Origin of the sequence: Trinickia violacea, from assembly GCF_005280735.1 — a bacterium.
GTDB lineage: Bacteria > Pseudomonadota > Gammaproteobacteria > Burkholderiales > Burkholderiaceae > Trinickia_A > Trinickia_A violacea.
The window spans coordinates 2,858,944-3,084,349 of the sequence record NZ_CP040077.1; the positions used below are offsets into that span (position 1 = coordinate 2,858,944).

Consider the following 225,406-nt stretch of genomic DNA (forward strand, 5'->3'; position numbering starts at 1 on the left):
CCGAACGAAGGGAATTCGGTCTGGTGCACCCCCCAGGCGAGCGTCAACCGGCTCAGCCGGCCGGCGCCGCGTCCGGGCACAAGCCGCGCGATCCGCGCGGCAACGCCGCCAAACAGATCGGCGTGATACATCCAGGTCTGCACGACATCCGGCCGAAGCTCGACTAGCCAGCGCACGAGACGGATGAGACTGAACGGATTGGGCACACTGCGCGACATTCCGAGCAGCCGCACCTCGATGCCGAGCGCGCGAATGCGCTCACCCATCGAGTCGAGCGACGACATCGAGATGACCGTGTGTTGAACGCCGTCGCACTGCGACGCCTGGATCAGGCGATATAGCATCATTTCAGCCCCGCCCACTTGGAGGCCGGAAATGACGTGAACGATTTTCATGGCGCAAATTTCCCCGAGCGGTGTTGTCACCCACCGTCAAATCGGCGCCGGCAACGTAGCGCCGAGCTCCTGATAAACCGCAAACATCTCGCCGAGCACGATGCTCTCGTCGAACTCTTCCAACGCCTTCTTTCTCGCTGCGAGACCGAGCTTGACGCCGAGCGCACGGTCGTCGTCGAGGATGCGGATCGCGTCGGCAAGCGCTTTTGCGTCACGCGCGGGAATCAAAATTCCGTCCTCGCCGTTGCGAGTCACCACCTCGCGGCAGCCGGGTGCATCTGTCGTAATCAGCGGCAACGCACACGCTGCGCCTTCGATCAGCGTCGTCGGCAGACCTTCGCGGTAATAGCTCGGCAACACGACGACGTCCACGTCCGACAACAGTGCGGGCATGTCGCTCACGTGACCCAGCCAGACGAGCAAGCCGTCGCCAACCCATTTCTCGATTTGGCTGCGGCGAATCGCAGCTGGATTGCCGTCGTCGGGAGAACCGGCGAGCAGGAATATCACCGAACGTCCTTCGCTCCGCAGCATCCGCGACGCTTCGACGAATTCGCCAATGCCCTTCTCCCAAATCAGTCTCGCCGCCAGCACGACCCGCAGCGGCGCACGCGTCTGCGACGCGCGCGGCCCGTGCGGCAGATAGCGTCCGAGATTGACGCCTGCGCCCTTGATCAGCCGCAGCGAACGCTCCGCCGCAATATGCGACTGCTTGAAGAGCGCGACGTCGTCAGCGTTCTGCAATATGACCGCCGAACGCTCGCCATGAAACGCGGAGCGCATCACATGCCGCACCACGGGCCGGAGCATGCGCGCGCGCAGTTGATCGCTAGTGAACACGTAACCCATGCCGTCGATCGCATTGACGCGAATTGGCACGCCGACGAGCCGGGCCGCCAGTGAGCCATACACCGCGCCCTTGATGGTGAAGCCGTGCACGAGGAGCGGGCGTTCGCGTCTGAAGAAGCGCGCGAGCCACAGCACGAGCCCAAACTCGCGCCACGGGTTGAGGCTGCGCCGTTCCATCGGCATGACCTCCCAGCAAAAGCCGAGATCCCGCAACTTCGGACCGTAGCTGCCGTCGGGCGACAGCAGGATCACGTCGAAACCGCGGTCTCGCAGCATATGAGCAAGCGACAGACGGAAGTGGTATAGATACCAGTCCGTGTTGGCCAGAAGAATGACTTTCTGCTTCAGCATCGTCGTGCCCCGAGGATTCCTCAACCCACACGCAACCGAGCGAACAGCCGGTCCCAAACCGCAAGAATCGTGGCGACGGAATACCGTTCCCGGATTGAGCGCGCACCCTTGTTGCCGAGCTCTTCGCGCAACGAGCCATCGGACAGCAGACGCCGAAGCGCAGCAGCAAGCGCGTCCGAATCGCCGGGTGGGATCAGCAGGCCATCCTGACCATCGCGCATCAATTCGCGCGGCCCGCTCGGGCAGTCGAATGCAACGGCCGGTACGCCGAGCGCCATGCTTTCCATCAACGCCATCGGCATCCCTTCAAAGCGCGAGGACAGCACGAACGCGTCCGCGGCGGCCATCTCGTCCCATGCGGCCTGTGTCCGTCCCGGCAGAAAGACCCGATCGGCCAGATGGAGCTTCGCGATCCTGTCTGTCAGCATGGATCGCTCGGAGCCTTCGCCCCAGATCCAAAGATCCCAGTCCTCGAATTCGTCCGCGATTTTTGCGAATGTCTCGATCAGCAGTTCGTAGTGCTTTTGCGGATGCAGGCGACCCACGGAAATCAGGCGTTTTCTGCCACCCGCGCGCCGTGGCTTGGCGATGCCGAATAGTTCGTCCGGAACGGGATTGGGAACGACAGCGATGCATGGCGTGACGCCCTCGCGCGCCCTGCGGAACTCCGCCGCCATCGATTCGGAGAGGAACGTCAGTGCGGACGCCTGCGGATACACGAGCCGGCACAGCGTCTTCCACAGCACCGACCGGCCATCGGCGGCAGGGTCGTTGTGTTCGCACGCCACAACCGGAATGCGCAGGCCGCGAGAGGCCAAGATTGCGGTGACGTTGACATTCGTCAGAAACGACACGATGACGTCCGGCTGCTCCTCCACGAAAATCCTGCGCAACGCAGCCATTCTCGCGGCGTACCCGAAAAGCTTGGATGCGTTGCGTGCGGTTCGTTCAGCCAGAAAGATCACCCGCACCTTGTCGGAGAGTCGAAAGAAGCTGTCACCGCCTTTGCTGTACGTCGCGACCAGCGTTACCGAGTCGCTGCGTGCGGTCCACGCGCCCGACAGAATCGCGGCAACACGTTCGGCACCGCCCGGCCCCATCGCGCTGACGACGAGAACAATTTTCATTTTTCGCAGTCTCCCCGAGCAGACGCCGGCTCAGCCTGCATCACTGCCGCGCAGCATGCCGAGCGATAGAAGGAACGCGCTTGCATACAAGAGCGCCGTCGAAATCTGCACGCCTGCAATGCCGAAGTAGCGAACCAGCACGAAATTGCCCGCCACCTTCAATGCGAAGGCCAGCAACGAGATGTTCGCCACCAGCCTGAAGCGTCCTTCGCTTATATACAGCTGCCATAACACCAGCACCGCAAAATAGAACGGCACCTGTAGCAGTCCCCAGCGAAAAACATCCGCCACCCTGAGCGTGTCTGCCGCGGTAAAGGCGCCTCGTTGGAACAGCACGGCGATGATCGTTGGCGCGAGCAGCCACGACACCACAACGCAAGCGAAGCCAAGCGCGAGCGTGGCAAGCGCCCATATGCGCGCGGTGCGCCGGGCGAGTGCCGGGTCCCCCCGTTTCTGGATGTCGGCGAATACCGGCAAGGTGGCGCGCGCGGCGGCCATCGCACCCATGCCGAGCAACAACGCGAGCACGCGGTTGGCGTAGCCGAGCGTGCCGTTCGCCCCTTCCCCGAGACGGGTCATGAAGTACTGGTCGAGCGGCGCGCAAAAGCACAGAGCGATTTGGCCGACCATGAGGGCCTGGATCGATCGCGACAGCGGCCCCCAATGGGGAGAGTGCAGCGACAGGTGGACGCGGCTCGGCACGCCGTCGGCGCGGGTCGCGAGCGACCTCAGCCAAACAACCTGTAGAGCGAAGCCGACGACGGTCCCAAGGACCAGCGGCACAACGCCGTTGCCGGGCGGGGTCAGCAGCACGCTCACCAGTATGACTGCCGCCGGCAGCCCTTCAAGCAGGGTATTGATGTGCCGCTCGCGGGCCTGCAGACGCGCGGCATAAATCCCGGACGCGAGTATCAGTCCACCGGTAGGCGCGAGCCAGAACATCATTTGCCGGCACATCTCGCGTGTCACCGCGGACAGGTCGCCGCCCATCGCGCGAATGGCGAGCGGCCAGCCCAGATATAGCGCAAGGACAAGCAGCACGCCGGTCACTGCCACGGCCCCTTCCATTTCGCCTATGAACCGTGCCTGATCGTCGCTTGCGCGCGTGCGCAGATTGACGAACATGGGCACGAGCACGACGCTGATTACGGTCAACAACGTGGTGGGCAACCACGTCACGAGGGTGTTGGTGAACTGGTACGCGTCGACGATGTTGCTGATTCCATACTTGTACGCGATTGCCATTTCTTTCAGCGCCCCGGTGCATTTGCCGACGAGCACGAACGCGGAGACGCGCACTGCGGCCCACGCAATGCGCAGATGGTCGGGATGGCTGCTGAGCACCCGCTCCCGCCACCGCGAAAGCTGGAACATCACGGCGCTTACCATTGCCGGTCGCACTTGACTGCGGGTGCGCCAATCCTTCCAGCAATCCGGGCCTGTTGCCGCGAGCGCCGCGTCACAAGGCAATCGGTTCTTTTCGGCATGTTATTTCGCGCTCGCGTTGTAATGGCTCGCGATATAGGCGTGGCTTCCGTAGCGCCCTGGGTGCAGGTACTTCATGCTCTGCATGGTGAAGCCGTTCAGCATGACGCCGCAGACGCGAGCGCCGGTCTGAGCGAAACGCTTGGTCGTTTCCTCAATTTCCGAAATGCGGGTCTCGGAGAATCGCGCCACCAGAAAGACCGACCCGGCACACGGCGCGATGATGCCCGCGTCGGAGACCGCGAGCGCGGGTGCCGAATCGAGCAGCACGATGTCATACTGCGCCGACGCCTTGTGCATCAGGTTGTCGAAAACGGTGCCGTTCAGCAGCTCTGACGGGTTCGGGGGATAGGTGCCACACATCAATATGTCGAGGTTCGGCAGGACATCACGCCTGATGACCTCGGGAAAGAGCGTAGGATCCGCAAGCACCTCGGCGAGTCCCGCGCCGGTCTCAAGACCGAAACTGCGATGCAGTGTGCCCTTGCGCAGATCACCGTCGACGAGCAGCACGCGTTTGCCGGCCATCGCCATAATCAGCGCGAGATTGGCGGCGACGAACGACTTGCCGACCTGCGGCAGCGGCCCCGCCAGCATGACGATGTTGTTGGGCGCGCCTTGTAACGCGAATTGCAGTGCCGATCGGAATGAACGCAGGCTTTCGACGGTTGGATCACGTGGGTAACGGTGCGCGAGAATCAAGTCGTTCGCCTCGGAAGCTTTCGCCCGGCGATCCAGTTCGTGCTGCTTCGCGCTGTGCGGAACCATCGCGTACACCATCAGGCCCGTGCGCGCCTCGACTTCCTCGGGCTCGGTCACGCCGGCAATCAGCAGTTGGCGGACATACGTAATCGCAACGCCGGCGAACAGACCCAGCAATGCGGACGCGAAGACGATCAGCGAAGCGATTGGACGAACGGGATGCTCCGGCGCCTCGGCGCGGTCGATCACCTGTGCGAAACCCGCCTTGCTTGCCTGGACGAGCCGAAGCTCCTCGATGTTGTTGCGAACCGTGGAGTAGAGCTCTGTCGTCACCCTCACGTCGCGCATGAGTCCAAGCGCACCCTGCTCTTCCAGGGGCATCGCCTTCATCCGCGTTTTTTGATTGTTGAGGTACTGCTGGGTCAACGCGATCTGGTTATCGACCGCCACCACGATCGGATGCGACGGCGTGTACCGATCCGCCAGTTCGGCACGGGTCCGCTGAAGGTTGAGGAGTTGCACTTCCGCGTCCGCGATCCTCTGCATGATCAGCCGGCCTTCTTCGCTCGCATCGACGAGCGTATTCGAATTGCGATACGCATTGTAGCGATGCTCGGCCGCCTCCATTTCAGCCTTCATCGCGGGCAGCTGGTGTTCGAGGAACGTTAGCGAGTTCGCCGCGATGGTCGCATTACGATCGTTGTTCTCGCTCACATACTCGTCGCCGATCGCGTTCAACGTCCCGCTGAGCCACTCAGGATCGCTTCCCCGCATCGAGACGTTCAGGACGTTCGACTTGTCGCCCTGCTCGACGACCTGCAGGCGCTTCTGGATCTCGTCGATCGCGTCCTGTCGCGATGCCCGCTTGAGATCGAAGCGGATGCCGGGTGCCGCCACGATCCGTTCAACACGCAAGGTCAGGTCGCCTTTCTTGGTCTTGAAAGTTTCGGTTTTGCCAACCGTGCCCGTGACGGGGCTGGCAAGGTCGCTGCCGCTCAGCTCGTAGCGTCCTCCAGTCAGCGCGGTGACCGCAAACGGCCGGCCTTCCAGTTTGCGCGGCACATCGAACGTGTCGACATCGATCTGTTCCTCACCCCACGCGTATCCGCCGAGGCCTAACAAGCCGGGCTTCGAGAGACCCGTGTTATGCCGGGCAAGCCAAGCACCGATCAAGGGAAAGCGGTGCGGTGCGGAGATCAGGTCCAGCTTGAGCTTGTCGACCGCATTCGCGACGATCAGGCGTGACCGGATCACCTGCATCTCGGCTTCTGCGTTCGACTTCGCATCGAACGACGGCGATACGATGCTCAGCAGTTCCGGCTTCGAGGTGCTCGGAACATCGCCCTGGTCTTCCACCCTGAGGAGAAGGTTCGCCTGGTAGATCGGCGAAGTCAGCGCAATGACGCCACCGAGAAGCAGGCAAACGCCTGTCGTGATTGCGATCGTCCGCCAGTGACGCACCAGGAGGTCGAGCATCTGCGGCAAATCGCCGTGGCCGGCCAGCACCGATGAAGATATTGATGTCTGCTCTACGTTCATGGCGGTCCCCGGAATTCGCATGCTTTCAAGCCAGCTTGCTTAACCTCAGTCGAACGACACTGCCTTGTGGAGCGAAACGCCCAATGGCAGCTGAATTAATCTGAAGACAACATACCAGCGGCGCATCCGCATTTGTGTTTGAAAACGCACATTGGCAAATAAACCGCGGCGCTACATTTAACTCCACCACAAGAGCACGCAATAGATTCGTGTGAATAAAAAATATATTCGTGTGAGTAAAACTTTATTCTTTCGCCAAGCATGCAGCGCTGCCGTAGCAGCACCGGGGCCTGCATTCGTTAATGCAAAAGTAAATCCGACTTGCAATGTTTTTTAAGCTGATGAATTGCAATAGCAGCCGGTTGGTTAAAGGTTTACTCGCAGCGTAATTTGATAGATACGTCGAATTTCGGCCGCGCTGGCAGGCGGTAATCCGGTCGATTAACCAGCCGAGGCATGAAAGATGCCGAACTTGATACTTGGCTTACTGATCTGCTTCCTGATCACCCTCGTCATCGTCAAATATGCGCGCCTTGCCGGCCACCACGCGCTCGACCATGACCTCACCGGCGTCCAGAAGATGCACGTGGTGGCGGTGCCTCGGATCGGCGGTATCGCTGTGGCGATCGCAGTCACGCTGACAATGATGCTCGGAGGGTGGCTCGGCACGAATCCGCGCGAAGAATCGTACGAATTGCTTCTTTGCGCCACCCCGGTCCTGTTGGGCGGCGTCTTGGAGGACCTCACCAAACACGTTAGTCCCACGGCCAGGCTGCTTTGCGCGATCGCCTCGGCGGCGGTAGGCGTGTTCGTGCTGCGGGCGGTCGTCGGGCGTGTCGACTTGCCGCTGATCGATCATCTGCTGAAATTCTGGCCCGTCGCGCTCGGCCTCACGTTGCTCATGGTGTCGGGCTTGACCAATGCGATCAATATCATCGACGGCTTTAACGGACTGGCCGGCGGCTTTGCGATCCTGGTGTTCGGCTCGCTCGGTCTCGTCGCTCATCAGGTGGACGACTGGCTCATTTTGAGCATCTCCCTGACGATGATCGGCGCCATCATGGGCTTTCTGATTTGGAACTATCCGTTCGCATCGATCTTTCTTGGCGATGGGGGTGCCTATTTCATCGGCTTCATCATGGCCGAGCTCGTCGTGCTGCTAATCACGCGTCATCCAAGCGTATCGGCTTGGTACGCTGCCGTCGTGACCATTTATCCCGTCTGCGAAACCGTGTTCACGATCTATCGGCGGCGCTTCGTGCGCGGTTGCGCTGCGGGCAAACCGGATGGCATCCACCTCCACACGCTGATCTTCCGGCGCCTGGTACGCCGTGGAGGGCATCCGGAAACCCCGCGCCAGCGCACGCGCCGCAACGCGAGGACGTCGCCCTACCTGTGGTTGATCAGTCTCATTGCCGTCGTGCCTGCCACTTTTTTCTGGCAGAACGAAGTGGTGCTCACCGCAACCGCAATAACGTTCATAGCGGTCTATGTCTGGCTTTATATCTCGATCGTCAAATTCAGGACGCCGCGCTGGCTCGTAACCTACATGCCGCACGAGGTCGAACCCCCAGCCACCGAAACCCCCACTAATCCGCCATGCTGACGAACCGTCCCCGGTACGGATCGACTGTGAGCGATTCCGCCTCGGCTAGCACCAGGTGCAAATGACCATGCGCCCACCCATCTTGAATCGCGGCTTGATGTTCGTCGCCCTGCTGCTGTGCTCGCTGACGAGCCATGGACCCTATGTCGTGATGGCAGGCATCCTGCTGCTGTGCGCCTGCTGCCTGAGCGATCCGGACGTTCGCGAGGCGCTGTTCAGCCCTCGTTATGTGGTTTTCCTATCGCTGTCAGCGGCAATTATCACAGCGTGCTATCTGTGGTACCTCGCGGTGCCGCATGCGAACACGGCGTACGATCTCGAGAAGTCTGCAAACAACAACTATCTCTTCTTCTTGCTGGCCCTGATGTTTCTCGCAACCTTCACCGCGCTGATCGAGAAACGCCTCGACGAGATTACGGGGCTGCTCTCGGCGCTGCTCAACCTGCACTGCGGCGTGCTGTTTTTTCAAACGGCGACGCTGCTCGTCACGGGGCAGTACATCGATTTCATCAAGCCGATAACCGGCGAAGCCTCGCGATACCTGATTGACGCGTCGATGAATCCGATTTTCCCATTCCGTCCAACGGGGCTTTATGTCGAACCGTCGACATACGGGGCGGCAGTCGCCGCAATGTCGGTCGGCTATATCCTGCTTTCCAGGGCACGGGGACGCACGCCGTCGCTGCTACCCATCGCATTGACTGTCATCGCGATGCTCATCACCCAGTCGACTGCAGCGATAGTCCAAGCGGTCGTGCTCATTGCAGCCGTCATGATGACGCACGCGGACCGCACGAAAGCGTCGATCGCGATCGCCGTGTTCGCCATTGCGGCGCCGAGCCTGGTTGCGGCTTATTTTCACAGCTTCTTGCTGAAGTTCAACGCGGATTCGGGGCTGCGATTCGAGCTGATCTCGTACATTTTCCAGGCGCGACACGGCTGGGATTACGTCTTTGGCTACGGCCCCTTCTCCCTCGAATACGATTTGTACGATCTTTCTAAACCGAGAGGCAATCTTGGACCGGCGGTCGCCTCACTCAATGACGCAGGCTTACTCAACTTTTTTGTCGTGCAATTCGGCGTGGCCGGCCTCGCGATCCCCGCCGCGATATTCCTGCGCATTCGCAAAGACGTAGGCACCCTGTTGTTTTTCGGCCTGTTGATGACCTCGAAGCTTTCGTACACCGCCCCGGTCCTCTACTTGGGATTGCTACCGCTGATATTGCGGCTGAGGCCGCTGCCGGGCGTGGCCGCGAGGCCGAAAGGCGCCGACGCTATTGACGTCGGTCGCTTCGAGAAAGCGTCACGCGCGCAACTTCCGCTTTTGGAGAAGTCTCGGGCTCGCTCAACTTGAGCTTATCGCCAACTATGCTGACGGCGACCTGCGATCGCGCTGCCAATCACGTCAACTCGGACGCATTCAGTCCGCTGCGCATGCGGCAACGCCTAGCCGCGCCCGTTGTGGTTCGCCGCGTCAGGTTCGTTATTGTCCGCTAAAGCGCGATGTGACGCGCGCACGGCGCGACGTGAGCGCATGCGCCTCTCCCTGGAACCGCCACGGCCGAACACCCCGCGGAACAGTACGTCCGCGACGGCGATGAGCGCGAGGCCGGCCACGAGGATGAACGCGATTGTGCAGATGATTCGTAAGACACCCATTACCTTTAACTCCGACTGAAGTACGCCATTTTCCCACGATTGGCAAAGGCGCCGCTTCGGAATATTGCATGCCGCCAAATCTGTACCGGCAATGTTGCGAAAATGCGAACGCCCGACGCTGCCCCCGGGCGTTAGGGCAACGCTGAACAAGCCTGTCCATGCCATGACGCATGACCGTTGTGAATGGTGAACTGGATCAGCATTGCCTTACGTTCAATGTAGAAACGATCCAATCTCCCGCGCTTTGTATGCCCGGCCGCATACCCCTCAGAGGCAGCGCACATGCGCGCTTTACTGGATGATTTTGCATCCCTTGACGCAGATATTTTTCACATACTGCGCGGCGCCGCCGCTCGCCTTTTGCCAAATGATGCTCGGCAACGTTGCAACAAGGCTGCTCGGCTTCTGGCCCACACCCGCCACCGTGTTGTAACGCACCATGTTCGTCGAGTAATTTGCGCCGCCTGCGGTGCCACCCGTCAACAACACGGCGGCGCCCATGTCAGGCGCGCCATAACCATGCACCGCCGTGATCTGGTTGTATTCAATTAGATTGCCGCCGCTCAACTGCTTCGGATTGTCATTCTCGACGCCGAGCGCGCAGTCTATCGACACATTATGTCCGATGTATCCGTTCCGGTGAGCGACGAACACGGCCCCGTAGTAGCCGCAACTCTCGAAGCGGTTGTACGCGATGATGTCGCCACTGCCCCCATCCACCTCCCCATAGGTCTGGAACATCGCCTGACCGAAGAATCGGGTGAACGTGTTGCCGATCAAGATGAAACGGCTGACCCGATCCCGTGTTTCCACCGGAATGTTGTAATGCCGAGCATCGTCGACGAAAAACCGCGGCGCGAGCGTATTGGAACCGACAAAAGCGCAGTTGGCAACGCTATCGCCAGTCAGCGTCCGCCCGTCGGTCGAAACGACTTCGAACATACTTAGCGCATAAGGATTGGTTTGCTTGAGCGTCGTGCCGTGCGAGCATTCGAGATGTCGGTTGCTGGCTGTGATCTTGACCGTCCGGTCGATCACGCAAGTTCCCGCCGGGACCTTGACGTCGCCCGCATTTAGAGCAGCCTGAAACGCTGCCGAATCGTCGGTCGTGCCGTCGCACTTTGCGCCGAACTCGCGTGGATTGACGGGGTTGACGAGCGCCGGCACAACAATATTGGGCGAGGCAGGAGACCCCGCAAGCGAGTTATCGGCCGGCGTTTCGCCTTGACCCGCGAGTAAGTGCGATGACAGCAACGCCAACAAACCCGCCAAAAGAATGTCCGACAACCGGTAAGCAATCTTCATGAAATTGGCTCCATCGGTTAGCGCTATGCTTAAGAGCGGCAATCGCATGATTTTGCATGCGAACGCTCGGCCCTCCGGCACACAAACTAATACGGCGTCGACGGTGGGCATTGTGCGCTAACGTACCGATGACCGGAAAGCAACCGCCTAAAGTGGATCGAAAAAGAAAGCCGGCAATTCTCGTCTTATTCAATTGGTCTTATTTGACCCGCTATAGTGGCTTTCCTTGTACGGCAATTGAAGGTTCCGACGAATTAACTCATTTCCTCGTACGCTTTTGTGCTGCCTCGACAACAGGTAGATGGAGCGATCTATGCCGCAACCGTACCAGTCCATCCCGAACGTTGGTGCGGTTGTCGTGGGCGGTGAATTAAATGGCCTGGGTGTCGTACGATCGCTCGCTCGACAAGGGATTCCGATCGTAACGGTCGACACCGAAAGCAACCGGGCGGCGCTATGGTCCCGTCACACCCGCGGCCGCCTGATCAGAAACTTCGAAGGAAGAGAATTCGTCGAAGATATGATCGAAATTAGCAAAAAGTTTGATCAGCCGCCAGTGCTTATCTTGACCGCTGAGCAAGCGGTCCATTCGGTTTCCGAAAATCGCGATGAATTGTCCAGGTGGTTTCGGTTTCGCCTTCCAACCGACAAGAGCGTCAAACTGTTGAGCAGCAAGGCGGACTTTCACGACTTTTCGCTCCGCCACGACTTCCCGGTTCCGCGAACCGCCATTCTCGAAAGCCCCTGCGACGTAGCACTGCTGGATCAGCTGACGTTTCCATGCGTCCTCAAACCGGATGACAAACGAAGTGCACTAAGCGGAGAAAAGGAACGCGCGATTCGCGTCGACACCTTAAAGGAAGCCCGTGAGCACGCAGCGGCGATGCTTGAAACTCCGGGCGGGATCGTCGCACAAGAGTGGATCGAAGGCGCGGATAGCAATATCTATTTCACGCTCTTCTATCGTGGAGACAACGGGCAAGCTGTCGCCACGTTTACAGGGCGCAAGCTTTCATGCTATCCCCGCAACGTCGGGAGTACGGCCGTCTGCATTGCCGCACCGGACGCGCGTGAGGTACTCGAGCCCATGACCTTGGCCTTTGCGGAATGCGCCGGCATGGATGGCATGGGCAGCATGGAGTACAAGTGGGACGATCACCATCTGAAATTTGTCATGATCGAGCCTACAGTTGGCAGAACTGATTGGCAGGAGGAGATAGCGACGCTATGTGGAGTCAATATCCCGTTTTCCGCCTACCAATACGAGCTCGGGCATCCTGTCGCCTCCCCTGAGCCCCGCCAGGCGTCTGTCGCGTGGCGCGCGACGCTCATCGACAAGCTGCCTCGCCATCTTCGAACCGGCGTGACAAATATGGTGGATGGCTATTTTCGCTGGGATGACCCGCTGCCAGCCTTGAAATATTACTGCCTGAACGATCCACTGCGCCGCATAGTGCAGCTGGCGCAGCAAAAGTCACCCTCAGCTCGACCAGGAATGTGCTAAACGGGAGGAACGAATGGCAGCGACCGACACCGTCATCATTGGTGCAGGACCCTATGGACTATCCCTTGCCGCTCACTTGAACGCATCCGGCGTGCCTCATCAGATTTTTGGCAAGCCCATGCAAGCCTGGAGCGACTTTATGCCGCCGGGCATGCTCATGCGTTCTGAGGCATTCGCTTCCAGTCTCTATGCGCCGCAACGCGGCTATTCGATGAAGGACTACTGCGCGCACAAGGGCATCCGATATCAGCCTGTAGGCATGCACCTTTCGCGCGAAACCTTCGTGGAATACGCGCTATGGTTCCAGCAGAACCTTGTCAGCCAAATAAGGACGGTCGAAGTTCTCGACATGCACCGCGTGGAAGGCAAGTTTCATTTCAGCTTGAGTGACGGCAGTTCCCTGGTGGCACGCCGCGCGGTATTGGCGCTTGGACTCAAGGGATTCGAAAGGATACCTATGGTTCTAGACCGACTGCCAAGGGAATATGTATCCCATTCCTGCGAGTATGGAAACCTTGACTGGGTCCGGGATAAGGACATCGTCATTGTGGGTGGCGGACAGTCGGCTCTCGGCTTGGCGGCCCTTATGCACGAAGTGGGTGGCCGCATACGCGTTCTCGCGCGAGAACGCAATGTAACCTGGAATAGAACGCCGAATAGCACCCGCGGCATCCTATCGAAACTGCTCAAGCCGGAAGGCGGGATCGGCCAGGGATGGCGCGCCCACATCATTGCCGAATATCCCTTTCTGTTTCGAGAGTTGCGTCAGCAGCTCCGCAAAGAAGTCGTGAATTCCACATGGGGTCCATCCGGTGCCTGGTGGCTCCGTGATCGCGTCGTCGACAGGATCGAGGTGTCTTTGGGCAGCGAGGTACGCCATGCCGCCGTTGAAAACGGCCGAGTGGTCCTGCGCGTTGCCGTCGACAACCAGGAATCGCAGATCGAGGCCAATCACGTCATAGCGGCGACGGGCTTCAAGACCGACATGAGCCGACATGTGTTTCTTTCAAACGAGATCGTCCAGTCTATGTCGCTCGTAGACGGTGTGCCCGAACTGACGCGCAATTTCGAAACCGCCGTTCGCGGGCTTTATGTGATCGGACCGGCATCGGCATACAGCTTTGGGCCCGTTATGCGCTTCGTCTACGGAGCGAAATACGCGGCGCCACATGTCGCGCGGCATATCAGCAGACTGTATCGTCAGGATGCACAGACGCCGCTCACAGCGGGTTGCAGTACGGCGACCAAGACGACTATTAATCAGGCCGGACGCTAACAGCGTCTTACGCCAAGTCCATTTAAATCTGCTTCCTTGATATGACGGCTACGCAGCACATGGAGAATGGACAATGATGCCCCAAAGAAACGGCCTTTTAAAGGAACTCATTGCGAGCTTTCTCATTGCGTCGGGCATTGCCTGGCTAACACGCGTACTGCTTTGGCGCGATAGAACTGCAATCTTGCTTTATCACGACCCGGACCCTGATACGCTTGATCGCCATCTGACTTACTTGCGCACAATATGTGATCTGGTCCCGCTTGACGCCCTAGCTCAGTCCAGCGCGGGGCGCCCACGCGCGATTATCACGCTCGACGACGGCCACGCCGGTAACGCCGCTCTCTTGCCGATTTTCCTCAAGCACAAGGTGCGTCCGACGATTTTTCTGTGCAGTCGGATTGTCGGGCGTCGGCGCACGCATTGGTGGTTGCATCCGTGGGCGGAACAGGCAGGGATCGAGCGGCTGAAACGACTACTCAATTCGCAACGACTCAACGAACTCCATGTAGGCGGCTTCTCGCAAGACGGCGACGATCAGGCGACCGGGCTTTCCCTTGAACAAATCGAAGCCATGCAGCCGTTCGTGGACTTTCAGTCGCACACGCGATTTCATCCGATACTCACGCGCTGCGACATCCGGGAATGTGCAAACGAGATCACCGATTCCAAACGTGAAGTCGCTGCCTTGGCTAAAGGCGCTTGCGTGCACTTTTCTTATCCGAACGGCAACTATGGCGCCAGAGAAATCGAATTCGTGAAGGCGGCGGGATACAAGACCGCACGTACTTGCGACGTAGGCTGGAACGATAGTCGCACGGATCCTTTCCGCTTGCGGACGATCATCATCACCGACGACGCATCACCTTCATGGTTCGCTGCTCAATTGACAGGGATACCCCTGTTCCTGCGTTATCTGCGCGGGGGCGGATGGGCTGGACGATTTCCGCAGTTCTGATCCTCTCCGTATCGAATGCAACATTGGCCAGCGGCACGTGGAATCGCCCAAACGTTTCGTCTTAGCCGGCGATTCCCGTTGTGTTGGCATGAGGGACCGAAATGAACAACCGGGACGACACGATTGATCATCTGGAGCCGACTCGAACGCTACCTATCTATACCCCTCCGCCTGAGCGTGTCCCTGTGACCCAACTGACAGCGTTCACGGCTGCACTGAGGGTTCATACAGGCGAGGCACTGCCGGACTACGCGGCGTTGCATGCGTTCTCGGTACGGGAATATCGGGCCTTCTGGCGTTTCTTCATTGACTGGGCACAGGGATTTGACTACAGCGGAAATCCGGAACCCGTTTGTGTCGGCGACGTGTGTGAGCGAGCAACGTTCTTTCCGCACATCGAATTGAGTTACGCGGACAATCTGCTCAGTTTTGACGTTGCGCCTACGGCAGCGCCAGCCATCACGGCCTGCCACGCCGACGGCACTCGGGTCCGGCTGACTCGCTGCGAGTTGCGCGAACGCGTGGCGCGTCTCGCCGCAGCACTGGAACGACTGGGCCTGCGTTCCGGCGATCGCGTTGCCGCGGTCATGCGAAGCGACGAGCGAGCGGTCATTGTCGCGCTCGCGGTGGCTGCGATAGGGGCAACCCTCTCGACGGCATCGCCCGAGATGGGGGGCGAGGCACTCGTCGACCGCTTTGGCCAGCTGTCGCCGACCTGGCTATTTGTCCATACCGTGGTGGCGACGTCGGCCAATGCGAGAACGCGGGCTTCGGGAGTCGCAACGCTCGTTTCCTCACTCGAGTCGGTGGAGCACGTCGTCGTCCTGGACGATGAGCCGCTGGCTGCCAGCAGCACCGCGCGGATTCACTTCTTCAAGGAACTGAGCGTTCAAGGCAACGCGGCAACCTTCACGTGGCGTCGGTTCCCGTTCAACCATCCGCTTTTCATCATGTTTTCCTCAGGAACGACCGGAAAGCCGAAGTGCATCATGCACGGCGCGGGAGGTTCGCTGATCGAGCATTTGAAAGAACATCGCCTGCACAGCAACCTGGATGTGGGCGACAAGCTTTATTTCCATACTTCGTGCGCGTGGATGATGTGGAACTGGCAACTGTCTGCGCTCGCCTCAGGTGTCGAGATCGTGACGTATGACGGACCGATCACAAAGGCCGATACGCTGTGGAGACTCGTCGCGGACGAACAGGTGACGGTATTCGGAACCAGTCCCGCGTATCTGAGGATGTGCAACGAGGCGGGACTCCAACCCTGGCGTCAATTCGATCTGAGCGCGCTGCGCGCGATGATGTCGACGGGCGCGGTGTTGTTCGATATGCAGTTCCGCTGGGTGATGCAGTATGTCAAGCCGCTGCAGTTGCAGTCGATTTCCGGCGGCACGGACATTCTAGGCTGCTTCGTGCTCGGCAATCCGCACCTCCCGGTTTGGTGCGGCGAGGCGCAGTGCCGAAGTCTCGCTCTCGACGTACAGGCATGGGACGGCGGGGCGAAGACGGATGGCGTAGGTGAGTTGGTTTGCACGAATCCATTCCCGTCTCGTCCGCTCGGTTTTTTCGGCGACCCGGACGGCGTGCGCTTTCACGATGCCTACTTTAGCGCGAACCCGGGAATATGGACGCACGGCGACCAGATCGAATTTTCGCCATGCGGCGGCGCACGCCTGCATGGTCGCTCGGACGGTGTGCTCAACGTGCGCGGCGTCAATGTCGGGCCGGGTGAAATCTATCGCGTATTGAGCGACATCGCGGGAATTCGCGAAGCGATGGTGGTCGAGCAGCGAATCAAGGAGAAAGGCGACGCGCATGCCTATGATCGCCGCGTGGTGCTTTTCGTTGTGCTCGAGCGCGGCATGAGTCTGACGACTGAACTGACAGTGCGCGTGCGCCGTGAACTGGCCCGCCGAATTTCGCCCACCCATGTCCCGAACGTGATTCTTGCAGTCGACGAGTTGCCGGTCACGCATAGCGGCAAGCTGTCCGACTCTGCTGTGCGCAACGCCGTGAACGGTCTGCCCTTGACGAATACCGCAGCGTTGCGCAACCCCAAATGCCTCGATGCGATTCGCCAACACCCAGGGCTGGGCGCCGACGCGATCGCCGTGCATAGCGCTTTGCCGCCAGTTGGGAAAACGGCGGCGGAACTCGAGGCGTACCTGATCGCATTGTGGGAGAACTTGTTCGGCTTCTCCCCAATCAGCCGCGACGACAACTTCTTCGATCTCGGCGGCGATTCGCTTTTGGGGACCGCGCTCGTCACGGAGGTTGAGCGGGCGAGTCCCTACAAGATGTCGCTCGCCAGGCTATTGGTCGCCCCGACAATCGCGCAGCTTGCTGCGGCGATGCTGGACGACGCGGGTTCAAATGCGTCGGAAACCGTCGTGCCCGTACGCAATGGCACCGGCGCGCCGGTATTCTGGGTTCATAGCATCGCGGGCAGCGTGATGGAGTGTCTTCCGGTCATTCTCGCGATGAAGAGTTTGCGTCCGTTCTACGGCATTCACGCGAAGGGCCTTCACCCGGATGAAGAACCCCTGCGATCCGTGCGAGACATGGCCTTGTGTTACGTCCGCGAGATACGCAGCATTCAGCCGCATGGGCCATACACGCTGGTCGGATATTCATTCGGAGGGCTCGTCGCGTTCGAGATGGCGCTCCAGTTGCATCGCGACGGCGAATCGATTGAGCAGCTATGCTTGCTTGACACACATGTCCACGACAGTTGCCTTCCTTTGGCGGACTGGCTGGGCTACCAACTGGAGTATGCGACGCGTCAGTGGCGAATGTTCCGCGAAGTGCGACCCGCGCAGCGTGCTCGCTACATCTTGAAGAAGCTGACGGGCGCTGCGGACAACATTCGATTGCAATTCGGCAAGACGGCGCATAAGCCAGCGGCCGCAATCGCTCATCTGCCACAGCCGTTGCAGCGGATGCGCGAAGCGATGCGTCTCGCGATGGCCACCTACAGGCTGCCCAGGTACGACGTCGGACCGATTCACTTCGTTCGAGCCGCACTGCCTGTCGACGATCTTTGCGATCCGTTGCCCGCGTGGCACCGGGCGGCCCGGCGCGGACTCGAAATTTCTCGCGTGGGGGGCAGCCACGTGGAGATGATAGTGGGAAGAAATGCCGGAACGCTGGCGGCCACGCTCGATCGCGTGCTGAGCGAAGTTCAGGCACAGGCAGCCAATCGCATGTAAGTCAGCATGACGTCAATGAGCGGATGTCCGGCTTCTTGAGTTAGGCAAGCGCCGGCGCTCGGATTCTCACGAGCCGAGTGCCAGCGAGCCGTCAGAACAGGTGGCGAATCCCGATTTGCACGCCGGTTTCACTCTGCCCCGCGTCCGGTGTCAGGAACGACCCCGTCGTAATACTGGCGCCTGTCATCTTGTACTGCGCGGAGTTTTCATTGTTCAAGCGCGAGACGACGCCATAAAGCCGTGTGCTTTTCGAGAGATCGTAATTGACGATCGCGCTATATTCGCGCGCGCCATTGCCGAGCGATGAATCGTCCTTGATCCATGCGTAGCCGGCGCCAACACTCAAGAACGGACTAAAGCGGAAATCGGCGGAAACGGAATACGTGCTGTGCCATTCGCCCGGCACGTTGCCGACCGGACCGACCGACGGATCATACTTGCCGGCCGGATTCGACAACGCATTGCCGGTGGTCGCCGAGATCACATCGTTCGCGCGGAAATAGCCGAGGTAGAGCTTGCCCCGGCCGTAGTCGTAATTGCCCCCTGCCATGATTTCCTGTACCCGGACAGTGTTCGTCGCATTGGCCGCGTTCAGATACGCCAACGCGAGATAGACAGGACCTTGCGTGGTCTGCACACCCGCCTGGTAGACCGCGTTCCCCGCCAACGTCCCCGGCTGCCCGCCGACCGAATAGTGAACTTCGAGTTGGGTGTTCGCGATCTTCGGCGAGAGGTAGCTGATGTCGTTGTCGACGCGCGCCAGCCAGTTGGAGAAATTGTTGTAGCCCGACCCATACGTCGCCGCACTGAATGCGTCCATATTGCCGCTCCAAGCGAACATCGGCGTATTCTGGCGGCCGAACCGGAACTCGCCGTATGGCGCCGCAATGCCAACCCATGCCTGACGGTCGAAAAAGCGATAGGGGTTCTGCTGCTTGCCCGTCCCCGGATCGAATCCGTTCTCGAGGACGAACGTCGTTCGGTATCCGCCGCCGAGGTCTTCCGATCCCCGCAAACCCCAGCGGCTCGTCAACTCGCCGTTGTTCCCCAGGACGCTCAGAGACGTATTTTTGCCCCCGACTTTGGCCGATTGATAGCCTGCGAAGACATCGAGAATTCCGTACAAAGTCAGCGACGATTGCGCATACACTGCATTTGAACCGATCACCTCTACCGTCAACATCGTTAGTATTACTATTTTTCTAATATGCATATGTTCTCCTCGTTCTTCTGTCTTCTACGCGAAAAGTGAAATAGCTGTTTGCCTAACGCGCCGGCTGCGGCGCCAGCATCCGCTTCACGACGAGAGCCAGCGGAACGGTAAAGCAGAAGTGAGACATGAAGCCGCCGATGATCACGGCGGGGTCGTAATAATCGGGATGATTGTTAGAGGCGATCGAGATAGCCACGTGCATCACGATCCACGCGACGATGGCATAGAACAGCGCCACGAACGTCGCTTCGTATCCGCGCCGGCGGAAGTAAGGCCAAATCGCCGCAAACAGCACGCCCCACGCGGTGGCGAAGACAAAGTGAATGCCCGTGCCAACGATATAGGCCCATATCCCGATCGCCTCCTGCACTTCCTTGCCGAACACGAGGCCCGTTGCGTTGCGTGGAATGCCGGCAAGCGGCATCAAGTGCTGCGCGCCAACCCACACCAACGCCTCGTAAATCCAGATGATCACCGCTCCCGTCAAGCCACCTGCCACGCCGGCGCGCAGAGTGGCTTTGAGATCCGGTTTCGCGGATGCCTCCCAATTCTGTCCTTTAGGGATTTCCTTTCCGTTAGTGCTGTAATTGCTGCTCATGTCTCCACTCCTCGTTACGTTGTTTTAAAAAATGTTCGCGCTGCGACCGTCGACTCCGTTCGCGATGGCGACAGCGGCATCGCCGCAAGCGGTCTCACGTCTCCGCCATCGGGCTCGTGATGTAACGCAATGCCACGCGATTCATCACGATGGCGATGGCGGCGAAGACTGCCGGCACGGCAAGGATCGAAAACACCGTGCCAAACGTGAAGCCCAGCGACAGCAGCACGCCGCCGACGAGCGAGCCAAGAATCCCGCCGAGCCGGCCGAACCCAAGCATCCAGCTGACGCCTGTCGCTCGCGCTCGGGTCGGGTAGTAGGTCGGCGCCAGCGCGTTCAAACCCGTTTGCGCGCCGCTCATGAAGAAACCTGCGCATGCGACCAGCACCGGCAGCATTCCCGACGTCAACGAGCCCGTGCCCAGCGCGAAGATGAAGACGCCGCCGAACAGGTACGCGGCTCCGATAACCGCGTTGCGGTTCATGCGGTCCATGGCGAACCCGACCGCGACCGCACCGACCGTGCCGCCGAGCTGGAACAGCCCCGTGATCGCCGCAGCCCGTTCGACGGGAAGGCCCGCGTCCTTGATGAGCGTCGGCAGCCACCCGGTCAGCAAGTAGATGATCAATAGCCCCATGAAGTACGTGACCCACAGCATGAGCGTGCCGAATGCGTAGCCATCGGCAAACAGCATGCGCACCGGTGCTTTTTCGACGGCTGCGGGTTCGGGCGACGTAAAGCTCACCTGGCTCCCGAATGTATGCCGGCAGACGCGCCCCAAGGTCGCCGCGATGCGCGTGACATCCGCTTTGCGAACGAGCATGAAGCGCGCCGATTCAGGCAGCAGCCAAAGCAGTACCGGCACGCTCAGGAGCGGCACGACGCCACCGAAGACGAATACGCCACGCCAGCCGAAGTGCGGAATCAGCCACGCGGCGATGAAACCTCCCACGCCTGAGCCAAAGTTGAAGCCGGTGAACATGATCGTGAGCAACAGCGACCGGCTGCGCGACGGCACGTATTCCGACAGCAGCGTCGTCGAATTCGGCATCGCGGCGCCCAGCCCGAGCCCCGTCAGAAATCGCAGCGCGATCAGCTGCAGCGGCGTGTCGGCAAACGCGCAGCACAAGCTGAAAAGGCCGAAGCACGTGACCGATCCGATCAGAATCGCTTTTCTGCCGATGCGATCGGCCGCGGGTCCGGCGGCAAGCGCACCGACCGCGAGCCCGATCATCGCCGCACTCATGACCGGCCCGAATGCCGCGCGCGCGACGCTCCAGTCATGCATGATGACGGGCGCAACAAAGCCCATCACCGCCGTGTCCAGCCCGTCCATCATGACGATAAAAAAGCACAGCAGAAGGACGAGCCACTGATACGCCGACACGCTGCGCGCGTCGATGAATGCCTTGATATCGACTGATGCCTCTGGGTTCATGCTTGTCTCCGTGGATTGATTTCTGCGCCCCGGGCTCTACCGTCCGCGAGGTCGTGTTCTTGCGCGATCGCGGCTAGGCCGCGCCTGGCACGTTGCGTGTCTTGAGAAACGCTTCGAGCGTCTCGCCGCGCATTGACGCATACATGGCTAGATTGCTTACCTTGACGACGCGCGCAAACTTTTCAAGGACGAAGAAGCACACGCCGTAGTGCACGAGGCCAAGCCAATCGCACGCGTCCACCAAGGCGCGCTCTTCGTCGGTCAGGCCGGCGGCGGCATAGGCGGCTTCGCGATCGCGAAGCCAAAGCTCGCGCGCGGACGCCTCGCGCATCTGCCAGAAGAACCGGTTCAAGCGCAGCGTCTTGACGCTTTGCCGGATATCGAACGGATAGGTGCCCGTCAGTTCCTCGATGCCGATCAGTTGCGGGTTCATTGCGTCACCTCGTCTTCGTAGAGCGTCACCGCCATCGCAGTGCTGGTCGCGAGGTAATAGTTGCGGTGCACCTCGCGCACCTTGTCGCCGAGCGCCCCGCGCATGGCGAGCCACATGATGGTCTCGACGCTCTCTGCCCCGCCGAGCCGCACATAGTCGACGTGCTTCATCTGAGCGAGACGCTGCGGGTCATGCACGATCAAGTCGAGAAACTCGAGGTCCCAATCGGTGTTGTTGAAACCGCTTCGTTCGCCGTGAACCTGATGCGACAGCCCCCCGGTGCCGACGACCACCACCTTCAGGTCCTGCGGAAACGACTCGATCGCGCGCCGCAGCGACTGGCCGAGCCGATAGCAACGCATTGCCGTGGGCAGCGGATATTGCAGCACGTTGACTTCCATCGGCACGAGCGCCATCGGCCAGCCGCCTTCGTGCGGCAGCATCAATGAGAGCGGCGAGTTGCAGCCGTGGTCGAGCGGACGCTCCTGAAAGATCGCGAGATCGAACTCGTCATCGATCATGTGCTCCGCGATATGGATGGCGAGGTCCGGATGACCCGCGATGTCGGGCAGCGGGCGCTTGCCCGCGCCCTCGTCCGCGAACGCGTGGTTCGGCGAGACGCCGAGCGCGAAAGTCGGATAGCAGTCGAAGAAGAAGCTGTTCGCGTGGTCGTTGTAGAACATCACCATCACGTCGGGCTGGGTTTCGGCGAGCCACTGCGCGACCGGTTCATAGCCCTTGAAAAGGGGCGCCCATGCGGGATCGTTCTGCCTTCGGTTGTCGTACGCCGCGCCAATGGTCGGCACGTGAGAGGTGCCGATTCCGCCGATGATTCTTGCCATGTCGTCTGATTTCCTGATTTGATGCCGTGCACGCCCTGCGCGCCGTTTCGATAGAAGGCCGGTTTCACTTCAATTCGCCGGCACTCGATACGGGATACAAAGATACAAAACCGCTCCGCTCGTCGACAGTGGGGGTTAACGTCATAACTGAACCATTTGCACCGGAATCAGCGGGCGTTTCCGGGCTTTTTTCGTACCCCGCCGTGCCCGAGAAGCCCGCCGCACAAGACCCGTTTGGTATCCCGTATCTCAACGCCCCTGTCACGCTCTCCAGCAACCCGCACGAGATCCGATAAACGGAACAGATACCGTCAGAATCAACTCGCAATCCGCTCGGCCGACCCGTCGAATCCCCGTGCACGCCGCTATACTTCCCGGCAAAGGAGGCCCGCAAATGAGTTCGACTACCCAGCACGCGATCGTGCAATCGCTGCGCGAGCAGATCCTGCGCGGGGAGCTTGCTCCCGGACAGCGCCTCGTCGAAGCGCAACTGGCGCAATGGCTCGGGGTATCGCGCACGCCGTTGCGCTACGCCTTGAGCGTGCTTTCTGCGGAGGGGCTGCTCGAGCGCTCGGGCGGGCGGGGATTCGTGGTGCGCCGATTCGGCGTCGGCGACGTGCTGAACGCGATCGACGTACGCGGCGTATTGGAGGGATTGGCTGCGCGCGCCGTAGCGGAACGCGGCGCGACGCCAGCACTGACGGCCGCGCTCGACGAGTGCCTGCGCGCAGGCGATCGCCTTTTTGAAACCGGCTCGCTCAAGAAGGGTGACGACCTGCGCTACGCCGAAATGAACGGACGCTTTCACGCATTGATCACCGACGAGGCGCAGAACGCGGCGCTAAGCGCAGCGCTGAATCTCAACGACAAGATTCCGTTCGTATCGCCGGCCACCGTTGCCTTCGACGAAACCGCCAAGGCACGTCAATTCACGATGCTGGCGTATGCGCACCGCCAGCATCATGCGATCGTGTCGGCGCTCGTGAACGGGGAAGGTGCACGTGTCGAGGCGTTGATGAAGGAACACACGTACATCTCGAAGGAAAGTCTCAATCTCTCACTGCCCAAGCTGCAGTTGATCGCAGGTGCCGCATAAAATGGCCGATAGCACGAAGACCGATCAACATTCGAATCCTGTTGCGAGGCAAGCACCGGTGAACCGAGGCGAGCTGCTGAACCTCGCCTGCCTGCGCGCCGTGTCGCTCGTTGCTCAGACGGGCAGCGTGAGCCGGGCCGCCACCGCCCTCTTTCGTGCGCAATCCGCAGTGACCCGGGCGGTACAGGAGATCGAGACGGCGCTCGCCGAGCCCCTCTTCGATCGCAAGCCTTCGGGCATGTTGCCGACGCCGGTCGGTAAAGCGGTGCTGAAACGCAGCGAACGCGTGCTCGGCGAGCTGGAAGAGTTGGCGCGTTGGTGCGAGGCGCGGGAATCGCGCCGGCGCTCCGCTACCGAAGGCAGCGTGCCTGCGTATCTGCTCAACGCCCGGCGGCTCGAATTGTTCTCGGCGCTGGCCCGGCACCGGCACATGCCGAGCGCGGCGCGCGCGCTCGGCATCACCCAGCCCGCCGTGAGCAGCGCGATCCGGATACTCGAGAGCGGCGCGGGGCTGACGCTCTTCGAGCGCAACCCGCGCGGCCTCCTGCTGACGAGCGACGGCGAGACGTTCCTGCTGCACGTGCGCCGCGCGCTGAACGAGCTGCGCCACGTCTCGGACGACGTGGCCGCGCTGCGCGGCAGCATCCAGGGACGTGTGACGGTCGGCGCGCTGCCGCTTGGCCGCACGCTGATCCTGCCCGAAGCGATCGCGAAGGTGATCGCCCAATACCCCGGCGTCAGAGTGGTCACGGACGAAAGCGCGTACGAGACGCTGGTGGCGGGGCTGCGCGCGGGCGATGTCGATTTCATCCTCGGCGCCCTGCGTCCGAACGATGCGGTCAGCGGCCTTGAAAACGAAAAGCTGATGTCGGAAGACCTCGTGGTGCTGGCCCGGCGCGATCATCCGCTTGCCGGCGAAAACGGCCTCACGATCAAGGATCTCGCCGATGCCCAATGGATCTTGCCGCGCAACCAGTCTCCGGCGCGCGGCCTGTTCGAGACGCTCTTCAAGCGCGCGAGAATCAAGCCGCCGCTACCGGCCGTCGAAACGGCCGACCTCGCCGTGATTCGCGGCCTGCTGTTGCGCACGGACATGATCGCGGCGTTGTCCGCTCAGCAACTGCACTATGAGCGGCAATCGGGCCAGCTTGTCGCGCTCGATGTGCCGACGCGGAACACGAGCCGCGATATCGGATTGACGCTGCGCGCAGCCGGCACGCCATCGCCGGCCGCGCGTGCGTTGATCGACGCGATTCGGATCGTCGCGGGCGACGTCGATCGTGAAGCGCGCGCGGCCGCCCGCCACCGGCCTCGCCGAAGCCCATAAGCGTGCTCCGATCGAGCACGCCTACGCCACGGTCCACACGGACGACGGAATCCCGACCTCGCCATCGAAGAGCCAACGCGCCGTGCGCAGCAACGCCGCGCCGAGCACCTCGGGCGCTTCCGGCGTGCCGCCGGTCTCGAGTTCGACCGTGAATTCGCCAGTGGGATGCTCGACCGAGACGCGCCTGCGCCGCCCCGGCGCGGACGCGGCGATGCCGTCGCAGACCGTGCCCGGCATCACCGCCGCGCTCGCCACGCTCACCGCGCCGAGCACGCCGATCGAGGCATGGCAGCGGTGCGGAATGAAGCTGCGTGTCGAGAGCGTCCCGCCTCGCTCGATGTCGCGCGGCGGAGCAATCAGGCACATCTTCGGCACGGTCCGCTCCTTCACGTCACCGAGATTCATCAGCGGACCGGCTTGCAACCGGATGGCTTCGATGCGTGCTTTCAATTCCGTGTCCGCATCGAGCGCCTCGCGGCTCTCATAGCCGGTGCGTCCGAGATCGCTCGCCCGAATCAGCACCAACGGCATGCCGTTATCGATGCACGTGACGTCGATACCGTTGATCGCATCGCGCAGCCGGCCGGTCGGCAGCAGCGCGCCGCAGGTCGATCCCGCCGTGTCCCGGAACGCGAGGGGAATGGCGGCCGCCGTGCCGGGCACGCCATCGATGCGCGCCTCCCCCTCGTAGGTCACGAAGCCGCCGGGCGTGGGCACGGAAGCCACGGCGATCTGCCCGGTATTGACCATGTGGATGACGACGTCCGTGGTCGCCTCGCGCGCGCGCATCAGCCCACGCTCGATCGCGAACGGACCGACTGCCGCCAGCATGTTGCCGCAGTTCTGCCCATAGTCGACGCGCGCCTCGTCGACGACCACCTGCGCGAATAGATAATCGACGTCCGCGTCGTCGCGCGTCGAAGGCGATACGATCGCGACCTTGCTCGTGAGCGGATCGGCCCCGCCGATGCCATCGATCTGCCGACGGTCCGGCGAGCCCATCACCGCCAGCAGCACGCGGTCGCGAACGGCAGGATCGCCGGGAAGATCGGACGCGAGAAAGAACGCGCCTTTAGACGTGCCGCCGCGCATCATCATGCAGCGAATGCGCGTCTGACGCCGCACCGGACTATTCGACATGGCAACGCTCCCTTAGCGTTCGTCGGCGGAGTCGACGTAGCGCAGCCCCTTCGCCGCCAGCTTCTCGCGCATGCCGTAGTAGTCGAGCCCGAGCGTTCCCGAGGCCAGCACACTGCGCGTCTTTTCCTCCTTGGCGACGCGGGCCAACGCGGCGTCCGCGACCGCGTCGACCGTTTCGAGCGGAACGACGAGCACGCCGTCGGCATCGGCGACGATCACGTCGCCGGGACGCACCGACTGCTGCGCGCAAACGATCGGAACGTTGACCGAGCCGAGCGTCTCCTTCACCGTGCCTTGCGCGGACACCGCCTTCGACCAAACCGGGAAATTCATCTGCTGCAGTGCCCGCACGTCGCGGCAGCCGGCATCGATGACGAGCCCGCACACCCCGCGCGCCGCCAGCGAGGTCGCCAGCAGCTCGCCGAAATAGCCGTCCTCGCACGGCGAGGTCGGCGCGGCGACGAGCACGTCGCCCGGGCGGCATTGCTCGACGGCGACATGCAGCATCCAGTTGTCCGACGGCGGCATCAGCACCGTGACGGCCGATCCCGCGATCGACGGCCCGGCGTAAATCGGGCGCAGATACGATGCGAAGAGCCCAAGCCGGCCTTGCGCCTCGTGCACTGTCGCCACACCCGCCTCACGCAGAATGTCGACGCTCGCCGGTTTCGCCCGCGATATCTGCGTCACCACCACCCCGCGCTTCATGACAGATCCCCCACCACTTGCGGCGTGACGCGCTGATACGCTTCCGCGTATTCGATGTTGCGGCTCGCCGTGATGCCGATATTGCGTTTCGCCTGCACGCCGCGCTGCAGCGCCACCCGCGTGTAGTACTCCCAGAGATGCTCCTGGCCGGCCATGCATTCGATCGCGCGACGCTTGACCTCCCAGACTTCGGTGATGTCGAGGAAGGTCGTCGGGGTCCATTCGCACTGCTCCGTCTGGTGCGGCTCGAACGCATAGACGGGCGGCGCGCCGACCACTTTCTGCCCCGGCCGATGACCTTCGGCCTGCGCGATGATGCGAGCCTCCTGCGCGACGTGCATCGCGAGCGGATGATCGAAGTTGTAAGGGTCCTTGAGCGAGTGGCTCAGCACGAACGCGGGCTGCACTTCGCGATAGACATCGACGAGCCGCATCAACGCCTCGTCAGGGACGCGCAGCGGATAGTCTCCGAGATCGAAGAACTCCACTTCGGCGCCGAGCACATCCGCGGCACGCTCCGCTTCCTCGCGACGGGCCGCCTTCACTTTTTCGATCGTCATCTCGCCCTTGCGCCAGAGCTTGGCCGATTCGCCCCGCTCGCCGAAGGACAGGCAGACCACTTTTACCCGATATCCGTTCTTCTTATGGAGCGCAATCGCTCCGCCCGCGCGCCAGACAAAGTCCGCACTATGCGCGCTCACCACCAACATCGATTGACTAGCAGTCATGGTTCGGTCCTGTTGAAATCAGGTCGTTTCGTCAGGACCCATTCTAGGTCTGGAGGCTCGCGGGGAGCCGTGCGAAGTACGTCGGATAGCCTTCTGATTTGTTTATCGATCGCGCTGTGGGAGGGGTGCCTCGAGGCGCCGAGCGCCATTTTGGGGACGGCGCTATGCTAGCGGTTCCGTTCAACCAAGGAGCATCCAATGAAACCGACGCCAGGATCGATGATTTCCTTTCAGCGCCCTGACGGCCAGCAACTCCAGGGTTATTTGGCAACGCCCGAGAAGCCCGAAGGCGCGCCCGCAATCGTCGTGATTCAAGAGTGGTGGGGATTGAACGACCAGATCCGCGGCGTGGCGGACCGGCTTGCGCAATCCGGATATTTGGCTTTGGTACCCGATCTCTATCGCGGCAAGATGACCGTCGAAGAGGAAGAAGCGCATCACTTGATGAGCGGTCTCGACTTCGGCGACGCGGCCGGCCAGGACGTTCGCGGCGCCGTGCAGTACTTGAAGCAGCGTTCCGAACGCGTCGCGGTGATGGGCTATTGCATGGGCGGCGCGCTGACCCTGTTGTCGCTATGCCAGACCCCTGAAGTATCGGCCGGCGTGGTGTGGTACGGCTTTCCTCCGCTGGAGTACATCGACGCGTCCAAAATCAAGGTGCCCGTCATCGGCCACTGGGCCACCCAGGACGACGCCTTTTCAATCGAGACGGTCGGTGCGCTGGAAACCAAGTTGTCGGACGCCAAAGTCAACTTCGAATTCCATCGCTATCTTGCACGTCACGCGTTTGCCAACGAGACCGCGGTCGGGCCCAGCCGAATCGCGATCACGCAATACGATCCCGTCTGGGCGCAGTTGGCCTGGGACCGTACGCTGACGTTCTTGGGACGCACGATGTGGGCGTAGCGCGCGAATAGCGGCTCAGTGACCTAAACCGCTCGCCGCGATTTGCTGCTCCACGAACTGCGCGAACAGCGCGTGCAAATGCGTGGCCGGATGAAGGTCGTCGGCGAACATGTACGTCTGATCCGCGTTGGCCGACACGTAGGTGGGCGGCGAGCAGAACAATGACGTGTCATCGGGCGTTTTCGACGGGTCGCAGGCTTGGGCCGTGTTGGAAACGCTAAAGCCGTTGGCCTGAAAATTCGCGATGATCTGATTCACCCACGTGTAGGAATCGATCTGAATGACCTTGCCTTGCAGGCCGTCGGCCTGCAAGGCAGCATTCAAGTCATTGTTGAACATCTGCGACTCCTGGGTCAGCGTCGCCCCGCCGTCGGGCTGAGCAAGGCCTTTCGGCGACAGCCCGACATTCGGCACATTGACCACGACAACATGCGTGGCGCCGCCCTGCACGATTTGTCCAATGATTTGAGCGAGCGTGCTGGCAGCCGTCTGAACGGTTTGCGCCGCGGCCGGCAGCGCGCCCGCACGAAGCACGTCGTTCGCGCCGGCCCAGACCAGCACCAGTTGACTCGCGTTGAAACTCCCGTGAGCAGCCAGATAGCTCGAAACCTGCTGATTGACCGGCATTTCGACATTGCCGATCACGTCAGTCAGAAAGTCATTCTGACTGGCCGGCGTCGCGACCGTGGCGCCGCCTTCCGCATAGCCGAGACCGCCTTGCGCACTCAATTTATGGGTGATGTCGATCGTATAGGCCGCGCTTAGCGTGCCGCCGTAGTACTGTGCGACGTCCTGCGTCCACACTTGCCCCGGATTGGTCGTGAACCGCCCGCCTCCCACGGCGCTCGCGATCGGCGCGTAAGTCCCCACGTCCGACAAGCTATCGCCGAACGAAACGACTTGCAGACTGATGCCGCCCGCCGGCGCCGACCCGCCGCCACCGCTGCCCGAGCCACTCCCATGCCCCCCGCAAGCGGTAAGCAGTGCAATCAGCACGGCAGAAATTGCCATGCCTGCCTTGTTATGGATTCCACGCATCGCGCCTCCCTGCCGGTCGGCCGGAGCGCAGCGCGCGCTCCCGGCCTGTCGCCAGCCTGCTCAACGTTTTTTGGAAAGTCCTTACGAAATCGCGTATTCGCAACCCACACCGCAAACGGCATGCCGGCAAGCCTCCACCAGTGCATCGAGCGTCGTCACGACCGAAGCCTCGCGTTCCTGAAACTCTCGGCCGAATTCGCTCTCGTTCGCCGCCAGTCCGACGATCAAATGCGCCGTCGCGATGGCTTGCCTGGGATTTCAAATCGACGGCGAGATCCAGCCGCTCGATCAGATCGAGCGCCGCCTTCTTGACGTGCTTGAGTTGATCGGCGGTGATCTTGCCGCGCAGCAAGTCGTTGCGGGCGTAGCGCAGACCTTCGATCACCACCGTGTCGTAGTAGGCGGCGAGACCAAGGCTCGCAGACTGGAAGCGTCGGGCGGCGGATGCTTGCCGCCGAGGTGGCGGGAGGTGCGGCGCGCAGTCACGAAGGAACTCCGGTTTCACCATCGACCGCACGGCGACACGATCAGCCCGGCAACATCCGTCACCACGAGAATGAGCACGAACAACAGGGTCGACATCAGGCTTGCGTGCGTGATGAACGCAACCCGGCGCAGCAGCACGTGGTCCGAACGAGCGCCCGCTTCGCGCGCCACCGTCGCCGCGATCCGCCGGTTTCGCCATGCGAGCGCGGCGCCGCACACCCCCATGATCAAGCACACGGCGGCGACCACGGCGGAAGTCGTCAGCGCGCCGTGCAGCCGGGGCTGCGGCAACGGTTTGTCATAGGCAAAGCAGCTTTGCGCCGCGAGCGCCTCGACGATGGCGATTTGCAGGAACCACGCGAGCGGCGCGGCCAGCACGCCGAACAGCAACGCGGGCGCGCCGAGCGGATGACGTGCGCGGCGCGGCTCAGCGGCTGCTTGCGATTGCGAAGGCGGCATCAAGACTCCTCCTTGTCGGTTTCGGATGCTTCACCCGTCTGTTCGTCGGAATGGGGTCCACTCATCCGGTAACAGCCCGCAAGCAGCGTTCCCGACCTGCGTCCCCCATCGCGCGGGCGAGGAAGTTGTGCCACAGCAAATGCCCGTTCCCAGGCGCGTCAGACATTCATCGATCGTGCGCGCGGCAGGCTACGCGCAAGTTGCTGACGGTCCATTGATCGCCGCTCGGTCCGTCGCGAAGGCTGCAATCCGGAAAGATCGACGCCACGATCTTTCCGGACTCGGGGCACCGTCATCGTCCAGCGACGCCCATCACCAGCAAGAATTGAATCCCATACGTCGACACGCGTATCGCCACCCGCCGCCGCCTTTCCCTGTCCCCTTCCACTCGCAAGCATGGTGCCCGTCCGGCCTACCTCCTCATGCTTTCCAGCAAACCTTCGAGCCAATCCGCCATATCGTCCGCGCGCTCCTCTTCGGCCGCGAGAATGCTCTCCATCACGCGGCGCGACCGATAGTCGCACCGCGTGGCCGGACTTCAACCTCGCCAACGGACGGCGATCGGCGCGAGGCATAGCGGAGCGACGTGTGCACACGGCATGTGTCGGCTCGCGCGATGACATCACCGCGAATAGGGATACGACCATCGAAAATCTTCAGCGCCTTAAGATTCTTGAGAAATGAATCTTTTATTGGAGCGGCGCGATGAAGATCGGTGAGCCAAGGCCCAGTGCGATGAATTCTTCGTTGGAGTCAAACGCGATGCCTGTTCTTCGGCTCGGGTTTCGTCCTTTCTATCTGGGCGGCGCGGCCTTTGGACTCGTTGCGGTCACGCTGTGGCTAGCCGCTTTGCATGGCATCCCGATCGCCGGCCGTTCGCCGATGATGAACGGCATGATCTGGCATGTGCACGAAATGCTCTTCGGTTTCGTGGCCGCGATCCTCGTAGGATTCCTCCTCACAGCGGTGCGCGCGTGGACCTCGCTCGAGACGCCGCGCGGCATCTCGCTCGCGAGCCTGTGGTTGCTCTGGGCGGCCGGCCGGGTGCTGGTCTGGTCCGGCCCGGAACCTGTCGGCGCGGTGATCGATAGCGTCTTTCTGCCCGTCGTCGCGTGGGTGCTGTTTCGCGTGCTGCTTGCCGCCGGCAACCGCCGCAACATGTTCCTGCCGGCAGCGTTGGCTGTGCTTGGATTGATGAATGTCCTATTTCACTGGTGGACGTGGCACGGACGCATGGACCTTGCGCTGCGTATCGCGTACGCGGCAACGGGGCTCGTCATCATGTTCGTCGCGGTGATCGGCGGACGCGTCATACCGATGTTCACCAAGAACGCCATACCTGGCTTCTCCGTGAAGCACTGGAAGATCATCGAAGCGCTCGCGACGCCAACCGTCGTGCTCGCGCTATTCGCGGATGCGCTCGATGCGCCGTCTTTTGTCGTTATCGGCTGCGCAAGCGCTGCGGCAATCGTGCACGCGACGAGAATCGCAGGATGGCGTTCATGGCGAGTGGGCGCACGCCCACTCCTCTGGATTCTTCACGTTGCCTACTTGTGGATTCCGATCGGCTTCGCGCTGCTCGCGTTGTCCGCGTGGGGCGGAATCTCTCACTCGCTAGCGATACACGCGCTAACCGTAGGCGCGATCGGATGTGCGATCGTCGCGATGATCACGCGCACCGCACTTGGACACACCGGGCGTCCGCTCGTCGCGGGACGCGTCGAGGTCGCGAGCTACTGCCTGATGATCGCCGGCGCACTCCTGCGCGTATTCGGCCCCTGGTTCGACGCCGACGCGAGCGGTGCCTGGCTGTTGGCAGCGGGAATCGCATGGTGCGCGGCGCTGCTCGTCTATTTGATCAAGTACGTTCCGTTCCTGACCTCCGCGCGCATTGACGGAAAAGCGGGCTGACCTGCTCCGCCACATTCCATCACAGACGATATTTTGCAAACAGGCTCACGACGTTGGCGGCTGGGTGGATATTTTCATGCTTGAACGTTGCCGCGAGGAGTGCATCGATCGAGCCCGAAGCTATCCCGTTCCACACAACCCTTCCGTCCTGCCGGACCTTTCGGCCCGACATGTAAAGAGCGTACTTCTCGTTCGAGATGATCAACTCTATCGCAATCAGCAATGAGCTAACCGATAAGCTTCGAACCTGTGCTTCCTGTAATTCGTCGAGCGCCACCGGCAACGACGGTGTCCTTTTTCAATCCAGCAGGAATAGCGCGTTACTGCCGTTCGCTAAGCACCATTCGGGAGTCTTTGTGCCTAGCCTGGCTTCGAAAAATTCTTGAACGGCTTCACATCTTCGAAGCTTCTTGTACGCCCAGATCGCCATTGTGAGGTCCGGCAGTTTCGGCCGGCGGAAGTGTGTTGCATCGACCGGTTGAATCCACACTCAGCGAGGCGCTCGTAGTCCGCGCCACGCGAAAGCGACGCAGTGGGAATCAGTTCTTTGGCTGGCTGTAAATTCAATGCAGTCATCTGAGCGACAGGTTCATGCCGCCCTCCGCCCGTAGCAGCAAAGACTCGCTTTCGCCCCGCTCGCGGACGACTCGTCGTTCAAGCGCGCGTACAACTGGAATTTTCCGGTGTGCCACGGACCATGCGATAGGAGCGAAGCAGGCCCTCGTACCGATACCGACATTTCTGCAGTACCCGTGCCGAGCTCGCGTTGGTCTCAAGCACGGCTCCTTGAACTCGAACGAATCTAAGTGCTAAAAACGAACACTCCGTTACCGCCTTGAGCCTTTTCGCTGATCAGAATTCGGAAAATAAGCGACTCGCTTGGGATGTTGTAAATATCTCTAAGCATCAGGTTATACGTGGCCATATCTTAAGAAGACAATGCTGATCTATAAACATCATGTTCAGATATAAATAGGCGCGGCAGCGCTGCATTCTGGCTGCGCTGGTTCTTGATTGATGACGTATTCAGACATGGCGTGCGCCTCAGATCGGCCCGCCCCGCCGGTCAAGGCTTACATAGCCTCCGCACCGGCAGGGTGACGGCAAGGCGTTGCCTCAATGTGCAGGCTAAATAAACATACAAATGAAAAATGCACTCCGCATATTGCAATTGAAAATTGTGCGGCTATGATGACGTCTTCGTAAGGATTTCCTGACTGACCGCTTTGCAAAGACAAAGGAAATATTTGCCGCCATTCGCCGCGAAGACGGTAATTAATGCTCGCGGCGCAGACAGACTAAATCGAGGAGACAATATGCTGAGTCCCCATGAATTCGCCACCTTAATGCTCATCAAGGATGCGCCGGATCAGATTGGACTGGGCCGCGCCGAGCTCGACACGCTGCTGGAACGTCAGCTCATCTCACTGGAACGCCTCGCGTCGGGCCACCGACGTCCTCATGTCACAAGCGAAGGCGCTTCCATTCTCAAGGCCGTCGCGCGTAGGCGCTAGGGCATTGCGGCGCGTGTCGCTGGAGCACGTGGCGAACGAGCTGAAGAAGAAGTATGCGAAGTCGCTTTTGTTGGACTTTAATGTGTAGTGCCTCTTGCTGTAACGACCCTCCGAAGTATTCGCGACGCATGCTGCCTGGCAGGCGTCCTTGCGCTTCGGTTCATCCATCATCGCCATTCGCCGTGCGACATCCGGTCGATCGGGGTTTCGTACGGCGGACTGCATCCTGAGGAATTTCAATAATGGCTCTATCGAGTCCCGAGCAAATCGCCGCATCGCAGAAGGCCAGCCTCGACGCATTCTTCGGATTGACCGGCAAGGTCTTTGAAGGTGTCGAAAAACTGGTTGCGCTGAACCTGCAGGCCGTCAGGTCCACGCTGGCGGAATCGCAGGAGAACCTGACGAAGACGCCCGGCGCAACAGACCCGCAGCAGTGGTTCACGCTGCAAGCCGGTTTCACCGCGCCTTTCGCGGAGAAATCACTGTCATACGGCCGTCAACTCTTCGAGATCGCGTCAACTACGCAGGCTGAGGTCGCGCAACTCGCACAGACGCAGTACGAACGGTATAACGCACGCATGCAGGAATTCATCGAGGAAGCGACGAAGAGTGCTCCCGCGGGTTCCGAAGCGGCGATCGCCGCATGGAAGTCCGCGATCAGCGCCACCACCACGCTGTGCGAATCGCTGCAGAAGACGGGGCAGCAGGCCGTGGAAATGGCCGGGACTAATCTCGAAGCCGTCACGGCCTCAGCGTCCAGGGCCGCCAAACGTGGTGCCACCGAGTCGGCTGCAGTAGCCGCGAGCGCGAAGCAATAATGCTCACGCGGGCAGCAATGCCCGCGCAATCGGTTCCATACTTATATGTAGGATTCCTTTTATTTACTTCGGTTAAGGGTCCGGCATTTCAATGCTTCCAATTTTTGACTGAAGGCAGTGTTGCTCCCGACGGGCACGCCGCCGGCATTTGTGAGGACGATTCGATGGCAAAGCAGATCGCGGTAGTAACGGGTGGCATGGGTGGACTGGGCGAGGCGATCAGCATCAAGTTGCATGACGCCGGTTATACGGTCGTAGTCACCTATTCGCCCCGCAACACCGGGGCGAATGCGTGGCTTGCACGCACGGAAGCCGAGGGACGACAGTTCCGCGCGTATGCGGTCGACGTCGCCGACTACGACTCGTGCGAAACATGCACGGCGCAGATCAAAGCGGAAGTCGGACCCGTCGACATCCTGGTCAACAACGCCGGCATCACGCGCGACGCCAGCTTCAAAAAACTGGACAAGGTCAATTGGGACGCGGTAATCCGCACCAACCTCGATTCGGTGTTCAACATGACGAAGCCCGTGTGCGACAGCATGGTCGAGCGCGGCTGGGGCCGCATCATCAACGTGTCATCGATCATCGGCTCCAAGGGTGGGTTCGGCCAGACCAACTATGCTGCGGCAAAGGCCGGCATGCATGGATTCACGAAATCGCTGGCGCTCGAGGTGGCGAAAAAAGGCGTCACCGTCAACACGATCTCGCCCGGCTATATCGCGACGAAGATGGTGATGGCGGTGCCCGAGGACATCCGCGAGACAAAGATCATTCCGCAGATTCCGGTCGGCCGGCTCGGGCACCCAGACGAAGTTGCCGCACTCGTGCTGTACCTGTGTTCGCGTGAAGCGGGCTTCGTGACCGGCGCCAATATTGCGATCAACGGAGGGCAACACCTGCAGTGAACCCGAGAGATCAGCAATGGAGGTTCCGATAAGTGAAGCCATGGCGATCGTCGTAGGTTCATTCGTGCTGGTGACGGCGACAGTGTTCGTCGCCGCTCACTATCACCAGGAGCAGATGCGCCGAAAACTGTTCAAACGGCTGGATCACCCGGGAGGCGTCACCATCATATAGAATGCTGCGCTTTGCCTGTACTCCCGTGTGGTTCAAAAATCTTCAGCTTCATCGTCTTCCGGCCCCTTGGGCCGTGACCCCCGATCAAATGGAAAAATGGCTGGCGCCCCATGCCTTTCAGCCGGGCAACAGCATAGAGATGCAGAGCCACGGATGGGCGTCACGCGACGACGGTGCACTCGTGTATTCGACCAACGGGCAAATGCTGCTCACGTTTCGTGCAGAAAAGAAGCTGCTTCCGGCTTCGGTCGTCAATCAAGTGACTAAGGCCCGAGCGCTTGAAGTCGAAGAGCATCAGGGCTTTAAGCTCGGCCGAAAACAGCTGCGCGAACTCAAGGAGCAGGTCACCGACGAACTGCTACCGCGCGCGTTCAGCATTCGTCGTGATACCCGCGTATGGATCGACGCGGTGAACGGCTGGCTGATCATCGATGCGGCTGCCCAGGCGCTAGCCGACGACATTCGCGGGCTGCTCGTCAAATCGATCGATCAATTGCCACTTGCCAGCGTCCGCGTTGCGCTTTCGCCGGTTGCCGCCATGACGGACTGGCTGCTGTCCGGAGAGGCACCGGCCGGCTTCACGCTGGATCAGGAAACCGAGTTGCGTTCGTGCGGCGAAGGCAACGCGACGGTGCGATACGTCGGGCACGCGCTAGAAACGGACGACATGCGCCGCCACATCGAAGCGGGCAAGCAATGCATGCGCCTCGCGATGACCTGGGACGACCGGGTCTCCTTCGTGCTGACGCCGTCGCTGACCATCAAGCGTGTCATGCCGCTTGACGTGATCAAGGAGGCGGCGGATCCCACCGCGCAAAACGACGACGAACGCTTCGAGTCCGACGTCACGCTGATGACGGGCGAACTGGGCCGGATGTTGGCCGACCTGGTCGAGGCCTTGGGCGGCGAACAGCACGAGTCGATGCAGCGGGCAGCTGAGGCCTGATCTCCGTCGGCTGTCGAGGATCAGCGCCCTGCAGCGACGAGGTTTCGCGTCGACGCGTCAACTTCAAAGACAATCGCCTACGCGTGCCGCGTCACACGCCTGCTCGATACACTCGCACAACGATTCGACGATCGCCTCGAGCGACGTTCCAGGCCCGAATATCGCTGAGACACCTTTGGACGCCAACTCGGCGGCATGCTCGCCGGGAACGATACCGCCCACGACGACACGAGTCGGCAATCCACGCGAAGCGAGTTCGTCGAGTAAGCGCCCGACTAGCTCCAGATGTGCGCCCGAGAGCGACGAGACACCTACGATATCGACGCCTTCGGATTGCACACTGTCGGCCACCGACACCGGTTGCTGAAACAAAGGCGCGCGCATCACTTCGTATCCGGCATCCGCAAGTGCGGACGCGACGACGGCCGCGCCGCGGTCGTGTCCGTCCTGCCCAAGCTTGGCGATCAGAATGCACGGCCTGCGATCGCGGCGGCTGGAGCGACGTTTGTCATTCTTCTCGGTGGATTCGATCTTTCGGTCGCCGGCGTCTTGTCGCTTGTGAATGTCGTGCTCGCCACACACCCGCTCGACGGAGCCGGCATTGCTGCCCACTGCGTATAGACGTTGACCGAAGGATGTGCGCGTTTGAGTAAAGCGCGAACTCGCCAAGCAGATCGGGGTCACTCAACCGTTGCTGTATCGGTATTTTCCCAACAAGGAAGCGCTCATTGACCGCGTGTATAGCGAAGTCTATCGATGGGATCCCGCATGGGAGCGGTTACTCGCGGACCGCAGCATACCGCTGCAGGAGCGTCTTTGTTCGCTCTACAAAGCCTATTCGCATGTCATCCTCCAACGCGAATGGATTCGTACGTTCATCTTTGCCGGGCTCACGCGTGAGGGTATCAACAAGCGCTATTTGGAGAAGCTGCGCGAGCGCATATTCCGCCCGGTAATGGATGAGATCCGTAACACGTACAGCCTACCCACTCCTACGACGCCGGCTGCAAAAGAAGCTGAACTAGAACTCATCTGGAGCCTGCATGCGAGCATCTTCTATTTAGGTGTCCGCAAGTGGGTGTATGGGCTGCCCGTACCAAAGGATCTTGACGCACACGTAGAGCGCCAGGTCGATGCTTTCCTCAACGGCACACCCGCCACTCTGAAAAGGCTCTCGTCACCCTCGTCCGCTACGAAGGAGCCTTCGACACGGGGTCGTCGTTCGTAGACGCGCTGATTCGGCTAACGCCAAACTGAATCAGTCTCGATACTCATATCGCGCTGCTCACCGTTGCTTGCGAGGCTATCTGCTCGATATTCGTAGGCCAGTTTTGTTGGCGGGTCTAGAAACCTTCGCAAGACACTCAACGGGGCGACGACACCACCGCTTTGTCAAGCGATCCGTCGGTCATCTCGACGGATCGCTGCGCGTCACGCGCTACTGCGCTGAAAACTTCATCTGCACGACCTGCGTAGTCCCATCGGGTTGAGGCACATTGACATTGACGGCCAATGCGGGGGCGCCAGCCGGCGGCGTACCGCTGAACTTGCCCGTCGACGGATCGAACTTGAGCCACGACGGCAAAGGCTGACCGTCCGCTGTTTGTGCGGTCACCGTCGAACCGGCTGGCATTTGCTTAGGAAGCGTCACGCTTGCCGTGATCTGCGCGTTCCCGGAGCTGCCTCCGCCCGACGAAATCACGACGCCGTGTCCGCCTGTGATGCTCGCGTTTTGTGAACTCGAATGATTCACGTCTTCCACGGAAAGCGACCCACTAGCGTGCGTCTCGGTTCCTGTATCCGGTGTGCGCTGACTACCGATGACCGGCGCATTCTGGTTGAGTGGACCTTGCGGCACGACACCGTTCGACCAGCTCGACGAACGGCTGCTACCGGAGAGACTACCGGTCCCGCTTGTGGTCGGCTTGACGCCGTTGACCCAGTTCGACGAACCGCCACTGCCGGAAGTGCCGCCGGTCCCGCTCGTGGTCGGTACGACGCCATTGACCCAGCTCGATGAACCGCCACTGCCGGAAGTGCTGCCGGTCCCGCTCGGGGTCGGTACGACGCCATTGACCCAGTTCGACGAACCGCCACTGCCGGAGGTGCTGCCGGCCCCGCTCGGGGTCGGTTTGACGCCATTGACCCAGTTCGACGAACCGCCGCTGCCGGAGGTGCTGCCGGCCCCGCTCGGGGTCGATACGACGCCATTGACCCAGTTCGACGAACCGCCGCTACTGGAGCTGTTGCCATTCCCGCTAGTAGCGGGACTCGTCGTATTGGCATCACTCGATGGTTGATTTGCCAACTTGGTACTCGAGGTACTCCCGCCCACGGTAATACCGAATCCCACCGTACTGGTCGTACTCTTTGCCGCCGTGATATTGACGTTGCCACCGGCATTGATCGACGTAACGCCCGACGAACCCAGGCTCGTGCCCTGCAAGTCCGTGTCTCCGCCGGACGACAGGCTGAGATTACCGCCGCTACTAACGCTCGCCACGGTGCTGGTGTCGCTCTTGCTCTTCGAATAATTGCCATTCGCGTTCAACGAGCCCGATTTCGTGGTGGTCGCATTGGGCTGTGCGGCCGTCGGCTCATTGGTCTGGCTGCCTGCCTTCCCCGAGATGCCGACACCATAACTCTCGCTGGTGCTCGTGCTATGCGCGGCATTGAACGCAAGCGTACCGCCCGCGGCAACCGACGCGTCGCTGCCGCTCGCGATCGTCGTCCCGGTAAAGGTTGCGTCCTTGCCACTACTGATCGTCAACGGACCACCGCTGCTAATACTGCCAACCACCGCGGTATTGCCGTTTGATGAACTGGCGTCGTAGCCAGCGCCCGCGCTGACCGAACTACCGCTTTTACCGGCTGTCACGGACAACGACGCGTTCTGAGAATGCGAAGAGGCGCTGCTGGTATCGGATGCCGCGTCATAGTTCAGATTGCCGCCGGTGCTGATGTTGGTCGCACCGGTCGAGCTGAGATTGGTGCCCTGGAAATTGGCGTCGCCGGTCGTGCTCACGTTCAGGTTGCCGCCCGCGGTGATGCCACCCGTCACCGCGGTACTGGAACTTTGCTTGCCCGACGCTCCGGTGTACCCACCGCTCGCCGTTGCGTTCTTCTGGACCACATCGACCTGCACGGCGGCGGTTCCGGTGGAGCTATTCGATTGACTCTCACTGGTGTTCTGAGCCGCCGTGTAATTCAGCGTGCCGGCACTGACGTTCACGTTCTTACCCGCGTCGATCGTGGTGCCTTGCAGATTGGTGGCTCGCGACGACTGCGTATTCACGCTCCCGCCCACATTGATATTCGAGACCACCGCGTTACTGTTGCTCGACGATTGCGAGTTTTGCTGGTTGGTATAGTTGGCCTCGAAACCGGCACCGACCTTGACGCCCGAGCTCGAGCCCGAATCCAGGCCCCCTGAAACTGATGCGTTGATCGAGCCGTAGGTCCCCACGGTTGCCGTATTCGTCGTGGTGCTGGAGGATGAATAGCTGGTGTCGGCTGCCGCCTCGCTGTTGATGGTCTTCGCGGATTGATTCAGATTGCCGCCGGCATTGATCTGCGTGCCGACATCGTTGATGCTCGAGCTCGCGTTGCGATTGATGTTGCCGCCCGCGGACAAGCTCGAGGTCTCCGCCGTGGTTGTGCCGCTGCTCGAAGACTGCTTGGTATTGCTCGCGTAGATGCCCACTTCGCCGTTTGCGGATGCACTGGCCGAACCATTCGCATTCACGCCGATCCCCCCATTGGCGCTACCGCTCGCCTGGGCGGATGCACTGCCGTTGGCAAACAGGCCCACTGACGTGTCGCTGCTGGACGAGGTCGTCTCATGCACATCGGTCGCGGCGTTGAACGACATCTGCTTGGCGTTCAGGTTGAGATTCTGACCTGCGCCAAGGCTGGAACCCGTAGTGGTCAGGTTATTGCTCGCATTGACCGTCAGGTTGCCGCCGGCCGTGATCGCCGAACCTTGATTCGTGATGTCGACGGTGCTGGTGGTGCTGGTGTCGTGGGTTGCCAGCGCGAGCTGGTTGCTGCTGGACGCGTTCGCACTGACGCTGGCGGCGGCGCTCGCATTGGGCGTGATGCCTTTGCCCGCGCTGCCGGATACGTTACCGCTCGCTGCGAGCGAAGCCGTATCGTTGGTGCTACCGATCAACCCAATCGCGGTACTGGTGGTGGTCGTGGTGGAGGTCGAGACATTCCGTGCCGCTTCCACATTGACATTTTGCGCGTTGACCGTCGCGTTGCCTCCGGCCGCCAGCGTCGAGCCTTGAAGCGTGACGTCGTTCTTCGCGTTGATCGTCGCATTGCCGCCAAAGCTGACGCTGGAACCGACGCTTTGCGAATTGTTGTCGGTCGTCGTGGTGGTGGTATGCGAACCGAAGTCGATCCCACCGGAACCTTGTGCGCTAACCTGCGCGCCTGCGCTACCGGATGCCGAACCCTGAACGTCGCCGTTGGCGGAGCTTCCCGTCGCGCTGCCCGAGGCATTCGCGCTAGCCGACACGCTGCCTTGCCCCATCCCGTTCGCAGCGCTGCCGCTGGCCGACGCTTGCGCGTTGTCCTGGCCATTGCCCGACGACGCGCTAGCCGAGGTGCCGGTGCTGCCGCCGTTGTTATGGTCAACGCCGAGAACCGTGGTGGTCGAGGTCGTGGTGGTGCTGGTGCTGGTGTTTTGCGCCGCTTCGATATTGACGTTCTGGGCGCTCATCGTGCCGTTGCCGCCCGCTTGCAGCGTAGCGCCCTGCAAGGTGAGGTTGTGGCCCGCGCTGAGATTCGCGTTGCCGCCGAACTGGATATTGCTGCCGACCGCCGTCGTCGTATTGCTCGCCGTGGTGGTTGTCGTCGAGGCATAGAGCGATTGGTCGTAACCGACACCGGACGTCGTGCTCTTGCTCGTATCGGTCGTCGAGTTGCTTTCCGCGCCGATGTTGATATTGCCGCCGGCCTGCAGATTGCCGTTGCCCGCCGCCGTCACGTTCGTGCTATTGAGCGTGAGGTCCTTGCCCGCCTGGACGTTGAGGTTGCCGCCGGTCGTCAGATTCGACTGGATTTGCGTTGTCGTCGAAGTCGTGTCGCTACTGATCGTGGTCACGAGACCATGCGAGCTTGCCGAGTTCGTCGTGGTCGTGTTCGTGTCCTGAACCGTGTCGAAGGTCACATTGCCGCCGGCCGACAGACTCGCGTCCCCTCCGGCGGACATATTCGCTCCGAGGTTCGTGATGTCCTTCGCCGCATTAACGGACAAGGTTCCCGTCGATACGATGCCGGCCTGATTGTCGACCTGCGTAATGTTTCGCGTTGCGCTGCCGCTGCTTTGCGTCAGAGTCTGATTGACGATATTCCCGTTCGTCGACGTCAGATTGACATTGCCGCCTGTAATCAGACCGGAACTGTTGACGATATTGCCTTGCGAGACCACGTTGAGCGATTGACTGCCGCTGATCGTTCCGCCGGTATTGGTCAGCGAGGTCACGTCGAGATTGGTGTTGCTTGCTTCAAGCACGGCGCCCTGCGTAATACCTGCCTTGGTCGCCGCGCTCAGATAGACGACCGGTGCAAGGACCTTTTGGCCGTCGACGACCGTCTCGACCATCCAGACAAGGTTCTGGGTGAGATTCGCGACCTGGGCCGCCGTCGGCGCCTGACCGAATGTCAGACCGAGCGTTTGGCTTTCCGATACGGCATTGTTGAGCAGCCCTTGCATCTGCGTCGCGAGCGTGTTGTAACCGGTCAGCAAATCGTTGCCGGTTTGCGCAATCAATTCCTGCTGCACCAGATAAGCTTGGTAATTGTTGTCGCCGACCAGTTCGCCTGTCGTGTCGGGGTTGTAGCCAAGCTGGCTCTCGAGATAGGCGGCACCGAGGTAATTGCTGCCCGAGCCGAGCAGCGGATTCGTGACGACGAGGTACTGTGCACCGGGCGCCTGATCGGTGACGAAATAGCCGTTCGGATTGGTCGGCAGCGCAATCGTGATGCCGCTCAGACTCCGGAACGTGTTCGCGCTCACGGGCTCAATCGGCTGCTTGCCCGCAAACGTCACACCAGAACCCGGACTCACTGCCGACGTCTTTTGAGCGAGTTGAGCCTCTCCCGAACCGGTCTGCGACGGGGCGGCAGACAAGGCCTCGCTGAACGGCGTCGAGCTATACGGAAGATTCGCAACCGCGGTACCCGACGATGAAGGCAGTGTCGGATTCGACGATGTCGCTCCCGGCGCTGAGACAGGACTCGTCGTCGGACCGATGTTGTACAGCGCGCCAGTCGGCACGTTCAGCGTGGTCGCGTAGATGCCTGAATTCGTGTTGTAGCCCGGAATGACGCTTGAGGTGTAAGTCACCGAGTCGTTCTCGTCGGGATTCGTCGCGCCGCTGACGAACCCGCCAGCCGCGATGTATTCAAAGTAGTTCTCCCAAGTATGCGTATAAGTCAACTCCTGCGGCGCAAGCGCGCTATTCGTAAAGGTCGACCCCGAATTCGCGCCCACGATGTTGACCGTACCGCCCGAGATCAGCGCGCCGATATTGTTCGCCGTCGTATAGCCCGTCAGGCTGACCGTTCCGCCGCCCGTGCTGATGATCTGCGGAGCAAAGGTCGGGGCCGGGCCATTGAAGGATTGCGAGACCGTCCAGGTTTCCGTGTAGTCCGTCAACGAACATTGGTCGGCGATGTTACCCGCACAGTTGTGATAACCCAATGAATAGACGACGTTCGAAGTCGTCGCGTCGTTCTGCGCGGAACCCCAGACCAGCGACCCGGCTTCAGACGATTCGTTGTCGATCGTCGCGGCATTCAGTGTGATATTGCCGTTCGCCTGAACCATGCTGTTGTTGACGATAGTACCGGCCGTCAACGAAATACTGCCGCCGGAATAGATCGTCCCGCTCGCGGCGTTACCCGTCGTCGCGGTCGCCGGCGTATCGAGATTGCGCAGCGTGTTGACGTCGCTCACGTTCAACACATTTCCCGCGTACAGGGAACCGCTATTGGTCAGATTGTCGCCGTCCGCGTCGAGGTAAAGCCCATTGAGCGCGCTGATGCCCCCTGTGTTCGTATTGGTGATGCCGGGCGCCTTAAGTTTTAGCATGTCCCCTGAAAAGATCGCGCCATCGTTGGTCAACGCATTGCTCAGATCGAGCGTCAGCGTCCCGGCGCCGCTCATCGCACCGAGAATGCGCTCGTTGCTCCCGGTCGAATCCATATTCAGCGTGCCCGCATTGATACTGAGGTCGCCGGACGCTGAAATCTCAGCGCCTCGAGTGCCGGTATCCAACGTCAACGTCGTAACGGGATGAGATGCGCTGCCAAGCGTCATCGCATTGCCCAGAATCGTTCCCGAGCCGCCGACGGTAATGCTCGACGCATTGTTGACCGTCAGCGTCGAGGCGCTTTGCAGATTGCCGTTGATTTCCGCGGTATAGCTCCCCCCGCCAATACCGTTGATCACAGCATCGCCGTTGACGAGCACAGCACCGTTGTCAAGCAGGTCGTTGCCGATATCGAGCGTCATCGTGCCGACGGATTGCAGCGTGCCCGCGTTTTGCAGATTGTTGGCGTGGATGGTGCCACCACCGTTGCTTGCGGTAGCCAACGTGAACGTCGCGCCGTTTTTGTTCAGCAGTGCATCCGTCACCGAGATGTTGCTACCAGCACTTGTACCGCCCTGAATCGTGCCGTTGTTGTCGAGGTTCGCAAGGGTGAAATCGAGTTCGTTGCCGAGCAGCTTGCCGGTTTGCTGGTTGCTCGCGGTGCTGTTGGCCGCGTCGAGCGTAAGCACATTGCCGGCTTGAACCAGACCCGTATTGTTCAACGACGTGCTCGTCGTCGAGCTATCGATCACGAGGTTACGACCGGCAACCAATTCACCGTCGTTGTTCAGTTGGGGCGCCGTGACGTTGACATCGCTCGCACCCTGCATGACACCGTCTCGCTGGTTATTCAGCTGTTTCGTGACGGTCACGCTGTCGGGAGATGTCGGCGCCTGCGTCGAAAGCAACCATTGACCATCGTTGGCCAACGAATCGGCGACCACCGTGCTGCCGCTCGTCGCCTGAATGACCGCACCTGCATTGTTCTGGACGGTTGCACCCTGCAGACTCAGCGTCCCGCCCGACAGCACCTGTCCAGTGTTGTTGACGTTTTCGGTGCTGCCGCCACTGAAATCCGCGATGCCGAGGCCCGTCGCGCCATAGATCTGGCCGCCGAGTTGATTGTTGAGCGTTCCGCCGATATCGAGGCTCGCCGCCCCGGTGCTTGCGTCGACGAGACCCGCGTTCGTCAATCCGTGGCTCGCGCTCAGCGCTAACGTGGCCGCTTGCAGCGTGCCATCGTTGGTCAGCGAAGTCCCGCCGAGGTTCAACGTGCCGCCCGCTTCGGTTGCCGCACCGTGCTCGTTAATGTACGTCGTCGTCGCGCTAGCAGTCAGATTGTCTGCAGCAAGCACGTTGCCCTGATTGTCGACGCTGTTCGCCGAGATCGTCGCGCTACCGCCCGACTGCAACGTGCCGCTATTGGTCAGCGCGCCGCTTGCCGTCACGGTATCCGACGAAGCGCCAGATTGCGACGACAGCAACCACGTGCCCGCATTGTCGAGGCTCGCAACCTGCACCGACGTGCTTTGGCCTGCTTGAATCCAACCGCCCGACGTATTGCCGATATTCGCGCCCTGCAACGTCAAAGACGTACCCGCGAGCAGCGTACCGCTGTTCGTGACCGATTCGCTCGCCCCGCCGGACTGGTCCGCAATGCTGAGCGAACCGCCCGCCTGAATCGTGCCGCTATTCGTCAGCGACGATCCGGACTCGATCGTCGCCGCTCCCGAGTCGGCCGAAAGCACGCCTGCGTTGTTGAGCCCTCCCGCTGCGATCACGCTCAGCGTTCCGCTCGCACTTTCGACGCCTTCGCCAGTACCCGCTGCGGTCGTGGTCGCGCCGGCCGAGTTGAGGCTCAAATTGCCCGCCGCTTTGACGAACGCGGTGCCAAGGTCGAGGTCGCCCTGATTGCTCTTCAGCGACAGCGCATTGCCGGCGACCAGCTGCGCACCGTCGGGTCCGATACTCAGGTTGCCGAAGACCCCCGACAGGGTGCTTGCGGCCGACTGCCAGTGGGTGCCATCGATCGTTGCCGCACCTGTGATATTGAGCGACAGCGCGCCGCCCGCGTAACGCTGATTGTTGTTGGTGAGCGAACTCGTGCTCGACGCATCGGTGAGGCTCGCGGCCGTCAACGACAGATTGCCGTCCGCGACAAGCGCACTTCCGGTCATCGAGGCTCCGCCGGCCGCATTGACCGAGAGGTCCTGACCGGCCGTCACGCTGGCGCCGTTCAGCGTGATCGCATTGGCGGCCGTGCTCGCGCTCGCGATCGACACGTTCTGTTGCGCCGACACATTGCCTGCGAGCACGATCGCTCCCGCGGCGGAGAGCGTGAAATCGCCGGCCGTTGCCGCGACGTTGCCCAGCAAATGCACGCCAGGACCTTGCTCGGTCGCAATCAGCGTAATACGGTTCGCATACATGCCGCCGAGCGCCGAACTGTCGATCGCATAGGCCGGACCGCTTCCCGTCGGCGAGGTCGTCCCGGTCACGGCGCGCGTCGCATAGCTCCAGACGTTCGGACCGACCGTGATGCCAAGATCCTGCGCATTGATCGGCGCCTGGAGTTCTACGGCACGTGTGACGAGATCGACAATCTGCTGCCCCGTTGCATTGAGGCCGCTGCCGTTCACCAGAATGTCACCTTGCTGGACGTTGAAGCCGGTCAACGCGCCATTGCCGCCGAATGTCGGCGTGCCTGTCGTCAACGTCACGCGATTCGTATTGATGAAGCCACAACCCGAACACGTAATGCCGTACGGATTGGCCACAACGACGTCTGCGGCACCGCCGACGACTTCGGTAAAGCCGGCGAGCGTCGATCGGTTGTTCGAAGTGACTTCGTTGAGGATGACCGTCGCCGATTTCGCCAGATTCGGGTTCGCGAACAGTTGTCCCGCGAGCTTCGATTGGACCGAGATCTGGCTCGTCGGAGTGTTATTGAGTACGAGCCCCGCCGAATTGACGTTGTACTGCTGGTACGTATTGACCGACACGCCTGCGCTGTTCGGTGTCGAAATCCGCACGATCGTCGTGCCGTTGTTTGCCGTCGTCGCCGATGTATTGCCGCTGCCCGGGGCAACGACGACGGACGGACTCCCGGCTGATGCGAGATCCGAAGCAGCAACGGCAGCCAGCGCCGCTGCGCTCAAAACCACGGTACGGGCCGTCTTGCCGCGTGCGCGAGCGGTTTCCGAGACAACGGCCCACATGCCGCGACTGGCGTTCCAGACAATGCGATAGACGTGATTCATGGCTCAGCCCTTACAACGAGTACGACAAACGGAAGAAAACACGATTGGCCTCACGTGCGATCGAGTTCGGCATGGTCAGCGGGTGCGAGAAATACACTTCGCCGCTCACACGGCGCCATTGCCAGGACGCGCCAACCGTCAACCCGGTCATCGTGCCGCCGGGCACGCCGGGCGCACGATTGGTCACGGACCCCGCGTCGAAGCCGGTATAGAAGCGACCGGACAGCGTGCCCAGTTGCCCGGAAAGCGAGAACGGCACGCCGATTTCATTGCGCCAGTAAGCGCCTGTGTCGCCGCTCAAGGTCTCGTCGAGAAAGCCGCGCACGGTGGTCGGCCCGCCGAGTAGAATTTGTTGCGAGCCGAACAGCGTCGTCATCGCGTACTGCGCATCAAGGTGGCTCGACCAGTCGAGGTTTCGCCCGAAGAGCGAGAACGGTCGCGTGTAGCCGAGGTCGAGCGTGACTTTCGAAAACTGGGCATGAGGCGCGCTATCGGGAACCTCGCCGGGGTCGCGCAGCGAACCCAGTATCGGCAGACCCTGGACAAAGTCGAACCGCCCATTGAACAAGCCACCGCCGACACCCGCGAAGAGCGACGTGCCAAGATCGAGAAATGTCAGCTCCCGACTCGCAACGCTCAGGAACTGGTGCTGAAGATAGCTGCTCGTCGACTGGTCCGTGAGCGAGGCCGAAACCGAGACCTTGCTGTCCTGGTTGCGGAACACGACACGATCGAGGCCGATGCTGCGCGTGATTGTGCTGCCTTGGGAGAGCAGCGGCGTACCGCTCGCTTCGTTGACCAGCGAGTCGTAGCGCATGTCGCTCAGATCGAACGTCAGCGTGTTATAGCCAAACGGGATCACGACATCGAGTGCATCGGTTTTCGAATCGTGAGCGCTGTCGAACGGCAGCGTCTGACGATGCGTGACCGATACGATTTCATTCAAGCCGAGAAGGCCATCTTCGGTGACAGTCGCCATTCCGCTCAGGCGACCCGTCGCGTCCACACTCTGGTTGTCGTAGGACGTGAACAAATGCAGCGGAAAGCTCTGTGGATTGTGAACGACGACGACGCTCTCGCCCGGCTGGCTGCCCGGTTCGATGTCGAGGCGCGCATTGTTCGACGTTGCGCGGTTGATCTGGTCGATGCCCTGCTCGAGGTCCCGCAGATTGAGCATCGCGCCCGGTACAGCCGGGAAGATCGCATTCGCCCAAAGCCGATTGTGCGGGTTGTCTTCGATCCGGTACGCCTGTATGCGCCCTTCGACGACCGTTATCGTCAGTTGCCCCGTTGTCAGATCCTGCGCCGGCAGATACGCGTGCGTCGTGATATAGGCGCGCCGAAAATATTCGGCGGTGATCTCGGTCAGCAGCGCTTCGATGTCGTTAGCTCTGAGGCAACGGCCCTCGTAAGCATGGACGAGCTTGTCAAGCGTGCCTTTGGGAAGATGGGTCGCGCCATTGACTACGATGGCCTTGATATCGCGGCACGGCCCGGTCTCAGGCACCGTGACAGGCGCAGGCGGAGTCAGTGTCGCGCCTCCCGTGCGGCCTGGACGCTCCGCATTGCTCTGGTCCTGACGAAGCTGATTCTGCTGTTGCCTGAGGATCACATCGTTTTGCCGCTGCAAATCATTGAGATTGAGCGGACTATCTGCCCACGCACTCGATGGCGCCGCAAAGTAGTCGATTGCAAAAGCGAGTATCGCTCCGTAGACGAGCCCTTTATATCTGACGGTCATTTCAATTGTATTTTCTTGACGATGGTTTCAAAAAGGGCGCGCAAACGCGACATCGCGACGTTGAACGGCGTTGCCTCACGTCGGGCTCAAGAGTTCGAAGGATTTGGGCGTGCCTGGTCCCTGGTCACGCAATGGATTCCGTCCACTTCCGCTTCCCCCGAAGCTGTCGTGCGCACAGGCGCGAGCGTCTCGTCGCCCTCGCTGCGGCGAATCCGCTTCGCACCTGTCGTGCCGTTTCAAGCTGCTGTCTGTTTCTGATGTACTACAGCTACCCCGTGCGGAACGTATCGAACCTCGTGTGTTACGCTGACCCGCTCATTTCATTGAGTTGTCCAAAACGCTCCACACGCGTTCAATGCATTGCACCCGGCCGCTCGCTTCCAATGGTCGAATCCGTTTTCTGAGGGGGTGGTGTCTGACTAGGCATCCGGTTTCGCGGAAACCTCAGCGCGGGACGGTCGCGATACTTCGATCCGCTCGTCCGTACGACCGCCCGCATTGGGATCGCGTTTAGCACCGTCACACCGTTATCGCGGCTCGAAACACCCGACGCACCGCGCTTCCAACCAGGCTCAGAAGCGATGAGAGACTATCGCGATCAGGCGATCACGGTAAATACTGCATCTGTAGTATTTGGCGATCAAGTCGATGATTTTTAATGTTATTTATTCGACGATGCGCGCGTGAAGCGAGGGTTTCAGGCAGGTTGCGCGTCGATCAACGCCTGCATTTTCTCCGGGTCAAGCGGTTTGTGGACCACATGAAAACCGCTCGACGTCGTTGCGTCGATCCCGTCGGCCGATGTGTCGCCGGTGATGATGATCGCGGGTATTTCGCGGCCGATGGCCTTGTACACCGCGTGAATCACATCCACGCCCGTCACTCGCCTCGCGAGCCTGAAGTCGGTCAGCACCATTTGAAGTGCGGGGCCATGGGACGTCGCGACGACGACAGCCTGTTCGATCGACGACGCGGCAACCACCGTGTGACCCCACGCACGTAGCAGCGTTTGCATGCTCGCGAGCACGTCGCGATCGTCATCGACGACGAGTATGGCTCTTGTGCGTCTGCTCGAGACCGGTGCTGCATCGATGACGTCGACTTGGTTATCGAGCGCCGGTATATCCGGCAGTGCAGGCAATCGCACGGAGAACAGCGAGCCTCGCCCGAGTCTCGAGCGCACCCGCACGTTTGCGCCGATCAGCACCGCCGTGCGCTGGACGATCGCGAGACCCAGGCCAAGGCCTTGTTCACGGTCGCGTGCCGCATTGCCGACCTGGTAGAACTCCCGAAAAATCATCGAGTGTTGATCCGCTGCGATGCCAATGCCGGTATCGAACACTTGAATATCGACTTCGTCGCCGCGTCGACGACACGCGACCCGAATTCCTCCGCGCGTGGTATAGCGGACCGCATTCGAGAGCAGGTTCGATAGGATGTTGTGCAGCAGGGCTGCGTCGGTTTCGAGCCAGACCGAGGTCGACCGGATCTTGAGGCTCAATCCTTTTGACGACGCGGCCTCGAGGAAGTCGTTCTCGAGCGCATCGAACGCCTGTTGTAACGGAAAGCGGCGCGGCTCCGCGTTGATCACACCTGCGTCGAGCCTTGAAATATCGAGGAGTACATTGAGCAGTTGCGACATGCCCTTGAGCGCCGTCTGGAGGCGTCCGGCAATGCCATTGAGGGCGGTGCGTTCGATGTTCGGCGCCTGGGCTATGGCGCGCAAGGTCGCGATATAGAGCCCAAGCGCATGCGTGGGCTGACGCAGGTCGTGACTAGCGGCGGCCAGGAATTGCGACTTGCTTCGATTCGCGAGTTCGGCTCGCTCCTTTTCCTCGGTCAATTGCCGGATCAGCCCGATATTTTCAAAGCGAAGAGAGACCGAGTCCAGTACCGTGCGCTGGAGGTTTCGGCTAAATGAAAGGTTGACCCCTAAAAGGAAAAGAGACAGGAATCCGAGCACGGAAAACAGCGTATTGCCGTAGGCGAACGAGCGAATCGCAAACGGCAATACCGTCGGTAACGCATACGCGAAATAGGTCGGCCAATAGGAAGACAGCGAGGCGACCGAGCCGCCGGTCATGCCCGCGAGCACGATACAGATAAATGCGGTCACGACCGTGTTGTCGGGTGCAAAGAACAAAAGACCCATGGACCCCCATAAACAACCCGACAAGCCGGACAACAGCACGTATCGGCGTGCACGGCGCATCGCGGTCTCGATCGGATGTTCTCCTGCGAAGCGATCGCGCCAGACGATCACGATGCGAACGACCGTTAGCAGATAGATTGCAGCGGCCCACCCGAGCAAATCGCGCCTCGAGACCTCGGACCAGAGCAGGAATATCGACAAGCTTACAACTGCGATATTGCCGAACAGGATAGGCGGAGACTGGCGATACAGCGTATTGATCAGTTCCAGCCGCACCTTGGGTCTGATATTTTTAGAGGTATTTTTTACCATCGTGAATTCACGTATGCGATCTTGCGAAGACTCCGTTTTTCGTGAAATGATCTTCGCCATATTCCGGCCGGGATTGGCAACGCTGCCATCCGCTCCGTATTGTCGCAAAGTCGTACGCCGTTGAGTAACCTACAAAAATAAGCGAAGGGGAAAAATGAAACGCATCGTGCTAGTAGACGACCACGCGATGGTTCGCGATGGGCTCAGACTCTTGCTGACGACCCGGGCCGACTGGCTCGTCGTCGGAGAAACGGGGGACGGGCGCATGGTCTGCGACGTGCTGCGCGACACCCAAGCGGATTTGCTGTTGCTCGATCTCGAACTACCCGGTTGTCATGGAACCCAGCTCGCACAGCAAATCAAGGCGGAATTCCCGGAGATCAAGATTCTCGTTTTGACGGGTAACGCCCATGCCGCGACGGTCCGGGCGGCGATGGCGGCAGGCGCCGACGCCTATATGCTCAAGCACGAAGACGGCGACGAACTGCTTTGCGCGATCTCGCTCGTGTTGTCGGGCATTCGCTACGTGAGCAAAACACTCGCGCGTGCGCTCGAAGTCGAGGACGGGGCCACTGTTGCGCCGATCACCGCGCGTGAAAAAGAAATCCTGGCGCTCGTCGCGAACGGATACTCGAGCCAGCAGATCGCCGACAAATTGAATCTGAGCGTGTTGACGGTCCGCAAGCATCGTCAGAATCTGATGTCGAAGCTCTCGCTGCGCAACGTCGCAGAAGTCACGGCTTACGCGATTCGCGACGGTCTTTCGATATCGAACCCTGGAGCGTGATCGGCTTCGGAGCGCCGCCTCGATCGGCGAACCACCCGCCGTCGCCGAGTACACGCGCCGTCTCGAGCGGGTCAAGTGCACATCGCAGAATGATCGCGCCATAGTCGAGATTCAGGTCCGTGGATCGACCTTGAACACCGAGATGGCGACGCGTAGTCCGACGGCCTGTTCGTCGTCTCGATGGTCATCAGCGCCAACGATATCGTGAACCCGGCGGCACAGGACGACCCGGCGAGCCCGATCGCCGGCATGCCGGTGCTCGAGGTCTGGAAGGCGAAGACATCGATCGTGATGAAGCGCAGCATGGCATCGGGGTACGCCGGCGTGGATAACCCGCTCTTTTACAAGGACGACAACCGCATGTTGTTCGGAGACGCGAAACCGATGTTGAGCGAGATCTTTGGGACGCTGAAGGCCTGAGCGCGGCAACGCGCTCGCAGCGAATGGCCGGACTCCGCTGTCGAGCGATTTGGGCACGATATGTTATCGGCCCGCAACGTGTACGTGAGCGTCGCCACTAGGTATCAAGCACTCAGGCGCTCAATGCGTTGTGAGCCGCCAGCGCGCGCACCAGTGCCCAGTCTCCATGCTCGCAAAAGTCGATTAGCACGGTCCCGCATGGGCCATCGTGACTGGCAAGCCGTTTGACAAACCGGTCGTTCATTCCCTTGATTTGCGTATCGCCGCATGCCACCACATGCGGGTTGGCAGCCATCCCGGTGCCGCTGCAGAAGTTCACCACCCAACGGTGCTCGCTGGCGCGCGGCGTGCGCGCCAGCAGCGCGTCGATCACGCGCCATTTGTATTCCATCGACACGCGCACCGGCACGCGGAATTCGTCCTGAATCGCGAAGGCGGCGCCCTCGATGTCCAAATCGAACGTCGAGTTGTCGGGCCATGCCGAGAGATCGATGCCGAGCGGGGCCGCGCTTTCGAAGCGCCGCAGCAGCACGATCGAACCACGCACGTCGGCCATGCGAGGAATCGTATTATCCAAGCGCCAGTTCGCGCGTGGATAGCGCTTCACATACGCTGCGAAGGTTTGCGCGAAGGTGCGCGTGCAGGCGTGCGTACCGCACTCGTCCTTCACCGACATCACGATGCACTCACGTGGGTGGCGGTCGAGGAACCTCGCGCAGGTTTCGATCACGTCATCGAACATCAGGCCGAGCGCGATACGCGCGTGATTGATGTGAAATACGTCGCCTTCGTGCCGACAGCGAATATCGAGCACGCGGACCCCGTGCTCCAATTGCGCTTCGAGCGTGGCGCCTTGCGTCTTGGCCAGCGGATCGTCGACCGTGTAGGCGCAGGTATCGTGGCTGCCAGGCAGAGTCAATCGATTCAGGTGAATCTCGTCGGGCAATGCCGACATCCAATCGCTGAGCTTCGGTTCGTCTGTGTGGAAAACATGGCTCATTTTCTTGCGCCTCCTCGAGCATCGCTAAACACATTCAAGCGTGTTCCCTTGCAACCTGAAAGTCTCGTCATCGTATGAGATCGTTTTCAATCAGAAAACTTCAATACGGCGAGGTTTTACGCGCATCCCGCCAAACGAGTTGCGGTAAGCTTATTGGCATCACGTTTTTCCATCAAGAAATGACTCAAAAACACAATCCATGGGTCACGGCGTCTGAAGTCGCACGCCGTGCCGGCGTGTCGCGCTCGGCGGTTTCTCGAGCCTTCACACCCGGTGCGAGCATTGCCCCCGAAACGCGCGAACGCGTTCTGAAAGCGGCAAATGCGATGGGATATCAGGTCAACATGATTGCACGCGAGATGATTCAACAGCGCAGCAGTCTGGTGGGTGTCGTGACGGCCGGCTTTGAAAATCCGTTTCGCGCGCGGCTGCTCGCCGATATTTCAATTGCGCTGACGCGCAACAATCTTTCGCCGCTCGTCATGAACGCAGAAGACCCGGCGCAAATCAAGCACTCCATGGAAATGCTGCTTAGCTACCGGATCGCCGGTGTCATCATGACCTCGGCGTCGCCGCCGCTCGATCTCGCGCGCCAGTATCTCAAGTTCAAGGTGCCCGTTGCGATGATCAATCGTGCGGCGGATCTCGACGCAGCCGACGTGGTCGTCAGCGATAACGCAACGGGCGCGGCGATAGCCGCGCGCATGCTGCTCGAGACAGGCGCCAGCCGTCTCGCCTTCATCGGCCCGTCCAAGACGAGCCACAGCGGCAAGTCACGCCGCGATGCCTTCGTGCGAGCGTTGAAAGCGCGTCCAGGAAAGCGTAGCGCCACGGTCACCACGATCGTCACGCCCGCCGACGACTACGCCAGCGGTGCAAACGCCGCGCACGAACTGCTGGCCAAAGCGCCCCTGCCCGACGGCGTGTTCTGCTCGAGCGACCTGCTCGCGCTCGGCTTCATCGATGTGGCGCGGCAGCACTTCAAGCTGAAAGTTCCTGAAAACATCGCCGTAGTGGGTTTCGACGACATCCCCGCTGCCGGCTACGAGAACTACGCACTTTCGACGATTCGGCAGGATACCGAAAGACTGGCCAGCGTCGCGGTGGAGATGCTGATGGAAAGGATGTCTTCCTTTCGCGGTGCATCGAGGGTACGCGCGGTGCCGGTGTCGAGCGTCGTGCGCCGCACCTGTGGCTAGGCCGCGCTCAGCCGGGAGAATCGCCTTCATGTCCGTATCGGCATTTGTCGTTGAGGTTCCCGCTGCCGAGTCGCTAGTGGGGGAATTGCGCAGCCGCTTTGATGCCACCTCCAATCCAGTATCGAGCGTGCCGAGGGGCTGCTCCGTCGATATTTGGCTAACCGAGGAGCCGCGATGCCGTCCGGACGATTTCCTCGATGAACACCTTGATCGTTGGGTGGTTGCGCTCGCCAAGGCGATAAGCGACGTAAATCTTGCGGCGAACCTCGGGCCTCAGCTTGACCCATGTCACGCCGGCCGGCAGCCGCGCCAGCCTCAGTCCGGGGACCATCGACACTGAGCAGCCGGCGGCCACCATGGCTCCCGCCATCTCGAATCCACGGCATTTGGCGTTGATCCTCGGCTCGTACCCGGCGCGGCGGCATAAATTGGTGAGAATGTCGCCAAAGCCGCTCCACGTCGATTCGATGGCCCAGGTTTCATGCCGGAGGTCGGCTACGCTCACTGACGGCCTTTTGCTCAGCGCATGATCGGCCGCGACTGCGATGTAGAGCGCATCCTCCGCGACCGGTACCACCTCCACGCTTTCTCGACTATCGCCCATCGCAATCGAGAGGTCGTCGATCAGGGCAATGTCCGTTCGCCAGGACCTCAACGCCGTCAGCCCCTCAATCGGATCGAATTCTTCAAGAACGATCTCCAGGCGCGGATAGGCGTGCTGCAACGCCTTGTATGTCTCGGGCAGCACCGCCGACGCGATCGACGGAAACGCCGCGACGCGAAGCTCGCCGGCTATCTCGCGCCGTAGCTCGGCTAATTCCGAACGAGCCTCGTCCAGCACAACCATGACTCGTTCGGCGTAGCCCACCAGCGCCTGTCCGGCGGGCGTAAGCCTCACCCCGCGGCCAATGCGCTCCGTGAGCTTGACACCGGCCTCCTCCTCCAGTTGCGCGATCTGCTGCGAAACCGCCGACGGTGTCAGGAACAGGGCCTCGGCGGCTGCCGCCATCGTGCCGCACCGCGCCAACTCCAGCAGCGCCCGAAGACGCCCGACTTCCATGATCTGTACCCTCGAAGAGGCATCAATATTAAACAGAATTTCTAATGTATTAGATCAAAAAAGATAAGTATACATGCGCATATCCATTGCCTACGATTGAGTTGCAGATCGGCGCCGGAGAACAACATCAAGACAGAGGCGCCCCACTCGAGCAACCTCTTGGAGATTGTCATGCTTGCCTTTCTTTTCACGCAGATTAGCCACTGGTTCGAGCACATCGAACAACAACGCAACGACGAGTTTCTGCTGGGCGCACGAGACCTGGCCGAACTTGAACGCCGGATGCGCTTGGCGGAAAGAGACTGACTGTCTGCGAGGTAGCGTTATTTGTCTCTGTCGGGAGTCGCTAGGTATTCGCGCATGCACTGGGCCGATCCACCAACGCCGGTGACATAGCCGAGTGCGCACTGCTGTTACCGTCTGCCATCGACGACCCATTGCAGGTCGGATCGAAAAAAAGCGGCCACGCAGATGCGCGGCCGCCAAACGGAGAATCCGGCTCGCTACGAATTCAAGCGGGCAAATTAGTTTTGCTGCTGCTCGAAACGACGCAGCAATTCGTTGCCGCGTGAGACGGCCGCGTCGAGACCTTGCTGCGGCGTCTTCGTACCAGCCCATACCTGTTCGAGCTCTTCGTCGATCACGGTGCGGATCTGCGGCATGTTGCCGAGACGCAAGCCTTGCGTATAAGGAAGCGGCGGCTTGTTCAGCATCTGCTTGATCGCGGTCTCCGCGCCAGGGTGGCTCGCGTAATAGCCTTGCTGGCTCGCGAGTTCGTAGGCGGCCTTCGTCACCGGCAGGTAGCCGGTGTCTTCATGCCATTTGGCGGCGACCGCCGGACTCGACAGATAGGCGAGGAATTTCGCCACGCCCTTGTAGACCTCAGGATTCTTGCCGGCCAGCACCCACAGGCTCGCTCCGCCGATGATCGCGTTTTGCGGCGCGCCCTTCACCGAGGCGTCATACGGCATCATGCCGGTGCCGAAGTCGAATTTCGCCGACTTGCGTATCGTCGCCAGTGCGCCCGACGAGTTGGTGACGATGCCGCAGTCGCCGCTGTAGAACTTCGAGTTCGCTTCGTCCTTGCGGCCCGCGTACGTGAACGTGCCCTGCTTCGCCATGTTGGCGAGGAACTCGATGTGGTGCACCTGTAGCGGCCGATTGAATTCGAGCGCCGCGTCTGCGCCGTCGAAGCCGTTGTTTTTCGAGGCGAAAGGCGCGCCATGCCAGGCGCTGTAATTTTCGAGCTGGACCCAGCTCTGCCAAGCCGTCGCGAAGCCACATGCCATGCCGCTCGCCCTCAGCTTGGCAGCATCGGCGGCTACTTCGTCCCAGGTTTGCGGCGCACGATTCGGGTCGAGGCCCGCCTTCTTGAAAGCGTCCTTGTTGTAGTACAGGATCGGCGTCGAGCTGTTGAACGGCATCGAGATCAGCCGGCCGGTCTTCGCCTCGCTGTAGTAGCTGCCAATCGCCGGAACGAAAGCCTGGCTGTCGAGCGGCACGCCGGCGTCCTGGAAGACCTTCCACACCGGCACGATGGCTTTCTTCGCGCCGATCATCGTCGCCGTACCGACCTCATACACCTGCAGGATGGCCGGCGCATCGCCGCTGCGATAGGCCGCGATGCCCGCGGCCAGCGTCTGGTCGTAGTTTCCCTTAAAAACCGGCACGATCTTGTATTCGCTTTGCGAAGCGTTGAAATCGTTGGCGATGGCGCTTACGCGCTCGCCCAGCGAAGCTTCCATCGCATGCCAGAACTGAATTTCCGTGGCTGCCTGCGCGGCATGGCCGGCACACAACGTCAGGCCCGCCGTCGCCGCGGCCTGACGGATCCATTTTGCTTTCAACATGTCTCTGTCCCAATCCCGTTGACCTTCCCGCGCGCCTGGGCGGCACTCGTCGCAGGCGCGCTCCGAAAGGTGCGCGGGCGCGGCGCGAAATCGCCGCGCCCGCAATGGCAGCGTGTTTTAGAACGTGTGGCGCACGCCGATACGCACGAGAGTCTGCGTATCGCCCGCCGACGAGATGCCGTTCGCCACGTCGCCGATCGACGCCGTGGCGTTGATGACGTTGCCGTATTGATCAAGCGTTTTGCCGCTCGCCTTCTGATAGCCGACCAGACCGTACAGCGCCGTGCGCTTCGAGAGGAAGTAAAACGACGACAGGGTGAACTGGTTGTACTTCGGCCCCGACTGCCCTTCGACCGCGCTCCCCGCGGTGTAGTCGTAGCCCGCCGCGACACGCAGCGTGGGCGTAGCCTCCCAGGACGCCGTCAAGCCGGCCGAGTTGAAGGTTTCCTTGCCCTGAAAGAGCGAGAAGCTACTGGCCTTGTATTGCGTGTTGCTGTATGACACGCCGAGTGTCACCGGCCCGATCGCGTACTTACTCGACGCCGCGATGATCCGCTGATACTGCGCGGTCGCGAAGCCCTGGTTGATCGACGACGCGAAGGTGCCGTCATACGCGCTGGTCCACGTGCCGCCCGTCGAGCCGTAAGCGTTGTTTGCCACCAGGTACGCCGCGCCGATCGCGAACGGGCCGTTCACGTACTGGCCGCCCAGGCTCCACGTGCTCTGGTTCTTCTCGCTGCCGGCCTGGTTGCCGAAACCGTACAACGCGCCGAGCGTCAGACCGCCGAACGAGGGGCTCGTGTACTTGAACGAGTTGTTCTCGCGCGACTGGTTGTCGATATTGTCGAGGTCGCCCGGGTGGGCGCCCATGCCGGTCAGGAAGCTGGTCGGTCCGATCGAGCCGACGAAGTCGACGATCGGGTCGTACTGGCGGCCCATCGTCAGCGTACCGAACTTCGTGCTCGTCAGGCCCATGAACGCCTGACGGCCGAACTCACGGCTGCCTTGGCCCAGCTGGCCGGTGCCGATATTGAAGCCGTTTTCGAGCTGGAAGATCGCCGCGAGGCCGTCGCCCAGATCTTCCTTGCCCTTGATGCCCCAGCGGCTGCCCGACCAAGTGCCGCTCGTGAAGGTGTAGGCGGACTTGCCGACCAGCACGGCGGGCGTGCCCGTCTTGCCAGCCGTGCTCACCACGGCCTCATTGCTCGTGTAACCCAAGCCCGCATCGACGATGCCATACAGCGTCACGCTCCCCTGAGCGTGGGCCGCCGCGCAAATCCCGTTAAGCGCGACCAGTGCGAAAAGTGACTTTTTCATCGTTGTACTCTTGCTTCCACCCGTTAAGAATCCAGCTTTGATCCTGCGTTGCACACGTGTGCAACGCAGGGCGAAAAAAAGAGGCGTTATGGGACCACGCCTCTGTCTTTTTGCTCCCGTGCACTACACACGGTGCCGATTCGTTATTCTGAATCTGCGCGCAGTATCGAGAGATTCCGTGAATCGTCTATGACAACCTTGAGCCTGCCTCGGAATACCGGCAAGCCGGGGCGAATTGATTCGCAAGGCAAAGGAAATTCCTACCGGATATTCAGGTTTGACTGACTACCTCGGCCGTGCGCGCCGCGAGCGCCTTGCCCGCTTCATTCCAGCACCAGCGCGAGTCGAACTGTGCATATCAGCGCCGTTGCGATATCGATCGAACAGAAAAGCGTTTGTCCAATGGCGCGAGCTTCTCTAGGATCACGCCATCTTCAACCCTTGACTCGTAACACATGAACAAGAGAAAACTGTTGGGAACCGTGCTGACCTCCATCGTGGTGGGCTGGGGACTCGCAAGCGCGCAGCTCTCGCTCGCGGCGGATCAAACCGTGCGTGTCGGGATCATGTCGGGCGAGGACGAGGACGTATGGCGCGTCGTCTCGGCGAACGCCGCGAAGCATGGCCTCACTGTCAAGGTGACGACGTTCTCCGACTACACGCAGCCGAACGAGGCGCTCTCACAGCACGATCTCGACGCGAACTCGTTCCAGCACAAGCCCTATCTCGACGCGCAGATCAAGGCGCGCGGCTACAAGATCTCGCCGGTGGGCTTCACCTACGTGCAGCCGATCGGCCTCTACTCGCACAAGGTCAAGTCCGTTGCGGCCCTGCCGCAAGGCGCGACCATCGCCGTGCCCAACGATCCGAGCAACGAGGGCCGGTCCCTGTTGCTGCTGCAGGCGCAGGGGCTCATCACGCTGAAGCCCGACGTCGGCCTGCTGCCGACCGCGCGCGACATCGACAAGAACCCGAAAAACATCCACATCAAGGAGCTCGATGCGGGTATCGTCGGGCGCGCGATCGACGACGTGGACGCCGCCGTCATCAATACGGACTGGGCGATCAAGGCCGGCATCAAGATTCCGCAGGAGCGCATCGCGCGGGAAGCCGTAAAGGGCAATCCGTATCGCAACTTCCTCGCGGTCAACGAGAAGGATGCGAACGCGCCGTGGGTGCGTACGCTCGTGGACGCCTATCAGCAGCCCAACGTCGCCGCGGAAATCCTGGCGGTGTACCACGGCGCGACGCTGCCCGCCTGGAACGGGGCGCCACAACAGTAAAAAGCGACGCGCGGCGCGGAAGCCGGCCTCCCCTCCATCAACGTCGCAGTCTCCGTGCCCGGCCATGAGCAAATCCGGGCGCGGCAGTGATCGCCTTGCCATCCGCATCAGAACGAATATCCGATGCCGATCAGATACCACTGCTCCGTGGTCTTGGAATCCGGCTCGTAGTAGTTCCCGACCGTGTTCGACATGCCGTAGTTGAAGCGCGTGACTTGATAGCTGGCATTGATATGCAGATGCTTGGTCACCGCATAGTCGAGGCCGAGCATCCCCGTCACCACCGGTTTGGCGCCGAGGTTGAAGGTTCCGCCGACGATGCTTGCCGTCATCTTCGCGCCGAAGGTGCGGCCTACACTCACATCGGCGCTGCCGACGAGCCGCGACGTGAACGCGTACTGTCCGATGAGGCCGGCGCTGACGGTCTGGTGGCGATAGTGCTCGTAGTAGCCGTATTGATCGTCGCTGCTGTCTCGGACCCAACTGTGATAGCCGTAAGCGATGTACGGGATCAATTGCGCGTCGCCGAACGGCGAAACCAAAAACGCGCGGCCGAGCTTGATCGAGACGTCCGCGGTCTTGTCGTGCGTCGTGCTCTGATAGGGATACAGATTGCCGAGCGAGTCCTCCAAGTAGCCGTCGTAAGCCGTCGAGCCCGCGGCATAGCTGACCGCCGCGCTCAGGTAGACGTTCGTCAGGCCCAGCACGGAACCCTGCCTGACCGCCGCGATGCGGTACGCGAGCTGCGTGCCGGTTTCCGAGTCGAGCGGGTCCACGGTGGCCGTCGATTCCGTGTAATCGAGCCGATGGCCGCCGATCGAAACAGATACCTGATTGTTGGCACTCGGAAGCGCACCGGCGCCCGGCGCCTCGTCGGCATGGGCCGGGCACGTTGCTGCAACAAGGCATAGTGCGGCGAGACAGGACGGAAGAGTGAGACGTTGCTCGATGGCGGAACGTTGATGGGAGATTGGCTTCAGTGATGCGCACATACGCGTGATATCGACCTCGGGTAGACACGTGGCGCAATTTTTCCATGGCACATCGACGAAAACACGACCTTCGTTTGGATAACTACTTACCTTCTCTATCGGCAAATTAGTGGTCCGGCGCGATTCCCGCACACGCGCGGCTCGAAATCGAAACGCATCCGTGCGGCGGCGCTGTCTTGCTCGCCTCGAAAGACTTGGTAAGACCTCTCCCAAAACCCTCCACAGATCGAGGCTTTCGGACGGCTCGCCGAGGCTTAATCTCACTGCCGTCGGATACCGACGCGCAACCTCCCCTCGACGGGCATGCCGCCCTGCGCGTCGCTCCGCCCTTGGGCTTACCAACGAGAGGTTGCTATGGTCGCTAACCACGACAAAGTCTCAGTCCGTCGTCTGCTTCGGCACAAAACCGCGCCGCTTTTGCTGGCGCTCCTCGCAGCGGGAGCGATGGCGCCCAGCGCGTTCGCCGTGAGCTTTCGATGTCCGCACAACGGATCGGTTTCGGAAAAGCTGATCTGCAGCGATCCGAACCTGTCGTCGCTCGATGACAAGCTCGCCATCGTCTACAAGCGCGCGAAGGACGCCGCCCCTTCCGCCGAGGCGATCGAGGCCGACAGGGTCGCGCAATGGCAATGGCGCCAGCGCAATTGCAAAGACAAGGCGTGTCTCTCGGACTGGTACCAGCGACGCATCCGCGAACTGGAAGCCGATTTCGCGCACGGACTAAGCGTCGAAGCGGCGAATCTGGCCGCGAACATGGCGGACCAGAACATCGTCCCGGCGGCGCGGCCGGCCGTCCTCGAGATCAAGGGCCTGGGCAAGGCGCTGAGCGAGCCTCCCGCCGACCACGGCTCGCATGACGGCGCAAAGCCGGCGCCCTGCACGTTCAAGGAGAACTCGAACAACTGCTTGGCGTCGAGCGCCCATCAGGCCGTGCTCAATCTGGAGAAGAGCCGCCTGGAGAAAGCCAGCGTGACGACGGAAGCCAAGAAGTAACGGTACGGCAATCGAGCGCGAAGGATGCAATGGGCGCATGTCGCGCCCTTCACGAATGTGTATGCCAAAACGAAAAGACCGGCTTTCGCCGGTCTTCCGTAACAAGCTAAGTGCTTGATTTTACTTGGTCGGGGCGAGAGGATTTGAACCTCCGACCACCTGCACCCCATGCAGGTACGCTACCAGGCTGCGCTACGCCCCGAAAGCGTGAAAGTATAACAGACACTTCCACCGATTAGAACCATCACCTCACAACTAGCGCCGCAACAGATCGATCACACTCAGCAGGTCCTTGCGCAACTGCTCGACGTTGACCTCTTTGCTTGAAGACGTCGAAGAAGACACCGCGCCAGTCGCGGCAACCGGCTCCTCACTCGGCGCAGCAGCAGTAGCAACAGCAGCCGCAGGCTCATCGATCACCGCCCCATGCGAATCGAGACGATTGCGCGCACCGTTGATCGTGAACCCCTGCTCATACAGCAGCTCGCGAATCCGCCGAATCAGCAGTACTTCATGATGCTGGTAATAGCGACGATTGCCCCGCCGCTTCACCGGACGCAACTGCGTGAACTCCTGCTCCCAGTACCTCAACACGTGCGGCTTCACGCCGCACAGTTCACTGACTTCACCGATCGTGAAGTAGCGCTTCGCCGGAATCGGAGGCAAGACGACTTTTTCGACCGTCGTTGTCATCGTCAGTTAACCGTCGTGTTGAGTTGCGCGGGAAACGCGCTGCGTGTATCAGCGCGCGAAGTTCTCTTCAGCGCCGTTTTCGACGAGCGCCTTTAACTTTTGACTTGCATGAAACGTCACGACACGGCGCGCGGCGATCGGAATCGCCTCGCCGGTCTTCGGGTTGCGACCGGGACGCTGCGGCTTGTCGCGCAACTGGAAGTTGCCGAAACCGGACAGCTTCACGCTGTCGCCGCTTTCGAGCGCGTCGCGAATCACCTCGAAGAATGCCTCGACCATGTCCTTCGCTTCACGCTTGTTGAGCCCGACATTGTCGAACAGCAACTCGGCCAGCTCGGCTTTGGTGAGCGTCGGCGCTTCAGCCGAAGCGCCGGCGGGTGATGTCGGAATGTCGCGAATCATGGCGCTACGCTGCGCCGTAAGAAGGGCTTCGAAATCACTCGAGTTCATTTCGTTCATATCAATTGATGGCGCGTTACACGAATACCGGACAATGCAGGAACAACCTTAAGAAGTCGTCCGCGCTTATCCACGCAACCGTGCGCCATAGACTCGAGCCAAGCGATCCACCAGGGTTTTGACGGCCAGATCGACCGTTTCGTCCTGAAGGGTACCCGCAGTATCTTGCAAGGTTACCCGGAACGCAAGGCTTTTCTCATGGGCTCCAAGCCCACCAGAAGTATTTGATTTTGCACGAAATTCATCGAAAAGTGCAACCCTCTGGACAGACTTGCAAGCGTCCTCGGAAAGCGCCTTTTGCATCTCGTCGAGCAGTGCCTGAACCTCGATTTTCTGGTCCACGACGACCGCGATATCACGCCGCACCGGCGGGAATTTCGATACCTCGGCAGGCGTCGGCAGCGAACGCGCGATCAGCGCATCGGCGTCGATCTCGAACAGGATCGGCGCGTTCGGCAGGTCGTATTTCTGCATCCAGCGCGGATGCAGTTCGCCGACCCAGCCCACCGCGCGGCCATCGAGCTCGATGCGCGCGCTGCGTCCCGGATGCAGCGCCGGATGTTCGGCCTTGACGAAACGTGCGACGCGCGGCGCGAGCAGCGCCTCGACATCGCCCTTCACGTCGAAGAAATCGACTGCGCGCGAGCCCGCGCCCCATTGCTCCTCGACCACCGGACCATAGGCGAGCGCACCGATGCGCTTCGGCTGCGCATAACCCTCGACAGCCAGCTCGCCCGCTTTCAGCGACGGATCGTGCAGGAACACGCGCCCCGCTTCGAACAGGCGAATACGTTCCGCGCGCCGGTTCAGGTTATGGCGCAGCACGTTGATGAGGCTGCCGAACAGCGTCGTGCGCATCACCGAAAGCTGGCTCGCGATCGGGTTCAACAGGCGCACCGGGTTGTCGTTGCCCGCGAAGTCCTGCTCCCACTCGGCATCGACGAAGCTGAAGTTCACCGTCTCGGCATAGTCGCGCGCGGCGAGCTCATGACGTATCGTGTGGATCGAGCGCTGCGTTTCGTTGGTCGCGCGCATCTCGCTCGCGGCCACCGGAGGACGCGCCGGAATCTTCTCGAAGCCGTAGATGCGCGCGACTTCCTCGATCAAGTCTTCCTCGATTTCGATATCGAAGCGATACGGCGGCGGCGTCACGGCGAAGGTATCGCCATCGCGCTCGAACTGCAGACCGAGGCGCGTGAAAATCTGCGCGATCTCGTCGGCGCCGATTTGCACGCCGATGATGCGGTTCGCACGCGCGACACGCATCTTCACCGGCGTACGCTGCGGCACGTTGACGGTCTGATCGTCGACCGGGCCGGCCTTGCCGCCGCAGATGTCGAGAATCAGCTGCGTGATGCGCTCGATGTGCTCAACGGTCGTCGAGTAGTCGACGCCTCGCTCGAAGCGATGAGCGGCGTCGGTCGAGAAGTTGTACTTGCGCGCGCGGCCGCGGATGCTGTCCGGCCACCAGAACGCGGCTTCCAGGTACATGTTCGTTGTGTCGAGCGAGACGGCCGTGCTGTCGCCGCCCATGATGCCCGCGAGGCTTTCGACGTGGCGATCGTCCGAGATCACGCCGACCGTTTCGTCGAGCTCGACCGTGTTGCCGTTCAGCAGCTTCAGCGACTCGCCGCGACGGCCCCAGCGCACTTCCATCGCGCCATGAATCTTGTCGAGATCGAACACGTGCGACGGACGGCCCAGCTCGAGCATCACGTAGTTCGAAATATCGACGAGCGCCGAGATGCTGCGCTGGCCAGAGCGCTCGAGGCGCTCGACCATCCATTGCGGGGTCTTCGCGCGCGCGTTGACGCCGCGAATCACACGTCCCGAGAAGCGGCCGCACAGATCGGGCGCAACGATCTTCACCGGCAGGACTTCATCGAGCGAAACGTCCGCGGGCTTGAATTCGGGCGACTTGAGCGGGGCGCCGGTAATGGCCGACGTCTCGCGCGCCACGCCGAATACCGACAGGCAATCGGCCTTGTTCGGCGTCAGCTTGATTTCGAAGATCGCGTCGTCGAGGTTGAGCGTCTCGCGAATGTCTTGGCCGATCGGCGTATCTTCCGGCAGGATCAAGAGGCCGCTATGATCTTCGGACAGCTTGAGTTCCCGCGCCGAGCACAGCATGCCCTGGCTTTCCACGCCGCGCAGCTTCGACAGCTTGATCGCGAACGGCGCACCGCCCTCTTCCGCCGGCGGCAGTTGCGCGCCGACCAGCGCGACGGGCACCTTGATGCCAGGCGACACATTGGGTGCGCCGCACACGATGTTCAGCGTCGCGCCGGTGCCGGCGTCGACCTGACACACATTGAGCTTGTCCGCATCGGGGTGCTTGACCACTTCCAGCACGCGGCCCACGACGATCTTCGACGTCGGCGGCGCAGCCGGCCGCAGACTTTCGACTTCGAGGCCTGCCATCGTCAGCGCATGCGACAGCTCGTCCGTCGTCAGTTGCGGGTCGACAAAGGTTCTCAGCCAGGATTCAGGGAATTGCATGGATGTCTACGTTCGAAATGGGTTATGTCCACGTCCGGCTCAATGCTTGACAGTCCGCCGGAACACAGCTCGCGGTGCGCTTCGCGTTTGGCGTGCGCACCGCGCTCGGCTCGCGTTATGCAAACTGGCGCAAGAAGCGCAGATCGTTTTCGAAGAAGAGCCGCAGGTCCTGCACGCCGTAACGCAGCATCGTGAGCCGCTCCAGACCGCTGCCGAACGCAAAACCGATATAGCGTTCCGGGTCCAGGCCCATATTGCGAATCACGTTCGGATGCACTTGTCCGGAGCCCGAAATTTCGAGCCACTTGCCGGCATTCTTGCCCTCTTCGAACATCATGTCGATTTCGGCGGAAGGCTCGGTAAACGGAAAGTACGACGGACGGAAGCGCACGAGGATATCGTCGCGCTCGAAGAATTTCTTGAGGAAGTCGCTATAGACGCCCTTCAGATCCGCGAAGCTGATGTTCTCTTCGATCCAAAGCCCTTCGACCTGGTTGAACATCGGCGAATGCGTCGCGTCGCTATCGACGCGGTAGGTGCGGCCCGGCACGATCACCTTGATCGGCGGCTTGTTCATGCGCGCATAGCGCACCTGCATCGGGCTCGTGTGCGTGCGCAGCAGCAGTTGACGCCCCTCGGCATCCTTGCCGTCGATGTAGAAGGTGTCCTGCATCGAACGCGCCGGATGGTTTTCCGGGCTGTTCAATGCGGTGAAGTTGTACCAGTCGGTTTCGATCTCAGGGCCGTCGGCCACGTCGAAGCCGATCGAACGGAAGATTTGCTCAACGCGCTCCCACGTGCGCATCACCGGATGCAGACTGCCGGCGCCGGCGCCGCGCCCGGGCAGCGTCACGTCGATCGCCTCCGCGGCGAGGCGCTGATTCAAGAGCGCGTCAGCGAGCGCTTGACGGCGCGCCGTCAGCGCGGCCTCGACCTGCTGCTTCGCGACGTTGATGCGCGCGCCTTCGGTCTTGCGCGCCTCGGGATCGAGCTTGCCAAGGCCCTTCAACAGCTCGGTCAATACACCCGACTTGCCGAGAAACCGCGCCTTCTCGTTTTCGAGCGTGGTGACATCGGCGGCGTGTTCGAAAGCGCTTTGCGCATCGGCGACAATCTGGTCCAGATCCATTGATCCCATCATTTCAACGTCATTGAAAAGTGACACGTACTCGAGCACGCAGACCCGAGCGGCGAACACATGCGAATTCGTTCATACCAACAAAAAAGGGGCTCGGTGAGGAGCCCCGTTTTTGTTGCAGCGGCACCGAGACTACCGGATCTTCGCTGCAACGAACCACGCAGTGCTAATTTCGCAATTAGGCTGCAACGGCGGCTTTCACCTGCTTCACGATCGCAGCAAAAGCAGCCTTGTCGAACACCGCCATATCAGCCAGCACCTTGCGGTCGAGTTCGATCGACGCCTTCTTCAGGCCGTTGATGAACACGCTGTACGTCATATCGTGCTGACGCACCGCCGCATTGATACGCGTGATCCACAGTGCGCGGAACACACGCTTCTTGTTGCGGCGATCGCGGTAGGCGTATTGGCCAGCGCGCATGACCGCCTGCTTGGCGATGCGATAGACGTTATTGCGACGGCCGCGGTAGCCCTTCGCAAGGTTGATGATCTTCTTGTGGCGGGCCCGTGCGGTAACCCCACGTTTAACTCGAGGCATGTTTCGCTCCTATGAGTATCGGTTAAGGGTTAGGCGAACGGCAGCATCGCGCGGACGGAGTTCAGATCGGAATCATGAACTGCCGTGGCGCCGCGCAGGTGACGCTTGTTCTTGGTGGTTTTCTTGGTAAGAATGTGGCGCTTGAAGGCTTGACCGCGCTTGACGGTACCGCCCGGACGCACCACGAAGCGCTTTGCAGCGCTCTTCTTGGTCTTCATCTTAGGCATGACGAACAACTCCAGTTTATTAGATGGCGATGGGTGTGCGGTTGGCTGAAAGCCCTTGACCCGCCCTTCGAAACCCAGTCCACTTGTGTGCAGCAAGCCGATCGTGCCGGCTGCCGCCTTTTCAGGAAAAGAGCCCGAAATTCGGGCTCTTAACCGAAACCTGCCAGTTACTGCTCAATTCTGTACAACCGATGGCGCGCACCACACGGCGCGCTGCCCAATCACTTCTTCTTCTTCGGGGCCAGCACCATGATCATCTGGCGCCCTTCCATCTTCGGCATCTGCTCGACCTGACCGACTTCATCGAGGTCGGTGCGCAGGCGCTCGAGCATGCGCATGCCGATTTCCTGGTGAGCCATTTCACGGCCACGGAAACGCAACGTGATTTTCGTCTTGTCGCCGTCTTCGAGGAAGCGAACGAGGTTACGCAGCTTGACGTTGTAGTCGCCGTCATCCGTGCCAGGGCGGAACTTCACTTCCTTGACCTGGATGACCTTCTGCTTGAGCTTCGCCTCGTGTTGCTTTTTCGCTTCCTGGTACTTGAACTTGCCGTAATCCATCAAACGGCAAACGGGCGGCACCGCCTGCGGGGCGATTTCAACCAGATCCACGTCCTGCTGTTCCGACAACCGGAAAGCTTCGGCCAATTTCACGATGCCGAGCGGTTCGTTCTCGACTCCGACCAGACGCACCTCAGGTGCAGTAATTTCACCGTTGATGCGATGCGACGACTTATCAGTAGCGATGTTACGTTTCCTCTAAAAATTAAAAAAACGAGCCGCGCTGCCGGATGGCTTACTTGAACGCCTTTACGTCTTCAGACAGGCGCTCAACGAAGGTGCTGATCGGCATAACGCCCAGATCGACACCGCCACGGGCACGCACGGCTACCGTTTGTGCATCACGCTCTTTGTCGCCGACGACAAGCAGATACGGCACTTTTTCTAGCGTGTGCTCCCGTATTTTATAGCTAATTTTCTCGTTGCGCAAATCGACCTCGACTCTAACCCCTTGTTTTTGCAACGATTGGGTCAGATTTTGCGCATATTCGGCCTGACTTTCCGCAATATTCATCACGACGACCTGCACCGGCGCGAGCCACGATGGCATCGCACCCGCATGGTGCTCGATCAGAATTCCGAGGAAACGCTCCATTGATCCGACAATTGCCCGGTGCAGCATCACCGGCCGGCGGCGGCTGTTGTCCTCAGCCACGTACTCGGCGCCGAGGCGCTCCGGCAGCACCATGTCGAGCTGGAGCGTGCCGCACTGCCACGAACGGCCGAGCGCATCCTTGATGTGGTACTCGATTTTCGGGCCGTAGAACGCACCCTCGCCCTCGAGTTCTTCCCACTGGAGGCCGCAGGCGGTCAGCGCGTCGCGCAACCCTTGCTCGGCGCGATCCCAGATCTCGTCGGTACCCGCGCGCTGCTCGGGGCGCAGCGACAGCTTGATGTCGATCTTGTCGAAGCCGAAGTCCTTGTAGACGCTCATCGCGAGCGTGTTGAACTTGATCGACTCGGCGATGAACTGCTCTTCGGTACAGAAGATGTGAGCATCGTCCTGCACGAAGCCGCGCACGCGCATCAAACCGTGCAGCGCGCCCGACGCTTCATTGCGATGGCATGAGCCGAACTCGGCGTAGCGAAGCGGCAGATCGCGATACGAACGCAGACCGTGCTTGAACACTTGGACGTGCCCCGGACAGTTCATCGGCTTGATCGCGTAGTCGCGCTTTTCCGATTCCGTCGTGAACATGTTTTCACGATAGTTCTGCCAGTGACCGGACGCCTCCCACAGCGAGCGGTCCATGATCATCGGCGTCTTGATCTCGAGGTAGCCGTCGTGGTTCACGCGACGCCGCATGTATTGTTCGACCTGCTGCCACAGTGACCAGCCCTTCGGATGCCAGAACACCATGCCCGGCGATTCGTCCTGCATATGGAAGAGATCGAGTTGCTTGCCGAGCTTGCGGTGATCGCGCTTTTCCGCCTCTTCGAGCATGTGCAGGTACGCGTCCTGGTCTTCCTTCTTCGTCCAGGCCGTGCCATAGATGCGCTGCAGCTGCTCGTTCTTCAAGTCGCCGCGCCAGTACGCGCCCGCAACCTTCATCAGCTTGAAGACCTTCAGCTTGCCGGTGGACGGCACGTGCGGGCCACGGCACAAATCGGTGAAGCCGCCATGGGCGTAAAGCTTGATTTCGTCGCCGGCCGGGATCGACTCGATGATCTCGGCCTTGTATTTCTCGCCGATGCTCTTGAAATAGTCGACGGCCTCATCGCGCGAGACGACGCGGCGCGACACCGGCTCGTCTTTCTTCGCGAGTTCCTGCATGCGCTTTTCGATCTTCTCGAGATCTTCGGGCGTGAAGGGACGCTGATAGGAGAAGTCGTAGTAGAAGCCGTTGTCGATCACCGGACCGATCGTCACTTGCGCTTCGGGATAGAGATCCTTCACCGCGTACGCGAGCAAGTGCGCCGTCGAATGGCGAATGATGTCGAGACCGTCCGCATCTTTTTCGGTAACGATCGCAAGCGCCGCATCGCGATCGATCAGCGTCGACGTGTCGACCAGCTCGCCGTCGAGCTTGCCGCCGAGCGCGGCCTTCGCGAGACCGGGGCCGATGGAGGCCGCGACTTCGGCAACCGTCACCGGATGATCGTACTGTCGAACCGAACCGTCAGGCAGACGTATCGAAACCATTGTGTTCTCCGAAATGCCCGCACAAGGCGGTACATGAAACAGCGTGTTGGCAACAAGAATTCGCTATCAGCCAGCAAGCAGCGGACTCACAGCGAATAGGCGACCAAATAGCGGCGGCGTTGCATGAGACAAAAAAAATGCGGCCCCGCTTTCGAGGGGCCGCATTCACATTTCAGCAAACTACAGGGCGAAAGAGGTCCTCGACTAGCGTCGCTCCGAAGTAACTTCGGTAAACGTTCGCGGTGTCATAACCGTATTCGCCTTTTGCGCCGAGGCGCTTTCTGCGTTTCTTTGAAACCCCGGCGAACCGGAGTTTCGATTTCGTTGGTAGGCTCGATTGGACTCGAACCAACGACCCCCACCATGTCAAGGTGGTGCTCTAACCAGCTGAGCTACGAGCCTGAAGAAGCTGAAATTATATGGAGCCCATCGATACTTGGCAAGCACTTTTATGCATCGACATTAAAAAAGTTATCGCGTGCTGTTCGAGGCTTGAGTCGATGAATGTTTCTGCGACGTGACGCTAGTCTCGATCACGCGCGCACGCTCACGATTTGCGCGACGCACGCACGACGCCGCTCACCTCGCCAAGCAGTGTGCACGCACGCTGCACTTGCGCCGCGTTCGACACCTCGACGGTGAACTGCATGAACGCGGCGTTGCGACGACTCATCGTCTTCACGCCGATCACATTCATCTTCTCGCGAGCGAAGACTTCGGAGATGTCACGCAAGAGTCCTTGGCGATCCACCGCTTCGATCGCGAGATCGATCGGGTAGACCGACGAGCCGCGCCCACCAAGCACATCGGCGGACCACGCCGTCTCCAACACGCGCTCGGGCGCGCGTGCTGCCATCCGCTGAAACGTCGCGCAATCGCTGCGATGTATCGACATGCCTTTGCCACGCGTGACGAAACCGCTAATGGCATCCGGCGGCGCGGGCCGGCAGCAGCGCGCGAGCTGAGTCAAGAGCGCGTCGACGCCGACGACAAGCACGCCCGCCGACGCACCGTGCGCAACGCTCGCCCCGCTGCTGCGTTTCTCGAAATGCTCGGGCGCCTCGACCTCGGGCTCGGGCGGCGGCGCGTCGGAGAGCGCCTGTTCGATGTTGCGCAGGCTGAACTCTTCCTTGCCGACGACGTTGAACAGATCGTCGGGCGCCTTGAAGCCGAGCTTCGCGGCGAGCTGATCGAGATTGACCGATGTCCGGCCTTCGCGCTGCAGCGTCTTTTCGACCAACGCGCGTCCGGCAGCGATGTTCTCCTGCAATTCGATCGCGTTGAACCACGCACGCACCTTCTGCCGCGCCCGGTGGCTTTGTAAATATCCGAGCTGCGGATTGAGCCAGTCGCGCGAAGGCCCGCCTTCTTTCACGGCGACGATCTCGACCGTCTGACCGTTGTGCAGCGGCGTGTTGAGCGGCACCATTGCGCCTTCGACGCGCGCACCGCGGCAACGGTGACCCAGCTCGCTATGCAGGTGATACGCGAAATCGACCGGCGTCGCGCCTTGCGGCAATGCGATCACGCGCGCCTGCGGCGTGAGCACGTAGATGTGATCGTCATCGAGCGTCGCCTGACGCAGTTGCTCCCATGGTTTGCTCGCGCCCCGCTCGCCCTCGGCGACGTCATCCTTCCACGCGAGCAACTGACGCAGCCACGCGATCTTCTCGTCGTATTTTTCGCTTGCAGTGACCTGGCCGCCATAGCCGCGCGCTCCCGCTTCCTTGTAGCGCCAGTGCGCGGCAACACCATATTCTGCGAACTGATGCATCTCCTGCGTACGGATCTGCACTTCGAACGCGCGGCCGTCATCGCCGATGACCACGGTATGCAGCGATTTATAGCCGTTCGGCTTGGGACGCGAGATGTAATCGTCGAATTCCTTCGGGATCGGCTGCCACAAGTTGTGGACAATGCCGAGCACGGTGTAGCAATCCTTGATGTCCGGCACGATCACGCGGAATGCGCGCACGTCGTAGAGCTCGGCGAAATCGAGCTCCTTGCCGCGCATCTTGCGCCAGATGCTGTAGATATGCTTCGGCCGCCCGCTGACGTCGGCGCGAATGTTAGCGGCAGCCAATTCTTGCTGCAGCCGTTCGATCGCGCTATCGACATAGGTCTCGCGCTCCACGCGCTTTTCGTCGAGCAGCTTCGCAATGCGCTTGTACGTATCGGGATCTTCGAAGCGAAACGCGAGATCCTCGAGTTCCCACTTCAACTGCCAAATGCCGAGCCGGTTCGCGAGCGGCGCGTAGATCTCGAGCGTCTCGCGCGCGACGTCAGGCCCCGGCGACCGCTTCGCCGCCGCGTAGTAGCGCAGCGTCTGCAAGCGCGACGCGAGGCGGATCAGCACGACCCGGATGTCCTGCGCGAACGCGAGCAGCATCTTGCGCAACGCCTCGATCTGCGCGCGGCGCGCGGCCTGCGCATCGCGCCCGGCCTCCGGCAAAGCGCTTTGCGCCGCGCGCAGGCTGACCGTGCCGAGGCGCAGCAGCTTCCTCACATCGCCGACGAGCTGCGCCACCTCTTCGCCGAAGCGCTCGGCGATCACGTGCTCGGGATCGTCGAGATGCGGCGTCAGCACGAACAGTGCGGCCGCGAGCACGGCTGGCGGGTCGACGTTCAGCGTGCGCATGATCGCCGCGGTCCCGGCGGCGTGATCGGCAAGCAGTTCGCCGGTCGAGAGCAGCACGTCGCCGGCGTGCTCGCGCACGAACGTCAACGCGTCGTCGAACGACGGCGTCGGATTCGTTTCGGTCGTGACGGTATCGGCATTCATCGTGCAGGACTACGCAAGCAAAAACTCGAACTCAATGCGGCTCAATCCCGCTGGGCGGCCACGACCACGATTTCAACAAGGCACTTCGGATTGGCGAGCTTCGACTCGACGGTCGCGCGCGGCGGCGTCGCGCCGGTCGCAACCCAGCCGTCCCACACGGCGTTCATGCCGCTGAAGTCCACCATGTCCGACAGATAAATCTGCACCGACAGCAGAAGCGACTTGTCGCTGTTCGCTTCGGCAAGCAAGCGGTCGATATGGCCGAGCACTTCGCGCGTCTGGCCGCTGATGTCCTGCTCCGTGTCGTCTGCGATCTGGCCGGCGAGATAGACCGTGCCGTTGTGAATCGCGATTTCCGAAAGACGCGCGCCGACGTGGTGACGAATGACTGCCATGGAGTGTCCTGAATGAATGAGGATGCGTTGATCGAAAGTGGCCGCGGGAACAGGGTCATGTCGTCCCGCACAGCCTCATATTATGACGCGTCGCCGACGAAGAAGCGGCGCGCTATGTCGATCTGCGTGCTGTCGAGGAACGCCGGTGCGTGACCGACGCCTTCGATTTCGACGCTCGATACCGCCCGCCCGCGCTCCACCATTTGCGCGACCGTCTCGCGCGACAGCAAGTCCGACTCCGCGCCGCGCACGACGAGCACCGGCCCTGGCGTCGCCGCGAGCGAAACCCACAGGGCCGCCTCGCCGGCGGCGCTCATCTCGGGCGTCGTCGCGGCAAACGGCACCGCGACGCGAGGATCGTAGCGAAACTCCCAAGCGCCGTCCTCGCGCTCGCGCAAGAGCGGCGTGTTGATTTCGCTCCACTCCTGCGGCGTCAACGGCCCGAACGACTCGGCAAGCGCAGCCGCATGATCGATTCCCTCCTGCTTCGTGGTGAAGCGCGCAGGCTTGCCGAGATATTCGCCGATGCGCTCGAGCGACGCCGGCTCGATATGCGGACCGATGTCGTTGAGCAGCAGCTTCCTGATCGGCGAATTGGGCAAGCCGGCAAGACCGAGCCCGATCATTCCGCCCATCGACGTGCCGAACCAGTCGACCGACTCGACGTCGAGCCGCGCGATGAGCGTCACCATGTCAGCGACGTACTGAGGCACCACGTATTGATTCGGGTTGCCGAGCCAATCGGACAAGCCGCGGCCCACCACGTCGGGACACACGACCCGGTAGACATCGGAAAGCGCCGCGGCCACCCGGTCGAAGTCGCGGCCCGAACGCGTCAGGCCATGCACGCACACGAGCACGCGCGGATTCGCCGGATCGCCCCACTCGGTATAGGCGACACGATGCAGCCCGCTCGCGCTCGCGCATTGCACGTAACGTTGGCGCGGCACGGACGAAAGAGCAGCGGTTGAAGATGCGGCGGGTGTAGAGGTCATCTGGGCTTTCCTCGGGCTTGGGAGCGGACGAACGACGCGTTACGCGACATCGTCGCGAAAGGCTTGGGACAGCACGTTGAACATGCCGTCGATTGTAATCGCTTTGCGATAGCCGAATGCCCGGCCAAACGGCTAACGCGCATCGCCCGCCACGCGAATTCGATGCACTCACTGCGGGCCTGGAGTAAGCGCTAAAGCGCCAACTTGGGTCGACAAAAAAACGGGCGAGGCTTTCGCCCCACCCGTTCGCCCATCTCGCATGCCGGCCGGCAAAGCCGGCTGGCGAGACGTCAGTGCACCGCGCTTACATCGAGCGGCGCGCCCGTTTTCGCCTTGATTTCGTCGACCGTCACGCCGGTCGCCAATTCGACGAGCTTGAGCCCGTCATCGGTCACGTCGATCACGCCGAGATCGGTGATGATCCGATCGACGACGCCCACGCCCGTCAACGGCAGCGTGCATTCTTCGAGGATCTTGTGCTGGTCGCCCTTCGCGACATGCTCCATCAGCACGACCACGCGCTTCACGCCCGCGACCAAGTCCATCGCGCCACCCATCCCCTTGATCATCTTGCCGGGGATCATCCAGTTCGCGAGGTCGCCCTTCTTGCTAATCTGCATGGCGCCGAGGATCGCGAGGTTGATGTGGCCGCCGCGAATCATCGCGAACGAATCGGCCGACGAGAAGATCGACGAGCCGGGCAGCGTCGTCACGGTCTGCTTGCCCGCGTTGATCAGGTCCGCGTCCACTTCGTCTTCGTATGGCGACGGGCCGATGCCGAGCAGGCCGTTCTCCGATTGCAGCCACACTTCGACGCCCGCCGGCACGTGGTTGGCAACCAGCGTCGGCAGGCCGATGCCGAGGTTCACGTAGAAGCCGTCCTGCAATTCCTTCGCCGCGCGCGCGGCCATTTCGTCACGAGTCCATGCCATGATCACTCTCCTTTCGCGCGGACGATGCGTTGTTCGATGCGTTTTTCCGGATGCGCATTGAGCACGATGCGCTGCACGAAGATGCCGGGCGTATGGATCGCGTCCGGATCGAGCTCGCCGGTCTCGACGATCTCTTCGACCTCGGCGACCGTGATCTTGCCGGCCATCGCGCACATCGGGTTGAAGTTGCGCGCGGTGCGGCGGTAGATCAGATTGCCGGACTTGTCCGCTTTCCAGGCTTTGACCAGCGCGACGTCGGCCGTGAGCGACGGCTCGAGCACGTACTGACGGTCGCCGAACTGGCGCGTCTCCTTGCCCTCCGCGATGATCGTGCCGTAGCCGGTGTTCGTGAAGAACGCGGGGATGCCCGCGCCGCCCGCACGCAGTTTCTCGGCAAGCGTGCCTTGCGGGGTGAATTCGAGCTCGAGTTCGCCGGCCAGGTATTGGCGCTCGAACTCCTTGTTCTCGCCGACATACGACGAGATCATCTTCTTGATCTGCCGCGTCGTGAGCAGAAGGCCGAGGCCGAAGCCGTCGACGCCCGCGTTGTTGCTGATGCAGGTGATGCCCTTGACGCCCGAATCGCGCAACGCCGCGATCAGCGCCTCGGGAATGCCGCACAAACCGAAGCCGCCGACGGCGAAGGTCTGCCCGTCCTTGACGATGCCTTCGAGCGCGGCGGACGCGCTTGGATAGACTTTGTTCATCTGTATGTCCCTTCCTTTCCTCGACTTGGAAACCGAATAATCCGGATCGGCGCGGTCAGCATCGAGCACGGTTCCGATGCCTCATTCTAGTCATCTACGGAAAATGCCGGCGTGAACCCGGACAAACCGTGGCGCGCGTACCGTCGTTATGTGATCCGTGAAAGGGTACGATGCACGGGCCTTACGGCACAATACGCAAAAATACATAAGCAATCGCCCGGCGGGCTGGCCCCGCAACGCTTCGACATGCCCCAGATCGACTACCAGACCGCCTTCCACCTCGCACCGATCGGCCTCGTGCTGTCGCGTGACCGCATTATCGAGGACTGCAACGATGCAGTGGCCGCAATCTTTCGCTGCAACCGGGAGGCGCTGATCGGGCAGTCGTTTCAGGTGCTCTATCCCTCGCCCGCGGAATTCGAGCGGATCGCCGAGCGCATTAGCCCGATCATGACGGCGCAGGGCAGCTATGCGGACGACCGCATCATGAAGCGCGCAACAGGCGAATTATTCTGGTGTCATGTGACGGGGCGTGCGCTCGACCGGCGCGCGCCGCTCGCGGCGGGCGTCTGGACTTTCGAGGATTTGAGCGCGACGCGCCGGGTCGCTGTCGAGCTGACGCCGCGCGAGCGCGAGATCGCCGCGCTGCTCGCCACCGGCAAGACGAGCAAGCAGATCGGACGCGCGCTCGACATCAGTTCGCGCACGGTCGATGTCTACCGGGCGAGACTGATGCGCAAGTACGGCACGGGCAACGCGACCGAACTGCTGCAGAGGCTGCTGGGGAATTAGCCGGGCATCGGCGAGCCCGGCGAAGGCGCGCGAATCGAATGGCCGCGCTCAGGACGCCTTGATCAGCACCGCGTTTTCGAGGGTGTCGCGCAGCAAGTCCGGAATCGGCACCGACTTGCCCGCCGCGTAATCGATCCACACGCAGCGCGCATTGCCGCGCGCGTAGAGCTGACCGGGGTCATCGGCGCGCGTCAGCTCGAACCCGGTATCGAAGCTGCTGCGGCCCGGCTTGCCGATCGTCATCCGGCCGATCACGTGGCCCGGATAGTGCAATTGCCTCAAGAACTCCATCGACGCGTTCACGATCACCGGCCCCTGCCCGTCCTCGTGATTGCCGATAAGGCCAAGATGTTCGAACCACGAAATCCGCACCTGCTCCATGTAGCGGAAATAAACCGTGTTGTTCACGTGGCCGAAGGCATCCATGTCGCCCCAGCGGATCGGCATCGACATCTCAAAAACGGGGTGGTAATCGCTCATCGTACTTCTTCTGCTCTTCTACACATGAAAATCGGGGTGGTACCCGGCGCACGCGCATATCGAAGCCGTGCGCCGGCGCCGCCGGGCGCAACGGCCCGAGCGGCGGATTGACTCAGGACTAGGCGAGACCGAACCCGTCGTCGGCGGCAATCACCGCGCCATTGACGAATTGCGATTCGTCGGCGGCGAGCAGCAACAGCAGGCCGTCAAGGTCCTCCGGCTGGCCGACGCGGCGGCGCGGCAGCATCGCCAGCAGCTTTTGCCCTTGTTCGGTCGACCAATGATGGTGGTTGATCTCCGTGTCGATATAGCCGGGGCAGATCGCATTTACGTTGATGCCGTGGCGGCCCCATTCGAGCGCCATCGCCTTCGTCATATGCACGACGGCCGCCTTGCTCATCGAATAGAGGCCGATTTGCGGCAGCACCCTCAAGCCCGCGACCGACGCGATATTGATGATCCGGTAAGCCGGCTTCTGCGCGCCTCCCGCGCGCATCATCATCCGCTTCGCCACTTCCTGCGCGACGAAGAAGGCGCCGCGCGTGTTGGTGTCGAACACGTATTCGAAATCGGCAGGCGTGACGTCGGTGAGCTTTTGCGTCGTCGACACACCCGAGTTGTTGACGAGGATGTCGATCGTGCCCGCTTCCGTTTCCGCGTGCGCGACCGCCGATTTGATGCTCTGGTAGTCGGTCACGTCGAGCGAAACGACGTGCGCCGCGCCGCCGGAAGCCTCGATCTCGGCGCGCAGCTCCTTCAGACGCTCGACGCGGCGGCTAGCCAGCACCACCTTCGCGCCCGCTTGCGACAACACCTGCGCGAAGCGCTTGCCAAGCCCGCTCGACGCGCCGGTGATCAGGGCGACCTTGCCTTCCAGATTGATCGAACGGCCCATTGTCATTCCTTGTTTGGTAAAGGTTTGCGGATCGCAGGCTCGCCGCAGTCGCGCGGCGACACCCTATCACAAAATAGAACGATCGTGCTAATCTGCACAGATGCGGTTGCGGCAGTCCGACCGTTCCCTGACAATACGAACCCGAAAAAAGCATTCTAACGGTAGAGGAGCCCCAATGACCCCCGAAAGTCTCATCGAGCAATACGGTCCGCGCGAGTCGATGGAATATGACGTCGTGATCGTCGGCGGCGGGCCCGCAGGGCTGTCGGCCGCGATCCGGCTCAAGCAACTGGCCGCCGAGAAAGGCACCGACATCGGCGTGTGCGTGCTCGAAAAGGGGTCGGAGATCGGCGCGCATATTCTGTCGGGCGCGGTCATGGACCCCCGCGCCATCCACGAGCTGATTCCCGACTGGAAGGAAAAGGGCGCGCCTTTGAACGTCGAGGTGACCGAGGACCGGTTCCTGTTCCTCTCGGAGAAAGGCGCCGTCAAGACGCCCAACTGGGCGCTGCCGGATAACTTCAAGAATCACGGCAATTACGTGATCAGCCTCGCCAACGTCACGCGCTGGCTCGGCCAGCAGGCCGAAGCGCTGGGCGTCGAAATCTTCCCGGGCTTTCCGGCTGCCGAGGTTTTGTATAACGACGACGGCTCGGTGAAAGGCGTCGTCACCGGCAACATGGGCGTCGGCAAGGATGGCGAGCCCACCGAGAACTTCCAGCTCGGCATGGAGCTGCACGCGAAATACACGCTCTTCTGCGAAGGCTGCCGTGGGCATCTGGGTCGCCAGCTGAACGAGAAGTTCAAGCTCAACAAGGATTCGGACCCGCAGGTCTACGGCATCGGCATCAAGGAGCTGTGGGAGATCGATCCGGCCAAGCACCAGCCGGGCCTGGTGATCCACACGGCCGGCTGGCCGCTCGACACCGACACCTACGGCGGCTCGTTCCTTTATCACATCGACAACAACCAGGTGATGATCGGCTTCGTGGTCGGCCTCGGCTACACGAATCCATACCTCTCGCCGTTCGAGGAGTTCCAGCGCTACAAGACGCATCCGGCGATCCGCGCGTTCCTCGAAGGCGGCAAGCGTGTCTCGTACGGCGCGCGTGCGATCACGGCGGGCGGGCTGATGTCGCTGCCGAAGCTGGTGTTTCCGGGCGGGGCGCTCGTGGGCGACGATGCGGGCTTCCTGAATGTGTCGCGCATCAAGGGTTCGCACGCGGCGATCAAGACCGGCATGCTCGCGGCCGAAGCGGCGTTCGATGCCGTTCAGGCGGGCCGTCAGGGCGACGAGCTGAGCGCGTATCCCGAGTCGTTCAAGACCTCGTGGCTGCACAGCGAACTCCATCGCGCGCGCAACTTCAAGCAATGGATGAGCAAGGGGTTGTACCTGGGCACGCTGATGGTCGGGCTCGAACAGAAGCTGCTGGGCGGTAACGTGCCGTGGACGCTGCACCATAAGCACTGGGACCACGAGACGCTTAAACCCGCCTCGCAGTGCAAGCCGATCGACTATCCGAAGCCCGACGGCAAGCTGACGTTCGACCGGCTCTCGTCAGTGTTCATCTCGAACACGAATCACGAGGAAAACCAGCCGGCGCATCTGACGCTCAAGGATGCGTCCGTGCCGGTGAACGTGAACCTGCGCACGTATGCAGGCCCAGAGGGCCGCTTCTGCCCGGCCGCCGTGTATGAGTTCGTGAAGAACGACGACGGCAGCGACCGGCTCGTGATCAACGCGCAGAACTGCGTGCACTGCAAGACCTGCGACATCAAGGACCCGACGCAGAACATCGTGTGGGTCACGCCGGAAGGTGGCGGCGGGCCAAACTATCCGAATATGTGACGCGGTTGACGATCAACTGAAAAAGGGCGCCTCGGCGCCCTTTTCTTCGTGCGATACCGCTTCCCACAGCGAGGCGGCTCGCGCCCCGCTCTATCGCTTACGGCGCGCTAGCCGCAATCTTCGGCGTCGCGACGACGACATCGCCGCATTGCGCGCGATGACGCAACGCGTGATCGATCAGCACGAGCGCGAGCATCGCCTCGGCAATCGGCGTCGCGCGAATGCCGACACACGGATCATGCCGCCCGAAGGTCTCGACGACGGCCGGCTCGCCTGCCTTGTCGATCGAGCGGCGCGGCGTGCGAATGCTCGACGTCGGCTTGATGGCGATCGAGACCGTGATGTCCTGCCCCGTCGAGATGCCGCCGAGCACGCCACCGGCGTTGTTGCCGACGAAGCCTTCGGGCGTCAGCTCGTCGCCGTGGACCGAGCCGCGTTGCCGCACGCTCTCGAAGCCCGCACCGATCTCGACACCCTTCACCGCGTTGATGCCCATCATCGCGTGAGCGATATCGGCATCCAGCCGATCGAACAAAGGCTCGCCCAAACCGACCGGCACGCCCGACGCCACCACGTTGATGCGCGCGCCGATCGAGTCGCCGTCTTTGCGCAGCGCATCCATATAGGCTTCCAGTTGCGGCACGATCTCGGCGTTCGGCACGAAGAACGGGTTCTCGCGCACGTGCGACCAATCGACGAACGGCACGTCGATCTCGCCGAGCGCGCTCATGTAGCCGCGCACTTCGACATTCAGATGCTCGCGCAGCCACTTCTTCGCGACGGCCCCTGCCGCGACCGTCGGCGCCGTCAAGCGCGCCGACGAGCGGCCGCCGCCGCGATAATCGCGTATGCCGTATTTCTGCCAGTAGGTGTAGTCGGCATGGCCGGGACGAAACGTGTCGACGATGTTGCCGTAGTCCTTGCTGCGCTGATCGGTGTTGCGGATCAGGAGCGCGATCGGCGCGCCGGTCGTGACGTTCTCGAACACGCCCGACAGGATCTCGACCTTGTCTTCTTCCTGGCGTTGCGTCACGTGCCGCGACGTGCCGGGCTTGCGTCGATCGAGTTCGATCTGGATGTCTTCAACGGTCAAGGCCATGCCGGGAGGGCAGCCGTCGATCACGCAGCCGATGGCGGGACCATGCGATTCACCGAACGTCGTGACGGTGAAAAGCGTACCGAGAGTATTGCCGGACATGAGCGTCGTCCAAAAGAAAATCGGGGAGACCGCTACTATACCAGCCGGTTAATCGCGATGCCCCCGCCCCGCGCGGCTGCCGGCGCTATTTGCGCACACCGCGCAGCTCGGTGACGATCTGCTGCAATGCCTCCGGCGTCGCTGCATGCGGGTCGAGCGGTTCCGCCACCGCGAGCGTCAAGCGGCTCATTACGCCTCGTTTGACCGGCCGCGGCCAGTGCGCGTCATCCGCGCGCGAAAACACGCTGCCCCAAAGCCCACGCAGCGCCATCGGCACCACGGGCGCCGGCGTGCGCCTGATGATCTCGCTCACGCCGTGCTTGAACGGATTGATGTCGCCGGTTTTCGTCAGCTTGCCTTCCGGAAAGATGCAAACGAGGTCGCCCTCGGCAAGTGCCGCAGCACACGCGTCGTAGGCGCGCTCGAGCATCGCGGCATCCTCGTGCGCCGGCGCGATCGGAATGGTCTTCGCGTGACGGAACAGCCAGCCGATGAACGGCGTCCGGAAAATGCGATGGTCCATCACGAAGCGGATCGGCCGCGGGCTTTCGGCCATGATGACGACCGCGTCGACGAAGCTCACGTGATTGCAGACGAGCACGGCCGCCCCAGTCTCCGGAATGCGCTCCGGATGCACGAGACGAATGCGATAGAACGTGTGCACGAGCACCCACGCGATGAATCGCAGCAGGAATTCCGGCACGAGCGAGTAGATGTAAGTCGCGACCACGACATTGAGCAGCGCCGTAGTCAGGAAGATGCCGGGAATGCTGACGCCGAGCGACGTCAGCACGATCGCCATCAGCGCCGAAACGATCATGAAGAACGAGTTCAGGATGTTGTTCGCGGCGATGATGCGCGCCCGGTGCGTCGGCTGGCTGCGGCTTTGGATCAGCGCGTAGAGCGGCACGCTGTAGAAGCCGCCGAACATCGCGAGCAGGAACAGGTCCGCGAGGATGCGCCAGTGTCCGAGCTGCGCGAGAAATTCGCCCACAGACAGCAGATGCCCCGCCGGCGGCAGCGCATGGCTCGCGAAGTACAGATCGATCGCGAACACGCTCATGCCGATCGACCCGAGCGGCACGAGCCCGATCTCCACGCGCCGCTTCGACAACCGCTCGCACAGCAGCGACCCGATGCCGATACCGAGCGAGAACGTGGCGAGCAGCACCGTGACGACGTCCGGATCGGCCGAGAGCACGTCCTTGGCGAAATTGAAGAACGACGTGAGAAACGTCGCACCGACGAACCAGAGCCACGAGATGCCGAGCAGGCTCAGGAACACCGTGCGGTTCTCGCGGGCGAGCGCGAGGTTGCGCCACGTCTCCGTCACCGGATTCCAGTTGATCTGCAAATCCGGCTGCGGCGCGGCCGACACCGGCACAAACGACGACACCGCGCGCCCGACCAGCGCGATCGCAACGCACCCGAATGCGAGGATCGCCGCGCCGTGCTCGACGAAGCCCGCCGCCGCACCGCCGATGATCGTGCCGATCAGGATCGCGACGAAGGTCCCCATTTCGACGAGGCCATTGCCGCCGACCAATTCGCGATCGTTCAGATGCTGCGGCAGATAGGCGTATTTGACCGGGCCGAACAGCGTCGAATGGACGCCCATCAGGAACGTGCAGACGTAGAGCAACGGCGCGCTATGCATCCAGAAGCCGGCGCCGCCCACCAGCATCACAGCGATTTCGAACGTCTTCACGAAACGCGTGAGCGTGGCCTTGTCGTATTTGTCCGCAATTTGCCCCGACGTCGCCGAAAACAGCACGAAGGGGACGATGAAAATCGCGGAGATCAGGAAGGCGGCCGTTTTCGCGTCGACGCCGGAAAAGCGCGCGGTCTGATAAGTGACGAGCGACGAGAAACCGACTTTGAATACGTTGTCGTTGAGCGCGCCGAGGAATTGCGTCCAGAAGAACGGCGCGAACCGGCGCTCGCGCAGCAGGCCGAACTGAGAGTGATGCTCGCGCTCGGCATGGCGTTCACGTTGCGCGGTCGGGATGGGATGATCGCTCATGCGGTCGGGGAAATGTCGAGAGGGCTGATCGGCGGCCGCCATGTTGGGCCGTGTTCGCTACCGGCGTGCGGTGCCATGGTATGGCATGGATGTGAAACGAGCCTGCGCGGGCGTTGCATGAGACCAAAGTAAGGCTCTGCATGGGGCCGGAGTAAGTGCTGAAGCCCTAACTCCGGCCGACACGCTAAAGCGCTAACTCTGGTCGACACAAGAAAAAGCGCGCGTCGAGCGCGCGCTTTTTTTCGGTTCGATCTGGCGGGTCGCCGCGCTATGCCGCATTGCAGCAAAGTCGCCTTGGCGGACACGCCTACACCCGCCACTCGCGGCGCCGAGCCAACGAGCTAGCGCGTTTCGCGCTGCTCCTGCTCTTCTTCCGGCCAATCCCGGATATACGCCTTCAGCATCCGATTTTCGAAGCCCTGCTCTTCGACCACCGCCTTCGCCACGTCGTAGAACGAAATCACGCCCATCAGCGTGCGGCTCTCGAGCACCGGCAGATAGCGGACGTGATGTTCGAGCATCATTCGCCGCACTTCGTTGACGTCGGTTTCCGGCGTGCAGGTGATCGGATGATCGTCCATGACCTTGCGGATCGACGACGTGCCGACGCTGCCCGCATTCTTGTGCAGCGTCATGATGATTTCACGAAACGTCAGCATGCCGACCAGCTCGCCATACTCCATCACGACGAGCGAACCGATATCGTGTTCGGCCATCGTATCCACTGCTTCATGCAGCGACGCATCGGGCGTGACCGTGAACAAGGTGTTGCCCTTGACTTTTAGGATGTCGCTGACTTTCATATTTGTCTCCCGATAAAGCACAACTGACTTTTGATCGTAGCGGAAAGCCCCTCAAAAGGAAAGCGAGCGCGCCCGCCGGCGGCCCTACGGGTTTGCCCGCGACGGACTCGATGCCATGCGAATGCCATGCGATGCAGTGATACGATGGCCGGCACTTCAACCATTGCGGGCGCCGTCCGATAAAACCGGCCCCGCCGCCCCCGATGTCCGCCAATCGTTTCGACACGCTTGCGCTGCATGCCGGCGCAGCCCCAGACCCCGCGACCGGCGCGCGCGCCACGCCGATCTACCAGACCACCTCCTTCTCGTTCCGCGACACCGACCACGCCGCCGCGCTCTTCAACATGGAGCGCGCGGGCCACGTCTATTCGCGGATCTCGAACCCGACCGTGGCCGTCTTCGAAGAGCGCGTGACCGCGCTCGAGAACGGCGCGGGAGCGATCGGCACGGCGAGCGGGCAAGCCGCGCTGCATCTCGCGATCGCGACGCTGATGGGCGCGGGCTCGCATATCGTGGCGTCGAACGCGCTCTACGGCGGCTCGCATAATCTCTTGAACTACACGCTGCGGCGCTTCGGCGTCGAGACGACCTTCGTCAAGCCCGGCGATCTCGCGGGATGGCGCGCGGCGCTGCGCCCGAACACGCGGCTTCTGTTCGGCGAGACGCTCGGCAATCCAGGGCTCGACGTCCTCGATATCGCCGCGGTCGCGCAGATCGCGCACGAACACCGCGTGCCGCTCCTCGTCGATTCGACCTTTACCACGCCCTATCTGCTGAAACCGTTCGAGCACGGCGCCGATTTCGTTTATCACTCGGCGACCAAATTCCTGGGCGGCCACGGCACGACGATCGGCGGCGTGCTGGTCGACGGCGGCACGTTCGACTTCGTCGCGTCGGGCCGCTTTCCGGAGCTGACCGAGCCGTACGACGGCTTTCACGGGATGGTGTTCGCCGAGGAAAGCACGGTTGCGCCGTTTCTGCTGCGCGCGCGCCGCGAAGGACTGCGCGACTTCGGCGCCTGCCTGCATCCGCAAGCCGCATGGCAACTGCTGCAAGGCATCGAGACGCTGCCGCTGCGCATGGAGCGGCATGTCGCCAACACGCGCCGCATCGTCGAGTTCCTGGTGGCGCATGCGGCCGTCGAGTCCGTCGCCTATCCGGAGCTCGAGTCGCATCCGGACCACGCGCTCGCCAGGCGTCTGCTGCCGCGCGGCGCGGGCGCCGTATTCAGCTTCAACCTGCGCGGCGACCGCGCCGCGGGCCGGCGCTTCATCGAAACGCTCACGCTGTTCTCACATCTGGCGAACGTCGGCGATGCGCGTTCGCTCGTCATCCACCCGGCGTCGACCACGCACTTCCGGATGGACGCCGCGGCGCTCGCCGCCGCCGGCATCACGGAAGGCACGATCCGCCTGTCGATCGGCCTCGAAGATCCCGATGACCTGATCGACGATCTCAAGCGGGCGCTCAAGGCGGCAGCGAAGACGACGGCAACGCCGGCACCCGCGAACCAGGGGGCCGCATGATCGTCGACCTCAACGGCGCCGCCGCTTACGCCTACACCGGCGGCAAAAACTTCGACCGGGCCCTGCCCACGGCCGTCTTCATCCATGGCGCGCAGCACGACCACAGCGTGTGGGCCTTGCAAAGCCGTTACTTCGCGCATCACGGCTTCAACGTGCTGGCCGTCGATCTGCCGGGCCACAGCCGCAGCGCGGGCCCCGCTGCAACCAGCATCGGCGCGCTCGCCGACTGGCTGGCCGCGTTCCTCGATGCAGTGGGCGCCGACACGGCATTCGTTGCCGGGCACAGCATGGGCTCGCTCGTCGCGCTCGAATTCGCGGCCCGTTATCCGGCGCGCGCCGCGCGGCTCGCGCTCGTCGCGACGGCCGTGCCGATGACCGTCTCCGACGCGCTGCTCGATGCAGCGCTCCATCGCGAGAGCGAGGCAATCGAGCTGGTCAACCACTGGTCGCATTCGACGATCGCCGCCAAGCCGTCGGCTCCCGGCCCCGGCTTCTGGCTGCACGGCATGAACCAGCGCCTGATGGAGCGGATCTCCGCAAACGGCGAGCCGCGGCTCTTTCACACCGACTTCACCGCGTGTAATCAATACGCCGACGGGCTTGCACGCGCGGCGCAGGTGCGCTGCCCGGTGCGCCTCGTGCTCGGCAGAAAAGACGCCATGACGCCGCCACGCGCCACGCGCGCGCTCGCGGACGCCCTGAGCGCGGCCGGCGCAGAGGTGGACACGGTGACGCTCGATGCCGGCCACGCGCTGATGTCCGAACAGCCCGACGCCACGCTCGACGCGCTATTCAGCTTCGCGGCACCGCTTCGCTCCGGAACCCAGCGTTGACTCACGATAACGGCATGTGGGCGACTGCACCATCGGCCGAACGGCCGAGTTGCACGCCCGCACCATTCGCAGCAAAATGAATCTAACTCTTTGATGGAATTGAATTTGCTTGATTGCTTGGCGCGGGTCGCGAGCACGCAATGAAGCAAGGAGCAAAGGAGGCGACGATGGCTCACACTGCTCAAACCGATCACTTTGCGAGTTTCGCGGAGTTCTATCCGTTTTATCTCGGGGAGCATCGCAACGTCATGTGCCGCCGCCTGCATTTCATCGGTTCGCTGGGCGTGATCGGCTGCCTCGCGATGGCGATCTCAGCCGGCGACTGGCTCTGGCTGCCGGCCGCCATCTTGTGCGGCTACGGCTTTGCGTGGATCGGCCACTTCGCCTTCGAGAAGAACCGCCCTGCCACCTTCCGCCACCCGCTGTACAGCCTGATGGGCGACTGGGTGATGTTCAAGGACATCTGCGTCGGGAAGATCTCGCTGTAGCGAGCCGAGTCTTACGACGAGCCAAGCCGGCGTTACAGTCCCGCCGCCTGGTGCGGCAGCGCTTGCGTTGCGCCGGTGTCGTCTACGGCGACCGTTTCGCTCGCCTTGCGTGCCGCCAGCAACGTCGCGAGAGAAATGTCGAGCTTCTGGTTGTCGAGAGCGCCGAGCAAGCTCGAACAATCGACACGCGTCGGAGCGAGCCGCAATTGATATTCGAGTTCGGCGCGATCGATGACGAACAAATCGAACAGCCGTCCAACGGTAATCTGCGACGGGTTCGCGAGCAGCACGTAACGCGCCAGCCGGCCGTCGTTCTCGAGACGCGCCACCCATTCCCGCTTGCTGAGTTGGGCGATGAGGTCGGTGGCGGTGTCCATGTCGCAGCGGAGCATGCGCGCAAGCTCGGTTACGGTGTGACCAGGTTGGCCCGCCTCGCGCGCTTCGTCGAGACGCGCGAGCAGCTCTAGCGCGTCGAGCAGATCGCCGCCCGGATAGCGCTGCCGGTGAAACTGGCCGATGCGTATCGCAGGCAGCGCCGATGCGATCATCGCGCCCGCAAGCGTGATGAACCAGCACAGGTACATCCACAGCAGGAACATCGGCACGGTCGCGAAGGCGCCGTACACGGCCGTGTATGTCGGAATCCGGCGAACGTAAAAGCCGAAGCCGCGCTTCGTCAATTCGAACGCGATCGCCGCGCAGATGCCGCCGACCGCCGCATCGCGCCATTGCACGACGCAATTCGGCATGTAGACGTAGAGCATCGTGAACGCGAGCGCCGTGAGCGGCAGCGCCGCGCCGGTCAGCGCCCAGTCGATCAATGCCGAGACGCGCAAGCCGGCAAAGAACGGCGAGCGCGTGAACAAGTACGACGAGATCGAAAGACTCACGCCGATCAAAAGCGGCCCGAGCGTGACGATCGACCAATAGACGAGCACGCGCTGCGCAAGCGGCCGCGGCTTGGTCACACGCCAGATCACGTTGAATGCCGACTCGACCGTCATCATCGTCATCACCGCCGTGACGAAGAGCACGATCATCCCCATCGTCGTGAGGCCCTTGGCCTTCGTCGCGAACTGGTTCAGATACTTGAAGATCTGGCTGTTGATCTGGTCGGGCATCAGGTGGTCGGCGAGGAACCCCTGCAGCGAAGCCTGGAACGACGAGAAAATCGGAAACGCGGTAAAGAGCGCGAACGCGACCGTCGCGAGCGGCACGAGCGCAAGCATCGTCGTGAATGTGAGGCTGCCGGCCACTTGCGGAATACGGTCTTCGCCGCTGCGCTTCGCAGCGAACTGCGCAAGACGTTTGATCGTATCGAAATCCAGACTCAGCTTCGGCAAAAACCTTCTCCTATTTGGCGCCGGGCACCAGGCAACGGGCACCTCAGCCTCCTATAATAGCCGCTCATCGATAAGTGCCCCTAGCGCTGTCGCAACGCGCCAGCCCCCCAGGGGGACCTCCTACGGGGTGGGAAACGGGCGGAAAAAACGGGCGGAAAACTTGAGGCGGCCCGGCGGTTTCTTGAGAGGTTTATGAAAGACGTTCTTGTACTTTATTACAGCCGCCACGGCGCCACGCGCGAGCTGGCGCTCGCGATCGCGCAAGGCATCGACAGCGTCCCCGGCATGCAGGCGCGCATCCGCACCGTGCCGCCCGTCTCGACCGTCTGCGAGGCGACGCAATCCGACATCCCCGCTGACGGCCCGCCTTACGCGGAGCTTCGCGATCTCGAGGAGTGCGCCGGTCTCGCGCTCGGCTCGCCGACCCGCTTCGGCAACATGGCCGCTTCGCTCAAATACTTTCTCGACGGCACCACGCCCCAGTGGCTGTCGGGCGCGCTCGCCGGCAAGCCGGCCTGCGTGTTCACGTCGACGGGCAGCCTCCACGGCGGGCAGGAAACGACGCTGCTGTCGATGATGCTGCCCCTCCTCCATCACGGCATGCTGATCATCGGCATCCCTTACACCGAGAGCACGCTCACCACGACACAAAGCGGCGGCACGCCTTACGGCGCCTCGCATCATGCGCGTGCCGGTTCCAGCGAAGGCGGCATCTCGGCTGACGAGAAGACGCTTGCGGTCGTGCTCGGCGTGCGCGTCGCGCGAGCCGCGGCCCAGCTCATCGAACGCGTGTAAGCGCAGCGGAATCCTCGATGCAACCCATCGCACCCGCGACGCAGACCGTGCCCCAAGTGATCCCGCGCCGCGGCTTCGCGCAAGGCGCGGCGCTTTCGCTCATCGCTTTGATCGCGCTCGCGATCGTCTGGGAGGGCTGGCTCGCGCCGCTGCGCCCGGGCGGCTCGGCGCTCTTGCTGAAGGCCGTGCCGCTCCTGTTGCCGCTCTTCGGCGTGCTCAAGCGCCGCGTCTACACGTTTCAATGGGCGTCGATGCTGATCCTCCTCTATTTCGCCGAGGGCATCGTGCGCGGCATGACCGACGGCGGGCTCTCCGCGCGACTCGGATGGATCGAGGCAGCGCTCGCCGTGATCTTCTTCATTTGCGCGCTGGGCTACGTCGCCCCGTTCAAGCGCGCGGCTCGCGCGGCCCGGCGCGGCACGTGACTAGCGTGACTATTACGAAAGAAACACCCATGACCGACTCCGCCAACGCATCCCACCAGGCTTTCGTCGCGGCGTGCCGCGACGCGATCGGCGCAGCCCACGTGCTGACCGACGCGCACGACACCGCCTCCTATCTGACCGACTGGCGCGGCCGCTACAACGGCGCCGCCTGCGCTGTTCTACGGCCTGCCAATACTCAGGAAGTCGCGTCGGTCGTGCGCCTCGCCGTCGAGCATCGCGTCGCGCTCGTTCCGCAAGGCGGCAACACCGGGCTCGCAGGCGGCGCGACGCCGGACACGAGCGGCGCGCAAGCGGTCGTGAGCCTCGGGCGCCTGAATCGCGTACGCGCGCTCGATCCGCACAACAACACGATCACCGTCGAGGCCGGCGTGATCCTCGCCGACGTCCAGACACGCGCGCAGGAGGCCGACCGGCTCTTTCCGCTGTCCCTGGCCGCCGAAGGCAGCTGCACGATCGGCGGCAATCTCGCGACAAACGCGGGCGGCACCGGCGTGCTGCGCTACGGGAACGCACGCGAGCTGTGCCTCGGCCTCGAAGTCGTGACGCCGCAGGGCGAGATCTGGGACGGTCTGCGGGGCCTGCGCAAAGACAACACCGGCTACGATCTGCGCGATCTCTTCATCGGCGCGGAGGGCACGCTCGGCATCATCACGGCGGCCGTCATGAAGCTGCATCCGCAGCCGGCCGCGCGCGTGACGGCGCTCGCCGCGCTCGAATCGCCGCACGCCGCACTCGATTTCCTGTCGCTCACGCAGCGCTTCACCGGGCCGCTTTTGACCGGCTTCGAACTGATGTCGGAGTTCTGCCTGCGGCTTGTCGGCAAGCATTTTCCGCAGCTGCGCTATCCGTTCGACGCCCCGCATGGCCAGATCGTCCTGCTCGAGCTCTCCGACAGCGAAAGCGAAGCACACGCGCGCGCGATCTTCGAGCGGCTGATGGAAACCGCGCTGGACGAAGGGCTCGTCGCCGACGCCGTCGTCGCCGAAAATCTCGCGCAATCGCGCGCGTTCTGGGACCTGCGCGAACACATTCCGCTCGCGCAAGCCGAGGAAGGATTGAACATCAAGCACGACATCGCCGTGCCGATCTCGCGCATCGGCGCGTTCATCGACGAAACCGACGCCGCGATCGCACTGGCGATTCCGGGCGTGCGCATGGTCACGTTCGGCCATCTCGGCGACGGCAATCTGCACTACAACGTGCAAGCCCCGGAAGGCGGCGACGCAAGGGCCTTCCTCGCGCAACATCAAACGCCGATCAACCGGATCGTCTACGACAGCGTGCACAAGCACGGCGGCAGCATCAGCGCGGAGCACGGCCTCGGACAATTGAAAATCGACGAAGCCGCGCACTATAAATCGCCGGTCGAAGTACGGCTCATGCAGGCGGTGAAAGCGGCGCTCGATCCGCTCGGCCTAATGAACCCCGGCAAGGTGCTACGCTAAAGCATCGGCGGCAAGCCGTTCCCAATCGAAACCGACCGGCAGGAGATGCGTCCGTGAAAATCCGCGTGTTGTCCGATCTGCATCTCGAATGCGACGAGCCCGAGGTGATTGCTCACGCGGGCGCGGATCTCGTCGTGTTGGCCGGGGACATCCACAACCACGCGGAAGGTCTGCGCTGGGCCGCCGAGACGTTCGACGCGCAAGTGCCGGTCGTCTACGTGCCCGGCAATCACGAGTACTACGACGGCGAATTCGGTGCGCTGGAGGCGGCGATGCGCGACGCGGCCCAATGCGTCGACAACGTGCACTACCTGAACAACGGCGCGCTGATCGACCCGGATGGCCGCTGGCGCGTGCTCGGCACGACGCTATGGACGGATTTCGCGCTGTTCGGCGCGACCGATGACGAGCGCGCGCAATCGATCGCCGCGGCGGAAAAAGTCATGCTCGATTTTCGCGGGCTGATTCAGGTGGCGTGGCCCGGCACCGGCACCGATGCGACCATGATAAGCGCCGGCGTCCCGCGCGATTTCACGCCGGCCGACACGCTCGCGCTGCACCGCCATGCGCGCGCATGGCTCGAGGCGGAACTGGCAAAACCATTTAGTGGAAAAACGATCGTCGTCACGCACCATGCGCCGCATCGGCTGAGCCTTGCGGCGCGTTACGCGAACGATTTGGCGTCGGCGGGATTCATCAGCGACCTGCAGGCGCTGGTACGCGAGCCGGTCGCGCTGTGGATTCACGGACACACGCACACGGCGTTCGACTACACGGTGAACGGCACACGTGTCGTCTGCAATCCGCGCGGCTACGTCGACCGCCGGACCCGGCGTCTGGAGAATCCGGATTTCGCTTGGGACAAGGTCGTCGAGATCTGAGCTTATCGCGTCACGCGCTTGGCCACGCGACGCACGGGAACCAGCATGAGCTGCGGCACGAATTTCAGGCGGCGCAGCAAGTCGCGCGACGCGGCGATTCCGATCAGACCGAACATGACGGCAACGCCGATCAGCACATGCGTATCCATGGGGTCCCTTCTTTCGATGTGTAGGCAGTCACGACACGGTAGCAAATCGACTGACGGCGAGACGTAAAGAAATGTTGCCGCACGGCCATTCTGTAACAGCCATTGATCGGCGGCCCGTTGCACGGTAGGCCGCCGCGGAATTCATCCCAGCGCCACTCAAGTCCGGGCAAACTGGCGCAGCGCCGCCTGATCGGCCGCGAGCGTCGCGGGCAACTCTTCGCGCAGGAAATCGACCCAGGTGCGGATCTTCGCGTCGAGGTACTGGCGCGACGGATACAGCGCATAGACATTCATCGGCTGAGACGTGTACTCGGGCAAAATCCACACGAGCTCGCCGCTCTTGAGCCATTGAATCGCCGAGTAGGTCGGCAGGACGGAAATGCCCATGCCTTCGCACACCGCCACCGCCATCGCCTCGGCGACGTTGACCTGGAACGTCGACGGCGGCAGGGAGAAGGTCTCCTGGCCGTTGGGGCCGTCGAAGGTCCATTTGCCGGCCGTGAGCGTCGGCGCAACCATGTGCAGGCAGACATGATGTTCGAGATCCGCTGGAACCTTCGGCACGCCGCGCGCCTCGAGATAGGACGGCGCCGCGCATGCCACGCTGAATGCGCTGCCGAGACGGTGCGAGACGAGCCCCGAGTCCGGCAAGTCGTAGCCGAGCACGAGCGACACGTCGTAGCCTTCGTCGAGCAGGTCGGGAAGGCGATTCGAGAGCGTCAGGTCGATATCGACATCGGGATAGCGCTGGCGGTAGCGGCCGATGGCCGGCACCACGCAGTGCATGCCGAAGCTGCTCATCGCGTGCATCTTGAGCTTGCCGGACGGATGCGCGTGCGCGTCGCTCGCCTCGGCCTCCGCCTGGTCGACGTAGGCAAGAATCTGCTCGCAGCGCTGCAAATAGCGCTCGCCGGCTTCGGTGAGCGCGATGCGGCGCGTCGTACGGTTCAGGAGCCGCGTGCGCAGATGCGTTTCCAGGTCGGATACGGCCCGCGACGCGTAAGCGGTCGTCGTGTTCAAGTGCTGCGCGGCGGCCGTGAAGCTCCCCGCTTCGACGACCCGGACGAATACGCGCATGTTTTGCAGCGTGTCCATACTATCCCTTCTTGAGTTCTGGTCGATTGTTACACAAACTGAAATATCGACTATCTCAATTTCCGTAAAGAACCATTACATTTTTACTTGTTATTCGATAATCTCGCAAAAAATATAATTCATACCAGGTATATATACTCATTTAAGGAGAAAATCGTGCAGTCTCCGGTAGCGAAAGGAAGCGTTGCGCTCGCCTTTCTTGCACTCTCAATGATAATCGCCGGATGTGCCAGTACCGGAGGCATTGCACCGCAAAGCAAGGCGGCCGACGCGTCGTCGTTCGATATCGGCAACGCGGTGCGCGCCGCCGACGCCAATGCCCAATGGCCCGCCGCCGACTGGTGGCGCGCCTACGGCGATCCGCAATTGAACTCGCTCGTCGACGCTGCCCGCGCGGGCAGCCCGACGCTCGCGGCCGCGCAGGCGCGCGTGCGCTCGGCGATGGCGCTGGCAGGCCGCGCCCAGGCGGCCCTGGCGCCGCAGGTCAACGGCAGCCTGTCGGTGGAGCGCCAGCACTGGGCGGACGACCCGCTTTTTTACGGCCCGGGAACGCTTGCGAACACGAACAGCTGGAACAACACCGCGAGCATCGGCCTCTCCTATCACCTCGACCTGTGGGGCGCCGACAAGAACGCGCTCGAACGCGCGCTCGACGCCGCCCACGCGCAGGCCGCCGACGCGCGCACCGCGCAGCTCGAACTCGAAGTCAACGTCGTGCGCGCGTATGTCGATTTGTCGAAGAACTACGCGCTGCTCGATATCGCGAAGCAAGTGCTCGAACAGCAGAAGCAGCTGGCGGCGCTCGCGCACCGGCGTCTCGCGGGCGGCCTCGGCACCCAGCTCGAAGTGAGCCAGACCGAGGCGCCGCTCCCCGAATACGAGCGGCAGATCGATGCGCTCGATGAATCGATCGCGCTCGACCGCAATCAGCTCGCCGCCCTGGTCGGCAAGGGCCCGGGCGCGGGCGACTCGATCACGCGGCCCACGCTGTCGCTGGCGATGCAGGCCGGCCTGCCGTCCACGCTGCCGGCCGAACTGATCGGCCATCGCCCGGACATCGTCGCCGCCCGCTGGACCGTGGCGGCGCAGGCGCGCGGCATCGACGTCGCGAAGGCCGCGTTCTATCCGAACATCAACCTCGCCGCGTCGCTTGGCGGCTACGCGACGGGCGGCCCGCTCTTCCAGTTCCTGAATTCGGCAAACGGCAGCTGGACCGCCGGGCCCGCCCTGTCGCTGCCGATCTTCGACGGCGGCGCGCGGCGCAGTGAGCTCGGCGCGGCGGCCGCGGGCTACGACCTCGCGGTCGAGAACTACAACCAGACGATCGTCGGCGCGTTGAAGGACGTCTCCGACCAGGTCGTGCGGATTCGCTCGCTCGCCACGCAGGAACAGGACGCGCAGCGCTCCGTGGCGGCGGCCAAGAAGAGCTTCGATCTCTCGCGGGAAGGCTATCGGCGCGGGCTCACCGACTACGTCAACGTGATCGTCGCCGAATCGCAATGGCTCAATGCGCAGCAAGGCGTCGCGCGCACCCAGGCCGAGCAGCTCGTCGCGCACGCGTCGCTGATGGCGGCGCTCGGCGGCGGGCTCGACGATCCGGCGAACGGTCCGAGCGCCGCCGATACGCTGCCGGGCCACACGACGGCCGCGCAACGGGCGGTGTCGACGGTGGCGGCGGCCGTTTCATCGACAGCGGCCAAGGCCGCCAATGCACTGGCCGGCAATCCGGTGGCCGGCACTCCGGTGTCGCCCAGTCCGCAGCAGGCGCCCGCGGCCGCGCCGGCCGCTCCTGCCCCCGCACAGTAAGGCGCGCCAGCCATGTCCGCCCCCTCTCCCTCCTCGTTACAGCAAGCGCCGCGCACGCTTCGCGACTGGTACGCGATCTTCAGCGATTGGGCGCGCACCGACGGCGCCACGTGGATCTATGTCTTCAAGGCGCTGCTCGCGGCGTTCCTCACGCTGCTGATCGCGATGCGGCTCGAGATGTCGCAGCCTAGGACGGCGATGACGACCGCCTTCATTGTGATGCAGCCGCAAAGCGGCGCGGTGCTCGCCAAGAGCTTTTACCGGTTCTGCGGCACGCTGATCGGGCTCGTCGCTACCCTGACCTTCGTCGGGCTCTTCGCGCAGCAGCCCGAGCTGTTCATGGTGACGCTCGCGCTCTGGGTCGGCATCTGCACGGCCGGCGCCGCGCGCAACCGCAACTTCCGTTCTTACGGGTTCCTGCTCGCCGGCTATACGGCGGCGCTGATCGGCCTGCCCGCGGCGCAGGCGCCGAGCGGCGCGTTCCTGTCGGCGCTCACGCGGGTGTCGGAGGTCTCGCTCGGCATCGCCTGCGCGGGCGTCGTCAGCGCGCTCGTGTTCCCGCAGACCGCGGGCGAGCAGATGCGCACCACAGTGCGCGCGCGCTATTCGGCGTTCGTCGAATATGTCCAGGCGACGCTCGCGGGCCGCACCGACCGCACTTACATCGAGCAAACCAGCACGCGCTTTCTCGTCGATATCGTCGGCTTCGAGACGATGCGCAGCCTCGTCCAGTTCGAGGGCCCCGACTGGCGCCTGCGCACCGGCCAGCTCTCGCGCCTGAACAGCGAGTTCATGACGGCGTCGACGCGCTTTCACGCACTGCATCAGCTGATGAACCGCCTGCGCGGCGCCGGGGCCAACGACGCGATCGCGGCGCTCGAGCCGTATTTCAGGGAGATCGCGCCGCTCTTGAGCAAGAAGTCAGGCGAGCCGGTCCTGAGCGCCAGCGACGCGGGCCATGCGGCCGAGCAACTCGAGGCGTACAAGGCCACGCTGCCGGGCCGCGTGCGCGAGCAGCGCGCCACCCTCGAAAACCAGCCCGATTTCCCGCTGCTCGATTTCGACACGGCCTCCGAGCTGCTGTACCGCTTCATCGACGACATGTTCAAGTACTCGCGGACCTATGCATCGCTGGCGTCGTTCGAGGCACAGCCGCGCGAGCGCTGGATCGAACACTACGAGCCGAAGACCAACTTGGTCGCGACGCTCGTGGCCGGCGTGCGCGGCGCGATCGTCATGGGCGTGCTCAGCTGGTTCTGGCTGCGCACGGCCTATCCGAGCGGCACGATGCTCGTGGCGACGGCGGCGGCGATCTGCGCGCTGGCCTCGTCCTCGCCGAACCCCACGCGGACCGCGCTCCAGATGGGCATCGGCATCGCCGTGGGCGTCGTGGCCGCCTTCATCGCCGAATTCGGCGTCTATCCGCACATCGACGGCTTTCCCATGCTGTGCGTCGGGCTCGCCCCGTTTCTCGCGCTCGGCATCTACGTTTCGACGCGCCCCGGGTATGCGGGGTACGGCGCGGGCTACCTGATCTTCTTCTGCACGCTGGCCGGCCCGGACAACCTGATCAACTACGAACCGAGCGGTTTCATGAACGACGGCATTGCGCTCGTGATGTCGGCGCTGGTCGCGGCGATCGCCTTCGCGGTCCTGCTGCCGCCCGCGACGCCGTGGCTGCGCAACCACTTGGTCGCCGACTTGCGGCGCCAGGTCCTGTGGGCGTGCCAGGCTGGCCTCGAGCGCGTGCGCCCGCGGTTCGAGAGCGGCACGCGCGATCTGGCGTTCCAAGCGCACGCGCTTGCCGAAAACGAGCCCCAGGTGCGGCGCGACACGCTGGGCTGGCTCGTCGCGGTGCTCGAAGTGGGCAACGCGATCATCGACCTGCGCGAGGAGCTCGCGACGCTGCCGCGCGATCCGCGCTACGCCGCGACGATGCCGTGGCGCAAGACGGTCGCGAAGACGCGCGAAGCCATCACCTCGCTCTTCTCGAGCCCGGACGCGCAGCGCCTCGACGCCGCGCTCGCCTCGACCGGCGACGCGATCGCAGCCGTCCAGCAGACGCTCATCGCATTCGCGCCGCCGCGCGACGAGCGGCGTCAGCTGCAGCGCATCCTGAGCCACCTCCACTTCATTCGCACGGCGCTGCTCGATCCGGAGTCGCCGCTCGAACATTTCGTGGGCAAGCGCCAGCGCCCCGCCGCGGCACAACCATCGGGAGAGCACCATGCCTCGTGAAATCGCCGTTCTGGACGCCTACGTGCCGACCATCCTGCTTCTATGCGTAGTCGGCGCGGCCATCACCTGGGCACTCGACCGCGTCCTCGCCTGGACCGGCCTCTACCGCGTCGTCTGGCATCCCTCGTTGTTCCGGGCGAGCCTGCTCGTCTGTATCTGCGGCGTGCTGGGGCTCGCCGTCTACCGTTGAATCATCAAGCGCTGATTAGAGTCACATCATGACCATCCGAAAAATCTTCGGCTTTCTCGCGACCGCCGTCATCTTCGTCGTCGCCATCCTGATCGGCCACAAGCTGTGGGTGTACTACATGGACGAACCGTGGACCCGCGACGGCCGCGTGCGCGCCGAGATCGTCAACATCGCGCCGGACGTCTCGGGCTATGTCGTCGAGCTGCCGGTGAAGGACAACCAGTTCGTCAAGAAGGGCGACCTCCTGATGCTGATCGACCCGGCGCACTATCAGATCGCGGTCGAGCAGGCGCAGGCCGCGGTCGCCGCGCGCAAGGCCGAATTGCAGATGCGCCTCGACGACGCCAAGCGCCGCGCGGACATGGACAGTCTCGTCGTGTCGAAGGAAAGCCGCGAGAACGCGTCGCACACCGCGTCGAGCGCCGAGGCGCAGTACCAGCAGGCGATCGCCGCGCTCGACGCGGCCAAGCTCAACCTCGAGCGCACGCGTGTCGTGGCGCCGGTCGACGGCTACGTGACCAACCTGAACGTGTTCAAGGGCGACTATGCGACGACCGCCTCGCCGAAGCTCGCGATCGTCGACAGCCATTCGTTCTGGGTCTACGGGTATTTCGAGGAAACCAAGCTGCAGCGCGTGAAGATCGGCGCGAAGGCCGAGATGCGGATGATGGGCGGCGGCGTGCTGAAGGGCCACGTCGAAAGCATCTCGCGCGGCATCTACGATCGCGACAATCCCGCGAGCCGCGACCTCGTCGCCGACGTGAACCCGACCTTCAACTGGGTGCGCCTCGCCCAGCGGGTGCCGGTGCGCATCCATATCGACGAAGTGCCCGACGGACTGGTGCTGTCGGCGGGCACGACGTGCACCGTGGTCGTGAAGCCCTGACCCGGTGCTAACCAGGCGTTAGCGCAGCCTGAACTTCCCGACGAGGCGCTTGAGCGCCTTCGCCTGATCGTCGAGCGAGCGCGCGGCGGCCGTCGCTTCCTCAACGAGCGCCGCGTTCTGCTGCGTGCCCGAATCCATCTGCGTGACGGCCTGATTGATCTCTTCGATGCCCGCGCTCTGCTCCGACGACGCCGCCGAGATCTCGCCCATGATGTCGGTCACGCGCTTCACGGCCTTCACGACTTCGTCCATCGTCTGACCCGCGTCCTGCGCGAAGTGCGAGCCGTTCGCGACGCGCTCGAGCGACGCGTTGATCAACCCCTTGATCTCCTTGGCCGCCTGCGCGCTGCGCTGCGCGAGGTTGCGCACCTCGCCCGCGACCACCGCGAAGCCGCGGCCCTGCTCGCCCGCGCGCGCCGCCTCGACCGCCGCGTTCAGCGCGAGGATGTTGGTCTGGAACGCGATCCCTTCGATCACGCCGATGATGTCGCCGATGCTCTTCGCGCTGTCGCTGATCTCGCCCATGGTCGAGACCACGCGCGAGACGACCTCGCCGCCCTTCTCCGCGATGTCCGACGCGTTGTTCGCGAGCGTGCTCGCCTGCTTCGCGTTGTCGGCGTTCTGCTTCACGGTCGAGGTCAGCTGCTCCATGCTGGCCGCGGTCTTCTCCAGCGACACGGCCTGCATTTCCGTGCGCTGCGACAGATCGAGGTTGCCCATCGAGATCTCGCCGGCCGCCGACGCGATCGCCTCGGCGCTCGCGGTGATCTCGCTGACCGTCTCCGAGAGGCCCACCTGCATGTCGCGCAACGCGACGAGCACGCTCGATTTGTCGTTCTTGGCAAGCGTGATCGGATGCGAGAGGTCCCCCGCCGCGATGTGGCTGGCGATGTTCTTTGCGTAGGCCGGCTCGCCGCCGAGCTGCTTCGTGAGCCTGCGCACGACCCATTCGCCGATCAAGAACGCCACGACGAAGAGGCCGATCGTCATCCCCGCGATCATCACGAACGACGACTTGAAGATGAACGCCGACGCTTCGATCGTCGCCTTCGCCGCGGTACCGCGCGATTCGACGAGCTCGTCGACGAGCTTCTCGAGCTTTTCGGTTTCGACGAGCAGCGACACGTCCTGCGTGCCGACCTGCCAGTTCATCTGCGACAGATCGAGCGGCTGCGCCTTCACGAGCGTCACGAACGCGCGCAGGTGGTCGCTCCAGGCCGACACGGCCGCAGCCAGCTTCTTCTGGTGGGCCAGCGCGTCGGCATCGGACGAGTCGGTGTATTGCTGCAGCATCGACAGTTCGCCGGCGATCGCGGCGAGCCCCTTGTCGACATCGCCGCCGAGATCGTCGCGCTCCTTGGCGGTGGTCGCCGTGAGCAGCTGCTTCTGGGCGCGGCTCGCGCGCAGCACGTTCGCGCGCACCTCTTCGGCCGCGCGGCTCGCGACGTGCCCCTGGTCGTAGATCGATTGCGTCGAGCCGTTCAGACGGCTGATCTGCGTGAGCGAAAAGACGCCGATGGCGAGCGTGCCGGCGAGCAGCACGGCGAACGCCAGCCGCAGCGTCGCCTTGACCGACAAGCTATTGAGCCTGCTTGGCGCCGAGCGCTTCTTGCTGTCGCTCGAACGGCCCCCTGCCGACTCGTCATCCGGTACGAACCCCGCGCCCGAACGGCGGCCCAGCGAAACTGCCTTCATAGATATCCCCGCTTTTTTCAAAACGAGCCGCCGGACCGGTGGGTCCGGAGCACGGCTTAGCTTGCCCGGGTCAACGGCATTTGGACGTGGTTCCTTTAGCGTCGTGCGCCCTGATGTAAACCCGGCCCGGCAGCGTCGGCGTGGTCTGTCGCCGCGCGCCTCGGACGGTTTATAACCGGACAAAAATCGCGCGCGCACACGGCGTCAAGGAAGGTAAGAACCTGTCGCGCCCCGCTGACACTCGCTTGACGGCCGCCGTTTCGCACGCTTTCGGTGCAGGCGAGCCTGTCCGTCTCGTGCCGATCATGTCCGAATCACGACAAAACTTGTCCTTACATTTCACACGCGCCACATTACACTGCTTCGGAAGTTCACCGTGCGTTGCCCGCTCCGGCTCGGCGCATGCCCCGTCCACCTTTCAACCGCCGTCCATCCAATGGAAACGAGCCTCGACAAACGTGCCCTCGCCGGTTCCGCCCCCGGCCAAGCCGGCGCATCGGCGCAGCCCGCCGTCGCCAAAGTTCAGCGCACCGTCTATTCGGTGCTGGGCGCGATCAGCTTCGCGCACCTGCTGAACGACATGATTCAGTCGCTGATTCTCGCGATCTATCCGATGCTGAAGGCGAGCTTCTCGTTGTCGTTCGGGCAGATCGGCCTCATCACGCTGACCTATCAGATCACCGCCTCGCTGCTGCAGCCGCTCGTCGGCTACTTCACCGACAAGCGTCCGCAGCCCTACTCGCTGCCGATCGGCATGGGCTTCACGCTGACGGGGCTCGTGCTGATGTCGGTCGCGCCGAACTTCGGCGTGCTGCTCGTCGCGGCGGCGCTGGTCGGGTGCGGATCGTCGGTGTTTCATCCGGAATCGTCGCGCGTCGCGCGCATGGCCTCGGGTGGACAGCACGGGCTCGCGCAGTCGCTGTTCCAGGTCGGCGGCAATGCCGGTTCGTCGCTCGGCCCGCTGCTCGCGGCGCTGATCGTGATTCCGCACGGACAGCGCAGCATCGCGTGGTTCTCGGTCGCGGCGCTCGTGGCCATCGTCGTGCTCGCGCAAATCGGCCGCTGGTACAAGCGGCACCCCGCGACGAAGAAAGCGAAGAGCGCGCACGCCGCGCACCACGCGCTGTCGCGCAACCGCGTGATGCTGGCGATGAGCGTGCTCGTGCTGCTCGTGTTCTCGAAGTACTTCTATCTTGCGAGCATCAACAGCTATTTCACGTTCTATCTGATCGACAAGTTCCACCTGCCCGTGCAGGCCGCGCAGATCCACCTGTTCGTGTTCCTCGCGGCGGTGGCGGCGGGCACGATCATCGGCGGGCCGGTCGGCGACCGGATCGGACGCAAGTACGTGATCTGGGTGTCGATCCTCGGCGTCGCGCCGTTCACGCTGCTGCTGCCGTACGCGAACCTGTTCTGGACCAGCGTGCTGACGGTCGTGATCGGGATCGTGCTGGCGTCGGCGTTCTCGGCGATCCTGGTTTATGCGCAAGAACTCATTCCCGGCAAGGTGGGGATGGTGGCCGGGCTGTTCTTCGGTTTCGCGTTCGGGCTGGGCGGCGTCGGGGCTGCCGTGCTCGGCCAGCTCGCGGACGCGACGAGCATCGCGTTCGTGTACAAAGTGTGCTCGTTCCTGCCGCTGATCGGCATCCTGACCGTGTTCCTGCCCGACGTCGAAGGCAAGCGCGCGAAGGCTTGAGCCGCGCTCGTCATTCATCGCTCCAAGCAAAAGCGCCGCAACTGCGGCGCTTTTGCTTTTGGAGTCCAGTGCCCGCACACGCTAGCGCATCGGCACTTGCACAGGATTCCTTTTCATTACCGGCAGCTTGACTCACTTGGCGATGGCCCGCCGCACGCTGCCGTCGACCGCGGCCAGTTGCGATTCCGCCTCCGTCACGCCGATGCCGCGCTTTAACGCGACGATGGCCACCTTGACCTGAAAGCCGCACGACTCCAGCGTGCGGCGAGCCAGTTCATCGGACGCGCCGGTGGCATGGGTGGTCAGGTTGACCGAGCGGTGAATGAGCTTGGCGCTGGTCGGCCGCAGGTCGACCATGAGGTTGCCGTAGACCTTGTTCAGCCCAACCATCAGGGCGCTCGAAAAGCTGTTGAGCGCGATCTTCTGCGCGGTTCCGGCCTTCAGACGCGTGCTGCCCGATATCACCTCGGGACCCGTGTCGAGCACGATGCCGATATGCGCTTCGGTCACCACCGACGCGTCGGGATTGTTCGCAAGACCGATCGTGAGCGCGCCGGCACGACGCGCCGCGCGCAGCGCGCCAAGCACATAGGGGGTGCGGCCGGACGCGGCGATCGCCAGCACGACGTCGTTTGCCGCCGCCTTGACCGACAGGATGTCGGACGCCCCCTGGCGCTCATCGTCCTCCGCCCCTTCGATCGACTCCCCGATCGCTCTCGATCCGCCCGCCATCAGCGCAATCGCCCGATGTTTCGGCCATGAGAACGTCGGATACAGCTCCACCGAATCCATCAGCCCGAGGCGACCCGAGGTCCCGGCGCCGACGTAAATCAACCGGCCTCCGTCACGCATCCGGGGAAGCGCCTGTCGGACCGCCTCGGCCAGCTTCTCCCGACTGTCCCAAACCGCCTTCAACGCGTTGCGCTGGTCCTCGATCAGGACGTCGATCAGGTCATCGGCCGAATAGAGATCGAGCTCCGTGTGCAGCGGATTCGGCATTTCAGTCTTCGTAACCATGGCGAATGTCCTGGTCAAACCGGCATCGGCCATTCCAGGTTACGCCAAATCGATGACAGCATGGCGGACGAATGCCCCTCCGGAAACGCATCCGGAGCCCCGCTGGGCAAGCCGCGCGGGCAACCGCGAAGGCGCTGGCTCGGAATCTGCAGCACGGTCATGGTGAACCCGGGTTGTGAGGCGTCGACTCCGGGTCCTATGCTGTATTGCGGCACGTAATGAAGCACCTGCGGAAACACCTGCCGAAGCGCTCGGCGCACCAGCGCGACGCCCCGCAGTCGCCGTTCGAGCACCGCCCCGCCAACGTCCCCGAGGATCGCCGACCATGACCCGCTACCGCGATTTCCATCGCCGCTCGATCGACGCCCCCGCTGAGTTCTGGCGTGCCGAAGCCACGCGCATCCATTGGGAGACGCCGTTTCACACGGTGCTCGACGCCAGCCGTCCGCCCTTCACGCGCTGGTTCGTCGGCGGCCGCACGAACCTGTGCCACAACGCGCTCGACCGCCATCTCGCCACGCGAGGGCAGCAGGATGCGCTCGTGAGCGTATCGACCGAGACTGGCATCGAACGCCGCTTCACGTATGCCGAGCTGTACGACGAAGTGAACCGCATGGCGGCGGTGATGCGCTCGCTCGGCGTCGCGCGCGGCGAGCGCGTCCTGATCTATCTGCCGATGATCCCCGAGGCCGTGTTCGCGGTGCTCGCCTGCGCGCGGCTCGGCGCGATCCATTCGGTGGTGTTCGGCGGTTTTGCCGCGGCGAGCCTCGCCGCGCGCATCGACGACGCGAAGCCCGCCCTGATCGTCACCGCCGACGCGGGCGCGCGCGGCGGCAAGGTGATCGACTACACGCCGCTCGTCGACGAAGCGCTCGCGCGTGCCGAGCACAAGACCGCGCGCGTGCTCCTGATCGACCGGCAGCTCGCGCCCGAGCGGCTGTCCGCGAGCTATCTGGTCGCGTACGAGCCGCTGCGCGAGCAGTACTTCAACGCTCACGTGCCGTGCGAATGGCTCGAATCGAACGAATCGTCGTACGTGCTTTACACGTCGGGCACGACCGGGCGGCCCAAGGGCGTGCAGCGCGACGTCGGCGGCTATGCGGTCGCGCTGGCGGCATCGATGGAGTACATCTTCGAAGGACGCGCGGGCGACACCATGTTCACCGCGTCGGACATCGGCTGGGTGGTCGGCCACAGCTACATCATCTACGCGCCGCTGATCGCCGGGCTCACGACCGTGCTGTACGAAGGCACGCCGGTTCGGCCGGACGGCGGCATCTGGTGGCGGCTCGTCGAGCAGCACAAGATCAACCTGATGTTCACGTCGCCGACTGCGCTGCGCGTGTTGAAGAAGCAGGACCCGGCGTTGATGAAGGCTGCGGATCTGTCGAGCCTGCGCGCGCTGTTCCTCGCCGGCGAGCCACTCGACGAGCCGACTGCCGCGTGGATCCAGGACGCGCTCGGCAAGCCCGTCGTCGACAACTACTGGCAGACCGAAACGGGCTGGCCGATCATCGCGATCCAGCGTGGCGTCGAGGCGCTGCCGCCGAAGCTCGGTTCCCCGGGTGTGCCTGTGTACGGCTACAACCTCGCGATCCGCGACGCGGGAAGCGGCGAGCGCTGCGGCCCCGGCGAGAAAGGCGTCGTCACGCTCGGCTACCCGCTGCCGCCCGGCTGCATGACGACGGTCTGGGGCGACGACAAGCGCTTCGTCGACACCTATTGGTCGGAGATGGCGGGCGAGCCGGTCTATTCGACGTTCGACTGGGGGATTCAGGACGACGACGGCTACGTGTCGATCCTCGGGCGTACCGACGACGTCATCAACGTCGCGAGCCATCGCTTCGGCACGCGCGAGATCGAAGAGGCGCTATCGAGCCATGCGGCGGTCGCCGAGGTAGCCGTGGTCGGCGTAGCCGATGCGGTGAAGGGACAAGTGCCGCTCGCGTTCGTCGTGCTGCGCGATGCGCAAGCGGCCGCAGCGCCCGACGATCGCAGCAAGCTCGAAGCGGCATTGCTGGCGACCGTGGACCGCTATTTGGGCGCCGTCGGACGTCCGGCCCGCGTGCATTTCGTCGCGATGCTGCCGAAGACGCGCTCCGGCAAGCTGCTGCGCCGCGCGATCGCGGCGCTGGCCGAAGGCCGCGATCCAGGGGATTTGCCGACGATCGAAGATCCGGCGGCGCTGCAGATCCTGCGCTCGGTGCTGGAAGGCGGTTGAGCGCACGAGGCGCGCGGCTCAAGCCCGCGAGCGCGCCTCCAGAAACCGCCGCAAAATCCCCGACGAATACGCGTGCGCAATATCGGTGAGAAACGACGTGAAGGACGCGGTCGCATGGTCGTCGGCGGTGTCGGAGATGGTCCGCACGATCGCGCACGGCACGTCGTGCTCGTAGCAGACCTGCGCAATCGCCGCGCCTTCCATTTCGACCGCAAGCGCGTCCGGCAGCGCGGCGCGCAATGCGCCGACTTCCTCCGAGCTCGACACAAACCGGTCGCCGCTGATCACGAGCCCGCGATGCACGCGCGCACCGTGCAAGCGGAAGCGCTCGGCGAGCGCCGCGCCTTCGTCGGCGACGAAGCGCTCGCACGCAGCGGCGAGTTCATCGGCGAGTTCGGCGTAAGCGGCAAAGTGCGTCACGCCAAGCAGCGGCACTTCATAGCGGGGGAACAGCGGCGACGCATCGAGATCGTGCTGCAGCAGCGCATTCGCGACGACGACATCGCCGACGCGCACCTGACTCCCCACGCCGCCCGCGACGCCCGTAAACACGATCGCATCGACATCGAACACGTGGATCAGTGCGCTCGCCGTCGCCGCGGCCGCGACCTTGCCGACGCGCGCGAGCGTCACGACGCACGGCACGCCGTACACGGTGCCCACGTGATAATCGCGCCGGCCGACCGTCACGGTGCGCAACTCACCGTCGGCGCGCATCGCATCGACGAGATCGCCCAACTCCTGCGGCAACGCCGCCAACACGCCCAGCGGCCGTTGCTTGAATGCCATCGTTTCCTTGCTCATTATTCGACCGCCTGCAATTTGGCGACAGCCAGCGCGAGCCACTTCTCGCCGTGCCGCTTGAACCTGACTTGCGCGCGCGCGTCGGCGCCGTTGCCTTCGAGCGCCGTCACCGTGCCCTCTCCGAATTTCGTGTGAAACACCGCCTGGCCGACCTTGAAGCCCGTGTCGGCGGCACGCTGCGTATTGGCGAACGCGGGTAGCGGCGCCTGATCGACAGCGGCACCGGCATAGCTTTCCTGGCGATCGGGACGCGCGAACCAGTCGCGGCCCCAGCCCGCGTTGTCCGAGCGGCCGCCCCAGCGCGCCCCCGCCTCGATTTTGGGCGTGAGCCACTTGAGCGTCTCCTGCGGCAGCTCGTCGAAAAAGCGCGAGCGGATGTTGTAACGCGTCTGGCCGTGCAGCAGCCGGCTCTGCGCAAACGACAGATAGAGCCGCTCTTTCGCCCGCGTGATCGCGACGTACATGAGCCGCCGCTCCTCCTCGAGCCCGTCTTGCTCGAGCGCGCTGTTCTCGTGCGGGAAGAGTCCCTCTTCCAGCCCCGTAATGAAGACCGCCGTGAACTCGAGCCCCTTCGCCGCATGCACCGTCATCAATTGCACGGCGTCCTGGCCCGCTTGCGCCTGATTGTCGCCCGCTTCGAGCGAGGCGTGCGAGAGGAAGCCCGCGAGCGGCGTCATCGTGTCGGGGTTCTGCGCGGGGTCCGTGATGCTGGCCGGATCGAGCACCACGGCGGACGGATCGCCCGGCACCGCTGCGATCTCGGGCGCCGAAGTGGCGCCGGGCCGCAGCGGGATCGAGCGCGCCGGCGTGTCGAGCCCATAGCCCTCTTCGCTGACGAACGCCGCGGCCGCGTTCACGAGTTCCTGCAAGTTCTCGAGGCGGTCCTGGCCTTCGCGCTCGTTCTGATAGAAGTCGGCGAGACCGCTCGCGCGCACCACGTACTCGACCGTCTCCGGCAGGCTCATCTGCTGCGTCTCGGCGCGCATCTTCGCGACCAGGTTCGCAAATGCGCCGAGGCTCGAGCCGGCCTTGCCGGTCACGTAAGGAATCGCCGCCGCCATCGAACAGTTGTAGAGACGCGCCGCGTCCGCCAGCTGCTCGATCGAGCGCGCGCCGATGCCGCGCGCCGGGAAATTGACGACGCGCGCGAACGCGGTGTCGTCGTTCGGGTTGTCGATGAGGCGCAGATACGCGAGCGCGTGCTTCACTTCCTGGCGCTCGAAGAAGCGCAAGCCGCCGTACACGCGGTACGCGATGCCCGCATTGACGAGCGTGTGCTCGATCGTGCGCGACTGCGCGTTGCTGCGATAGAGCACCGCGACCTCGCCGCGTGCGAGCCCCGTGTTGATCAGCGCCTTGATCTCCTCGACGATCCAGCCGGCTTCCTGCGAATCGGTGGCCGCCTCGTAGACGCGCACCGGCTCGCCGTGGCCCGCGTCGGTGCGCAGGTTCTTGCCGAGCCGCCGCGAATTGTTGGCGATGAGCTGGTTGGCCGCGTCGAGGATATGGCCGTGCGAGCGGTAGTTCTGCTCGAGCTTGATCAGGTGCCGCACCTTGAATTCGTGCTCGAAGTCGCGCATGTTGCCGACGTTCGCGCCGCGAAACGCATAGATCGATTGATCGTCGTCGCCGACCGCGAAGATCGCGTTCGGGTTGGCGTTCAAGTCGCCCGCGAGCATCTTGAGCCACGCGTACTGGAGCTTGTTGGTGTCCTGGAACTCGTCGACGAGGATGTGCCGGAAGCGCGCCTGATAATGCGCGCGCAGCGGCGGGTTGTGCGCAAGCAGCTCGTAGCAGCGCAGCAGCAGCTCCGGGAAGTCGACGACGCCTTCGCGCTGGCACTGCTGCTCGTACGCCTGGTAGAGCTCGACGAACTTGAGATTGAAGCTGTCGGACGCATCGACGTGCTCCGGCCGCAGCCCCTGTTCCTTCGCGTTGTTGATGAAGTACTGGAGGTTTTTCGGCGGATATTTCTCGTCGTCGACGTTCAGGCCCTTCATCAGACGCTTGATCGCGGACAGTTGATCCGCGGTATCGAGAATCTGGAACGTGGCGGGCAGCCCCGCGTCGCGGTGATGCGCGCGCAGCATCCGGTTGCATAGGCCGTGGAAGGTGCCGATCCACATGCCGCGCGTGTCGATCGGCAGCAGCGCCGAGAGGCGCGCCATCATCTCGCGCGCGGCCTTGTTCGTGAAGGTGACGGCGAGCACGGTGGCGGGCGACGCGAGCCCATGCTGGATCAGCCACGCGATGCGCGTGATCAGCACGCGCGTCTTGCCGCTGCCGGCCCCGGCCAGGATCAGCGCGGGTTCGTTCGGCAGCGTGACGGCGGCATGTTGTTCGGGATTCAGATTCGCAAGCAATTCGGGCATGGGAGAGCGAGGTAATGGCAAGGCGTGGCGGCCACGAAGGCGCGCGTAGCGTGGTGCGCGATGTCGAGTCGGACATTATAAGTCCCGGGCAAGTCAGCGACGTCCGCCAACCATAGGGGTGGATATCGCGCTCGCTGACGCGCGATCAACACATAGATGTGTGTTACACATAATTATGTGCTAAATTTATCCCATCAAACGGGAGTGCCATCATGGCGGAAACGGTCAATTTCACGGGTTCGGTCGATCGCGACCTGCTCAAGCGTGCAAAGATCCTCGCGGCAAAAACGGATACCTCGGTCAATGCGCTGTTCAACGCCGAGCTGCGCTATCTCGTCGAGACCTTCGAGGCGGCGGAGGCGAGTGGTAATCAGAATTTCCGGACGCTGCTCGATTTCTCGCTTGGCCGCGTTCACGATCGGAAGGCGATGGACGCGCTCGGCATCGATAGCGACGAAGACTTGTTCCTGCTGATGGCGCAAGCGCACTTGCCAATGCCGCGCCTGCCGGACGACGAAACGCGTCGCATGGCTGACGATTTGAACTCGCTCCTCAAATAACGGATGGCCGCCCCCCCGACAATCGCCCTGCTCCCGGACGCCGGGCCTTTGATCACGCTCGCTTACGCCGATGCGCTGGATCTGTTGCTCAAACCGGACTGGCCCGTCGAAATCGTCGACATGGTGCTGCACGAAGTCACGCGCAACCAGACGCCGACGAGCGAGCGCATTGCACAATGGGTCCGCGAGAACCGCATTGCTGTCATCGAAACCAAAATCCATCGCCATTACACGCAGACAATCGCGGCCTCGTCACCCGCTTCGCCGCCCAGAAAATCGAATCTTGGCGAACAGGCGATTCAGGAGGCGATGAACGACTTGAGTCTGTCGCCCGGGAAAGCGGGTGTCTTCCTCTTCGAGGACCATAAAATCGCACGCGCAAGCTTCCTGCTTCCCGACAACTGCCGCAAAGTATCGACGCGCGCGTATCTGCTGTTTCTCGAAGATCGCGGGTTGATCGAGTCCGCAGCAGAAACCGAACGGCGCGCGATTCTCGCCGGCCGCTCGTTCTCGCAACTCCGCTTCCCGCCCGATTAGCGCCCCGCCATTGCCCCTCGCGGCCCTCCGGCCCCATCGACCCTTTATAATCGAACGTTTCGACGTATCTTTTCACGCATTTTTCGGCAGATTCCCCACCATGAGCGACACCACGCTTGCGAAGAGTTTCGAACCCCAGACCATCGAGGCCCAGTGGGGCCCGGAATGGGAAAAACGCGGCTACGCTGCGCCGGCTTTCGTGGCCGGCGTCAAGGACTTCTCGATCCAGCTGCCGCCGCCGAACGTCACGGGCACGCTGCACATGGGCCACGCGTTCAACCAGACGATCATGGATGGCTTGACGCGCTATCACCGCATGCTCGGCGAGAACACGATGTGGCTGCCCGGCACCGATCACGCGGGCATCGCCACGCAGATCGTCGTCGAGCGCCAGCTCGATGGAGAAGGCGTGTCGCGCCATGATCTCGGCCGCGAGACATTCGTCGAGCGCGTGTGGGAATGGAAACAGCAGTCGGGCTCGGCGATCACGAGCCAGGTGCGCCGCCTCGGCGCGTCGATCGACTGGTCGCGCGAATACTTCACGATGGACGACAAGATGTCGGCGGTCGTGACCGACGTCTTCGTGCGGCTCTACGAGCAGGGCCTCATCTATCGCGGCAAGCGGCTCGTGAACTGGGACCCGGTGCTGATGACCGCCGTGTCCGATCTCGAAGTCGCGAGCGAGGAAGAAAACGGCCATCTGTGGCACATCCAATACCCGCTGTCCGACGGCAGCGGTCATCTCACGGTCGCGACGACGCGTCCCGAGACCATGCTCGGCGACGTCGCCGTGATGGTCCATCCGGAAGACGAGCGCTACGCGCACCTGATCGGCAAAACGGTGAAGCTGCCGCTCGCGGACCGCGAGATCCCGATCATCGCCGACGACTACGTCGATCGTGAGTTCGGCACCGGCGTGGTGAAGGTCACGCCCGCGCACGATTTCAACGACTACCAGGTCGGCCAGCGCCATAAGCTGCCACAGATCGAGATCCTCACGCTCGAAGCAAAGATCAACGACAACGCGCCCGCGAAGTACCGCGGCCTCGATCGTTTCCAAGCGCGCAAGCAAGTGGTCGCCGATCTCGAAGCGCTGGGCCGGCTCGAATCGGTGAAACCGCACAAGCTGATGGTGCCGCGCGGCGACCGCACGAACGTCGTGCTCGAGCCGATGCTGACCGACCAATGGTTCGTCGCGATGAGCAAGCCGGCACCCGAAGGCACGTTCAATCCGGGCAAGTCGATTGCCGAAACGGCGCTGAACGTCGTGCGCAGCGGCGAGATCAAGTTCGTGCCGGAAAACTGGACAACGACTTACTACCAGTGGCTCGAAAACATCCAGGACTGGTGCATCTCGCGGCAACTTTGGTGGGGCCATCAGATCCCGGCGTGGTACGGCGAAAACGGCGAGGTGTTCGTCGCGAAGACCGAAGCCGACGCGCGCGCGCAAGCCGACGCGAAGGGCTACACCGGCGCGTTGAAGCGCGATGACGACGTGCTCGACACGTGGTTCTCGTCGGCGCTCGTGCCGTTCTCGTCGCTCGGCTGGCCGAACGAGACCGAGGAGCTGCAACACTTTCTGCCGTCGTCCGTGCTCGTCACGGGCTTCGACATCATCTTCTTCTGGGTCGCGCGGATGGTCATGATGACCACCCACTTCACGGGCAAGGTGCCGTTCCACACGGTCTACGTGCACGGCCTCGTGCGCGACGCCGAAGGCCAGAAGATGAGCAAGAGCAAGGGCAATACGCTCGACCCGATCGATATCGTCGACGGCATCGATCTCGAATCGCTCGTCGCGAAGCGCACCACGGGGCTCATGAATCCGAAGCAGGCCGCGACGATCGAGAAGAAGACGCGCAAGGAATTCCCGTCGGGCATTCCGTCGTTCGGCACCGATGCCTTGCGCTTCACGATGGCGTCGATGGCGACGCTCGGCCGCAACGTCAATTTCGACCTCGCGCGCTGCGAGGGCTATCGCAACTTCTGCAACAAGCTCTGGAACGCGACGCGCTTCGTGCTGATGAACTGCGAAGGCCACGAGTGCGGCTTCGACAAGCCCGAACTCTGCGGCGCAGGCGACTGCGGTCCCGGCGGCTATCTCGACTTCTCGCAGGCGGACCGCTGGATCGTGTCGCTCCTGCAACGCGTCGAAGCCGAAGTCGAAAAGGGCTTCGCCGACTATCGTTTCGACAATGTCGCGAACGCAATTTACAAGTTCGTGTGGGACGAATACTGCGACTGGTATCTCGAACTCGCGAAGGTACAGATCCAGAACGGCACGCCCGAGCAGCAGCGCGCGACGCGCCGCACACTGCTGCGCGTGCTCGAAACGGTGCTGCGCCTCGCCCACCCGATCATCCCGTTCATCACCGAAGCGCTCTGGCAGAAGGTCGCACCGCTCGCGAAGAGCTACCCGGCAGGCGCAGCGGAGGGTGCCGCGTCGATCATGGTGCAGCGCTATCCGATCGCCGAGCCGAAAAAGATCGACGAAAGCGCCGAGCGCTGGGCGTCCGAGCTGAAAGCGGTCATCGACGCCTGCCGCAATCTGCGCGGCGAAATGAATCTGTCCCCGGCGACGAAAGTGCCGCTCCTGGCAACCGGCAACGCTGAACAATTGCGCACGTTCGCCCCATACGCGCAAGCGCTCGCCCGTCTTTCGGAGGTCAAGATCATCGCCGACGAAGCGACGCTCGACGCCGAAGCCCATGGCGCGCCGATTGCCATCGTCGGCGGCGACAAGCTCGTGCTGAAGGTCGAGATCGACGTCGCGGCGGAACGCGAACGTCTTGGCAAGGAAATTGCTCGCCTGGATGCGGAGATCGTCAAGTGCAACGCGAAGCTCGGTAATGAGGCTTTTGTCACAAAAGCCCCTGCCGTAGTTGTGGAACAGGAACAGAAAAGGCTGTCAGAATATCGTGACACCATTGCCAAGCTGAGCGCTCAACTCTCGCGGCTCCCCGCGTGAACTTGGCGGTTGAATTATTTCGAGCACACACGAGGACGCAGATCCCATGTTGAAAGTCACCAAAGCCGTCTTTCCGGTAGCGGGCCTAGGCACCCGCTTCCTGCCTGCGACCAAGGCGAGCCCGAAGGAAATGCTGCCGGTCGTCGACAAGCCGCTGATCCAATACGCGGTCGAAGAAGCGATGGCCGCCGGCATCACCGAAATGATCTTCGTGACGGGCCGCAGCAAGCGCGCCATCGAAGACCATTTCGATAAGTCCTACGAAATCGAAGCCGAACTCGAAGCGCGCGGCAAGGACAAGCTGCTCGAGCTCGTGCGCAGCATCAAGCCGAGCCATGTCGACTGCTTCTACGTGCGCCAGCCGGAAGCGCTCGGCCTTGGCCACGCGGTGCTGTGCGCCGAGAAGCTCGTCGCCGACAACCCGTTCGCCGTGATCCTCGCAGACGACTTGCTGTATGGCGAGCCGCCCGTGATGCAGCAGATGATCGAGGTGTTCGATCACTATCACAGCTCGGTGATCGGGGTCGAAGAAATCCCGCCGTCGGATACGAAGTCTTACGGCATCGTCGACGGCAAGGAATGGGAAGACGCGATCATCAAGATGTCGGGCATCGTCGAGAAGCCGGCGCCCGAAGTCGCGCCGTCGAACCTGGGCGTGGTGGGCCGCTATGTGCTGAAGCCGCGCATCTTCGATCACCTGCGCGCGTTGAAGCCCGGTGCGGGCGGCGAGCTGCAGCTGACCGATGCGATCCAGTCGCTGCTCGCCGACGAGCAAGTGCTTGCGTACAAGTACCACGGCACGCGCTTCGACTGCGGCAGCAAGCTCGGTTACTTGAAGGCGACCGTCGAGTTCGCGCTGCGCCATCCCGAAGTCGCGACCGACTTCGAAAACTATCTGCGCACGCGCCAGCCGGTGATGGATAGCTAAATCCCCCGCCGCTGCGTTATCCGATGGAAAAAAGCCCTGCCGAAGCAGGGCTTTTTTGCGCGGCGGCGGGTAACGCGTGAAAGCGTTCAGCGCCGGCGCATCAGAAACACGAACGTCTTGTCTTGTGTGGAGCTTTCCACGATCTCATTGCCCGTCTGCTTCGCGAACGCCGCGAAATCGCGTTGCGAGCCGGGATCGGTCGCGAGGACCTTGAGGATTTGGCCGCTCTCCATGTCGGCGAGCGCTTTTTTCGCGCGCAAGATGGGCAGCGGACAGTTCAATCCGCGCGCATCGACTTCCTTGTGAATTTGCATCGGCAATCGACCTTCGGGGTGAGGCGCCGGGCCGCCGATCATTCGTGGATCGACGGGCCCGCGCCGTACAGAGGGTCAAATTCTACCGCACGCGACGATCCGCCGCCGGGAGCCTGCTCGGGTCCCGGCACGTCTCGCGCGCCGAACCGTGCCTGTCGTCACAGCTCGACGGGCTGTCCGGTCGTCAGCGCTTCGCGCAGCGCGCTGCCGATACGCGTCGCTTCGAGCGCATCGGCAAGCGTCGCGCCCGATGCCTTACCGCCCCTTACCGCATCGACGAACGCCTGCGCTTCGTGCAAGAACGCGTCCTCGAAGCGCTCGAAGAACGTCGGCGTGCATTCGTTGCGCACGCCGTGCTGGTCGTAGATCTCGACGCGGCTCGCGCGCGGAATATGGCCGATCGCGAGCGCGCCCGCCGTGCCGATGACTTCGGTGTGCGTGTCGTTGCCGTGCGCCATCGTGCGCGACGCGTAGAACACCGCAAGCCGCCCGTCCTCGAACTCGCAGACGGCCACGCCGTTATCGACGTCGCCGCACGCACGCAAGCCTTCGTGCAACGCGATCGTGCCCGTCGCGAACACGCGCTTGGCGCGCGGATTGCCGAAGAGCCAGCGGGTCACGTCGATGTCGTGCACCGTGCAGTCGAGAAAGATCCCGCCCGAGGTCGGCGCGAAACGCACGAAGAAGCCTTCGGGGTCGTTCTTGTCGGTGGTCTGCGAGCGGATCATGAAGGGCCGGCCGATCGCGCCGCGCTGGATCTTGTCGTACGCGTCGCGGTAACTCGGATCGAAGCGGCGCATGAAACCGATCGTCGCTTGCAGATGCGAGTGGCGCTTCGCTTCTTCGAGCACGCGCTCGCATTCGGCCACGTCGAGCGACAGCGGCTTTTCGCAGAACACGTGTTTGCCGGCACGCAAGGCGGCGACGATCTGGTCGGCGTGCAGCGCCGACGGCGTCACGAGCCATACTGCGTCGACGTCCTGGTCGGCCAGCAACGCTTCGTAGTCCGCGTAGAGGCGTGGCGCAGGCAGCGCTTCTTGCGCCCACGCGCGCTCCTCGTCAACGGGACTGCACACAGCGACGAGCTCGGCGCCAGGCACACGAAACGCAAGATTCTGCGCGTGGCGTTTGCCGAGGCGCCCCAAGCCGACCACGCCGATTTTCACCGGCGTGCGATTAGCAACATGAGTCATAGAACGCTCTCCCCTCGCCTGTCACGCTTCGTTGCCCACGCGCACCGCGCGGCCTTCGCGCCATGAGCGCGTGGCGGCTTCGGCGAGTTCGAGCGCCTTCAAGCCATCGGCGACCGTCGTGCGAACGGGCTTACCCTGTGTCACCGCTTCGAAGAAATGCGCGATTTCCAGCGCATACGCGGCGCGATAGCGTTCGAGAAAGAACGCCTCCGGCACGTCGCTCGACACCGCCTTCTTCGAGTACGCGACGACTTCCGTCGGCCGCACGTTACCCGCTTGCAGCATGCCGTCGCTGCCGAGAATCTCGAAGCGCTGGTCGTAGCCATAGGCCGCGCGCCGCGCGGTGTTGATCTGGCACAGGCGTCCGCGCTTCGTGCGGATCGTCACCGCCGTCGAATCGATGTCGCCCGCGTCGGCGATCGCCGGGTCCGACAGCACGCTGCCCGTCGCGTGCAGCGTCTCGGCTTCGTCGTCGAGAATCCAACGGAAGATGTCGAAGTCGTGGATCAGCATGTCCTTGAAGATGCCGCCCGAGCGCAGGATGTACTCGACGGGCGGCGCGCCCGGATCGCGGCTCGTCACGACGAGCATCTCCGGCGTGCCGATCTCGCCCGCGTCGATGCGCGCCTTCACCGCGGCGAACGTCGGGTCGAAGCGGCGCTGAAAGCCGATCATGCAGACGACGCCCGCGCGTTCCACAGCCGCCGCGCAAGCTCGAGCGCGCTCCACCGTCAAGTCGACGGGCTTCTCGCAAAACACATGCTTTTTCTGCGCGGCCGATTGCTCGATCAGATCGGCGTGCGTATCGGTGCTCGAGCAGATCACGGTCGCGCCGATCGACGCATCGCCCATCGCGCCATCCACGTCCGCGACCTGCGCGCCATGCTCGGCCGCGAGCGCCGCGGCCGCCTCGCGGTTGACATCCACCACGTACTTGAGCTTCACGCCCGGCTGGCGTGCGAGGTTGGCCGCGTGAATGCGGCCGATCCGCCCTGCGCCGAATACGGCAACGTTGATCGGCGAGCTGGGTGCTACGTTAGTCATCGTATCCTCCAATGTCTTTCGATTCTTCGACGGTCAATTCCAGCTTGTACGCAAGCGCGACGAAGAGCGCCTGACACAAGCAGATGGTGCTGGTCAGCGAGCGGAACGCGAACGCGCTCCCCTCCTTCACAAAGAGTTGCGTGGTCGCGTAGCGGGCGAGCGGCGAGAGACGGCTGTCGGTGATCACGAGCGTCTTCGCCTGATGATGGTGCGCAACGCGCAGGCAATATTGCGTTTCCTTGCCGTATGGCTCGAAGCTGATCGCGATCACGACGTCGCCCTTCTTCACGCTCCTGATCTGCTCGCGAAACATGCCGCCGAAACCCGAGACGAGATGCACGCGCTTCGGCGTGTGCTGCAACGCATAGACGATGTAGCTCGCGACCGGAAACGAGCGCCGCACGCCGATCACGTAGATGTTCTCGGCCTGCTGCAGCATCTTCACGGCGGCGTCGAACGCTTCGTCATCGAGGTTCTCGTCGAGCTCGTCGAGGCCGCTCTTGCATGCGGCGACGAATTCGCGAGCGACCGATCCGCCCAAGAGCTGTCCGGGCTTGTCGTCGATCAGCTTGCGGATGCGCTGCTTATAGGTCTGGCCGGACGGGCTCTGCCCCGTGTAAGCCTGCTTGAAGACTTCCTGCAGATCGGAAAAGCCGGAAAAACCGAAGCGTTGCGCAAAGCGCACCACGGCCGACGGATGCACGCCGCAGCTCGACGCGATGTCGCTCGTGCGGTCGACCATCACGCTCGAGCGGTGCTGCTCCAGGTAGGCCGCCACGCTCTTCAATTGGCGCGGCAAGGTCTCGTAGGAGTCGGCGATGCGCTGCATCAATTCGTCAACGCTCGGCAATTCGGCGGTGTTGTCGTCCTGCATGGCCCGTCCCCTCTTCAAATTGCTGCGGCGCGGCGCAAACCCAGGTGTAGCAAGGCTCTACAGCGCGCCAGACGGTGCTGATTATAGGCACGCGCCGCGCCAAATTGGAACGTATTTTCCATTTTTATTTGCAATGAAATTTTCTTTGCAATCTCACAAAAGTTGGCCTAATCTTGCTCGTGAGCGGCAACACAACAGGCTGTCACTTGACGCTCGCCCTCCTTGAGGACATCACCGCCCGCCCCGTGCGGATGCCGCCTCGATGGCCCCCGGGAGATCAATAACGACATAACCTGGATAGGTGGAGACAATGAGACTTTGCACTGGCAAGGCTGCACTGAGGACGTTCGTCGCGGCATGCGCGCTGGCGCTAGGCAGCGGCTTTGCAGCATCGGCCGCCCAGGCCGATCCCGCGGCTCACTTCGTACTGATCAGCCACGCGCCGGATTCCGATTCGTGGTGGAACACGATCAAGAACGCAATCAAGCAGGCGGACGAAGACTTCAACGTCCAGACCGACTACCGCAATCCGCCGAACGGCGACATCGCCGACATGGCGCGTCTCATCGAGCAAGCCGCCGCGCGCAACTACGACGGCGTCGCCGTGACGATCGCCGACTTCGACGTGCTGAAAGGCGCGATCGCGAAAGTGACCGAAAAACACATCCCGCTCGTCACGATCAACTCCGGCACCGCCGAGCAGAGCGCGCAACTCGGCGCGATCATGCACATCGGCCAGCCGGAATACGAAGCAGGCAAGGCCGCCGGCGAAAAAGCGAAGGCCGCGGGCATCAAGTCGTTTCTGTGCGTGAACCACTACGCGACGAACCCGGCCTCGTTCGAGCGCTGCCGCGGCTTCGGCGAAGCGCTCGGCGTCGACTACAAGGCATCGACGCTCGACGCGGGTCAGGACCCGACCGGCATCCAGTCGAAGGTCAGCGCCTACCTGCGCAACCATCCCGATACCGGCGCGGTGCTCGCACTCGGCCCGACGTCGGCCTCGCCGACGATCAAGGCGCTGCAACAGATGGGCCTCGCCGGCAAGATCTGGTTCGCGACGTTCGACTTCTCCGATGACATCGCCAAGGCGATCCAGGACGGCACGATCCAGTTCGCCATTGACCAGCAGCCGTACCTGCAGGGCTATATCGCCATCGCGGTGCTCGCGATCGCGAAGAAGGACCACACGACCGACCCGGCCAAGATCCAGGCCGCCCTCAAGTCGAACCCGAAGTTCAAGGCACGGCTTGAAGCGTACGGCCTCCAGCCGGTGTACGGCGCGCGCAACATCAGCTCAGGCCCGGGTTTCATCACGAAGGCCAACGTCGACAAGGTGGTCAAGTACGCAGGCCAGTATCGCTAATGGTGTAGTGGAGGAGTGGGTCGGATGGCCGGCCCCCGGAACGCCGAGACGACTGCGAGGCGGCGTTCCGACCACGAGCGCTCCGGTAGCACGAAGATTTGCTCTTACCTTTGTAGCATTGATTTGCATTCCTACGCTTCATAGTGCCGCACGGTTCGCCTGACAGGGGCAATCCGCATGGCGCATCAAGGAGACTTAGATGGGTGTCGTCGATCATTTCCACCTCGGTTCGCGCAAGCATCACGAAGCGGCTCAAGAGGGCGCGTCCTCTTCCTCGTCAGACGAGCGCGTGCGCCGCGAGTCGTGGCTCAAGCATCTGCTGAGCCGCCCCGAGTTCGCGGCCCTGGCCGGCACGGTGATGGTGTTCATCGTCTTCGCGATCGGCGCCGGCAACTCCGGCATGTTCAATCTCGACGGCATCATGAACTGGTCGCAGGTGGCCGCCTATCTCGGGCTCATTGCAGTCGGCGCCTGCCTGTTGATGATCGCTGGGGAATTCGACCTGTCGATCGGCTCGATGATCGGCTTCGCCGGCATGATGGTCGCGCTGCCGACCATGTATTTCCACTGGCCGATCGAGCTCTCGATCGTCTTCGCCTTCGTCGGCTCGATGGCGCTCGGCGCGCTGAACGGCTATCTCGTGATGCGCACCCGCCTGCCGTCGTTCATCGTCACGCTCGCGTTCCTGTTCATCCTGCGCGGCTTGACGCTCGCGCTTTCCGTGATGTTCGCTGACCGCACGATCATCTCGGGCGTGGGCGACGTCGCCGCGCAGAGCGGGTTCGCGCATGCGCTCTTCCAAGGCGTCGCGTTCCACGGCCTCTTCAAGTGGCTCGGCCATATCGGCCTCGTCAAGCTGCTCGACAACGGCGAACCGCTCGTGCCGGGCGTGCCGAAAGTCATCGTCTGGTGGTTCCTGCTCGCGGCGGTCGGTGCGTTCACGCTCGCCAAGACCCGCTTCGGCAACTGGATCTTCGCCGTCGGCGGCGATGCGAATGCCGCGAAGAACGTCGGCGTGCCGGTCAAGCGCGTGAAGATCTCGCTGTTCGTGCTGACTGCGTTCTGCTCGTGCCTGTTCGCCGTGCTGCAAGTGTGCGATATCGGGTCGGCTGCCGCCGACCGCGGTCTGCAGAAGGAATTCGAAGCGATCATCGCGGCGGTGATCGGCGGCTCGCTGCTCACGGGCGGCTATGGCTCGGTGATCGGCGCCTCGTTCGGCGCGCTGATCTTCGGCGTCGTGCAGATCGGCATCACCTACACGAACATCGATTCGGACTGGTTCCGCGTGTTCCTCGGCGTGATGCTGCTGTTCGCCGTGCTGTTCAATCACTATGTGCGCAGCCGCGTGGCCGCAGCGCGCTGAGATCGTCTCGATACGCTGAATCCAGGAGTTCATGATGTCCGACACTCAACAAACCGGTGACGACTACATCCTCGCGCTCGAAAACGTGAGCCGTTATTTCGGCAACGTGATCGCGCTGAAAGACGTCACGCTCAGGCTCAGGCGCGGCGAAGTGCATTGCCTGCTCGGCGACAACGGCGCCGGCAAGTCGACGCTGATCAAGACGCTCGCAGGCGTCCATGCGCCGAGCGAAGGCACCTACCTCGTCGACGGCAAGCCCGTGCATTTCGCGTCGCCGAAAGACGCGCTCGATCTCGGCATCGCGACCGTGTACCAGGATCTCGCGCTCGTGCCGCTGCTTTCGGTGGCGCGCAACTTCTTCATGGGACGCGAGCCGCAGAAGAAGCTCTTCGGCCTCGTCAACGTGATGGATATCGAAACGGCCGCCAAGGTCGCACGCGAAAAGCTCGCCGAAATGGGCATCAACGTGCGCGACGCGAATCAGCCGATCGGCACGATGTCGGGCGGCGAGCGGCAGTGTCTTGCGATTGCGCGCGCGATTCACTTCGGCGCCCGCGTGCTGATTCTCGACGAGCCGACTGCCGCGCTCGGCGTGAAGCAGAGCTTCAACGTGTTGAAGCTCATTCACAAGGCACGCGCGAAAGGCATCTCGGTGATCTTCATCACGCACAACGTGCACCACGCCTACCCGATCGGCGATTCGTTCACGCTGCTCAATCGCGGCAAATCGATGGGCACGTACACGAAGGAAACCATCACCAAGGACCAGGTGCTCGACATGATGGCCGGCGGCGCCGAAATGCAAAAGATGATCAGCGAGCTCGAAGGCGCAACGATCTAAAAACCGACTTCCAGGAAAGACCATGGCACTCACCACCGACCCCACCACCGGGCGCTCTGTCGAGCCAGCGCCGGAACCGAGCCGCTTCGCGGCCGGCCGCGAGCGCGACATCATCTGCCTGGGACGGCTCGCGGTCGACCTCTACGCGCAGCAAGTCGGCGCGCGTCTCGAAGACGTGACGAGCTTCGCGAAGTACCTAGGCGGCTCGTCGGCGAACATTGCGTTCGGCTGCGCGCGGCTCGGGTTGAAATCGGCGATGCTCACGCGCGTCGGCAACGATCATATGGGGCGCTTTTTGACGGAGACGCTCGCGAAGGAAGGCTGCGACGTGAGCCATACGCGCATCGATCGCGACCGTCTCACGGCCCTCGTGCTGCTCGGGCTGGAGGACCGCGATACGTTCCCGCTCGTCTTCTACCGCGAGAACTGCGCCGACATGGCCGTCGACGAAGCCGATTTCGACGAGGCGTTCATCGCGTCGTCGAAGGCGCTGTTGATCACGGGCACGCACTTCTCCACGGAACAGGTCAACCGCACGAGCCGTCGCGCGCTCGAATACGCACGCCGCAACACCGTGCGCACCGTGCTCGACATCGACTACCGGCCGGTGCTGTGGGGCCTCACCGGCAAGGCCGACGGCGAAACCCGCTTCGTCGCGAACGAAAGCGTGACGGCGCACTTGCAGCGCATCCTGCCGCTCTTCGATCTCGTGATCGGCACCGAAGAAGAATTCCGCATCGCCGGCGGCAAGCACGCACTCATCGACGCGCTCGCGATGGTGCGCGCGGTGACAAGCGCGACGCTCGTCGTCAAGCGCGGTCCACTCGGCTGCTCGATCGTCGAAGGCGCGGTGCCCGCCTCGATCGACGATGCGCCGATTCACGGCGGCGTAGAGGTCGAAGTGCTGAACGTGCTCGGCGCGGGCGATGCGTTCGCATCGGGCTTCCTGTCGGGGTGGCTGCGCGACCGGCCGCTCGAAGACTGCGCACGCGCCGCGAATGCGAGCGGCGCGCTCGTCGTGTCGCGCCACGGCTGCGCGCCCGCCATGCCGACGCCGGCCGAGCTCGACTACTTCCTGAACGCCGCGGCCGCCGATCCGCAGCGCATGCGGCGTCCCGACAAGGACACGACGCTCGCGCGCCTGCATCGCGTCACCCCTGCCCGCAAGCAGTGGGACGAAGTGCTCGGCTTCGCGTTCGACCATCGCAACCAGTTCTTCGAGCTTGCGCAGCAGACCGGCGCGAGCGAATCACGCATCGAAACGTTGAAGGGCCTGTTCGTCGAAGCCGTCGCGCAAACGGAAGCCGCGCTCGGCTTGCAAGGCCGCATCGGCGTGCTGATCGACGACCGCTACGGCCAGGACGCGCTGAACGCCGCCACCGGACGCGGCTGGTGGATCGGCCGCCCCGTGGAGCTGCCCGGTTCGGCACCGCTCGAATTCGACCATGGCCGCTCGATCGGTACGTCGCTCATCAGTTGGCCGCAAGAGCACGTGGTCAAGTGTCTCGTCTACTACCACCCGGACGATCCCATCGAGCAGCGGCTCGAGCAGGAAGCGCAATTGCGCGCGCTCTACGATGCGACGCAGGCGAGCGGCCATGAACTGCTGCTCGAAGTGATCCCGCCGAAGCGCGCCGATCTGCCGAGCGAGCCGGACACCGTGTTCCGCGCGCTCAAGCGTCTCTACAACATCGGCATCTATCCCGAGTGGTGGAAGCTCGCGCCGCTCGAGGCGGCGCAATGGCAGGCGATCGATGCGCTGATCGCCGAGCGCGATCCGTATTGCCGCGGCGTCGTGCTGCTGGGTTTGTCGGCGCCGGCCGAGCAGTTGATCGAAGGCTTCGGGGCGGCGGCCGCGTCGCGAAGCTGCAAGGGTTTCACCGTCGGCCGCACGATCCATCATGAGCCGAGCCGCGCGTGGCTCGCGGGCGAGATCGGCGATGCCGAACTCATCGCCAACGTGCGCAAGACGTTCGAGACGCTGATCGCGGCGTGGCGCAAGGCCAAAGGCGGCCGCACGGGTACTCAAGCTGCGGCGCATCACGGCGTTCGCCAGGAGGCGGCATGAACCAACGCGCGTTGCACCATGACGCGGCAACTTCGGCCACGGCTCCCTCGGCGCAGGCCGATCAAGGCACCACGATCCGCCTGACCGCCGCGCAAGCGCTCGTGCGCTATCTCGCGGCGCAACGCGTCGCGGCGGAAGACGGCAGCGCGCGCACCGAGCCGCTCTTCGGCGGCGTGTTCGCGATCTTCGGCCACGGCAACGTGGCCGGGATCGGCGAAGCGCTGTATCAATACCGGCACGAGCTGCCGACCTACCGCGCGCACAACGAGCAGGCGATGGCGCACAGCGCGATCGCCTACGCCAAGGCGCATTTCCGCCGCCGGATGATGGCCGTGACGACGTCGATCGGCCCCGGCGCCACGAATCTCGTCACGGCCGCCGCGCTTGCGCACGTGAACCGCCTGCCGGTCCTGCTACTGCCGGGCGACGTGTTCGTCTCGCGCGCGCCCGACCCGGTGCTGCAGCAAATCGAGGACTTCCACGACGGCGGCATCTCCGCAAACGACGCGTTCAAGCCCGTGTCGCGCTACTTCGACCGCATCGTCCATCCGGCGCAGCTCTTGACCGCCCTGCCCCGCGCGCTGCGCGTCCTGACCGATGCCGCGCTGTGCGGCCCGGTCACGCTCGCCCTGCCGCAAGACGTGCAGGCGATGGCCTACAACTATCCGGCCGATTTCTTCGAGCCGCGCACCGTCACGTTCCATGCGGGCGCTCCGGTCGAAGAGGAACTCGAAGCGGCGCTCACGCGCCTGACGATCGCCAGGCAGCCGATGATCGTCGCGGGCGGCGGCGCACTGTACAGCCGCGGCGCGCCCGATGCCCTGCGCGCATTCGCCGAGCGGCACGGTATCCCGGTCGGCGAAACGCAAGCGGGCAAAGGCGCGCTGCCGTGGGATCACCCGCTCAACGCGGGCGCGATCGGCGTGACGGGCTCGTCCGCCGCGAATGCGCTCGCGCATGAAGCCGACTGCGTGCTCGCTGTCGGCACCCGGCTGCAGGACTTCACGACCGGGTCGAACACGCTCTTCACGCAGGCCGACGTAATCGGCATCAACGCCAACGCGTTCGACGGCCTCAAAGCGCGCGCGCACATCGTGCAAGCGGATGCGCGCCGCGCGCTCGACGCACTCGGTACGCGCCTGGCCGACTGGAAGGCAAGCGCCGAGTGGACCTCGCGCGCCACCTCGCTGGCCAACGCATGGCGCGACACGGTCGCGACCCGCACGAACACCCCGGCGCAAGCCGGCGTGCTGCCGTACGACGCCGACGTGATCGGCGCGGTTCAGCGCTCGGCCGAGGGCGGGCTCGCGCAATCGGCCGCCGACGACATCGTCGTGTGCGCCGCCGGCACCCTGCCCGCCGAGCTGCACAAGCTCTGGCGTGCGGGCCGCCCGGGCGCGTATCACGTCGAATACGGCTACTCGTGCATGGGCTACGAGATCGCAGGCGGCTTGGGCGCCAAGCTCGCGCGGCCCGAGCGCGAAGTCATCGTGACGGTCGGCGACGGCAGCTATCTGATGATGAACAGCGAAATCGCGACGTCGGTGATGCTCGGCGCGAAGCTCATCGTCGTCGTGCTCGACAACCGCGGCTACGGCTGCATCAACCGCTTGCAGCAAGCCTGCGGCGGCGCGCCGTTCAACAACATGTTCGACGACTGCACGCAGGGCCCGCTCGGTGCGCCGGCGATCGATTTCGCCGCGCACGCGCGCTCGCTCGGCGCGCTCGGCGAACACGTCGCGAATGTCGCCGAACTCGAAGCGGCGATGAAGCGCGCCCGCGCGGCGGACCGCACCTATGTCGTCGTGATCGATACCGACGGCGCCCGCACGACCGACGACGGCGGCTGGTGGTGGGAAGTCGCCGTGCCGGAAGTGTCGACGCGCGAAGCGGTGCGCGCAGCGCGCGAAGCCTACGACAAAGAGGTTGCCCGGCGGATTGAAGGCGATACGAAGCGAAACGGCTAACGCAGCACGGAAGACCCATCGCGCCAAAGCCCGGGAGCGCTTCACCGGCAACTTGGCGCGTCGCTACGAATTATTCTGAGGATCGCTCGCATGAACGCATTCGAAGTACGCATCGGCATCAATCCGCTGTCATGGATGAACGACGACCTGCCGTCGCTCGGCGGCGAGACGCCGCTCGAAGTCGCACTGACCGAAGGCCGCCAGATCGGCTATGAGGGTTTCGAGCTCGGCAACAAATTCCCGCGCGAGCCGGAGGCGCTGAAGGCGCTCTTCAAGCAATACGATTTGTCGCTCGTCTCCGGCTGGTATTCGGGGCGCTTGGCGGGCCGCAGCGCCGAGGAGGAGATCGAAGCGGTCGGCCCGCACCTGGAGCTGCTCGCGAAGAACGGCGCGACCGTGATGGTCTACGGCGAGGTCGAAAATTCGATCCAGGGCGCGCCGCGGCCGCTCTACCAGCGCCCGCGCTTTTTCACGAACGCGCAATGGGACGCCTACGCCGAGCGCCTCGAAAAATTCGCGCGCTACACGCTTAGCCAGGGCGTGCGCGTCGCCTATCATCATCATATGGGCGCCTACGTCGAGACGGCCGACGACGTCGACAAACTGATGGCGCGCACGAGCGACGCGGTCGGCCTTCTGTTCGACGCCGGGCACATCACGTTCGCGGGGGGCAACCCGCTCGAGATGCTCGACAAGCACATCGCGCGCGTGTGCCATGTGCATTGCAAGGACGTCCGGCCCGCGGTGATCAAGCTCGCGCGCAACCGCAACTGGAGCTTTCTCGATGCGGTCATCGCCGGCGCGTTCACGGTGCCCGGCGACGGCGCGGTGAATTTTCCGGCGATCATCGACAGGCTGAAACGTCACGGCTATCGCGGCTGGCTCGTCGTCGAAGCCGAGCAGGACCCGGTCATCGCGCGCAGTTACGAATACGCGCAAAAGGGCTATCGGACGCTGCGCGCGCTCGTCGATGCGCCGTTCGATGCCGGTATGGAGGCAGCATGAGCTTACTAGTGAAGGCACAACGCGAAGGTCAGACGATCGCGCGCGTAACGCCGGAATCGGCGATGTGGCGGTACGTCGGGTTCGCCGCGTACCGGCTCGAAAAAGACGAGGTGCTGTACGTCTACGAAGGCGCGCGCGAAGCGTGCATCGTCGTGCTCACAGGCGCGGTGTCGATCGACACCGGCGATCAGAAATGGACGGGCCTCGGCTCGCGCGACAGCGTGTTCGAAGACTCGGCCCCCTACGCCGTCTATCTGCCGCCGAACGTGCGCACGACGGTTCGCGCGGAGCGCGACGCCGAAGTCGGCGTCGCGACCGCGCCGGCCGAAGGACGCTACCCCGTGCGGCTGATCGAGCCCGCGAAGATGACGCGGTCGGTGCGTGGCAAGAGCCTGAATACGCGCTACGTCTGCGACATCCTTCCGCAATCCGAGCCGGCCGAGTCGCTGCTCGTCGTCGAGGTGCGCACCCCGGGCGGACACGCGTCGAGCTATCCGCCGCACAAGCACGACACCGATAACGTGCCGCTCGAAAGCTCGCTCGAAGAAACGTACTACCACCGCCTCAATCCGCCTCAAGGGTTCGCATTCCAGCGCGTCTATACGGACCTGCGCGATATCGACGAATCGATGGCGGTCGAGGACCACGATGTCGTGATGGTGCCGCGCGGCTACCACCCCGTGGTCGTGCCCTATGGGTACGACTCGTACTACCTCAACGTGATGGCCGGGCGCGAGCGCGTCTGGCACTTCAAGAACGATCCCGCGCACGAGTGGATCATCGAGAAGCCGCCAACCTGATGCCCTGATTCCGATCGTGGCGCCGGACTCATCAGCCCGGCGCGAGCCACGCGTCGACCGTCGCGCGGTCGAGTTCGTCGAAGCGACCTTCGTAGACGATACGGCCGCCGCCGATCACGGCTGCGCGCGTCGCCAGATCGCGCGCGAACTGCATCCGCTGCTCGATGAGCAAAATCGCGACGCCTTGCGCGCTCAATTGCCTCAAGCACGCGCCGACTCGCTCGACCGCCTGCGGCGCAAGCCCTTCGGCCGGCTCGTCGACGATCAGAAAGCGCGGCTCGCCCATCAGCGCGCGGGCGAGCGCCAGCATCTGCTGCTCGCCGCCCGACAACGCCCCAGCCTTCGCGGCACGCCGCTCCGCCAGGATCGGAAACAGCGCGTAGGCGTCGTCGGCCGCGAAACGGCGTGCCCGCCCGCGCTCGCCCGGCATCACGCCGAGCTGCAGGTTCTCCTCGACGGTCAGCGCGGGAAACACGTCGCGCTGCTCGGCCACGTAGCCCAGCCCCAAGCGCGCGATTTCGAACGTCCGCAGCCCGACCAGCTCGCGGCCCGCAAAACGGATCGTCCCTCGCGCGCGCACCAACCCGACGATCGCTTTCGCCAGCGTCGAACGGCCCGACGCATTACGTCCGACGAGCGCGACGATTTCGCCCGCGTCCACTTGCAGATCGACGCCGAACAGCACCTGGCTCGCGCCGTACCACGCGTCGAGATGGCGGATGTCGACGAGCGCGCTCATCGTGCTGCCGCCGGTCCGAGATAGGCCTCGCGCACCGCGGCGTCGGCGCGAATGGCGTCCGGCGTGCCGGTCGCGATGATGCGGCCGCGCACGAGCACCGAGATGCGGTCGGCCAAGCCGAACACGGCCTCCATGTCGTGCTCCACCATCAGCAGCGTCTTGCCCGCCGTCGTCGCGCGAATCAGCGCCAGCGCATCGCGCGCCTCGTCGCGGCTCATGCCGGCGGTCGGCTCGTCGAGCAGCAGCGTGTGCGCGCCGCTCGCGAGCGCCATCCCAAGATCGAGCGCGCGCTGTTGCGCGTAGCTCAGTGCGCCGGCCAGCCTGTGCTCGCAGGCCGCGAGGCCGACGGCCTCGAGCACGCCGCGTGCGCGCTCGTCGATCGCGCGCGAACCGGCGAGGAGATTGCGCCAGCGCGCGCCACGCGGCGCTCCGCTCAACGCGGCGCAACGCAGATTGTCGAAGGCCGTGAGACGGGGGAACACGCTCGTCGTTTGGAAACTGCGCGCCAGGCCGTGGCGGCTGATCGCGTACGGCGCGCGGCCCGTGATGTTCGCGCCGTTCAGCTCGATGCGCCCGGCGGAAGGCCGCAAGGCGCCGGCGATCAGATTGAAGAGCGTCGACTTGCCCGCGCCATTGGGGCCGATCAGCGCATGGCGCTCGCCGGTTTCGATCGACAGATCGACGCCGTACAGCACTTGCGTCGCGCCGAAGCGCTTTTCGACGCCGGAGAGGACGAGCGCGTGCGTCATCGTTCGGTCTCCGTGCTGCCTGATTGGCTTGTGTGGGTCGCCGCGCGACGCGCGCGACTGAGCGCGACCCACCCGAGGCCGGCCAACACGGCCACCGCCCCCCACACGCGCGGCGAATCGGCCTGCAGCGCCAGCGCGCCGATGCGAAACACGCCGCCCGTATCCGCCGCGAACTGCCGCGCGTAGACCGCTTCGACGGCCACTACGAGCGCAGCCAGCCACGCCAAGGCCGCCACGGCTCGCGGCCAAAACGCTCGCCAGCCGAAGCGGGCGGCGCCGCGCGCCGCCAAGCCCGCGAGCCCGTCCGGCGCCGCGATCACCACGACGACAAACAACAGACCGAGATAGAACTGCCACGCACGCGTGATGCTCGCGAGCGCGACGCTGAAAAACGTGAGCGTCACCGCGCCGAGCACCGGCCCGAAGAAGACACCGCTGCCGCCGATCACCGTCGCAATCAGCACCGCTCCCGAACGCGCCATCCCCACGCCTTCGGCCGACGCCAGCTCGATATTGACGAGCGCGAGCGATCCCGCCACGCCTGCAAAAAAAGCCGACAGCACGGTCATCGCGTAGCGAATGCGCCGCGGATCGGTGCCGAGCGCCGCGACGCGCACCGGGTTGTCGCGCACCGCATTCGCGAGCCGCACGAGCGGCGTGCGCGACAGCACGAACATCGCGACGCACGCCAGCACGCACCACGCGGCAATCAGGACGTACGCCTCGCGCGCCGGCCCGAAGCTCCACGCGCCCCAGTGAGGACCGGCGGCGCGGTCGATCGGCACCCCGGCAGCGCCGCCGAACCAGTCGGGCAGCGTCCAGGCCGCCGCCGCGGCAAGCTCGCCGATGCCGAGCGTGATCATCGCGAACGCCGTGCCCGCGCGCCGCGTCGCGACATAGCCGAACACGGCGCCAAAGAGCGCCCCCGCGAGCCCGCCGACCAGCGGCAGATACGGCAGCGCGAAACCGAAGCGATTGAAGAGTTGCGCGGCGGCGAACGCGGCCAGACCCGCGTAGGCCGCATGACCGAACGAGAGCAGCCCCGTCTCGCCGAGCAGCAGGTTGTAGGAGAGCGCGAAGACGATCATCGTCGCGGTCTGCGCGAGAAACGCGAGCAGCCAGCTTTCGCGCGAGACCAGTGCAGGCACGGCGAGACAAGCGGTCAACGCAATCCATGGCAGCGCGCTTCGCCAGTTGGCGGCACACGCGGCCATCAAAGACGCTCTCGCCCGCCGTTGCGACGGCGATTCTTTCTGCGCGCTACGCATCGTCGCTGCGCTGCCCGAAAAGGCCGCGCGGCCGCACGGCAAGCATCGCGACGAGGAGCCCATACGGCACGAGCGGCGCAAGCTGCGCCACCGTCAGCCCGGCCCACGCCTGCGGCAGCGACGCTCCGGCTAACGCCGCGAGCGACCCAAGCGACGCACTGCTGCCGACCGCCAACGTCTGCAGACATCCGACGACAAGCGAGGCGGCCAGCGCCCCGCCAAGCGACCCCAGTCCGCCGATCACCACCACGACGAACACGACCGAGCCGATCGATTCGGCCATCGCCGGCTCGATGACGAACAGCGGCGCGCCGATGACGCCGGCCGCCGCGGCGAGCGCCGTGCCGACGGCGAAGACGAGCGTGAACACGCGCGGCACGTTGTGGCCGAGCGCTTCGACCGCCTGCGGATGCGTGAGCGCCGCGCGCACGACGAGCCCCATCCGCGAGACGCGCAGCACCGCGTACAACGCGGCCAGCATCGCGGCCGACACGCCCATCATGAACGCGCGATACCGCGAGATCGCGGCGCCATACACGGTGAAGAAGGTGCCGTCGAGCGCGGCGGGCACGTTCGCCGACAACGCGCTCAAGCCCCAGACGAGCTTGACGGCCTCGGCCAGCAGATACGCGACGCCGAACGTCAGCAACAGCTCATGCAACGCGCCATGCGGACGCACGCGGCGCAACAGCCATCGTTCGAGCGCCGCGCCCGCGAGCCCGACGATGAGCGGCGCCGCCACGAGCGCCGCCCAGAAGCCCGCATCGGCCGCGATCGAATAGCCGACGTACGCGCCGAGCATGTAGAAACTGGCGTGGGCAAAGTTGAGCACGCCGAGCATGCTGAAGATCAGCGTGAGCCCGGCCGACAGCATGAACAACAGCATGCCGTAGCTGATGCCGTTCAGCGCCCCGATCACGAACGACTGCACGTGCTGCCGCGCCTAGGCGAGCGGTTCGAGCGCGGCGCGCAACGCATCGGGCAGCGCGACGGGCCGACGCGTCAGGCGGTCGACGTAGACGTGCACGAAATGCCCCTGAGCGCACGCCTCGTCGTTGCCCTCCTTGAAGAGCCCCACCTCGTAGCGCACGCTCGTCGAGCCCAGCCGGGCCACCCGCAACCCCGCCTCGACGCGGTCCGGAAACGCGAGCGACGAAAAGTAGTTGCACTGCGTCTCGACGACGAGCCCGATCGTCGCGCCCGCTTCGAAATCGAGCACCCCGGCGCGAATCAGATAGTCGTTCACGACCGTATCGAAGTAGCTGTAATAGACGACATTGTTCACGTGCCCGTACACGTCGTTGTCCATCCAGCGCGTCGGGATCGTCAGGAAGTGGGGATAGGCGGCGCGCGGCGCGGCGCTGGGTTGGGTCATGATCAAAGCGACTCCTCCAGCATGCGCCGGTAATCTTCGGCGCTTGCGAGGCGCGGATTCGTCTTATGGCAGTGGTCCACGAGCGCGCCTTGGATGACCTTGTCGAACACGCTGGCGTCGACGCCCATTTGCGCGAGCCCCGTGGGCAGCTTGAGGCGCGCGGTCATGTCGAACAGCGCCTGCGGCAGATCGGCGTTGGCGTCGAGCCCCATCACGCGGCGCATGCGCGCATAACGGCGCTCCGCCACCACCGATTCCGCCGTCGCGTTGAAGCGCAGCACCGCGGGCAGCACGACCGCGTTGAGCGTCCCGTGATGCAGCGATGTCCGTCCGTCGACCTCGACGCCGCCAAGCGGATGCGACAGCGAATGCACGCAGCCGAGCCCCTTCTGGAACGCCATCGCGCCCTGCATCGACGCGCTCATCATGTTCAAGCGCGCGGCCCGGTCGCTGCCGTCGTGCGTCGCGCGCTCGATGTGCGCCCAGGCGCGTTCGAGCCCGTCGAGCGCAATGCCGTCGGCAGGCGGATTGAAGGCCGCCGAGAGAAACGTCTCGATGCAATGCGCGATCGCGTCCATGCCCGTCGCGGCCGTCAGCATCGGCGGCAAGCCGAGCGTGAGACCCGGATCGCAGATTGCGGACTTCGGCAGCAGGTGCCACGAGTGGAAACCGAGCTTGCGCCCGTCGTTCAGGATGATGATTGCGCCGCGCGCGACTTCGCTGCCGGTGCCGGAAGTCGTCGGTATCGCGATCAGCGGCGCGACGGCTTCGGTGATCTTGCCGCTGCCGCCTTCGATCGTCGCGTATTGGGTCAGATTGCCTTCGTGCGTCGCCGCAATCGCGACCCCCTTTGCCAGATCGATCGGCGACCCGCCGCCCACCGCGATCAGCCCGTCGCAAGCTTCGTCGCGATAGCGCTTCGCGGCAGCCAGCACCATGGCCTCGGTGGGGTTCGACGGCGTCTCGTCGAAGACCGGCACGTCGCCGAGCTTGAGCGCATCGAGCGCGCGCCGCACGAGTCCCGCGGCGACGACGCCCTTATCGGTGACGATCAGCGGCCGCTTGATGCCGACGCGCGCGCATTCCGAGTCGAGCACGCCGAGCGCATCGTAGCCGAGATGGATGTGGGTCAGGTAATAAATGTAGGACATGGCGAGTCTTCGCTCCGCGTGAAAACCAACCCCGCGCACAGCCTGTCTCCTGGCTGCCGCGGCCGCCCATGGCGTGACTACTGCCCGGGCCTCTCGACGAACTCGAACGGCAAGCCGCGGCGGCGCATCCATTCGCCTAGCGCCTGGCCCGTGCCCGCGCGCCACGGACGCAGCTTCGCCGGTTCGACAAGCCGATATTCGAGCAACTCCGGCGACAGCGCAATCTCCCCATGCGCGCGCACGTGATACGCGATGATCAGCTCGTTCTTGCGGATGAATTCATAGACGCCGATGAGCTCGGCCGTCTCGACGTGCAGCGACGTCTCTTCGAGCACCTCGCGAGCGATGCCCGCTTCGGGCGTTTCGCCGTTCTCGAGGAAGCCGGTGATCAGCGCGAATACCCCTTCGGCCCAGGCCGCGTTGCGAGCGAGCAGGATCTTGCCTTCGTACTCGACGATCGCGGCAACGACCGGCACCGGATTGTTCCAGTGCACGAAGCCGCAGGTGTCGTCGGGACACGCCCGGCGCGGCAGGCCGCCATCCGTATCGACGTCGGCTCGTTCGATCAAAGACTTGGCACAGCGCGGGCAGAATTGGTAATCGGACATACGCAGAGTGTGGATGGCGCGGGCACGTCCGGCGAGGCGACATCAATCCGCCACCGCCGGCGAACGGACATTTTAGCGATTTTGGGTCGCATGCGCCGGTGGTCCGCTCAAGCATAAAAAAACCGCGGGCACCGATGCCCGCGGCTTCCTTCTATTGCGTCGACAGCCGGCCGCTAGAGCAGCCCGCCGTCACTTGCAACAGCCTGCGTTACCGCCGCCGTTACAGTTGCGAAGCGACCCAACCCTGCACGCCGGCCAGCGCCTTCGACAGATTCGCCGGCTCCGTGCCGCCTGCCTGCGCCATGTCCGGCCGGCCGCCGCCCTTGCCGCCCACTTGCTGAGCGACGAAGTTGACGAGCTCGCCCGCCTTCACTTTCTTGCTCGCGTCCGGCGTCACGCCCGCGATCAGGCTGACCTTGCCGCCTTCGACCGACGCCAGCACGATCGCCGCGTGCTTGAGCTTGTCCTTGAGCTTGTCGACCGTTTCGCGCAGCGTCTTCACATCCGCGCCTTCGAGCGTCGCGGCGAGCACCTGCACGCCCGACACTTCGATCGCCTGACCGGCGAGCTCATCGCCCTGGTTCGACGCGAGCTTCGACTTCAGCGCGCCCAGTTCCTTTTCGAGCGCCTTCACCTGATCCTGCACCTGCGCGATGCGCTGCGTGAGTTCGGCCGGCTGCGCTTTCAGCGCCGCCGCTGCGGCATTGATGCGCGCGTCGAGCTCCTGAACGTAGCGCACCGCGTTGTCGCCCGTGATCGCTTCGACGCGGCGAATGCCGGCCGCGACGCCGCCTTCCATCACGATCTTGAAGAGACCGATATCGCCGCTGCGATGCACGTGCGTGCCGCCGCACAGCTCGCGCGAGAAACCGAGATCGAGCACGCGCACTTCGTCGCCGTACTTTTCGCCGAAGAGCGCCATCGCGCCGCCCTTCACCGCTTCGTCGAACGGCATCACGCGCACGATGCCGGGCGCGTTCGCGAGCACTTCCTGGTTGACGATCGCTTCGACGCGGCGAATTTCGTCGTCCGTCATCGGCGCGTTGTGCGCGAAGTCGAAGCGGGTCTTGTCGGCGTCGACGAGCGAACCCTTCTGCTGGACGTGCGAGCCGAGCACTTCGCGCAGCGCCTTGTGCATCAAGTGAGTGGCCGAGTGGTTGCGGGCCGTGCGGGCGCGGCGGATCGCGTCGATCTCCGCTTTGACGACGTCGCCGACCTTGAGCGTGCCTTGTTCGAGCGTGCCATGATGGCCGACCACGTCGGCCTGCACCTTCAGCGTATCGACGACCGCGAAGCGCACGCTCGCGTTGGCGAGCAGGCCCTGGTCGCCGACCTGGCCGCCCGATTCCGCATAGAACGGCGTGTGATCGAGCACGACGACCGCCGGCTGGCCCTTCGCGACTTCGTTGACAGCCGCGCCGTCGACATAGAGCGCGACCACCTTGGCATCGTCGAACACCTGCTCTTCGTAGCCGTGGAACGTGGTCTTCGCTCCCGAGTATTCGAGACCCTGCGCCATCTTGAACTTGCCTGCGGCGCGCGCCTGCTCGCGCTGGCGCGACATCGCCTCGTCGAACGCCGGCTCGTCGACGCTCATGCCGCGCTCGCGGCAGACGTCCGCCGTCAGGTCGAGCGGGAAGCCGTACGTGTCGTGCAGCTTGAACGCGATTTCGCCGTCGAGCACCTTGCCGCCCTTGGCGTCGAGATCGGCCAGCGCGGCGTCGAGAATCGACATGCCGTGCTCGATCGTCTCGAAGAAGCGTTCTTCTTCCTGGCGCAGCACGTCGGTCACGCGCTGCTCGGCGTCCTTGAGTTCCGGATACGCGCCGCCCATTTCCGCGACGAGATCCGCGACGAGCTTGTGGAAGAACCCGCCCTTGCGGCCGAGCTTGTAGCCGTGGCGGATCGCGCGGCGCACGATCCGGCGCAGCACGTAGCCGCGCCCTTCGTTGCCGGGAATCACGCCGTCGACGATCAGGAACGAGCAGGCGCGGATGTGATCGGCGATCACCTTCAGCGAATTGTTCGACAGATCCGCGACGCCGGTTTCGCGCCCGGCTGCTTTGATGAGCGCCTGGAACAGATCGATTTCGTAGTTGCTGTGCACGTGCTGGAGCACGGCCGCGATGCGCTCGAGACCCATGCCCGTGTCGACGCACTGCTTCGGCAGCGGCGTCATGTTGCCCTGCGCGTCGCGGTTGAACTGCATGAACACGAGGTTCCAGATCTCGATGTAGCGGTCGCCGTCTTCTTCCGGCGATCCCGGGGGGCCGCCCCACACGTCCGGGCCGTGGTCGTAGAAGATTTCCGAGCACGGACCGCACGGACCGGTGTCGGCCATCTGCCAGAAGTTGTCCGACGCGTAGCGCGCGCCCTTGTTGTCGCCGATGCGGATGATGCGCTCGGTCGGCACGCCGACTTCCTTCGCCCAGATGTCGTAGGCTTCGTCGTCTTCCTGATAGACGGTGACCCAGAGCTTGTCCTTCGGCAACTGGTAGACGCCCGTCAGCAGCTCCCACGCGTAGTGGATCGCGTCGCGCTTGAAGTAGTCGCCGAACGAGAAATTGCCGAGCATCTCGAAGAACGTGTGGTGCCGCGCGGTGTAGCCGACATTTTCGAGGTCGTTGTGCTTGCCGCCCGCGCGCACGCTGCGCTGCGCGGTCGTGGCGCGCGAGTACGGACGCGATTCGGCGCCGAGGAAGACGTCTTTGAACTGCACCATCCCCGAATTGGTGAAGAGCAGCGTCGGGTCGTTGCCGGGCACCAGGCTCGACGACCGGACGATCGTGTGGCCCTTCGATTCGAAGAACTTGAGGAATTTCTCGCGGATTTCGGAGGCTTTCATAGCGTGCTGGGGACAGTCTGGCTGGATCGGGCGGCACCGCGCAGGGGTTGCGCCGGTGGGCCTGTGGATGATTGCTTAAACGACTGATTATACGGGATTGCCGCGTGCGCGCAGCCCCTCGGGCCAAGCCGCGGCGAGCGATGGCCAAACGGCCCGGGCTGTCCGGCCGAATGGGCCGAACGGCCCGAATCGCTTACCATCCTTCTGAATTGCCCCGAGAACCGCCCCCCGCGCCCGCCGAGACGAGCGCCGACAACCAGGAGACAGAACCCGAACATGGGAGCCCTAAGCCATATCCGCGTGCTCGACCTCACGCGCGTGCTCGCCGGCCCGTGGTGCGCACAAACGCTCGCCGATTTCGGCGCCGACGTCATCAAGATCGAACGCCCCGGCGCGGGCGACGACACGCGCCACTGGGGCCCGCCGTACCTCAAGACGCCCGACGGCGCCGATACTCAGGAGGCCGCTTACTACCTCGCCGCGAATCGCAACAAGCGCTCGGTGACGGTCGATATCGCGACGCCTGAAGGGCAAAAGATCGTCCGCGAGCTGGCCGCGCAAAGCGACGTCGTGCTCGAGAACTACAAGGCCGGCCAGTTGAAGAAGTACGGCCTCGACTACGCGTCGCTCAAGGAAGTGAAGCCCGATCTGGTCTATTGCTCGATCACGGGCTTCGGGCAGACCGGCCCCCACGCGCAGCGCGCGGGCTACGACTTCATCGTCCAGGGCATCGGCGGCTTCATGAGCATCACGGGCGAGCGCGACGACCTGCCGGGCGGCGGCCCGCAGAAAGCGGGCGTCGCGATCGCCGATCTGATGACCGGCATGTACTCGACCGTCGCCGTACTCGCCGCGCTCGCGCATCGCGACCGCACCGGCGTGGGCCAATACATCGACATGGCGTTGCTCGACGTGCAGGTCGCGATGCTCGCGAACATGAACGCCAATTTTCTGGCGAGCGGCGCGCCGCCCATGCGCTGGGGCAACGCGCATCCGAACATCGTCCCGTATCAGGCCTTCCAGACCAGCGACAGCTGGATCATCGTCGCGGTCGGCAACGACGGGCAGTTCCGCAAGTTCGTCGAAGCCGGCAATCGCACGGAGCTGGCCGACGATGTGCGCTTCGCGACCAACCCCGAGCGCGTGCGCCACCGCGAAGTCCTCGTGCCGATCATCGCGGAGATGGTGAGGACGCGCAGCAAGCACGAGTGGATCGAGCGGCTCGAGGCAGCCGGCGTGCCGTGCGGCCCGATCAACAATCTCGCCGAGGTGTTCGAGCACGAGCAGGTGGTCGCGCGCGGCATGCAAGTCGACTTGCCGCATCCGAGCGGCGCGACCGTGAAGCTCGTGCGCAACCCGATCCGGATGAGCGAAACGCCGCCGCAGGCGCACAGCCACCCGCCGACGCTCGGCGAGCATACGGACAACGTACTGCGCCGCGTGCTCGGCTACGACGATGAAACCATCGCCGCGCTGCGGGGACGCTCGGTGATTTGATCGAAGGCGCCGGATTGGGATGGACGGGCGATCAATCGATCCGGTCAGTCGACCAGCGATGCCAGCAAACGCCGCCCTTCCTCCCAATCGCCGAGCCCGCTTTCGGCGTTGATATGGCCGCGCGGCCCGATATTCACGAAGCGGCTACCCCAGGCGTCGGCGCAGCGTGCGGCGAATTCGGTGCTGCCATACGGATCGTCGCTGCTGGCAACGACGATGGTCGGAAACGGCAGCGGCACGAACGGCACGTTCGCAAAACCGTGCGCTTCGCTCGGAAACGAGACGCTCGTCGGATCGGGCACGGCGACGAACAAGGCGCCCGCCACTTTGGCGAGCTGCTCGGGAGTCGCGACGTGCGTTGCCCAGAAGACCGTCGTCAGACAGCCGAGGCTATGCGCCGCGATCAGCAGCGGATCTTCCTCCGACGCGGCGACAACCGTATCGAGCGTGTCGCACCACGCCTCGCAAACGGCGTTTTCCCAGTCGGGCATCGACACCCGCACGAACATCGGATCGGCAGCTTCCCAGCGGCTTTGCCAGTGGTCCGGTCCTGAATTGGCGTACCCCGGCAGCACGCATACTCTTCTTGCATCCATTGTGTTTCCCTGTTTCCGCGGCCCTCGCCGGTAGAGCCCGCCATCTTGCCGAACGCGGGCCATACATGCAAGGCGGTCCGTCCGCGCGGGCGGCCGCTCAGGTAGAATTGACGGATCAAGCGGGCGCACGCCGCGTCCATTTAGCAGACTCTCTCCTTCTCGCATGAACACCGAACGCAACGACGCTCCGGCGGTATCCAATTTCATCCGCAACATCATCGACGACGACAACCGCACCGGCAAATGGGGCGGCCGAGTCGAAACGCGCTTCCCGCCCGAGCCGAACGGCTATCTCCACATCGGTCACGCAAAGAGCATCTGCCTGAATTTCAGCGTCGCGGGCGACTACGGCGGCGTGTGCCACCTGCGCTTCGACGATACAAACCCCGAGAAGGAAGACGTCGAATACGTCAACTCGATCATCGACGCGGTCACGTGGCTCGGCTTCGAGTGGAAGAAGGCCGATGACGATCGCGAGTACCTGTTCTACGCGAGCGACTACTACGACAAGCTCTACGCGTTCGCCGAGCTGCTGATCCAGCGCGGCAAGGCCTACGTGGACAGCCAGTCGCCTGACGAGATGCGCGCGAACCGCGGCTCGGCCACGGAGCCCGGCAAGAACTCGCCCTTCCGCGATCGTTCGGTGGACGACAACCTCGACCTGTTCCGCCGCATGAAGGCCGGCGAGTTCAAGGAAGGCGAGCACGTGCTGCGCGCGAAGATCGACATGGCGTCGCCGAACTTCAACATGCGCGACCCGGTGATCTACCGGATTCGCTTCGCGCATCACTACCGCACCGGCGACCAATGGTGCGTGTACCCGATGTACGACTACACGCACTGCATTTCGGATGCGCTCGAGAACATCACGCATTCGCTGTGCACGCTCGAATTCGAAGACCATCGGCCGCTCTACGACTGGATTCTCGAGGAACTCGCCGACGCCGGCGTCTTCACGCGGCCGCTGCCGCAGCAGATCGAATTCTCGCGCCTGAACCTCACCTACGCGATCACGAGCAAGCGCAAGCTGCTGCAGCTCGTCACCGAAGGCCATGTCGACGGCTGGGACGACCCGCGCATGCCGACCATCGTCGGCGTGCGCCGGCGCGGCTTCACGCCGGACGGCATCAAGCTCTTTTGCGAGCGCATCGGCGTCACCAAGGTCGATTCGTGGATCGACATGAGCGTGTTCGAAGGCGCGCTGCGCGACGATCTCGACGACAAGGCGCCGCGCACGGCCGCCGTGCTCGACCCGCTGAAGCTCATCATCGACAACTACCCGGCCGATCTCACCGAGGAATGCGAGGCGCCCGTGCACCCGCATCATCCGGAGCGCGGCATGCGCAAGTTCCCGATCTCGCGCGAGTTGTGGATCGAACGCGATGACTTCACCGAAACGCCGCCGAAGGGGTATTTCCGGCTCTTCCCGGGCAACAAGGTGCGTCTGCGCTACGGCTACGTGATCGAATGCACGGGCGTTGACAAGGACGAGAACGGCAACGTGAGCGCCGTGCACTGCAACTACTATCCGGACAGCAAGTCCGGCACGGAAGGCGCGAACAACTACAAGGTGAAGGGCAACATCCACTGGGTCAGCGCGGCGCACGCGGTTCCGGCGGAAGTCCGTATCTACGACCGGCTCTTCAAGGAACCGCAGCCCGACGCGGGCGGCCGCGACTTCCTCGAAGCGCTGAACCCGGATTCGAAGCGCGTCGCCCACGCCTACCTCGAGCCGGGCGCCGGCGATGCGCAGCCCGAGGAGCGCTTTCAGTTCGAGCGGCACGGCTACTTCGTCGCCGACCGCTACGACACGAAGCCCGGCAAGCCGGTGTTCAACCGCATCGTCGGCTTGCGCGACACCTGGGGCAAGCCGGCCTGAATTTGCTTAAGGCGCGCTCGCGCAGGTCGTTTAACAATAATTCGTCGTCGAGTGGTTCACCCGGGGGATCGATGAAGTTGTCCGCTCGATTCATGCCGCTCGCAGGCGCGGCGGCGATGCTCCTTGCATTCGCCGCCCACGCCGACGAGCTCAAAGGCACGCTGAGAAAAATCCACGACGACAATGCGATCGCGCTGGGCGTGCATGAATCGTCGGTGCCGTTCGCCTATTCCGACGGTCACGACCGCACCGTCGGCTACTCGTACGCGATCGCGATGGAGATCGTCGGCGAAATCAAGCGAGAGCTGAACCTCCCGGGGCTGGTCGTGCGCAAGGTGCCGATCACGCCGCAAAACCGCATTCCGCTGATGATGAACAGCCAGATCGACCTCGAATGCGGTTCGACAACCCACACGCACGCTCGCGACGAGCAAGTCGCGTTCTCGAATAGCTTCTTTCAGTACTCGGTTCGCATGCTCGTCAAGAAGCAGTCGGGTATTGCGGACTTCCGTGATCTCGCCGGCAAGCCGGTCGTCACGACGGCCGGTTCCTCCGACGAGCGCCTGTTGCGCAAGCTGAACAGCGACGAGCAACTGAACATGCGCATCATGAGCGTGCGGGACCATCCTGAAGCATTCGACGCGTTGCGTACGGATCGCGCGCTCGCTTATGTCATGGACGAGCCGCTGCTCTACGGGAACAAAGCGGAAGCGGTGCGTCCGGACGACTATGCAATCGTCGGCACACCGCTTCGCCAGGAAGTCTATGCGTGCATGCTCAGGAAGGGCGATGCGCCGTTCAAGAAGCTCGTCGATGGCGTGATCGCCCGTCTGGAGACGTCAGGCGATGCGCAGAAGCTCTATGAAGCCTGGTTCACGCAGCCGATCCCGCCGCGCGGGCTCAACTTGAACTATTCGATGTCGGATGAAATGAAGGCGCTGTTCGCGCATCCGAACGACAAGGCGTTGGATTGATCTCGCGGATCGGAACCGCGACGGCGCGGCAACACAGCCCACGCCGCGCCGGTTCACAGCGACCGATGCAGATCGGCGAGCGAGAGCGTCGTCTGAAAGAGCCGAAAGAGGCTGCGGCTCGCATAGCGCTCGACTTCGCCAGGCTCGACCCAGCGAAACGCATCCATCTCGGGAATCATCACGCCGTCCGAGCGGCGCGGAAACATCGACGTGCAGACACAACGGCTCAGGTCGAGTTCGTCGTCCGTCGCGCGCGCCGCGAATAGATGCAGGTCCTTGTCGCGACGGTAGAGAAAACGCCCCAAGTCCTTGAGGCGCTCCGGCGCGAGCACGATGCTGGTTTCCTCGACCAGCTCGCGCAACGCCGCGGCGATCGGTGCCTCGCCCTCCTCGCCGTGGCCTTTGGGGATATCCCAATGGGTCGTGTCGGTCGCGTGGGCCAGCAGCACGCGCCCTGCGTGGTCGAGCAATACGACACCGCAGGAAGTCACGCGCTCGATCATCGACGTTCCCACTGCTGAACTTGCCGAGATTGCCGCCACGGCGTTTGCATGCTGCACGCCGCAGCGCCGGCACGTGTCGTCACGGCCGCCATCACTTCTGCTTCTGGAATTGCCATGCGCCGTCGCCGGCCTTGCAGTATTGCGGGCGCAGCGTCATCGACTGCCCCTTCGCGTTCAGCGTGGCCGTCATGCGGCGGCACGTGCGGTCGCCGTCCTTCGTCGTCTGGCCGATCGTCATCGTCGCGTCCAGTTTGACGCTGGTGCCCGTGCCCTCGTTGGTCCACACGGCCGTCTCGCCGTCGCGCTTCGTGTCGAGCGCCGTGTTGGCCGCCTTCAGCAGCGAATCGACATCGCGCTGGCGCATGTAGCTCACCGGCGTATCGGACAGGAAGCCGTAGTTCGAAGCCTGCGCCGCAACCGCGCCCGCAAGCAGCAGGCCACCGGTGATCGCGCGCAACAGGGATGAAATTCGCATCGACATTGATAGGTTCTCCTTGGATCGATCGTTGGAACATCGTGGCCGTCATGACTCTTGGCCACGAAAGACGGTCGAGAGAATAGCACGCAGGCTATGGCGCGCCGGCTGATGTCAGGCGCGGCGCGTGCCCGTCGGCGCGGGGCACCGCGCCTTGTTGTGCGCTCACCGTATCGGGTTCGTAGCCGTCGGTCAGCGTGCCGAGGAACGTAATGATGTCCTCGATCTCGGCCTCGTTCAGAGCCGGCTTGTCGCCGGGCTTGCGATCGAATGGCGGATCGGTGTTCAGGTTGGCCCAGTAACGCCTGGGCAAATCGTCGAACTTGCGGACCTTGCCTTTGACGACCGGATATAACTTCTCCGGGTTCGTATCGCGCTCGGCGTAAAAGCGCATCACCTCTTCGAGCGAGTGGTAGATGCCGTTGTGGAAGAACGTCTTCTTGAGCGCGATGTTGCGCAGCGTCGGCGTTCTGAAGAGGCCGCAGTATTCGTCCTGGCCCTTGAGGTCGGTGCGTTCGGGGCCGCACGCGCCGAGGTCGAAGAAGTGCGGGTCCTGGTTCACCTTGAGCGCGCGGTTGCGCGGCACGCCGATTGCGATCAGGCCGAAATCGCTGAACTGCGGCGGCGAGCCGTCTCTCGCGGGCTCGCTCAAGTGACAGCTCGCGCAGTTGCCTTTGCGTTCGTCGTTGAAGAGCTGCAGGCCGCGCAGCTCGGCCGGCGTGAGCGCCGCGCGGCCCGCGAGGTACGCGTCGTATTTGCTCGTGTAGGGGTAGAACGTGGCCGGGGTTTGCTCGAAGATGCCGAGCGCTTCGAGCACGGCATCGAAGGTGGCGTTGTCGTCGTCGAACACGTGCGAGCCGAACGTCGCGCGAAACGCGTCGGCATAGGGCGCCGCGCGCACGGCGGCCGCCACGCGCGCGGGCGAGCTGTTCATCTCGAACGGCGAGGTCAGCGGGATGCGCGCCTGTTGCGCGCCGGTATCGACGCGGCCGTCCCACGTGAGGCCGCCGGTCGGACCGTTGTCGATGCTTTCGTCGCCCTCGTCGTCCGAGTCGTGGAAGTGCGCCGTGAAGGCCGGCACCGATTGCAGATATTTGAGCGTCGGCACCGCGCGGAAACCCGGCCGACGCATATCGCTGCCGCCGAGCTGCACATCGAGCGCGTTCGGCGGCCCGAAAGCGTGCGCCGGGCTGTGGCAGGTCGCGCACGCGAGCTTGCCCGAGCCGGAGAGAGCGGGATCGAAGAACAGCTGCTTGCCGAGCGCGGTCTTCTGGCGCACGGCTTCGTAGACTTGCGCACGCGTCTGCGGGCCGCCGCTGTCCGTGCCGGCAGGCCGGATCGCCGCCTCGCCGGCCGCCCCGCTTGCGTCGCTGCGCGCGAGGCCCTGCGCCGCGGCCATAGGCACGGCAACCCCGCCTTCCGCATGGAGGCCCGGCCCGCGCGCATCGCACGCCGCAAGCCCGGGGGACAGCCCGACCAGCAGCACGACCGCCATCCACGGCCCCGCCAACCGCGCCGCCGTGCCCGAAGGCACACTCCCCTGCCACCGCGACCACCGCTGCCAAACCCCAGGCACTTCGACCCTCCTCGGAAAACGCTGTGACATATCGGCACGACCCGCTTTGCGAAACCGGCCAAGCATAGGACAAGTGCGCGACCCGCGCGGCCGCCGTGACGGCCCGCCGCAACACGGGCGCCAGTATTGCATTCGCTTGCATGATTCTGTCAAATCACGTTGCGACACTTTCGCCATTTGCCGGCAGGCGTTTCGCGCCGGCCGGCTCCACGTGAAGAGAGAGATCACGCATGAACAACAACCGGATCGGCGCGGCGCTCTTGGCGCTCGCGGCAGCAGCCACCTTCGCCGGCTGCACCAGCACGAACGTTTCGAAGCCGAGCTTGACGGACGTCAAGACGGTGGTCGTCATCTACGCCGAAAACCGCAGCTTCGACAATCTCTACGGGCACTTTCCCGGTGCAAACGGCTTGCAGAACGTAACGCCCCCCAGCGCGCAGCAGCTCGATCGCAACGGCGCCGTGCTGCCGACGCTGCCGCCGGTCTGGAACGGCCTCACGCAGACGGGCGTGACGCCGGTGGTGACGCAGGCGATGACGGTCAACCTGCCGAACGCCCCGTTCGCCATCAACGACCCGAACGGCTTCAACACGCCGCTCTCGACGACGACACGCGACCTGTGGCACCGCTTCTACGAGAACCAGATGCAGATCGACGGCGGCAAGAACGACAAGTTCGCCGCGTGGGCCGATTCCGGCGGTCTCGTGATGGGCCACTACTCGATGAACGAATCGACCCTGCCGCTGTGGAAGGTCGCACAGCAGTACACGCTCGCGGACAACTTCTTCATGGGCGCGTTCGGCGGCTCGTTCCTGAACCATCAGTGGCTCGTATGCGCGTGCACGCCGATCTATCCGAATGCGAACAAGAGTGTCGCGTCCGGCTCGATCTCGGCGGTCGAGGCGGACGGCGTCACGCTGAAAGTCGCGCAAAACGCGCCGGCTTCGGCGTTGAGCGGTCCGCCGAAGTTCGTGAACTCGGGCAACCTGACGCCCGACTTCTACGCGGTCAACACGATGCAGCCGCCGTATCAGCCGAGCGGCAACAAGCCGGCGGCGGGCGGCGACACCGCATTCGCGGACCCGAAAATTCCGACGACGCTGCCGCCGCAGACGCAAACGCACATCGGCGACCTGCTCAACGACGCGCATGTGTCGTGGGCCTGGTACGGCGGCGCATGGGGCGCGGCGCTGTCGGCGGGCGAAGGCGGTCAGCCGGGCGTGATCTACGGCAAGAACCTGACGGCGCCGAACTTCCAGGCGCATCACCAGCCATTCAACTACTTCGCCGATCTGGCGCCCGGCACGGCGAACCGCGAGCAGCACTTGCGCGACGGCGGCCTCGACGGCACGGAATTCATCAAGGCGATCGACGCGGGCACGCTGCCGCAGGTCACGTTCTACAAGCCGCAGGGCAACCTGAACGAGCACGCGGGCTATACCGATGTGGCGTCGGGCGACCAGCACATCGCCGATCTGATCGCGCACCTCGAAAAGAGCCCGCAGTGGAGCAACATGGTCGTGATCGTGACCTACGACGAGAACGGCGGCTTCTGGGACCACGTCGCGCCGCCGAAAGCCGACCGCTGGGGACCGGGCTCGCGCGTGCCGGCGCTCGTGATCTCGCCGTTCGCGAAGAAGGGCTATGTGGATCACACGCAGTACGACACGACGTCGATCCTGCGCTTCATCACGCGGCGCTTCGCGCTGCCGGAACTGCCGGGATTGGTGACGCGGGACAAGGCGCTGGGCGTAAACGGCGAAAAGCCGATGGGCGACTTGACGAACGCGCTCGATCTGAACGCCGCGCAGACGCAATAAACGCGCCGCCGATATCGGGCGTTACGCTTCGGGGCAGCTTCCGCTGCCCTTTTTCATAGCTTGGCTGGCGAGGCGAGTGCTCCTTATCCTCAATTCCGAAGCAAGCAGTTCGGCAAAAACCTTGCGCTCATCAGGCGACAATCAGGGCCGGCACTTCCGGGTAAGCGCTGGATGGGGAGCTTCCGTGGAAGGCATGCAGTGCATGCGCCACCGCTGCTCAGGCTGTCTCATTTTTGTGCCACGTCAAAAGAATCTGCTCCTTCGCCTTGACCAGCGTTGCCACGTGTTCATTCAAACGCTGGCGGATTCTCTCTGTCGGGCCGCCGATCGAGAGCCCGTACAGGTCACCGCCGAAATCGAGTGCGACGGCCACCGCCGAGAGTTCGGGCGCACTTTCGCCGATGTTCGCGTACCAGCCGCGTCCGCGCGCGGTGTCGATCTGATCGATGAATGTTGCGAGATCAGGGGCGGTCGCATCCGTGTAGCGCTCAAATTGGAGCTTTGCACCAAGTGCTTCCTGCGTCGACGGATCGAGTTCGGCGAAAATCACTTTGCCGATCGAGTTTGCATGCAACGGCCGCAGCGTGCCAGGGGCGCATGAATAGCGTACGGCCTTCTCCGATTCAACCACATCGAGATACACAACAGCTGAACCATGGATCTTGCCGAGCACGATAGTTTCGCCGGTCGCGTCGCGTAGTTCCACAAGTCGGGGATGCAACATTTCGACCACGGGATCGACCGCGTTGATCGCGTTCGCGAGCAGCTGCAGGCGCCGCGTGGGATAGTAGCCACCCCGCTTGCGCACTTCGTAGAGATAGCCGCGGCTCACGAGCGTGCGGGCAAGCGCGAGGCAACTTGACGAGGGCACGCTCAGCAGCCGCGCCATTTCGGCGAGCGGCAGTGGCCGCTGTTCGGCAGCGAAGAGTTCGAACAGGTCGAGCGTGCGGGCAACGAGTTTGACGTCCATGGGGCAGGCGGTTGATCGCAAGGCGGCGCGATGCCCCTTGCGCGGATCAGTACGACTTCGGCAGCCCGAGCACTTTTTCCGCGATGAAGCACAGGATCATCTGCGGGCTGACGGGCGCGAGCCTCGGGATCATACACTCCCGCAGGTATCGTTCGACGTGGTATTCCTTCGCGTACCCCATGCCGCCCAGCGTCGCAATGGCCGTCTGGCACGACTGGAACGCGGCTTCGGCGGCCAGGTATTTCCCGGCGTTGGCTTCGGCGCCGCATGGCTCGCCCGCGTCGTATAACGTGGCAGCCTTCATCACCATCAGGTTCGCGGCTTCGAGCGCCATCCATGCCTGCGCGAGCGGATGCTGGATGGCCTGGTTCTGCCCGATGGGGCGCCCGAACACAACGCGCTCCTTCGCATACTGCGTTGCGTGGCGCAGCGCCGCCTGGCCGAGCCCCACCGCCTCCGAGGCGATCAGGATGCGCTCGGGGTTCAGGCCGTGCAGCAGATAGTGGAAGCCCTTGCCCTCATCTCCGATCCGGTTCTCCACCGGCACACGCAGGCCGTCGATGAAGAGCATGTTCGAATCGACAGCCTTGCGGCCCATCTTCTCGATCTCGCGGACTTCGACGTGCGCGCGGTCGAGATCGGTATAGAAGAGGCTCAGGCCGTCGGTGGGCTTCGTCACCTGGTCGAGCGACGTCGTGCGCGCAATGATGAGCATTTTGTTCGCGACCTGCGCCGTCGAGATCCAGATCTTGCGGCCCGTGAGTACGTAATGATCGCCATCGCGCACGGCCTGCGTTTTCAGGTGCGTCGTGTCGAGGCCTGCGTCGGGCTCGGTGACGGCGAAGCAGGCCTTGTCGCGGCCCTCGATGAGCGGCGGCAGGAAACGCTGCTTCTGTGACTCGCTGCCGAACACCTGCACCGGATTGAGCCCGAAGATGTTCATGTGCACGGCCGACGCTCCCGAGAGCCCCGCGCCGGACGCGCTGATCGTGCGCATCATCAGCGCGGCCTCGGTCATGCCGAGCCCGGAGCCGCCATAGTCCGGCGACATCGCAATGCCAAGCCAGCCCGCGTCCGCGAGGGCACGATGAAAGTCATGCGGGAAGCCACCTTCGCGGTCACGCTCGAGCCAATAGCTGTCGTCGAAGCGTTCGCAGATCTTCTCGATTGCAGCGACGATCGACTGCTGGTCTTCATTGAGGCTGAAATTCATCGGAGACTTCCTCCCAAGGCAAAAACGAAAGCATGATCAAAGCGGGAACACGCCTACCAGCACGGCGGTGAATACCATCAGCACAGAGGCGGCAAACAGGAACGGAATCGTGAACTTCTGATGCTCGGCAAGCTCGACGCCCGTCAGGCCGACAATCAGGAACGTCGCCGGCGTGAGGGGGCTGACGGGAAAGCCCGTCGTCATCTGGCCGAGCAGAGCCGCCTGCGCCATCTGCACGGGCGGCACGCCCAGAATTTCCCCGCTTTTCGCCAGGACAGGCAGAATGCCGAAGTAAAACGAATCGGGGTCGAAGAGCAGGCTGAGCGGCATGGAGAAGAGCCCCAGCACGAATGGCATGTGGCGCGCGTGCTCGGCGGGCACGTGGCGCACGACCACTTCGGCCATGGCAGTGAGCATGCCGGTGCCGGTCATGATGCCGGTAAACGCACCGGCCGCGAGCAGCACGCTCGCCATCATCAGGGCCGCCTTCGCGTGCGCGTCTACGCGCTCGCGCTGCTGTTTCACATCCGGATAGTTGATGACCAGAGCGAGCACCGTGCCGATCATGAACATGACCATCGGATCGACGATGCCCGACACCAGCGTGGTGAGCACAATCAGGGTGAGCACGAGATTGATCCAGAAACGCTGGGGCCGGCGCAGCGCAAGCTCCTCTGGCGTGAGCACCCGTGGCGTGGCGGCGATGCCGGCGGCATGCTCGCGTGTGAGACCGAGACGCTTCTCCTCGCGCTTGCCCAGAACGTATGCCGTGCCGAACACGAACATCAGCCCGACAAACTGCACGGGAATCATCGGGTAGAAGATCACGGTGCCGGGAATATGCAGGGCCGCGGAAGCGCGCAGCATGGGGCCGGTAGAGTCGAGATGTGGCGCGGTAGCAGTAGGTTCGGTTTGTCTGTTGCCGCCCCTTTCGTCTGGCGGTGCCCGAATAACCTCACCCTAACCCCGTTTCCACATCCCGCTCATCGAACCGGACATGCAGATTTCCCGCATCCGGCTCTCGGACAAGACATCACGCCTTCGTACACGGCAAGTTATTACCAAGGACCCTGTAGACGTACGAGACCGAAGTGCCCGTAAAGGTGCGAGGTTGGATAGGTCCCGCCCCTGCGACGTCTGACTTTGTGCTTGTTGCGTAACCACCGGCGTAACCGCGTAGCGGTGTAGCTGTCGATTGCTCGGTATGCTCGGCTGACGCTCCCTACTTGGAAGTAGTTTGCCCAGCCGCGCAACGTCCGATTCAACCTGCCCACCAACTCCGTGGTCCCTTGCCATACCGTCTTGAGGGCGGTCATCGCATGAAGCTTTTCGACCATGCGCCGGATACTCTTCTTCGACGGACGCATGCCCATACGGGCCCGACCAGTCATTGCTGAGTACATCCGCCCAAACGTAAAACCCAGGAAGTCGAATTCGCCTTCCGGCACCTTGCAGATTCGTGTCTTCTCCTCGTTGACCGTCAGCTTCAGCTTGCTCATGATCTCGCGCAGTCTGAGCAACGCCTCTTCGGCCTTGCCTCGCTTGCAGAGGATCACCAGGTCATCTGCATAGGTCACAATGCGACTGCCAAGACTTCGCTGAAGTCCGAGCTTCTTCCATGCCAGCACGAACCGGCGCATGTAGACATTTGCCAGCAGTGGTGAGATGGGAGACCCTTGCGGAATGCCGCGTCCGCTATCCCGAGCCTCCGTCGTGCGTTTCTTCCGGCCTCGGTCATCGGTTTCTTCAACGGGGCATTCCAGCCACATCTTGATCAGATGCAGCACACGCCGATCGACGATGCGTCGCGCGAGCGACAGCATCAATTCGGCGTGGGGAATGCTTCCGAAGTAGTCCGCGAGGTCGGCGTCAACAACGTCCGTTTGCCCTCGATGCAGCCGCTCTTCCACCTCGATTACCGCTTCCTGGGCATTTCGCCCCGGGCGGTAAGCGTACTGCTCGGGCGGAAGGTCCGCTTCGAAGATCGGTTCGAGCACCAGCATCGCTGCTGTCATGCACACCCGATCCCGTAGGGTCGAGATGCCCAGTGGCCTCAGCTTGCCATTGGCCTTCGGGATAAACACTCTTCTGATAGGGTCCGGCCGGTACGTCTCCTGCCTGAGCGCAAGCGCCAGTTCGCCGAGCCACTTCTGCACTCCGTACGCTTCGACCTCTGCGAAGTCCTGGCGATCGACACCGGGCGCACCCCTGTTCGAGCGACACTGGGCGTACGCATGCGCCAGCACATCCTCGCGATAGATCTTGTCGTACAGCGCGTAGAAGCGGTACCCGGCTTCTGCCTTCGCTTTCGCGTGTAACGCCGTCTGCAGCTTCTGAACACTGATCGGAGTTGATAGGTTGCCCAATCTCCTGGTCCCTCACCACGTATTGCGTTCGTCTTGAACTGAGGCCCCTTCCCTCCACCGGCATTACCCGGCTTCACCGGTACTACGAGCCTCTCCGTCATCCCAAGGCGCCCGGCCTGTCCCTCGCGGGCGTCCGGTTGGTCATCCCTGACCTCGCCAAGGGACTTCCCGTGTTGCGTACGCTTTCCTTGTGTACATGCTGTCGCCACTACCCCGGCGCAGCAACTGGGCGTCCAGCCTGCTCATTCACCCAGTCGTATCAGCCTTCCCCGATAGGGTTGCCGGGTCGGCCTGCGCATCGTCCTTTTCGAGGTTTGCTCGGCGTTCACTCGCGTTACGGCCTGCACACTCGCGCTGTCACCTATTCGTGACACGCATTACCAGAGGCTTCAGCCACTTCGTTACCTCCATGACTGCTCCGGTTGCTTCCGGCTGGAGCGGTTGCCGGGCGGGGCTTGCACCCGCTGGAAAGCGCCGCCTTTTCACGGCGCACACCCAAGGGAGGAAGTTGACGCCCGCGGCCATCGACGCGACGCACGCGAGAATGCGGCGGTCGAGACCCAGGCGGGTATAGAGCGGCATCATCGCGGGCAATGTCACGAGGAACGTGACTGCGCCCGAACCATCCAGATGAATGAGCAGGGCAAGGAGTGCCGAGCCCATGACAATGCGCGGCGGATGGCAGCCCACCACGCGCAGCACACCGTTGATGATCGGGTCAAGCATCCCGGCATCGGTGAGAATCCCGAAGAAAAGGATCGCAAACACGAACATGCCCGCGACCGGTCCGATGTTCTGCACCCCGTGAACGATGAACTTCGCGGTGGAGAGCCCAAAGCCTGCGGCGAGCGCGGCGACGATCGGCACGGCGATCAGCGCGACGAGTGGCGAGAGCCGTTTCGTGATGATCAGCGTGAAGAGAGCAACGATCGCCAGCGTACCGATTAGCGCGAGCATGATCCTATCTCCCTGTGCGTGAGGCATCCTGCCTGATCGGCTGGTGTCATTGTTGTCTCCTGCGCGGCGCTGCGTGTGCCGCAGTGGTGGTTATGTCGAACTGCTGGTTGATGCGTGGGCTACGCGTCGCCTGATCGCTCGCCGAAGACCTGCGCAGTGTGTTCGTCGAGTGCCGGCGGCACGCTCCGGTAGGTGGCCGGTGTACGGCCCAGCTTGATCGGCGATGCGATTCCGCGATAGGAGCCCATCTCCACCTTCATCGCACGGTGCGCCGTATGCGGATGCGCGAGCGCCGCACCCAGTCCGAGCACTGGCGCACATGGCACACCGTGGCGCACGAGCGTGTCAGCGAGCTGTGGGCCATCCAAGGCGGCGAAACGTTGTTCAAGTTCCGCTCGCAGATCGCTTCTGTGCTGACTGCGCAACCGGTTGTCGGCGAAACGCGGATCGGCGGCAAGCTGCGGCGCCTCGATCAGCCGGCAGAGCGCTGCGAACTGCGTGTTGTTGCCGACGGCGAGGAAGATGTCGCCACTGCCCGTATGAAACATGTCATAGGGCGTGATGTTCGGATGCGCGTTGCCGGTTCGCTGCGGTTCCTTGCCCGAATAGAAGTAATTGGGCGTGTGCGGGTGCAGGATCGAAAGCGCGCAGTCAAACAGCGTGGATTCGACAAACTGGCCGCGCCCGCTTGTCTCGCGCTCGCGCAGTGCCATGAGGATACCGAGGGCTGCATTCAGGCCGGTCACGAGATCGACGATTGGAACGCCAACGCGCAATGGCGCACCACCCGCCTCGCCGTTGACGCTCATCAGGCCGGTCATCGCCTGGATCGCCGCGTCGTAGCCTGGCAGCGCGCCGAGTGGGCCGTCCGGGCCGAAGCCTGAAACGCGGCAATGCACAAGCCGCGGAAAGCGCGTGGCGAGCACGGTGTCGTAGCCTATCCCCCATCGCTCGAGTGTGCCGATCTTGAAGTTCTCGACCAGGACGTCGGCGGTGTCGAGCAGCGCGAGCAGACGCTCGCGCTCCGCAGGTTGCGTGAGATCCAGCACGACGCCCAGCTTGTTGCGATTGACGCCCTGGAAGTACGAAGCTGTCTCACCATCGAACGGCGGCCCCCAGCCGCGCGTTTCGTCGCCGCCTGGCGGTTCGATCTTGATCACTTCCGCGCCGTGGTCAGCGAGGATCTGCGTGCAGTATGGGCCGCCAAGGACACGGGACAGATCCACAACGCGCAAACCGTGTAACGATCCAGCTATTGAAGGTGATGGGAGGTCCATACTGATCTGCACTACTGATTGGTTGGAATTGAAATAGCCAAGAACAGTGCAGCGCGAACAGCTGGCGAGCTGCCTGTCAACCCCTGACGTTGCGAAATGCCTGGATCGCCCACGTCGGGATCTGACATAAACGCACGGGCCAAAATTCACCCGCATGAATTAATATTCGCACGGGGGAATATTTAAGGTCAAGCTGGATACTGAGAGATCGCCCTAGGAATGTCCCTAGTACCGCTGCACAGAGGTAATGACGGTTTGGCAGGGTTGCAGAACAGGCAAGCAGTTGTGGTCAACGAGCAGTTCGATACTGCGAGCGACGTAGGAGACGGGACGCCGACAACGCAGGGCACGTTCACCATGAAGATTCAGGAACGAGCGCGCCTTGTCGACATCTGTGCAGTCGAGTCAGTTCTCGTAGCCATCCGGTCGAATGATTGTCACCGTACGCTTCTTGTCGCCTGGCTTCTGAAAACGGCGCGTGAGCGCGTGCGCGCCGGCGCCGGTCAACGGTCAAGCCATGCATCCAGCCCGATGCGGAATGCCACAGCGACGATGACCGGAAGCGTCATCATCATGACGATGCCGTAGTTGTCGACCATATCGCCGTACATAATCGGCCCATAGAGAACCACAGCGCCGACGGCGATCAGCGCCACGATGCCCGCGACGACGGTCAGGAGGTTGCGCGTCACAATGGAGACGCGCTTCGGATTTCGTTTGCTCATTGCGATCTTTGTGTCTTGAGCAATGACGGCAAGCGTGAGGAAAATGTTTGGCCCCCCCACGAGGAATCGAACCTCGATTTCAGGTTTAGAAGACCCGTGTTCTATCCGTTGAACTATGGGGAGGCGAAGCTGAAATTTTAAAGCGGACCGGATAATTGCGCCGGGGGCCGCGATTATAACCGATCCCCTCCCCGGCCCTTGCCATGCCCGCGCGTCGCTTAGACCGGCTGTGCGTGCATCATGAACCAGCCGAAGCAAAGCGCGCCCGCGATGATGCAATAGATGCCGAACGTCGCGAGGCGGCCGCGGCCCTCGAAATAGCGCATCAGGAAGCGCACGCTCAAATACGCTGCAATCGCGGTCAGCACGCCGCCGAGGAACGCATCGGCGAGTTGCTGCGGCGCGTGAAAGAGCTTCGGCACTTCGAGCAGGCCCGCCGCGAAAATGATCGGCGTGCCGAGCAGGAACGCGAATTCGGCGGCCTTCTCGGCCGTCAGGCCGGCCGCATTGCCGGCGATCATCGTCAAGCCGCTGCGCGAGAAGCCCGGAATCAGCGCGCCCACTTGTGCGAGACCGACCAGGAACGCCTGCTTGAACGTGAGCTTTTCCGGTGCGCGATGCGCGCGAGCGCGTTGCAGGCGGTCGCCGAGCCACAGCAGCACGCCGTTGACGATCAGCGCGAGCGCGACGATGCGCAAATCGTGAAAGATCCGCTCGAGACGCTTTTCAAGGATGAGGCCCACGAGGCCCGCCGGAATCGTCCCGATGATGAGCGCCCACATCATGTGGCCGTCATCGCTGCGGCGCCCGGCAAACGTGCCGAACCAGCCGCCGATCAGCGCGACCCAGCGCTTCCGGAAGTACCACAGCAGCGCGAGCGCGGTACCGAGGTGGAGCGCAACCAGAAAGGGCAGCAATTGCGGCGCGTGTGCGTCGATGTGCATGCCGAACAGCGCGGGGGCGAGCAGCGTATGTCCGAGACTGCTGACGGGAAAGAGCTCGGTGACGCCCTGCAGCACGCTCAAGAAGATCAAAAACCAGAGACTCACGCGTCGGTCCTTTTCGATGGGGAGGGATGGAAAAATCGAGACGTGGCGCGCACGGCGCCGATGCCCGGTGGCGCAACGATTATGCCTACGGGCAGCGGACACGCCAAGTTTTCAGGATTTTTTCTCGATTTTTTTGCGGCAGTGCGTCAGCGGCGCGGCGCGCTATCGGCGTGCGCTCATGCGCACTTCCGGGCGATCAGGCGGGTGCGAAGCAACGCCGGATGCGAAAAAGGTAGAAACGGGCGGAAAAAAAGCGCCGGTGCCGGCGCTCGAGATTCGACGCTCGTCTGCGGCGCTTGTCGCTGCAGCGGAGCGCGTGCTCTGGGCTCGCGCGCCGTTAGCGCGCGAACTTGTAGAAGAAAACCACAGTGCTGGCGGTGAACATGCCGAACAGAGCGAGGCCCATTGCCATGGCGATATCCATGCGTCCTCCTTCGAAAGTGGGTGGCGCGGCAAATAATGCCGGCCCAGGTTCGGCATTATCCGGAAACGCGACCGTTGCAACACCCGCAGTTTCCCGATCAAGGGTTTCTCCGTAACATAGGGCGGCGCAAAATTACCTTTTCCCGGCTCATCCGACCATGCCCCAATTCCAGCAGCAGGACATCCTCGAAATCACGCAAGGCGACGCGCTCTTGCGCATCGCGCCCCAGGCCGGCGGCCGGCTGCTGTCGTGGCAAATCGGCGGCGTGCCGGTCATCCACTGGCCGGATTCGGCCGACTGGAGCCAGCCGGCCAGGATTCGCGGCGGTAACCCTCTGCTGTTCCCGTTCCTTGGCCGCCATCGCGTGGACGGCCGGATCGGCGAATGGCGCGACCCGGCGGGCGTCGTGCGCGAACTGCCGATGCACGGCTTTGCGCGCGACCTGCCGTTTGCGGCCACGCTCGACGCCGACGGCCACGGCGTAAGCATGACGCTCACCGACACCGAGGCGACCCGCGCCGCGTACCCGTTCGCTTTCCGCTTCGAAGCCGCCTACCGGCTCGTGGACCCACAGACGCTGGATGTCGAATTGACCGTCGCGAACCTCGGCGACGCACCGCTGCCCCACTACGCCGGCCACCATTTCTATTTCGCGCAGCCGCACGCGCTGCGCGGCGAGACGACCGTGGAACTGCCGCCCACCTCGCGCCGGCACCAGGAAGCCGACGGCTCGATCAGCGCCCCGACGCCGGGCGAGCCGTCCTACACGCTCGACGATCCGCGCATCCATGATCGCTTCCATTGTCTGAGCGGCGTGCCTGCGCGGCCGGTGCGCCTTGTCTCGCCGAGTCTTCGCCGCGTCGTCGAGATCGATCTGCAGCGCCCCGGCTCGGTGCCGTGGTACGCCGTGACGACCTGGACCGAGGCGGACACGTCGGATTTCTATTGCGTCGAGCCGTGGCTCGGGCTGCCCGACGCGATCCACAACGGTCTCGGGCTGCGCTGGCTGGCTCCCGGCAAGACGGAAACCGCGGCGCTGCGCATCGCGGTCTCCTTCGAACCGGAAGGCCGGTGAGCCAGGCTTCGGCATGAAGCCCGCACGGCATCGCACACGGGGGCTCGACGTGCGATCGAGGGCGTGAATGGACCGCTAATCGCGCTTCGTCGACTGCGCCAAACGGGGTGCGCAAGCCGAAGCCGTTAAAATTAGACGTTTTGTACCTGCTGTGAGGAAACTTCGAGGAAGCCTCTCGGGGAAACCACTCTCGGCAGCGCTTTGCGAGGTTCAATGTTGAGAAGAAAAATAACGCGGCTCGTCTGCGCGTCGCTTGTCGCAGCACTGGCCGCTTGCGGTTCGGCACCTGTCGGACCGGGGTTCTATCGGGTCGAGCGCGGCGATACGGTTTCGAAGATCGCCCGCAGCAACCGTCAGTCCGTCCAGAACATCGTCCGCTGGAACAACCTGCCCAACCCGGATGCGATCGAGGTCGGCCAGGTGCTGCGCGTCGAGCCGCCGGCCAATTCCGCCACGGCGAGCGGTTCCTCGGGCCGCGCGTCGAACAGTGCGTCGACCGGCAGCTCCGGCAGCACGCGCCCGAGCGGCGCAAGTTCGTCGTCGAGCGCGGCGGCCGCGCCTGCGGTGAAGCCCGCGACCAGCATCGCGCTCGTGTGGCCGGCACCCGGCAAGGTTGCGCGCGGGTTCGACGGCGTCAACTCGAAAGGCATCGACATCGTCAATATGGCCGGCACGCCGGTCGTCGCGGCCGCGACCGGGACCGTCGTCTATGCGGGCAATGGATTGCGCGGCTACGGCAACCTGCTGATCGTGAAGCACAACGCCGACTTCCTGACGGCTTACGCGCACAACCGCACGCTCTTCGTCAAAGAAGGCCAGCAAGTTTCACAAGGGGAAAAGATCGCGGAGATGGGCGACACCGACAACGATCGCGTCGCGTTGCACTTCGAACTGCGTTACGGCGGGCGCTCGATCGATCCGACGCGCTACCTGCCCGCGCGCTGACAGAAACCGGCGCCGGCCTCGTCGGAGGCGTACGCCTCTTCTGACGACACATCGAGCGGCCAGCTCGGCGCCACAACCGGACGGGATGCCCCCCCATAGAGGGCGCTTCCAAGCTGCGCGTCGCTGCGCCGGGCGTCGCTACGCTTGCGCAGCCGGCCCGACAACGGGTCGACTCGCCGCGCGAACGCGAACAGCAAAATCAAGGCGAGCGGGCACATGCCCACGACGATCAAGAGCAGTCGCATAGCGATCTCGAACTTGGAATCCGTCGCATCATACGCGCGTATCGGAAACGGCATACGCTTGCCGCTAGTCGGCCTCCACTAGCGGGTGCAGCTTTGCATGGGACCCAAGTAAGCGCTGAAGCGCCAACTTGGGTCGACACAAAAAAAGCCCGGCGTGGCCGGGCTAACGGGGGTTCGGCGCATATAGGCAAAGGACCGGTTCACCATGCGCCGAGAACCAATCTAACAACGCTCTAAAGCGTCGGCAATGGATTAACGCTCGATAATCGAGAATCGGCGCATGAAGCAGGAGGAATGTCCGAGAAATGCGAGTCGATTATCGATGCGAAAGATCGATAGACCTCGGAAAGAACGTTTGTCATATCAAATGTCAATCCGTGGCCGGGCTGGAGGCCGATACTGTGGACGATTTGGCGGCGCAGCCCCGCACGCGTAAAATCTGACGGATTGCACGAAACTGGCTGCCGTACGATATTTTCGCCTTTCCCATGAATATTAATATTCAATTCAGCGCGAAAGATTTCATCGGATAATTTGCAAAGTCATTCGAGAATTCGAGCGATATTGAGCAGCGGATTATCTTCATTCATTTCAAAATAACCGATAAAAGACGAGACGAGGTGACACCCATGCTTTGCCCCACCGACAGCTACGAACGGCTCATCGAAGGCTTCTCCTGGCAGATCCCCGAGCGCTACAACATCGGCGTGGACACGTGCGACAAATGGGCCGACGGCAGCGCCCGGCTCGCGCTGATCTACGAGAAGCACGACGGCGCGCAAACCCGCTATACGTTCGATGAGCTGAAATCGCTGTCGAACCGGCTCGCGAACAGCTTCGCGAGGCACGGCGTCGCGCGCGGCGAGCGCGTCGGCATCTTCCTGCCGCAGACGCCCGAAACCGCCCTCGCCCATCTGGCTGCCTACAAGCTCGGCGCGATCGCCGTGCCGCTCTTCGCGCTGTTCGGGGTCGAAGCGCTGCAATACCGGCTGTCGAACAGCGGCGCGGTCGCGCTCGTGACCGACCGCCAAGGGCTCGAGAAAATCGCGTCGATCCGCGCGGCGCTGCCAGAGCTGAAGAGCGTTTATTGCATCGACGCCGATCCCTCGGACGGCGGTACGGCAGGCGTCCAAGCGTTCTGGCCCGCACTGCAAAGCGAGTCCGATGCGTTCGAACCGGTCGATACCGCCGCCGACGATCCGGCCGTGATCATTTACACCTCGGGCACGACCGGCAAACCGAAGGGCGCGCTGCACGGCCACCGCGTGCTGCTCGGCCACCTGCCCGGCGTCGAGATGCCGCAAGCGTTCTTCCCCGCAGGCGCCAAGCTGTTCTGGACGCCGGCAGACTGGGCCTGGATCGGCGGCTTGCTCGACGTGCTCTTGCCCGCGTGGCACCACGGCGTGCCCGTGCTCGCGCGGCGCTTCGAGAAGTTCGACGCCGATGCCGCCTTCGACCTGATGGCGCGCCACGGCGTCACGCACACGTTCCTGCCGCCCACCGCGTTGAAGATGATGCGCACCGTCGAGCGTCCGGCCGAGCGCTACCGCCTCGCTTTGCGCGCGGTCGCGAGCGGCGGCGAATCGCTCGGCGAGGAGCTGATCGAATGGGGCCGCGCGGCGCTCAACGTCACGATCAACGAGTTCTACGGGCAGACCGAGTGCAACGTCGTGCTCAGTTCGTGCGCGACACTGTTCGAGCCGCGCATCGGCTCGATCGGCAAGGCGGCGCCGGGCCACGAGGTCGCGATCGTCGACGACGCCGGCCGCGTGCTGCCGCACGGCACCGAGGGCAACATCGGCATCCGCGCGCCCGACCCCGTGATGTTCCTCGGCTACTGGCGCAACCCCGAGGCGACGCGCGAAAAGTTCGCGGGCGACTATCTCGTGACCGGCGACATCGGCGTGATGGACGATGACGGTTTCGTGCGCTTCGTCGGGCGCAACGACGACGTGATCACCAGCGCGGGCTACCGCATCGGCCCGGGCCCGATCGAGGACTGCCTGCTCGGTCATCCGGCCGTCCGCATGGCGGCCGTGGTCGGCATGCCGGACGAGACGCGTACCGAGATTGTCAAGGCGTTCATCGTGCTGAACGCGGGCTTCGAGCCCGGCGACGCGCTCGTGCGCGAGATCCAGACGCACGTGAAGACACGCCTCGCCGCGCATGAATATCCGCGCGAAATCGCCTTCGTCGACAGCCTGCCGATGACCGCGACCGGCAAGATCATCCGCCGTGAACTGCGCAGCGCCAAAGCGCCTTGACCGATGGTTTATAGTTACGCCCGCTCGTCATACACCACGCACATTCGATGACTTCCCCCGATACATCCGGCGCGGGCGCCCATAGCCCGCTCTACATGAAGCTGCTCGCCGAAACCGCCAAGATCGGCTGGTCCGAGCTCGAACGGTTCTTCGCGCGCGGCGTGCTGCTGCGCGTGGCGCGCGACCTCGATCTGGTGAGCGTGGCCGAAGCCATCGCCAACGACGACACCACGCAAGTCGCGCAGTGGCTGGCCGCCGGGCTCGTCGAGCGCGTGCAGACCGAGACCGCCACCGATTTCTCGGCGCGCGACCCTGACCTGTGGGCGGTCGTCGTGTCGCCGTGGGTGTGCGTGCAGGAACGCGGCTAGGCACGCCCGCGTGAGCCCGTCCCCCCGCTCTGCCGATTCCGCAGACGAGTCTCGACCCGAGTCCGCGCGAGGCGTGGCGGACCACGCCGCTCACACGTTGCCGACACGCTGGCATCGCCGCGTGCTGACGCTCGCGTTCCCGATCGTTCTCGCGAATCTCACGCAGCCGCTGTTGTCGGCCGTCGATACCGCCGTCGCCGGGCATCTGGACGGCGCCGCCTATCTCGGCGGCGTGGCGCTCGGCGGGCTCTTTTTCAGCTTCGTGTTCTGGAGTTTCGGCTTTCTGCGGATGGGTACGACCGGGCTCGTCGCGCAGGCGTTCGGCGCGCAAGACCACGCCGGGCTGCGCTCGAACGTCGTGCGCGCGCTCATGCTCGCGTTCGCGATCGGCGCCGCCGTGCTCGCGCTGCAAACGCCGCTGATCCGCTATGCGCTCGCCGCGCTCGGCGGCAGCGATGCCGTGCGTGAAAACGCCGCCGCCTATTGCCACGCGCGCATCTGGGCCGCGCCGCTCGCGCTGGCGAACTACGTCGTGCTCGGCTACCTGCTCGGCGCGCAGCGCGTGCGTCTGGCGCTGATCACGCAAGTCTTCATCAACGCCGTCAACATCGTCGCCGTGCTGCTGTACGTGTACGCGTTCGACTGGGGCGTCGCGGGCATGGGCGCGGCCACGGCGACCGCCGACGCCTGCGGCTTCGTGCTCGGCGCGTTCATCCTGTGGCAGTTGCGCCCGCGCGGCTTGCCCGCGCTCGACGCCGCGTCGCTGCTGGACACGGCCACGCTCAAGCGTCTCGTCGCGATCAACCGCGACATCTTCATTCGCACGCTGTGCCTGCTCGCGTCGTTCGGCTGGTTCGCGCACGTCGGCGCCCAGGAAGGCGACGCGACGCTCGCCGCGAACGCGCTGCTGCTCAACTTCCAGACCTTCATGGCGTTCGGACTCGACGGCTTCGCGCACGCCGCCGAAGCGCTCGTCGGCGCGGCGCTCGGCGCAAGGAATCGCGACGCGTTCAGGAAGGCGGTCAAGGTCACGCTGTTGTGGTCGGTGCTCGGCGCGCTCGCGTTCTCGCTCGTTTATTGGGGCGCGGGCGTGTGGATCATCGAGCGGCTGACCGATCAGGCCCCCGTGCGCGCCGCCGCCGAGCGCTATCTGCCGTGGGCGGCGCTCTCGCCCGTGATCTCGGTGTGGAGCTTCTTGCTTGACGGCGTGTTCATCGGCGCCACGCAAACGCGCGACATGATGAAATCGATGGCGATGTCGTTCGCGATGTTCATGACCGCGTCGTGGCTGCTCGCCGGGCCGCTCGGCAACCACGGCCTGTGGCTCGCGCTCACGATCTTCATGGCCGCCCGCGGCGTGACGCTCGCCGCCTATTTGCCGCGTCTTTCCACCTATTTCGGCGAGATGCGCTCACAGAATCTGCCGGCCGCGACCTGAGCTTTGCGGGCGGCGCGAACCCCGCGCGAACCTAACGCGCCTCGCTGCATTCGCGATCCGACCCCGGCGCCATCCGTGCGCCTGTCGCCGTTATTGCGGCGCTGCGGGCGTGTCGATCATCGCGGGCGGCCGGTCGTCGGTCGGCACGCCGTGGTAGTCAGGCGGATCTTGCGGCGGCTTGCCGTGATGAGGGGCGTCGACGCAGCCCGCGACCATCGTCGCGAGCAAGAAAGCAAAGGCAATGCGCTTCATGAAAGGTCCCGGATCGGATGAAGAACGGCAAAAAGAACGCGTGAGTCTAAATGAAAACGCTGGCCGGGATCGACTCGCCGCTTTCCGCGGTTTTTAACCCCATCACGATTTCCTCGCGCATGTCCTAAGATGTACGAGTGGCTGCAATCGCCAAAAAGGAGGCTGCCATGGATGCTGAATCGATCGCTGGCTTGGTCGGGCTCGGAGTGGGTCTGCTAGTGCTATTGGCACTCACGATCTTCGAATCGCGGTCGTACAAGCGCGAACACAACGGTGAAGGGATGCTGCATCACTGGCTCGCGGAGCATCACATGCTCGGTGGGCGGCGGACTAAGCACTGACGTTTCACTGTCTCGCATATTTCTGGGGTTGCATGCGCAGGCATGCAACCCCTTCGTCATGCCGGAAACGCGCGAAGCACTGGCACGCCAAGTCGCCGGGTGGGACGTTTCGCACTTGTTTCGCGCTTCGCCGCGCAACCGCCGTCGCGAGGCTCGGCTAGCCGCCGCGCGCGCGGTTAGCGGCAATTCGTAAAACCTTATCGGAAATCGTTGGTTTTCAGCCGGGCCGGCGGCCCGTAGATTCGGTGGTTTCGATACCGCGTCGCGCGCAACGTGTCTTTCACTCGCCGCGACGCCCAACCTCACGCGAGACCACCGCCCCATGAAACATGACACCCCCTCAAGCGTTGAGCGGAGAGCCTTGCTCAAGGCATCCATGGCAGCTGCCGCCGGCTTGCTGATCACGGGCACCGGCGCGCTCGCGCCGCTCGCCGCACGCGCCGACAACAGCGCCAAAGTGCTGCGCGTCGGCTATCAGAAGTACGGCACGCTGATTCTGCTGAAAGCGCGCGGCACGCTCGAAAAACGGCTTGCGCCGCTCGGCGTCACGGTCGAGTGGCGCGAGTTTCCAGCCGGGCCGCAATTGCTCGAAGGGCTGAACGCGGGCGCCGTCGACGTCGGCACCGTCGGCGAGACGCCGCCGATCTTCGCGCAAGCGGGCGGCGTCGATTTCGTCTACATCGGCAACGAGCCGCCCGCGCCCGCCGCCGAGGCGATCGTCGTCCCGCACAACTCGCCGCTCAAAACCGTCGCCGATTTGCGCGGCAAGCGCGTGGCGCTCAACCGCGGCTCGAACGTCCACTTTCTGCTCGTGCGCGCGCTCGAAAAGGCGGGCGTCAAATACACGGAGATCCAGCCGAGCTACCTCACGCCGTCCGATGCGCGCGCGGCGTTCACGCAGGGCGGCGTCGATGCGTGGGTGATCTGGGACCCCTACTTCGCCGCCATCCAGCATCAGGAAAACGCACGCGTGCTGACCGACGGGACCGGGTTGGTGAAGAACCTGCAGTACTACGTCGCCACGCGCAGCTACGCGACCGCGCAACCGGCGATCGTGAATGCGCTGCTCGACGAAATCGCGGCGCTCGACACGTGGAGCACGCAGCATCTCGCCGACGTATCGTCGCTATTGGCGGGACAAACGGGATTGGATGGCGCGACGGTCGACCTGGCGGTCAAGCGCACGACGTTCGGGGTGACTCGCATCACCGATGCCACGCTAGCCTATCAGCAGCAGATCGCCGATGCGTTCAGCGAACTCAAGCTGATTCCGAAGCCGTTGACCGTGGCCGAGGCGCGCTGGAAGGTATGAGGGCGGCAGCGCGTGCCGCCAAAGTGAGAGCCGCGCTACGGCAGCCGGCTTATTGGCTCTGCCAACGCGGCACGCATTCGAAGCGAAGATCGGCTTCGCGCGGGCTGAACCCGCGCACGCCGAACGTGCCGACATCGATCTCGTGCATCGCCTTGTCCTGCTCGGCGCAGAATTCCGTCGCATGGCCGACGCTCGCGTTCATCAGATGACGCCAGGAGACCAACGGATTGCTCGTCTTCGAGGTCACCGTGTAGCGCTCACGCGCCTCTTTCTGGATCGGGGAAACGCTGGTACACCCGCACAGGAGCAGGACAACGGACAGTGCGGTATAGGTCTTCATCGGCTAGGAGCGGTTGGATTTTGGCGATTCTGTCGTGCAGCTTGCAATTGTGCAAGCGGTTAGACGACTCATTCGGGCGCCATTGCGCCCGAATGAGAGCCAACGTTATATATCCGACCGATCAATCCAAGCCATAGGACAAATCCCAATGTCCCACGCCGCGATCACGGCGCCCCCGCGCCTCCTCCATCGTTCGCGACGAGCCCCGTGCGCTGCTGCGCGCCCCAGCTCCGGCGTCCGCTCAGAAAATGCACCCAGCCGAGCGCGGCGCCGGTGTGCCGCAACAGCTGGAAACTGAACGGCTCGGCGAGCGCCGCCAGGATCGCCATCGACAGATGCGAGCCCTGGCGATTAGCCGTCCAGCGCCGGTATAGATGCACGGACCAAAGGTGAAACGCGAGATCCACCACGATCTTCGCGAGGATCACGCCCGATACCGACAGCGCGACTCCGAGCCGCCCCGTGAACAGAAACATCAGCAGCAGAGCGAAGGCGGTGAGCCCATAAATCGGCTGCAGCGTATCGAATGCCTTCACCGGCATCATCAGCAGGCCGAGCGCGCCGTAGCGGCGATTGCCGGTGATGTCGCGGTTCCAGTACTGCGTCTGCAGGAATCCCGCGAACCAGCGGCGGCGCTGGCGCAGAAAGCTCGCCAGCGTGCCCGGCGCATCGGTATGCGCGCGCGCATCGCCGATCACGCGCACGCGCCACGTCAATCCGCTCTCGACCGCATGGCGGCGCAGGCGATGGATCAGTTCGTAGTCTTCGACGAGACACTGCGGGTCGAAGCCGCCGACCGTCAAGAGCGCTTCGCGCCGGAAGCACGCGAACGCGCCCGACACCAAGAGCAGGCTGTCCGCACGCATCCACGCAAACCGCGAGATGAAGTTGCGGATGTACTCGTAGGTCTGGAACCACTGGAAAAAGCGGCCGGCCGCATCCTTCGCGCAAAGCGGGGTAAGAATGCCGGTCGCGGCGACGAGCTCCCGTTCGGCGGCAAACGCGCGGCGCATCGCGGCGCACGCGTCCGGCTCGACGCGCGTGTCGGCGTCGACGGTCAGCACGATATCGGTATCGAGCGCCGTGATCGCCGCGTTCAACGCGCGCGCCTTGCCGGCATGCGGCACACGCAGCCAACGCAGCGACGGGAACCGCGAGCTCGGCGCGCTGAGCTGCCCCTCCGCCGGTTCGATCAAACCGTATTCACCGGCGAGCAAGGCTGCGGTGCCGTCGGTCGAACCGTCGTCGGCGATCACGATTTGCGCGGGCGCGGCCGTTTGTTCGAGCAGACCCTTGAGCGTCACGGGCAACACCGCCGCCTCGTTGTAGGCCGCAACGACGACACCGAGCGTCGGCAATGCCGATTGATCGATCGGGCTGTCGATTCGCGGCTTGAGCAACGGCAACGTCTTGAACGTGACGAAGGCCAAGAGCAGCGTGTCGTAGATCACGTACGCGATGCCGACCGACCACGCGACCACGCCGTGCAGCATGAATGCGCGCACGAAAAGCGTGATCCACAGGGCAAACACGCCACCGTGGATCAGCACGCTGACGAGCGGCGTGCCGCGCGGCGACACGCGTGGCGACAAGCGCGCGAAAGCGTCGTCGAGCGCGGCGCGGTCGGCGAACGCAGACTGCCGGCGCCGAGCGCGAGCGCGCTGCCGCTTCGGCGCAAAGGCCGGATGAGTGGGCGAACTCATGGCAGCATCCGGCGCAAAACCGATTCGCGATCGATCAGCTCATGCTTGAGCGCGCCGCCGATATGCAACGCGAGCACCGCGTACAGCACATAGCCGAACCACGTGTGGACGGCGCCGAGCACGTCGTGCATGTGCTCCTTGTAAGCGGGCTCCAGATTCATCACGAAGCCGATGCGCGGCCACGGCACGAGATGGAACAGCGTCATCGGATGGGTTGCCGCATCCTTCCACGCCGAATCGTGCAGCCAGCCCGACAGCGGCAGACCGATCATCAACACGTAGAGCAACAGATGCGCGGCATCCGCGCTTGCGCGTTCCCATGCGGGAAACGCCCTCGGCAACGGCGGCGGCCGGTGCGCGACGCGCCAGAGGATGCGCAGCAGCACGAGCCCCAGCACCGTGATGCCGATCGACTTGTGCGTGTCGATCACGGGGCGGATCCAGTCGTCGGGCAGGGAATCGGCCGAGAGGCCAAGCGCGACATTGCCGAGGATGCCCGCCGCGATCAGCCAGTGGAGAATCATCGCCGTGCGGCTATAGCGAATCAGTGGCTCGCCGTGATGCGGCGAACCGGTTTGGTGTTGAGTAAGCTCGGCTGGCGTGGTCATCTTTCGCGTGAATGAAGTGAAAGCAATCGTGGATTCAGTAAGTCGCCAGTCAGTTTCCAGGCAACTGTCCCGGAGAACGCGCGAGTCGAGTAGTTTATTCCCTAGTCACTGCGCGGTGATGGCACCCACAGGAAAGACGCTCCGGGATGTCACACATTCTTCACAAGACATTGTTTTACTGAGAAATTATCAATTTTGTGCGGCGCACAAAAAATACTTGACATGCCGCCGCGCTGTCCTAGAATGACGTTAATTGCTGCATCGCACAATGATTTGTGACATCAGCAATAGCCCCGTGCCAACGTCAACTCAACGAGGCCCACACCGTGTGGGCCCGTCCTCCAGGAGCGCAAACATGACCCTGCTCACGCCCGAGCAATTTTCCGCCGCCCAAAAGGCCAGCCTCGAAACCCTCTTCGGCCTGACGAACAAGGCTTTCGACGGTCTCGAAAAGCTGACCGAGCTGAATCTGCAAGTCGTGAAGTCGACGATCGCGGAAGGCCAGGAAAACGCGCAACGTGCGCTGTCGGCCAAGGACGCGCAGGAATTCCTCGCCCTGCAAGCCGGCATCGTGCAGCCGGCAGCGGAAAAGGTCCTGTCGTACAGCCGTCATCTGTATGAAATCGCATCGGCTACGCAAGCCGAATTCGCGCGCGCCGTCGAAGCGCAGTACGAAGATCAGAACCGCAAGGTGCAAGCGCTCGTCGACAACGTCGCGAAGAACGCGCCGGCCGGTTCCGAAACCGCTGTCGCGGTAATGAAGGCCGCGATCACCGCCGCCAACACGACGTACGAAACGGTCCAGAAGGCCACGAAGCAAGCCGTCGAAATCGCCGAAAGCAACTTCAACGCCGCCACCACGGCCGCGACGAAGGCTGCCGAGCAAGCCTCGCGCGCAAGCAAGAAGGCCGCTGCGGTTTAAGGGATTGCGCACCGCTGCCGCGCGGATGCAAGGCGCGCAGCGGTGCGTTCAGCGGGAAGCGCTGCGCAGTCGCGCTTTAAGTTAGGCGACTGCGCGGTCGAACGCTCCGATACGTTCAGCAGCGTATCGTTTGCCCGGCGAATGCCGGGAATTTTTTTATGCGGCGCGCTGCCTGTCGTCACTCGCTTCGCTCATGAGCGCCGTGTCCTGCCGCGATGTTTCACTGCATGACCGCGTCGTATCGAACAGCCTGACGCCGCGCGCCGTAGCGCCGCGGTTCCGCTTCGTCACAATCCACCGTGGCTGCGACCGTGTCATCGGGCACGAACACATAGCCTCGCCCCCGCATCGTCTGAATGTATTGGCGGCCGGCGGGAGACGTCCCCAGCGCCGTTCGAACGCGAAACACCAGCACGTCCAGCCCACGCTCGGCCTGGTCCGTCCCTTCCCTTCCCAGCATGCCGATGATCCGCGCGCGCGAAAGCGTCTTCATCGGATGCGCTGAGAAGATCTTCAGCAATGCGAATTCACTGGGCCTGAGCGCCACCTCGACACCGCCTCTGAAGAGGCGCCGGCCCAGAAAGTCGAGCGCGCAATCGCCGAACACGTATTGCTCTCGATAGACAGGCACAGCGAACCCCTCGCGATGATGACGGCGCAGTGCGTTGCGCACGCGCGCCAACAGCTCGATCGGGTCGAACGGATCGACGACATAGTCGTCCGCGCCGAGCTCGAAGGCGAGGATCTTGTCGACGACCTCGGTGGATCGGCTCACGATGATCACCGGCATGTCGTAGCCCGCCGCACGCAACGTTCTGAGCGCCGCCATGCCGTCGATGCCCGGCGCACCGTGCCGCAGCACGATCGCGGACGGCACCTCCACTTCGAGCCGCCTGACGAGCGACGTCGTGTCGTACAGCACCGACATGTCGACCTGATTCTTCTGCAGATGGGTGCGGAGTTCGTCGCGAATCGCCTGGTCAGGCTCTACGACAAGAAGGTGGGTGATCATCGCCTATGCGCTCTCATTCAACGGTTACCACATCGGCACCCATCATAGAGAGCAACTGTGCAGCGAAGATGGGGGAATTGCGGAGAAAATGTGAATCTTGCAACCGTGGCGTGCGCAGACATGGCGCACGCGCGAAAATACGGTCCGCCCTTCTGACCAAACGACCGGATCTGTGCATGAGAGTCGGCATCACCTCGAAACTCTTCTTCGCCATCTCGGCCGCCTGCATTCTGGTTGCGGTCGCGATGGGCGTCGCTGTGCGCTGGAGTTTCGAGCGCGGCTTTGTCGCCTACTTGAATGGGCAAAACGCAGCGGCTACCGCCAAGCTGACTAGCGAACTCGAACAACGCTACGTGCAGTACGGCAGCTGGGATTTCCTGCGTGACGATCCGAGCGCGTGGTATGCGCTGATCAAGAACATCCCGATGAGTCCCCGCGCCGACGATCCCGCCGCGCCGGGGCCGGACCACGCCGGCCCGCCTCCCCCGAATCGCGAATCCGCGGGCGGGACCCCGCCCGGCGACTTCGCGGGACCTCCACCGGGCGCCCCTCCTGGGCCGCCGCCCGGCATGACCCCGGGATCGGGCCCAGGCCCAGGCCCCGAACGCACGCCGCCGATGACGCTCTACGATGCCCAACTGCACCGCGTCGCGAGCAACGGACCGCCTCCGCCGCCCGACGCGCGCCGCAGTCCTTTGACGGTGGACGGCAAAGTGGTCGGCTGGCTATCGATCGCATCGCCGGAGAATCTCCTCTATGCCGCCGACCGTCAGTTCCAGGCGCAACAGGTGCGCGCAACGTGGATCATCGTGGGCTTCGCCGCGCTCCTCGCGGCCGGCGTCGCTATCGTGCTCGCCCGCCTCTTCCTCGCGCCGACGCGGCGCCTCGTGCTCGCCACGCACCGCCTCGCGAGCGGCGACTACGCGACGCGCGTGCCCGAAGCCGGCGGCGACGAACTCCATCAACTGGCGAGCGACTTCAACCGGCTCGCCACCTCGCTCGAAGCGGCCGAGCGCAGCCGGCGCGACTTCATCGCCGACATTTCGCACGAGCTGCGCACGCCGCTCGCGGTGCTGCGCGGCGAGCTGGAAGCGATCGAGGACGGCGTGCGCAGTCTCGATGCGACGACCCTCGCCTCGCTGCAATCCGAAGTCGCGATGCTGAGCCAGTTGATCGACGACTTATATGAGCTCTCGCTCGCCGATATCGGCGCGCTCTCGTTCGAGAAAGTACTGGTCAATGTCGCGCCGCTCGTCGAAGGCGCCGCCGAGACGTTCAGGGAACGGCTCGGCGCGAAAGACATCGCGCTGGAGACCGAATTCGGTACGGCGCCCGCGTTGATGTCTGCCGATCCGCACCGGCTCACGCAATTGATGAAGAACCTGCTCGAAAACTCGCTGCGCTACACGGACCCGGGCGGCAAAGTCCGCGTCGCCGTCACGGCCGAAGCGGAAGAACTGCGGATCGACGTGCAGGACTCCTATCCCGCCGTGCCCGAACCGTTGCTGCCGCATTTGTTCGACCGGCTCTTTCGCGTCGACGCCTCACGCAGCCGTCAAAGCGGCGGCGCCGGCTTAGGGCTGGCGCTGTGCCGGCATATCGTGCGCGAGCACGGCGGCACCATCACGGCCTCGCGTTCGCCGCTGGGCGGCCTGTGGATCATGGCCCGCTTTCCCACAATGAAACCACCCCATGACTGACCGTCCTTCGCGCCCTTCCATCCTGATCGTCGAAGACGAGCCCAAGCTGTCCGCGCTGCTCGCCGACTACCTGCGCACGGAGGGCTACGACCCGACGGTCATCGCTGACGGCCTCGCAGTCATCCCCTACTTGCGCACGCGAATGCCCGCGCTGGTTCTGCTCGACCTGATGCTGCCCGGACGCGGCGGACTCGAAATCTGCCGCGAATTGCGCACGTTTTCGAACGTGCCGGTGATCATCCTCACGGCGCGCGTCGACGAGATCGACCGGCTGCTCGGCCTCGAACTCGGCGCCGACGACTACGTGTGCAAGCCGTTCAGCCCGCGCGAGGTCGTGGCGAGGGTGAAGGCCATCCTGCGGCGCGTCGAGAACATCGAGAACGCGACGCGCACGGGCCAGCCAGCGCCGTCGCCGTTTGAGATCGACGTCGAACGTCATGTCGCGCGGCTCGACGACCGCGATCTCAATCTGACGCCGATCGAATTGCGCTTGCTGTCGCTGCTGCATTCGACGCCCGGCCGCATCTATCCGCGCGATCTTCTGCTGCGCAGCTTGTACGACGATCACCGCGTCGTCGCCGACCGCACGGTCGACACGCACGTCAAGAATCTGCGACGCAAGCTGCAGGCGGTGCGCCCGGAGCAGGACATGATCCGCTCGATCTACGGAGTCGGATACCGGCTCGAACGCGATCCGGCACAAAACGAAGCAGACGGTTCGAACGATTGAGGGTTAAGACGCTGTAACGATGCGGTGATGATCGCCCGACGGTCTTCCCCTAGATTGGGGGAAAGCGCGCCACTCGAAAAAACGCGCCATTCAACCCAGGGCTCAACATGATCTTCGACAGACATTTTTCACGCCGCCGCTTCCTAACCACATCGCTCGCCCTCGGCACAGCGCTTCAATTTCCGCTCAGGAGCGAGGCCGCGCAATCGCAGGACGCGAGCCTGTGCAAGCTCAGCGCGGAGCAGGAAATCGGACCGTACTATCTGCAAGACAACCTGCTGCGCAGCGATATCACCGAAGGAAAAGCAGGCGTTCCTTTGATTCTCGATATCGCGATCATCGACAAGCGCCGCTGCGCGCCGCTTGCCAACGCGATCGTCGATATCTGGCATTGCGACGCGCGGGGCGTCTATTCGGGCTTCGCGAAGCCGAGCGACAGTCCGCCCACCATGCCGCCCGGCCCGCCGCCGACTGGCTGGGGAGATCCATCGCACGGCGGCCCCACGCACGACGGTCTACCGCCTGGTCCACCGCCGCAAAGCCAGCCCACCGACAAGCTGACTTTTCTTCGCGGAATTCAACGCGCGGATACCAGAGGCAACGTCACGTTTCGCACGATCGTTCCGGGACTTTATATGGGACGCACGAACCACATCCACTTCAAAGTGCGCATGCCGGACACGTCGCTCGCCGGCGAGCATGTAGCGCATGTCGGACAGGTCTTCTTTCCGGAGGACTTGATGGTGCGATTGATGCACACTGAACCGTATCGTCGCAATACGATCCCCCGCACGACGCAAAGCGAAGACCCCGTGTTCATGCACCAGCACGGCGACGCGGCCATCGCGCGAACGATCGCGCTGCATGACGATGCTTACGAGAAGGGTATGCGGGCGCAGGTCGTCGCGGTTGTCGATCCAGACGCGACGCCGCTGCCGGTCGGCGTCGGCGGGCCGCCGGAGCCGCGCGCGTCTTGATGGCCGAGCCAGAAAAAGAAAAAGGACTTACGGCATGACACCGTAAGTCCTTGATTTCTTTGGTCGGAGCGAAAGGATTCGAACCTTCGACCCTCTGATCCCAAATGAGAAATGTAAACGCTCATCTAAGCCTTTCAGAATAAGGCTTTGAGCGCTCACGTGTCTAATGAATTGCCTAAGAAATTGGCACGAAGCGACGCGGGTTTGCAGGGAACGGAATGGCAATTATTAGACACCCTTGCATGGCGATATACTGTACATCCATACAGTGTTTGAAGGGGCATGCCATGGATCCGATCTGGGAATATCGGTGGGAATTCTTTGAGGATGGCTATTGGGGCGGCATGAAACAGACCAGCTTCTGGATGACCGACATCGAAGCGGCCCGATGGCACGCATTCGGGAAGCCGCAAACGCGCCGCCTCGACGAGACGAAGCGCGATCGGAACACGGTCAAGATCGATTACAACGCCACGTCGACAGGCTTTCATCAAATGCGTGAGAAATAAGGCGGAGCGGTAATTTAACGCGATCCGGCGGTTCCAGGGTCAAAAGAGGCCCGGTGGATCTGCAGCTGTGTCCCAACTGTAAATGATCAGCTCAGTGCGCGCAGCTGCGTGCTCAGCACCGCCGACGGTGTAGTCGATCTCGACGTTATCGATCTGATAGCCATCGAACGTCGTTCGGATCGATGGATGGTCGTTCAGGCTGAGGATCGCTTTCCCCTTGATCGTGCGAAGCAGCTTTGCCATCTCCTCGTATTCGGACAACGGAAATGGCACGCCATAGCCTTCCGTCTGCCAGTATGGCGGGTCCAAGTAGAAAAACGTGTGCGACCGGTCATAGCGCCCGATACAGGTTTTCCAGTCGAGGCGCTCGATGTACGTGCCGGACAATCGTAAATGCGCCGCGGAAAGCGACTCCTCGAGGCGCAGCAGATTAAGCCCCGGTGGGGACGTGGTTGCGGTACCGAATGTCTGGGACTCTATCCGCGCGCCGAAGCAATTTTGCTGCAGGTAGTAAAAGCGCGCCGCCCGCTGGATATCGGTCAACGTCTCCGGCGGAGTGTCCTGCAGCCACTTGAACACCTGGCGGCTCGACAGCGCCCATTTGAATTGGCGCACGAATTCCTCGAGGTGGTTTTGTACGACCCGGTACAGGTTGATCAGCTCACCGTTGATATCGTTGATCACCTCGACGGCTGCCGGCGGCCGCATGAAATAGAGGGCCGCGCCGCCAGCGAAAACTTCGACATAACATTCGTGCTTCGGGAAGCGCGGCAACAAATGCTCAGCGAGACGGCGCTTGCCACCGATCCACGGCACGATTGGAATTCCCATGGTTAATTGCGGCTGGAAGCCGCACCTCCCCCATTCGACATTGTCAAGGATTGCAACGACTGCACATAAAGCTCTTATTTCGTGATACGAATACCCACCTCGGACCAATGTGAGACGACCTATGCCGATGGGATTACGGGGTGGCCGGAATGGGCGATGCTGCGCGGCAACCGCCGCACGGGTGGGAACGGCACATGTCGTATAACGCACTCCACGTCCCACTCGATATCGGAACTTGGCAATGCACCCTCATGTTGCGTTGCGAGTACGAAGAGCAGGCGCGCCGGCGCCAATGGGCGCGCGAACGGGATCGAGACCGGGACCGCAACAGGTCAACCAACCGGCATAGCTGGTCGTGGCTTTCTAGGCGCGACGCCGAGGATGAGGCGGAACACCGCCAGCGTGAGGATGACAGGTGCACCTTCTTGCGATATTTCCGGCCAAACTATGACTTCCGTCGGCTGATCCCGACCGACATTATGGCAATCACTTCGTTCCTCGGTGATCACCTGAACGTCGTACATTGGAACTTGCCCACCGACAACGCGAGCATCGAGCGGCTGCTCAAACAGGCCGTTGAGGACGGCAGGCTGGTGCCGGTTGTCGACCGCGATTGGCGCTCGTATCAGAGGACGTTCAGGCCGGCGCCCGCTCCGGAGCGGTGGCCCCAGTCATATGGTGGTGGTACATCGGTGCCAACGGCGCGCTACGGGCTATCAGCGGTAGTGAGCGGTGGACCGACGCTCGGGGACGCGTCGACGGCGGTGGAAAGCGCAGGCGCTAGTGGCGGTTTCGACTGGCTCGGCGTTGCTGAGACGGTTGCGAACGGTGCGCTCGATGGTGACTATGTCACAGCCACGGACGACGCCAGCGCGGGTGATGACACGCCGCTTGGCGATGCGCAGCCGTTCGAGCTGGCCGACGATACCAATTCGGGCGATGCGATGGACATCGCGGCTCGTGGCGTCAGCGAGGCGGACGAGGCTGAATGCTTTGCACAGTACGAACGCGACATGGACGAATGCACAGCCTTTCGGAGTGCAATGGGGGGGCAACGGTTCATGGATGCGTGCTCACAGCGGGCATTCGAAAACTACCAACAGTGCAGAGGCTATTGATGGCAAATCATCCGGAAAAACGGTGTGTCGTGGTCATGTGGTCAGATGAGAAACAGGCGCTGATTTCGTACACGCTCGATGTCTCCAAGGTGCTGGCCGTCACTCAACGACTGTTCCCTCTGGAACTGCCTGTAGCAGACTACAACTACACCTTCGATGACGAGTTTGCTCGCCAATTCGGCGGGGCGACGCTCAATTTGCTTGCGCTATCCAATCCAGATCTGAAGCCGCTTATCAAGGTCACCCCCGCGAAGGAATGACCACAAGGCTTCACTGATTTTCATACGAGTACCAACCGCACCCCGAGCACCATTGTTGTTCGTTACGACGCCGACAGTGCCGCGATCACGCGCTCGATGAAGTGATCCTCGACGTTTGGCACCGGCAGCGACGGTGTGCCGATCGGGGTAAGCGGCCCTGGGTGCTGCCACGGGTGAAGCAGACGCGGTACTAGAGGCACGACATCCTCACCGTTGCGATAGAGATGCACCTGCACGCCGTTCGCTTGCAACAGCGCTCCGAGCGTGTCGTCGACGCTGACGCGGGGCGGCTCGAAGGCGTAGACCTCCTGTGGCGCCCGGCCCGCAAGACACAGTACGCCGGCATATAGCAGCGCCAGCGCCGCACCTTCGCTGTGCCCAACCGCCACGTCAGGCGTCGGCAACGCCATCAACGGATCGCGGATCGAACAGAACGCCTGCCAGAATCCTGCGTGCAGCACACCGAGATCCGGAACATTCACAATCTCAACGTCCAGATCTGCAAGCCAGCACGCGATGTTGTTCGTGCCAGGGAATGCGATCGCACTCCCCTCCACGATCGCACGCGCGGCGCTCGCCTCGGCGCCTATTTGAGGCGGCGACGTGTAAGCGCGCTGCGCGAGTAACGCGTAGTCTCGTGGTGTCATGGCGCGCCTCACGCTACTGGATCGGTGCCCCGCCAGCGGGCGGCGTCGATGCCGCTTCCGGCGCAGATGCGGCCGTCGGCGTGGCCGGCGCATACGTCGTCGCAGCAGCGTTCAACGCGCCGTTGGCGAGTGTCAGCGCGCCGCCGATCTCCTGCTTGAGCGATGGCGAGACGTTGGGCATTGACGCCAGCTTTTTCACAGCAACCGGGATCGTGGTTTGCGCGAGCGTCTGAACCGTGCTCGCGTCGATCGTGGCGTTCGTCGCGCACAGCGCCTTCATGTCGTCGATCGCCAGATCCACATCGGGGTCGAGCGTGTACAACATTTGCGCGTCCGTTGCCACCGGGTTGAAGAAGGCACATGCGTTACCCACGCGGGTTTGGATATCGCCAATAACAGCGGCGAATTTCTGCTGGGCCGCAGTGCTGCACGCGGTGATTTGAGCGAGCAGGAGCAGTCCTGCCGCGATTTGCAGCATGCGATTCATGGTTGTCCTTCGGAGTTGTGCCGCGGACGCGGTAACAGATTGACGGGAGAGTGGGTTGTGCCGCGCTTGCGGCAGTGATGGTTACTGCAACGTAGCCTGCTGCTGCGGTTGGGCAGCGGCGGCCGGCGGCACCACGAGTGCTTGCGCAGGCACGGGCGCCGGGGCAACCGGTGACACCGGCGCTGCGGCAACCGGCTGAGCGTTGGGCGCCGTTTGCGCTGCCGCCTCGGACAGCGCCTCTTCGCTGGTTACTGCTGGATCGATCGTCGACTGGATACCCGTGATCAGGTTCGTCAAGGACGAGGAGCTCGACGGCTGGTTCTTGGCAGCGTGATACACCCCGAGCCCGACCAGAGCCTGCCCGATGGCGAAGATCAACTGTTGCTGGTCAGCTCCCCGAAAGAAAACGAGCAGCGCCCACAAGGCAATCAGCAAAATCGTCGCGACAAACTTCATCCACAGTGCTGTTTTCATAGTGCTTCTCCAAAAAGAAAAAAAGCCGCTCGAGGCGGCGACATGAACAACGGGAAAATGACAGCTCTGGGCCGATCAGGCGACGTCGAGCAAAGTAAGGTGGTGGGCTCGGATGATCGCGATCACCATTGCGGCGTAGGTTGGCGCAGTCGAATAGCCACAACGCGCTATTGCCGTCGCGAACGCGGGACCGTTCGTGCAGGCGAAAGCCGGTTTGTAACGCGGATTCCGGATCAGAAACGCAGCGTGATCATCAATGCTGCCCAGCCAGTTTTCATAGGCGCGGAAGCGCGCGGTGACCTGCACCACCCTGCCGTCAGTAACCTCGTGCGTAAGCTGCGTCGTGAACGGCCCGTGCCAGAACCTGTCGGCCTTGATGCCGAACAGGTTCAGCCCAGGTGCGTGTAGCCCCCACCCCGACTCGAGCGCTGCCTGTGCGACCGTGACGCTCGCCGGTACTCGGGCTGTCCGGGCGCATGCCCGTGCCGCCGGTGCGATCGCGGCAATAAATTGTTGTGGCGTCACGATGGATACCTCCCATGATCGGCTGTGCCTTTGTCAGCCGCGGATTGTGTTGAGTGTTCGGTCGCGCCTCTGAAATAGAACGAAAGCGAACCCTTCAACTCGTTGAACCACTGCGCGATGAGAGCACCGACCGTCATGCTCGCCGTCGGGTTCTTCAGCAGTTCGTCGGCTGTCCCACTCAAGATCGCGGCGACGATACCGAGCCCACCAGAAAGCAGCCAGAAAGTGATTGCCGGTCGCACCCAGTCGTGAGGCGGGTGTGCGGCAGAATACGGTGCACTATCGTGACCAATCGCCTGGCTCGTGTACGACGCAGCCGCCGCCTGCGGACGATTCAACTCGGCCGTGGCAGCCAACTGCTGCACCAGGGCCTTTACATTGGCTTGCAGCCCCTGCAGCTTCACGGGCGCATCGGGATCAGAGGCAAGCGCGGCGGACACCGCCGGCGGCGTCGCATCGGTACCCAGCACCGCCGCGATCAAGGCACCCACTGCGGCACCCGCAGGGCCATCCAATAGCCTGCTGATGACCGGCGCAGCGCTGCCGACGCCCGCTGCGATATCTGACCATTCCATAATCCTCTCCTTTTGCCACCCCGCCCGACGTCATGAGGCTCGCCTCGCGCGGATCAGCCTCACGGCATGCATTGCGATCACAAAATCTCCCCGCACAAGTCGAATAAGCCACAACACCACCGCATTGACCGCAACTTCAGTTGGCTCCACGGGAGTGTGGTAGTAGCCGAACCACACCCGAATGGCGAGCACGCCATAGCCGACCACGAACGCATACCGGACCAGAGCTGCACGTCGCACGATCAATGAATCCCCCGTCATCCGGGTGAACATCAGGATTCCTACGATCACGGTAGCAATCAGGCCGTTGCTCATCAGGAGCGCGAAGTCAAGCGCCCCATGCGCGTGAAAATAAACAATCAGGCCTTTCATGACTGTCTCCCTAATATCATGTCAACGAGGCGGTTCAGAATCTGCGGTATCGCCACTTCCGACCAGTCCAGCACAATCATCGCTACCACCACGACAGATGCAGCAGAAATAAATGCGGCGAACCACTCTGGTAGCCAGGCCGCAGCTGCGCGTACCGCTGGCGTGATCGCATAGCCGCCGACAAGCGAAATGCCGAAGTAAATAGCCTTCTTTAGGCGCGACGGCTCCCTAGTCCGAAGCAGGAACAGCACGGCACCACAGAACACTCCGCTGAGCATCCCCAGTCTGGGTTCTGCTTCAATGACGCCTAGCGCGACGCCAGCAGCGACACCGACCAACATTGCGCTGGCCGCCGAAACAGGTTCAGGCATGCGCCCCCCTTCAAAAGAAAAACCCGGCGCGTTGGCCGGGTTTCGTTGCGAGCCGCATCAAGGCGGTCTGAGTTGAGTGTCTACGACCAACTGATTGACTTCACAGCGGCGACCGTCGCCGCACCTGCGATCTGCGCGGTGAGTGATAGCCGCTTGCCGATCGCTGCGCCCGACGCTGCGAGATAGGGAGCAGATTTTTGCAGCACACCCGCTGCAAGAGCAGCAACGGCCTGCCCGGACGCCTGCGCAATTGCCGATAGCAGAAGCGTCGTTGCCGCGTTGTTTGCCGTGTATGCGGTCGCCTCGGCGAGTTGCTGTCCCCACGTTGCGACCTCGAGATCCGGATACGCGGTTGTAATCGCTGCGAGTGCCTGATTGCACGCCGCGTTGATGATCGAGGTCTGCGCGGTCTTCGCGGCAGCTAGCTCAGCAGCTGTCTCTGCTCGAATCACCCAGTTGCCGCTCGCCGGGTCCGCAACCACCACGCTGCCCGGACCACTATTCGCCGGTGGAGCTACCCCAAGGCAGAACGGCACATCCGTTTCATCTGATACGCTGCCCGCATACTGAAACGTGTCAGGAAAATACAGGTATTTCATGATCGAGCCTCAACCGACTTTCAGAATGGTCATCGCGCCTTGCAAGTGCAACGGCGCAGCGCTTTGCGAACCGAGGACCTTCGAAAACCCCATCCATAACGATTGGCCACCCCAGTTCGGCTGAACGCCGCTGATATTAAGTGACCCCAAATAACCTGAGACCGTTTGAGTCGACAATGGGTAGTCCGCGAACCGCTGGACCGCGTACTGATAGACACCGGGAAACGAATATGCGACGCCGACTGCAAATACCATCTGTGCCGGCAACTGGTATGTGTCACTGGACCACGCAATGATTTTCGCGTTGCCGCACAGGATGTAGACGCCGCCCGGCAACACCATCGTACCGTCGGAATTGATCGTCGCCTGCAGACCGTTAAAGAAGTTCGTACCGATGCGAAAGTCGATCTGATACCAGCTGCCCTGATCGATTCCGATGCCGCCATTCGCTTGACCGCTGTTGCCAAGTTCAACGACAACACCGGGCAACGACGCGAGAGACGCAGGTTTGTTCAGGATCTGCGCTACGCCCGACGTTGCGTTCCAGTCCGCGTTGACCTGCTTAGCGAGCAGGCCGGCAGGGCTCACACTCAGCAGGTTGCCGACTGAAGGGTCGAGCACCACCGAGGCCTGAAGCGGTGAAGCGACCGTTCCGGAGCCCGACAGCGTGATGCTCTGGCTCCCCTGCATCTGCACCATCTGCAGGAATGTCGTCAAGTCGACCGTGACATCCGGCTCGCCATCGACCCCGTGAAGCACAAGAATGCCAGCCTGAAGCGACGCGCTCGCGAGATGCGCGTCGACGGCCGCAAGATTGACAGTCAGCGTTACGCCCGCCTCGTTCGTGAACGTCAAGACCTTGTTGACTGCGTCCCATGTCTGCGAGGTGACCGTCTCATGCGCCTTGACAACAGCGTCTGTGAGTAGCGGTTTTCCGTCGGCGCCGACCAGCAGCACATTTCCCTGATCCGACGACACGCCGCGGTAAAGCTTGTTTAGCGCGTCGACGAGATCGTCGTAGCGGTTCGCGGTGGGCGCAACGTTCGCCGCCTGGAGTACCCGCAACAGGTTCCCCAACAGATCATTCATTGGGTCAGCACTGACCTTTGTGCCGTTCACGCCCTTTGCGCAATCGCGGCCCCATCCGCCGTTCCCAACCGGCGGAACCGTCTGTCCAGCCACAACGTTCGGCGGGACGCTAACCGAATCAATGAGAAAACCCTGCATGGCTCACCCGATCGCAACTGCGTTGGAGGGGAACATCGCCGTGCCGCCAGCCTGAAGGGCCACGAGCGCCTGCTTGCACGCTGACACATATTTCGCAGCGGCCTTCGCAAAGGCCATGAAGGTCGCTGTGTCGGGAAACACATGTGGCTGCCCGCTGGCGTCCGCCCATGGAAAGGTCGTAGCTCCGTTCGTGAATTCCTGGTACAGCGCGATGAACTGCGCTTCCGCGCTGATGTTGGCGGCGTCGGAATCGGTAACGCCGTAAGTGCCGTTCAGCGTTGGTGTCGAGGAGCTCGTGACAACGAGTCCCTGAGCAACTGCCGCAGCGTACTGCCCCGCCGGAGTGGGCGGTGATGGTGGGGGAGCCGCGAACGACACCGAGCCGTCAGCGGCGTGCGTAACGATCCATCCAGGCAGTGCATAGTCGGGCACGCCATAGGCATTCTTGGGCGGAGACGCCGGATTGAAATGTGGGACCTGGGACAAGTCGAGTACGACGGTCAAATACTCGGTCCCGTTGAACGTGGCAGAACAACCGTATTTCATGCCGCTTCCTCAGAAAGTAAAGGACGTGTAGTTTCGCGGGGTAAACCAGTTCCCCGACTGCTGTGTCGTGGTCGCGATCATGCGCGATTCGCCATTGGCAAAGACAATGGTCAAAAAGTCATCGACAACGGTCGGCCCGGCGGACGAACCGTACGCCGGCGTCGTACTCCATGACATCGCCGCGATGCCGTTCGGCGCGACCTGGGGCTTGTTGTTAATGCTGTTCTGGAGGCCATTGATCTGCCCTTGCAAATTGTTGACGTCCGCGTTCAAGGCATTCGCGACACCGCCAATCGAGTTGTTCAAGTTCGCAACGTCCAATGCGAGTTCAGCCTCGAACACGACATTACCGAGATCGGTCTGATCCACCGTGACCGCGAGCCCGCCGGTCGTACGCCAGCCAACATAGATTTGGTTGGCACCTTGATTAGCGCCGCCGCCTTGACGCACATACGGACCGAGCTTCGAGATCGTCGTTTGAAGTTGCTGCGCGGATGCACCGATCAATTCCTCAATTGCCTGAAGCAAGTCGTCGTATCGATTCGGTGTCGGAGCAACCCCGGCCGCCTGCAATACGCGCAACAGGTTCCCGAGCAGATCGTTAAAGAAGTCCGCATCCGGCGTGGTGCCGTCGACGCCAGGCTGGCAATTCGTACCCCACCCACCACCGCCTGTGGGCGGAATCACCTGCCCCTGAACCGTAGTGCCAGGCGCCGGCACATCGTTGATATTGAAGCCTTGCATAGATCAGAACTCCCGATATTGAACGCACACGTGCGCTGGAATGAGTTTCGAGATGAGACACATAATCGGCGGCGGATCGGCACCGCAAATCGGCGAGCATCCCAACTGAAAACCGCAAGAACCCATCTGCGCATAACGTGTCGCGACTGGTGGTGCACAGTTGCCCGATGAAAGATCGTTGCACCCCATCTCGCTGCAGCCCATATCTGCGCTCGCGGTGTCGGCATTCGCGTTGACATTCACCAGCAGGAACTGCCGGCATCCATGCAACGCAGGAGCGTCCGGGCTACCGCCGATTTGCATACATCCAAGTTGGCCACAACCCATCGAAGACTGCGGCACCCCCCACTCCGCGAGGCTGCCTTGCGGATACCCGAGCCACGCGGCAACCTGCTGGAGGAAATTCAACGTCGGGCCGGCGCACGAGCTGTCCTGAAGTTGAATCCATTCGCATAGCATCCCGGTCGTGAGCGGTGGAGACGGACAGTCGCTCGGGTAGCCGAAGATCGCGGCCCACCGCGCGAGCATCGTCGTTGCCGTGCAGGGAAACAACTCGGCCAAAATGCCGCAGAGATAAGTCGCGCACTCTGAAAAACCAACTGCAATCGCGCGCCAGAAACGACTGATAACCCGCGTGTCGTCGCCGAGATCCCAGATAGGCCCCTTCGGCAAATTCTGCTGAATGGCCGTGATGTACTCGTCTTCACTCCACCCGCAGCTATCGCCGGTAATGGTGCAATCAGACATCAGCACGTCTCCCAATCGATCACGGCATTCGTGAAGATCTGCGTGGGTGGCTTCGGCACGAAAGTCGATTGCGGCATCGAATAGTCGAACAGCGCGGCTGTATCGATTACACGCCCCAGATCTTGAGCCGTATAACCGCGACCAGGCGATGCCGTGCGGACGAGATAACTGTCAACGTCGCTTTGCACATCATCCTGAATTGTCTGGTTGAACGGACTCGGACACCGGATCGTCAGATTGAGCGGTACGCCGACCGGCAACCGTGCCATCGGAATCGCGCCAACTGGCTTGCGGCACGGATCAGAGAGGTAGGCTTGCACGATCGCTACATCGGTTTGCTGGGGAATTCCGTAGGTGTTCGGATAGGCGTTGTCCATCATGAAATAGACGTTGATGACGTTGCCAGCCGCATACGCCCAGGCTCGCGTAACACCCGGTACCTCCAGCGCCCAGTCCACGTAGTCCTGCAGCGTGCCGTACCGGTTGCGGCGTTGCATACGCGCGATCATCCGCGCCCGCAGATCGTCGTCGTTCTCGATGTCGGCGCCACCGCCAAGGCCAGCAGCCCCCACCGTCGCGTCAGAATCCAGACCCGGCACGCTCGACATGAGCGACAGCGGCTCGCCTGCCAGCGCATTCGTCGCTGAGCCGGTCGTAGTCGCCATCACGTTCACGATCCCGTTTCCTGTCGCGTCGAGCTCAGCATCCGCCTGCGTGGTGTACTGGGTCTCGTCCTCGCGAGAAAAGATCGTTCCGGCGGGAATTGGCGTATTGGCGATGCCTGTGACGGCGACTGGCCCAATCGCCGCTGTCGGCATCTTGATATAGACGCGGAATAGGTTTGCCCATCGCTGGAGCCACACGCCCGTTGCTCTGTCAGGCATCGCCTGACGCAGAATATTTACCGCCTGTGCATAAAGCTCCCAAAGCATTCCGCCGACAACCGTTGCCGCGATCCACAGGTTGTTCGGGAAAATCCACGCATCTGAATTCGGCAGCTTCGCGCGAAAGGCTTGCCGCATCCGCTCAATGAGGCTGTCTTGAGTCGGTTGATCCATTCCGTTCAGGTCCAGTAACGCCGGAACTCCCGGCTATAGATAATTCGCCCGTCGCGCCCGTAGAGCACGGGATTGATGAACATCGCGCCTTGAGGTTTGTTCGCAGCGACAACGCACTGCTGCCGCGCGGCTGCACCCTGATCAACGAGTCGCTGCATGGCGTCGCTCGCATACGACCCTGCGTACTCGATCACCTTGTCCGTCAACGCCTGTCGATACAGCACCCATAGAAGGCTTCCGGGCGGGAATGGGCTGTAGATATCGCCCCACCATCCGCGGCGGTCTTCAGGGTTATCGAGGAAGGGACAATCGACCGGCGCGCGCGCTTCAGTAAAGAGCTGAATGATTACCGCGCTGTGCAACTGGTTGTCGGCCGCCAGATCGCCGTTGCGTACCTGCCAGTCCGGCAGATTCGAGAAATCCGACATGTTCATCGGGTCCGGCATGACGACAAAATCCCACCCGTCTCCATACGTCGGCGTGCACTGAATCATTGCGGACCTCCCGACAGATCCGTGCCACGTTGAACTTCGTCATGCCGATGGCGACCGCCGGAGACGTTGCAGAACACCACGTCCGTCTTGCCAGTCACCGTTCCGCTTGCCGTCACGTCACCGGTAACGGTCTGTTCGCCGGTCTGATCGAAATTGCCGACAAGCGTCACGTTGCCGGTAATACGAAGATCGCCTATGAGATCTGCGCCCTGCGGCACTTCGATACGGAGTTCGTCGCCGAGCAACTGGATCGTTCCGTCGTTCTTGAAGTGGATTCGATGCGGCCGACTTGCATTGATGAACGAATACACAGCAACCTCACCGTCGGCAACGTCATAGCGGAAACGCCGGTCGCCCACGACCACCACGACGTTGTGCGACTCGTCGCCGTCGATGCACTGCGCGATGGTTTCCGATCCAATCTTCGGCATTGCGGCCAGGCCGTACGGCTCGATCCACTCCGCTGTCTTCTGTTGATCCGCAAGCCCAACCAGCGTCAATACCTTGTTGGCCGCATTGGCAACACCAACGACAAAAGCGCGCCGGAACGTAGTTCGGGCGCGCTGATTCGCGTCACTCATAGAAATTCTCTCGCTACCGGGTCCAGAGCGGTGAGGTCCCGGCCTTCCCTGTCGATTTGCCAGCCGACGTCGCCGAGACAGGCTCGGGCGTATAGGCGCCTTGCGGCGCGAGTTCCATTTCGGTCACCGTTCCCGACGCGTCCTTCCGATGTTCGACACTCGCGATCAGCAGTTCATGATCGAGATTGAGCCGGTCGTCAGTCACCCGAATCAGTCGGTTCACCTGCCACAGCGAACCATCGGGCGCATGAAAGCCCTGAACGGTTACTTTGAGGTTGACCGACTCGCCATAGTCGCGCGACATCTGCCATTGCGCGCGCTCGAGCGTAACGCCCGGATCCGTTGGCCCCTCCGGACGCACGATGCACGGGCGGTACCGGGTCGTCGTCTTGCCGGTCGGGCTGGTGTAGTTCGCGATTGCTGGATCATTGACGGTCGCGGACGGCGCAAGATGCGCCTGCGCCTTCTTGACGTAAGCCGCGTGCTGCGCGTTCGTCCAGACTACCGCAGCCGACCCAACATTTCCGAAATCAGGGTCGCTCTGCTGCCCTTTTGCGATGTACTGGGAGAAGCGCTTGGTCCAATCGAATTTTGCTGCGGCGTGTTTGACGTGAGGTAGCGCGAACGAATAGCGGTCGCTGCCAGATCGGGCAATTTGGAGATCTCCATCCGGGCGGCTGAAGACCAGAAGGCCCGACAGCTTGCACAGCCTTTGGATTGTGTCATATGCCTTTTCTCCTTGATTGATTTCAAAGTTACCGATGCGCTGGCGTCCTGCACTGCGCGCGCCCGTGCCGCTCTTTCCCTTGCCGCCCTTCGAGGTCTTTTTCACGATTGCCGCGCCCTTTCCGTTGAATCGCGCATTGGCGACGCGCGACGGCGCATCCGACTCCGGATCAGTGTGTATCCCGATTCCATAGGGTTTGACGATGGCCGAGATGATCGACATGGCGTCGGCGCCACGGAAATTTCCGCCTGGCACGACCGTCGACGAGTCAATCAGATCGCCGGCCTTGGACCGGCCCGAGATATTGACCGTATGTTCTGTCTCGCCAATCTGGATCTCCAGCGCATCGACATAGCCCGTGCACACCAGCGTCCCGTCAATGAACAATCGGGCGGACGCGCCTGGCTGGATCCGCCATGCCTCGCTACGGCCGTACCATCGCTCAGTGACATCCAGCCCGAACGCGATCGCACCGTGCTTGATCGATTGCGTCACCTTCACCGACTTCCAGCCTTCGAATGTCAGCCCGTCAACCTCGAGCGTGACAAGGTTTGGGTAGTCAGTCTGTTGCGTCACGGGCATATTGAATCTGAGGCGGCAAGAATGATCCATTCATCGCGCCATTGCGATCAATCAGCTCGAGCGCGCGGGTCGGGTCGTCATACAGATCGTAGGCCACCGACAGCGAGGTTCGACGCACGGTGCCATTGAGCGTATCGAGCGGCTGCAAGTCGTCGGAGACCGTCGCGAACTGTTCACCGACGTACCGCAACATGTCCGAGAACATCTGGTGGATTTCCATCTGTCCATCGATAGCCGCCTGCGACTGTGCGTTCAGCACGCGCTGCGCAAAGTCGTAACGCGCCGCCATCGCGCTATCGCGATCCGGATAATCCGCGTCGAGCACGGCCTTTCCCAACTCGCCGAGCGCGGTACGCGACACAAGCGATTCGATCGCTTGTGCAGCATTGTTGAGAATCACAATCTGACCGGACGTCCCGGCGACGCGCGGCAGCGAAATATCTGACGTATCGCGCAGAGACTGCATCAAGAGTGCATAAGGCTGGAAATCCGTCATCGGAGACGTCTCAACGTCCAGCTCCGGCGCACCGCTCATCGTCACCTGAGGCTGATCGATGCGGTCGTCAAATACCGCGGTCAGTCCCTGCACGAGGTCCACGACGGACAGCGCGGTGTCAAGCGTCCCGAATGTGCCGGGTGCAAATGCTGCGACAACGGCAATCAAGCCCCGCAAGTCGAAATTTGTCGCGATGAACGAAAGCGTGTTTGCCTGCCCCACCCACGCGATTGCAGTCGACAGATAGCCATCGACCAGCTGCCGCACGTCGCGCGTCATGTCGCCAGCGTTGATCGCGTCGAGATACGCCGCGACTGCTTGATCGGCGAGCGACTGCGCCGTGTCGGCAATCAGGCCCGTGTTGTTGGTGACCTGAAGCGGCGACGCGTCACCACTTTCCCGAACGAATTCGATCGATACGTCAAATCGCCCGAGCACGTCTTTCGACGCGCGAATCTCCCACGTCTTGATCCGCGCGCTGATGTATCTCCGTTCGTATGGGTGATACAACGACCCGGCACTGGGTTGCTTGAATGCCGCCTTGAGCTCGTCACGCTTTCTCGCCAAATTCGGCTCGGTGATATAGCCCTCGAGCTTCCCCGTGTCCGGGGACATGCCGTTATCTTCGTTGTACCAGTCTTCCCGGTTCGGAAATTCGTGCGTGATGACGCGGCGACCGCCTCCGTCACCAAGATCGGCCGTTTCGAACTCAATGCCTCGAAACGACGCCTTGGTGATATACGGCTGAATGATGTCTGTCATGGCGTCACCGTCGATACCCCGACGTTTCCGACGATATTCGGCGCCCCGCTCTTATCGACGCCCGACTGGGAGACCTTCAACCCCTGATCGGCCGAGATGCGCAGGTCGATGCCGAGCTTGCCCTTTGTGTTGACCTCCACGGGTCCCGCCATCTTGACCTCTTGCGGTCGCTCGCTGATCGTCCGCGCGGGCGCTCGCCCCAGGAGGCGCGCATTTTCTTGCGCGCGATCCCGCATCTCTCCCGCGGTGACAGGGTTAATGGTCGAATCATTCAGCGCTTTCAGGTGACCCGTAAGCTTGTCGCCGAAACCGACGAGATTCGCCTTCTTCGTGGCAGCGTCGATGATCTTCTGGTCTTCGCCGTTTGCGTTAAACAGACTTGCAACCCCGGCCATGAATCCGCCCTTGTCTGCCGCAGCTTGAACGCTCTTGATCTTTCCCGAGATGATGTCGATCGATGCCGCAATCGCTCTGATGGTGCCGGAGACCAGGTCCGCCACAACCTGCACCGCCGCGAGCGCAACGCTAAATGCATTCGCGAATCCAGCGGCGATTTCAAACTTTGCGCCGGCATCTCCAACCGCAGTGTCAACGCTATCGAACGACTTACCCACCTCGCTCAACGACGTCCAGACTAGCGAAAGGGTATCCCCAATCTCTCCCAGAGCAGAACGAAAAATCTCCCATACACCACTACCGAATGCCTCAACCAGTGGCTCGACCGCATCCCAAACGCCAACCAGATTGCTCCATACCTTCTCAACAACAGGCTGGATCTTGTCCCAGTTGTAATAGATGAGAGCAGCAGCCGCGGAGAGCGCAAGCAACCATGGATTCATGCTCGTGATCGCCCGCAATGCACCGCCCGCTGCTCGAGCCGCGCCGCCCATTAATCCGACCATCCTGGCTGACATCGCAGCAGCCAGACCAACCTCGCGAATCTCGGTCACGAGTTGCCCCCCGGCGAGGAAAGTGAAACCCATCTGCGCCAGCCTCGCCGTGGTGGCTAACACGATCAGGCCACCGGCCGCCGCGATTGCTCCGCTCGCGATCTTGAACAGCGCGGGATGCGCTTTTTCGAACGCGCCGATCTTGCTTGCGAGACCCGACGCCTTGTTCGCGAGCCATTCCATCTTGTCCGCGAACAGGTTCACCAAGAGCCCCTGCTTCGCAAATTCGAGCTTTTTCAGCGACTTCGCATACTTCTCAACCTTCTCGACCTGTTCGTCCGAGAATACCCCGCCTGTACTGTCAGCCTCGGCAAATGCCTTGCGAATCCCTTCCTTGCCTTCGGCCATGAGTGCTGCCACTTCCCGCGCTTTCATGCCGAACATCTTCTGCGCAGCATTGTTGCTCTCGGATTCGAGACGCCCGGCGAGCGATGCATTTCCCTGATCGCGAAGCTTGTTGATCCGATCCATGTGTTCCTTGAATCGTGATGCAACGTCCATTGCGACATCGGTGATGCCGCGCACGTTCCCCTTCGCGTCCTTCACTGCGACGCCCATTTGTTTAAATAACTCGGCCTGATCCTTGGCTTTGCCGCGCGCAACATCAAATGCCGTCTCGCCCATCTTCGCCAGGCCGCGCGTCAGCACATCGGCATCCACGCCTGCCTGCTCAGCCGCATAGCTCCAACGCTGCATTTCTGCTACGGGCATACCGATGCTGGCGCCCTGCATCCTCAGATGCTCGACCTTTTCGGATAACTCGTTCAGGCTCTCCACTGCCCCACCGGTCGCCAGTGCGCCACCTAGTGCGCCGAGAATGCCCGAGGATCCCCATAGGCCCTTCGTGTGATTGGCGATCATCTGCATTTTCTCGCCAACGGTAGCCGCCATGTCGTTCATCATGAACTTGGTCCTGTCGTGAACGACGCGCGCCATCTCGCCGAGCCGCGCGTTGATCCTGTTGCAGACCTCGCTGACGCCCTCAGTGGCCGTGATCTCGACCTTAGACTTGAATGCAGTGGACATGGTACGGATCGAATTTGATGAGCCGCACATCGGCGGCTCTGGTTGATGCGTTACCCGGAATGCCTGTCGGCGTAGCTAACGGCTCGAGTGTGCATCCGAATAAGATCAGGCAGGCTTAGCGCCATCACAAACGCCGGATCGAGTTTGACATTGAACAGCAGATCGTCAATCAATTCGTCCAGGTTCGACGGCGTCACCCGAAAAAAGAGAACATCTTATCCGTCACTGCCGAAATGTCTTTGCGCGACATGGTGAGCAGCAACGGGCGGTGGATACCCGTAACCGCAGACACGTACGACAGCAAGCGATCGCGATTGAGCTCGACGCTGCTCGATCTGCCATCGTCCACCGGGACCATCCGGAACGGGTCGCCGATCTTGACGAAGGTGGTCGTGTCCGGGTCTTTAAGCACGAGTTTGTCGTGAGATTTCCCCTCCTGATCGATCAGGGGCTTGCTCAGCGGAACGATTACCTCACCGCTTTCATCGACCATCGTTCCCTGTTTCGTTTCGCTCATGATCCATTCACCTTACGACATGCCTTGCTTGCGATTTTGAAATTGCTGATTTCACCCTTTTCGGTGTTCAGCTTCGGTTGACCGACGACGTGCGCCTTCGAGAAAACAAAGGTATCGCCATTGACGAGTTGGATCGTCACCGGCACGTCGCACAGGGTGTACAGCGTCTGCAAATCGAGATCGCTCGAGTACGACAGCGTGCCCTCGGCCGACGCGGGTGTCGGCTTCTGCGTGATGTAGATCGTTCCGTCCTGGTTTGCATCCGCGGAGCGCTCAAAATTCAACGGTTGAATGTCGAATGCCCCGCGCGCGGAAATCTGCTGTCCGTTGACATTGAGGTAGAACGTGCCCGCAATAGCGCAGTTCGGCATATGCCTCTCCTAAAGCAAAAAGACCGCGGTCAGGCGGTCTTTCGGGTTGCGTGACTGCCGGCTCAGTTCGTTGCCGGGTACTGGTTGTAGAACTGGACGAGAATCTTGCCGATGCGCCACTGGTTGACGAAATCGGGTGGCAGGATCATGTCGACGCAGTTCGGATCGGAATCGCGCTGAACCAGTAGCAGATTCGCGAACTCGTCAACGTTTTCGATGACGTTCAGGTCCGCGAGCTGGTCTGCAAGCGCGATGATGTAGGTTCGAATGACGCTTGGCGTCACTGCGTACTGCCCCGGAAATACCGGGTTCCCATCATCCTTGAGCGACACCCGCGGGAACGTGGTCGAAATTCCGCTGTTCATGTACTCGATGAAGTACATGAGCTGTGCCATCGTATTGATGTCGAGATACGAATTGTCAGCGACACCCAGCCCGTTGACCTGGTAGGTCGTCAGCAGTCGATCGAGGCGCACCACGCCTGCCTGATCCACCGTCGTCGCACCCATGCCCTTGTAGTAGAGCATCTCGCGCACCTGTTTGTTGAAGCGGTCGGGGATCTCCGGTGCGTAGATTCCCGTCAGCTCGATTGTCTGTTCTGGCCGGGACAGTTCCGGCGCGTCAGACAGGTACACAAGCGCGTATGCGGCAAGCGCGGCGGAAACTTCCCACGGCGCACTAGGCGTTCCATACAGCCCCAAAATCGACATGTGCTGGTCGTTGTTCGTCGCGCCGAACGCGGCGAGTGCTGCAGGTGTCAGCGTCGTGCATGCGCTGAACGCCGCTCCGTACACCATCCGCATTGCCGCCCACCGACCGTTCATGTCGTCAAAGAAAGTCCGCGACGTTGCCAGGCTGGTTGCGTCGGTGTACGGCATCGCGACCCACTTGAACGGCTCATCCCCGAGCGTCGCCAGCGCGGCAGACATATCGGGATTGCCCGCGCCAACTGCGCCGGGCGCTACGGCAAGCGTCACCCCAGTCACCGGCACACCGATGCCGTTATAGGTCACGCGCACGTCGATGTGGCCGGCCGTCTCACCAGCGTGATTCGCCGTCAGCGTCACCGTGTTGCCGTTTGCCACCGCCGACACCTTGGCCTGCGGATCAGCGGTGATTGCGGCGGCCAGCCCATTGGCGACATCCGTTGCAGCATCGCCAAGCAATACGGCTGTCGTGTACTGGACGCCACCGACATAGACACCAGCGAGACCCGGACTCTGAAATTTCGCCGGATCAAGCGCGCACGTAACGATCCACGTACCCTTGATTGAAGCCGCGGCGTCGAGAAGCGGAAGCGCCCACATCTCCGCGAAGCCGCTCGTTTTGCGCACAATCCGCGCCATGTCGGCGAGCATCGAACTCTGCCCGAACAAGCCGTTTTCGTTACCGACGATCTGCACGGGCGCACCAGCACCCGCACTGCCGTTCGGCAGCATCTGACCGATCAGGAGGACACGCTCCGTCGACTGGAAATAACCGGCCTTGCTGTTGTCGACGCCGAAGTACAGGAACGGCACCCGGACGCCTTGCGGCACTCCCGGAATCGTGATGTCAGGCATGTAATTCTCCGAAAATCGTATGCGTATGCGTGTGCGTCACGCGGTCGGCGCGGCTTGCGCGCCCTGGCTGGCAGCCGCACCACTGGCAGTGGGCACTACAGTGGCCGTCGCGGTGGGCACCGCAGTCGTCACCGGCGCGACCGCCTTGGCCGGCGCCGGGGGTGTGACTTCCACGATGTCACCGAACCGCAGAAGGCTCATGTAGTACGGGTTGACAGGCACGTTTTCGCCTTCAGCCTTCAGCTCGCGGTAGCCGCGTTCAGGCATCAACACGATGCCGCGCGTCGGCTTTACGAATTTGGTCAGCATGAGTTACTCCGGAAACTTGGGATTGAACTGAACGAGGTCTTTGCCAAGCTGCACGCCGGCCTTGACGCACGACATTTGTGGGGGCGCCAGGCATGCGCCGGTCACGATCTCGGGTGGCAGACAGTTTTCAACGTAGTGCACTGTCAAACTAAATCGCCGAAGGCCAATGCGCGCCTGTCGCTCACTGTCCATTGCGCGGGTCGACTGATACTTGGAGATCCGCTGCACAAGCAGATTGAAGCCAATGGGTTTTCCGGCTTCGTCCAGGACGGGCTGGCGATAGAGCCGATCATCCCAAAGGACCTTGCGCCTAACCTGCTCCTCCATGTTGTCGAGCAGCATTTCGGTGTCGAAGTCCGTGCCCATGCTCGCGTACATTTCGATGTGCACGACGAGGTCAACGTGGGAGCTGAAATTCATCGACATGCCCGCACCGAAGTCTCCATCCTCTGAGTCCGTGTATACGGATATCGCTGGTAGTTCGACATCGGTTTGCAGCAGCTGCAGCGGCTCGGAATGACTGTCAAGCACCCGGTCTAGCGCTTTCGTGGACCCAGTCGCACACGATCCAGACTGCAACGCCGTATTCGGATCAGACAGGATCGTGACGATCGCTTGCCTTATTGCGGAACGAATCAGCATCACGCGCTCCCGCTGCAAAGAAACGTCGAAAGATCCGTGTAGAAATTCGGGTCACCGGGCCCGCTGATCTCGAGCAACGGTAGCCGCACCTCGCCCCACGGATTTAGCTTGACATCCTTCACTTCGTAAAGGATGCCGCGCACCACCATCAGCGATCCGGTCCCGTTCCGCGTATGGCCTTCGGCGTACTGCTTGTACTTCACAGGCACGACTGCGAAGTCCGCGATCAGCCCCCGAAGCTTCGGATTGACCTCAGCCACTTCGAGCACAGCGCCCCCCAGATGAAGGTCGTCTGGCGGTTCAACGAAATGCATGAATACCCAATCGTCCTTCCCGCCTGACGGGCGGTGCTTCACCCATTCACCAAACTCGGCAAGTTGAGCCTTCACCGCCTCGACGTAATGCCCCGCAAATCCACCGACGTAGCCAGCCGGAAGCCAGTCGGTCGCCATGATCAGGCAGCCGGCGGCTCGGTCAGGGTCACGGTCGGCCCGGTCTGCGTCGGTACGATCGGCTTCGCCTCGGGCGGCGCATCGGCGTCGACCGCAAAATGCCGCTTGACCAGCGTCGCGCCGATATCGTCCGAGACGGTGAACTGTTCACCAGGCGAGATCCATTTTTCGACGCCGGTACGCTTGTAAGTGGGCTCTCCACCGTTCTTGCCCGGAATCTCGACGATCGGGCTATCGACTTTCAGTCGACGCTTCGCAATCAAATCCATGACACCACCTTCAACGGGTATGCACAGCCACTACATTGAGTGACCGATCTGGCTTTAGAGGACCGTAGCGGCGACGGTTGCGTTCGGACGACTCGGCACCAACAGCGGTGCCGATTGCGTCATCAGCATCGCGGCGCTCGGGTCGTGCGACTCCCACATCTTCGCGAAGAACTTCTGTGCGAGGAGCGACGCGACGTCCTGAATCGCTCCGAATGCCTGGACGCCTGCGATTCCGTCGTCACCGGATGCGACCATCAGGACCGTTCCCGGTTCGAGATACGGCATCTTGTTGCCCTGTTCGTCGCGATACCAGTCCTGGTAGACCCACAGGTTGAAGTTGCCGAGCTGCCCCTTGTAGAGGTTTCGCTTCTGGACAGCCGGCAGCACGTTCGGCAGCGGACCGCCCAGATTCTGGTAGCGTTTGAACAGATCAACGAACACAGGGTTGTTCTTGATCGCGTTCCAAACGTCCGGCGTCACAATCACGTCGGAGCCGGCCGCGCCCGTCGCCTCGAGGATGAGCATCGACCACGCCTCGAGGTCGTCGAGGGGCGTAGCGGTCGGCTGCGACCAAAGCGCCGGGCCCGCCAGTGCGATCGTATTGTTGGGATCGCGCGCGAAATCCACCGTTACGGACGGATAGTCATCGCCGACGACAATGACTTGGCCTTTCGCCAGCACCTGTGCGGCCATCCATTCGAGGCGACGCTCGATTGCGCGCAGTTGCTTCTGCAGCGCACGCTGCGTTGCCAGCAGGAAACGCTCTTGCGGATCGAGCGTTCCGGCGCCGAGCGCTTCGCCGGCCGCCCGACGAAGCGCTTCTTCGGGCTGGATCGCGTGCTTCGGCTTCAAGTAGGCCGGTGCGAATGACTGAACGATTCGGCCTTCGCGACGCATCGGGCGCCCCGCGACGTTCGGGCTGACGAACGGGGCGATGCTTTCGTTCTCGGTGAAGCGTTCGAACAGGATTTCCTTGGTGTCGAACTCCATCACCGTAGGGAAGAACGAGTACAGCAGAAAGTTTTCCGGCTCGAAGACGGTCTGGATCAACTGCACCAGCTCGGCGGTATCGAAAATGCTATATGCGGACATGCGCAACTCCCATGCACGGACCGGGTACGCAATGTCCGGCCGCAGAAATGAAAACGGGCCGCGCGAAGCGACCCATGAGGAGGTGGTGGTAGCGGTTTGATCAGTTCATCTTGCGCAGACGGACCGTGCCGGCATTGTTCAACGCGCCCTTTGCAGCGAGCAAATCAGCGGGCGCCACGGTCGCACCCTGCATGGTTATTGCCAGTTCATTGAAGTCACCTTCGGCGTACACCTGCAGCAAATAGCCACCCGCAGCATGCGCGGTCGACTGCGCTGCGGTGATATTGCTCGGGCAGATGAAGTGTGCGGTCGCACCTGCACCAGCTGCAACGGTGTTGACCGTATTGGTCGCCGGATTGAACGACAGCAGATCACCGCGCGCATACGCGACGCCGCCCGTCAAATAGACTTCGACGAGGTGAACATCGGCGCTGACGACAAGTTGATCGGGCGTGTAACCCACTTCGCTGCTGAATGCCTGGTATGGGTCAGCTAGATTCGGGTCGTTTTGCGGATAAAAGTCCATGGTCGTGCTCTCCTATGTCACTCGAATCGGCCTAGCCAAATCGCTTCCAAAGCATCGCCGATTGTTCGGCAAACGCATTCTTCTTGTCGCCCATATTGCTGGCGAGATCCGCCTTCACGCCGGCCGCATCGGCCAGTTCGGCGACCGTACGGGCGCCTGTGGCTGCCTTTGGAAACGTCGCGAGCAGTGCGCCGGCCGTTTCCGGCGTCATGCCGGGCGTCAGTGCGAGCGTCACAGCCGATTCGCCACGGTCGGCAGCCTCCGCGTGCTGGAGAATCGCGGAGATTCGCGCGCGTTCCGCGTCCGCGCCCGCCTTGAAGCCCTCGGCACGGGACTCTTCGGCCAAACGCAGAGCCTCCGCAGCCAGCATCACGTCTTGTCCCTGCGCGTCAGCGCGGGCACCTTGCGTACTCATGAGTACACTCCCCTTCGAAGTGCCGCCCAGACGGGACAGCGTTGTGGAAAACTCATTGATCGCGTCGGAAAACGGCATGACCGCGTCCGCAAGACCGGCATCGACTGCGGCGCCCCCGCGATACAGCCGTGCCTCAGTGCTCAAAACCGACTGCACGTCCATCTTTCGCCCGTCTGCGACGCTCGAGGCGAACAGCATGCGCAGCTGGTCAAGCTCTCCCTGCCACCGATCGCGCACTCCATCAGGAAGAGGCTCGTAAGGGTTGCCGTCGACCTTGTTCGCGCCGGAATGGATGAGCGTTACCTTGACGCCGTCATCTTCGAGCTGCTTGCTGTAGTCCGCATGCGCCACCAACACACCCACGCTGCCGACCTCAGCCGTCTGCGTGACAATCAGCCGGTCGGCGGCGCTCGCAAGCCAGTAGGCAGCGCTCGCAGCGAGCTCGTTCGCATGGGCCCAAACCGGCTTCGACGAATCCGCGATCTTAGTGGCCAGATCCTTGACGCCCGACACCTCGCCGCCCGGCGAATTGATGTCAAGCATGATTCCGCGTACCTCGGGATCGGCCAGGGCACCGGCCAGTTTCGCTTCGATGCCGTCGTAACCCTGCAGTCCTGATACGGGGTCAAGGGCGGCGTTCTTATGAACCAACGTGCCGTCGACCGGAATCACAGCGACGCCGCCCTGAACGTCGTAGGCCCGATACCCACGCGACGGATCGTAGGCATTCAACACGCCAGCAATTGCCTGCCCCTCCAGCGATTCACCAGACGGCAACACGAGCTCGCTGATATTCAACCGCGGAGAAAGCGCGGCGAAAAAAAACCGGGCATAGCCCGGTTCAAGCAGGAGCGGCCGATTCAACGCCCGCGCCGCAATGTGTGGATAGCTCTTCATTCAGTCTCCACCTGAAGCATCGCGATCGTTTCCGGATCTGCCTGCCCTGCGTAGGGATCGGTAGTCGGCAATCCAAGCTCTTCCATGTACGCGATCTCACGCGCGCGCTGCTCGAGCTCTTCGTCCCAGCGATCGCCGTTGTCGGCGGTCACGTTCATGAGGTTCGTTTCGCCTGTCGTCAGCTTCGTCTGGTTCGCCTTCGCCGTCTTCAGCTCGTCGATCACCATCTTGCCCGCGCCAATCCAAGTCGATCGTGTCACCGCAGACCTCGCTTTCCAGTAGTCGACGCCTGGGGGCGGCTTGATCCTGCCGCGCGTAATTGCCTCGTCCATCCACGCCCGCACCATCAATGATGCGATGCGATCTACAAACCCCGCTCGCTTCCCGCTGACGTACTTCCATGCAACGTCAATTGAGGCGCGCGCGCTACTGTACGTCGTCTTCGAAAAATCCCCGGTGTACTCCTCGTATGATGTGTTCGTTCCACGTGCGCAGTGGCGCATCATCGAGGTCCGGAATGACTCGGCGTTCGCGTTCGGGTGATTGGGCGTCGTGAACTCAAGCGCTTCGTTCGGAAACAGGTGGGGGATTTTCACCCCATCGTATGTGAGGTTCGTTCCGCGGTGATACGCATCCTGCGCGACCATGAAAGCCGAAAGCTGATCTTGAAATGAAGCCCCGTTGAGCGCTTCCATGGCAGACCGGGCACCAAATTCCGACTTGATGACCATCGCGTAGGTCGTGGCGATGATCGCCGCCTCCAGCTCGACGTCCTCAAACCGGTCGACCATCTTCATTTTCTGAATGACGCTCGCGAACTGGCTGAATCCCCGCGTCTGGTTTGGCCGTTCGGCTTCGAACACGTGGATGATGTTCAGATCGCCGAACCGGTTGTACTTCGGATAGCGATCCCACGTGTACGAACTCATTCCATAATCGACATCCTGCTGGTGCCGGGTCCGGATCCAGTACGCAAGCGGCGCACCCCACGCATCCAGCTCGACGCCGGCACGCATCTTGTCGACGTCCATCGTCAGATTGCGGTTGCACATCCGCTCGGGTTCGATCGTCATGAAGCACGTCGAGTAGCCAGCTGGGCTCGAACGCCACTCGCGTGACAGAATCGCCTCGCCTTGCAGCATTTCGGTTCCGACACATTCCCGCAGGATCTGCGTCATCGTCCGGCGACGCGTCGCATCAATTAGGCATTCAGGATCGTCCGCATACAGGCTGAATTCCTGCTCAACCTGCGCAGCCCAGTCGTTCGCCGTCTTGAAGTCGATGCCGAGTGTCTTATAGGCCGGTCGAAGCTGAAGGCGATAATTCGCCCCGACAACGCGATCTTTCTGCGACTGAAGCGCGCCACGAGCGAAGCCGTTGTTGCGCGCCAGGTCGTGCGCGCGCCCTTCGACAATCGCCTTTTCCGGGAGCATGTCCCGGTCGGCGCTCTTCAGCGACGGACGCCAGTGGGCGAGCTCACGACTGATTCGCTCCCCCGACTTGAATGCTGCCCCATGAACCGTCACGCGATCGTCGGCACCACTGATCGGCACGCCGTGCTGATCAAGAATCTGAATGTCCATAGGGTTACCAGAAGCGACGACGCAACGGATACGCGCCCTCCCATCCGTGGTCTACAAATTTCGGCCTACCTGGCGCGCGATGACATGGAATGCCGAGCACCGCATAGCTTTGTGCACAAGGGCACTGCTGATGCAGGTTCAATATGAACTTCAGCAGCGCGTCAGGATTACGGCGACTGAATTCGGTTTCGGTGTCGATCGACTTGACCTTCACGACCTCCCGTGTTCCGCTCAGCAACGCCGTGTATGCAGTAATGGCGGCTGCCATCATCTGATCGCACGTCGGCAGCGTCGGCGCGACCGGCCCGCACGGTGGCGTAGTTAGCGGATCGCTCATGAATTCATGCTCCTGCCAAGCTTCTCGAAGATCGAGAAGTCATCTTCCTTCTTGTTCACCTGCTCGGCGAGCGGACGAGCCCAGTGCGGCGGCTTCGTCCAGTCGATCGTTTCACCCTTGATCATGATGTGCGCCGCGAGGTTGTACACCATCAAGTCAAACGCCTCGTTGCCCTGTTGCTTCGACCGACGCTTCCAGCCATCCGGCGTCCGGACCTCGGCCGTCAGCTCCTTGTAGAACCATCCGCCGAGCCATTCCGGAAAATGAATATAGCCCGGTCCCGGTTCTTCGCGATTAAGCGAGCGGTCGATCTCGTCTTTCAGTTGATTGACGTTCAGGACGTACAGCGGCACTCCGGTCCGCTTGAACTCGGTCGTCGACCGCGCGCACCGGGGTGCCGTCTTCGTCGATCCACCTTTGATCAGCATTACACGCGCCGCTTTTCCCAACTTATTCAGGCGACGCCAGTACGCATATGCGTTTTCGGTCGCGTCATCCATACCGCCGGTATCGATCACGACCTGCTTCACCTCAAGCTCAATCCCGCCTTCCGTCTGGTATTTCCGCTCGAGAACCTTGTCCAGCACGTGCCAGTCTTCGGCGTGCGTGAACGGCTCGACGCGCATGAGCTTGCTATCCTCGCCCATCCGGTCCGACTCTGACACATTGAACCGGTCGACCACCCAGCGCTCGCCGTGAGGCCCCCAGCCGATCACCTGAACGACGAAGCGGTTCTTCTGCTGGTCAATCGCCATCGTCAGGAATCGGACATCGCCCCAGATCCGACGCTTCTCGACCTTCTCGGCGCGCGCCTGGTAGACGTCGGGATCTGCAACCGTGGTCGCGACTGGCGGCATGTAGGGAACGCCCCAGTCCACATTCAGCGTCGCCTTGAGCGTCTGCGCGTTGCCGGTCGTGTCCTCCGCGCGCTTCGCCTTCAGATAGTTCGACACCAGGCTCGACCACGACTGGAACGCAGCGGCGACGCCGAACATCCAGAACGACGCGATGCGCGAGCGACGTGGCCCACCGGATCGCCAGCCCTCCGCGCGCCAGACTCCCGCCTTATTCATCGCGTGCTTGTGGCTCTCGTCGATCACTGCGCCGCATTCCGGGCAGATAACATGGGCTGTCGCGCCGGCCGCCTCGGGGTCCTCGATCGACGTATCCCAATGCAGCACGCTACGTGGATGTTCCGGCCAACTGAACGCCTCGAACATCTCAGTGCAATGCGGGCACGTCCAGTACCAGCGTCGGCGATCGCCGTCGTTGTATAGCGCGAGGATTCCCTCGGTCGGGGGAGCCTCATGCTCGGCCCTCGGTTTCCATTCAGGATCGAGGATTTCGAAACCCGGCGAGCTTTCCGCCAGTGTCATCCCGCCCGACATGAACGAGGTCGTGCGCTTGCGAGCCAGTGTGAACGCGCCGCCCTCGCCGCCAACGTCCGACGGATACCCGTCGTAGTCGGTCAATGCCATGCGTGGAACGTTCTTGCCGCGGAACTTGCCCGGCGCCGGCCAACCGAGCCGCAGCCGGTTGCCCGCGCGAAAACGCTTGTCGAACACGTTGTCGTCGTTGCCGAAGGGCGACAGGCGTGCGCGCATCTCCGGGCTGGCGTAGATCATCCGGTCGACGCGATCGCGGCTGAATGTCCGTACGTCATCCTGAGTCACGTGCACAACCATCATGTCAGCCGGGCTGTCGACCACCGTAAAGACGAGCCAGCCTTCCACCAGTCCCTGGGTCTTGCCGCTCTGCGCGACGCCAACGAACACAACAGCGTCCAGATCACGCCGGTTAAGACAGTCCATCGCCTCGACCACGTATGGGGTGATCGACGGATCCCATGGCCCCTCGTAGCCGCCCGGCGTGCTAATCCGAAGGTTTGCTATTGCGCTTTCGCTTACCTTGTCTCGCTTTGGCGGGAGAAGAATCTCCAGCGTTTCCGCTGCTTCCATCCGGCCCGACGACAGGCTGCTTATCGGGTAAGACGACAGATAAGGCATTCTTATATAGATCAGCGCGCACGCTCGTTATCTTGCGTGCGAGTTCAGAAACCTGTTCGGGCGTAAGACCAGCCGACCGCTCAAGTACGTCGGGCAATGTGTCCAGGAAGGTCGCGAAAAACTTTGACAGGTCGGCGATCTGCTCGACGTGTTGCGAGACTGCCATGAGCTCACCCTCGAGCTTTGCGAGTTCCAGATCGTTGATCCGCGTCCGACTGCGCAGGTTTTCAATTTGCGCCTGCTTGAACGGATCATCCTGCTCGAACTGCGTCTCCGTGCGGATCTCGAGTTCGCGCTTCCACATATTGCGCAGGCTCATGCCCGCAAGGTAGCGCCCACGGCCGGTCTTGACCGTCACACCGTCTGCCGCAAGCCGCGCCACATGCTCGATCGACGCGACGGGACCGAACTGTGTCAACCAGTGCGCCGACACTTCGAAGTCCGCTTCGGCAGCTTTCGGCTCTCGCGCCATCTTTGGAACCCCTCTGTCAATTCGTGAGGCGTTTTTCACCCCTTCCGCACCAACATTCTTGCAAGTCGAAATTCGATACAAACCGCGTGCAATAAGGCGCTCCGCAATTATTGCAAATCACGTAAAAGTGCAATATTGATGTTGACGGGGGGTGTTTTGAGCCCGAAATTTACTTAAAGAACGCGCGTCGCCGCATTCCCCGCGGTTTCGGCCTTCAGAAACAAGGACCCGCACCGTTTTGGTGCCACCGTGCGGGCTGCGCGTCCCGCGCGACGTCTGCACCTCGTTGCCGAGCCTACATTTCAGCGGCGGCAGGCTGCGGCCCAGTGCCAATTTGACGACCATCATGGCGCACCTTCAATCGGTGGGACACTGATTGAAAGCGCAAAAGAAAAAGGGCGGCACATGGCCGCCCAATTCTTCTGTCTCACGTGGGTCCGCTGCTAGTCCACGCTCGCGTACCCGTTATTCACTGAGAAGACGACATTACTCTTATTTACCAAGTCATCTCTATGGCAGTTCGTGTTCCAAACCTTCTCGGTCTGGGAGAATCTTCCGCCAGCGAATACCCCAAACCCGGTGTCCATACCACCAAATCCGTTTCGCGCGCGGAATGTCACACAAACGACTTTCATGTCTGGACTGACGCCTGCTTCAATCCACTGCACGGAGTCCGGATCGCGCAACGTCTGCTTTACTGCGCGCATCGTAAGCAATACTCCTTTGTTCTGGAGATCCTCTGTTTCCTTGGCATCCTGCGCAGTCTTTTCTTCTGCGGCCTCCTTGACCACCTTCTCTTGCGTTTCGGCCGCCTCTTGCTGCTGTGCCACCTCTTGCTGCTGTGCCGCATCTTCTTTGTGCTGCTCAGCAGAGGCTTTTTCCGGTTTCGGCGTTGGCTTTGGAGCGAAGGGCGAATAGAGGATGACCGCAGCCGTGAGCACCGAAAAGCACTTCGTTTTAAAACTACGCTGATTCCACCATTCCCAGCAGCCCCGCAAACAGTCTTTGAACACCGCGACTCCCCTTGATGGTATGGCAACAAGGCAATCCTATCCGCACGGGAAATCTGAAAACGTCAACAAATGCCAAGCTATGCGGCGCTGCAATACGCCGCCCAAACCTACGATGCACCTGCCTTGCGCGCGATGCGCTCGAATTCCGCTTCCAGCTTCCCATCGAACACCTTCTGGATGACGGTATTGATGGTCTGTTGAGGGTGCAACCGCTCCTTGACATGAATCATCGGCTTCAGGATAAACAGCACCTGAATATCTCTTTGCCCGATGACTTCTGCGGCCACGGCATACAACCCCGACTTAAGAGGCACGACAAACGCTTTGCCCTGCGCGATCAACGCGCTCGCACGCTGTTTTTTCGGCAACACCTTGCTGCCAGCACCAACGACAGGAATTGCAAGGTACGGTTTCCCGTTAACCTTGACGCTCTCGCGCCCCTCATTGCCTGCGCGACGGTTCGCGCCTTCAACCTGTTCGGCCGTCCACCAGTCGAGGCTACCGACGGTAGCCGTCAAGTGATCCTTCGTCGCCTTATCGACCTGAAAGCCCTGCTGCGTGCGCTTGTTGCGCAACGTGAATGTGCCCGGCAACGTCTTGGTCCGGATCGTCTTCTGCGATTCGAACGCGACGCTATTCAGAGCCTGCGACGTCGCATACGGCAAATCCCGCGAAAACATGCGCAGGTTGAGCGCCAGTTTGTCGAACGAGGTATTAACGTCGATTTTGATCATGGCTGCCCAGCCACTGCAGAAGAGTTAGCGAACTCGCTTCAGTTTGCCGTGATGGTGATGCCCTGCGGCGAATCGTACGTCGCAGGCGCTGCCGAATTCACCGTGAATGCCTGCGTGATGGCATTGCCGATGTCACCACCAGTCGTGTCGATAGCAGCCGCCGTCGCCGAGTACGCGCCGTCCGGCACGTTGTTGAACTCAGCCACATAGGGAGCGGCGGTGAGCGTCTGCGCTGCGACGGGTGCGCCGGTCGAATCGACAACAGGGTTGCTCTTGCTGTCGGTGAGCGATACTTTGATGCCGCCGAAGACTAGCCCAGCAGGCAGTGCGGCAGCAGCGGTTGCGACGGTAACGGTGACTTTCATGGCGATCGATCCTGAAATGAGACGGCGCGTAAACGCAAAAAGCCCCGCTCGGCAAGCCGGCGGGGCCTTAGACACACTTATTCACAGTGTCAGATTAAGGCCTATTTTACGGTCGAAAACCTCAATGTTCAAGAAATTCCTCATTGCCCGATGAAACTCAGCGAGGAAAGCAGTTCGTCGGCACGCTTGCGCGCCGACGATTCAAGCCCGTCCGAGGATGTCGTGGGCTCGCCACCATCCGCCGCATTGTGGGGAACAACATCAGCGGTCCCATCACCAGCAGGCACGCGCACGCGCTTTCCATCCTTCAGTTTTTTGGGCTTTGGCTTTCCATACATCCATTCCTTGATGATCTTCCAGTGCGCCGAAGCGGTATTTTCCGAGACTCCACAGGCGCATGCGAGCGCCTTTAATTCGACCTTCACGCCGATCGATTTTTCGACGAGTCGCCTGCGAAGCACATAGTTTGAAAGATGCCCAGCGAGTTGCGTCAGCGCTGCCTGCTCGAGCACTCGCAAGGCGTCATCCCATTCAGGATTGATTTTGTAACCTGAGCAACACGAATGCCGACATTGGCATGGAATGGATCGAGGAGCAAAGCGCGCGATCAGCACAGCCCGATCGAGTTCGGATAGCTGCTGCAACTCGCGACGCAGCATACCCGCCTGCCCCGCACCGTCGTTGCCAGCGAGACCTTTTCCTGTTCGCAATGCTGGCGAGGCCATGCGATTTACGAGGGGACGGTCCTGTTGCTGCATCGAATAGCTGAAAGCGAATTTGAGCGCGGCCTCTGTCGTGTGGAACAGCTTCTCTGTCGTTTCTGTCATTTGTCGTTTCCTGCCATTGCAATACACCACATCCCGTAAATACTCACCGTCGCGCTGTCGTCTGGTGTTGCGTTCGCTCTGCTGCCGCCTCTGCCACCCGTAGACGACAAATCGCAACCAGCGGTGATTCGGCGACGAACTGACCGCGCCAGTGCGGGTTGTTCTGCGCTTCTGCGAGCCAGACCCACACCGGAGGCGCGCCGCCCGCTCGCCGATCAAGACGCGGATACAGCGTGTAATGTTGACGGTCATAGATTCGGCCGGCGAGCTGCCAGTTGTGCGTCGGCTCGTATACGCTGTAGCCATGGTGCGGCACGTCAATGCGGCAATACGACCAGCCGTACATACGGCAGAGCTGTGCTTCGAAACCTTCGGCAAGCGCGACTTCATAGTCGAGCTCGGCGCCGCACAGCTCTTCCACGTTCATGCCCTTTCCCTCACGTTCCATTCCAGATCGCCGCTCGCGAGGAACGGCGCCAATGATTTCCGGTTGTCCTCCAGCTTCGCCTCGACGCTGTATGTGCCGTCCGGATTGCGCAGCCGACGCGCCGCCAGCTCGCGGTACTTCTCCGGTAGATCCACATCGACGAAGATGTACGCGGCCTTCCCTGTTCCCTGCACCGGCAGCCGTACGCGCGCGACTATGCATTCGAACGTTTCATAGGCCTCTCGCGTCGCACCAACGATCTCGAAGTCGAGAGGCATGCGCACTAGCAATCTCAAGCGGCCTCCGATACAGGTTGGGTTAGTCCCATCTTTCGCGCGCGTACCGGCTCCCAGCGCGCGTACGCAGTGTCGAATGTCGTGACCTTCAATTCACGCGGCGCCGATCCGAAATCCAGCCAGTAGTGACATGGTCCGCAGCCCGGTACCGTGAATTCGTGTTTCGCCTTCAGCGCGCCGCCCTTCCCGTGCTTCGACTGGTTGCTGTGGCAGTCGACAACCGATTCGTGCGCCCAGCCCACCGAACAGCACACACCCGGCACGAGCAGATAGCACTCTTCACCGCGGCACGCCGCCAGATACTTCGAACCATCCGCGACAGTCGGCCGCTTCACGCGCCGCCGGATTTCGCTGTTACGCAGCCACTGCTTGCGCGGCGTCAGCGCGAACGGCTTTGGCTCCTTTCGCTTGAAGCCAGTCCGAGCGAGCGGCGTGTGGCGCTGGAGCGGCGCTGAACGCTTCATGGCGCTACCTGCGCGTCAGTTCCGCGAGCGCCCGCTGACTTTCGAACGTCGCCGTGTAGCCTGTAAGCGTCGAGGTGAGATCCGGGCGCACGCGCAAGTCCTGGTGGCGCGCGAATCCTCTAGCTGTGCCCGCGAGCGAATAAACTTGACCGCGCTCCGTGGCGCGCTTGTCAACCCGCGTAAGCGCTTGGTCGCTCCCCAGCACCCTGCGCACGCTCGACAACGGAGCATCCAGCAACCGCCCCAGTTGCTCGGCCGTGTATTCGCTGCCCTTGCGCATGACCGCCAGCACGCCGTTAAGCGTGACCGTCGGCTTCTTCTGCTTTGCCATCTACACCTCCCTGATATCGATGTTGTGCTTCGTCAAATACCGCTTGAGCCGGTAGCGAAGTGCGTTTCGCTTCGTCAGAACGGAATCCCGGCAGAGCCATTGATGAACGTCGTGCGCACCATCGCGTCCACACGGCGCGATGCGATCGCCTCGAGCACGACGAACAGTTCGCCCGGATGTTCGCGCGCGAGGCGCTCGGCTTCCTGGATGGCGGATCGCTCGCTAAGGTGCCGGTGTTTCGGGGGCCTCGCGCCAGTCGGCGACCACACCAGCCAAAATGCGTTTTCGGTTGGATTGCTCACGATGGGTAGTCGTCCACGGGAAGAAGTGCATCGCCGAAAAACGCGCGCACCTGGTGATACCACTCCGGATTGACGCGCTCAGCTGCCTTCAGCGCAAACTCGATCGCCGCCTTGTCGCGCGCCGCCTTAGCCACGCGAACCAGCAGGTGAGGCGTCGATTCGTCCTTTTGCCGGCTGATGCCAACGGTTTCCGCCTTGGCTTCAATACCGGAATCGCTTTCCCACCACGACCCAGACGGGCTGTCGCGCGCCGCCGGTGTCGCCAGCACCTCCTCGACGAAACGGGCAACGAAGCCCGCGTTGACCGGCCGGTCGTCGCTATCGCGCTCGCGCGCCGCCACCGCGCGCCGATGCGCTTCGCGCAGCTGCTCGAGCGTCACGCCGCGTCCGACCCACGTCAGCACCTGCACGCGGTCGTTCTTCGCCAGCGCAAACGCCTTGCCGCGATCGCGCTCGAGGTCCTGCAGCAGCGCAACCATTGCGCGCTCATCGGCGCCGTCAGGCGGATCGTCGACGGGCGCATCGAGTCCCGACGCGTTCTCGCCTGCCGATGGTGTTTCGGTTTTTTTGCTTTCAGGCAGCAGCAGCGATTGCGGCGGTGGGTCATCGCCAACGTTGTCCACAGCCTCGCGCTCATGCGCGGTTGCTGCTGCTGATGGTTCTTTGATGGTTAACTGATGGTTCGGGTGCAAAAGCTTTGCACCCTTTTCTGCTTCGTTTTGCACCCTTTTCTGCGCTGGTTTGCACCCTTTCTTGTCGCCGTTTGCACCCTTTTCGGTTTTATTGGGTGCAAAATCTGCACCCTTTTCTAGTTCTCCTGAGTTTTCTGTGGATAACTTTAAGGATGCAAAATCTGCACCCTTTATCCACTCAGGATTGATGCGATATTCAGCGGGTCGTCCAGCGCTTTCCCGACCGCCACGAGCGGCACGCACGAGAATCAGCCAGCCCGCCTCACGCATGCGCTTGAGCTGGTATTGGACGGCACGCCGGGACTGGCGCGTCTTCTCCGCCATCGTGTCGACGCTCGGGAAAATGTGTGTGCCGTCGTCGTGCGCGTTGTCCGCCAGCTTCAGCGCGAGAATTAGCTCGCCGCCGCCTTCCGGATACCGGTCGAATACCATGCCCGTAAGCTTTCCGCTCACGCCACCTCCTGGTCAAACGCCTGCATCGCAGCCTTCGCGTCCGCCAGCCCCGGCAATGCCGCCGCCGACTCTTCAATGCCGAGCACCCAGCGCAACGCCGCGGCGCGCTCGCCCGTTGCCGTGGCGAGCTCCGTCTCGATCTTTTTCCGGGTTTTCATGCGCGTCGGTGGTTCGCCCGCCAGCACGGCGCGCTGCTTCCGCGACCGCTCGTGACCCTGTACGCCGTCGCCCGCCTCGATCAGATCCTTGACCTTCGCGCGCTGTTCATCCGGTGTCAGCTTTACGAGCTGCTTCGCGTGCGTGGCACTGATCTGGCCTGCTTCGACCGCCTTCTGAACGGCCGAGCAGCAGTCAAGCAGCTGTACCGTCGCACGCACCGTCGCGACGTTGCAGCCGAAAAGGATCGCGATATCCTCGTCGCTTCGCCCCATGGCCTGCTGGCGTGCCATCTTTTCCGCGCGCGTAATGGGCGTTTCCTGCTGCCGAATCGCGTTCTCGCTCACCATCGCTGCAGAAAGCACACTCGCACGCTCATGAGGCTTCAGCCGCCGCACAACAGCCGGCACGAGCCGGATAGGCTCGCCGCGCGCGCGCCGCCGCCGGTTGGCCTCGCGCGCATTCTTCACGCGCTGCCGGCCGGTCACCACTTCGATATCGCCGGTCTCGGTGTTCTTGCTGACCTCAATGGCCTGGATTACGCCCTGATAGTCAATGTTGCGCACCATGCTCTCGTCGAGCGGCAAATGCACGCGCGAGTCGTACAGCGGGTGCGATTCATCCGTCACAAGCACGAGGTCGTCCGGGTCGAACGTCAGCACGTTCGTCTTCCCCTGCGCGCCGTATGCGTCAATGCTGTTTTTTGCCATTGCAGTTCCTATGCTCGACGGCTATTCACAAAGCCCGTAAATGGACGCACGAGCGGCAGCTCGCGGCCCGTCGCCGTCATGATTGATCGCAATATCGACCGGACGGCCGAAGGTGCGCTCCAGCCCCGTACTCGCGCCCCCGCCACCGGCAACGTTGCCGACGATCAGTTCGCTACCGAGGTCGAGCGGAAAGGTGAGAATGTCGCGCTTCACGCGACCTCCAGATCAAGAGGTCGCTGCGCACGAGCACAGGAAAGAGCCGCGGAGCAAGCAGGATTGATCCAGAGCGTTTCGACACGTGCGCGTGCTCCGTCCGCCATCGTGGCGCAGTCCACGTGATGCCACGAAGCGTAAAGTTCGTCATAGAGCGCGCTTCGATACCCCGACAGCACGACCATGCCGCGCACGCCGCGCAGCAGCTCGGCCAGTTCGCGATGCTGCTCATCTGTCAGCTCGAACCGATAGTCGGTGCCTTTGTCGCGCGTTGACGCGACGTATGGCGGATCGAGATAGAACAACGTCTCCGGGCTATCCTGTTCACAAATCAGGCCAAAAGCGTCGCGATTCTCAATCACACACCCCTGCAGCCGCTCGATAATCTCGACGAGCGCGGGAGGATAGTTGTGCCAGTCCCTACACGGTGAGGTGCCCGACTGGCGCGAGTGGCGGCGAAAGCCGGTCGTGCGGTTATGCGAATTACTGCCGTGACCCATGAACGAACGCACAACCAACCTCCGTGCACGCTCAATCGGGTCGCCGCTCGGCTCATATGACAGCGTGAACTCGTCGCGCGAAAACGGCGTGAGTTCCAGCGCGCGCACAACATCGTCGCCGCGATCGCGTGTAACCCGGAAGAGGTTCACCACCTCGCCGTCGAGATCGTTGTACACGTCCTGATAGCTGCGCGGCTTGGATAGAAGCACTGAGCCCGCACCACCGAACGGCTCCACATAGATCCTGTGTGGAGGGAAATGCTCGATGATCCATTGCGCGAGGCGGAACTTGCCGCCGTGGTAACGGAGGATCGGGCGCGCCGGTACGTTCACAGCGCCTCCCATTCAAGCGACAAGGTCATTTGCGCGAGCGCCGGCACCCTGCCAACGATGTCACGGCACGCGAACACGTCGACGCCGTAACTCGTCGTGCTGACTATGTTGCCGTCCGCATCAATACCGAGCGCATGCGCCATGTTCCCCGCGAGCGCCGCGATCACGAAAAATTTCGTTGTCCCACGCCCGCCCTTCGCCCGGTACACGTCCCCGACCGCAGGGCCGTCGAGCGCGATGCGGAGTGGTATCTTTCCCATTTCGACCTTCACACTGCGTCCTCCGCGTCCTCAAGCGCGCCGCCGATCACAGACACGGGCACGCGGCAGTACAACTTTCGAATCAGGATCAACAACTCCTCGACGGTGCGAATCGCTCGCTCCCCGTCCGCCTCCAACACCGCGAACTCCCGGCCGCCTATCTCGTTGCGCGCCGCGAAACGCGAAAAGTCGCGCGAGAAGTCGCCCAACTCGGCGTGGAGCGCGTTGAACTTCGCAAGGAGCGCATCCCGATCGTCTGGCAGGACGTCGGGCACCTTTACAAAAATTCCGCCGCTCCGCCGTGCGATCTCCTCGGCGAGCAGCGTGGTGCCGGAGAATGTCTGCATCTGCAGCGCGGTATCCAGGTGCAAACGCTGACCGCTGCGTTCGTACACGCGGTTTTCAAGCGCTGACTGCGACATGCCCAGCGCACCAGCCATCGCCGGCCATCCACCGGGAAATGCCCGGATCATTTTGCAGATTGCCTTCCTTAGCATGACTAATCGCCTCGCTGCCATTTACCCACCAGATCGCGCCGCCATTCGGTGGTTTTCAACTTGGGTCAACGGGCATAAAGTCCCGTTGACACTATTTAAAGGTGCGTAAGGTGCGTGCTCACCTTCGTGCCACACTTCCATTCGATGTGCCGTCTACCGACCAAAGTTGTCGGCGCATCGATCCATCAACCAATTCCACAAAGGGAGCACGCATGACCGTGAGGTACTCTTTCGCTACACGTCGTGGCACGTTCCATATCATCCCGACTCGCGACGGACGCTGGCATGCCGTCTTTAACGACCAATCGCTGGGCAGCTACCACACTCCGGCGCAAGCAGCCGACGACCTAGCCATGGGCACCACTTTCTCGCCCGGATTCGACACCAGTGTTCTCGGCATTTCCGACGACATCGGAGATTGGGACCGGCACCCGATAGCCCTCTGATCGACTGTGGAGATAGCCTGTGATTGCCTGCGCAAGTTCGCTTGCCACTCCAACTGGCATGCGCAGGCGAAGTACAGACTGCCCCGTGTTGAAGCTGATCGTCCACTCGTCTGGGTCATCGGTTTGCGTAATACCGCGCCAAGCTTTAACGGGGTACACCGTGAGAACGGTGACAGGTTCTCGAGAGACAGGTTTCACGCGACCTCCTGCTGTTGAGCGAGGGCTCCGGCTCGCGCCGTCGAATCAGTTGCTCTCACACAAACCGTATCCACCTTTGGAACTCCCATGGCTGAAAATATGACCATCTATATCTATCGCTCGCCATTTGGACTTTTGAGCATTCGCGGGATAGTCGAGGCAAGTCCGCGATGGCTTTTCGTGTATGAAGCGCCTCAGCTTGCGTCCAACGGCGAAATGCTTCTCCAGCCGAAAGTAATCAAGGAAAGCTACCCAAGCCCGGAAGCGGTTGCCGAAGCAGTCTTTCAACAAAGGATTGGCTGGCCCTTGTGGGACGAACTTCCATACGTCAGCTTCCCCGCATCGCTAGAAGATTGGACAGCCGTCGAAGCATCCGGAACAACCACGATCCGCGGCTCGGATTAACGAACTGGAACTCCTCCTCAGAATTGAGCCTTGGTATCCGCACCTGGAGCCCGCGCGCGTGACACGCTGCTCGTTCCCGCGCGCGCCGGTCAAGAATTTCTGACCAGTTCGAACCGGCGTTTCGGTAGCGTCTCAAGGATGGTTTTACGAACGGACTGCGCACCGGCTTCACGCGACCTCCTGCTGTTGGACGTGCTGGGGACGGGTATCGCGCAGATGCGCCCAGTCAACATCGTCCCGTAGGTCTTCGCAGCACACTGCTCCGCGACTCTCGCGATCGATGTTGATGCAAAGCGATTCGCCGAGCCTCTGACCGGCGCTGAGCGCCTTCCTGAGGTAGCCGATCGTCGTCCCGCAACGTTCGGCAAAGCATCGCTGAGTGTCAGCGTCCATAGAGTTCAGGAGGAGTCGGAGTTTGTCCATGCGGGCATTTTACCCGCAGGTAAATTCAAGTCAATACCCGCAGGGAATTTACCTGCTGGTAACGTTGAGGTTGAATCTAGGTATGGATAAGTACGAACATAGGCGCCTGCGCCTTCTCGAGGTGAGAGACCGCGACCTAGGCGGCTCAACGGCGGCGCTCGCCAACAAAATTGAGCGAAGCCCGTCTTACGTCGCGAGGATGCTCTACCCCCCGGGTAAGGAAGGCAGAAAGCGTATAGCCGAGGATATGGTCGAAGTGATTGAAACCGCGTTCGGGTGGGGAAGCGGCTGGATGGATTCAGTTAGTCCAATCCCCAGCGAACGTGGAGAGGCAACTTTGGAGCTGCCCCCAACATGGGCACTGAAAGCACTGGCCTCACTCTCAGCACTTAGCCCGGCCGCCCGCGAGCTTGTTGACGCGATCGTTGAGGCGGATGGCAAAGGTCTGCCACCCCACGCTTTCAAGCCGCTGAGAGAAATGCTTGAGCTTCTTGTTCAGCCAATAGCACAACCCAATGAAGCCTCATCGGGGAAGCGGCGTTTCGGCAAGGGCGGCTAAACCGTCGGGCTGCACGTCCACTAGAGGCTCGAGATATGAGTCCGGGAACAGCCAATCGCGTGTGAGCACCAAGCCAATACCATCATCTGCCAAACCCAGCACGGGGTCTCCAACAAGAACACACTCCCAGCGCCCATCACAATGCAGGCGTTCGACTCGGACAACTCGGCCTTTCAAGGCCTCGTTCGACGAATAGACGATCCTCGCCTGCTGCCCCGGCGCGCAGCGCCGCCCCGTTGTTTTCACCGACCCCTTCATTCTCCACCTGCCTAACTTTCGTCTCACGAATGCTGTATGCATGCACAGCACCTTAGCCCCGGAAATGGGGAGATTTCAACCGGATTCCTTGGGCGCTTATTTTCGTGGGTACGAACACACTCAACGGATATTGAATAGAAAGCTAGTGGCTCACAATTCAGCTCTCGGTCACAACTCAATAATATCGATACAAGAAACAATGTCGAGAGGGATTCCGAGACACATTCTTTGTTCGTACGAATAGTTTGCTCAAAAAAGCGTTAAGCAAGATAGCGAACGTTTACGCGGCAATCGCGTAACCATAAGGGAAACAGATCCGCCCCCCCTTACAAGACAAGCACTCAGCGGCAGCTTCACGTCAGCACAAAAGTTCACAATTCACAACTGATTTTGCCGCGACCAAACAACGAAGATGCAGTCAATTTAATAACGCTTTTTTATCTTTAATATTGTCAACCTGCTAGAGTTGACAGGTATATAGCCAATAAGAATTTCTTATATTTTCATTTAAATCAGAAAGTATTTAATTCGAAATTCGATCGTACCCTCGAGCGTTCACAGATTGACGAATTGATACTCGTGTCGTCATAGGCTGGCTACCGCCAACTACATGCGCCACCGGGAAAATTTAAGCGCCCGGAAGCATGCGTTACCCCGATGCAGCTAGCAATCCCGGCACGAGCCTCGTAAAGGGCAACGTCCGCCCTCCTCTTTATGTTCAGCCTCTCGAAGTTCGCGAGCAGATCCCGGCCGGCTCCCGTCGAGCACCCTGCATGATTGACGGATCGGCGTTACAAATTTTATCCTCAAATTTACCCACGGGTATTGACTCGATATTTACCCGTGGGTAATATCCATCCCAACGCACTGACGCCACCCGGCGTTGCAATCCCGAAGGGAACCGGATGCAGATCGCAAAATTCGCCTTCCTACGTATTCAGCGCGATAACGCCCTGCTTCGGGCCTGTCCGTCCCCGCGCCGCCGCGTCTGCGCTGTCACCACGGCGCTCGCATACGGCGTCGCAATCGGATTTTGCTGGTATCTATGCGTCGCGTTGCGCGTTGGAGCATGACGATGCTGGCGTTCGTTCGTTACGTCATTGTCACGACCACCGTCCTTGCGGCCGTCATCCTGTTGTATGCGACCGTGGAGCAATGGGGCGAATCGGGCTTCTTTCGCACTGCCGTTTCGGGGTCTGCATCGTGAACAAGCATCGTCCTGAAAAGCGCGACGCCTCTCTCGATCCCGATCGCGGCTACCACGCCGGCCAACGGGACGCGCTCGGCCACGCGCTCAACGCTGTCCAGCAGGCGCTTACGGTCGAGCAGGCACGACGTGCCATCAAAACGTTACTCGCGGACGTAAAGGTGCGGCAATGAGACGCGCTGTCCGCATCCCCGCTCGCGACATTCACGTGCCTCCTGAGATGCTTGCGCAACAGTTGAAGGACATGGGCCGTAACAGCAACCCAAAACTCAATTCGCCATGTGTTGTTGCCTTGGCGGTCGCGATCTGCCGGGCACGGATCGACAGAGCCCCGTGTGCAGATCAGAAACCCGCTCCCCAAGCATCGGCACGGCGGGCGCCGGTCAGGTTGCGCCCCGTTGAAGTAGATGCGCGCCGGAGAGCCGCGAACGACATCGATTAGTCCCCGTTGGCTGGCCGCCGTGCTTCCTAGGTGGCCGGTCCTTTTTCTTCATAGCCGCGCAACATGCGCACAGGAGTCCTAATGTCAATAAGACCAATAACCGACACGCTTCGCCAAATCGCCGGCGGAACCCTTCTCGATAACGCGAGCGAGCAGCTCGGCGAGCTCGTGCGCGCAATCGACGCGAATGGCGGCAGCGGCAAACTCTTGATCGAAGTCACCGTCAAGAAGGCCACCCGCGGTGGCGCGATGCTCGTCACGGGCAAATCCACGCTGAAAAAGCCCGCCGACGAGCCGATGGAGGCGATGCTGTTCGCAACGGTTGAAGGCAACCTCGTTGCGGACGATCCGCGCCAGCAAAAACTCGATCTGAAGCAGGTTCCACGCGCCTCAGACACCCCGCCGTCGTCACTCAAGACTGCCTAATCCCCCACCCATCAAGGATCATCACGTGGAAAACAAACACGAAATTAACCTCGCCGAAACCCTTGCACGCGAGATGAAGCAACCGCAAGAGATTGCGTCGAATACGAACGCGCATATCAAGCGCGTGGCCCTGCCGCCTGGCTGGAGCCTCGAGGAACGGGACGATTCGAAAAAGCTGTCGGCGCCACTGCGCAAACTCGCGACTGTGCGTCTGCGCGATGCCGACAGTTTCATCGACTACCTCAAGCGCCACGGCTCGCTCACCGACTGCACGATCTGGTGTCAGGCCGACTACACGAAGGGGCAAGTGGCCTTCACAGGCATCCTCAACGACCACGGTGAGGATGCAGACAAGCCTGCTTGGCGCGATCACCGCGCGCTCTTCTCGCCCGAGTTCAGCGAGGAATGGCGGCGCTGGATCGGTCGCAACAAGCAACCGTTCAACCAGGCCGAGTTTGCTGCATTCCTCGAGGAAAACCTGAAGGACATCGCGAGCCTCACCGACAGCAGTCTGCCGTCGGGTTCCGACATGCTCCAGATGGCGCTGCAGTTCGAAGCGACGCAGGACATGCGCTTCAAGAGCGCGATCCGCCTACAAAACGGTGGCGTCAACATGTCGTTCGTCCAGGACGACGACGACCAAACGCTCCAGAAGATGCAGATATTCGAGCGTTTCGCGATCGGTATCCCCGTGTTCTGGAATGGCGACGCCTATCAGATCGACGCGCGCCTGCGATACCGCGTGCGCGACGGCAAGCTCACGTTCTATTACGAGTTGATCCGCCACGACAAGGTGCTAGAAGCCGCGGCAACCACGGTCATTTCGACGATCAAGGAAAAGACCGGCAACCCGTTCTTCTTCGGCGATCCGTTCGCGTCCACGTAACCGAGTTTCGTAGCTCGCGCTCCGGCGCGGGGCTCGCCGGGCGGCTCGTTCAGCGCCCGGCTTATAGCCCGTAGGGTTCATCAGTCACCAAGGGGAACGAAGATGTACCAACTTTATCGCTGCACTCGTTGCGGTACGACAACGCCGCACAGTCACGATGGGGACGGCTGCCACGCTTGCAGCATCGGCGTTATGCGCCCGGTTTTTTCTCGATGAGCAGCCATGAGCGCGCGTGACTGGTTTCTGTTCTCAGCAAAGGTGTTTCACACCGAGCTGCTAGTGCACATGCATTCAACAGACTGGCCCCACTCCTGGTGGAACGTGTTCGCAATGGCACAGGATGCGCGCCGCCGAGCCGCTTCGACTATTGCAAGGACAACGACATGAGCAACGATAAGCAGCCGGTTGTGCGCAAATCGATCAAGTTGGTTCCGGTTGAAGCGACACCGGAAATGATTCTGGCGTTCCAGCGCGGCGAGCCGAAAGACAAGAGCTTTTGGGGATGCTACCGCGCGATGCTCGCCGCCGCCCCCAACCTCTCCGCGCCTGCCGAGCCTATCGATATGGTTCTGCATTGCCCGAAGTGCGGTGTGCAACACATCGACGGCCCCGAGTGGGCGGATGATCCGCACGACATTGAACAAGGTCAGATGCGCGTGTGGAGCAACCCGCCGCACCGTTCGCACCTTTGCCACCACTGCGGGTTTATCTGGCGCCCCGCAGATGTGCCAACCAATGGCGTCGCGAGCGTCAAGACGAAGGGCAAGAACGATTCCGCGCCTGCCGATGGCGGGGCGTTGACGGATGCTGCGCGTGATGTGCTGGCTGAGCGTCGGCGTCAGGTCGAGTCCGAAGGGTGGACGGCGCGGCATGACGACTCCCACAAGGGAGGCCAAATGGCTGCAGCAGGTGGCTGCTATGCCCTCTTCACAGACGCTTACCCGAATGTCGGGGATCCGCCGCCGGATTGGCCATGGGCTGCAAAATGGTGGAAACCGTTTGAATATCGACGCGATCTCGTCAAAGCCGGCGCCCTGATCCTCGCCGAAATCGAGCGCATCGACCGTCTGACCGCAGAGCATCGGAGCGAATCGTGACGCTCGATCAGCTCTTTCTTTGGCATCGCGAACAGCACGAACGCTTTGCCAATTTGGCCGAGAACAACAAGGCCAATCTGCCGCAGCCGTATAAGGCTTCGCTGAAGCGCACATACGAAAAGCAAGCGAAATTTCATTCTCAGGCTGTAGCGCAGTTGAACTCGCTGCGTCAGAGTCGCCGAGACTTCCCTGAAGAGCTCACCGATAACCTTCGAGAAGCGCTCGGCTGGCCGAACTTCCGCTGCGGGCCGGTTGCGTACCTAATGCGCGCCGCCGGCGCTCAGATCGAGCCCAAGGCAGAAGACGAGCAGGCCGCCGTCCTGCACTGGTTCGTCAAACTTGTTCTGAAGCATGGCAACGACTGGTGGACCGTGGCGCGCGATGAACTAGCCGCAATGCGGGAACGTGTCGACGCCAGTGAAGCATCCGGCGCGAGGAGCGACGCGTGACGTTACTCCACCGCGTCCCCGGCAGGCATTCGGTCAACCTTGAAGTTGGCGTCGTTTTCGGCCTCCATCATCGCAGCGTTTTCGCCTATGAGCCCTCGCTCGAGGAGTTCGGTGTACCCGCCTCCGTCGATCGTATAGCTCCAACGCCAGCGGCGCTGCGCGTCCAGATCAACGTCAATGTGAATGAGGTGTCCGTTTCGGATGTATTCGCGATTTGGCACGGTGGTCTCCCAGACGATATTCGAGGAATCCTAGCATGAGCGAGAACAGCAAAATCGAGTGGACGGATCACACCTTCAATCCGTGGGAAGGCTGCCAGAAGGTCGGCCCGGGCTGTGACCACTGCTACGCCGAGGCACGCAATGCACGCTTCTCCGGTGGCATGGCCGCCAACTGGGGACAAGGCGCACCGCGCCGCCGTACGTCGGAAGCAAACTGGAAACAGCCGCTGCGCTGGAACGCACAGCCCTACGTCGAGTGCATGGCGTGCCGCTGGCGCGGTGAGCGCCGCGAATGCGCGGTTGTCCAAAACCCGGCTGGCTTCGATGCTCCCGTTGACCAGGCATGCGTCTGCCCACGTTGCGGAGAGCCGACCATTCAGGAAGCTCGCCAGCGCGTGTTCTGCGCATCGCTCGCGGACGTGTTCGATAACGCCGTGCCGGATGCATGGCGCGCCGACCTGTTCGACCTGATCTGGAAAACGCCGCACCTTGACTGGCTGCTGCTCACGAAGCGCATCGGCAATGTCGGACAGGTGATCACCCGCGCGCTCGAGCTCGCCGGGCGTGGCATCAACACGCCCTGGCCATGGTCGAACGTCTGGCTCGGCGCGACGATCGTCAATCAGGAAGAGGCCAATCGCGACATTCCAAAGTTGCTCATCACGCCGGCACGCGTGCGCTTCCTGTCGATGGAGCCGCTGCTCGGACCCGTCGACCTCGAGCGGCCGATGCCGGGTCCCGACCTCGATCAGGGATCAGGCGCGAAGATCTGCCAGCCGTGGATGATCCAGAGCGGCATCAACTGGGTGATCGTCGGAGGCGAAAGCGGGCACGGCGCACGGCCGATGCATCCTGAGTGGGCTCGGTCGTTGCGTGATCAGTGTGCGGCCGCTGGCGTGCCGTTCCTGTTCAAGCAATGGGGAGAATGGACGCCTGGCGAGAACGTCGAACGACACGCCGGCATTGTCAAGACAGCCGACTGGTTCGGCGGCGAATGGATGGTCGGCGAATCAGACCTGGCAAGCGACGGCGGCCATATTGACGATGAGCCGGACCTGTATCGAGTCGGTAAGAAGGAAGCCGGCCGACATCTCGACGGCCGCACGCATGACGAATTCCCGGAGGCGCGATGATCGTGTCAGCCTGGAATCTCGCGCCCTCCTGTGAACGGAGCGGCGGCCTTGCCGAAGCGCTTGTGCGCGGCAACGGTTTCAGCGGCGAGGCGATGGACCGTTTCTTCGCTGAGCTCCTTTTCTCTTCTAAAGATGGCGAGCAGCTCTTTTTCGTAGCGACTGCGCGCATCAACGTAAGAGTCATAGGCCGCCTTGAACTCGGCATGTTGCTCCGGCGTTTGCATTGCATTCCCCTTTTGCTGTCAAGAAGCCGGGAAATCGTAGCATGAGCGTAAACAGAAAAACCGAGTTGATCTGTACTGGAGTGATACCAGGTGCGCCGATGAAATTAGCCGGGGTATTTCGTGATTTTCAGCCAGTCAAGACCGGCCTGAGTGATCACGAGACCGCCGAGCGCTGCATCAGTCGGCAGATTTTGCGGCCGTGCGAATCCTCGCGTCAGCATCCATTCGGTGACGTCGAAATCGACCGGAGATCCGGGCTTTTTCGAAAGAGCCAGCAGTTGATCCATGAAACGGCGGTCAACTTGTTCGATCGGATCGCTCATAGCAGTCTCCTAGGGATATTAAGCAGAGGAATCGTAGCATGACCGAACGTCCGATCCTCTTCAGCGGCCCGATGGTGCGCGCGATTCTCGACGGCAGGAAGACGCAGACACGGCGCCCGCTGAAATTTCCGGAGCCGAAAGAGGGCTGGCACATTAGCAACTGCCCCTACGGTCGGCCCGGCGACCGGCTATGGGTCCGCGAGACCTGCCGTGCAGACGAACTGCCCGACGGACTTGACGGCGTGCGCTATCTCGCAGACGACACATTCGCGCCGATCGCCAACACGCGGGAAGCCGCCGAGCGCTGGATCGAGTTGAACGCATACCGCGGTCAGGCCGGCGCGGCTGTTCCGTCCATCCACATGCCGCGCTGGGCGTCGCGCATCACGCTCGAAATTGCAGGCGTGCGCGTCGAGCGCTTGCAGGACATCAGTTACGAGGACGCCCTTGCAGAGGGCGTGAGCGACTTCGCCGGGAGGTTTGCCGACGACAGCCAGAACACGATTGGCGAGACACCAGAACAGACTGCGCGGAGGCTCGAGTGGCCGCAACGCCAGTATCGATTGTTGTGGGACAACCTCAACGCCGCGCGCGGCTATGGCTGGGACATGAACCCGTGGGTGTGGGTCCTGGAATTCAGGAGGATCGTCTAATGCAGTACCTGACCGACAAGGACCTCGCTGGCGAGCGCGGCTGCATCCTGAGCGATTGCGGCACCTACCGGTACCGACTCTGGCGCGAGTGGGACCGCACGCGTCCGACGATCACCTTCCTCATGCTGAACCCGTCGACGGCCGACCACCTTACGGACGATCCTACGATCACGCGCTGCATGTCGCGCGCCATAGCAGGCAACTTCGGACGCCTCGACGTCGTCAACCTGTTCCCGCTGCGCGCGACCAATCCGGACGAGCTGCTGACGCATCCTGATCCGCTTGGCCCTCGCAACCCGGCCGACGGTGCGGTCATGGATGCGATCGAAATCGCGCACACGGCCATTTGCGCATGGGGTGCGCACGCCGCCGCGGCACCGCGCGCAGCAGAGCTCATGCACATCTTCGGGATCGTGGGCTGGCGCAATCGCTTGATGCACCTCGGCCTGAACAAGGACGGCAGCCCGAAGCACCCGCTATACATCGCCGCGAGCACGCGGCCCAAACCATTCACATTCGAAGCATGACCAACGCAGCAGCCCGAATCATCGAAACGACACGCAATGCATGGGATATCAAATGAGCGAGCATTTGATGGACGCGGCAGACCTGGAACGGGTCACCGGAAAAAAGCGCTACTCTAAACAGGCGGAGTGGTTCAAGGCGAGCTTCGGCATCGACGTCGTCCGCTGCGCCGATGGGACGCTGATTATGACGTGGGCCCAGTTTGACGCGCTGCTCGCGAAGAAGAGCGGCACCGCGCCAGCCGGAAATTCGGCAACCGTTGAACTTTGTTACGACTGACAATGCCGCCCCGGAAGAAAGCTAAATACCCGCGTGTGTACCCAAAGCACGGCGCCTGGTACTGGTCAGAACCAATCTCCGGCCGGTGGATCCGGTTGTGCGCTATCGAGGAAGGCGAAACGAAACTTGTCGAGAGGCTGGGCGCCGAACGGAAAAAGCTCGAGCGCCCAGAGGGAACCGGCGACATGCGCCCGCTGATCGATCAGTACGTGCGGGAGAAGCGAGGCGAGCACAAGGAAAAGGCGTGGCCGAAATATGGCGACTACGCCGGAAACGGCTTCCGCAAGGTCAACGTGGTCGACGTAAAGCCGACGCACATCTCGAACTGGCTGAAGGTCAAATATGCCGGCAAGCTGCACATGCAGCGCGTCATGCGCGCCTTTCTATCGGGTTTCTTTCAGTGGTGTGTCGATAATGGCAGGCGCGACACGAACCCCTGCAAGGAAGTGAAGCTGAAAAAACCGAAGGCGCGCCAGACCTATATAACCGATGAGCACTTTGCCGCGATCCGCGCAGCCATGCTCGAAGTCACATACGAGCGCGCTGGAAAGGACGTGACCGCCGAGGTGCCGACCGGTCCAATGATGCAATGCATCGTGGATCTGTGCTACCTGACAGCACAGCGTTCGACCGAGATCCGGAACCTGCGCTGGTCTGACATCGATCGCGCCGCCGGAGTGATTCACTTCGTGCCGTCGAAGACTGAGGATTCGAGCGGCGTGCGCGTCGACTTCAAGATCACGCCGGAGATCGCCGCCGTGCTCGCGCGCGTCCAAGAGATCGACGGTCGCCCTAGCATCGGCGATCTGCCAGTGGTGCATACGCGCAGAGGCAAACGCTATGCGGCCAACACGGTTCTGAAGGCATGGAAAGCCGCGGCAGAGCGCGCCGAGCTCGGCCACATGAAATATACGGTGAAGGATATCCGCGCGAAGGCGCTGACGGACGGCGAGCGTGCCGGTTATGACGTCAAGGCGCTACAAATTGCTGCGGCGCACACGGATGAGAAGATGACCGAAACATATATCAAGCAGCGTAGCGCACCCGTTGCCGAAATTAGGTTGCAATTACCGGTGTCGAAGTCAGCGTGAGACGCTCGGTACCGATCGCGAACAGCCAATTTGATAGCGCCGCGCGGTTCAGACCGCCTTTGTGATCAACGTATCGGCACCTGTGACCGTCGACGCGGCAGTAGCAGCGTCGACTGAGAGATGTATCTCGTAGTCAGCCAACACGCGCGCAGCGATCAAAGGTCTAAGACTTTTGCTAAGAGCCTGAGAAACGTGATAGCGCTTGTTGTTCTTGCTAATCTGTGGATTCGCAAGCTGCGCAATCAACTGTTCATGACGGCCGTTGGCATTTCCGACTGACCCTGGGGCAGGCAGCGCATTATGGAATTCATTCGCAGCATGAAAAGCAGCATAGTAAGCCCGGCTGCAGATAGCCCGAAACTGAGGTTCGTCGGTTGCACCTTGCAACATCGCTGCTGCGCAATCAACGAGCTGGCGTGGCGTGGAACTCATGCTTCGGCGGCCTCAAACACGACGTCAAACGCTACATCCTTCGCGATGCCGGCCGCGTCTTCGGCCATAGCCAATTCGATATTCATATCGAACGCTTCATTCGGGGTCACAGGCACTGTGAGAAGGTAAGTCACCCCCTCGAAGAACCCCGGAGCAGAGGTAATAGCTGGCACGACCCGCGGTCGTACACCATGGCGAATCAAGACGTCACCAGCGATGTCGAGGTGACGAGCGATTTGCTCTTCCGAAATTCCAGATTTGCGCAGGACGGCCGCTGCCTTCGTCAATTCACTACCCCAATCGCCGTCATTCCATTCGATGCCCATTTCTTGAGCCCTCTCGGCGAAACGAGCGACCGTGAAGATCGCTCCGGCGGTGATCCCATCTTGGACCATCGTCGTGAATACACCCGCTTCAGGTGCACCGACTTCCCTGTATACCTCTTGAGCAGCAGAAAACATGCCCAAGTTCAGCCGATTAACCATTAAGTTTAGATGGTTACTGACCGAAACACCCAATGCCAGACTCTTTGAAAAAGCCCGCTCCATTCCGTCGCGATCCCCAGCCAAGGCAAACCACATGCCGGCGAGTTCCCATGCCGAACAAGCATCGACAGCAAATAACGCATCGATCTCTCGCTTGAGCAACCGCCACTCGCGAGTCATCGACGAAATCGTGGATGGATCGACGAAATACTGGGACGCTCCCTGCAACTCGTTGATGCGGTCGATCAACTCGCGATTCTTAGGCTGCGCGATAGCTGGCATTTTTCGTTTGAGTCAGATCAATCCGCCTGTCAATAGGTAATTTCTACCTACCTGCAAATCGACCGTGGTTTAGCCCGCAGATTACCATGCCGATTTGATGACGTGGGGTTGCCTACCGAACACACTTGGTAACGACACGCCGCCATAAAACATTAGACGTTCATGAGACGGCGAATTAGACATGGTCCCTGCAATCTTGCAGAGACCATTGGGAATATTGGTCGGAGCGAAAGGATTCGAACCTTCGACCCTCTGATCCCAAATCAGATGCGCTACCAGGCTGCGCTACGCTCCGACGAATTTTCGATTCTAGCGTGAACTCACCTCCCCGGTCAATCGCGAATTCCGCCTTCACGGGCCGGCCAGCGGCCGATATAGTCTCAGCCCATCACCTTGGTGCACGCACAACGGAGCCGACCATGAACCTCATCCTATGGCGCCACGCCGAAGCCGAAGACACCGCGTCGAGCGACCTCGCCCGCCAGCTCACCCCTCGCGGGCGCAAGCAGGCGCTGACGGTCGCCAAATGGCTGCGCACTCGCCTCGAGCCGGATGCCGTGATACTGGTCAGCCCCGCCGCGCGCACCGTGCAAACGGTCGAGCCGCTGACGGACCAATACCGCGTCGCGAAGGAAATCGCGCCCGGCGCGAGCATGCAGGACGTACTGGAGGCCGCGGCATGGCCCGACGGCATCGCGCCGACGGTCGTCATCGTCGGCCATCAGCCCACGCTCGGACGCGTTGCATCGTTCCTGGTGACGGGCCAGGAAACCGACTGGGCCATCAAGAAAGGCGGTCTCTGGTGGCTCTACAAACGCGAGCGCAACGGCGACGATCAAGTGATCGTACGTGCTGTCATATCCCCCGACCTTGCATGAAAGCGGTGTGTCGGCATGACAACATGTCATCTGAAAGACATGGATTTGCCACGCAAAAGTCATCCCTGGTTACTACATTGGCGGGAACGTTGCATCCGACCAATCTCGATCAGGAAGACTCATGCGAGAACTGCCGACGCCTGACCTGCCCCTCGCCTCGATCCCCCTCGATTCCCGCCGCCGTCTGCCGCGCGCGGAAGAAACGGTCACCGCGCAGCACCGTCTGCAAGTGGCCTGGGCGCGTACCGAAGAGGAGCTTCGCGAAGCACAGCGGCTGCGCTACCGCGTCTTCGCCGACGAAATGGGCGCGCAAGTCGCCGGCCCCGCCGGCCTCGACGTCGACTCCTTCGACGCCTACTGCGATCACCTGCTCGTACGCGATCTCGACACGCTCAAAGTGGTCGGCACCTATCGCGTGCTGCCGCCGCATCAGGCCGCCCGCATCGGCCGCCTCTACGCGGAAGGCGAATTCGATCTGTCGCGCCTGACGCACCTGCGCTCTAAGATGGTCGAAGTGGGCCGCTCGTGCGTGCACCCCGACTACCGCAGCGGCTCGGTGATCATGTCGCTGTGGGGCGGTCTCGGCGCGTACATGACGCAAAACGGCTACGAAACGATGCTCGGCTGTGCGAGCGTGCCGATGGCCGACGGCGGCCACTTCGCAGCGAACCTCTACTGCTCGCTGCGCGACCACTCGCTGACGGCGCCGGAATACCGCGCCTTCCCGCACACGCCGCTGCCGGTCGACGAACTGCAAACGGGCGTGCAAGTCGCCCCGCCGCTGCTGATCAAAGGCTACCTGCGTCTTGGCGCGAAGATTTGCGGCGCGCCGGCCTGGGATCCCGACTTCAACTGCGCCGATTTCCTGACGCTGTTCCGCTTGTCGGACATCAACGCGCGCTACGCCCGCCACTTCCTCGGCGACGCACTGCCGCGCTAACGACTTCCTGCGCACAGGAAAAGAAAAGCCCGGTTGCTTCAACGCACCGGGCTTTGTCATTCGATACCGAGCAACACCGCTTGATTAGTCGTCCGTGTAAACCACGCGATACGGAATGCCAACCTTTTCCCACTCGGCCGCTTCCTGGATCAGGCTGTAGTCGGTCAGCGGATTGTTCGTGACCCACTCGTTCGGCACCCTCACCTCATAGCCGCCGTTCGCCTGCGCCACCAGTATGCCGGGCAGCCCGACGTCGGTGCGCCGCCGGCACAGCAGCGCCGCGAGACGCAGACAGAACAGCAACGGCCATTCGACGTCGCGCGATTGCGACAGCTTGCCGAGCTTGCCCGCATGGCCCAGCACGAGCGCGGCCAGACGCGCCTGATCGGTGCGCGAGAAGCCGGGCATGTCCGCGTTGCTCGCGATGTAGGCCGAGTGCTTGTGGTACGCGCTATGCGAAATCGATAGCCCGATCTCGTGCAACGCCGCGGCCCAACCGACGAACATGCGGTTTTCCTCGGCGATCTCTGCGTCCGGTTCCTTCAGTTGATCGTAGAAGCCGATCGCGAGATCGCGAATGCGGTCGGCCTGCGGGCGATCGATGCCGTAGCGCCGCATGAAGCCTTCGACCGTGACCGCGCGCATGTCCTCGTGCTGCGAGCGTCCGAGCAAGTCGTACAGCACGCCGAGGCGCAACGCGCCGTCCGTGGTATCGACATAGTCGACACCAAGCTCTTCGAACACGGCCAGCATGATCGACAGACCGCCCGCCAGCACGGGCACGCGGTCGGGCTTCAGTGCGACGAGCTTGAGCCGATTGACGTTCTCGGCCTTGATGAGCGCGCGCTTGAGCCGCTCGAGACCGCCGCGCGAAATGCCGTGCGTGATGCCGGAGTCGTTGAAGCCGTTGGCCTCGACGAGCTCGGCCAGCGCCCGCGCGGTGCCCGACGAGCCGATCGCCTGATCCCAGCCGGTCTGCTTGTACTCGCTCGAGATGATCTGAATCTCGCGCTTGGCGGCGAGTTCGGCCTGCCGCATCGTGTATTCGTCGACGTTGCCGGCCGGAAAGAACGCGCGGCTGTGACTCACGCAGCCGATATAGAGGCTCTCCATGTGGAGCGGCGTGTAGTGCGAACCGATGATGAATTCGGTCGAGCCGCCGCCGATGTCGACGACGAGCCGCTTGCCCGAGATCGCGGGCACCGAATGCGCGGCGCCCGCATAAATCAGGCGCGCCTCTTCGCGGCCTGCGATCACTTCGATCGGAAAGCCGAGCGCCGCTTCGGCCTCGACGAGAAATTCACGCGCGTTTTTCGCTACGCGCAGCGTGTTGGTCGCGACGGCCCGAACGTGATCGGGATGGAAATCGCGCAGGCGCTCGCCGAAGCGCTTGAGTGCGTCCCACGCGCGCACTTGCGACGCACGATCGAGCAGCTTGTCCGCCGACAGCCCTGCCGCAAGCCGTACCGGTTCGCGCAATGCGTCGACTTGATAGATTTGACTGCCGGCTGGTGTCTCCTCGACGCGTCCGACGATAAGCCGGAAGCTGTTCGAGCCGAGATCGACGGAGGCCAGAAGATGTGGTGTTGTAACCATCGGGTAGAGGGGCTCCGTGCGCGAACGCGACTTTGCCCGTGACGTTGGGGCACTAGCGCGATTCAAAGACGCCATTTTACGCATACAGCCCCCGTAGTGCCATGCGTGGCACATCATGTGCGACCGAACGCCGAATACCGATCTCCCTGCGTCAAATTAGATGAAATACCGCGTAAAATTGATGACAACGCGTACGTCACGAGCCTGTCACCAAATTGTGAGAATTTCCGAGCGACCCTTCGAAGCCCCCATCGACCCCTCCTTCACCCCGCAGATGGCCCAACGCTACCCGCTTCTCAACCGCGAGCTGGGCATTCTGGATTTCAACGAGCGCGTGCTTGCGCAAGCGGCCGATCCCTCAGTCCCTTTGCTCGAACGGCTGCGCTTCATATGCATCACGAGCAGCAACCTCGACGAGTTCTTCGAAGTCCGCATGGCCGGGCTGCAGGAACAGATGCGCGACAATCCCGGCACGCTGTCGCCGGACGGCATGTCGCTCCAACACGTGTATGACCTTGTCGTAGAGCGTGCGCAAAAGCTGGTGCACCGCCAGTACGCGATGCTGCACGACACGGTTCTTCCGGCGCTCGAACAGGAAGGCATCTACTTCCACGGCACCGACATGTGGAACGAGGCGCAGACCGAATGGGCGCGCCAGTACTTCTTCAACGAGCTGCTGCCGGTGCTGACGCCGATCGGCCTCGACCCTGCTCACCCCTTTCCGCGGGTGCTCAACAAGAGCCTGAACTTCGCGATCGAACTCGAGGGCAAGGACGCGTTCGGCCGCCAAGCGGTAATGGGCATCGTGCAAGCGCCGCGCGCGCTGCCGCGCCTCGTGCGCATGCCGCAGGAGCTGTCGGGCTTCGCGCACGGCTTCGTGCTGCTGAGCTCGCTGATGCAGCGCTTCGTCAACGAGTTGTTTCCGAACCTCGTCGTGCGCAGCTGCAACCAATTCCGCATCACACGCAACAGCGAACTGTTCGTCGACGAGGACGAAATCACGAACCTGCGTGTCGCGCTGCAGGGCGAATTGCCGGCACGCCATCTAGGCAATGCGGTGCGGCTCGAGGTGTCGGCTGAAACGCCGCCCTATCTGGTGAAGCGGCTGCTCGACGAGAGCGGCCTGACCGAGAAGGACTGCTATCGCGTCGACGGTCCCGTCAATCTCGTGCGCCTGATGCAGTTGCCTGAGATGGTCGACCGGCCGGACCTGAAATTCGTCCCGCATATTCCGGCGATTCCGTCGTCGATCGCGAATTCGGCGAACCTGTTCGATGCCATCGACCAAGGCGACATCCTGCTGCATCACCCGTACGAGAGCTTCCAGCCGGTTCTCGAATTGCTGCTGCAAGCGGCGAAAGACCCGAACGTCGTCGCGATCAAACAGACGATCTACCGCACCGGCACCGATTCGCCGCTGATGGACGCGCTCATGCAGGCGGCGCGCAACGGCAAGGAAGTGACAGTCGTCGTCGAGCTGCTCGCGCGCTTCGACGAGGAAACCAACATCAACTGGGCCGCGCAGCTCGAAGCGGTGGGCGCGCATGTGGTGTACGGCGTCGTCGGTCACAAGTGCCACGCGAAAATGGTGCTGATCGTGCGGCGCGTGACGGTCGGCGGCAAGTCGGTGCTCAAGCGCTACGCGCACCTCGGCACCGGCAACTACCATCCACGCACCGCGCGGCTTTATACCGACTTCGGCGTGATGACCGCCGACCAGAAAATCTGCGAGGACGTGCATCACGTGTTCCAGCAGTTGACCGGCATCGGCGGTGAATTGTCGCTGAACGAGTTGTGGCAGTCGCCGTTCACGCTGCATCCGCGGCTCGTCGAAGCGATTCGCGCGGAAGCCGAACACGCCCGCGCGGGCAAGAAGGCGCGCATCGTCGCGAAGATGAATGCGCTGCTCGAACCGACGATCATCGCCGAGCTATACGAAGCGTCGCAAGCGGGCGTGAAGATCGATTTGATCGTGCGTGGCGTGTGCTCGCTGCAGCCGGGCGTGGCCGGGCTGTCGGAGAACATCTCGGTGCGCTCGATCGTCGGGCGCTTCCTCGAGCATCACCGGATCTTCTATTTCTATGCGGACGGCGCAGAAAACGTCTATCTGTCGAGCGCCGACTGGATGGATCGCAACTTCTTCCGTCGCGTCGAAGTGGCGTTTCCGATCACGAACCGGCGTCTGAAGCGCCGCGTGATTGCAGAAGGCTTGTCGGCGTTCATCGGCGACAACCAATGCGCGTGGATCATGCAAAGCGACGGGCACTATCGGCGCCGGCGGCCGGGCAAGTCGATACGCAACGCGCAACTCAACTTGCTCGCCAAGTTCTGTTCGTAATGGGGAGTGCGCGGCTTCGGCCGCGCCGGCGGCCGGTTCGTCTCGTTTGAAGTTCCGATCGGCAGACCGCCGGCGCGTCGAATGGCGCGTTAGGCGTGCGTCGTCTGATGGCGTATCGAGCGCTGCGCGGGGAAGCGCACCGTGAACGTGCTCCCGCGCCCTTCTTCGCTCTTCACATCGAGTACCGCGTCGTGCCGTTGCAGCACGTGCTTGACGATCGCGAGCCCAAGCCCGGTGCCGCCCGTATCGCGCGAACGGCTCCGGTCGACGCGATAGAACCGCTCGGTCAGGCGCGGAATGTCCGCTGCAGGAATGCCGAAACCGCTGTCCGTCACCGAGAACACCGCGCTATTGCCGATCATCCGCCACTCGACGTGGATGGTGCCGCCGTCCGGCGTATAGCGGATCGCGTTCGTCACCAGATTGCCGAGCGCGCTCAGGATTTCCGTCTCGACGCCCTTGACGGTCAGCGTCTCGTCGACATCGAACGTGATCCGCTGCCGCTCACCCGAGAGCGTCGCCGCGTCCTCGCGCAGATGCCGCACCACCGAACCCATGTCGATGAGGTGATCGCTCGGCGGCTTGTTGTCGCCCTCGAGCTTCGCGAGCACGAGCAAGTCGTCGACGATGTGCCGCATGCGCGACGCCTGCTGCTCCATCAGTTCCAGATAGCGCGTGCGCTCTTCTTCGCCGAGCGGCAACTCGCGCATCGTCTCGAGAAAACCCGACAGCACGGTGAGCGGCGTCTTCAATTCATGCGATACGTTCGCGACGAAATCGCGCCGCATCGAATCGGTGCGCTCGAGTTCCGTAATGTCCTGCGACAGGACGAGCTTGCGATTCTCTCCATACGGAAACACCTGCACCGACAGCACGTTCTGACGCTTGTCGCCCATGCCGCGCATGATGAGCATGTCGTCGTAGCGCTGCGAATTCAGATAGCGGACGAACTCCGGACGGCGCACGAGATGCGTCACGTGCTGACGCAAATCGCGCTTCGCGTCGAGACCGAAGTGATCCTCGGAGATCGCGTTGCACCATTCGATCTGATCGTGATCGTCGAGCATCGCGACGCCGTTCGGCGACGCCTGGATCGCCTGTATGAAACGCGAATGCTGCTGCTCGACTTGCCGCACCTGCGCGTGCCAGCGCTTCGCGAGCTTGTGCAGCCGATAGTAGATTTCGCCCCAGACGCCCGGCGCGCTCGGCACTTCGCCGTACACGGGCGCATCGA

General features: G+C 62.5%; 216 protein-coding genes, 4 tRNA genes and 5 pseudogenes (2 of these 225 running past the window's edge). 83 read left to right on the forward strand and 142 right to left on the reverse strand.

All coding sequences use genetic code 11. The features are described from left to right. The 5 genes from FAZ95_RS12930 to FAZ95_RS12950 all read right to left on the reverse strand — a co-directional run. A protein-coding gene (locus tag FAZ95_RS12930) for a glycosyltransferase (protein WP_254699693.1) crosses the window boundary here: on the reverse strand, positions 1–395 show its 5' end (the start). It extends 793 nt beyond the left edge of the window; 395 of the gene's 1,188 nt are visible here — the first part of the coding sequence; the start codon lies at positions 393–395; its stop codon lies off the left edge, out of view. Positions 396–431: 36 nt separating this feature from the next. Then, on the reverse strand, positions 432–1,595 hold the full coding sequence (locus FAZ95_RS12935; protein WP_137332830.1) for a glycosyltransferase family 4 protein: 1,164 nt from the start codon (positions 1,593–1,595) through the stop codon (positions 432–434). A gap of 20 nt (positions 1,596–1,615) precedes the next feature. Beyond that, positions 1,616–2,722, reverse strand: coding sequence for a glycosyltransferase family 4 protein (locus FAZ95_RS12940; protein ID WP_137332831.1), 1,107 nt, complete (start codon positions 2,720–2,722; stop codon positions 1,616–1,618). Between the two features lie 30 nt (positions 2,723–2,752). After that, positions 2,753–4,096, reverse strand: a complete 1,344-nt coding sequence (murJ, locus tag FAZ95_RS12945) for a murein biosynthesis integral membrane protein MurJ (protein ID WP_175425585.1) — start codon at positions 4,094–4,096, stop codon at positions 2,753–2,755. Positions 4,097–4,210: 114 nt separating this feature from the next. Next, positions 4,211–6,448, reverse strand: a complete 2,238-nt coding sequence (locus FAZ95_RS12950) for a polysaccharide biosynthesis tyrosine autokinase (protein ID WP_175425586.1) — start codon at positions 6,446–6,448, stop codon at positions 4,211–4,213. A 463-nt stretch (positions 6,449–6,911) separates the two neighbouring features. On the opposite strand from FAZ95_RS12950, the gene FAZ95_RS12955 reads away from it, so the two are divergent. Both FAZ95_RS12955 and FAZ95_RS12960 read left to right on the forward strand, forming a co-directional pair. Beyond that, positions 6,912–8,054 (forward strand): MraY family glycosyltransferase, encoded by a 1,143-nt coding sequence (locus tag FAZ95_RS12955; protein WP_175425587.1) that lies wholly within the window; start codon positions 6,912–6,914, stop codon positions 8,052–8,054. Positions 8,055–8,121: 67 nt separating this feature from the next. Continuing rightward, the gene (locus FAZ95_RS12960) at positions 8,122–9,408 is read left to right on the forward strand and encodes a hypothetical protein (protein ID WP_137332834.1); all 1,287 of its coding nucleotides are present in this window, start codon (positions 8,122–8,124) and stop codon (positions 9,406–9,408) included. A 596-nt stretch (positions 9,409–10,004) separates the two neighbouring features. Here FAZ95_RS12960 and FAZ95_RS12965 read toward each other — a convergent pair. After that, the gene (locus FAZ95_RS12965) at positions 10,005–11,018 is read right to left on the reverse strand and encodes a hypothetical protein (RefSeq protein ID WP_137332835.1); all 1,014 of its coding nucleotides are present in this window, start codon (positions 11,016–11,018) and stop codon (positions 10,005–10,007) included. Between the two features lie 313 nt (positions 11,019–11,331). Between FAZ95_RS12965 and FAZ95_RS12970 the strand changes: the two genes are divergently transcribed. The 4 genes from FAZ95_RS12970 to FAZ95_RS12985 all read left to right on the forward strand — a co-directional run bounded on the left by FAZ95_RS12970 (position 11,332) and on the right by FAZ95_RS12985 (position 17,968). Continuing rightward, positions 11,332–12,522: a carboxylate--amine ligase gene (locus FAZ95_RS12970; RefSeq protein ID WP_175425588.1), complete on the forward strand. Its 1,191-nt coding sequence runs from the start codon at positions 11,332–11,334 to the stop codon at positions 12,520–12,522. 13 nt (positions 12,523–12,535) lie between these two features. Beyond that, positions 12,536–13,798, forward strand: coding sequence for a SidA/IucD/PvdA family monooxygenase (locus FAZ95_RS12975; protein WP_137332836.1), 1,263 nt, complete (start codon positions 12,536–12,538; stop codon positions 13,796–13,798). Between the two features lie 76 nt (positions 13,799–13,874). Beyond that, positions 13,875–14,756 (forward strand): polysaccharide deacetylase family protein, encoded by an 882-nt coding sequence (locus FAZ95_RS12980; RefSeq protein ID WP_137334537.1) that lies wholly within the window; start codon positions 13,875–13,877, stop codon positions 14,754–14,756. Positions 14,757–14,941: 185 nt separating this feature from the next. Beyond that, positions 14,942–17,968 (forward strand): acetoacetate--CoA ligase, encoded by a 3,027-nt coding sequence (locus tag FAZ95_RS12985; protein WP_367871142.1) that lies wholly within the window; start codon positions 14,942–14,944, stop codon positions 17,966–17,968. Positions 17,969–18,059: 91 nt separating this feature from the next. Here FAZ95_RS12985 and FAZ95_RS12990 read toward each other — a convergent pair whose 3' ends face one another. The 5 genes from FAZ95_RS12990 to FAZ95_RS13010 all read right to left on the reverse strand — a co-directional run bounded on the left by FAZ95_RS12990 (position 18,060) and on the right by FAZ95_RS13010 (position 22,492). Beyond that, the gene (locus FAZ95_RS12990) at positions 18,060–19,151 is read right to left on the reverse strand and encodes a porin (RefSeq protein ID WP_175425589.1); all 1,092 of its coding nucleotides are present in this window, start codon (positions 19,149–19,151) and stop codon (positions 18,060–18,062) included. A gap of 82 nt (positions 19,152–19,233) precedes the next feature. Then, entirely contained in the window at positions 19,234–19,779 is a 546-nt protein-coding gene (locus FAZ95_RS12995) for a hypothetical protein (RefSeq protein WP_137332839.1), read from the reverse strand. Positions 19,780–19,873: 94 nt separating this feature from the next. Beyond that, positions 19,874–21,217: an MFS transporter gene (locus FAZ95_RS13000; protein ID WP_137332840.1), complete on the reverse strand. Its 1,344-nt coding sequence runs from the start codon at positions 21,215–21,217 to the stop codon at positions 19,874–19,876. A gap of 73 nt (positions 21,218–21,290) precedes the next feature. Next, positions 21,291–21,650, reverse strand: a complete 360-nt coding sequence (locus tag FAZ95_RS13005) for a protocatechuate 3,4-dioxygenase (RefSeq protein WP_137332841.1) — start codon at positions 21,648–21,650, stop codon at positions 21,291–21,293. After that, positions 21,647–22,492, reverse strand: coding sequence for a gallate dioxygenase (locus FAZ95_RS13010; protein WP_137332842.1), 846 nt, complete (start codon positions 22,490–22,492; stop codon positions 21,647–21,649). Before FAZ95_RS13010 ends, FAZ95_RS13005 begins: the two co-directional genes overlap by 4 nt. A gap of 394 nt (positions 22,493–22,886) precedes the next feature. Between FAZ95_RS13010 and FAZ95_RS13015 the strand changes: the two genes are divergently transcribed. Further along, on the forward strand, positions 22,887–23,588 hold the full coding sequence (locus FAZ95_RS13015; RefSeq protein ID WP_137332843.1) for a GntR family transcriptional regulator: 702 nt from the start codon (positions 22,887–22,889) through the stop codon (positions 23,586–23,588). 58 nt (positions 23,589–23,646) lie between these two features. After that, entirely contained in the window at positions 23,647–24,915 is a 1,269-nt protein-coding gene (locus tag FAZ95_RS13020; RefSeq protein ID WP_137332844.1) for a LysR family transcriptional regulator, read from the forward strand. Positions 24,916–24,936: 21 nt separating this feature from the next. Here FAZ95_RS13020 and FAZ95_RS13025 read toward each other — a convergent pair whose 3' ends face one another. From FAZ95_RS13025 to FAZ95_RS13035, 3 genes are read right to left on the reverse strand one after another with little or no spacing between them, the layout of a single operon-like run. Further along, positions 24,937–26,055, reverse strand: coding sequence for a 4-oxalomesaconate tautomerase (locus tag FAZ95_RS13025; RefSeq protein WP_137332845.1), 1,119 nt, complete (start codon positions 26,053–26,055; stop codon positions 24,937–24,939). 12 nt (positions 26,056–26,067) lie between these two features. Continuing rightward, positions 26,068–26,763 (reverse strand): 4-carboxy-4-hydroxy-2-oxoadipate aldolase/oxaloacetate decarboxylase, encoded by a 696-nt coding sequence (locus FAZ95_RS13030; protein WP_137332846.1) that lies wholly within the window; start codon positions 26,761–26,763, stop codon positions 26,068–26,070. After that, entirely contained in the window at positions 26,760–27,491 is a 732-nt protein-coding gene (locus FAZ95_RS13035; RefSeq protein ID WP_137332847.1) for a PIG-L deacetylase family protein, read from the reverse strand. The genes FAZ95_RS13030 and FAZ95_RS13035 overlap by 4 nt, the downstream gene beginning before the upstream one ends. Positions 27,492–27,689: 198 nt before the next feature. Between FAZ95_RS13035 and FAZ95_RS13040 the strand changes: the two genes are divergently transcribed. After that, positions 27,690–28,397, forward strand: coding sequence for a dienelactone hydrolase family protein (locus FAZ95_RS13040; RefSeq protein WP_137332848.1), 708 nt, complete (start codon positions 27,690–27,692; stop codon positions 28,395–28,397). A gap of 15 nt (positions 28,398–28,412) precedes the next feature. Here FAZ95_RS13040 and FAZ95_RS13045 read toward each other — a convergent pair whose 3' ends face one another. The 3 genes from FAZ95_RS13045 to FAZ95_RS13055 form a co-directional block, all read right to left on the reverse strand. Next, positions 28,413–29,435 (reverse strand): SGNH/GDSL hydrolase family protein, encoded by a 1,023-nt coding sequence (locus FAZ95_RS13045; protein WP_137332849.1) that lies wholly within the window; start codon positions 29,433–29,435, stop codon positions 28,413–28,415. Beyond that, on the reverse strand, positions 29,419–29,820 hold the full coding sequence (locus tag FAZ95_RS13050; protein WP_137332850.1) for a hypothetical protein: 402 nt from the start codon (positions 29,818–29,820) through the stop codon (positions 29,419–29,421). The genes FAZ95_RS13045 and FAZ95_RS13050 overlap by 17 nt, the downstream gene beginning before the upstream one ends. Positions 29,821–29,936: 116 nt before the next feature. Further along, positions 29,937–30,380, reverse strand: coding sequence for a hypothetical protein (locus tag FAZ95_RS13055; RefSeq protein ID WP_137332851.1), 444 nt, complete (start codon positions 30,378–30,380; stop codon positions 29,937–29,939). A 705-nt stretch (positions 30,381–31,085) separates the two neighbouring features. Between FAZ95_RS13055 and FAZ95_RS13065 the strand changes: the two genes are divergently transcribed. Beyond that, entirely contained in the window at positions 31,086–32,291 is a 1,206-nt protein-coding gene (locus FAZ95_RS13065) for an NnrS family protein (protein ID WP_137332852.1), read from the forward strand. A gap of 19 nt (positions 32,292–32,310) precedes the next feature. Here the strand turns inward: FAZ95_RS13065 and FAZ95_RS13070 are convergent, their stop codons facing one another. After that, on the reverse strand, positions 32,311–32,568 hold the full coding sequence (locus tag FAZ95_RS13070) for a hypothetical protein (protein WP_496543832.1): 258 nt from the start codon (positions 32,566–32,568) through the stop codon (positions 32,311–32,313). 312 nt (positions 32,569–32,880) lie between these two features. After that, a pseudogene (locus FAZ95_RS40045) lies at positions 32,881–33,125 on the reverse strand (GNAT family N-acetyltransferase); the annotation flags it as partial. A gap of 482 nt (positions 33,126–33,607) precedes the next feature. Between FAZ95_RS40045 and FAZ95_RS13075 the strand changes: the two are divergent. The 5 genes from FAZ95_RS13075 (at position 33,608) to FAZ95_RS13090 (ending at position 36,649) form a co-directional block, all read left to right on the forward strand. Beyond that, positions 33,608–33,805 (forward strand): hypothetical protein, encoded by a 198-nt coding sequence (locus tag FAZ95_RS13075; protein ID WP_137332854.1) that lies wholly within the window; start codon positions 33,608–33,610, stop codon positions 33,803–33,805. 242 nt (positions 33,806–34,047) lie between these two features. Further along, a complete protein-coding gene (locus tag FAZ95_RS13080) occupies positions 34,048–34,623 on the forward strand; it encodes a phasin family protein (protein WP_137332855.1) in 576 nt (191 codons plus the stop codon). Between the two features lie 164 nt (positions 34,624–34,787). Next, entirely contained in the window at positions 34,788–35,531 is a 744-nt protein-coding gene (gene phbB / locus FAZ95_RS13085) for an acetoacetyl-CoA reductase (protein WP_137334538.1), read from the forward strand. 40 nt (positions 35,532–35,571) lie between these two features. Then, positions 35,572–35,703: a hypothetical protein gene (locus tag FAZ95_RS40505; protein WP_302674733.1), complete on the forward strand. Its 132-nt coding sequence runs from the start codon at positions 35,572–35,574 to the stop codon at positions 35,701–35,703. A gap of 25 nt (positions 35,704–35,728) precedes the next feature. Next, positions 35,729–36,649 carry a recombination-associated protein RdgC gene (locus FAZ95_RS13090; protein WP_137334539.1) on the forward strand — a complete coding sequence of 307 codons (921 nt, stop codon included), beginning with the start codon at positions 35,729–35,731 and terminating at the stop codon, positions 36,647–36,649. A 63-nt stretch (positions 36,650–36,712) separates the two neighbouring features. On the opposite strand, the gene FAZ95_RS13095 is transcribed toward FAZ95_RS13090, so the two are convergent. Next, positions 36,713–37,333: a cobalamin-dependent protein gene (locus tag FAZ95_RS13095; RefSeq protein ID WP_137332856.1), complete on the reverse strand. Its 621-nt coding sequence runs from the start codon at positions 37,331–37,333 to the stop codon at positions 36,713–36,715. Between FAZ95_RS13095 and FAZ95_RS13100 the strand changes: the two are divergent. Then, positions 37,305–37,877 (forward strand): annotated as a pseudogene (locus FAZ95_RS13100) (TetR/AcrR family transcriptional regulator); the annotation flags it as partial. The gene FAZ95_RS13095 and the pseudogene FAZ95_RS13100 overlap by 29 nt on opposite strands. Before the next feature lie 210 nt (positions 37,878–38,087). On the opposite strand, the gene FAZ95_RS13105 reads toward FAZ95_RS13100, so the two are convergent. The 3 genes from FAZ95_RS13105 to FAZ95_RS13115 all read right to left on the reverse strand — a co-directional run bounded on the left by FAZ95_RS13105 (position 38,088) and on the right by FAZ95_RS13115 (position 51,181). Further along, positions 38,088–47,012, reverse strand: a complete 8,925-nt coding sequence (locus FAZ95_RS13105; protein ID WP_137332858.1) for a hemagglutinin repeat-containing protein — start codon at positions 47,010–47,012, stop codon at positions 38,088–38,090. A gap of 10 nt (positions 47,013–47,022) precedes the next feature. Then, the gene (locus FAZ95_RS13110) at positions 47,023–48,753 is read right to left on the reverse strand and encodes a ShlB/FhaC/HecB family hemolysin secretion/activation protein (protein WP_137332859.1); all 1,731 of its coding nucleotides are present in this window, start codon (positions 48,751–48,753) and stop codon (positions 47,023–47,025) included. A 697-nt stretch (positions 48,754–49,450) separates the two neighbouring features. Next, the gene (locus FAZ95_RS13115) at positions 49,451–51,181 is read right to left on the reverse strand and encodes an ATP-binding response regulator (RefSeq protein ID WP_254699694.1); all 1,731 of its coding nucleotides are present in this window, start codon (positions 51,179–51,181) and stop codon (positions 49,451–49,453) included. Positions 51,182–51,371: 190 nt separating this feature from the next. On the opposite strand from FAZ95_RS13115, the gene FAZ95_RS13120 reads away from it, so the two are divergent. Then, the gene (locus FAZ95_RS13120) at positions 51,372–52,004 is read left to right on the forward strand and encodes a response regulator (protein ID WP_137332861.1); all 633 of its coding nucleotides are present in this window, start codon (positions 51,372–51,374) and stop codon (positions 52,002–52,004) included. A 174-nt stretch (positions 52,005–52,178) separates the two neighbouring features. Beyond that, positions 52,179–52,424: pseudogene (locus tag FAZ95_RS13125) on the forward strand (NAD(P)(+) transhydrogenase (Re/Si-specific) subunit beta); the annotation flags it as partial. A 112-nt stretch (positions 52,425–52,536) separates the two neighbouring features. On the opposite strand, the gene FAZ95_RS13130 reads toward FAZ95_RS13125, so the two are convergent. Next, positions 52,537–53,424 (reverse strand): phosphatidylinositol-specific phospholipase C, encoded by an 888-nt coding sequence (locus tag FAZ95_RS13130; RefSeq protein ID WP_175425590.1) that lies wholly within the window; start codon positions 53,422–53,424, stop codon positions 52,537–52,539. 179 nt (positions 53,425–53,603) lie between these two features. On the opposite strand from FAZ95_RS13130, the gene FAZ95_RS13135 reads away from it, so the two are divergent. Next, positions 53,604–54,623, forward strand: coding sequence for a LacI family DNA-binding transcriptional regulator (locus tag FAZ95_RS13135; protein ID WP_137332862.1), 1,020 nt, complete (start codon positions 53,604–53,606; stop codon positions 54,621–54,623). A 157-nt stretch (positions 54,624–54,780) separates the two neighbouring features. Here the strand turns inward: FAZ95_RS13135 and FAZ95_RS13145 are convergent, their stop codons facing one another. After that, complete coding sequence (locus FAZ95_RS13145; protein WP_137332863.1) at positions 54,781–55,683, reverse strand: LysR family transcriptional regulator; 903 nt, start codon at positions 55,681–55,683, stop codon at positions 54,781–54,783. Between the two features lie 171 nt (positions 55,684–55,854). Between FAZ95_RS13145 and FAZ95_RS13150 the strand changes: the two genes are divergently transcribed. Continuing rightward, a complete protein-coding gene (locus tag FAZ95_RS13150) occupies positions 55,855–55,989 on the forward strand; it encodes a DUF3563 domain-containing protein (RefSeq protein WP_137332864.1) in 135 nt (44 codons plus the stop codon). A gap of 218 nt (positions 55,990–56,207) precedes the next feature. On the opposite strand, the gene ugpB is transcribed toward FAZ95_RS13150, so the two are convergent. Next, positions 56,208–57,533 (reverse strand): sn-glycerol-3-phosphate ABC transporter substrate-binding protein UgpB, encoded by a 1,326-nt coding sequence (gene ugpB / locus FAZ95_RS13155; protein WP_137332865.1) that lies wholly within the window; start codon positions 57,531–57,533, stop codon positions 56,208–56,210. A 117-nt stretch (positions 57,534–57,650) separates the two neighbouring features. Beyond that, complete coding sequence (locus FAZ95_RS13160) at positions 57,651–58,850, reverse strand: porin (protein ID WP_137332866.1); 1,200 nt, start codon at positions 58,848–58,850, stop codon at positions 57,651–57,653. A gap of 455 nt (positions 58,851–59,305) precedes the next feature. Between FAZ95_RS13160 and FAZ95_RS13165 the strand changes: the two genes are divergently transcribed. Beyond that, positions 59,306–60,133 carry a MetQ/NlpA family ABC transporter substrate-binding protein gene (locus FAZ95_RS13165; RefSeq protein WP_137332867.1) on the forward strand — a complete coding sequence of 276 codons (828 nt, stop codon included), beginning with the start codon at positions 59,306–59,308 and terminating at the stop codon, positions 60,131–60,133. 107 nt (positions 60,134–60,240) lie between these two features. Here FAZ95_RS13165 and FAZ95_RS13170 read toward each other — a convergent pair whose 3' ends face one another. Beyond that, positions 60,241–61,125: a hypothetical protein gene (locus tag FAZ95_RS13170; protein WP_217497397.1), complete on the reverse strand. Its 885-nt coding sequence runs from the start codon at positions 61,123–61,125 to the stop codon at positions 60,241–60,243. A gap of 354 nt (positions 61,126–61,479) precedes the next feature. Here FAZ95_RS13170 and FAZ95_RS13175 point away from each other — a divergent pair, with 354 nt between their 5' ends. Further along, on the forward strand, positions 61,480–62,118 hold the full coding sequence (locus FAZ95_RS13175) for a lysozyme inhibitor LprI family protein (RefSeq protein ID WP_137332869.1): 639 nt from the start codon (positions 61,480–61,482) through the stop codon (positions 62,116–62,118). A gap of 125 nt (positions 62,119–62,243) precedes the next feature. Here the strand turns inward: FAZ95_RS13175 and FAZ95_RS13180 are convergent. From FAZ95_RS13180 to FAZ95_RS13255, 15 genes are all read right to left on the reverse strand, one after another. Next, a tRNA-Pro gene (locus FAZ95_RS13180) sits at positions 62,244–62,320 on the reverse strand. Between the two features lie 53 nt (positions 62,321–62,373). Then, the gene (locus tag FAZ95_RS13185; protein WP_137332870.1) at positions 62,374–62,811 is read right to left on the reverse strand and encodes a MerR family transcriptional regulator; all 438 of its coding nucleotides are present in this window, start codon (positions 62,809–62,811) and stop codon (positions 62,374–62,376) included. Between the two features lie 48 nt (positions 62,812–62,859). Beyond that, on the reverse strand, positions 62,860–63,270 hold the full coding sequence (locus tag FAZ95_RS13190) for an integration host factor subunit alpha (RefSeq protein ID WP_137332871.1): 411 nt from the start codon (positions 63,268–63,270) through the stop codon (positions 62,860–62,862). Positions 63,271–63,336: 66 nt separating this feature from the next. Beyond that, on the reverse strand, positions 63,337–65,769 hold the full coding sequence (gene pheT, locus FAZ95_RS13195; protein WP_137332872.1) for a phenylalanine--tRNA ligase subunit beta: 2,433 nt from the start codon (positions 65,767–65,769) through the stop codon (positions 63,337–63,339). Positions 65,770–65,884: 115 nt separating this feature from the next. Continuing rightward, a complete protein-coding gene (pheS, locus tag FAZ95_RS13200; protein WP_175425591.1) occupies positions 65,885–66,898 on the reverse strand; it encodes a phenylalanine--tRNA ligase subunit alpha in 1,014 nt (337 codons plus the stop codon). 187 nt (positions 66,899–67,085) lie between these two features. Next, positions 67,086–67,445, reverse strand: a complete 360-nt coding sequence (gene rplT / locus FAZ95_RS13205) for a 50S ribosomal protein L20 (RefSeq protein WP_004192938.1) — start codon at positions 67,443–67,445, stop codon at positions 67,086–67,088. Between the two features lie 29 nt (positions 67,446–67,474). Next, a complete protein-coding gene (gene rpmI / locus FAZ95_RS13210) occupies positions 67,475–67,672 on the reverse strand; it encodes a 50S ribosomal protein L35 (RefSeq protein ID WP_004191477.1) in 198 nt (65 codons plus the stop codon). Positions 67,673–67,893: 221 nt separating this feature from the next. Next, the gene (infC, locus tag FAZ95_RS13215) at positions 67,894–68,418 is read right to left on the reverse strand and encodes a translation initiation factor IF-3 (protein ID WP_136898272.1); all 525 of its coding nucleotides are present in this window, start codon (positions 68,416–68,418) and stop codon (positions 67,894–67,896) included. Positions 68,419–68,467: 49 nt separating this feature from the next. After that, positions 68,468–70,375, reverse strand: coding sequence for a threonine--tRNA ligase (gene thrS / locus FAZ95_RS13220; RefSeq protein WP_137332873.1), 1,908 nt, complete (start codon positions 70,373–70,375; stop codon positions 68,468–68,470). A gap of 325 nt (positions 70,376–70,700) precedes the next feature. Further along, positions 70,701–70,777, reverse strand: a tRNA-Val gene (locus tag FAZ95_RS13230). Between the two features lie 145 nt (positions 70,778–70,922). Further along, entirely contained in the window at positions 70,923–73,157 is a 2,235-nt protein-coding gene (locus tag FAZ95_RS13235) for a RelA/SpoT family protein (protein ID WP_137332874.1), read from the reverse strand. 41 nt (positions 73,158–73,198) lie between these two features. Then, a complete protein-coding gene (locus FAZ95_RS13240; protein WP_137332875.1) occupies positions 73,199–73,552 on the reverse strand; it encodes a RidA family protein in 354 nt (117 codons plus the stop codon). A gap of 80 nt (positions 73,553–73,632) precedes the next feature. Beyond that, positions 73,633–74,547 carry an alpha/beta fold hydrolase gene (locus FAZ95_RS13245; protein WP_137332876.1) on the reverse strand — a complete coding sequence of 305 codons (915 nt, stop codon included), beginning with the start codon at positions 74,545–74,547 and terminating at the stop codon, positions 73,633–73,635. 290 nt (positions 74,548–74,837) lie between these two features. Beyond that, positions 74,838–75,479 (reverse strand): CoA transferase subunit B, encoded by a 642-nt coding sequence (locus FAZ95_RS13250; protein WP_137332877.1) that lies wholly within the window; start codon positions 75,477–75,479, stop codon positions 74,838–74,840. A gap of 2 nt (positions 75,480–75,481) precedes the next feature. Beyond that, the gene (locus FAZ95_RS13255) at positions 75,482–76,186 is read right to left on the reverse strand and encodes a CoA transferase subunit A (RefSeq protein ID WP_137332878.1); all 705 of its coding nucleotides are present in this window, start codon (positions 76,184–76,186) and stop codon (positions 75,482–75,484) included. A 246-nt stretch (positions 76,187–76,432) separates the two neighbouring features. Here FAZ95_RS13255 and FAZ95_RS13260 point away from each other — a divergent pair, with 246 nt between their 5' ends. Beyond that, positions 76,433–76,978 carry a PAS and helix-turn-helix domain-containing protein gene (locus FAZ95_RS13260; RefSeq protein ID WP_137332879.1) on the forward strand — a complete coding sequence of 182 codons (546 nt, stop codon included), beginning with the start codon at positions 76,433–76,435 and terminating at the stop codon, positions 76,976–76,978. A gap of 48 nt (positions 76,979–77,026) precedes the next feature. Here the strand turns inward: FAZ95_RS13260 and FAZ95_RS13265 are convergent, their stop codons facing one another. Then, a complete protein-coding gene (locus FAZ95_RS13265) occupies positions 77,027–77,458 on the reverse strand; it encodes an acyl-CoA thioesterase (RefSeq protein WP_137332880.1) in 432 nt (143 codons plus the stop codon). A gap of 118 nt (positions 77,459–77,576) precedes the next feature. Next, positions 77,577–78,353 carry an SDR family oxidoreductase gene (locus FAZ95_RS13270; RefSeq protein ID WP_137332881.1) on the reverse strand — a complete coding sequence of 259 codons (777 nt, stop codon included), beginning with the start codon at positions 78,351–78,353 and terminating at the stop codon, positions 77,577–77,579. Between the two features lie 175 nt (positions 78,354–78,528). Here FAZ95_RS13270 and FAZ95_RS13275 point away from each other — a divergent pair, with 175 nt between their 5' ends. Then, the gene (locus FAZ95_RS13275) at positions 78,529–80,202 is read left to right on the forward strand and encodes an electron transfer flavoprotein-ubiquinone oxidoreductase (protein ID WP_137332882.1); all 1,674 of its coding nucleotides are present in this window, start codon (positions 78,529–78,531) and stop codon (positions 80,200–80,202) included. A gap of 97 nt (positions 80,203–80,299) precedes the next feature. On the opposite strand, the gene aroC is transcribed toward FAZ95_RS13275, so the two are convergent. From aroC to FAZ95_RS13290, 3 genes are all read right to left on the reverse strand, one after another. Beyond that, positions 80,300–81,400, reverse strand: a complete 1,101-nt coding sequence (gene aroC, locus FAZ95_RS13280; RefSeq protein WP_137332883.1) for a chorismate synthase — start codon at positions 81,398–81,400, stop codon at positions 80,300–80,302. 85 nt (positions 81,401–81,485) lie between these two features. After that, complete coding sequence (locus tag FAZ95_RS13285) at positions 81,486–83,423, reverse strand: MFS transporter (protein WP_137332884.1); 1,938 nt, start codon at positions 83,421–83,423, stop codon at positions 81,486–81,488. 341 nt (positions 83,424–83,764) lie between these two features. Continuing rightward, positions 83,765–84,226 (reverse strand): CBS domain-containing protein, encoded by a 462-nt coding sequence (locus FAZ95_RS13290; RefSeq protein WP_137332885.1) that lies wholly within the window; start codon positions 84,224–84,226, stop codon positions 83,765–83,767. A 203-nt stretch (positions 84,227–84,429) separates the two neighbouring features. On the opposite strand from FAZ95_RS13290, the gene FAZ95_RS13295 reads away from it, so the two are divergent. From FAZ95_RS13295 to FAZ95_RS13305, 3 genes are all read left to right on the forward strand, one after another. Beyond that, positions 84,430–85,752: an O-acetylhomoserine aminocarboxypropyltransferase gene (locus tag FAZ95_RS13295; protein WP_137332886.1), complete on the forward strand. Its 1,323-nt coding sequence runs from the start codon at positions 84,430–84,432 to the stop codon at positions 85,750–85,752. Continuing rightward, a complete protein-coding gene (locus FAZ95_RS13300) occupies positions 85,749–86,585 on the forward strand; it encodes an alpha/beta fold hydrolase (protein WP_137332887.1) in 837 nt (278 codons plus the stop codon). Before FAZ95_RS13295 ends, FAZ95_RS13300 begins: the two co-directional genes overlap by 4 nt. 167 nt (positions 86,586–86,752) lie before the next feature. Further along, positions 86,753–87,073 carry an Mpo1-like protein gene (locus FAZ95_RS13305; RefSeq protein WP_137332888.1) on the forward strand — a complete coding sequence of 107 codons (321 nt, stop codon included), beginning with the start codon at positions 86,753–86,755 and terminating at the stop codon, positions 87,071–87,073. Positions 87,074–87,105: 32 nt separating this feature from the next. Here FAZ95_RS13305 and FAZ95_RS13310 read toward each other — a convergent pair whose 3' ends face one another. Next, positions 87,106–88,416 carry a YihY family inner membrane protein gene (locus FAZ95_RS13310; protein WP_137332889.1) on the reverse strand — a complete coding sequence of 437 codons (1,311 nt, stop codon included), beginning with the start codon at positions 88,414–88,416 and terminating at the stop codon, positions 87,106–87,108. 192 nt (positions 88,417–88,608) lie between these two features. Between FAZ95_RS13310 and wrbA the strand changes: the two genes are divergently transcribed. The 4 genes from wrbA to FAZ95_RS13330 are packed head-to-tail and all read left to right on the forward strand — an operon-like array spanning position 88,609 to position 91,983. Further along, on the forward strand, positions 88,609–89,211 hold the full coding sequence (wrbA, locus tag FAZ95_RS13315; protein ID WP_137332890.1) for an NAD(P)H:quinone oxidoreductase: 603 nt from the start codon (positions 88,609–88,611) through the stop codon (positions 89,209–89,211). A gap of 17 nt (positions 89,212–89,228) precedes the next feature. Continuing rightward, entirely contained in the window at positions 89,229–89,636 is a 408-nt protein-coding gene (locus FAZ95_RS13320; RefSeq protein ID WP_137332891.1) for a DUF2069 domain-containing protein, read from the forward strand. Positions 89,637–89,665: 29 nt separating this feature from the next. After that, positions 89,666–91,102 (forward strand): FAD-binding oxidoreductase, encoded by a 1,437-nt coding sequence (locus FAZ95_RS13325; RefSeq protein ID WP_137332892.1) that lies wholly within the window; start codon positions 89,666–89,668, stop codon positions 91,100–91,102. A gap of 53 nt (positions 91,103–91,155) precedes the next feature. Next, positions 91,156–91,983, forward strand: coding sequence for a metallophosphoesterase (locus FAZ95_RS13330; protein ID WP_137332893.1), 828 nt, complete (start codon positions 91,156–91,158; stop codon positions 91,981–91,983). A 2-nt stretch (positions 91,984–91,985) separates the two neighbouring features. Here the strand turns inward: FAZ95_RS13330 and FAZ95_RS39295 are convergent, their stop codons facing one another. Further along, entirely contained in the window at positions 91,986–92,132 is a 147-nt protein-coding gene (locus FAZ95_RS39295; protein WP_175425592.1) for a hypothetical protein, read from the reverse strand. 156 nt (positions 92,133–92,288) lie between these two features. Continuing rightward, on the reverse strand, positions 92,289–93,227 hold the full coding sequence (locus FAZ95_RS13335) for a LysR family transcriptional regulator (protein ID WP_137332894.1): 939 nt from the start codon (positions 93,225–93,227) through the stop codon (positions 92,289–92,291). Positions 93,228–93,383: 156 nt separating this feature from the next. Between FAZ95_RS13335 and FAZ95_RS13340 the strand changes: the two genes are divergently transcribed. Genes FAZ95_RS13340 through FAZ95_RS13355 form a run of 4 tightly spaced genes read left to right on the forward strand, consistent with a single transcriptional unit; the run spans position 93,384 to position 98,347 of the window. Then, positions 93,384–95,033 carry an efflux transporter outer membrane subunit gene (locus FAZ95_RS13340; protein ID WP_137332895.1) on the forward strand — a complete coding sequence of 550 codons (1,650 nt, stop codon included), beginning with the start codon at positions 93,384–93,386 and terminating at the stop codon, positions 95,031–95,033. 12 nt (positions 95,034–95,045) lie between these two features. After that, positions 95,046–97,271 (forward strand): FUSC family protein, encoded by a 2,226-nt coding sequence (locus FAZ95_RS13345; protein ID WP_137332896.1) that lies wholly within the window; start codon positions 95,046–95,048, stop codon positions 97,269–97,271. After that, positions 97,261–97,461, forward strand: coding sequence for a DUF1656 domain-containing protein (locus FAZ95_RS13350; RefSeq protein WP_137332897.1), 201 nt, complete (start codon positions 97,261–97,263; stop codon positions 97,459–97,461). Before FAZ95_RS13345 ends, FAZ95_RS13350 begins: the two co-directional genes overlap by 11 nt. Positions 97,462–97,489: 28 nt before the next feature. Then, positions 97,490–98,347: an efflux RND transporter periplasmic adaptor subunit gene (locus FAZ95_RS13355; protein WP_137332898.1), complete on the forward strand. Its 858-nt coding sequence runs from the start codon at positions 97,490–97,492 to the stop codon at positions 98,345–98,347. A gap of 18 nt (positions 98,348–98,365) precedes the next feature. Here FAZ95_RS13355 and FAZ95_RS13360 read toward each other — a convergent pair whose 3' ends face one another. Then, positions 98,366–100,042 carry a methyl-accepting chemotaxis protein gene (locus tag FAZ95_RS13360; RefSeq protein WP_137332899.1) on the reverse strand — a complete coding sequence of 559 codons (1,677 nt, stop codon included), beginning with the start codon at positions 100,040–100,042 and terminating at the stop codon, positions 98,366–98,368. A gap of 436 nt (positions 100,043–100,478) precedes the next feature. Between FAZ95_RS13360 and FAZ95_RS13365 the strand changes: the two genes are divergently transcribed. Beyond that, the gene (locus FAZ95_RS13365) at positions 100,479–101,738 is read left to right on the forward strand and encodes an MFS transporter (protein WP_137332900.1); all 1,260 of its coding nucleotides are present in this window, start codon (positions 100,479–100,481) and stop codon (positions 101,736–101,738) included. A gap of 132 nt (positions 101,739–101,870) precedes the next feature. Here the strand turns inward: FAZ95_RS13365 and FAZ95_RS13370 are convergent, their stop codons facing one another. Then, entirely contained in the window at positions 101,871–102,737 is an 867-nt protein-coding gene (locus FAZ95_RS13370; RefSeq protein WP_254699695.1) for an N-acetylmuramic acid 6-phosphate etherase, read from the reverse strand. Between the two features lie 343 nt (positions 102,738–103,080). On the opposite strand from FAZ95_RS13370, the gene FAZ95_RS13375 reads away from it, so the two are divergent. Continuing rightward, a complete protein-coding gene (locus FAZ95_RS13375; protein ID WP_137332901.1) occupies positions 103,081–104,976 on the forward strand; it encodes a propionate--CoA ligase in 1,896 nt (631 codons plus the stop codon). 18 nt (positions 104,977–104,994) lie between these two features. On the opposite strand, the gene FAZ95_RS13380 is transcribed toward FAZ95_RS13375, so the two are convergent. After that, positions 104,995–105,780, reverse strand: coding sequence for a 5'-methylthioadenosine/adenosylhomocysteine nucleosidase (locus tag FAZ95_RS13380; protein WP_137332902.1), 786 nt, complete (start codon positions 105,778–105,780; stop codon positions 104,995–104,997). Continuing rightward, the gene (locus tag FAZ95_RS13385; RefSeq protein WP_137332903.1) at positions 105,780–108,152 is read right to left on the reverse strand and encodes a UvrD-helicase domain-containing protein; all 2,373 of its coding nucleotides are present in this window, start codon (positions 108,150–108,152) and stop codon (positions 105,780–105,782) included. The genes FAZ95_RS13380 and FAZ95_RS13385 overlap by 1 nt, the downstream gene beginning before the upstream one ends. Positions 108,153–108,364: 212 nt before the next feature. On the opposite strand from FAZ95_RS13385, the gene FAZ95_RS13390 reads away from it, so the two are divergent. The 4 genes from FAZ95_RS13390 (at position 108,365) to galU (ending at position 113,145) form a co-directional block, all read left to right on the forward strand. Continuing rightward, positions 108,365–108,712: a hypothetical protein gene (locus FAZ95_RS13390; RefSeq protein ID WP_137332904.1), complete on the forward strand. Its 348-nt coding sequence runs from the start codon at positions 108,365–108,367 to the stop codon at positions 108,710–108,712. A 48-nt stretch (positions 108,713–108,760) separates the two neighbouring features. Next, the gene (locus FAZ95_RS13395; protein WP_137332905.1) at positions 108,761–109,249 is read left to right on the forward strand and encodes a hypothetical protein; all 489 of its coding nucleotides are present in this window, start codon (positions 108,761–108,763) and stop codon (positions 109,247–109,249) included. 100 nt (positions 109,250–109,349) lie between these two features. Beyond that, the gene (locus FAZ95_RS13400; protein WP_137332906.1) at positions 109,350–112,217 is read left to right on the forward strand and encodes a valine--tRNA ligase; all 2,868 of its coding nucleotides are present in this window, start codon (positions 109,350–109,352) and stop codon (positions 112,215–112,217) included. Positions 112,218–112,263: 46 nt separating this feature from the next. Next, on the forward strand, positions 112,264–113,145 hold the full coding sequence (gene galU / locus FAZ95_RS13405) for a UTP--glucose-1-phosphate uridylyltransferase GalU (protein WP_137332907.1): 882 nt from the start codon (positions 112,264–112,266) through the stop codon (positions 113,143–113,145). 86 nt (positions 113,146–113,231) lie between these two features. On the opposite strand, the gene FAZ95_RS13410 is transcribed toward galU, so the two are convergent. The 4 genes from FAZ95_RS13410 to FAZ95_RS13425 form a co-directional block, all read right to left on the reverse strand. Further along, positions 113,232–113,459: a sulfurtransferase TusA family protein gene (locus tag FAZ95_RS13410; protein WP_038713912.1), complete on the reverse strand. Its 228-nt coding sequence runs from the start codon at positions 113,457–113,459 to the stop codon at positions 113,232–113,234. Between the two features lie 158 nt (positions 113,460–113,617). Further along, positions 113,618–114,652, reverse strand: coding sequence for a Gfo/Idh/MocA family oxidoreductase (locus FAZ95_RS13415; RefSeq protein WP_137332908.1), 1,035 nt, complete (start codon positions 114,650–114,652; stop codon positions 113,618–113,620). Between the two features lie 21 nt (positions 114,653–114,673). Then, the gene (gene iolG / locus FAZ95_RS13420; RefSeq protein ID WP_137332909.1) at positions 114,674–115,696 is read right to left on the reverse strand and encodes an inositol 2-dehydrogenase; all 1,023 of its coding nucleotides are present in this window, start codon (positions 115,694–115,696) and stop codon (positions 114,674–114,676) included. Next, positions 115,689–116,570, reverse strand: coding sequence for a MurR/RpiR family transcriptional regulator (locus tag FAZ95_RS13425; protein WP_137332910.1), 882 nt, complete (start codon positions 116,568–116,570; stop codon positions 115,689–115,691). The genes iolG and FAZ95_RS13425 overlap by 8 nt, the downstream gene beginning before the upstream one ends. A 310-nt stretch (positions 116,571–116,880) precedes the next feature. Here FAZ95_RS13425 and FAZ95_RS13430 point away from each other — a divergent pair, with 310 nt between their 5' ends. The 7 genes from FAZ95_RS13430 to iolB all read left to right on the forward strand — a co-directional run bounded on the left by FAZ95_RS13430 (position 116,881) and on the right by iolB (position 125,977). Continuing rightward, positions 116,881–117,933, forward strand: coding sequence for a sugar ABC transporter substrate-binding protein (locus FAZ95_RS13430; protein ID WP_137332911.1), 1,053 nt, complete (start codon positions 116,881–116,883; stop codon positions 117,931–117,933). Between the two features lie 199 nt (positions 117,934–118,132). Next, positions 118,133–119,296 carry an ABC transporter permease gene (locus FAZ95_RS13435; RefSeq protein WP_137332912.1) on the forward strand — a complete coding sequence of 388 codons (1,164 nt, stop codon included), beginning with the start codon at positions 118,133–118,135 and terminating at the stop codon, positions 119,294–119,296. A gap of 34 nt (positions 119,297–119,330) precedes the next feature. After that, positions 119,331–120,137, forward strand: a complete 807-nt coding sequence (locus tag FAZ95_RS13440) for an ATP-binding cassette domain-containing protein (RefSeq protein ID WP_137332913.1) — start codon at positions 119,331–119,333, stop codon at positions 120,135–120,137. 22 nt (positions 120,138–120,159) lie between these two features. After that, positions 120,160–122,205: a bifunctional 5-dehydro-2-deoxygluconokinase/5-dehydro-2-deoxyphosphogluconate aldolase gene (locus tag FAZ95_RS13445; RefSeq protein ID WP_137332914.1), complete on the forward strand. Its 2,046-nt coding sequence runs from the start codon at positions 120,160–120,162 to the stop codon at positions 122,203–122,205. Next, positions 122,202–124,172: a 3D-(3,5/4)-trihydroxycyclohexane-1,2-dione acylhydrolase (decyclizing) gene (gene iolD / locus FAZ95_RS13450; RefSeq protein WP_137332915.1), complete on the forward strand. Its 1,971-nt coding sequence runs from the start codon at positions 122,202–122,204 to the stop codon at positions 124,170–124,172. Before FAZ95_RS13445 ends, iolD begins: the two co-directional genes overlap by 4 nt. A 90-nt stretch (positions 124,173–124,262) precedes the next feature. Continuing rightward, positions 124,263–125,177, forward strand: a complete 915-nt coding sequence (iolE, locus tag FAZ95_RS13455; RefSeq protein ID WP_137332916.1) for a myo-inosose-2 dehydratase — start codon at positions 124,263–124,265, stop codon at positions 125,175–125,177. Then, positions 125,174–125,977, forward strand: a complete 804-nt coding sequence (gene iolB, locus FAZ95_RS13460) for a 5-deoxy-glucuronate isomerase (protein WP_137332917.1) — start codon at positions 125,174–125,176, stop codon at positions 125,975–125,977. The genes iolE and iolB overlap by 4 nt, the downstream gene beginning before the upstream one ends. A 31-nt stretch (positions 125,978–126,008) precedes the next feature. Here the strand turns inward: iolB and FAZ95_RS13465 are convergent, their stop codons facing one another. The 8 genes from FAZ95_RS13465 to alaS form a co-directional block, all read right to left on the reverse strand. Next, positions 126,009–126,716, reverse strand: coding sequence for an ABC transporter ATP-binding protein (locus tag FAZ95_RS13465; RefSeq protein ID WP_137332918.1), 708 nt, complete (start codon positions 126,714–126,716; stop codon positions 126,009–126,011). Then, positions 126,713–127,465 (reverse strand): ABC transporter ATP-binding protein, encoded by a 753-nt coding sequence (locus tag FAZ95_RS13470; protein ID WP_137332919.1) that lies wholly within the window; start codon positions 127,463–127,465, stop codon positions 126,713–126,715. Before FAZ95_RS13470 ends, FAZ95_RS13465 begins: the two co-directional genes overlap by 4 nt. Further along, entirely contained in the window at positions 127,462–128,679 is a 1,218-nt protein-coding gene (locus FAZ95_RS13475; RefSeq protein WP_254699696.1) for a branched-chain amino acid ABC transporter permease, read from the reverse strand. The genes FAZ95_RS13470 and FAZ95_RS13475 overlap by 4 nt, the downstream gene beginning before the upstream one ends. 46 nt (positions 128,680–128,725) lie before the next feature. Next, a complete protein-coding gene (locus FAZ95_RS13480) occupies positions 128,726–129,664 on the reverse strand; it encodes a branched-chain amino acid ABC transporter permease (protein WP_137332921.1) in 939 nt (312 codons plus the stop codon). Positions 129,665–129,676: 12 nt separating this feature from the next. Then, entirely contained in the window at positions 129,677–130,108 is a 432-nt protein-coding gene (locus tag FAZ95_RS13485; protein WP_137332922.1) for an acyl-CoA thioesterase, read from the reverse strand. 2 nt (positions 130,109–130,110) lie between these two features. Continuing rightward, a complete protein-coding gene (gene gbd / locus FAZ95_RS13490; protein WP_137332923.1) occupies positions 130,111–131,259 on the reverse strand; it encodes a 4-hydroxybutyrate dehydrogenase in 1,149 nt (382 codons plus the stop codon). Positions 131,260–131,336: 77 nt separating this feature from the next. Next, on the reverse strand, positions 131,337–131,867 hold the full coding sequence (locus FAZ95_RS13495; protein WP_137332924.1) for an NUDIX domain-containing protein: 531 nt from the start codon (positions 131,865–131,867) through the stop codon (positions 131,337–131,339). Positions 131,868–132,087: 220 nt separating this feature from the next. Beyond that, positions 132,088–134,712: an alanine--tRNA ligase gene (gene alaS / locus FAZ95_RS13500; protein WP_137332925.1), complete on the reverse strand. Its 2,625-nt coding sequence runs from the start codon at positions 134,710–134,712 to the stop codon at positions 132,088–132,090. A gap of 276 nt (positions 134,713–134,988) precedes the next feature. On the opposite strand from alaS, the gene FAZ95_RS13505 reads away from it, so the two are divergent. Next, positions 134,989–136,209: a CaiB/BaiF CoA transferase family protein gene (locus FAZ95_RS13505; protein ID WP_137332926.1), complete on the forward strand. Its 1,221-nt coding sequence runs from the start codon at positions 134,989–134,991 to the stop codon at positions 136,207–136,209. 44 nt (positions 136,210–136,253) lie between these two features. Here the strand turns inward: FAZ95_RS13505 and FAZ95_RS13510 are convergent, their stop codons facing one another. Continuing rightward, positions 136,254–136,805 carry an RBBP9/YdeN family alpha/beta hydrolase gene (locus tag FAZ95_RS13510; RefSeq protein WP_137332927.1) on the reverse strand — a complete coding sequence of 184 codons (552 nt, stop codon included), beginning with the start codon at positions 136,803–136,805 and terminating at the stop codon, positions 136,254–136,256. Between the two features lie 163 nt (positions 136,806–136,968). Here FAZ95_RS13510 and FAZ95_RS13515 point away from each other — a divergent pair, with 163 nt between their 5' ends. Then, on the forward strand, positions 136,969–138,684 hold the full coding sequence (locus FAZ95_RS13515) for a glutamine--tRNA ligase/YqeY domain fusion protein (RefSeq protein ID WP_137332928.1): 1,716 nt from the start codon (positions 136,969–136,971) through the stop codon (positions 138,682–138,684). Positions 138,685–138,755: 71 nt separating this feature from the next. Then, complete coding sequence (locus tag FAZ95_RS13520) at positions 138,756–139,658, forward strand: transporter substrate-binding domain-containing protein (RefSeq protein WP_175425593.1); 903 nt, start codon at positions 138,756–138,758, stop codon at positions 139,656–139,658. 53 nt (positions 139,659–139,711) lie between these two features. Here FAZ95_RS13520 and FAZ95_RS13525 read toward each other — a convergent pair whose 3' ends face one another. The 3 genes from FAZ95_RS13525 to FAZ95_RS13535 form a co-directional block, all read right to left on the reverse strand. Next, the gene (locus FAZ95_RS13525; protein ID WP_137332929.1) at positions 139,712–140,161 is read right to left on the reverse strand and encodes an NUDIX hydrolase; all 450 of its coding nucleotides are present in this window, start codon (positions 140,159–140,161) and stop codon (positions 139,712–139,714) included. 91 nt (positions 140,162–140,252) lie between these two features. After that, positions 140,253–140,642, reverse strand: coding sequence for an RT0821/Lpp0805 family surface protein (locus tag FAZ95_RS13530; protein ID WP_137332930.1), 390 nt, complete (start codon positions 140,640–140,642; stop codon positions 140,253–140,255). Positions 140,643–140,730: 88 nt separating this feature from the next. Then, positions 140,731–142,131 carry a cytochrome-c peroxidase gene (locus FAZ95_RS13535; RefSeq protein ID WP_137334544.1) on the reverse strand — a complete coding sequence of 467 codons (1,401 nt, stop codon included), beginning with the start codon at positions 142,129–142,131 and terminating at the stop codon, positions 140,731–140,733. A gap of 311 nt (positions 142,132–142,442) precedes the next feature. Here FAZ95_RS13535 and FAZ95_RS13540 point away from each other — a divergent pair, with 311 nt between their 5' ends. Continuing rightward, positions 142,443–144,032 carry an acid phosphatase gene (locus tag FAZ95_RS13540; RefSeq protein ID WP_137332931.1) on the forward strand — a complete coding sequence of 530 codons (1,590 nt, stop codon included), beginning with the start codon at positions 142,443–142,445 and terminating at the stop codon, positions 144,030–144,032. Between the two features lie 217 nt (positions 144,033–144,249). Here the strand turns inward: FAZ95_RS13540 and FAZ95_RS13545 are convergent, their stop codons facing one another. The 9 genes and pseudogenes from FAZ95_RS13545 to FAZ95_RS13600 form a co-directional block, all read right to left on the reverse strand. Further along, complete coding sequence (locus FAZ95_RS13545) at positions 144,250–145,002, reverse strand: IclR family transcriptional regulator (protein WP_137332932.1); 753 nt, start codon at positions 145,000–145,002, stop codon at positions 144,250–144,252. A 46-nt stretch (positions 145,003–145,048) separates the two neighbouring features. Then, the gene (locus FAZ95_RS13550; RefSeq protein WP_137332933.1) at positions 145,049–146,215 is read right to left on the reverse strand and encodes an acyl-CoA dehydrogenase family protein; all 1,167 of its coding nucleotides are present in this window, start codon (positions 146,213–146,215) and stop codon (positions 145,049–145,051) included. A 36-nt stretch (positions 146,216–146,251) separates the two neighbouring features. After that, positions 146,252–147,088, reverse strand: a pseudogene (locus FAZ95_RS13555) (SLC13 family permease); the annotation flags it as partial. A 185-nt stretch (positions 147,089–147,273) separates the two neighbouring features. Beyond that, positions 147,274–148,581, reverse strand: a complete 1,308-nt coding sequence (ltrA, locus tag FAZ95_RS13565; protein ID WP_137332934.1) for a group II intron reverse transcriptase/maturase — start codon at positions 148,579–148,581, stop codon at positions 147,274–147,276. 492 nt (positions 148,582–149,073) lie between these two features. After that, positions 149,074–149,538 (reverse strand): annotated as a pseudogene (locus FAZ95_RS13575) (SLC13 family permease); the annotation flags it as partial. 119 nt (positions 149,539–149,657) lie between these two features. Further along, on the reverse strand, positions 149,658–150,815 hold the full coding sequence (locus FAZ95_RS13580) for a CaiB/BaiF CoA transferase family protein (protein ID WP_137334545.1): 1,158 nt from the start codon (positions 150,813–150,815) through the stop codon (positions 149,658–149,660). 503 nt (positions 150,816–151,318) lie between these two features. Then, positions 151,319–151,540 (reverse strand): hypothetical protein, encoded by a 222-nt coding sequence (locus FAZ95_RS13590; protein ID WP_137332935.1) that lies wholly within the window; start codon positions 151,538–151,540, stop codon positions 151,319–151,321. 48 nt (positions 151,541–151,588) lie between these two features. Beyond that, positions 151,589–151,663: transfer RNA gene (locus FAZ95_RS13595), tRNA-Arg, on the reverse strand. A gap of 95 nt (positions 151,664–151,758) precedes the next feature. Then, complete coding sequence (locus FAZ95_RS13600; protein WP_137332936.1) at positions 151,759–152,589, reverse strand: undecaprenyl-diphosphate phosphatase; 831 nt, start codon at positions 152,587–152,589, stop codon at positions 151,759–151,761. Positions 152,590–152,656: 67 nt separating this feature from the next. Here FAZ95_RS13600 and FAZ95_RS13605 point away from each other — a divergent pair, with 67 nt between their 5' ends. The 3 genes from FAZ95_RS13605 (at position 152,657) to FAZ95_RS13615 (ending at position 155,033) form a co-directional block, all read left to right on the forward strand. Next, positions 152,657–153,049 carry a hypothetical protein gene (locus tag FAZ95_RS13605; protein ID WP_137332937.1) on the forward strand — a complete coding sequence of 131 codons (393 nt, stop codon included), beginning with the start codon at positions 152,657–152,659 and terminating at the stop codon, positions 153,047–153,049. 121 nt (positions 153,050–153,170) lie between these two features. After that, positions 153,171–154,088: an aldose epimerase family protein gene (locus FAZ95_RS13610; protein ID WP_137332938.1), complete on the forward strand. Its 918-nt coding sequence runs from the start codon at positions 153,171–153,173 to the stop codon at positions 154,086–154,088. A 213-nt stretch (positions 154,089–154,301) separates the two neighbouring features. Beyond that, positions 154,302–155,033, forward strand: coding sequence for a peptidoglycan DD-metalloendopeptidase family protein (locus FAZ95_RS13615; RefSeq protein ID WP_175425594.1), 732 nt, complete (start codon positions 154,302–154,304; stop codon positions 155,031–155,033). Here the strand turns inward: FAZ95_RS13615 and FAZ95_RS13620 are convergent. Beyond that, positions 155,015–155,278, reverse strand: a complete 264-nt coding sequence (locus FAZ95_RS13620) for a hypothetical protein (protein WP_137332940.1) — start codon at positions 155,276–155,278, stop codon at positions 155,015–155,017. The genes FAZ95_RS13615 and FAZ95_RS13620 overlap by 19 nt on opposite strands. A gap of 629 nt (positions 155,279–155,907) precedes the next feature. Between FAZ95_RS13620 and FAZ95_RS13625 the strand changes: the two genes are divergently transcribed. The 3 genes from FAZ95_RS13625 to FAZ95_RS13635 all read left to right on the forward strand — a co-directional run bounded on the left by FAZ95_RS13625 (position 155,908) and on the right by FAZ95_RS13635 (position 159,348). Further along, positions 155,908–157,542: an acyl-CoA synthetase gene (locus FAZ95_RS13625; protein WP_137332941.1), complete on the forward strand. Its 1,635-nt coding sequence runs from the start codon at positions 155,908–155,910 to the stop codon at positions 157,540–157,542. A 47-nt stretch (positions 157,543–157,589) separates the two neighbouring features. Further along, entirely contained in the window at positions 157,590–157,910 is a 321-nt protein-coding gene (locus tag FAZ95_RS13630) for a DUF2288 domain-containing protein (protein WP_137332942.1), read from the forward strand. A gap of 73 nt (positions 157,911–157,983) precedes the next feature. Beyond that, complete coding sequence (locus FAZ95_RS13635; RefSeq protein WP_254699912.1) at positions 157,984–159,348, forward strand: MATE family efflux transporter; 1,365 nt, start codon at positions 157,984–157,986, stop codon at positions 159,346–159,348. Between the two features lie 90 nt (positions 159,349–159,438). Here FAZ95_RS13635 and FAZ95_RS39300 read toward each other — a convergent pair whose 3' ends face one another. Further along, positions 159,439–159,600 (reverse strand): membrane lipoprotein lipid attachment site-containing protein, encoded by a 162-nt coding sequence (locus FAZ95_RS39300; protein ID WP_175425595.1) that lies wholly within the window; start codon positions 159,598–159,600, stop codon positions 159,439–159,441. A 167-nt stretch (positions 159,601–159,767) separates the two neighbouring features. On the opposite strand from FAZ95_RS39300, the gene FAZ95_RS39305 reads away from it, so the two are divergent. Together FAZ95_RS39305 and FAZ95_RS13640 are read left to right on the forward strand one after the other, a co-directional pair. Continuing rightward, complete coding sequence (locus tag FAZ95_RS39305; protein ID WP_175425596.1) at positions 159,768–159,941, forward strand: hypothetical protein; 174 nt, start codon at positions 159,768–159,770, stop codon at positions 159,939–159,941. A 376-nt stretch (positions 159,942–160,317) separates the two neighbouring features. Beyond that, complete coding sequence (locus FAZ95_RS13640) at positions 160,318–161,253, forward strand: sulfonate ABC transporter substrate-binding protein (RefSeq protein ID WP_254699698.1); 936 nt, start codon at positions 160,318–160,320, stop codon at positions 161,251–161,253. Between the two features lie 49 nt (positions 161,254–161,302). Here the strand turns inward: FAZ95_RS13640 and FAZ95_RS13645 are convergent, their stop codons facing one another. The 3 genes from FAZ95_RS13645 to FAZ95_RS13655 all read right to left on the reverse strand — a co-directional run bounded on the left by FAZ95_RS13645 (position 161,303) and on the right by FAZ95_RS13655 (position 163,820). Next, complete coding sequence (locus tag FAZ95_RS13645) at positions 161,303–161,593, reverse strand: hypothetical protein (RefSeq protein WP_137332945.1); 291 nt, start codon at positions 161,591–161,593, stop codon at positions 161,303–161,305. A 164-nt stretch (positions 161,594–161,757) separates the two neighbouring features. Beyond that, complete coding sequence (locus tag FAZ95_RS13650) at positions 161,758–163,296, reverse strand: glycosyltransferase family 2 protein (protein WP_137332946.1); 1,539 nt, start codon at positions 163,294–163,296, stop codon at positions 161,758–161,760. Beyond that, positions 163,293–163,820 (reverse strand): cytochrome b, encoded by a 528-nt coding sequence (locus tag FAZ95_RS13655; RefSeq protein ID WP_437437741.1) that lies wholly within the window; start codon positions 163,818–163,820, stop codon positions 163,293–163,295. The genes FAZ95_RS13650 and FAZ95_RS13655 overlap by 4 nt, the downstream gene beginning before the upstream one ends. 439 nt (positions 163,821–164,259) lie before the next feature. Between FAZ95_RS13655 and FAZ95_RS13660 the strand changes: the two genes are divergently transcribed. Then, a complete protein-coding gene (locus FAZ95_RS13660) occupies positions 164,260–164,826 on the forward strand; it encodes a phasin family protein (protein ID WP_137332948.1) in 567 nt (188 codons plus the stop codon). Positions 164,827–165,046: 220 nt separating this feature from the next. Here FAZ95_RS13660 and FAZ95_RS13665 read toward each other — a convergent pair whose 3' ends face one another. Beyond that, complete coding sequence (locus tag FAZ95_RS13665; RefSeq protein WP_137332949.1) at positions 165,047–165,838, reverse strand: response regulator; 792 nt, start codon at positions 165,836–165,838, stop codon at positions 165,047–165,049. Positions 165,839–166,014: 176 nt separating this feature from the next. Here FAZ95_RS13665 and FAZ95_RS13670 point away from each other — a divergent pair, with 176 nt between their 5' ends. The 4 genes from FAZ95_RS13670 (at position 166,015) to FAZ95_RS13685 (ending at position 169,754) form a co-directional block, all read left to right on the forward strand. Further along, entirely contained in the window at positions 166,015–167,538 is a 1,524-nt protein-coding gene (locus FAZ95_RS13670) for an ATP-binding protein (RefSeq protein WP_137332950.1), read from the forward strand. Beyond that, entirely contained in the window at positions 167,531–168,268 is a 738-nt protein-coding gene (locus FAZ95_RS13675) for a response regulator (RefSeq protein WP_137332951.1), read from the forward strand. Before FAZ95_RS13670 ends, FAZ95_RS13675 begins: the two co-directional genes overlap by 8 nt. A gap of 107 nt (positions 168,269–168,375) precedes the next feature. Next, positions 168,376–169,245, forward strand: coding sequence for an intradiol ring-cleavage dioxygenase (locus FAZ95_RS13680; protein ID WP_137332952.1), 870 nt, complete (start codon positions 168,376–168,378; stop codon positions 169,243–169,245). A gap of 287 nt (positions 169,246–169,532) precedes the next feature. Then, on the forward strand, positions 169,533–169,754 hold the full coding sequence (locus FAZ95_RS13685; protein WP_137332953.1) for a hypothetical protein: 222 nt from the start codon (positions 169,533–169,535) through the stop codon (positions 169,752–169,754). Between the two features lie 39 nt (positions 169,755–169,793). Here the strand turns inward: FAZ95_RS13685 and FAZ95_RS13690 are convergent, their stop codons facing one another. Further along, the gene (locus FAZ95_RS13690) at positions 169,794–170,585 is read right to left on the reverse strand and encodes a DNA adenine methylase (RefSeq protein WP_137332954.1); all 792 of its coding nucleotides are present in this window, start codon (positions 170,583–170,585) and stop codon (positions 169,794–169,796) included. Between the two features lie 194 nt (positions 170,586–170,779). On the opposite strand from FAZ95_RS13690, the gene FAZ95_RS13695 reads away from it, so the two are divergent. After that, positions 170,780–171,703 carry a hypothetical protein gene (locus tag FAZ95_RS13695; protein WP_137332955.1) on the forward strand — a complete coding sequence of 308 codons (924 nt, stop codon included), beginning with the start codon at positions 170,780–170,782 and terminating at the stop codon, positions 171,701–171,703. After that, complete coding sequence (locus FAZ95_RS13700; protein ID WP_137332956.1) at positions 171,703–171,963, forward strand: hypothetical protein; 261 nt, start codon at positions 171,703–171,705, stop codon at positions 171,961–171,963. The genes FAZ95_RS13695 and FAZ95_RS13700 overlap by 1 nt, the downstream gene beginning before the upstream one ends. A 62-nt stretch (positions 171,964–172,025) precedes the next feature. Here the strand turns inward: FAZ95_RS13700 and FAZ95_RS13705 are convergent, their stop codons facing one another. The 47 genes from FAZ95_RS13705 to FAZ95_RS13930 form a co-directional block, all read right to left on the reverse strand. Beyond that, the gene (locus tag FAZ95_RS13705; RefSeq protein WP_137332957.1) at positions 172,026–172,610 is read right to left on the reverse strand and encodes a lipase family protein; all 585 of its coding nucleotides are present in this window, start codon (positions 172,608–172,610) and stop codon (positions 172,026–172,028) included. A gap of 13 nt (positions 172,611–172,623) precedes the next feature. Next, the gene (locus FAZ95_RS13710) at positions 172,624–173,097 is read right to left on the reverse strand and encodes a hypothetical protein (protein ID WP_137332958.1); all 474 of its coding nucleotides are present in this window, start codon (positions 173,095–173,097) and stop codon (positions 172,624–172,626) included. 81 nt (positions 173,098–173,178) lie between these two features. Continuing rightward, positions 173,179–173,571: a hypothetical protein gene (locus FAZ95_RS13715; protein ID WP_137332959.1), complete on the reverse strand. Its 393-nt coding sequence runs from the start codon at positions 173,569–173,571 to the stop codon at positions 173,179–173,181. 75 nt (positions 173,572–173,646) lie between these two features. Beyond that, positions 173,647–174,096 carry a glycoside hydrolase family 73 protein gene (locus FAZ95_RS13720; protein ID WP_137332960.1) on the reverse strand — a complete coding sequence of 150 codons (450 nt, stop codon included), beginning with the start codon at positions 174,094–174,096 and terminating at the stop codon, positions 173,647–173,649. Next, the gene (locus FAZ95_RS13725) at positions 174,093–174,671 is read right to left on the reverse strand and encodes a hypothetical protein (protein ID WP_137332961.1); all 579 of its coding nucleotides are present in this window, start codon (positions 174,669–174,671) and stop codon (positions 174,093–174,095) included. Before FAZ95_RS13725 ends, FAZ95_RS13720 begins: the two co-directional genes overlap by 4 nt. Before the next feature lie 30 nt (positions 174,672–174,701). Then, on the reverse strand, positions 174,702–175,043 hold the full coding sequence (locus FAZ95_RS13730; protein ID WP_137332962.1) for a hypothetical protein: 342 nt from the start codon (positions 175,041–175,043) through the stop codon (positions 174,702–174,704). Further along, positions 175,040–175,414 carry a putative holin gene (locus tag FAZ95_RS13735; RefSeq protein ID WP_137332963.1) on the reverse strand — a complete coding sequence of 125 codons (375 nt, stop codon included), beginning with the start codon at positions 175,412–175,414 and terminating at the stop codon, positions 175,040–175,042. Before FAZ95_RS13735 ends, FAZ95_RS13730 begins: the two co-directional genes overlap by 4 nt. Positions 175,415–175,494: 80 nt before the next feature. Further along, positions 175,495–176,013, reverse strand: coding sequence for a hypothetical protein (locus tag FAZ95_RS13740; protein WP_137332964.1), 519 nt, complete (start codon positions 176,011–176,013; stop codon positions 175,495–175,497). Positions 176,014–176,022: 9 nt separating this feature from the next. Further along, on the reverse strand, positions 176,023–177,240 hold the full coding sequence (locus FAZ95_RS13745; protein WP_137332965.1) for a hypothetical protein: 1,218 nt from the start codon (positions 177,238–177,240) through the stop codon (positions 176,023–176,025). A gap of 3 nt (positions 177,241–177,243) precedes the next feature. Then, the gene (locus FAZ95_RS13750) at positions 177,244–177,786 is read right to left on the reverse strand and encodes a DUF4376 domain-containing protein (protein WP_137332966.1); all 543 of its coding nucleotides are present in this window, start codon (positions 177,784–177,786) and stop codon (positions 177,244–177,246) included. A gap of 9 nt (positions 177,787–177,795) precedes the next feature. Next, complete coding sequence (locus FAZ95_RS13755) at positions 177,796–178,530, reverse strand: hypothetical protein (protein ID WP_137332967.1); 735 nt, start codon at positions 178,528–178,530, stop codon at positions 177,796–177,798. Positions 178,531–178,533: 3 nt separating this feature from the next. After that, a complete protein-coding gene (locus tag FAZ95_RS13760) occupies positions 178,534–179,277 on the reverse strand; it encodes a hypothetical protein (RefSeq protein ID WP_137332968.1) in 744 nt (247 codons plus the stop codon). After that, positions 179,277–180,335, reverse strand: a complete 1,059-nt coding sequence (locus tag FAZ95_RS13765) for a baseplate J/gp47 family protein (RefSeq protein ID WP_137332969.1) — start codon at positions 180,333–180,335, stop codon at positions 179,277–179,279. The genes FAZ95_RS13760 and FAZ95_RS13765 overlap by 1 nt, the downstream gene beginning before the upstream one ends. Before the next feature lie 5 nt (positions 180,336–180,340). Continuing rightward, the gene (locus tag FAZ95_RS13770) at positions 180,341–180,781 is read right to left on the reverse strand and encodes a phage GP46 family protein (RefSeq protein ID WP_175425598.1); all 441 of its coding nucleotides are present in this window, start codon (positions 180,779–180,781) and stop codon (positions 180,341–180,343) included. Between the two features lie 44 nt (positions 180,782–180,825). Continuing rightward, positions 180,826–181,410, reverse strand: coding sequence for a phage baseplate assembly protein domain-containing protein (locus FAZ95_RS13775; RefSeq protein ID WP_137332971.1), 585 nt, complete (start codon positions 181,408–181,410; stop codon positions 180,826–180,828). A gap of 13 nt (positions 181,411–181,423) precedes the next feature. Then, complete coding sequence (locus FAZ95_RS13780; protein WP_217497398.1) at positions 181,424–182,719, reverse strand: phage baseplate assembly protein; 1,296 nt, start codon at positions 182,717–182,719, stop codon at positions 181,424–181,426. Next, entirely contained in the window at positions 182,697–183,977 is a 1,281-nt protein-coding gene (locus FAZ95_RS13785) for a DNA circularization N-terminal domain-containing protein (protein ID WP_137332973.1), read from the reverse strand. The genes FAZ95_RS13780 and FAZ95_RS13785 overlap by 23 nt, the downstream gene beginning before the upstream one ends. Beyond that, positions 183,974–185,953 (reverse strand): phage tail tape measure protein, encoded by a 1,980-nt coding sequence (locus FAZ95_RS13790; RefSeq protein ID WP_137332974.1) that lies wholly within the window; start codon positions 185,951–185,953, stop codon positions 183,974–183,976. The genes FAZ95_RS13785 and FAZ95_RS13790 overlap by 4 nt, the downstream gene beginning before the upstream one ends. Before the next feature lie 193 nt (positions 185,954–186,146). Beyond that, positions 186,147–186,470 carry a hypothetical protein gene (locus FAZ95_RS13795; RefSeq protein ID WP_137332975.1) on the reverse strand — a complete coding sequence of 108 codons (324 nt, stop codon included), beginning with the start codon at positions 186,468–186,470 and terminating at the stop codon, positions 186,147–186,149. Beyond that, complete coding sequence (locus FAZ95_RS13800; RefSeq protein WP_137332976.1) at positions 186,467–186,841, reverse strand: phage tail tube protein; 375 nt, start codon at positions 186,839–186,841, stop codon at positions 186,467–186,469. Before FAZ95_RS13800 ends, FAZ95_RS13795 begins: the two co-directional genes overlap by 4 nt. Before the next feature lie 62 nt (positions 186,842–186,903). Continuing rightward, complete coding sequence (locus FAZ95_RS13805; protein WP_137332977.1) at positions 186,904–188,403, reverse strand: phage tail sheath subtilisin-like domain-containing protein; 1,500 nt, start codon at positions 188,401–188,403, stop codon at positions 186,904–186,906. A 36-nt stretch (positions 188,404–188,439) separates the two neighbouring features. Next, the gene (locus FAZ95_RS13810) at positions 188,440–188,712 is read right to left on the reverse strand and encodes a hypothetical protein (RefSeq protein WP_137332978.1); all 273 of its coding nucleotides are present in this window, start codon (positions 188,710–188,712) and stop codon (positions 188,440–188,442) included. A gap of 3 nt (positions 188,713–188,715) precedes the next feature. Continuing rightward, positions 188,716–189,354 carry a hypothetical protein gene (locus tag FAZ95_RS13815; RefSeq protein WP_137332979.1) on the reverse strand — a complete coding sequence of 213 codons (639 nt, stop codon included), beginning with the start codon at positions 189,352–189,354 and terminating at the stop codon, positions 188,716–188,718. Next, complete coding sequence (locus tag FAZ95_RS13820) at positions 189,354–189,806, reverse strand: hypothetical protein (RefSeq protein ID WP_137332980.1); 453 nt, start codon at positions 189,804–189,806, stop codon at positions 189,354–189,356. Before FAZ95_RS13820 ends, FAZ95_RS13815 begins: the two co-directional genes overlap by 1 nt. A 2-nt stretch (positions 189,807–189,808) precedes the next feature. Then, complete coding sequence (locus tag FAZ95_RS13825; protein ID WP_137332981.1) at positions 189,809–190,075, reverse strand: hypothetical protein; 267 nt, start codon at positions 190,073–190,075, stop codon at positions 189,809–189,811. Between the two features lie 54 nt (positions 190,076–190,129). After that, entirely contained in the window at positions 190,130–191,167 is a 1,038-nt protein-coding gene (locus tag FAZ95_RS13830; protein WP_137332982.1) for a major capsid protein, read from the reverse strand. Between the two features lie 100 nt (positions 191,168–191,267). Beyond that, positions 191,268–191,693, reverse strand: a complete 426-nt coding sequence (locus FAZ95_RS13835) for a hypothetical protein (RefSeq protein ID WP_137332983.1) — start codon at positions 191,691–191,693, stop codon at positions 191,268–191,270. A gap of 31 nt (positions 191,694–191,724) precedes the next feature. Continuing rightward, positions 191,725–193,005 carry a S49 family peptidase gene (locus FAZ95_RS13840; RefSeq protein WP_137332984.1) on the reverse strand — a complete coding sequence of 427 codons (1,281 nt, stop codon included), beginning with the start codon at positions 193,003–193,005 and terminating at the stop codon, positions 191,725–191,727. After that, on the reverse strand, positions 193,002–194,588 hold the full coding sequence (locus FAZ95_RS13845; RefSeq protein WP_137332985.1) for a phage portal protein: 1,587 nt from the start codon (positions 194,586–194,588) through the stop codon (positions 193,002–193,004). Before FAZ95_RS13845 ends, FAZ95_RS13840 begins: the two co-directional genes overlap by 4 nt. 4 nt (positions 194,589–194,592) lie before the next feature. Next, on the reverse strand, positions 194,593–194,925 hold the full coding sequence (locus FAZ95_RS13850; protein WP_137332986.1) for a hypothetical protein: 333 nt from the start codon (positions 194,923–194,925) through the stop codon (positions 194,593–194,595). Then, on the reverse strand, positions 194,922–196,883 hold the full coding sequence (locus tag FAZ95_RS13855; RefSeq protein WP_175425599.1) for a phage terminase large subunit family protein: 1,962 nt from the start codon (positions 196,881–196,883) through the stop codon (positions 194,922–194,924). Before FAZ95_RS13855 ends, FAZ95_RS13850 begins: the two co-directional genes overlap by 4 nt. After that, positions 196,798–197,403, reverse strand: coding sequence for a DUF1441 family protein (locus FAZ95_RS13860; RefSeq protein WP_217497399.1), 606 nt, complete (start codon positions 197,401–197,403; stop codon positions 196,798–196,800). The genes FAZ95_RS13855 and FAZ95_RS13860 overlap by 86 nt, the downstream gene beginning before the upstream one ends. 443 nt (positions 197,404–197,846) lie before the next feature. Beyond that, positions 197,847–198,416 (reverse strand): hypothetical protein, encoded by a 570-nt coding sequence (locus FAZ95_RS13865; protein ID WP_137332989.1) that lies wholly within the window; start codon positions 198,414–198,416, stop codon positions 197,847–197,849. 107 nt (positions 198,417–198,523) lie between these two features. After that, entirely contained in the window at positions 198,524–199,150 is a 627-nt protein-coding gene (locus tag FAZ95_RS13870) for an RNA-binding protein (RefSeq protein ID WP_137332990.1), read from the reverse strand. A gap of 38 nt (positions 199,151–199,188) precedes the next feature. Then, positions 199,189–199,515 (reverse strand): hypothetical protein, encoded by a 327-nt coding sequence (locus FAZ95_RS13875; protein ID WP_137332991.1) that lies wholly within the window; start codon positions 199,513–199,515, stop codon positions 199,189–199,191. Positions 199,516–199,655: 140 nt separating this feature from the next. After that, the gene (locus tag FAZ95_RS13880) at positions 199,656–200,342 is read right to left on the reverse strand and encodes a DNA-binding protein (RefSeq protein ID WP_137332992.1); all 687 of its coding nucleotides are present in this window, start codon (positions 200,340–200,342) and stop codon (positions 199,656–199,658) included. A 43-nt stretch (positions 200,343–200,385) separates the two neighbouring features. Next, positions 200,386–200,769, reverse strand: a complete 384-nt coding sequence (locus FAZ95_RS39315; protein ID WP_175425601.1) for a phage protein NinX family protein — start codon at positions 200,767–200,769, stop codon at positions 200,386–200,388. Next, positions 200,766–201,047, reverse strand: a complete 282-nt coding sequence (locus tag FAZ95_RS39320) for a hypothetical protein (RefSeq protein ID WP_175425602.1) — start codon at positions 201,045–201,047, stop codon at positions 200,766–200,768. The genes FAZ95_RS39315 and FAZ95_RS39320 overlap by 4 nt, the downstream gene beginning before the upstream one ends. Positions 201,048–201,061: 14 nt before the next feature. Continuing rightward, complete coding sequence (locus FAZ95_RS13890; RefSeq protein WP_137332994.1) at positions 201,062–201,529, reverse strand: DUF1364 family protein; 468 nt, start codon at positions 201,527–201,529, stop codon at positions 201,062–201,064. Positions 201,530–201,533: 4 nt separating this feature from the next. Next, positions 201,534–201,860: a hypothetical protein gene (locus FAZ95_RS13895; protein ID WP_175425603.1), complete on the reverse strand. Its 327-nt coding sequence runs from the start codon at positions 201,858–201,860 to the stop codon at positions 201,534–201,536. Between the two features lie 74 nt (positions 201,861–201,934). Then, a complete protein-coding gene (locus FAZ95_RS13900) occupies positions 201,935–202,162 on the reverse strand; it encodes a hypothetical protein (RefSeq protein ID WP_137332995.1) in 228 nt (75 codons plus the stop codon). Next, a complete protein-coding gene (locus FAZ95_RS13905) occupies positions 202,159–203,307 on the reverse strand; it encodes a helix-turn-helix domain-containing protein (protein ID WP_137332996.1) in 1,149 nt (382 codons plus the stop codon). Before FAZ95_RS13905 ends, FAZ95_RS13900 begins: the two co-directional genes overlap by 4 nt. After that, the gene (locus FAZ95_RS13910) at positions 203,304–204,173 is read right to left on the reverse strand and encodes a ParB/RepB/Spo0J family partition protein (protein ID WP_137332997.1); all 870 of its coding nucleotides are present in this window, start codon (positions 204,171–204,173) and stop codon (positions 203,304–203,306) included. The genes FAZ95_RS13905 and FAZ95_RS13910 overlap by 4 nt, the downstream gene beginning before the upstream one ends. A gap of 21 nt (positions 204,174–204,194) precedes the next feature. Further along, positions 204,195–204,386 carry a hypothetical protein gene (locus FAZ95_RS13915; RefSeq protein ID WP_137332998.1) on the reverse strand — a complete coding sequence of 64 codons (192 nt, stop codon included), beginning with the start codon at positions 204,384–204,386 and terminating at the stop codon, positions 204,195–204,197. Continuing rightward, positions 204,383–205,219: a DNA adenine methylase gene (locus FAZ95_RS13920; RefSeq protein ID WP_217497400.1), complete on the reverse strand. Its 837-nt coding sequence runs from the start codon at positions 205,217–205,219 to the stop codon at positions 204,383–204,385. Before FAZ95_RS13920 ends, FAZ95_RS13915 begins: the two co-directional genes overlap by 4 nt. After that, complete coding sequence (locus FAZ95_RS13925) at positions 205,216–205,479, reverse strand: hypothetical protein (RefSeq protein ID WP_217497401.1); 264 nt, start codon at positions 205,477–205,479, stop codon at positions 205,216–205,218. Before FAZ95_RS13925 ends, FAZ95_RS13920 begins: the two co-directional genes overlap by 4 nt. 8 nt (positions 205,480–205,487) lie before the next feature. Further along, positions 205,488–205,976 (reverse strand): YmfL family putative regulatory protein, encoded by a 489-nt coding sequence (locus tag FAZ95_RS13930; RefSeq protein ID WP_254699699.1) that lies wholly within the window; start codon positions 205,974–205,976, stop codon positions 205,488–205,490. 731 nt (positions 205,977–206,707) lie between these two features. Between FAZ95_RS13930 and FAZ95_RS13940 the strand changes: the two genes are divergently transcribed. The 8 genes from FAZ95_RS13940 (at position 206,708) to FAZ95_RS13975 (ending at position 212,772) form a co-directional block, all read left to right on the forward strand. Next, positions 206,708–207,025 (forward strand): hypothetical protein, encoded by a 318-nt coding sequence (locus FAZ95_RS13940; RefSeq protein WP_137333003.1) that lies wholly within the window; start codon positions 206,708–206,710, stop codon positions 207,023–207,025. Between the two features lie 421 nt (positions 207,026–207,446). Then, on the forward strand, positions 207,447–208,007 hold the full coding sequence (locus tag FAZ95_RS13950) for a hypothetical protein (protein ID WP_137333005.1): 561 nt from the start codon (positions 207,447–207,449) through the stop codon (positions 208,005–208,007). A gap of 1,333 nt (positions 208,008–209,340) precedes the next feature. After that, positions 209,341–209,472 (forward strand): hypothetical protein, encoded by a 132-nt coding sequence (locus tag FAZ95_RS40510; RefSeq protein WP_302674734.1) that lies wholly within the window; start codon positions 209,341–209,343, stop codon positions 209,470–209,472. Next, positions 209,469–209,645, forward strand: coding sequence for a hypothetical protein (locus FAZ95_RS39325; RefSeq protein WP_175425604.1), 177 nt, complete (start codon positions 209,469–209,471; stop codon positions 209,643–209,645). Before FAZ95_RS40510 ends, FAZ95_RS39325 begins: the two co-directional genes overlap by 4 nt. Positions 209,646–209,995: 350 nt before the next feature. After that, entirely contained in the window at positions 209,996–210,340 is a 345-nt protein-coding gene (locus FAZ95_RS13960) for a YfdP family phage-associated protein (protein ID WP_137333007.1), read from the forward strand. A gap of 25 nt (positions 210,341–210,365) precedes the next feature. Next, positions 210,366–211,226: a DUF2303 family protein gene (locus FAZ95_RS13965; protein WP_254699701.1), complete on the forward strand. Its 861-nt coding sequence runs from the start codon at positions 210,366–210,368 to the stop codon at positions 211,224–211,226. A gap of 383 nt (positions 211,227–211,609) precedes the next feature. Continuing rightward, positions 211,610–212,323: a hypothetical protein gene (locus FAZ95_RS13970; RefSeq protein ID WP_137333008.1), complete on the forward strand. Its 714-nt coding sequence runs from the start codon at positions 211,610–211,612 to the stop codon at positions 212,321–212,323. After that, entirely contained in the window at positions 212,320–212,772 is a 453-nt protein-coding gene (locus FAZ95_RS13975) for a hypothetical protein (RefSeq protein WP_137333009.1), read from the forward strand. Before FAZ95_RS13970 ends, FAZ95_RS13975 begins: the two co-directional genes overlap by 4 nt. 2 nt (positions 212,773–212,774) lie before the next feature. On the opposite strand, the gene FAZ95_RS13980 is transcribed toward FAZ95_RS13975, so the two are convergent. Next, on the reverse strand, positions 212,775–212,993 hold the full coding sequence (locus FAZ95_RS13980) for a hypothetical protein (RefSeq protein WP_137333010.1): 219 nt from the start codon (positions 212,991–212,993) through the stop codon (positions 212,775–212,777). A gap of 35 nt (positions 212,994–213,028) precedes the next feature. Here FAZ95_RS13980 and FAZ95_RS13985 point away from each other — a divergent pair, with 35 nt between their 5' ends. Next, positions 213,029–214,126: a phage Gp37/Gp68 family protein gene (locus FAZ95_RS13985; protein WP_137333011.1), complete on the forward strand. Its 1,098-nt coding sequence runs from the start codon at positions 213,029–213,031 to the stop codon at positions 214,124–214,126. A gap of 5 nt (positions 214,127–214,131) precedes the next feature. Here the strand turns inward: FAZ95_RS13985 and FAZ95_RS13990 are convergent, their stop codons facing one another. Together FAZ95_RS13990 and FAZ95_RS13995 are read right to left on the reverse strand one after the other, a co-directional pair. Beyond that, on the reverse strand, positions 214,132–214,350 hold the full coding sequence (locus FAZ95_RS13990; RefSeq protein WP_137333012.1) for a hypothetical protein: 219 nt from the start codon (positions 214,348–214,350) through the stop codon (positions 214,132–214,134). Between the two features lie 104 nt (positions 214,351–214,454). Beyond that, positions 214,455–214,673 carry a hypothetical protein gene (locus tag FAZ95_RS13995; RefSeq protein WP_137333013.1) on the reverse strand — a complete coding sequence of 73 codons (219 nt, stop codon included), beginning with the start codon at positions 214,671–214,673 and terminating at the stop codon, positions 214,455–214,457. A 38-nt stretch (positions 214,674–214,711) separates the two neighbouring features. On the opposite strand from FAZ95_RS13995, the gene FAZ95_RS14000 reads away from it, so the two are divergent. From FAZ95_RS14000 to FAZ95_RS14015, 4 genes are all read left to right on the forward strand, one after another. After that, complete coding sequence (locus FAZ95_RS14000) at positions 214,712–215,326, forward strand: hypothetical protein (RefSeq protein ID WP_137333014.1); 615 nt, start codon at positions 214,712–214,714, stop codon at positions 215,324–215,326. Continuing rightward, complete coding sequence (locus FAZ95_RS14005; protein WP_137333015.1) at positions 215,326–215,853, forward strand: DUF1643 domain-containing protein; 528 nt, start codon at positions 215,326–215,328, stop codon at positions 215,851–215,853. Before FAZ95_RS14000 ends, FAZ95_RS14005 begins: the two co-directional genes overlap by 1 nt. A 52-nt stretch (positions 215,854–215,905) precedes the next feature. Continuing rightward, positions 215,906–216,130, forward strand: coding sequence for a DUF4224 domain-containing protein (locus FAZ95_RS14010; protein WP_137333016.1), 225 nt, complete (start codon positions 215,906–215,908; stop codon positions 216,128–216,130). Positions 216,131–216,225: 95 nt separating this feature from the next. Next, entirely contained in the window at positions 216,226–217,221 is a 996-nt protein-coding gene (locus FAZ95_RS14015) for a tyrosine-type recombinase/integrase (RefSeq protein WP_254699702.1), read from the forward strand. 48 nt (positions 217,222–217,269) lie between these two features. On the opposite strand, the gene FAZ95_RS14020 is transcribed toward FAZ95_RS14015, so the two are convergent. The 3 genes from FAZ95_RS14020 to FAZ95_RS14030 form a co-directional block, all read right to left on the reverse strand. Next, positions 217,270–217,653, reverse strand: a complete 384-nt coding sequence (locus FAZ95_RS14020) for a hypothetical protein (protein ID WP_137333018.1) — start codon at positions 217,651–217,653, stop codon at positions 217,270–217,272. Next, positions 217,650–218,387 carry a hypothetical protein gene (locus FAZ95_RS14025; RefSeq protein ID WP_137333019.1) on the reverse strand — a complete coding sequence of 246 codons (738 nt, stop codon included), beginning with the start codon at positions 218,385–218,387 and terminating at the stop codon, positions 217,650–217,652. The genes FAZ95_RS14020 and FAZ95_RS14025 overlap by 4 nt, the downstream gene beginning before the upstream one ends. Positions 218,388–218,638: 251 nt before the next feature. After that, positions 218,639–218,715 (reverse strand) — tRNA-Pro (locus FAZ95_RS14030). A 124-nt stretch (positions 218,716–218,839) separates the two neighbouring features. Here FAZ95_RS14030 and FAZ95_RS14035 point away from each other — a divergent pair. Continuing rightward, positions 218,840–219,298, forward strand: coding sequence for a SixA phosphatase family protein (locus FAZ95_RS14035; RefSeq protein WP_137333020.1), 459 nt, complete (start codon positions 218,840–218,842; stop codon positions 219,296–219,298). A gap of 121 nt (positions 219,299–219,419) precedes the next feature. Next, positions 219,420–220,238 (forward strand): GNAT family N-acetyltransferase, encoded by an 819-nt coding sequence (locus FAZ95_RS14040; RefSeq protein WP_137333021.1) that lies wholly within the window; start codon positions 219,420–219,422, stop codon positions 220,236–220,238. An 84-nt stretch (positions 220,239–220,322) separates the two neighbouring features. On the opposite strand, the gene ppx is transcribed toward FAZ95_RS14040, so the two are convergent. Further along, positions 220,323–221,909 carry an exopolyphosphatase gene (ppx, locus tag FAZ95_RS14045; RefSeq protein ID WP_437437700.1) on the reverse strand — a complete coding sequence of 529 codons (1,587 nt, stop codon included), beginning with the start codon at positions 221,907–221,909 and terminating at the stop codon, positions 220,323–220,325. Between the two features lie 199 nt (positions 221,910–222,108). Between ppx and ppk1 the strand changes: the two genes are divergently transcribed. Next, a complete protein-coding gene (gene ppk1 / locus FAZ95_RS14050; RefSeq protein ID WP_137333023.1) occupies positions 222,109–224,172 on the forward strand; it encodes a polyphosphate kinase 1 in 2,064 nt (687 codons plus the stop codon). A gap of 89 nt (positions 224,173–224,261) precedes the next feature. Here ppk1 and phoR read toward each other — a convergent pair whose 3' ends face one another. Continuing rightward, positions 224,262–225,406 carry the 3' portion of a phosphate regulon sensor histidine kinase PhoR gene (phoR, locus tag FAZ95_RS14055; protein ID WP_137333024.1) on the reverse strand. It continues 169 nt past the right edge of the window, so only the last 1,145 of its 1,314 coding nucleotides appear in the window; its start codon lies beyond the right edge, outside the window; the stop codon is at positions 224,262–224,264.

What these genes read in the sequence shown, in the direction of transcription:
- FAZ95_RS12935 (WP_137332830.1), bottom strand. Translation starts at nt 1,595, where the DNA reads ATGCTGAAGCAGAAAGTCATTCTTCTGGCCAACACGGACTGGTATCTA.
- FAZ95_RS12940 (WP_137332831.1), bottom strand. Translation starts at nt 2,722, where the DNA reads ATGAAAATTGTTCTCGTCGTCAGCGCGATGGGGCCGGGCGGTGCCGAA.
- murJ (WP_175425585.1), bottom strand. Translation starts at nt 4,096, where the DNA reads ATGTTCCAGCTTTCGCGGTGGCGGGAGCGGGTGCTCAGCAGCCATCCC.
- FAZ95_RS12950 (WP_175425586.1), bottom strand. Translation starts at nt 6,448, where the DNA reads ATGAACGTAGAGCAGACATCAATATCTTCATCGGTGCTGGCCGGCCAC.
- FAZ95_RS12955 (WP_175425587.1), top strand. Translation starts at nt 6,912, where the DNA reads ATGCCGAACTTGATACTTGGCTTACTGATCTGCTTCCTGATCACCCTC.
- FAZ95_RS12960 (WP_137332834.1), top strand. Translation starts at nt 8,122, where the DNA reads ATGCGCCCACCCATCTTGAATCGCGGCTTGATGTTCGTCGCCCTGCTG.
- FAZ95_RS12965 (WP_137332835.1), bottom strand. Translation starts at nt 11,018, where the DNA reads ATGAAGATTGCTTACCGGTTGTCGGACATTCTTTTGGCGGGTTTGTTG.
- FAZ95_RS12970 (WP_175425588.1), top strand. Translation starts at nt 11,332, where the DNA reads ATGCCGCAACCGTACCAGTCCATCCCGAACGTTGGTGCGGTTGTCGTG.
- FAZ95_RS12975 (WP_137332836.1), top strand. Translation starts at nt 12,536, where the DNA reads ATGGCAGCGACCGACACCGTCATCATTGGTGCAGGACCCTATGGACTA.
- FAZ95_RS12980 (WP_137334537.1), top strand. Translation starts at nt 13,875, where the DNA reads ATGCCCCAAAGAAACGGCCTTTTAAAGGAACTCATTGCGAGCTTTCTC.
- FAZ95_RS12990 (WP_175425589.1), bottom strand. Translation starts at nt 19,151, where the DNA reads ATGTTGACGGTAGAGGTGATCGGTTCAAATGCAGTGTATGCGCAATCG.
- FAZ95_RS12995 (WP_137332839.1), bottom strand. Translation starts at nt 19,779, where the DNA reads ATGAGCAGCAATTACAGCACTAACGGAAAGGAAATCCCTAAAGGACAG.
- FAZ95_RS13000 (WP_137332840.1), bottom strand. Translation starts at nt 21,217, where the DNA reads ATGAACCCAGAGGCATCAGTCGATATCAAGGCATTCATCGACGCGCGC.
- FAZ95_RS13005 (WP_137332841.1), bottom strand. Translation starts at nt 21,650, where the DNA reads ATGAACCCGCAACTGATCGGCATCGAGGAACTGACGGGCACCTATCCG.
- FAZ95_RS13010 (WP_137332842.1), bottom strand. Translation starts at nt 22,492, where the DNA reads ATGGCAAGAATCATCGGCGGAATCGGCACCTCTCACGTGCCGACCATT.
- FAZ95_RS13015 (WP_137332843.1), top strand. Translation starts at nt 22,887, where the DNA reads ATGAGTTCGACTACCCAGCACGCGATCGTGCAATCGCTGCGCGAGCAG.
- FAZ95_RS13025 (WP_137332845.1), bottom strand. Translation starts at nt 26,055, where the DNA reads ATGTCGAATAGTCCGGTGCGGCGTCAGACGCGCATTCGCTGCATGATG.
- FAZ95_RS13030 (WP_137332846.1), bottom strand. Translation starts at nt 26,763, where the DNA reads ATGAAGCGCGGGGTGGTGGTGACGCAGATATCGCGGGCGAAACCGGCG.
- FAZ95_RS13035 (WP_137332847.1), bottom strand. Translation starts at nt 27,491, where the DNA reads ATGACTGCTAGTCAATCGATGTTGGTGGTGAGCGCGCATAGTGCGGAC.
- FAZ95_RS13040 (WP_137332848.1), top strand. Translation starts at nt 27,690, where the DNA reads ATGAAACCGACGCCAGGATCGATGATTTCCTTTCAGCGCCCTGACGGC.
- FAZ95_RS13045 (WP_137332849.1), bottom strand. Translation starts at nt 29,435, where the DNA reads ATGCGTGGAATCCATAACAAGGCAGGCATGGCAATTTCTGCCGTGCTG.
- FAZ95_RS13055 (WP_137332851.1), bottom strand. Translation starts at nt 30,380, where the DNA reads ATGCCGCCTTCGCAATCGCAAGCAGCCGCTGAGCCGCGCCGCGCACGT.
- FAZ95_RS13065 (WP_137332852.1), top strand. Translation starts at nt 31,086, where the DNA reads ATGAAGATCGGTGAGCCAAGGCCCAGTGCGATGAATTCTTCGTTGGAG.
- FAZ95_RS13075 (WP_137332854.1), top strand. Translation starts at nt 33,608, where the DNA reads ATGCTGAGTCCCCATGAATTCGCCACCTTAATGCTCATCAAGGATGCG.
- FAZ95_RS13080 (WP_137332855.1), top strand. Translation starts at nt 34,048, where the DNA reads ATGGCTCTATCGAGTCCCGAGCAAATCGCCGCATCGCAGAAGGCCAGC.
- phbB (WP_137334538.1), top strand. Translation starts at nt 34,788, where the DNA reads ATGGCAAAGCAGATCGCGGTAGTAACGGGTGGCATGGGTGGACTGGGC.
- FAZ95_RS40505 (WP_302674733.1), top strand. Translation starts at nt 35,572, where the DNA reads ATGGCGATCGTCGTAGGTTCATTCGTGCTGGTGACGGCGACAGTGTTC.
- FAZ95_RS13105 (WP_137332858.1), bottom strand. Translation starts at nt 47,012, where the DNA reads ATGAATCACGTCTATCGCATTGTCTGGAACGCCAGTCGCGGCATGTGG.
- FAZ95_RS13110 (WP_137332859.1), bottom strand. Translation starts at nt 48,753, where the DNA reads ATGACCGTCAGATATAAAGGGCTCGTCTACGGAGCGATACTCGCTTTT.
- FAZ95_RS13120 (WP_137332861.1), top strand. Translation starts at nt 51,372, where the DNA reads ATGAAACGCATCGTGCTAGTAGACGACCACGCGATGGTTCGCGATGGG.
- FAZ95_RS13130 (WP_175425590.1), bottom strand. Translation starts at nt 53,424, where the DNA reads ATGAGCCATGTTTTCCACACAGACGAACCGAAGCTCAGCGATTGGATG.
- FAZ95_RS13135 (WP_137332862.1), top strand. Translation starts at nt 53,604, where the DNA reads ATGACTCAAAAACACAATCCATGGGTCACGGCGTCTGAAGTCGCACGC.
- FAZ95_RS13145 (WP_137332863.1), bottom strand. Translation starts at nt 55,683, where the DNA reads ATGGAAGTCGGGCGTCTTCGGGCGCTGCTGGAGTTGGCGCGGTGCGGC.
- FAZ95_RS13150 (WP_137332864.1), top strand. Translation starts at nt 55,855, where the DNA reads ATGCTTGCCTTTCTTTTCACGCAGATTAGCCACTGGTTCGAGCACATC.
- ugpB (WP_137332865.1), bottom strand. Translation starts at nt 57,533, where the DNA reads ATGTTGAAAGCAAAATGGATCCGTCAGGCCGCGGCGACGGCGGGCCTG.
- FAZ95_RS13160 (WP_137332866.1), bottom strand. Translation starts at nt 58,850, where the DNA reads ATGAAAAAGTCACTTTTCGCACTGGTCGCGCTTAACGGGATTTGCGCG.
- FAZ95_RS13165 (WP_137332867.1), top strand. Translation starts at nt 59,306, where the DNA reads ATGAACAAGAGAAAACTGTTGGGAACCGTGCTGACCTCCATCGTGGTG.
- FAZ95_RS13170 (WP_217497397.1), bottom strand. Translation starts at nt 61,125, where the DNA reads ATGTGCGCATCACTGAAGCCAATCTCCCATCAACGTTCCGCCATCGAG.
- FAZ95_RS13175 (WP_137332869.1), top strand. Translation starts at nt 61,480, where the DNA reads ATGGTCGCTAACCACGACAAAGTCTCAGTCCGTCGTCTGCTTCGGCAC.
- FAZ95_RS13185 (WP_137332870.1), bottom strand. Translation starts at nt 62,811, where the DNA reads ATGACAACGACGGTCGAAAAAGTCGTCTTGCCTCCGATTCCGGCGAAG.
- FAZ95_RS13190 (WP_137332871.1), bottom strand. Translation starts at nt 63,270, where the DNA reads ATGAACGAAATGAACTCGAGTGATTTCGAAGCCCTTCTTACGGCGCAG.
- pheT (WP_137332872.1), bottom strand. Translation starts at nt 65,769, where the DNA reads ATGCAATTCCCTGAATCCTGGCTGAGAACCTTTGTCGACCCGCAACTG.
- pheS (WP_175425591.1), bottom strand. Translation starts at nt 66,898, where the DNA reads ATGGATCTGGACCAGATTGTCGCCGATGCGCAAAGCGCTTTCGAACAC.
- rplT (WP_004192938.1), bottom strand. Translation starts at nt 67,445, where the DNA reads ATGCCTCGAGTTAAACGTGGGGTTACCGCACGGGCCCGCCACAAGAAG.
- rpmI (WP_004191477.1), bottom strand. Translation starts at nt 67,672, where the DNA reads ATGCCTAAGATGAAGACCAAGAAGAGCGCTGCAAAGCGCTTCGTGGTG.
- thrS (WP_137332873.1), bottom strand. Translation starts at nt 70,375, where the DNA reads ATGGTTTCGATACGTCTGCCTGACGGTTCGGTTCGACAGTACGATCAT.
- FAZ95_RS13235 (WP_137332874.1), bottom strand. Translation starts at nt 73,157, where the DNA reads ATGAATGCCGATACCGTCACGACCGAAACGAATCCGACGCCGTCGTTC.
- FAZ95_RS13240 (WP_137332875.1), bottom strand. Translation starts at nt 73,552, where the DNA reads ATGGCAGTCATTCGTCACCACGTCGGCGCGCGTCTTTCGGAAATCGCG.
- FAZ95_RS13245 (WP_137332876.1), bottom strand. Translation starts at nt 74,547, where the DNA reads ATGACCTCTACACCCGCCGCATCTTCAACCGCTGCTCTTTCGTCCGTG.
- FAZ95_RS13250 (WP_137332877.1), bottom strand. Translation starts at nt 75,479, where the DNA reads ATGGCATGGACTCGTGACGAAATGGCCGCGCGCGCGGCGAAGGAATTG.
- FAZ95_RS13255 (WP_137332878.1), bottom strand. Translation starts at nt 76,186, where the DNA reads ATGAACAAAGTCTATCCAAGCGCGTCCGCCGCGCTCGAAGGCATCGTC.
- FAZ95_RS13260 (WP_137332879.1), top strand. Translation starts at nt 76,433, where the DNA reads ATGCCCCAGATCGACTACCAGACCGCCTTCCACCTCGCACCGATCGGC.
- FAZ95_RS13265 (WP_137332880.1), bottom strand. Translation starts at nt 77,458, where the DNA reads ATGAGCGATTACCACCCCGTTTTTGAGATGTCGATGCCGATCCGCTGG.
- FAZ95_RS13270 (WP_137332881.1), bottom strand. Translation starts at nt 78,353, where the DNA reads ATGGGCCGTTCGATCAATCTGGAAGGCAAGGTCGCCCTGATCACCGGC.
- FAZ95_RS13275 (WP_137332882.1), top strand. Translation starts at nt 78,529, where the DNA reads ATGACCCCCGAAAGTCTCATCGAGCAATACGGTCCGCGCGAGTCGATG.
- aroC (WP_137332883.1), bottom strand. Translation starts at nt 81,400, where the DNA reads ATGTCCGGCAATACTCTCGGTACGCTTTTCACCGTCACGACGTTCGGT.
- FAZ95_RS13285 (WP_137332884.1), bottom strand. Translation starts at nt 83,423, where the DNA reads ATGAGCGATCATCCCATCCCGACCGCGCAACGTGAACGCCATGCCGAG.
- FAZ95_RS13290 (WP_137332885.1), bottom strand. Translation starts at nt 84,226, where the DNA reads ATGAAAGTCAGCGACATCCTAAAAGTCAAGGGCAACACCTTGTTCACG.
- FAZ95_RS13295 (WP_137332886.1), top strand. Translation starts at nt 84,430, where the DNA reads ATGTCCGCCAATCGTTTCGACACGCTTGCGCTGCATGCCGGCGCAGCC.
- FAZ95_RS13300 (WP_137332887.1), top strand. Translation starts at nt 85,749, where the DNA reads ATGATCGTCGACCTCAACGGCGCCGCCGCTTACGCCTACACCGGCGGC.
- FAZ95_RS13305 (WP_137332888.1), top strand. Translation starts at nt 86,753, where the DNA reads ATGGCTCACACTGCTCAAACCGATCACTTTGCGAGTTTCGCGGAGTTC.
- wrbA (WP_137332890.1), top strand. Translation starts at nt 88,609, where the DNA reads ATGAAAGACGTTCTTGTACTTTATTACAGCCGCCACGGCGCCACGCGC.
- FAZ95_RS13320 (WP_137332891.1), top strand. Translation starts at nt 89,229, where the DNA reads ATGCAACCCATCGCACCCGCGACGCAGACCGTGCCCCAAGTGATCCCG.
- FAZ95_RS13325 (WP_137332892.1), top strand. Translation starts at nt 89,666, where the DNA reads ATGACCGACTCCGCCAACGCATCCCACCAGGCTTTCGTCGCGGCGTGC.
- FAZ95_RS39295 (WP_175425592.1), bottom strand. Translation starts at nt 92,132, where the DNA reads ATGGATACGCATGTGCTGATCGGCGTTGCCGTCATGTTCGGTCTGATC.
- FAZ95_RS13335 (WP_137332894.1), bottom strand. Translation starts at nt 93,227, where the DNA reads ATGGACACGCTGCAAAACATGCGCGTATTCGTCCGGGTCGTCGAAGCG.
- FAZ95_RS13345 (WP_137332896.1), top strand. Translation starts at nt 95,046, where the DNA reads ATGTCCGCCCCCTCTCCCTCCTCGTTACAGCAAGCGCCGCGCACGCTT.
- FAZ95_RS13350 (WP_137332897.1), top strand. Translation starts at nt 97,261, where the DNA reads ATGCCTCGTGAAATCGCCGTTCTGGACGCCTACGTGCCGACCATCCTG.
- FAZ95_RS13355 (WP_137332898.1), top strand. Translation starts at nt 97,490, where the DNA reads ATGACCATCCGAAAAATCTTCGGCTTTCTCGCGACCGCCGTCATCTTC.
- FAZ95_RS13360 (WP_137332899.1), bottom strand. Translation starts at nt 100,042, where the DNA reads ATGAAGGCAGTTTCGCTGGGCCGCCGTTCGGGCGCGGGGTTCGTACCG.
- FAZ95_RS13365 (WP_137332900.1), top strand. Translation starts at nt 100,479, where the DNA reads ATGGAAACGAGCCTCGACAAACGTGCCCTCGCCGGTTCCGCCCCCGGC.
- FAZ95_RS13370 (WP_254699695.1), bottom strand. Translation starts at nt 102,737, where the DNA reads ATGCCGAATCCGCTGCACACGGAGCTCGATCTCTATTCGGCCGATGAC.
- FAZ95_RS13375 (WP_137332901.1), top strand. Translation starts at nt 103,081, where the DNA reads ATGACCCGCTACCGCGATTTCCATCGCCGCTCGATCGACGCCCCCGCT.
- FAZ95_RS13380 (WP_137332902.1), bottom strand. Translation starts at nt 105,780, where the DNA reads ATGAGCAAGGAAACGATGGCATTCAAGCAACGGCCGCTGGGCGTGTTG.
- FAZ95_RS13385 (WP_137332903.1), bottom strand. Translation starts at nt 108,152, where the DNA reads ATGCCCGAATTGCTTGCGAATCTGAATCCCGAACAACATGCCGCCGTC.
- FAZ95_RS13390 (WP_137332904.1), top strand. Translation starts at nt 108,365, where the DNA reads ATGGCGGAAACGGTCAATTTCACGGGTTCGGTCGATCGCGACCTGCTC.
- FAZ95_RS13400 (WP_137332906.1), top strand. Translation starts at nt 109,350, where the DNA reads ATGAGCGACACCACGCTTGCGAAGAGTTTCGAACCCCAGACCATCGAG.
- galU (WP_137332907.1), top strand. Translation starts at nt 112,264, where the DNA reads ATGTTGAAAGTCACCAAAGCCGTCTTTCCGGTAGCGGGCCTAGGCACC.
- FAZ95_RS13410 (WP_038713912.1), bottom strand. Translation starts at nt 113,459, where the DNA reads ATGCAAATTCACAAGGAAGTCGATGCGCGCGGATTGAACTGTCCGCTG.
- FAZ95_RS13415 (WP_137332908.1), bottom strand. Translation starts at nt 114,652, where the DNA reads ATGACTCATGTTGCTAATCGCACGCCGGTGAAAATCGGCGTGGTCGGC.
- iolG (WP_137332909.1), bottom strand. Translation starts at nt 115,696, where the DNA reads ATGACTAACGTAGCACCCAGCTCGCCGATCAACGTTGCCGTATTCGGC.
- FAZ95_RS13425 (WP_137332910.1), bottom strand. Translation starts at nt 116,570, where the DNA reads ATGCAGGACGACAACACCGCCGAATTGCCGAGCGTTGACGAATTGATG.
- FAZ95_RS13430 (WP_137332911.1), top strand. Translation starts at nt 116,881, where the DNA reads ATGAGACTTTGCACTGGCAAGGCTGCACTGAGGACGTTCGTCGCGGCA.
- FAZ95_RS13435 (WP_137332912.1), top strand. Translation starts at nt 118,133, where the DNA reads ATGGGTGTCGTCGATCATTTCCACCTCGGTTCGCGCAAGCATCACGAA.
- FAZ95_RS13440 (WP_137332913.1), top strand. Translation starts at nt 119,331, where the DNA reads ATGTCCGACACTCAACAAACCGGTGACGACTACATCCTCGCGCTCGAA.
- FAZ95_RS13445 (WP_137332914.1), top strand. Translation starts at nt 120,160, where the DNA reads ATGGCACTCACCACCGACCCCACCACCGGGCGCTCTGTCGAGCCAGCG.
- iolD (WP_137332915.1), top strand. Translation starts at nt 122,202, where the DNA reads ATGAACCAACGCGCGTTGCACCATGACGCGGCAACTTCGGCCACGGCT.
- iolE (WP_137332916.1), top strand. Translation starts at nt 124,263, where the DNA reads ATGAACGCATTCGAAGTACGCATCGGCATCAATCCGCTGTCATGGATG.
- iolB (WP_137332917.1), top strand. Translation starts at nt 125,174, where the DNA reads ATGAGCTTACTAGTGAAGGCACAACGCGAAGGTCAGACGATCGCGCGC.
- FAZ95_RS13465 (WP_137332918.1), bottom strand. Translation starts at nt 126,716, where the DNA reads ATGAGCGCGCTCGTCGACATCCGCCATCTCGACGCGTGGTACGGCGCG.
- FAZ95_RS13470 (WP_137332919.1), bottom strand. Translation starts at nt 127,465, where the DNA reads ATGACGCACGCGCTCGTCCTCTCCGGCGTCGAAAAGCGCTTCGGCGCG.
- FAZ95_RS13475 (WP_254699696.1), bottom strand. Translation starts at nt 128,679, where the DNA reads ATGGCCGCGTGTGCCGCCAACTGGCGAAGCGCGCTGCCATGGATTGCG.
- FAZ95_RS13485 (WP_137332922.1), bottom strand. Translation starts at nt 130,108, where the DNA reads ATGACCCAACCCAGCGCCGCGCCGCGCGCCGCCTATCCCCACTTCCTG.
- gbd (WP_137332923.1), bottom strand. Translation starts at nt 131,259, where the DNA reads ATGTCCTACATTTATTACCTGACCCACATCCATCTCGGCTACGATGCG.
- FAZ95_RS13495 (WP_137332924.1), bottom strand. Translation starts at nt 131,867, where the DNA reads ATGTCCGATTACCAATTCTGCCCGCGCTGTGCCAAGTCTTTGATCGAA.
- alaS (WP_137332925.1), bottom strand. Translation starts at nt 134,712, where the DNA reads ATGAAAGCCTCCGAAATCCGCGAGAAATTCCTCAAGTTCTTCGAATCG.
- FAZ95_RS13505 (WP_137332926.1), top strand. Translation starts at nt 134,989, where the DNA reads ATGGGAGCCCTAAGCCATATCCGCGTGCTCGACCTCACGCGCGTGCTC.
- FAZ95_RS13510 (WP_137332927.1), bottom strand. Translation starts at nt 136,805, where the DNA reads ATGGATGCAAGAAGAGTATGCGTGCTGCCGGGGTACGCCAATTCAGGA.
- FAZ95_RS13515 (WP_137332928.1), top strand. Translation starts at nt 136,969, where the DNA reads ATGAACACCGAACGCAACGACGCTCCGGCGGTATCCAATTTCATCCGC.
- FAZ95_RS13520 (WP_175425593.1), top strand. Translation starts at nt 138,756, where the DNA reads ATGAAGTTGTCCGCTCGATTCATGCCGCTCGCAGGCGCGGCGGCGATG.
- FAZ95_RS13525 (WP_137332929.1), bottom strand. Translation starts at nt 140,161, where the DNA reads ATGATCGAGCGCGTGACTTCCTGCGGTGTCGTATTGCTCGACCACGCA.
- FAZ95_RS13530 (WP_137332930.1), bottom strand. Translation starts at nt 140,642, where the DNA reads ATGTCGATGCGAATTTCATCCCTGTTGCGCGCGATCACCGGTGGCCTG.
- FAZ95_RS13535 (WP_137334544.1), bottom strand. Translation starts at nt 142,131, where the DNA reads ATGGCGGTCGTGCTGCTGGTCGGGCTGTCCCCCGGGCTTGCGGCGTGC.
- FAZ95_RS13540 (WP_137332931.1), top strand. Translation starts at nt 142,443, where the DNA reads ATGAACAACAACCGGATCGGCGCGGCGCTCTTGGCGCTCGCGGCAGCA.
- FAZ95_RS13545 (WP_137332932.1), bottom strand. Translation starts at nt 145,002, where the DNA reads ATGGACGTCAAACTCGTTGCCCGCACGCTCGACCTGTTCGAACTCTTC.
- FAZ95_RS13550 (WP_137332933.1), bottom strand. Translation starts at nt 146,215, where the DNA reads ATGAATTTCAGCCTCAATGAAGACCAGCAGTCGATCGTCGCTGCAATC.
- FAZ95_RS13580 (WP_137334545.1), bottom strand. Translation starts at nt 150,815, where the DNA reads ATGGACCTCCCATCACCTTCAATAGCTGGATCGTTACACGGTTTGCGC.
- FAZ95_RS13590 (WP_137332935.1), bottom strand. Translation starts at nt 151,540, where the DNA reads ATGAGCAAACGAAATCCGAAGCGCGTCTCCATTGTGACGCGCAACCTC.
- FAZ95_RS13610 (WP_137332938.1), top strand. Translation starts at nt 153,171, where the DNA reads ATGCCCCAATTCCAGCAGCAGGACATCCTCGAAATCACGCAAGGCGAC.
- FAZ95_RS13615 (WP_175425594.1), top strand. Translation starts at nt 154,302, where the DNA reads ATGTTGAGAAGAAAAATAACGCGGCTCGTCTGCGCGTCGCTTGTCGCA.
- FAZ95_RS13620 (WP_137332940.1), bottom strand. Translation starts at nt 155,278, where the DNA reads ATGCGACTGCTCTTGATCGTCGTGGGCATGTGCCCGCTCGCCTTGATT.
- FAZ95_RS13625 (WP_137332941.1), top strand. Translation starts at nt 155,908, where the DNA reads ATGCTTTGCCCCACCGACAGCTACGAACGGCTCATCGAAGGCTTCTCC.
- FAZ95_RS13630 (WP_137332942.1), top strand. Translation starts at nt 157,590, where the DNA reads ATGACTTCCCCCGATACATCCGGCGCGGGCGCCCATAGCCCGCTCTAC.
- FAZ95_RS39300 (WP_175425595.1), bottom strand. Translation starts at nt 159,600, where the DNA reads ATGAAGCGCATTGCCTTTGCTTTCTTGCTCGCGACGATGGTCGCGGGC.
- FAZ95_RS39305 (WP_175425596.1), top strand. Translation starts at nt 159,768, where the DNA reads ATGGATGCTGAATCGATCGCTGGCTTGGTCGGGCTCGGAGTGGGTCTG.
- FAZ95_RS13640 (WP_254699698.1), top strand. Translation starts at nt 160,318, where the DNA reads ATGGCAGCTGCCGCCGGCTTGCTGATCACGGGCACCGGCGCGCTCGCG.
- FAZ95_RS13645 (WP_137332945.1), bottom strand. Translation starts at nt 161,593, where the DNA reads ATGAAGACCTATACCGCACTGTCCGTTGTCCTGCTCCTGTGCGGGTGT.
- FAZ95_RS13650 (WP_137332946.1), bottom strand. Translation starts at nt 163,296, where the DNA reads ATGAGTTCGCCCACTCATCCGGCCTTTGCGCCGAAGCGGCAGCGCGCT.
- FAZ95_RS13655 (WP_437437741.1), bottom strand. Translation starts at nt 163,820, where the DNA reads ATGATTCTCCACTGGCTGATCGCGGCGGGCATCCTCGGCAATGTCGCG.
- FAZ95_RS13660 (WP_137332948.1), top strand. Translation starts at nt 164,260, where the DNA reads ATGACCCTGCTCACGCCCGAGCAATTTTCCGCCGCCCAAAAGGCCAGC.
- FAZ95_RS13665 (WP_137332949.1), bottom strand. Translation starts at nt 165,838, where the DNA reads ATGATCACCCACCTTCTTGTCGTAGAGCCTGACCAGGCGATTCGCGAC.
- FAZ95_RS13670 (WP_137332950.1), top strand. Translation starts at nt 166,015, where the DNA reads ATGAGAGTCGGCATCACCTCGAAACTCTTCTTCGCCATCTCGGCCGCC.
- FAZ95_RS13675 (WP_137332951.1), top strand. Translation starts at nt 167,531, where the DNA reads ATGACTGACCGTCCTTCGCGCCCTTCCATCCTGATCGTCGAAGACGAG.
- FAZ95_RS13680 (WP_137332952.1), top strand. Translation starts at nt 168,376, where the DNA reads ATGATCTTCGACAGACATTTTTCACGCCGCCGCTTCCTAACCACATCG.
- FAZ95_RS13685 (WP_137332953.1), top strand. Translation starts at nt 169,533, where the DNA reads ATGGATCCGATCTGGGAATATCGGTGGGAATTCTTTGAGGATGGCTAT.
- FAZ95_RS13690 (WP_137332954.1), bottom strand. Translation starts at nt 170,585, where the DNA reads ATGGGAATTCCAATCGTGCCGTGGATCGGTGGCAAGCGCCGTCTCGCT.
- FAZ95_RS13695 (WP_137332955.1), top strand. Translation starts at nt 170,780, where the DNA reads ATGTCGTATAACGCACTCCACGTCCCACTCGATATCGGAACTTGGCAA.
- FAZ95_RS13700 (WP_137332956.1), top strand. Translation starts at nt 171,703, where the DNA reads ATGGCAAATCATCCGGAAAAACGGTGTGTCGTGGTCATGTGGTCAGAT.
- FAZ95_RS13705 (WP_137332957.1), bottom strand. Translation starts at nt 172,610, where the DNA reads ATGACACCACGAGACTACGCGTTACTCGCGCAGCGCGCTTACACGTCG.
- FAZ95_RS13710 (WP_137332958.1), bottom strand. Translation starts at nt 173,097, where the DNA reads ATGAATCGCATGCTGCAAATCGCGGCAGGACTGCTCCTGCTCGCTCAA.
- FAZ95_RS13715 (WP_137332959.1), bottom strand. Translation starts at nt 173,571, where the DNA reads ATGAAAACAGCACTGTGGATGAAGTTTGTCGCGACGATTTTGCTGATT.
- FAZ95_RS13725 (WP_137332961.1), bottom strand. Translation starts at nt 174,671, where the DNA reads ATGGAATGGTCAGATATCGCAGCGGGCGTCGGCAGCGCTGCGCCGGTC.
- FAZ95_RS13730 (WP_137332962.1), bottom strand. Translation starts at nt 175,043, where the DNA reads ATGAAAGGCCTGATTGTTTATTTTCACGCGCATGGGGCGCTTGACTTC.
- FAZ95_RS13735 (WP_137332963.1), bottom strand. Translation starts at nt 175,414, where the DNA reads ATGCCTGAACCTGTTTCGGCGGCCAGCGCAATGTTGGTCGGTGTCGCT.
- FAZ95_RS13740 (WP_137332964.1), bottom strand. Translation starts at nt 176,013, where the DNA reads ATGAAATACCTGTATTTTCCTGACACGTTTCAGTATGCGGGCAGCGTA.
- FAZ95_RS13745 (WP_137332965.1), bottom strand. Translation starts at nt 177,240, where the DNA reads ATGCAGGGTTTTCTCATTGATTCGGTTAGCGTCCCGCCGAACGTTGTG.
- FAZ95_RS13750 (WP_137332966.1), bottom strand. Translation starts at nt 177,786, where the DNA reads ATGAAATACGGTTGTTCTGCCACGTTCAACGGGACCGAGTATTTGACC.
- FAZ95_RS13755 (WP_137332967.1), bottom strand. Translation starts at nt 178,530, where the DNA reads ATGCAAGGCTTCAATATCAACGATGTGCCGGCGCCTGGCACTACGGTT.
- FAZ95_RS13760 (WP_137332968.1), bottom strand. Translation starts at nt 179,277, where the DNA reads ATGTCTGATTGCACCATTACCGGCGATAGCTGCGGGTGGAGTGAAGAC.
- FAZ95_RS13765 (WP_137332969.1), bottom strand. Translation starts at nt 180,335, where the DNA reads ATGGATCAACCGACTCAAGACAGCCTCATTGAGCGGATGCGGCAAGCC.
- FAZ95_RS13770 (WP_175425598.1), bottom strand. Translation starts at nt 180,781, where the DNA reads ATGCCGGACCCGATGAACATGTCGGATTTCTCGAATCTGCCGGACTGG.
- FAZ95_RS13775 (WP_137332971.1), bottom strand. Translation starts at nt 181,410, where the DNA reads ATGAGTGACGCGAATCAGCGCGCCCGAACTACGTTCCGGCGCGCTTTT.
- FAZ95_RS13780 (WP_217497398.1), bottom strand. Translation starts at nt 182,719, where the DNA reads ATGCCCGTGACGCAACAGACTGACTACCCAAACCTTGTCACGCTCGAG.
- FAZ95_RS13785 (WP_137332973.1), bottom strand. Translation starts at nt 183,977, where the DNA reads ATGACAGACATCATTCAGCCGTATATCACCAAGGCGTCGTTTCGAGGC.
- FAZ95_RS13790 (WP_137332974.1), bottom strand. Translation starts at nt 185,953, where the DNA reads ATGTCCACTGCATTCAAGTCTAAGGTCGAGATCACGGCCACTGAGGGC.
- FAZ95_RS13795 (WP_137332975.1), bottom strand. Translation starts at nt 186,470, where the DNA reads ATGAGCGAAACGAAACAGGGAACGATGGTCGATGAAAGCGGTGAGGTA.
- FAZ95_RS13800 (WP_137332976.1), bottom strand. Translation starts at nt 186,841, where the DNA reads ATGCCGAACTGCGCTATTGCGGGCACGTTCTACCTCAATGTCAACGGA.
- FAZ95_RS13805 (WP_137332977.1), bottom strand. Translation starts at nt 188,403, where the DNA reads ATGCCTGACATCACGATTCCGGGAGTGCCGCAAGGCGTCCGGGTGCCG.
- FAZ95_RS13810 (WP_137332978.1), bottom strand. Translation starts at nt 188,712, where the DNA reads ATGCTGACCAAATTCGTAAAGCCGACGCGCGGCATCGTGTTGATGCCT.
- FAZ95_RS13815 (WP_137332979.1), bottom strand. Translation starts at nt 189,354, where the DNA reads ATGCTGATTCGTTCCGCAATAAGGCAAGCGATCGTCACGATCCTGTCT.
- FAZ95_RS13820 (WP_137332980.1), bottom strand. Translation starts at nt 189,806, where the DNA reads ATGGCGACCGACTGGCTTCCGGCTGGCTACGTCGGTGGATTTGCGGGG.
- FAZ95_RS13825 (WP_137332981.1), bottom strand. Translation starts at nt 190,075, where the DNA reads ATGGATTTGATTGCGAAGCGTCGACTGAAAGTCGATAGCCCGATCGTC.
- FAZ95_RS13830 (WP_137332982.1), bottom strand. Translation starts at nt 191,167, where the DNA reads ATGTCCGCATATAGCATTTTCGATACCGCCGAGCTGGTGCAGTTGATC.
- FAZ95_RS13835 (WP_137332983.1), bottom strand. Translation starts at nt 191,693, where the DNA reads ATGGACTTTTATCCGCAAAACGACCCGAATCTAGCTGACCCATACCAG.
- FAZ95_RS13840 (WP_137332984.1), bottom strand. Translation starts at nt 193,005, where the DNA reads ATGAAGAGCTATCCACACATTGCGGCGCGGGCGTTGAATCGGCCGCTC.
- FAZ95_RS13845 (WP_137332985.1), bottom strand. Translation starts at nt 194,588, where the DNA reads ATGGACATTCAGATTCTTGATCAGCACGGCGTGCCGATCAGTGGTGCC.
- FAZ95_RS13850 (WP_137332986.1), bottom strand. Translation starts at nt 194,925, where the DNA reads ATGAGCGATCCGCTAACTACGCCACCGTGCGGGCCGGTCGCGCCGACG.
- FAZ95_RS13855 (WP_175425599.1), bottom strand. Translation starts at nt 196,883, where the DNA reads ATGGAAGCAGCGGAAACGCTGGAGATTCTTCTCCCGCCAAAGCGAGAC.
- FAZ95_RS13860 (WP_217497399.1), bottom strand. Translation starts at nt 197,403, where the DNA reads ATGGCGCGAGAGCCGAAAGCTGCCGAAGCGGACTTCGAAGTGTCGGCG.
- FAZ95_RS13870 (WP_137332990.1), bottom strand. Translation starts at nt 199,150, where the DNA reads ATGATCAAAATCGACGTTAATACCTCGTTCGACAAACTGGCGCTCAAC.
- FAZ95_RS13875 (WP_137332991.1), bottom strand. Translation starts at nt 199,515, where the DNA reads ATGAAAGTCACCGTTACCGTCGCAACCGCTGCTGCCGCACTGCCTGCT.
- FAZ95_RS13880 (WP_137332992.1), bottom strand. Translation starts at nt 200,342, where the DNA reads ATGACAGAAACGACAGAGAAGCTGTTCCACACGACAGAGGCCGCGCTC.
- FAZ95_RS39315 (WP_175425601.1), bottom strand. Translation starts at nt 200,769, where the DNA reads ATGAACGTGGAAGAGCTGTGCGGCGCCGAGCTCGACTATGAAGTCGCG.
- FAZ95_RS39320 (WP_175425602.1), bottom strand. Translation starts at nt 201,047, where the DNA reads ATGCCTCTCGACTTCGAGATCGTTGGTGCGACGCGAGAGGCCTATGAA.
- FAZ95_RS13890 (WP_137332994.1), bottom strand. Translation starts at nt 201,529, where the DNA reads ATGAAGCGTTCAGCGCCGCTCCAGCGCCACACGCCGCTCGCTCGGACT.
- FAZ95_RS13895 (WP_175425603.1), bottom strand. Translation starts at nt 201,860, where the DNA reads ATGGCAAAGCAGAAGAAGCCGACGGTCACGCTTAACGGCGTGCTGGCG.
- FAZ95_RS13910 (WP_137332997.1), bottom strand. Translation starts at nt 204,173, where the DNA reads ATGGCAAAAAACAGCATTGACGCATACGGCGCGCAGGGGAAGACGAAC.
- FAZ95_RS13925 (WP_217497401.1), bottom strand. Translation starts at nt 205,479, where the DNA reads ATGGGAAAGATACCACTCCGCATCGCGCTCGACGGCCCTGCGGTCGGG.
- FAZ95_RS13930 (WP_254699699.1), bottom strand. Translation starts at nt 205,976, where the DNA reads ATGCTAAGGAAGGCAATCTGCAAAATGATCCGGGCATTTCCCGGTGGA.
- FAZ95_RS13940 (WP_137333003.1), top strand. Translation starts at nt 206,708, where the DNA reads ATGGCTGAAAATATGACCATCTATATCTATCGCTCGCCATTTGGACTT.
- FAZ95_RS13950 (WP_137333005.1), top strand. Translation starts at nt 207,447, where the DNA reads ATGCGGGCATTTTACCCGCAGGTAAATTCAAGTCAATACCCGCAGGGA.
- FAZ95_RS40510 (WP_302674734.1), top strand. Translation starts at nt 209,341, where the DNA reads ATGCTGGCGTTCGTTCGTTACGTCATTGTCACGACCACCGTCCTTGCG.
- FAZ95_RS13960 (WP_137333007.1), top strand. Translation starts at nt 209,996, where the DNA reads ATGTCAATAAGACCAATAACCGACACGCTTCGCCAAATCGCCGGCGGA.
- FAZ95_RS13970 (WP_137333008.1), top strand. Translation starts at nt 211,610, where the DNA reads ATGAGCAACGATAAGCAGCCGGTTGTGCGCAAATCGATCAAGTTGGTT.
- FAZ95_RS13985 (WP_137333011.1), top strand. Translation starts at nt 213,029, where the DNA reads ATGAGCGAGAACAGCAAAATCGAGTGGACGGATCACACCTTCAATCCG.
- FAZ95_RS13990 (WP_137333012.1), bottom strand. Translation starts at nt 214,350, where the DNA reads ATGCAAACGCCGGAGCAACATGCCGAGTTCAAGGCGGCCTATGACTCT.
- FAZ95_RS13995 (WP_137333013.1), bottom strand. Translation starts at nt 214,673, where the DNA reads ATGAGCGATCCGATCGAACAAGTTGACCGCCGTTTCATGGATCAACTG.
- FAZ95_RS14000 (WP_137333014.1), top strand. Translation starts at nt 214,712, where the DNA reads ATGACCGAACGTCCGATCCTCTTCAGCGGCCCGATGGTGCGCGCGATT.
- FAZ95_RS14005 (WP_137333015.1), top strand. Translation starts at nt 215,326, where the DNA reads ATGCAGTACCTGACCGACAAGGACCTCGCTGGCGAGCGCGGCTGCATC.
- FAZ95_RS14010 (WP_137333016.1), top strand. Translation starts at nt 215,906, where the DNA reads ATGAGCGAGCATTTGATGGACGCGGCAGACCTGGAACGGGTCACCGGA.
- FAZ95_RS14020 (WP_137333018.1), bottom strand. Translation starts at nt 217,653, where the DNA reads ATGAGTTCCACGCCACGCCAGCTCGTTGATTGCGCAGCAGCGATGTTG.
- FAZ95_RS14035 (WP_137333020.1), top strand. Translation starts at nt 218,840, where the DNA reads ATGAACCTCATCCTATGGCGCCACGCCGAAGCCGAAGACACCGCGTCG.
- FAZ95_RS14040 (WP_137333021.1), top strand. Translation starts at nt 219,420, where the DNA reads ATGCGAGAACTGCCGACGCCTGACCTGCCCCTCGCCTCGATCCCCCTC.
- ppx (WP_437437700.1), bottom strand. Translation starts at nt 221,909, where the DNA reads ATGGCGTCTTTGAATCGCGCTAGTGCCCCAACGTCACGGGCAAAGTCG.
- ppk1 (WP_137333023.1), top strand. Translation starts at nt 222,109, where the DNA reads ATGGCCCAACGCTACCCGCTTCTCAACCGCGAGCTGGGCATTCTGGAT.